Source organism: Serratia sp. CY44782, assembly GCF_052168715.1.
Classification (GTDB): Bacteria; Pseudomonadota; Gammaproteobacteria; order Enterobacterales; family Enterobacteriaceae; genus Serratia; species Serratia nevei.
The window spans coordinates 230,155-456,292 of sequence record NZ_JBJNME010000002.1 but is presented as its reverse complement, the minus strand read 5'-3'; the positions used below and the strand labels follow the sequence as shown (position 1 = coordinate 456,292).

The 226,138-nt window shown below is 59.7% G+C and carries 210 protein-coding genes, 6 tRNA genes and 5 pseudogenes (2 of these 221 running past the window's edge); 122 read left to right on the top strand and 99 right to left on the bottom strand.

Annotated elements, in window-relative coordinates; genetic code table 11:
• A protein-coding gene (locus tag ACJ8HT_RS05640; protein ID WP_197652811.1) for a bifunctional 2',3'-cyclic-nucleotide 2'-phosphodiesterase/3'-nucleotidase crosses the window boundary here: on the bottom strand, positions 1–249 show its start. The gene continues 1,704 nt to the left of window position 1, outside the view; only the first 249 of its 1,953 coding nucleotides appear in the window; its start codon is at positions 247–249; the stop codon falls past the left edge of the window.
• A gap of 255 nt (positions 250–504) precedes the next feature.
• On the opposite strand from ACJ8HT_RS05640, the gene cysQ reads away from it, so the two are divergent.
• A complete protein-coding gene (gene cysQ, locus ACJ8HT_RS05635; RefSeq protein ID WP_197652833.1) occupies positions 505–1,245 on the top strand; it encodes a 3'(2'),5'-bisphosphate nucleotidase CysQ in 741 nt (246 codons plus the stop codon).
• A gap of 1 nt (position 1,246) precedes the next feature.
• Here cysQ and ACJ8HT_RS05630 read toward each other — a convergent pair whose 3' ends face one another.
• The gene (locus ACJ8HT_RS05630) at positions 1,247–1,804 is read right to left on the bottom strand and encodes a YtfJ family protein (RefSeq protein ID WP_025159587.1); all 558 of its coding nucleotides are present in this window, start codon (positions 1,802–1,804) and stop codon (positions 1,247–1,249) included.
• 330 nt (positions 1,805–2,134) lie between these two features.
• Here ACJ8HT_RS05630 and ACJ8HT_RS05625 point away from each other — a divergent pair, with 330 nt between their 5' ends.
• A complete protein-coding gene (locus tag ACJ8HT_RS05625) occupies positions 2,135–2,341 on the top strand; it encodes a DUF1107 domain-containing protein (RefSeq protein ID WP_019453363.1) in 207 nt (68 codons plus the stop codon).
• 68 nt (positions 2,342–2,409) lie between these two features.
• On the opposite strand, the gene ACJ8HT_RS05620 is transcribed toward ACJ8HT_RS05625, so the two are convergent.
• Positions 2,410–3,741, bottom strand: coding sequence for a hemolysin family protein (locus ACJ8HT_RS05620; RefSeq protein ID WP_049201431.1), 1,332 nt, complete (start codon positions 3,739–3,741; stop codon positions 2,410–2,412).
• Between the two features lie 180 nt (positions 3,742–3,921).
• Positions 3,922–4,563 carry a peptide-methionine (S)-S-oxide reductase MsrA gene (msrA, locus tag ACJ8HT_RS05615; protein ID WP_049201433.1) on the bottom strand — a complete coding sequence of 214 codons (642 nt, stop codon included), beginning with the start codon at positions 4,561–4,563 and terminating at the stop codon, positions 3,922–3,924.
• Between the two features lie 305 nt (positions 4,564–4,868).
• Here msrA and tamA point away from each other — a divergent pair, with 305 nt between their 5' ends.
• The 3 genes from tamA to ACJ8HT_RS05600 are packed head-to-tail and all read left to right on the top strand — an operon-like array spanning position 4,869 to position 10,752.
• Positions 4,869–6,587 carry an autotransporter assembly complex protein TamA gene (tamA, locus tag ACJ8HT_RS05610; protein WP_208523685.1) on the top strand — a complete coding sequence of 573 codons (1,719 nt, stop codon included), beginning with the start codon at positions 4,869–4,871 and terminating at the stop codon, positions 6,585–6,587.
• Positions 6,584–10,402, top strand: a complete 3,819-nt coding sequence (tamB, locus tag ACJ8HT_RS05605) for an autotransporter assembly complex protein TamB (RefSeq protein ID WP_197652810.1) — start codon at positions 6,584–6,586, stop codon at positions 10,400–10,402. The genes tamA and tamB overlap by 4 nt, the downstream gene beginning before the upstream one ends.
• Positions 10,403–10,404: 2 nt before the next feature.
• A complete protein-coding gene (locus ACJ8HT_RS05600; RefSeq protein ID WP_033648686.1) occupies positions 10,405–10,752 on the top strand; it encodes a gamma-glutamylcyclotransferase family protein in 348 nt (115 codons plus the stop codon).
• Positions 10,753–10,804: 52 nt separating this feature from the next.
• On the opposite strand, the gene ppa is transcribed toward ACJ8HT_RS05600, so the two are convergent.
• Positions 10,805–11,335: an inorganic diphosphatase gene (gene ppa, locus ACJ8HT_RS05595; protein ID WP_004933594.1), complete on the bottom strand. Its 531-nt coding sequence runs from the start codon at positions 11,333–11,335 to the stop codon at positions 10,805–10,807.
• Between the two features lie 260 nt (positions 11,336–11,595).
• Between ppa and ACJ8HT_RS05590 the strand changes: the two genes are divergently transcribed.
• The gene (locus tag ACJ8HT_RS05590; protein ID WP_060421931.1) at positions 11,596–13,149 is read left to right on the top strand and encodes a methyl-accepting chemotaxis protein; all 1,554 of its coding nucleotides are present in this window, start codon (positions 11,596–11,598) and stop codon (positions 13,147–13,149) included.
• Positions 13,150–13,194: 45 nt separating this feature from the next.
• Here ACJ8HT_RS05590 and fbp read toward each other — a convergent pair whose 3' ends face one another.
• Positions 13,195–14,199, bottom strand: a complete 1,005-nt coding sequence (fbp, locus tag ACJ8HT_RS05585; RefSeq protein ID WP_004933587.1) for a class 1 fructose-bisphosphatase — start codon at positions 14,197–14,199, stop codon at positions 13,195–13,197.
• Positions 14,200–14,368: 169 nt separating this feature from the next.
• Between fbp and mpl the strand changes: the two genes are divergently transcribed.
• Complete coding sequence (gene mpl / locus ACJ8HT_RS05580) at positions 14,369–15,748, top strand: UDP-N-acetylmuramate:L-alanyl-gamma-D-glutamyl-meso-diaminopimelate ligase (protein WP_033636810.1); 1,380 nt, start codon at positions 14,369–14,371, stop codon at positions 15,746–15,748.
• Between the two features lie 197 nt (positions 15,749–15,945).
• On the opposite strand, the gene yhcN (ACJ8HT_RS05575) is transcribed toward mpl, so the two are convergent.
• The 3 genes from yhcN (ACJ8HT_RS05575) to argR form a co-directional block, all read right to left on the bottom strand.
• The gene (gene yhcN, locus ACJ8HT_RS05575; RefSeq protein WP_004933578.1) at positions 15,946–16,209 is read right to left on the bottom strand and encodes a peroxide/acid stress response protein YhcN; all 264 of its coding nucleotides are present in this window, start codon (positions 16,207–16,209) and stop codon (positions 15,946–15,948) included.
• A gap of 120 nt (positions 16,210–16,329) precedes the next feature.
• Complete coding sequence (gene yhcN, locus ACJ8HT_RS05570; protein ID WP_038879766.1) at positions 16,330–16,593, bottom strand: peroxide/acid stress response protein YhcN; 264 nt, start codon at positions 16,591–16,593, stop codon at positions 16,330–16,332.
• Positions 16,594–16,996: 403 nt separating this feature from the next.
• Complete coding sequence (gene argR / locus ACJ8HT_RS05565) at positions 16,997–17,467, bottom strand: transcriptional regulator ArgR (RefSeq protein WP_004933572.1); 471 nt, start codon at positions 17,465–17,467, stop codon at positions 16,997–16,999.
• A gap of 464 nt (positions 17,468–17,931) precedes the next feature.
• Between argR and mdh the strand changes: the two genes are divergently transcribed.
• The gene (gene mdh / locus ACJ8HT_RS05560; protein ID WP_004933569.1) at positions 17,932–18,870 is read left to right on the top strand and encodes a malate dehydrogenase; all 939 of its coding nucleotides are present in this window, start codon (positions 17,932–17,934) and stop codon (positions 18,868–18,870) included.
• A gap of 66 nt (positions 18,871–18,936) precedes the next feature.
• Here mdh and ACJ8HT_RS05555 read toward each other — a convergent pair whose 3' ends face one another.
• Positions 18,937–19,197: a helix-turn-helix domain-containing protein gene (locus ACJ8HT_RS05555; RefSeq protein WP_016929333.1), complete on the bottom strand. Its 261-nt coding sequence runs from the start codon at positions 19,195–19,197 to the stop codon at positions 18,937–18,939.
• A gap of 181 nt (positions 19,198–19,378) precedes the next feature.
• On the opposite strand from ACJ8HT_RS05555, the gene ACJ8HT_RS05550 reads away from it, so the two are divergent.
• Entirely contained in the window at positions 19,379–19,735 is a 357-nt protein-coding gene (locus tag ACJ8HT_RS05550) for a DNA-binding protein (RefSeq protein ID WP_038879765.1), read from the top strand.
• Positions 19,736–19,783: 48 nt separating this feature from the next.
• On the opposite strand, the gene ispB is transcribed toward ACJ8HT_RS05550, so the two are convergent.
• Positions 19,784–20,755: an octaprenyl diphosphate synthase gene (ispB, locus tag ACJ8HT_RS05545; protein ID WP_194573027.1), complete on the bottom strand. Its 972-nt coding sequence runs from the start codon at positions 20,753–20,755 to the stop codon at positions 19,784–19,786.
• A 270-nt stretch (positions 20,756–21,025) separates the two neighbouring features.
• Between ispB and rplU the strand changes: the two genes are divergently transcribed.
• The 4 genes from rplU to cgtA all read left to right on the top strand — a co-directional run bounded on the left by rplU (position 21,026) and on the right by cgtA (position 23,875).
• Positions 21,026–21,337, top strand: a complete 312-nt coding sequence (gene rplU / locus ACJ8HT_RS05540; protein WP_004933561.1) for a 50S ribosomal protein L21 — start codon at positions 21,026–21,028, stop codon at positions 21,335–21,337.
• A gap of 17 nt (positions 21,338–21,354) precedes the next feature.
• Entirely contained in the window at positions 21,355–21,612 is a 258-nt protein-coding gene (rpmA, locus tag ACJ8HT_RS05535; protein WP_004933559.1) for a 50S ribosomal protein L27, read from the top strand.
• A gap of 102 nt (positions 21,613–21,714) precedes the next feature.
• Positions 21,715–22,686 carry a DMT family transporter gene (locus ACJ8HT_RS05530; RefSeq protein ID WP_049198339.1) on the top strand — a complete coding sequence of 324 codons (972 nt, stop codon included), beginning with the start codon at positions 21,715–21,717 and terminating at the stop codon, positions 22,684–22,686.
• 16 nt (positions 22,687–22,702) lie between these two features.
• A complete protein-coding gene (gene cgtA / locus ACJ8HT_RS05525) occupies positions 22,703–23,875 on the top strand; it encodes an Obg family GTPase CgtA (protein WP_004933553.1) in 1,173 nt (390 codons plus the stop codon).
• Positions 23,876–23,911: 36 nt separating this feature from the next.
• On the opposite strand, the gene pmrB is transcribed toward cgtA, so the two are convergent.
• Genes pmrB through dacB form a run of 3 tightly spaced genes read right to left on the bottom strand, consistent with a single transcriptional unit; the run spans position 23,912 to position 27,074 of the window.
• On the bottom strand, positions 23,912–24,973 hold the full coding sequence (gene pmrB / locus ACJ8HT_RS05520; protein WP_087763017.1) for a two-component system sensor histidine kinase PmrB: 1,062 nt from the start codon (positions 24,971–24,973) through the stop codon (positions 23,912–23,914).
• Positions 24,970–25,632 (bottom strand): two-component system response regulator PmrA, encoded by a 663-nt coding sequence (pmrA, locus tag ACJ8HT_RS05515; protein ID WP_019453348.1) that lies wholly within the window; start codon positions 25,630–25,632, stop codon positions 24,970–24,972. Before pmrA ends, pmrB begins: the two co-directional genes overlap by 4 nt.
• Before the next feature lie 8 nt (positions 25,633–25,640).
• Positions 25,641–27,074 (bottom strand): serine-type D-Ala-D-Ala carboxypeptidase, encoded by a 1,434-nt coding sequence (dacB, locus tag ACJ8HT_RS05510; protein WP_048232490.1) that lies wholly within the window; start codon positions 27,072–27,074, stop codon positions 25,641–25,643.
• A 256-nt stretch (positions 27,075–27,330) separates the two neighbouring features.
• Here dacB and greA point away from each other — a divergent pair, with 256 nt between their 5' ends.
• The gene (gene greA, locus ACJ8HT_RS05505; RefSeq protein ID WP_004933539.1) at positions 27,331–27,807 is read left to right on the top strand and encodes a transcription elongation factor GreA; all 477 of its coding nucleotides are present in this window, start codon (positions 27,331–27,333) and stop codon (positions 27,805–27,807) included.
• Between the two features lie 112 nt (positions 27,808–27,919).
• On the opposite strand, the gene yhbY is transcribed toward greA, so the two are convergent.
• Positions 27,920–28,213, bottom strand: a complete 294-nt coding sequence (gene yhbY / locus ACJ8HT_RS05500; protein ID WP_004933536.1) for a ribosome assembly RNA-binding protein YhbY — start codon at positions 28,211–28,213, stop codon at positions 27,920–27,922.
• A gap of 143 nt (positions 28,214–28,356) precedes the next feature.
• Here yhbY and rlmE point away from each other — a divergent pair, with 143 nt between their 5' ends.
• The 19 genes from rlmE to yedF all read left to right on the top strand — a co-directional run bounded on the left by rlmE (position 28,357) and on the right by yedF (position 47,923).
• A complete protein-coding gene (rlmE, locus tag ACJ8HT_RS05495) occupies positions 28,357–28,986 on the top strand; it encodes a 23S rRNA (uridine(2552)-2'-O)-methyltransferase RlmE (RefSeq protein ID WP_004933533.1) in 630 nt (209 codons plus the stop codon).
• Between the two features lie 56 nt (positions 28,987–29,042).
• The gene (gene ftsH, locus ACJ8HT_RS05490; protein ID WP_048232492.1) at positions 29,043–30,974 is read left to right on the top strand and encodes an ATP-dependent zinc metalloprotease FtsH; all 1,932 of its coding nucleotides are present in this window, start codon (positions 29,043–29,045) and stop codon (positions 30,972–30,974) included.
• 91 nt (positions 30,975–31,065) lie between these two features.
• A complete protein-coding gene (gene folP / locus ACJ8HT_RS05485; RefSeq protein ID WP_060433997.1) occupies positions 31,066–31,902 on the top strand; it encodes a dihydropteroate synthase in 837 nt (278 codons plus the stop codon).
• A 4-nt stretch (positions 31,903–31,906) separates the two neighbouring features.
• Complete coding sequence (glmM, locus tag ACJ8HT_RS05480) at positions 31,907–33,244, top strand: phosphoglucosamine mutase (RefSeq protein WP_038879137.1); 1,338 nt, start codon at positions 31,907–31,909, stop codon at positions 33,242–33,244.
• Positions 33,245–33,464: 220 nt separating this feature from the next.
• Positions 33,465–33,800, top strand: coding sequence for a preprotein translocase subunit SecG (gene secG, locus ACJ8HT_RS05475; RefSeq protein ID WP_004933519.1), 336 nt, complete (start codon positions 33,465–33,467; stop codon positions 33,798–33,800).
• 70 nt (positions 33,801–33,870) lie between these two features.
• Positions 33,871–33,957, top strand: a tRNA-Leu gene (locus ACJ8HT_RS05470).
• Between the two features lie 60 nt (positions 33,958–34,017).
• Positions 34,018–34,094, top strand: a tRNA-Met gene (locus tag ACJ8HT_RS05465).
• A 217-nt stretch (positions 34,095–34,311) separates the two neighbouring features.
• A complete protein-coding gene (gene rimP / locus ACJ8HT_RS05460; protein WP_028127574.1) occupies positions 34,312–34,764 on the top strand; it encodes a ribosome maturation factor RimP in 453 nt (150 codons plus the stop codon).
• A gap of 21 nt (positions 34,765–34,785) precedes the next feature.
• Complete coding sequence (gene nusA, locus ACJ8HT_RS05455) at positions 34,786–36,294, top strand: transcription termination factor NusA (protein ID WP_019453340.1); 1,509 nt, start codon at positions 34,786–34,788, stop codon at positions 36,292–36,294.
• Between the two features lie 23 nt (positions 36,295–36,317).
• The gene (gene infB / locus ACJ8HT_RS05450) at positions 36,318–39,005 is read left to right on the top strand and encodes a translation initiation factor IF-2 (protein ID WP_004933511.1); all 2,688 of its coding nucleotides are present in this window, start codon (positions 36,318–36,320) and stop codon (positions 39,003–39,005) included.
• A gap of 70 nt (positions 39,006–39,075) precedes the next feature.
• Positions 39,076–39,486, top strand: a complete 411-nt coding sequence (gene rbfA / locus ACJ8HT_RS05445; protein WP_004933508.1) for a 30S ribosome-binding factor RbfA — start codon at positions 39,076–39,078, stop codon at positions 39,484–39,486.
• Positions 39,486–40,430, top strand: a complete 945-nt coding sequence (gene truB, locus ACJ8HT_RS05440; protein ID WP_060421943.1) for a tRNA pseudouridine(55) synthase TruB — start codon at positions 39,486–39,488, stop codon at positions 40,428–40,430. The genes rbfA and truB overlap by 1 nt, the downstream gene beginning before the upstream one ends.
• Positions 40,431–40,554: 124 nt before the next feature.
• Entirely contained in the window at positions 40,555–40,824 is a 270-nt protein-coding gene (gene rpsO, locus ACJ8HT_RS05435) for a 30S ribosomal protein S15 (protein ID WP_004933502.1), read from the top strand.
• Positions 40,825–41,080: 256 nt separating this feature from the next.
• On the top strand, positions 41,081–43,198 hold the full coding sequence (gene pnp / locus ACJ8HT_RS05430; RefSeq protein WP_047729246.1) for a polyribonucleotide nucleotidyltransferase: 2,118 nt from the start codon (positions 41,081–41,083) through the stop codon (positions 43,196–43,198).
• Between the two features lie 128 nt (positions 43,199–43,326).
• Positions 43,327–44,211 (top strand): lipoprotein NlpI, encoded by an 885-nt coding sequence (nlpI, locus tag ACJ8HT_RS05425; RefSeq protein WP_004933495.1) that lies wholly within the window; start codon positions 43,327–43,329, stop codon positions 44,209–44,211.
• Between the two features lie 116 nt (positions 44,212–44,327).
• A complete protein-coding gene (yrbN, locus tag ACJ8HT_RS05420) occupies positions 44,328–44,408 on the top strand; it encodes a protein YrbN (RefSeq protein ID WP_099032700.1) in 81 nt (26 codons plus the stop codon).
• The gene (locus ACJ8HT_RS05415; RefSeq protein ID WP_197652808.1) at positions 44,398–46,326 is read left to right on the top strand and encodes a DEAD/DEAH family ATP-dependent RNA helicase; all 1,929 of its coding nucleotides are present in this window, start codon (positions 44,398–44,400) and stop codon (positions 46,324–46,326) included. Before yrbN ends, ACJ8HT_RS05415 begins: the two co-directional genes overlap by 11 nt.
• A gap of 146 nt (positions 46,327–46,472) precedes the next feature.
• Positions 46,473–47,687 carry a selenium metabolism membrane protein YedE/FdhT gene (gene yedE / locus ACJ8HT_RS05410; protein ID WP_016929320.1) on the top strand — a complete coding sequence of 405 codons (1,215 nt, stop codon included), beginning with the start codon at positions 46,473–46,475 and terminating at the stop codon, positions 47,685–47,687.
• Positions 47,684–47,923, top strand: coding sequence for a sulfurtransferase-like selenium metabolism protein YedF (yedF, locus tag ACJ8HT_RS05405; protein WP_004933486.1), 240 nt, complete (start codon positions 47,684–47,686; stop codon positions 47,921–47,923). The genes yedE and yedF overlap by 4 nt, the downstream gene beginning before the upstream one ends.
• Positions 47,924–47,960: 37 nt before the next feature.
• Here the strand turns inward: yedF and ACJ8HT_RS05400 are convergent, their stop codons facing one another.
• Positions 47,961–48,974 (bottom strand): luciferase-like monooxygenase, encoded by a 1,014-nt coding sequence (locus ACJ8HT_RS05400; protein WP_197652807.1) that lies wholly within the window; start codon positions 48,972–48,974, stop codon positions 47,961–47,963.
• A gap of 230 nt (positions 48,975–49,204) precedes the next feature.
• Here ACJ8HT_RS05400 and ACJ8HT_RS05395 point away from each other — a divergent pair, with 230 nt between their 5' ends.
• The 3 genes from ACJ8HT_RS05395 to ACJ8HT_RS05385 are packed head-to-tail and all read left to right on the top strand — an operon-like array spanning position 49,205 to position 52,451.
• Positions 49,205–50,176: an HlyD family secretion protein gene (locus ACJ8HT_RS05395; RefSeq protein WP_060452835.1), complete on the top strand. Its 972-nt coding sequence runs from the start codon at positions 49,205–49,207 to the stop codon at positions 50,174–50,176.
• Positions 50,158–51,312, top strand: a complete 1,155-nt coding sequence (locus ACJ8HT_RS05390; RefSeq protein ID WP_197652806.1) for an ABC transporter permease — start codon at positions 50,158–50,160, stop codon at positions 51,310–51,312. Before ACJ8HT_RS05395 ends, ACJ8HT_RS05390 begins: the two co-directional genes overlap by 19 nt.
• On the top strand, positions 51,309–52,451 hold the full coding sequence (locus ACJ8HT_RS05385; RefSeq protein ID WP_060421950.1) for an ABC transporter permease: 1,143 nt from the start codon (positions 51,309–51,311) through the stop codon (positions 52,449–52,451). The genes ACJ8HT_RS05390 and ACJ8HT_RS05385 overlap by 4 nt, the downstream gene beginning before the upstream one ends.
• Before the next feature lie 35 nt (positions 52,452–52,486).
• On the opposite strand, the gene ACJ8HT_RS05380 is transcribed toward ACJ8HT_RS05385, so the two are convergent.
• Both ACJ8HT_RS05380 and ubiU read right to left on the bottom strand, forming a co-directional pair.
• A complete protein-coding gene (locus ACJ8HT_RS05380; RefSeq protein ID WP_060434797.1) occupies positions 52,487–53,365 on the bottom strand; it encodes a U32 family peptidase in 879 nt (292 codons plus the stop codon).
• Positions 53,366–53,376: 11 nt separating this feature from the next.
• Entirely contained in the window at positions 53,377–54,372 is a 996-nt protein-coding gene (ubiU, locus tag ACJ8HT_RS05375) for a ubiquinone anaerobic biosynthesis protein UbiU (RefSeq protein ID WP_197652805.1), read from the bottom strand.
• 258 nt (positions 54,373–54,630) lie between these two features.
• Between ubiU and ubiT the strand changes: the two genes are divergently transcribed.
• Positions 54,631–55,152, top strand: coding sequence for a ubiquinone anaerobic biosynthesis accessory factor UbiT (gene ubiT, locus ACJ8HT_RS05370; RefSeq protein WP_039567957.1), 522 nt, complete (start codon positions 54,631–54,633; stop codon positions 55,150–55,152).
• Positions 55,146–55,649, top strand: coding sequence for a GNAT family N-acetyltransferase (locus ACJ8HT_RS05365; RefSeq protein WP_049201571.1), 504 nt, complete (start codon positions 55,146–55,148; stop codon positions 55,647–55,649). Before ubiT ends, ACJ8HT_RS05365 begins: the two co-directional genes overlap by 7 nt.
• Here ACJ8HT_RS05365 and ACJ8HT_RS05360 read toward each other — a convergent pair.
• The 4 genes from ACJ8HT_RS05360 to speFL all read right to left on the bottom strand — a co-directional run bounded on the left by ACJ8HT_RS05360 (position 55,636) and on the right by speFL (position 59,947).
• Positions 55,636–55,941, bottom strand: a complete 306-nt coding sequence (locus tag ACJ8HT_RS05360; RefSeq protein WP_197652804.1) for a GIY-YIG nuclease family protein — start codon at positions 55,939–55,941, stop codon at positions 55,636–55,638. The genes ACJ8HT_RS05365 and ACJ8HT_RS05360 overlap by 14 nt on opposite strands.
• 86 nt (positions 55,942–56,027) lie before the next feature.
• Positions 56,028–57,344 (bottom strand): putrescine-ornithine antiporter, encoded by a 1,317-nt coding sequence (potE, locus tag ACJ8HT_RS05355; RefSeq protein ID WP_028127578.1) that lies wholly within the window; start codon positions 57,342–57,344, stop codon positions 56,028–56,030.
• Between the two features lie 62 nt (positions 57,345–57,406).
• Positions 57,407–59,569: an ornithine decarboxylase SpeF gene (speF, locus tag ACJ8HT_RS05350; RefSeq protein WP_048232506.1), complete on the bottom strand. Its 2,163-nt coding sequence runs from the start codon at positions 59,567–59,569 to the stop codon at positions 57,407–57,409.
• Positions 59,570–59,842: 273 nt separating this feature from the next.
• The gene (gene speFL, locus ACJ8HT_RS05345; protein WP_004933443.1) at positions 59,843–59,947 is read right to left on the bottom strand and encodes a leader peptide SpeFL; all 105 of its coding nucleotides are present in this window, start codon (positions 59,945–59,947) and stop codon (positions 59,843–59,845) included.
• 433 nt (positions 59,948–60,380) lie between these two features.
• Between speFL and ACJ8HT_RS05340 the strand changes: the two genes are divergently transcribed.
• Positions 60,381–60,821, top strand: a complete 441-nt coding sequence (locus tag ACJ8HT_RS05340) for a YhbP family protein (protein WP_048321242.1) — start codon at positions 60,381–60,383, stop codon at positions 60,819–60,821.
• Between the two features lie 30 nt (positions 60,822–60,851).
• Positions 60,852–61,484: an NAD(P)H-binding protein gene (locus ACJ8HT_RS05335; protein WP_033652768.1), complete on the top strand. Its 633-nt coding sequence runs from the start codon at positions 60,852–60,854 to the stop codon at positions 61,482–61,484.
• On the opposite strand, the gene phnP is transcribed toward ACJ8HT_RS05335, so the two are convergent.
• Genes phnP through phnF form a run of 11 tightly spaced genes read right to left on the bottom strand, consistent with a single transcriptional unit; the run spans position 61,441 to position 69,745 of the window.
• The gene (phnP, locus tag ACJ8HT_RS05330) at positions 61,441–62,223 is read right to left on the bottom strand and encodes a phosphonate metabolism protein PhnP (protein WP_197652803.1); all 783 of its coding nucleotides are present in this window, start codon (positions 62,221–62,223) and stop codon (positions 61,441–61,443) included. The two genes, ACJ8HT_RS05335 and phnP, sit on opposite strands and share 44 nt — an antisense overlap.
• A gap of 13 nt (positions 62,224–62,236) precedes the next feature.
• Positions 62,237–62,839 carry a DapH/DapD/GlmU-related protein gene (locus ACJ8HT_RS05325; protein WP_049198721.1) on the bottom strand — a complete coding sequence of 201 codons (603 nt, stop codon included), beginning with the start codon at positions 62,837–62,839 and terminating at the stop codon, positions 62,237–62,239.
• Positions 62,836–63,405, bottom strand: coding sequence for a ribose 1,5-bisphosphokinase (gene phnN / locus ACJ8HT_RS05320; protein WP_174136391.1), 570 nt, complete (start codon positions 63,403–63,405; stop codon positions 62,836–62,838). Before phnN ends, ACJ8HT_RS05325 begins: the two co-directional genes overlap by 4 nt.
• Entirely contained in the window at positions 63,405–64,541 is a 1,137-nt protein-coding gene (phnM, locus tag ACJ8HT_RS05315; RefSeq protein ID WP_015376433.1) for an alpha-D-ribose 1-methylphosphonate 5-triphosphate diphosphatase, read from the bottom strand. The genes phnN and phnM overlap by 1 nt, the downstream gene beginning before the upstream one ends.
• A complete protein-coding gene (phnL, locus tag ACJ8HT_RS05310) occupies positions 64,541–65,245 on the bottom strand; it encodes a phosphonate C-P lyase system protein PhnL (RefSeq protein ID WP_047729228.1) in 705 nt (234 codons plus the stop codon). Before phnL ends, phnM begins: the two co-directional genes overlap by 1 nt.
• 16 nt (positions 65,246–65,261) lie before the next feature.
• Positions 65,262–66,050 (bottom strand): phosphonate C-P lyase system protein PhnK, encoded by a 789-nt coding sequence (phnK, locus tag ACJ8HT_RS05305; RefSeq protein ID WP_038879071.1) that lies wholly within the window; start codon positions 66,048–66,050, stop codon positions 65,262–65,264.
• Positions 66,050–66,910: an alpha-D-ribose 1-methylphosphonate 5-phosphate C-P-lyase PhnJ gene (locus ACJ8HT_RS05300; protein WP_004933420.1), complete on the bottom strand. Its 861-nt coding sequence runs from the start codon at positions 66,908–66,910 to the stop codon at positions 66,050–66,052. The genes phnK and ACJ8HT_RS05300 overlap by 1 nt, the downstream gene beginning before the upstream one ends.
• On the bottom strand, positions 66,903–67,988 hold the full coding sequence (locus tag ACJ8HT_RS05295; RefSeq protein WP_197652802.1) for a carbon-phosphorus lyase complex subunit PhnI: 1,086 nt from the start codon (positions 67,986–67,988) through the stop codon (positions 66,903–66,905). Before ACJ8HT_RS05295 ends, ACJ8HT_RS05300 begins: the two co-directional genes overlap by 8 nt.
• Complete coding sequence (phnH, locus tag ACJ8HT_RS05290) at positions 67,988–68,569, bottom strand: phosphonate C-P lyase system protein PhnH (RefSeq protein ID WP_197652801.1); 582 nt, start codon at positions 68,567–68,569, stop codon at positions 67,988–67,990. The genes ACJ8HT_RS05295 and phnH overlap by 1 nt, the downstream gene beginning before the upstream one ends.
• 3 nt (positions 68,570–68,572) lie before the next feature.
• The gene (gene phnG / locus ACJ8HT_RS05285) at positions 68,573–69,016 is read right to left on the bottom strand and encodes a phosphonate C-P lyase system protein PhnG (protein ID WP_016929298.1); all 444 of its coding nucleotides are present in this window, start codon (positions 69,014–69,016) and stop codon (positions 68,573–68,575) included.
• A complete protein-coding gene (gene phnF, locus ACJ8HT_RS05280) occupies positions 69,017–69,745 on the bottom strand; it encodes a phosphonate metabolism transcriptional regulator PhnF (protein WP_015376439.1) in 729 nt (242 codons plus the stop codon).
• Positions 69,746–69,972: 227 nt separating this feature from the next.
• Between phnF and ACJ8HT_RS05275 the strand changes: the two genes are divergently transcribed.
• Together ACJ8HT_RS05275 and ACJ8HT_RS05270 are read left to right on the top strand one after the other, a co-directional pair.
• Positions 69,973–71,028, top strand: a complete 1,056-nt coding sequence (locus ACJ8HT_RS05275; RefSeq protein WP_197652800.1) for a permease — start codon at positions 69,973–69,975, stop codon at positions 71,026–71,028.
• A gap of 51 nt (positions 71,029–71,079) precedes the next feature.
• Positions 71,080–71,271 carry a hypothetical protein gene (locus ACJ8HT_RS05270; protein ID WP_197652832.1) on the top strand — a complete coding sequence of 64 codons (192 nt, stop codon included), beginning with the start codon at positions 71,080–71,082 and terminating at the stop codon, positions 71,269–71,271.
• Positions 71,272–71,508: 237 nt separating this feature from the next.
• Here the strand turns inward: ACJ8HT_RS05270 and ACJ8HT_RS05265 are convergent, their stop codons facing one another.
• Together ACJ8HT_RS05265 and ACJ8HT_RS05260 are read right to left on the bottom strand one after the other, a co-directional pair.
• Entirely contained in the window at positions 71,509–72,243 is a 735-nt protein-coding gene (locus ACJ8HT_RS05265; protein ID WP_064190319.1) for a hypothetical protein, read from the bottom strand.
• The gene (locus tag ACJ8HT_RS05260; protein WP_197652799.1) at positions 72,228–72,647 is read right to left on the bottom strand and encodes a hypothetical protein; all 420 of its coding nucleotides are present in this window, start codon (positions 72,645–72,647) and stop codon (positions 72,228–72,230) included. The genes ACJ8HT_RS05265 and ACJ8HT_RS05260 overlap by 16 nt, the downstream gene beginning before the upstream one ends.
• A 314-nt stretch (positions 72,648–72,961) precedes the next feature.
• Between ACJ8HT_RS05260 and ACJ8HT_RS05255 the strand changes: the two are divergent.
• Positions 72,962–73,240, top strand: a pseudogene (locus tag ACJ8HT_RS05255) (chloramphenicol acetyltransferase); the annotation flags it as partial.
• A 116-nt stretch (positions 73,241–73,356) separates the two neighbouring features.
• On the opposite strand, the gene nrdG reads toward ACJ8HT_RS05255, so the two are convergent.
• The 3 genes from nrdG to ACJ8HT_RS05240 form a co-directional block, all read right to left on the bottom strand.
• Positions 73,357–73,821 (bottom strand): anaerobic ribonucleoside-triphosphate reductase-activating protein, encoded by a 465-nt coding sequence (gene nrdG, locus ACJ8HT_RS05250; RefSeq protein WP_117287201.1) that lies wholly within the window; start codon positions 73,819–73,821, stop codon positions 73,357–73,359.
• 168 nt (positions 73,822–73,989) lie between these two features.
• Entirely contained in the window at positions 73,990–76,128 is a 2,139-nt protein-coding gene (gene nrdD / locus ACJ8HT_RS05245) for an anaerobic ribonucleoside-triphosphate reductase (RefSeq protein WP_004933403.1), read from the bottom strand.
• 244 nt (positions 76,129–76,372) lie between these two features.
• Entirely contained in the window at positions 76,373–77,287 is a 915-nt protein-coding gene (locus ACJ8HT_RS05240; protein ID WP_194571732.1) for a LysR family transcriptional regulator, read from the bottom strand.
• A gap of 106 nt (positions 77,288–77,393) precedes the next feature.
• Here ACJ8HT_RS05240 and ACJ8HT_RS05235 point away from each other — a divergent pair, with 106 nt between their 5' ends.
• Positions 77,394–77,918, top strand: a complete 525-nt coding sequence (locus ACJ8HT_RS05235) for an NAD(P)H-dependent oxidoreductase (protein WP_033652976.1) — start codon at positions 77,394–77,396, stop codon at positions 77,916–77,918.
• Positions 77,919–77,946: 28 nt separating this feature from the next.
• Here ACJ8HT_RS05235 and treC read toward each other — a convergent pair whose 3' ends face one another.
• From treC to treR, 3 genes are all read right to left on the bottom strand, one after another.
• Positions 77,947–79,611, bottom strand: coding sequence for an alpha,alpha-phosphotrehalase (gene treC, locus ACJ8HT_RS05230; RefSeq protein WP_197652798.1), 1,665 nt, complete (start codon positions 79,609–79,611; stop codon positions 77,947–77,949).
• A 197-nt stretch (positions 79,612–79,808) separates the two neighbouring features.
• Entirely contained in the window at positions 79,809–81,224 is a 1,416-nt protein-coding gene (treB, locus tag ACJ8HT_RS05225) for a PTS trehalose transporter subunit IIBC (RefSeq protein WP_197652797.1), read from the bottom strand.
• 137 nt (positions 81,225–81,361) lie between these two features.
• Positions 81,362–82,309, bottom strand: a complete 948-nt coding sequence (gene treR / locus ACJ8HT_RS05220; protein ID WP_038879034.1) for a trehalose operon repressor TreR — start codon at positions 82,307–82,309, stop codon at positions 81,362–81,364.
• A 423-nt stretch (positions 82,310–82,732) separates the two neighbouring features.
• Between treR and mgtA the strand changes: the two genes are divergently transcribed.
• The 4 genes from mgtA (at position 82,733) to ACJ8HT_RS05200 (ending at position 89,150) form a co-directional block, all read left to right on the top strand.
• Positions 82,733–85,441, top strand: coding sequence for a magnesium-translocating P-type ATPase (gene mgtA, locus ACJ8HT_RS05215; protein ID WP_197652796.1), 2,709 nt, complete (start codon positions 82,733–82,735; stop codon positions 85,439–85,441).
• Positions 85,442–85,708: 267 nt separating this feature from the next.
• The gene (locus ACJ8HT_RS05210) at positions 85,709–88,102 is read left to right on the top strand and encodes a beta-N-acetylhexosaminidase (protein ID WP_197652795.1); all 2,394 of its coding nucleotides are present in this window, start codon (positions 85,709–85,711) and stop codon (positions 88,100–88,102) included.
• 140 nt (positions 88,103–88,242) lie between these two features.
• Positions 88,243–88,821, top strand: a complete 579-nt coding sequence (locus tag ACJ8HT_RS05205; protein ID WP_194572847.1) for a hypothetical protein — start codon at positions 88,243–88,245, stop codon at positions 88,819–88,821.
• 62 nt (positions 88,822–88,883) lie between these two features.
• Positions 88,884–89,150, top strand: a complete 267-nt coding sequence (locus ACJ8HT_RS05200; protein ID WP_084826923.1) for a hypothetical protein — start codon at positions 88,884–88,886, stop codon at positions 89,148–89,150.
• Between the two features lie 47 nt (positions 89,151–89,197).
• Here ACJ8HT_RS05200 and ridA read toward each other — a convergent pair whose 3' ends face one another.
• From ridA to argF, 5 genes are all read right to left on the bottom strand, one after another.
• Positions 89,198–89,584, bottom strand: coding sequence for a 2-iminobutanoate/2-iminopropanoate deaminase (gene ridA, locus ACJ8HT_RS05195; protein ID WP_004933379.1), 387 nt, complete (start codon positions 89,582–89,584; stop codon positions 89,198–89,200).
• Positions 89,585–89,741: 157 nt separating this feature from the next.
• Positions 89,742–90,206 (bottom strand): aspartate carbamoyltransferase regulatory subunit, encoded by a 465-nt coding sequence (gene pyrI / locus ACJ8HT_RS05190; RefSeq protein WP_019453298.1) that lies wholly within the window; start codon positions 90,204–90,206, stop codon positions 89,742–89,744.
• A 12-nt stretch (positions 90,207–90,218) separates the two neighbouring features.
• Complete coding sequence (pyrB, locus tag ACJ8HT_RS05185) at positions 90,219–91,154, bottom strand: aspartate carbamoyltransferase (RefSeq protein ID WP_049271187.1); 936 nt, start codon at positions 91,152–91,154, stop codon at positions 90,219–90,221.
• Between the two features lie 298 nt (positions 91,155–91,452).
• Positions 91,453–93,021 (bottom strand): ABC transporter substrate-binding protein, encoded by a 1,569-nt coding sequence (locus tag ACJ8HT_RS05180; protein ID WP_197652794.1) that lies wholly within the window; start codon positions 93,019–93,021, stop codon positions 91,453–91,455.
• A gap of 195 nt (positions 93,022–93,216) precedes the next feature.
• Positions 93,217–94,236, bottom strand: coding sequence for an ornithine carbamoyltransferase (gene argF / locus ACJ8HT_RS05175; RefSeq protein ID WP_197652793.1), 1,020 nt, complete (start codon positions 94,234–94,236; stop codon positions 93,217–93,219).
• 162 nt (positions 94,237–94,398) lie between these two features.
• Between argF and rraB the strand changes: the two genes are divergently transcribed.
• Complete coding sequence (gene rraB, locus ACJ8HT_RS05170) at positions 94,399–94,824, top strand: ribonuclease E inhibitor RraB (RefSeq protein ID WP_197652792.1); 426 nt, start codon at positions 94,399–94,401, stop codon at positions 94,822–94,824.
• A gap of 54 nt (positions 94,825–94,878) precedes the next feature.
• Complete coding sequence (gene miaE / locus ACJ8HT_RS05165) at positions 94,879–95,643, top strand: tRNA isopentenyl-2-thiomethyl-A-37 hydroxylase MiaE (RefSeq protein ID WP_015376459.1); 765 nt, start codon at positions 94,879–94,881, stop codon at positions 95,641–95,643.
• A gap of 15 nt (positions 95,644–95,658) precedes the next feature.
• Here miaE and ACJ8HT_RS05160 read toward each other — a convergent pair whose 3' ends face one another.
• The 5 genes from ACJ8HT_RS05160 to pepA all read right to left on the bottom strand — a co-directional run bounded on the left by ACJ8HT_RS05160 (position 95,659) and on the right by pepA (position 103,132).
• The gene (locus tag ACJ8HT_RS05160; protein WP_194572850.1) at positions 95,659–97,266 is read right to left on the bottom strand and encodes a GMC family oxidoreductase; all 1,608 of its coding nucleotides are present in this window, start codon (positions 97,264–97,266) and stop codon (positions 95,659–95,661) included.
• Between the two features lie 226 nt (positions 97,267–97,492).
• Entirely contained in the window at positions 97,493–97,996 is a 504-nt protein-coding gene (locus ACJ8HT_RS05155; protein WP_004933360.1) for a GNAT family N-acetyltransferase, read from the bottom strand.
• Between the two features lie 201 nt (positions 97,997–98,197).
• Positions 98,198–101,074 carry a valine--tRNA ligase gene (locus ACJ8HT_RS05150; protein WP_087762999.1) on the bottom strand — a complete coding sequence of 959 codons (2,877 nt, stop codon included), beginning with the start codon at positions 101,072–101,074 and terminating at the stop codon, positions 98,198–98,200.
• 12 nt (positions 101,075–101,086) lie between these two features.
• The gene (locus ACJ8HT_RS05145) at positions 101,087–101,536 is read right to left on the bottom strand and encodes a DNA polymerase III subunit chi (protein WP_004933353.1); all 450 of its coding nucleotides are present in this window, start codon (positions 101,534–101,536) and stop codon (positions 101,087–101,089) included.
• Positions 101,537–101,620: 84 nt separating this feature from the next.
• Positions 101,621–103,132: a leucyl aminopeptidase gene (gene pepA, locus ACJ8HT_RS05140; protein WP_004933352.1), complete on the bottom strand. Its 1,512-nt coding sequence runs from the start codon at positions 103,130–103,132 to the stop codon at positions 101,621–101,623.
• Positions 103,133–103,414: 282 nt separating this feature from the next.
• Here pepA and lptF point away from each other — a divergent pair, with 282 nt between their 5' ends.
• The 3 genes from lptF to ACJ8HT_RS05125 all read left to right on the top strand — a co-directional run bounded on the left by lptF (position 103,415) and on the right by ACJ8HT_RS05125 (position 106,434).
• Positions 103,415–104,509 carry an LPS export ABC transporter permease LptF gene (gene lptF / locus ACJ8HT_RS05135; protein WP_044029829.1) on the top strand — a complete coding sequence of 365 codons (1,095 nt, stop codon included), beginning with the start codon at positions 103,415–103,417 and terminating at the stop codon, positions 104,507–104,509.
• Positions 104,509–105,579: an LPS export ABC transporter permease LptG gene (lptG, locus tag ACJ8HT_RS05130; protein WP_019453290.1), complete on the top strand. Its 1,071-nt coding sequence runs from the start codon at positions 104,509–104,511 to the stop codon at positions 105,577–105,579. The genes lptF and lptG overlap by 1 nt, the downstream gene beginning before the upstream one ends.
• 135 nt (positions 105,580–105,714) lie before the next feature.
• On the top strand, positions 105,715–106,434 hold the full coding sequence (locus ACJ8HT_RS05125) for a LuxR family transcriptional regulator (protein ID WP_174136415.1): 720 nt from the start codon (positions 105,715–105,717) through the stop codon (positions 106,432–106,434).
• A gap of 752 nt (positions 106,435–107,186) precedes the next feature.
• Here the strand turns inward: ACJ8HT_RS05125 and ACJ8HT_RS05120 are convergent.
• From ACJ8HT_RS05120 to ACJ8HT_RS05110, 3 genes are read right to left on the bottom strand one after another with little or no spacing between them, the layout of a single operon-like run.
• The gene (locus ACJ8HT_RS05120; protein WP_350429780.1) at positions 107,187–108,572 is read right to left on the bottom strand and encodes a GntP family permease; all 1,386 of its coding nucleotides are present in this window, start codon (positions 108,570–108,572) and stop codon (positions 107,187–107,189) included.
• The gene (gene denD, locus ACJ8HT_RS05115) at positions 108,572–109,537 is read right to left on the bottom strand and encodes a D-erythronate dehydrogenase (RefSeq protein ID WP_197652790.1); all 966 of its coding nucleotides are present in this window, start codon (positions 109,535–109,537) and stop codon (positions 108,572–108,574) included. The genes ACJ8HT_RS05120 and denD overlap by 1 nt, the downstream gene beginning before the upstream one ends.
• A 30-nt stretch (positions 109,538–109,567) precedes the next feature.
• A complete protein-coding gene (locus ACJ8HT_RS05110) occupies positions 109,568–110,335 on the bottom strand; it encodes a DeoR/GlpR family DNA-binding transcription regulator (RefSeq protein WP_033636886.1) in 768 nt (255 codons plus the stop codon).
• A gap of 390 nt (positions 110,336–110,725) precedes the next feature.
• Here ACJ8HT_RS05110 and ACJ8HT_RS05105 point away from each other — a divergent pair.
• The 4 genes from ACJ8HT_RS05105 to dbpB all read left to right on the top strand — a co-directional run bounded on the left by ACJ8HT_RS05105 (position 110,726) and on the right by dbpB (position 114,882).
• Positions 110,726–110,810 (top strand) — tRNA-Leu (locus ACJ8HT_RS05105).
• A 772-nt stretch (positions 110,811–111,582) separates the two neighbouring features.
• Positions 111,583–112,434 carry a hypothetical protein gene (locus ACJ8HT_RS05100; RefSeq protein ID WP_197652831.1) on the top strand — a complete coding sequence of 284 codons (852 nt, stop codon included), beginning with the start codon at positions 111,583–111,585 and terminating at the stop codon, positions 112,432–112,434.
• Positions 112,435–112,507: 73 nt separating this feature from the next.
• Positions 112,508–113,758: a tRNA-guanine transglycosylase DpdA gene (gene dpdA / locus ACJ8HT_RS05095; protein ID WP_194572856.1), complete on the top strand. Its 1,251-nt coding sequence runs from the start codon at positions 112,508–112,510 to the stop codon at positions 113,756–113,758.
• Positions 113,755–114,882 (top strand): DGQHR domain-containing protein DpdB, encoded by a 1,128-nt coding sequence (dbpB, locus tag ACJ8HT_RS05090; RefSeq protein ID WP_194572857.1) that lies wholly within the window; start codon positions 113,755–113,757, stop codon positions 114,880–114,882. Before dpdA ends, dbpB begins: the two co-directional genes overlap by 4 nt.
• A gap of 29 nt (positions 114,883–114,911) precedes the next feature.
• Here the strand turns inward: dbpB and dpdD are convergent, their stop codons facing one another.
• The 10 genes from dpdD to queD form a co-directional block, all read right to left on the bottom strand.
• Complete coding sequence (gene dpdD, locus ACJ8HT_RS05085) at positions 114,912–117,101, bottom strand: protein DpdD (protein ID WP_197652789.1); 2,190 nt, start codon at positions 117,099–117,101, stop codon at positions 114,912–114,914.
• Positions 117,094–117,624 (bottom strand): phospholipase D-like domain-containing protein DpdK, encoded by a 531-nt coding sequence (gene dpdK / locus ACJ8HT_RS05080; protein WP_016538299.1) that lies wholly within the window; start codon positions 117,622–117,624, stop codon positions 117,094–117,096. Before dpdK ends, dpdD begins: the two co-directional genes overlap by 8 nt.
• 12 nt (positions 117,625–117,636) lie before the next feature.
• The gene (dpdJ, locus tag ACJ8HT_RS05075) at positions 117,637–122,067 is read right to left on the bottom strand and encodes a protein DpdJ (protein ID WP_197652788.1); all 4,431 of its coding nucleotides are present in this window, start codon (positions 122,065–122,067) and stop codon (positions 117,637–117,639) included.
• Positions 122,068–122,071: 4 nt separating this feature from the next.
• Positions 122,072–122,893 (bottom strand): hypothetical protein, encoded by an 822-nt coding sequence (locus ACJ8HT_RS05070; RefSeq protein ID WP_194572861.1) that lies wholly within the window; start codon positions 122,891–122,893, stop codon positions 122,072–122,074.
• Entirely contained in the window at positions 122,890–126,045 is a 3,156-nt protein-coding gene (gene dpdH, locus ACJ8HT_RS05065; protein WP_197652787.1) for a protein DpdH, read from the bottom strand. Before dpdH ends, ACJ8HT_RS05070 begins: the two co-directional genes overlap by 4 nt.
• Entirely contained in the window at positions 126,042–126,914 is an 873-nt protein-coding gene (gene dpdG / locus ACJ8HT_RS05060) for a protein DpdG (protein WP_023295842.1), read from the bottom strand. Before dpdG ends, dpdH begins: the two co-directional genes overlap by 4 nt.
• Positions 126,898–129,378: a protein DpdF gene (dpdF, locus tag ACJ8HT_RS05055; RefSeq protein ID WP_197652786.1), complete on the bottom strand. Its 2,481-nt coding sequence runs from the start codon at positions 129,376–129,378 to the stop codon at positions 126,898–126,900. The genes dpdG and dpdF overlap by 17 nt, the downstream gene beginning before the upstream one ends.
• Positions 129,378–132,488, bottom strand: a complete 3,111-nt coding sequence (gene dpdE, locus ACJ8HT_RS05050; protein WP_197652785.1) for a protein DpdE — start codon at positions 132,486–132,488, stop codon at positions 129,378–129,380. Before dpdE ends, dpdF begins: the two co-directional genes overlap by 1 nt.
• 497 nt (positions 132,489–132,985) lie before the next feature.
• A protein-coding gene (locus ACJ8HT_RS05045) for an IS3 family transposase (RefSeq protein WP_197652784.1) occupies positions 132,986–134,100 on the bottom strand; the annotation gives its coding sequence in 2 pieces (ribosomal slippage) (positions 132,986–133,839 and positions 133,839–134,100; 1,116 coding nt in all).
• A gap of 173 nt (positions 134,101–134,273) precedes the next feature.
• Complete coding sequence (gene queD, locus ACJ8HT_RS05040) at positions 134,274–134,636, bottom strand: 6-carboxytetrahydropterin synthase QueD (RefSeq protein WP_197652783.1); 363 nt, start codon at positions 134,634–134,636, stop codon at positions 134,274–134,276.
• A 152-nt stretch (positions 134,637–134,788) separates the two neighbouring features.
• On the opposite strand from queD, the pseudogene ACJ8HT_RS05035 reads away from it, so the two are divergent.
• Together ACJ8HT_RS05035 and ACJ8HT_RS05030 are read left to right on the top strand one after the other, a co-directional pair.
• Positions 134,789–135,019 (top strand): annotated as a pseudogene (locus tag ACJ8HT_RS05035) (transposase); the annotation flags it as partial.
• Between the two features lie 80 nt (positions 135,020–135,099).
• Positions 135,100–135,264: pseudogene (locus ACJ8HT_RS05030) on the top strand (transposase); the annotation flags it as partial.
• Between the two features lie 100 nt (positions 135,265–135,364).
• Here the strand turns inward: ACJ8HT_RS05030 and yjiA are convergent.
• From yjiA to ACJ8HT_RS05000, 6 genes are all read right to left on the bottom strand, one after another.
• The gene (gene yjiA / locus ACJ8HT_RS05025; RefSeq protein ID WP_197652782.1) at positions 135,365–136,327 is read right to left on the bottom strand and encodes a GTPase; all 963 of its coding nucleotides are present in this window, start codon (positions 136,325–136,327) and stop codon (positions 135,365–135,367) included.
• A 21-nt stretch (positions 136,328–136,348) separates the two neighbouring features.
• Positions 136,349–136,552, bottom strand: coding sequence for a YbdD/YjiX family protein (locus tag ACJ8HT_RS05020; RefSeq protein ID WP_004953088.1), 204 nt, complete (start codon positions 136,550–136,552; stop codon positions 136,349–136,351).
• A 218-nt stretch (positions 136,553–136,770) separates the two neighbouring features.
• On the bottom strand, positions 136,771–138,951 hold the full coding sequence (locus ACJ8HT_RS05015; protein WP_197652781.1) for a carbon starvation CstA family protein: 2,181 nt from the start codon (positions 138,949–138,951) through the stop codon (positions 136,771–136,773).
• A gap of 252 nt (positions 138,952–139,203) precedes the next feature.
• A complete protein-coding gene (locus tag ACJ8HT_RS05010) occupies positions 139,204–139,893 on the bottom strand; it encodes a trehalose-6-phosphate synthase (protein ID WP_049202373.1) in 690 nt (229 codons plus the stop codon).
• Between the two features lie 13 nt (positions 139,894–139,906).
• Positions 139,907–140,317, bottom strand: a complete 411-nt coding sequence (locus ACJ8HT_RS05005; RefSeq protein ID WP_033636925.1) for a GNAT family N-acetyltransferase — start codon at positions 140,315–140,317, stop codon at positions 139,907–139,909.
• Between the two features lie 29 nt (positions 140,318–140,346).
• Positions 140,347–141,717, bottom strand: a complete 1,371-nt coding sequence (locus tag ACJ8HT_RS05000) for a glutamine synthetase family protein (protein ID WP_197652780.1) — start codon at positions 141,715–141,717, stop codon at positions 140,347–140,349.
• Positions 141,718–141,962: 245 nt separating this feature from the next.
• On the opposite strand from ACJ8HT_RS05000, the gene ACJ8HT_RS04995 reads away from it, so the two are divergent.
• Positions 141,963–142,280: a hypothetical protein gene (locus tag ACJ8HT_RS04995; RefSeq protein WP_197652830.1), complete on the top strand. Its 318-nt coding sequence runs from the start codon at positions 141,963–141,965 to the stop codon at positions 142,278–142,280.
• On the opposite strand, the gene ACJ8HT_RS04990 is transcribed toward ACJ8HT_RS04995, so the two are convergent.
• From ACJ8HT_RS04990 to ACJ8HT_RS04965, 6 genes are all read right to left on the bottom strand, one after another.
• Entirely contained in the window at positions 142,271–142,666 is a 396-nt protein-coding gene (locus ACJ8HT_RS04990) for a hypothetical protein (protein WP_197652779.1), read from the bottom strand. The two genes, ACJ8HT_RS04995 and ACJ8HT_RS04990, sit on opposite strands and share 10 nt — an antisense overlap.
• A 13-nt stretch (positions 142,667–142,679) precedes the next feature.
• On the bottom strand, positions 142,680–143,072 hold the full coding sequence (locus ACJ8HT_RS04985) for a hypothetical protein (RefSeq protein WP_197652778.1): 393 nt from the start codon (positions 143,070–143,072) through the stop codon (positions 142,680–142,682).
• 27 nt (positions 143,073–143,099) lie between these two features.
• Complete coding sequence (locus tag ACJ8HT_RS04980) at positions 143,100–143,489, bottom strand: hypothetical protein (protein WP_064291099.1); 390 nt, start codon at positions 143,487–143,489, stop codon at positions 143,100–143,102.
• Positions 143,489–143,650, bottom strand: coding sequence for a hypothetical protein (locus ACJ8HT_RS04975; protein WP_230200983.1), 162 nt, complete (start codon positions 143,648–143,650; stop codon positions 143,489–143,491). The genes ACJ8HT_RS04980 and ACJ8HT_RS04975 overlap by 1 nt, the downstream gene beginning before the upstream one ends.
• A 132-nt stretch (positions 143,651–143,782) precedes the next feature.
• Positions 143,783–144,193: a putative T6SS immunity periplasmic lipoprotein gene (locus ACJ8HT_RS04970; protein ID WP_197652777.1), complete on the bottom strand. Its 411-nt coding sequence runs from the start codon at positions 144,191–144,193 to the stop codon at positions 143,783–143,785.
• Positions 144,190–144,729: a hypothetical protein gene (locus ACJ8HT_RS04965; RefSeq protein ID WP_110157261.1), complete on the bottom strand. Its 540-nt coding sequence runs from the start codon at positions 144,727–144,729 to the stop codon at positions 144,190–144,192. The genes ACJ8HT_RS04970 and ACJ8HT_RS04965 overlap by 4 nt, the downstream gene beginning before the upstream one ends.
• Before the next feature lie 450 nt (positions 144,730–145,179).
• On the opposite strand from ACJ8HT_RS04965, the gene ACJ8HT_RS04960 reads away from it, so the two are divergent.
• Positions 145,180–145,479, top strand: a complete 300-nt coding sequence (locus ACJ8HT_RS04960; protein ID WP_049202379.1) for a helix-turn-helix domain-containing protein — start codon at positions 145,180–145,182, stop codon at positions 145,477–145,479.
• On the opposite strand, the gene ACJ8HT_RS04955 is transcribed toward ACJ8HT_RS04960, so the two are convergent.
• Entirely contained in the window at positions 145,469–146,386 is a 918-nt protein-coding gene (locus ACJ8HT_RS04955; RefSeq protein WP_049272489.1) for a LysR family transcriptional regulator, read from the bottom strand. The two genes, ACJ8HT_RS04960 and ACJ8HT_RS04955, sit on opposite strands and share 11 nt — an antisense overlap.
• A 168-nt stretch (positions 146,387–146,554) precedes the next feature.
• On the opposite strand from ACJ8HT_RS04955, the gene ACJ8HT_RS04950 reads away from it, so the two are divergent.
• The 8 genes from ACJ8HT_RS04950 (at position 146,555) to ACJ8HT_RS04915 (ending at position 153,784) form a co-directional block, all read left to right on the top strand.
• Positions 146,555–147,253 carry a CoA transferase subunit A gene (locus ACJ8HT_RS04950; RefSeq protein ID WP_049212496.1) on the top strand — a complete coding sequence of 233 codons (699 nt, stop codon included), beginning with the start codon at positions 146,555–146,557 and terminating at the stop codon, positions 147,251–147,253.
• A gap of 11 nt (positions 147,254–147,264) precedes the next feature.
• Entirely contained in the window at positions 147,265–147,918 is a 654-nt protein-coding gene (locus tag ACJ8HT_RS04945) for a CoA transferase subunit B (RefSeq protein ID WP_019453268.1), read from the top strand.
• A 13-nt stretch (positions 147,919–147,931) separates the two neighbouring features.
• Complete coding sequence (locus tag ACJ8HT_RS04940) at positions 147,932–149,116, top strand: acetyl-CoA C-acetyltransferase (protein ID WP_060451848.1); 1,185 nt, start codon at positions 147,932–147,934, stop codon at positions 149,114–149,116.
• Positions 149,117–149,134: 18 nt separating this feature from the next.
• On the top strand, positions 149,135–150,058 hold the full coding sequence (locus tag ACJ8HT_RS04935) for a 3-hydroxyacyl-CoA dehydrogenase family protein (RefSeq protein WP_197652776.1): 924 nt from the start codon (positions 149,135–149,137) through the stop codon (positions 150,056–150,058).
• Positions 150,059–150,103: 45 nt separating this feature from the next.
• Positions 150,104–151,495 carry a GntP family permease gene (locus ACJ8HT_RS04930; RefSeq protein ID WP_197652775.1) on the top strand — a complete coding sequence of 464 codons (1,392 nt, stop codon included), beginning with the start codon at positions 150,104–150,106 and terminating at the stop codon, positions 151,493–151,495.
• 12 nt (positions 151,496–151,507) lie between these two features.
• The gene (locus ACJ8HT_RS04925; protein ID WP_197652774.1) at positions 151,508–152,278 is read left to right on the top strand and encodes a 3-hydroxybutyrate dehydrogenase; all 771 of its coding nucleotides are present in this window, start codon (positions 151,508–151,510) and stop codon (positions 152,276–152,278) included.
• A 23-nt stretch (positions 152,279–152,301) separates the two neighbouring features.
• Positions 152,302–152,529 carry a hypothetical protein gene (locus ACJ8HT_RS04920; protein WP_197652773.1) on the top strand — a complete coding sequence of 76 codons (228 nt, stop codon included), beginning with the start codon at positions 152,302–152,304 and terminating at the stop codon, positions 152,527–152,529.
• Between the two features lie 118 nt (positions 152,530–152,647).
• On the top strand, positions 152,648–153,784 hold the full coding sequence (locus tag ACJ8HT_RS04915; RefSeq protein ID WP_197652772.1) for a porin: 1,137 nt from the start codon (positions 152,648–152,650) through the stop codon (positions 153,782–153,784).
• A gap of 38 nt (positions 153,785–153,822) precedes the next feature.
• Here ACJ8HT_RS04915 and ACJ8HT_RS04910 read toward each other — a convergent pair whose 3' ends face one another.
• A complete protein-coding gene (locus ACJ8HT_RS04910) occupies positions 153,823–154,644 on the bottom strand; it encodes an AraC family transcriptional regulator (RefSeq protein ID WP_019453262.1) in 822 nt (273 codons plus the stop codon).
• Between the two features lie 120 nt (positions 154,645–154,764).
• Here ACJ8HT_RS04910 and ACJ8HT_RS04905 point away from each other — a divergent pair, with 120 nt between their 5' ends.
• The 3 genes from ACJ8HT_RS04905 (at position 154,765) to ACJ8HT_RS04895 (ending at position 157,182) form a co-directional block, all read left to right on the top strand.
• A complete protein-coding gene (locus tag ACJ8HT_RS04905; protein ID WP_060422149.1) occupies positions 154,765–155,142 on the top strand; it encodes a hypothetical protein in 378 nt (125 codons plus the stop codon).
• A gap of 10 nt (positions 155,143–155,152) precedes the next feature.
• Positions 155,153–156,028, top strand: a complete 876-nt coding sequence (locus tag ACJ8HT_RS04900) for a helix-turn-helix domain-containing protein (RefSeq protein ID WP_033652832.1) — start codon at positions 155,153–155,155, stop codon at positions 156,026–156,028.
• Between the two features lie 233 nt (positions 156,029–156,261).
• Positions 156,262–157,182: a L,D-transpeptidase family protein gene (locus ACJ8HT_RS04895; protein ID WP_038878352.1), complete on the top strand. Its 921-nt coding sequence runs from the start codon at positions 156,262–156,264 to the stop codon at positions 157,180–157,182.
• Between the two features lie 318 nt (positions 157,183–157,500).
• Here the strand turns inward: ACJ8HT_RS04895 and ACJ8HT_RS04890 are convergent, their stop codons facing one another.
• Entirely contained in the window at positions 157,501–158,148 is a 648-nt protein-coding gene (locus tag ACJ8HT_RS04890; RefSeq protein ID WP_049202337.1) for a hypothetical protein, read from the bottom strand.
• Positions 158,149–158,270: 122 nt separating this feature from the next.
• Here ACJ8HT_RS04890 and ACJ8HT_RS04885 point away from each other — a divergent pair.
• The 7 genes and pseudogenes from ACJ8HT_RS04885 to ACJ8HT_RS04855 all read left to right on the top strand — a co-directional run.
• Positions 158,271–158,408: pseudogene (locus ACJ8HT_RS04885) on the top strand (helix-turn-helix domain-containing protein); the annotation flags it as partial.
• 244 nt (positions 158,409–158,652) lie between these two features.
• Positions 158,653–159,060 carry an ExbD/TolR family protein gene (locus ACJ8HT_RS04880; protein WP_038878355.1) on the top strand — a complete coding sequence of 136 codons (408 nt, stop codon included), beginning with the start codon at positions 158,653–158,655 and terminating at the stop codon, positions 159,058–159,060.
• A 1-nt stretch (position 159,061) separates the two neighbouring features.
• A complete protein-coding gene (locus ACJ8HT_RS04875) occupies positions 159,062–159,808 on the top strand; it encodes an energy transducer TonB family protein (RefSeq protein WP_070915062.1) in 747 nt (248 codons plus the stop codon).
• 39 nt (positions 159,809–159,847) lie between these two features.
• Positions 159,848–162,091: a TonB-dependent receptor family protein gene (locus tag ACJ8HT_RS04870; protein ID WP_197652771.1), complete on the top strand. Its 2,244-nt coding sequence runs from the start codon at positions 159,848–159,850 to the stop codon at positions 162,089–162,091.
• Between the two features lie 46 nt (positions 162,092–162,137).
• Positions 162,138–162,788 (top strand): MotA/TolQ/ExbB proton channel family protein, encoded by a 651-nt coding sequence (locus ACJ8HT_RS04865; protein ID WP_019454931.1) that lies wholly within the window; start codon positions 162,138–162,140, stop codon positions 162,786–162,788.
• Complete coding sequence (locus ACJ8HT_RS04860) at positions 162,781–164,031, top strand: phospholipase D-like domain-containing protein (protein ID WP_197652770.1); 1,251 nt, start codon at positions 162,781–162,783, stop codon at positions 164,029–164,031. Before ACJ8HT_RS04865 ends, ACJ8HT_RS04860 begins: the two co-directional genes overlap by 8 nt.
• A 126-nt stretch (positions 164,032–164,157) precedes the next feature.
• Positions 164,158–165,372 (top strand): hypothetical protein, encoded by a 1,215-nt coding sequence (locus ACJ8HT_RS04855; RefSeq protein WP_197652769.1) that lies wholly within the window; start codon positions 164,158–164,160, stop codon positions 165,370–165,372.
• Positions 165,373–165,395: 23 nt separating this feature from the next.
• Here the strand turns inward: ACJ8HT_RS04855 and ACJ8HT_RS04850 are convergent, their stop codons facing one another.
• The 4 genes from ACJ8HT_RS04850 to ACJ8HT_RS04835 all read right to left on the bottom strand — a co-directional run bounded on the left by ACJ8HT_RS04850 (position 165,396) and on the right by ACJ8HT_RS04835 (position 170,871).
• The gene (locus ACJ8HT_RS04850; RefSeq protein WP_033652835.1) at positions 165,396–166,505 is read right to left on the bottom strand and encodes a DmpA family aminopeptidase; all 1,110 of its coding nucleotides are present in this window, start codon (positions 166,503–166,505) and stop codon (positions 165,396–165,398) included.
• A 2-nt stretch (positions 166,506–166,507) separates the two neighbouring features.
• On the bottom strand, positions 166,508–167,884 hold the full coding sequence (locus tag ACJ8HT_RS04845; protein ID WP_087762968.1) for an APC family permease: 1,377 nt from the start codon (positions 167,882–167,884) through the stop codon (positions 166,508–166,510).
• A gap of 127 nt (positions 167,885–168,011) precedes the next feature.
• Positions 168,012–169,520, bottom strand: coding sequence for a CoA-acylating methylmalonate-semialdehyde dehydrogenase (locus ACJ8HT_RS04840; RefSeq protein WP_197652768.1), 1,509 nt, complete (start codon positions 169,518–169,520; stop codon positions 168,012–168,014).
• A 10-nt stretch (positions 169,521–169,530) separates the two neighbouring features.
• Positions 169,531–170,871, bottom strand: a complete 1,341-nt coding sequence (locus ACJ8HT_RS04835; RefSeq protein ID WP_047729079.1) for an aspartate aminotransferase family protein — start codon at positions 170,869–170,871, stop codon at positions 169,531–169,533.
• Between the two features lie 135 nt (positions 170,872–171,006).
• Between ACJ8HT_RS04835 and ACJ8HT_RS04830 the strand changes: the two genes are divergently transcribed.
• Complete coding sequence (locus ACJ8HT_RS04830) at positions 171,007–171,936, top strand: LysR family transcriptional regulator (RefSeq protein WP_038878382.1); 930 nt, start codon at positions 171,007–171,009, stop codon at positions 171,934–171,936.
• Between the two features lie 259 nt (positions 171,937–172,195).
• Here the strand turns inward: ACJ8HT_RS04830 and ACJ8HT_RS04825 are convergent, their stop codons facing one another.
• Positions 172,196–173,323: an iron-containing alcohol dehydrogenase gene (locus tag ACJ8HT_RS04825; RefSeq protein WP_197652767.1), complete on the bottom strand. Its 1,128-nt coding sequence runs from the start codon at positions 173,321–173,323 to the stop codon at positions 172,196–172,198.
• 229 nt (positions 173,324–173,552) lie between these two features.
• Between ACJ8HT_RS04825 and ACJ8HT_RS04820 the strand changes: the two genes are divergently transcribed.
• The 3 genes from ACJ8HT_RS04820 to ACJ8HT_RS04810 all read left to right on the top strand — a co-directional run bounded on the left by ACJ8HT_RS04820 (position 173,553) and on the right by ACJ8HT_RS04810 (position 176,098).
• Positions 173,553–174,311: a helix-turn-helix transcriptional regulator gene (locus ACJ8HT_RS04820; protein ID WP_047729076.1), complete on the top strand. Its 759-nt coding sequence runs from the start codon at positions 173,553–173,555 to the stop codon at positions 174,309–174,311.
• A 101-nt stretch (positions 174,312–174,412) separates the two neighbouring features.
• A complete protein-coding gene (locus tag ACJ8HT_RS04815) occupies positions 174,413–175,714 on the top strand; it encodes an NAD(P)/FAD-dependent oxidoreductase (protein ID WP_033636959.1) in 1,302 nt (433 codons plus the stop codon).
• A gap of 18 nt (positions 175,715–175,732) precedes the next feature.
• Positions 175,733–176,098, top strand: coding sequence for a cupin domain-containing protein (locus ACJ8HT_RS04810; RefSeq protein ID WP_194571621.1), 366 nt, complete (start codon positions 175,733–175,735; stop codon positions 176,096–176,098).
• A 39-nt stretch (positions 176,099–176,137) separates the two neighbouring features.
• Here the strand turns inward: ACJ8HT_RS04810 and ACJ8HT_RS04805 are convergent, their stop codons facing one another.
• From ACJ8HT_RS04805 to ACJ8HT_RS04790, 4 genes are all read right to left on the bottom strand, one after another.
• A complete protein-coding gene (locus ACJ8HT_RS04805; RefSeq protein WP_194571619.1) occupies positions 176,138–176,944 on the bottom strand; it encodes an alpha/beta hydrolase in 807 nt (268 codons plus the stop codon).
• A gap of 94 nt (positions 176,945–177,038) precedes the next feature.
• Positions 177,039–178,151 carry a class II histone deacetylase gene (locus ACJ8HT_RS04800; protein WP_194571617.1) on the bottom strand — a complete coding sequence of 371 codons (1,113 nt, stop codon included), beginning with the start codon at positions 178,149–178,151 and terminating at the stop codon, positions 177,039–177,041.
• Entirely contained in the window at positions 178,148–179,335 is a 1,188-nt protein-coding gene (locus ACJ8HT_RS04795; RefSeq protein WP_195873781.1) for an MFS transporter, read from the bottom strand. The genes ACJ8HT_RS04800 and ACJ8HT_RS04795 overlap by 4 nt, the downstream gene beginning before the upstream one ends.
• Before the next feature lie 140 nt (positions 179,336–179,475).
• Entirely contained in the window at positions 179,476–180,123 is a 648-nt protein-coding gene (locus tag ACJ8HT_RS04790; protein ID WP_038878402.1) for a helix-turn-helix transcriptional regulator, read from the bottom strand.
• A gap of 482 nt (positions 180,124–180,605) precedes the next feature.
• Here ACJ8HT_RS04790 and ACJ8HT_RS04785 point away from each other — a divergent pair, with 482 nt between their 5' ends.
• The 7 genes from ACJ8HT_RS04785 (at position 180,606) to ACJ8HT_RS04755 (ending at position 188,067) form a co-directional block, all read left to right on the top strand.
• The gene (locus tag ACJ8HT_RS04785; RefSeq protein WP_197652766.1) at positions 180,606–182,318 is read left to right on the top strand and encodes an arylsulfatase; all 1,713 of its coding nucleotides are present in this window, start codon (positions 180,606–180,608) and stop codon (positions 182,316–182,318) included.
• Positions 182,315–183,499: an anaerobic sulfatase maturase gene (locus tag ACJ8HT_RS04780; protein ID WP_197652765.1), complete on the top strand. Its 1,185-nt coding sequence runs from the start codon at positions 182,315–182,317 to the stop codon at positions 183,497–183,499. Before ACJ8HT_RS04785 ends, ACJ8HT_RS04780 begins: the two co-directional genes overlap by 4 nt.
• 129 nt (positions 183,500–183,628) lie before the next feature.
• Complete coding sequence (locus ACJ8HT_RS04775) at positions 183,629–185,122, top strand: APC family permease (protein ID WP_033648536.1); 1,494 nt, start codon at positions 183,629–183,631, stop codon at positions 185,120–185,122.
• Complete coding sequence (locus ACJ8HT_RS04770; protein ID WP_197652764.1) at positions 185,097–185,687, top strand: DUF3156 family protein; 591 nt, start codon at positions 185,097–185,099, stop codon at positions 185,685–185,687. Before ACJ8HT_RS04775 ends, ACJ8HT_RS04770 begins: the two co-directional genes overlap by 26 nt.
• Complete coding sequence (locus ACJ8HT_RS04765) at positions 185,680–186,462, top strand: SDR family NAD(P)-dependent oxidoreductase (protein ID WP_033636968.1); 783 nt, start codon at positions 185,680–185,682, stop codon at positions 186,460–186,462. The genes ACJ8HT_RS04770 and ACJ8HT_RS04765 overlap by 8 nt, the downstream gene beginning before the upstream one ends.
• A gap of 11 nt (positions 186,463–186,473) precedes the next feature.
• Positions 186,474–187,271: a molybdenum cofactor biosynthesis F family protein gene (locus ACJ8HT_RS04760; protein ID WP_197652763.1), complete on the top strand. Its 798-nt coding sequence runs from the start codon at positions 186,474–186,476 to the stop codon at positions 187,269–187,271.
• Between the two features lie 4 nt (positions 187,272–187,275).
• A complete protein-coding gene (locus ACJ8HT_RS04755; RefSeq protein WP_084826886.1) occupies positions 187,276–188,067 on the top strand; it encodes an SDR family oxidoreductase in 792 nt (263 codons plus the stop codon).
• Positions 188,068–188,123: 56 nt separating this feature from the next.
• Here ACJ8HT_RS04755 and hpaR read toward each other — a convergent pair whose 3' ends face one another.
• Positions 188,124–188,576 (bottom strand): homoprotocatechuate degradation operon regulator HpaR, encoded by a 453-nt coding sequence (gene hpaR, locus ACJ8HT_RS04750; RefSeq protein ID WP_004933183.1) that lies wholly within the window; start codon positions 188,574–188,576, stop codon positions 188,124–188,126.
• A gap of 327 nt (positions 188,577–188,903) precedes the next feature.
• Between hpaR and ACJ8HT_RS04745 the strand changes: the two genes are divergently transcribed.
• From ACJ8HT_RS04745 to hpaC, 11 genes are all read left to right on the top strand, one after another.
• Positions 188,904–189,536 carry a fumarylacetoacetate hydrolase family protein gene (locus ACJ8HT_RS04745; RefSeq protein ID WP_087762957.1) on the top strand — a complete coding sequence of 211 codons (633 nt, stop codon included), beginning with the start codon at positions 188,904–188,906 and terminating at the stop codon, positions 189,534–189,536.
• A complete protein-coding gene (locus ACJ8HT_RS04740) occupies positions 189,533–190,297 on the top strand; it encodes a fumarylacetoacetate hydrolase family protein (RefSeq protein ID WP_197652762.1) in 765 nt (254 codons plus the stop codon). The genes ACJ8HT_RS04745 and ACJ8HT_RS04740 overlap by 4 nt, the downstream gene beginning before the upstream one ends.
• The gene (gene hpaE, locus ACJ8HT_RS04735; RefSeq protein WP_033636981.1) at positions 190,294–191,748 is read left to right on the top strand and encodes a 5-carboxymethyl-2-hydroxymuconate semialdehyde dehydrogenase; all 1,455 of its coding nucleotides are present in this window, start codon (positions 190,294–190,296) and stop codon (positions 191,746–191,748) included. Before ACJ8HT_RS04740 ends, hpaE begins: the two co-directional genes overlap by 4 nt.
• A gap of 37 nt (positions 191,749–191,785) precedes the next feature.
• On the top strand, positions 191,786–192,859 hold the full coding sequence (gene hpaD, locus ACJ8HT_RS04730; protein ID WP_089180517.1) for a 3,4-dihydroxyphenylacetate 2,3-dioxygenase: 1,074 nt from the start codon (positions 191,786–191,788) through the stop codon (positions 192,857–192,859).
• 50 nt (positions 192,860–192,909) lie between these two features.
• A complete protein-coding gene (locus ACJ8HT_RS04725; protein ID WP_004933172.1) occupies positions 192,910–193,296 on the top strand; it encodes a 5-carboxymethyl-2-hydroxymuconate Delta-isomerase in 387 nt (128 codons plus the stop codon).
• A gap of 14 nt (positions 193,297–193,310) precedes the next feature.
• A complete protein-coding gene (gene hpaH, locus ACJ8HT_RS04720; RefSeq protein ID WP_004933170.1) occupies positions 193,311–194,114 on the top strand; it encodes a 2-oxo-hept-4-ene-1,7-dioate hydratase in 804 nt (267 codons plus the stop codon).
• 76 nt (positions 194,115–194,190) lie between these two features.
• Positions 194,191–194,985 carry a 4-hydroxy-2-oxoheptanedioate aldolase gene (hpaI, locus tag ACJ8HT_RS04715; RefSeq protein WP_060440813.1) on the top strand — a complete coding sequence of 265 codons (795 nt, stop codon included), beginning with the start codon at positions 194,191–194,193 and terminating at the stop codon, positions 194,983–194,985.
• A 3-nt stretch (positions 194,986–194,988) separates the two neighbouring features.
• Positions 194,989–196,359, top strand: a complete 1,371-nt coding sequence (gene hpaX / locus ACJ8HT_RS04710) for a 4-hydroxyphenylacetate permease (RefSeq protein ID WP_038878424.1) — start codon at positions 194,989–194,991, stop codon at positions 196,357–196,359.
• Positions 196,360–196,393: 34 nt separating this feature from the next.
• A complete protein-coding gene (gene hpaA, locus ACJ8HT_RS04705; RefSeq protein WP_197652761.1) occupies positions 196,394–197,290 on the top strand; it encodes a 4-hydroxyphenylacetate catabolism regulatory protein HpaA in 897 nt (298 codons plus the stop codon).
• 178 nt (positions 197,291–197,468) lie between these two features.
• Positions 197,469–199,031 (top strand): 4-hydroxyphenylacetate 3-monooxygenase, oxygenase component, encoded by a 1,563-nt coding sequence (gene hpaB, locus ACJ8HT_RS04700; protein ID WP_047569441.1) that lies wholly within the window; start codon positions 197,469–197,471, stop codon positions 199,029–199,031.
• 16 nt (positions 199,032–199,047) lie between these two features.
• Positions 199,048–199,563: a 4-hydroxyphenylacetate 3-monooxygenase, reductase component gene (gene hpaC, locus ACJ8HT_RS04695; RefSeq protein ID WP_033636989.1), complete on the top strand. Its 516-nt coding sequence runs from the start codon at positions 199,048–199,050 to the stop codon at positions 199,561–199,563.
• A 33-nt stretch (positions 199,564–199,596) separates the two neighbouring features.
• Here hpaC and ampH read toward each other — a convergent pair whose 3' ends face one another.
• Together ampH and ACJ8HT_RS04685 are read right to left on the bottom strand one after the other, a co-directional pair.
• Positions 199,597–200,739: a D-alanyl-D-alanine-carboxypeptidase/endopeptidase AmpH gene (ampH, locus tag ACJ8HT_RS04690; protein ID WP_060422247.1), complete on the bottom strand. Its 1,143-nt coding sequence runs from the start codon at positions 200,737–200,739 to the stop codon at positions 199,597–199,599.
• A gap of 125 nt (positions 200,740–200,864) precedes the next feature.
• On the bottom strand, positions 200,865–201,623 hold the full coding sequence (locus ACJ8HT_RS04685) for a FadR/GntR family transcriptional regulator (protein WP_197652760.1): 759 nt from the start codon (positions 201,621–201,623) through the stop codon (positions 200,865–200,867).
• Between the two features lie 235 nt (positions 201,624–201,858).
• Between ACJ8HT_RS04685 and ACJ8HT_RS04680 the strand changes: the two genes are divergently transcribed.
• Genes ACJ8HT_RS04680 through fucP form a run of 7 tightly spaced genes read left to right on the top strand, consistent with a single transcriptional unit; the run spans position 201,859 to position 208,020 of the window.
• On the top strand, positions 201,859–202,599 hold the full coding sequence (locus ACJ8HT_RS04680; protein WP_043136107.1) for an SDR family oxidoreductase: 741 nt from the start codon (positions 201,859–201,861) through the stop codon (positions 202,597–202,599).
• A 25-nt stretch (positions 202,600–202,624) separates the two neighbouring features.
• On the top strand, positions 202,625–203,470 hold the full coding sequence (locus tag ACJ8HT_RS04675; RefSeq protein ID WP_197652759.1) for a fumarylacetoacetate hydrolase family protein: 846 nt from the start codon (positions 202,625–202,627) through the stop codon (positions 203,468–203,470).
• Between the two features lie 14 nt (positions 203,471–203,484).
• Complete coding sequence (locus ACJ8HT_RS04670; RefSeq protein WP_060440810.1) at positions 203,485–204,762, top strand: L-fuconate dehydratase; 1,278 nt, start codon at positions 203,485–203,487, stop codon at positions 204,760–204,762.
• Positions 204,763–204,776: 14 nt separating this feature from the next.
• Positions 204,777–205,640 (top strand): amidohydrolase family protein, encoded by an 864-nt coding sequence (locus tag ACJ8HT_RS04665; RefSeq protein WP_194571666.1) that lies wholly within the window; start codon positions 204,777–204,779, stop codon positions 205,638–205,640.
• Entirely contained in the window at positions 205,618–206,394 is a 777-nt protein-coding gene (locus ACJ8HT_RS04660) for an SDR family oxidoreductase (RefSeq protein ID WP_194571667.1), read from the top strand. The genes ACJ8HT_RS04665 and ACJ8HT_RS04660 overlap by 23 nt, the downstream gene beginning before the upstream one ends.
• The gene (locus ACJ8HT_RS04655; RefSeq protein WP_197652758.1) at positions 206,391–206,750 is read left to right on the top strand and encodes an L-rhamnose mutarotase; all 360 of its coding nucleotides are present in this window, start codon (positions 206,391–206,393) and stop codon (positions 206,748–206,750) included. The genes ACJ8HT_RS04660 and ACJ8HT_RS04655 overlap by 4 nt, the downstream gene beginning before the upstream one ends.
• 40 nt (positions 206,751–206,790) lie before the next feature.
• Positions 206,791–208,020: an L-fucose:H+ symporter permease gene (gene fucP, locus ACJ8HT_RS04650; protein WP_033637000.1), complete on the top strand. Its 1,230-nt coding sequence runs from the start codon at positions 206,791–206,793 to the stop codon at positions 208,018–208,020.
• A gap of 1 nt (position 208,021) precedes the next feature.
• Here the strand turns inward: fucP and ACJ8HT_RS04645 are convergent, their stop codons facing one another.
• Complete coding sequence (locus ACJ8HT_RS04645) at positions 208,022–209,224, bottom strand: MFS transporter (RefSeq protein ID WP_194571669.1); 1,203 nt, start codon at positions 209,222–209,224, stop codon at positions 208,022–208,024.
• A 108-nt stretch (positions 209,225–209,332) separates the two neighbouring features.
• Between ACJ8HT_RS04645 and ACJ8HT_RS04640 the strand changes: the two genes are divergently transcribed.
• Complete coding sequence (locus ACJ8HT_RS04640; RefSeq protein WP_195873801.1) at positions 209,333–210,244, top strand: LysR family transcriptional regulator; 912 nt, start codon at positions 209,333–209,335, stop codon at positions 210,242–210,244.
• A 10-nt stretch (positions 210,245–210,254) separates the two neighbouring features.
• Here the strand turns inward: ACJ8HT_RS04640 and ACJ8HT_RS04635 are convergent, their stop codons facing one another.
• A complete protein-coding gene (locus ACJ8HT_RS04635) occupies positions 210,255–211,451 on the bottom strand; it encodes an MFS transporter (protein ID WP_195873776.1) in 1,197 nt (398 codons plus the stop codon).
• Between the two features lie 136 nt (positions 211,452–211,587).
• On the opposite strand from ACJ8HT_RS04635, the gene ACJ8HT_RS04630 reads away from it, so the two are divergent.
• Positions 211,588–212,184, top strand: a complete 597-nt coding sequence (locus tag ACJ8HT_RS04630) for a TetR/AcrR family transcriptional regulator (RefSeq protein ID WP_195873775.1) — start codon at positions 211,588–211,590, stop codon at positions 212,182–212,184.
• A 21-nt stretch (positions 212,185–212,205) separates the two neighbouring features.
• Here the strand turns inward: ACJ8HT_RS04630 and ACJ8HT_RS04625 are convergent, their stop codons facing one another.
• The gene (locus ACJ8HT_RS04625) at positions 212,206–213,285 is read right to left on the bottom strand and encodes a GGDEF domain-containing protein (RefSeq protein WP_194573091.1); all 1,080 of its coding nucleotides are present in this window, start codon (positions 213,283–213,285) and stop codon (positions 212,206–212,208) included.
• A gap of 261 nt (positions 213,286–213,546) precedes the next feature.
• Here ACJ8HT_RS04625 and ACJ8HT_RS04620 point away from each other — a divergent pair, with 261 nt between their 5' ends.
• A complete protein-coding gene (locus ACJ8HT_RS04620) occupies positions 213,547–213,831 on the top strand; it encodes a DUF1435 domain-containing protein (RefSeq protein WP_048233751.1) in 285 nt (94 codons plus the stop codon).
• Between the two features lie 88 nt (positions 213,832–213,919).
• On the opposite strand, the gene ACJ8HT_RS04615 is transcribed toward ACJ8HT_RS04620, so the two are convergent.
• From ACJ8HT_RS04615 to ACJ8HT_RS04600, 4 genes are all read right to left on the bottom strand, one after another.
• Positions 213,920–214,006: transfer RNA gene (locus tag ACJ8HT_RS04615), tRNA-Leu, on the bottom strand.
• A 42-nt stretch (positions 214,007–214,048) separates the two neighbouring features.
• Positions 214,049–214,135: transfer RNA gene (locus tag ACJ8HT_RS04610), tRNA-Leu, on the bottom strand.
• A 36-nt stretch (positions 214,136–214,171) separates the two neighbouring features.
• Positions 214,172–214,258, bottom strand: a tRNA-Leu gene (locus tag ACJ8HT_RS04605).
• 72 nt (positions 214,259–214,330) lie between these two features.
• The gene (locus ACJ8HT_RS04600) at positions 214,331–215,275 is read right to left on the bottom strand and encodes a LysR family transcriptional regulator (protein WP_194573090.1); all 945 of its coding nucleotides are present in this window, start codon (positions 215,273–215,275) and stop codon (positions 214,331–214,333) included.
• A 118-nt stretch (positions 215,276–215,393) separates the two neighbouring features.
• Between ACJ8HT_RS04600 and ACJ8HT_RS04595 the strand changes: the two are divergent.
• Positions 215,394–216,327, top strand: a pseudogene (locus ACJ8HT_RS04595) (aldo/keto reductase).
• A gap of 51 nt (positions 216,328–216,378) precedes the next feature.
• Here ACJ8HT_RS04595 and rsmC read toward each other — a convergent pair.
• A complete protein-coding gene (rsmC, locus tag ACJ8HT_RS04590) occupies positions 216,379–217,419 on the bottom strand; it encodes a 16S rRNA (guanine(1207)-N(2))-methyltransferase RsmC (RefSeq protein WP_197652757.1) in 1,041 nt (346 codons plus the stop codon).
• Between the two features lie 146 nt (positions 217,420–217,565).
• Between rsmC and ACJ8HT_RS04585 the strand changes: the two genes are divergently transcribed.
• The 10 genes from ACJ8HT_RS04585 to deoC form a co-directional block, all read left to right on the top strand.
• Positions 217,566–218,003, top strand: a complete 438-nt coding sequence (locus ACJ8HT_RS04585; RefSeq protein WP_049198060.1) for a DNA polymerase III subunit psi — start codon at positions 217,566–217,568, stop codon at positions 218,001–218,003.
• A complete protein-coding gene (gene rimI, locus ACJ8HT_RS04580) occupies positions 217,948–218,391 on the top strand; it encodes a ribosomal protein S18-alanine N-acetyltransferase (protein ID WP_197652756.1) in 444 nt (147 codons plus the stop codon). Before ACJ8HT_RS04585 ends, rimI begins: the two co-directional genes overlap by 56 nt.
• A gap of 151 nt (positions 218,392–218,542) precedes the next feature.
• Positions 218,543–220,132: a peptide chain release factor 3 gene (gene prfC, locus ACJ8HT_RS04575; protein WP_038878480.1), complete on the top strand. Its 1,590-nt coding sequence runs from the start codon at positions 218,543–218,545 to the stop codon at positions 220,130–220,132.
• A gap of 515 nt (positions 220,133–220,647) precedes the next feature.
• Entirely contained in the window at positions 220,648–221,262 is a 615-nt protein-coding gene (osmY, locus tag ACJ8HT_RS04570; RefSeq protein WP_063918121.1) for a molecular chaperone OsmY, read from the top strand.
• Positions 221,263–221,423: 161 nt separating this feature from the next.
• Complete coding sequence (locus ACJ8HT_RS04565) at positions 221,424–221,585, top strand: DUF1328 domain-containing protein (protein WP_004933089.1); 162 nt, start codon at positions 221,424–221,426, stop codon at positions 221,583–221,585.
• A gap of 68 nt (positions 221,586–221,653) precedes the next feature.
• Complete coding sequence (locus ACJ8HT_RS04560) at positions 221,654–221,839, top strand: CsbD family protein (RefSeq protein WP_025305210.1); 186 nt, start codon at positions 221,654–221,656, stop codon at positions 221,837–221,839.
• A 10-nt stretch (positions 221,840–221,849) separates the two neighbouring features.
• The gene (locus ACJ8HT_RS04555; protein ID WP_060440798.1) at positions 221,850–222,968 is read left to right on the top strand and encodes a patatin-like phospholipase family protein; all 1,119 of its coding nucleotides are present in this window, start codon (positions 221,850–221,852) and stop codon (positions 222,966–222,968) included.
• Complete coding sequence (locus ACJ8HT_RS04550; protein ID WP_197652755.1) at positions 222,965–223,747, top strand: TatD family hydrolase; 783 nt, start codon at positions 222,965–222,967, stop codon at positions 223,745–223,747. The genes ACJ8HT_RS04555 and ACJ8HT_RS04550 overlap by 4 nt, the downstream gene beginning before the upstream one ends.
• 184 nt (positions 223,748–223,931) lie before the next feature.
• Positions 223,932–225,209 carry a NupC/NupG family nucleoside CNT transporter gene (locus ACJ8HT_RS04545; RefSeq protein ID WP_149570966.1) on the top strand — a complete coding sequence of 426 codons (1,278 nt, stop codon included), beginning with the start codon at positions 223,932–223,934 and terminating at the stop codon, positions 225,207–225,209.
• A gap of 371 nt (positions 225,210–225,580) precedes the next feature.
• Positions 225,581–226,138 carry the 5' portion of a deoxyribose-phosphate aldolase gene (deoC, locus tag ACJ8HT_RS04540; protein ID WP_004933072.1) on the top strand. Its footprint extends 222 nt past the window's final position, so 558 of the gene's 780 nt are visible here — the first part of the coding sequence; its start codon is at positions 225,581–225,583; the stop codon falls past the right edge of the window.

Here is a 226,138-nt window from a genome sequence, read left to right as displayed (position 1 = left end):
GCTGCCCTGAATGATGTCGCCGTTGTCCACCAACACCGCGTTGGCGGCCTGCTGGCGCGCCTGCTCGATCAGGCTGGCGGTGCGCACCAGGCCGAATTTATCGGTCGGCGTGTCCTTGTAGTAATCGAAGTCCATCATGTTGCTGTGCAGGTCGGTGGTTTCCAGCACGCGCAGGTCGACGGTGGCCGCCTGCGCCGAGGCGCACACCAGCAGCACAAGCGCGGACAGCGTCAGGGGATGCTTCATCATTTTGGGCTCTCTCCATTCCATTATTCGAGTGTTATCGCAGAGGGAAATGTAATTAACATTGCTTGCCACAGCAAACTGTGAAGTTTGGCAGAAAACGGCGGCAGGTAACGCGGGGAAGTTCACAGTTGTGCCCAACAAGATCTGAGGAATTCCCGGGGGTTAGCCGGTTGAGATGGATATTCGGCGTAAAAAAAACTAGTCTGCTAGCAGAGACAGGGGGAAATTTCCCACGGAGATGCAGAGTTGAGGTGCATGATGTTAGAGCGAATTTGCCAACTGTCCCGCGAGGCGGGGGCGGCGATCATGGCGGTGTACGACGGTGAACAACCGCTTGATGTCGCACAGAAAAAAGATGATTCACCGGTGACGGCGGCCGATCTGGCGGCACATCACATCATCAAGCGCGGCCTGGCGGCGCTGACGCCCGAGGTGCCGCTGCTGTCGGAAGAAGATCCGCCGGCGTGGGAAGAACGCCGCAGCTGGACGCGCTACTGGCTGGTCGATCCGTTGGACGGCACCAAAGAGTTCTTGCACCGCAACGGTGAGTTCACGGTCAATATCGCCCTGATTGAAGACGGGCAGGCGGTGATGGGGGTGGTGTACGCCCCGGCGATCGACGTGCTGTATCTGGCGGAGCGCGGCAAGGCCTGGAAAGAAGAGAAGGGCGTGCGGCAGGCGATCGGCGTCAGCAACGCGCATCCGCCGCTGGTGGTGGTGAGCCGCTCGCATATCGACGACGAACTGAAAGACTATTTGCAGCAGTTGGGTGAGCACCAGACCGTGTCCGTCGGCTCCTCGCTGAAGTTCTGCCTGGTGGCGGAAGGCAAGGCGCAGCTCTATCCGCGCTTCGGGCCGACTAACATTTGGGATACCGCCGCAGGACATGCGGTGGCGGTGGCCGCCGGGGCGCAAATTCACGATTGGCAGGGCAAGCCGTTGCTCTATACCCCGTGTGAATCTTTCCTCAACCCCGGCTTCCGGGTGTCGCTGTTCTGAGTTAGTTCGCCAACAGCTGGTGCAGCTTGGACATCACCTGCTGCACCTCTTCCGGCGTCAGCGCGCCGTCTTTGGCGAACTGAATGCGCCCTTGCTTATCCAGCACCACAATAGCTGAGCCTTTCGGCTGCAGATCCCAGGCCTTACGCACGTTGCCGTCGCTGTCGACGATAAACTGCGACCACGGGAACTCCTTCTTGCTGTCCTCAATGCTGCTGCGCACGAACATCGCGGTGCCCATCAGGGCATCGTCGGTGTTGACGATTGTCGTCGTTTGGTAACGATCGTGTGGTAGCTTCGCCTTCTTGATCGCTTCAATCAGTGGGTCGTTCATGTCTTTGGCGGAGCTGCGGCCGGCAATATGTTGTATCACTCGCACTTTTCCACTGAGCTGCGCGCTGTTCCAGTTCTGGTAGCTAAAATTACCGTCAGCGTAATTGAGCTCTCCTTTGTCGCTGACGCCGACCGGCGCTACGCGCTGCTGGAGCTGGAAGTTGTGCGCGGAAGCGAAAAGCGGGGCGAGCAGCAGGGATACCATCAGCATGCGACTTGTTTTCATGCTTTCTCCTTGTAATGAGTGGAATTTGTGCGACAGCACTTCGACAGCCTAAAGCATAGGATGTGATAAGAGGTCTGTCCTGTTAACCGGATCGCAGATTTTCCCTTGGTTCGCTAATCATCAGATTTTGAAGGGATATACTGAAAACGTTATAAATTATCATATACAATTCTGTCAAAAAGTGTAAATCCAGCGTAGATCACCGGGCAGAAGTGAACGTTCTGGTCTTTACTGGGTCTACTACATGCAATCAAGTTGCGTTCTGAATTTCGAGGCTGCCACCTTTGGCGGCTCGCTGAGCGCATGGATCAACGGGAGGAGCGTAAAAGAATGAGAATCTTCCAGCGTTATAACCCTTTGAAAGTGGCAAAGTACGTTAAGACCCTGTTTCGCGGAAGGCTGTATATCAAGGACGTGGGCGCATTTGAATTCGACGAGGGGAAAATCCTGCCGCCGAAGATTCGTGACAAGCGCCATTTCAGCGTGATGTCTGAAGTAAACCGCCAGGTGCTGCTGTTGCAGGCCGAGTTTGGCTGAACACTGCGCTGACAGCGGTAAAAAAAATGCGGCCCCGATGGGGCCGCTGATGTTTTTGCCGGCTGGCGTCAAGCCGCCGGGGTGTCTTCCGGGGCTTTCGGCAGAACCGCCGCCGGTTTGTCGCTCAGCCGGGTGACCAGCAGCTGGTCTATCTTGTAGCTGTCGATATCCACCACTTCGAACTTGTAGCCGGCGTATTTGACGAAGTCGGTGCGTTTCGGGATCTTGCGCAGCATATACATCATAAAGCCGCCGATGGTCTCGTAGTTGCCCGCCTGCGGGAACTCGTCGATGTCCAGCACGCGCATCACGTCGTCGATCGGCGTGCCGCCCTCAATCAGCCATGAGCTTTCGTCGCGCGCCACGATCTGCTCTTCCTGGCCTTGGCCAACCAGATCGCCCATCAGCGTGGTCATCACGTCGTTAAGGGTGATGATGCCCACCACCAACGCATATTCATTGAGGATCACCGCGAAGTCTTCGCCGGCGGTCTTGAAGCTTTCCAACGCTTCGGACAGCGTCAGCGTATCCGGCACGATCAGCGCCGAGCGGATCTGCACGCCGCTGCTCAGCACCAGGCTCTGGTTGCCCAGCACGCGGTTCAGCAGGTCTTTGGAATCGACGTAGCCGACCACCTGATCGATATGGCCGTCGCACACCAGGAACTTGGAGTGCGGATGGGTCGAGACCTTCTCCTTGATGCTCTCTTCGCTTTCGCGCAGGTCGAAGTACACCACGCTTTCACGCGAGGTCATCGAAGACGGCACGGTGCGCGATTCCAGTTCGAACACGTTTTCAATCAGCTCATGTTCCTGCTTGCGCAGCACGCCCGCCAGGGCACCGGCTTCCACCACCGCGTAGATGTCGTCGGAGGTGATGTCGTCCTTACGCACCATCGGCAGCTTGAACATGCGGAAGATCAGGTTGGCCATGCCGTTGAAGAACCACACCAGCGGGCGGAAGATCATGATGGAGAAACGCATCGGGTTGATGATCCGGACGGCGACCGTCTCTGGTGCAATCATACCGATGCGCTTCGGGGTCAAATCGGCGAACAGGATAAACAGGCTGGTCACCAGCACGAAGGAGCAGATGAAGCTGACCTGTTCCGCCAGTTCGGGCGACAGGAAACGATCGAACAACACCTTGAAAGTGGGAGAAAACGCCGCATCGCCGACGATACCGCCGAGGATGGCCACGGCGTTCAGGCCGATCTGCACCACGGTGAAGAAGATGCCTGGGGTTTCTTGCAGTTTAAGCACTCTGGCGGCGTTGACGTTACCTTCGTCCGCCATCAGCTTCAGTTTGATCTTGCGCGAGGCGGCCAGAGAGATTTCCGACAGTGAGAAAAACGCACTCACCGCGATCAGAAAAAGAATCAGTAAAATACTGTTTAACATAATCTATCCATACGTGCCGACGGGATGCCGGCGCTCTTGAGGAAGGGTAGTACATAGTAAAAAAAGCAGCGATAACAACCAGAAGGGAAGCTATCGGGCCGCAGAAGCGGCCCGCATAGTATAGCAGTTGCCCCACAGGGGCCGCCAGCGGTTAAAAAAGTGCCGCCGGCCGGCATCGGATTAGCCCTGCGGCGGCAGGCAAACGCCGATGCCACCCAGCCCGCAGTAGCCTTCCGGATTCTTGAACAGGTACTGCTGATGATCGTCCTCCGCGTAATAGAACGGCAGCGCCGGCGCGATCTCGGTAGTGATGATGCGCTTGTCGCCCGCCGCGTCCATCGCCTGCTGGAAACGCTGCAGGCTGCTTTCCGCCTCGGCCTGCTGCTCCGGGCTCAGCGTGTAAATCGCCGAGCGGTACTGCGTGCCGACGTCGCCGCCCTGGCGCATACCCTGCGCCGGATCGTGATTTTCCCAGAATACCTGCAGCAGCTGTTTGTAGCTGACGACCTGCGGATCGAACACCACGCGTACCACTTCGGCGTGGCCGGTCTGGCCGCTGCACACTTCGCGGTAGGTCGGGTTCGGCGTGTAGCCGCCGCTGTAGCCGGCGGCGGTGCTGTAGACGCCCGGCTGCTGCCAGAACAGGCGCTCAACGCCCCAGAAACAGCCCATGGCGAAGATCGCCACTTCCATGCCTGCCGGCACCTGGGTCATCGAGTGTTCGGTGACCACGTTGAGCGTTGCGACAGGCATTGGCGTGGTGCGGCCAGGCAGCGCGCTTGCCTTATCGACGGTTTGTGATTTATCAAAAAATGGCACCACGGTTGACTCCTGTTGTCACAGTAAGAATTGACCCTACATGGGGGCGGTTCGGTTGTATCTCACCGCGTCTTTGCCCACAATAAGTGGCAAGTTGGGTTTATGTATAAGCTTAACGCAGTATTTTGAGCGCCAAAAGTGAAGAATTCGCCTGTTGCGCGGCGGTGGCAAAGCGCGGCGGGCGGCGTCCGGAACAAGGCTGAAGAGGGCTGCCGTCATGATAGCGCGGAGTCTGCCCTGGCCCCGGAGCGAACACCATAACAGGAAAGTAAAATCAATAAGGAGAACACGTGCCAAAGTACCCGGTCATGTGCTTGATAGCTGTGTTGCTTGCGGCACCTGCAGCCTACGCGGCGAACGTGCGGTTGCAGGTGGAAGGGTTAAGCGGAGAGTTGGAAAAAAACGTTCGGGTGCGCCTGTCGTCGATCACGCCTGAAGAGGTCGGCACCGACGGTCGCTTCCGCGCACGGGTGGATGAGGCGGTGCGCCAGGGGCTGCGCGCGCTCGGTTATTACCAGCCGACAATCGAATTTACGCTGGACGATCGGCCGGGGATGTCGCGCCCGGTGCTGCATGCCAAGGTCAATCCGGGCGAACCGGTGCGTATCGCCGGCGCCAACATCGTGCTGGAAGGCGGCGCGAAGACCGATGAGGACTACCTGGCGCTGGTAAAGAAGGACCGGCCGACCATCGGCGAGATCCTTAACCACGGCAAGTATGACAGTTTCAAAGGCTCGCTCACCGGCCTGGCGCTGCGCAAAGGCTATTTCGATGCCGACATGACCAAAAGCCAGCTCGGCGTGGCCGAAGATCTGCACAAGGCGTTTTGGGATATCGATTTCAACAGCGGCGAGCGTTACCGCTTCGGCAAGGTGAAATTCACCGGCTCGCAAATCCGCGAAGACTATCTGCAAAATCTGGTGCCCTTTCATCAGGGGGATTACTACAGTTCGGAGGATTTGGCCGAGCTGAACCGCCGTTTGTCCGCCACCAACTGGTTCAACTCGGTGGTGGTATCCCCTGATTTCAACGATGCCAAAGAGAACAAGATTTTGCCGTTGGACGCGCTGGTGACGCCGCGCACGCGCAACACCGTCGAAACCGGTATCGGTTACTCCACTGACGTCGGCCCGCGGGTGAAAGGCACCTGGAAAAAGCCCTGGCTCAACGATCGCGGGCATAGCCTGGAAACCAGCGCCAGCGTGTCGGCGCCGGAGCAGCAGCTGGATCTGACCTACAAGATCCCGCTGCTCAAGAACCCGCTGGAGCAGTATTACCTGCTGCAGGGCGGCCTCAAGAACGTCAATCTTAACGACACCAAGTCCGTCACCTCCAAAGTGGTGGCCTCGCGCAACTGGGATCTCTCCAGCGGCTGGCAGCGGGCGATCAACCTGACCTGGCGCTGGGATAACTTTACCCAGGGTAACGTCAGCAACACCACCATGCTGCTGTATCCCGGCGTCAGCTTCAACCGCACCCGCTCGCGCGGCGGCCTGATGCCGACCTGGGGCGACAGCCAGCGCTACTCTATCGACGTGTCCGACACCACCTGGGGTTCCGGCGTGGACTTCGCGCTGATGCAGGCGCAGAACGTGTGGATCCGCACGCTGGCCGACAAGCACCGTTTCGTGGCGCGCGGCCAGGTGGGCTGGATCGAAACCAACGACTTCGACAAGGTGCCGCCGGATCTGCGTTTCTTCGCCGGCGGTGACCGCAGTATTCGTGGCTACAAGTACAAAGACATTTCGCCGCGCGATGACGACGGCAAGCTGACCGGCGCCTCCAAGATGCTGACCGGCTCGCTGGAGTACCAGTACAACGTGACCGGCAAATGGTGGGGGGCGATGTTCGTCGACTCCGGTGAAGCGGTGAACGATATCAAGAAAAGCAACTTCAAGACCGGCGCCGGCGTAGGCGTGCGCTGGCAGTCGCCGGTGGGGCCGGTGAAGCTGGATATCGCCGCGCCTGTGGGAGACAAGGACACCCACGGGATGCAGTTCTACATCGGTTTGGGGCCTGAACTATGAGCCTGGTTAAAAAGATTTGTCTCGGATTTCTGGTCGTTCTGCTGTTGCTGATCGGCGGCTTGGCCTTCCTGATAGGCACCACCACCGGTTTGCATATGGTCATCAACGGCGCGGCGCGCTGGGTGCCGGGGCTGGAGATCGCCGGCGTCAGCGGCGGCTGGCGCGATCTGACGCTGAAGGGCGTGAAATATCAGATGCCGGGCGTGACGGTCAACGCCGGGCAGTTCCATCTCTCCCTTGACCTGTCTTGCTTTAAACGCAGCTCGCTGTGCGTCAATGCCTTGACCGCCCAGGATGTGGACGTGGCGGTGAACACCAAAGAGATGGCGCCCTCCGCTCCGGTGGAGGAGAGCAGTGAGCCGACCACCAATCTCAGCACGCCTTATCCGATCACCCTGCGCCTGTTGGCGTTGAACAACGTCAAGGTCACCGTCGACGACACCGCCATCTCGCTGGCCGAGTTCCGCACCGGCGCGCAGTGGCAAGAGCGCGCGCTGACGCTGATGCCGACCAAGATCGGCTCGCTGCTGATCGCCTTGCCGAAAACCCCGCAAAACCCGTTGCCGGAAGCGGTGCAGCCGGCGGTCGAGGTGGCGAAAAAGGTCGGCGAGCAGGTTACCGACGCGGCGAAGCCGGCACCTCAGCCGGAAGAGAAGCCGCTGGGCGAAACGCTGAAAGAACTGTTCGCCAAACCGCTGTTGCCGGATCTGCCGGACATCCGTCTGCCGCTGGATATCACCGTCAAAGAGATCAGCGGCGAGCAGCTGCGCTTGACCGGCGATACCGACGTGCTGATCACGAGCCTGTTACTGCAGGCCAGCACGCAGGATCAGCATATCCAGCTGGACAACTTCGACGTGAAGTCGCCGCAGGGCACGCTGTCGGTGCAGGGGCAGGCAACCCTGACCGGCGACTGGCCGGTGGCCCTGACCGCCAACAGCGCGCTGAATATCGAACCGCTGAAGGGCGAGAAGGTGAAGCTGAACATCGGCGGTGGGCTGCGTGACGAGCTAAAGGTGGCGCTGAACCTGTCCGGCCCGGTCGGCGCCCAGCTCGATGTGCAAACCCGGCTGGCCGAAGCTGGCCTGCCGCTGGCGCTGACGTTGCAGAGCAAGCAGCTGAAATGGCCGCTGAGCGGCGAGGCGCAGTATCAGGTCAATGACTTCCGCCTGCGCTTTAACGGCAAGGCGACCGACTACGCGCTGTCGACGCGCGCCAATCTGAAAGGCCAGGACTTGCCGCCGGCGGTGCTGACGCTGGACGGCAAAGGCAACGTCGAGCAGTTCAAGCTGGAGCGCCTGCGCCTGGCGGCGCTGCAGGGCAATACCGATCTTACCGCGCTGGTGGACTGGAGCAAAGCCATCAGCTGGACCTCGCAATTGACGCTGAGCGGCATCAATACCGCCAAGCAGTGGCCGGAATGGCCGGCGAAGCTGGATGGCAAGATCACCACGCGCGGCAGCCTGCACGGCGGCAGCTGGCAGCTGCAGGTGCCGGTATTGCAGCTGGACGGCAACGTGAAGCAGAACAAGGTCACGGCGCGCGGTACGCTGAGCGGCAACGCCGCCGGGCAGTGGAAAATCCCCGGCATCGATCTGGCGCTGGGGCGTAACCAACTGAACGTCAAAGGGCAGCTGGACGAGAAGAGCTGGAACCTGGACGCCAACATCGACGCGCCGCGTCTGGACGGCGCGCTGCCGGGCCTGGGCGGCACCGCCAAAGGGCTGCTGAAGCTGCGCGGCAATCTGCAGGCGCCGCAGCTGCTGGCGGATTTGACCGCTTCCGGCTTGCAGTGGCAGGCGCTGCGCATCAACCGCGTGAAAATAGACGGCGACGTGCGCTCCACGGATCAGATCCAGGGGCAGCTGGCGGTACGCGTCGAACAGCTGAAGCAGGATGCGCTGGAGGTCAGCCTGCTGACCCTCGACGCCAAAGGCAGCGAGAAGCAGCACCAGCTGCAGCTGAAGATTGACGGCAAGCCGGTCTCCGGCCAGCTGGCGCTGCAGGGCAGCTTCGATCGTCAGCAGCAGCGCTGGCGCGGCAATCTGAACAACACCCGTTTCGATACGCCGGTCGGGGAATGGCGCCTGACGCGCGCCATCGCGCTGGACTACCTGAACACCGAGCAGAAAATCAGCGTCGGGCCGCACTGTTGGCAGAACCCGAACGCCGAGCTGTGCGTGCCTAAGACCATTGAAGCCGGCCAGAGCGGCCAGGCCAGCGTGGTGCTCAACCGGTTCGACCTGGCGATGATCAAGCCGTTCCTCGGCCCGGACACCGCCCTGAGCGGCGTGTTCACCGGCCGGGCCGACGTCAGCTGGAAGCCGGGCGGTGCGCTGCCGGAGGCGAAAGTCACGCTGGCCGGCAACGGCGTCAAGGTGGTGCAGCAGGTGCAGGGCAACGCGCTGCCGATCGCCTTCGATACGCTGACCCTCAACGCCGGCCTGAACAACGGCCGCGCGCAGGCCGACTGGCGGATCAAACTGACCAACAACGGCCAGTTCGACGGCAATATCCAGGTGGCGGATCCGCAGGTGCGGCGCACCATCAGCGGCAACGTCAATATCACCAACATCTCGCTGGCGCTGATCAACCCGGCGCTGATGAAGGGCGAAAGCGCGGCGGGCATGCTGAACGCCAACCTGCGCCTGGGCGGCAGCGCGCAGAAGCCGCTGGTGTTCGGGCGTCTGGCGTTGGATCGGGCGAAGGTGCAGGGGCACTGGATGCCGTTCGACATGACCGACGCGCGGCTGGCGGTGAATTTCAACGGCATGACCTCGACGCTGGAAGGGTTGCTCAGCACCACGCGCGGCCAGCTGAATCTGGCGGGCGATGCCGACTGGCGCGATATCAACGCTTGGCGTGCGCGCATTGCCGCCAAGGGCGACAAGCTGCGGGTGACGGTGCCGCCGATGATCCGCATCGACGTGTCGCCGGATCTGGTGTTTGAAGCCACGCCGCAGCTGTTCTCGCTCAACGGCAAGGTCGACATTCCCTGGGCGCGCATCACGGTGCAGGAGCTGCCGGAAAGCGCGGTGGGCGTCTCTTCCGACGAGGTGATGCTGGACGACCAGCTGAAGCCGATTCAACCGAAGACCGCGTCGATCCCGATCAACAGCAATCTGATGATCCACGTCGGCAACGACGTGCGGCTGGACGCCTTTGGCCTGAAAGCCCGCTTGAAGGGCGATCTGAAGGTGGTGCAGGACAAGAAAGGGCTGGGCCTCAACGGCCAGATTGACATCCCTTCCGGCCGATTCCATGCTTATGGTCAGGATTTGATCGTGCGTAAAGGGCAGCTGATGTTCTCCGGCCCGCCGGATCAGCCGCTGCTGAATATCGAGGCGATCCGCAACCCGGAATCCACCGAGGACGATGTGACCGCCGGCGTGCGCGTGACCGGCCTGGCGGATGCGCCGAAGCTGGAAGTGTTCTCCGATCCGGCCAAATCGCAGCAGGAAGCCTTGTCTTATCTGCTGCGCGGCCAGGGCTTGAGCAGCTCCGGCGCCGACGGCAACGCCATGACCTCGATGTTAATCGGCATGGGGGTTGCACAAAGTGGTCAACTTGTGGGTAAAATCGGCGAGGCATTCGGCGTGAGTAATTTGGCTCTGGACACTCAGGGGGTTGGCGACAATTCCCAGGTTGTCGTGAGCGGCTATGTCCTCCCAGGCTTACAAGTAAAATATGGGGTGGGCATTTTCGACTCGCTGGCCACGCTGACGTTGCGTTATCGCCTGATGCCTAAGTTGTATCTTGAAGCGGTGTCTGGTCTCGACCAGGCATTAGATTTGCTCTATCAGTTTGAGTTTTAGCGATGCGAATAATTGTCTACGGCAGTTTACGGCGCAAACAGGGAAACAGCCATTGGATGACCAACGCCCAATGGCTCGGCGAGCACGAGCTCGAAGGCTATCAGATTTATAATCTGGGCCATTACCCGGCGGCGATCCCTGGAGAGGGCACGATACATTGCGAGGTGTATCGTATTAACTCATCGATTCTGGCAGAGCTGGACGAACTGAAAAGCAACACCAAGGACTATAAGCGCGAGCTGATTCAGACGCCTTATGGGAGTGCGTGGATCTACCTGTACAAACACAGCGTGGACGGTTACCCGCGGATTACCAGCGGCGACTGGCTGAAGCGTCTCGACGAACAGTAAGAAAAAAACACCGCTCAATGAGCGGTGTTTTTTCATCGGACGGCGGCTGGCATTACTTCTTGGCAGCGCGTTCGAAGGAGGCGATGATTTCCGCTTTAGCTGCGGCAGCGTCTGCCCAGCCTTCCACTTTCACCCATTTGCCTTTTTCCAGATCTTTGTAGTGCTCGAAGAAGTGAGCGATCTGGGCTTTCAGCAGTTCCGGCAGGTCGTTCACGTCTTTCACGTGATCGTACTCTTTGGTCAGCTTGCTGTGCGGTACCGCAACCAGCTTGGCGTCTTCACCGGCTTCGTCGGTCATCTTCAGCACGCCAACCGGACGGCAGCGGATCACGGAGCCCGGCTGCAGCGGGTATGGGGTTGGGACCAGCACGTCAACCGGGTCACCGTCCAGAGACAGGGTGTGGTTGATGTAGCCGTAGTTGCACGGGTAGAACATCGCGGTGGACATGAAACGGTCAACGAACAGCGCGCCGGTTTCTTTGTCGATTTCGTATTTGATTGGATCGGCGTTGGCCGGGATTTCGATTACTACGTAGATGTCTTCCGGCAGGTCTTTGCCAGCAGGGACCAGATTCAAGCTCATGTCGGTTTCCTTTAATCATCAAACCAGAAATGGAGTGGCGGCTATTATAGCGGACTCTTTTGCGATTTCCTGCCCTTTTCATCGTTGAAAACCCAGCGTGCCGGCGCACGGAGAATTTCCAGATTAATCCCGCCGCGGCATGAAGTTTTGCCTTCGCCTGCCGATAACTTCAACAAACAATAATGAGCCAGCAAAGCTGGCTCCGCGTTTTGCCACCCCTACTACGTCTGATCTCACTATTCTGAAGCCGGGAAGAACTCATGCTAAAAAAGATTACGGTGAAGGCTGGGCTGATCGCCCTGCTGAGCCTGATGACCATGCTGCTGATCATGGTCAGCGTTATTGGCGTCAACGCGATTAACGAAGGATCGCGCTCGATCCATACCTTAAACCAGATCCTCGGCGAAGAGCTGGGCTCGCTGGCCAACAGCTCCAACCTGACGCTGCGCGCCCGAACCGCCGCCTCGCTGGCGGTGCGCCAACGGGAGATCGGCCAGGTCGATGTTTCCGACGCCACCGTGGGCCGCATCTACGGTTACCTCGAGCAGTCGAACAAGGAAATGGCGCGCTTTGTCGGCGTCGGCACCGTGACCGATCGCGGCCGTGAACTCTCCAACCGTCTGCAAAACAGCTACCGCGCCTATCTGGAGCAGGGCGTGAAGCCGATGGCCGCCGCCATCAAGGCCGGCAAGATCGATGAGTATTATCACATCCAGGAAACGCGCATCTCCGCGCTGAGCATCGCGTTCGAAAAGGATCTCAGCGATTTCCGCAGTTTCGCGATGAAGCTTGGCGCGCAGCAGGTGTATGACGCGGAAAACAACGCCAGCACCAAGATCTCGCTGATCGTGGTGGCGGGCCTGCTGAGCGTGCTGCTGGCGGTGCTGGCCTGGTTCGCGCTGCGGGTGATCATTCTGCGCCCGCTGGACGAGTCCATCGCGCAGCTGGAACACATCGCCGGCGGCGATCTGACCCATGAGATCCGCGGTGAGGGCGATACCGAGATGGGCCGCCTGGTGCGGGCGATGCAGCGCATGCAGCAGGCGCTGGCCAGTTCGGTCAGCAAAGTGCGTGACGCCAGCAGCCAGATCGACACCGGTTCACGCGAACTGGCGGCCGGCAACCTGCATCTGGCGCAGCGCACCGAAGAATCGGCCGCTTCGCTGGAAGAGACCGCCGCCAGCATGGAACAGCTGACTTCGACGGTGAAAATGAACGCCGAGAACTGCGAGCAGGCCAACCAACTGGCGCTGAGCGTGTCCGATATCGCCAACCAGGGCAGCGACGTGGTCAGCCAGGTGATGAGCAAGATGCAGGCGATCACCGACAGCTCGCGCCGCATCGCCGACATCATCAGCGTGATGGACGGCATCGCCTTCCAGACCAATATCCTGGCGCTGAACGCGGCGGTAGAAGCGGCGCGGGCCGGCGAACAGGGCCGCGGTTTCGCGGTGGTGGCCGGCGAAGTGCGCAATCTGGCGCAGCGCAGCGCCCAGTCGGCGAAAGAGATCAAAGGGTTGATCGAAGCGTCGCAAAACCGGGTGCAGGAAGGCGAGCAGATGGTGGAGTCGGCGGCGCAGACCATGAGCGGCATCACCGGCGAAGTGGGCCGGGTCACGGCGCTGATGCGTGAGATCTCGGCGGCGACGCGGGAACAAAGCAGCGGCATCGAACAGGTGAACCTGGCGGTGGCGCAGATGGATCAGGTGGCGCAGCAGAATGCGGCACTGGTGGAAGAGTCGGCGGCGGCGACGCGCTCGCTGGAAGATCAGGCTCAGCTGCTGGCGCAGAGCATGGCGGCGTTCAAGCTGTAAGGCGATAAGGGTTCGGCGCGGCGCCGAACCCTTGCAAAGAACGCGTTACTCGTCCGGGTTTTCGGCGATGAAACGTTCTGCGTCTTCTACCATCGACTTGGTGCCGACGAAGAATGGCGCGCGCTGGTGCAGTTTCACCGGCGTGATGTCCAGAATGCGGTTTTTGCCGTCGCTGGCCTTACCGCCGGCCTGTTCGGCCAGGAACGCCATCGGGTTGCATTCGTACAGCAGGCGCAGCTTGCCTTGCGGGTGGCTGGCGGTGCTTGGGTAGATGTAGATGCCGCCTTTCAGCAGGTTGCGGTGGAAGTCCGCCACCAGAGAACCGATGTAGCGCGAGGTATAAGGGCGCTGCGTCGCTTCATCCTGCTCCTGGCAGTATTTGATGTATTTCTTCACGCCGAGAGGGAACTTGATGTAGTTGCCTTCGTTGATGGAATACATGTTGCCGCTCGCCGGGAAGCGCACTTTCTCGTGGGAGAGGCAGAACACGCCCAGAGACGGATCGTAAGTAAAGGCGTGGACGCCGTAACCGGTGGTGTACACCAGCATGGTGGACGAACCGTAAACCACATAACCCGCTGCGACCTGGGCGCTGCCCGGCTGCAGGAAGTCTTCTTCGGTCACCGGCGTGCCGACCGGCGTGATGCGACGGTAGATAGAGAAAATCGTACCGACCGAGACGTTGACATCGATGTTGGACGAACCGTCCAACGGATCCATCAAAACGACATATTTGGCATTTTCAGCTCGCTCGCCGTCGAATATCACGATTTCATCTTCTTCTTCGGAAGCGATACCCGCAACTTCACCACGCGCTTTCAACGCCGCTTTCAGTTTTTCGTTCGCGTACAGGTCCAGTTTCATCTGAACTTCGCCCTGTACGTTGGACACCCCGCTGGTTCCCAGAATATCAACCAGGCCGGCCTTGTTGATGTCGCGGTGGATGATTTTGGCGCCCAGTTTAATTGCAGAAAGTAACGCGGTCAGCTCGCCGGTGGCGTGCGAGAAGTCGTGCTGTTTCTCGACGATAAATTCGCCTAACGTTTTCATGACACAATCCCTGAATCTACGGATGGATAGCGGCCTGTTAACAAACCGCCAACGTTTTCGCGTGCAGTGTAGCCCAAAGATGCGCGCCATTCATAGGCAAATCCATTTCTTCTGGACGATTCTGAGCGTTAGAATATGCCGACATTCGATGCACTCACATGAGAAACCTATGCGCATTCACATTCTTGGGATCTGTGGCACCTTTATGGGCGGGTTGGCGATGCTGGCGCGCTCACTGGGGCATGACGTCACCGGTTCGGACGCCAACGTCTATCCGCCGATGAGCACGCTGCTGGAGAACCAGGGGATCGATCTTATTCAGGGTTATGATCCAGCCCAGCTGGATCCGGCGCCGGATCTGGTGATCATCGGCAACGCCATGACGCGCGGCAACCCGTGCGTGGAGGCGGTGCTGGAGCGTGGCATTCCTTACGTTTCCGGCCCGCAGTGGCTGCACGACGCCGTATTGCGCGATCGCTGGGTACTGGCGGTTGCCGGCACCCACGGCAAAACCACCACCGCCGGCATGGCGACCTGGATCCTCGAGGCCTGCGGCTACCAGCCCGGCTTCGTTATCGGCGGCGTGCCCGGCAACTTCGACGTTTCGGCTCGCCTTGGCGGCAGCCCGTTCTTCGTGATCGAGGCCGACGAGTATGACTGCGCGTTCTTCGACAAGCGCTCCAAGTTCGTGCACTACAGCCCGCGCACGCTGATCATGAATAACCTGGAGTTCGATCACGCCGATATCTTCGACGATCTGAAAGCCATCCAGAAACAGTTCCACCACCTGGTGCGTCTGGTGCCGGGCAAAGGCAAGATCATCCTGCCGGACAACGACAGCCACCTGAAGCAGGTGATGGCGATGGGCTGCTGGAGCGAGCAGGAGCTGGTGGGGGAAGAGGGCACCTGGCGCGCGCAGAAGCTGACGCCGGACGCCAGCCATTACGCGGTGTTCCTCGACGGCGAACAGGTCGGCGAAGTGAACTGGGCACTGGTGGGCGAGCACAACATGCATAACGGCCTGATGGCCATCGCTGCCACCCGTCATGTCGGCGTGCAGCCGGCGGACGCCTGCCGCGCGTTGGGCGATTTCATCAATGCCCGCCGCCGTCTGGAACTGCGTGGCGAAGCCAACGGCGTCACGGTTTACGACGACTTCGCACACCACCCGACGGCGATCCTCGCCACTCTGGCCGCGTTGCGCGGCAAGGTCGGCGGCACGGCGCGCATTCTGGCGGTGCTGGAACCGCGCTCCAACACCATGAAAATGGGCATCAGCAAAAACGATCTGGCGCCTTCGCTCGGCCGCGCCGACGAAGTGTTCCTGTTCCAGCCGCACCACATTCCGTGGCAGGTGGCGGAAGTGGCGGATGCCTGCGTGCAGCCGGCGCACTGGAGCGCGGATCTCGACACGCTGGTGGACATGGTGGTGAAAACCGCACAGCCGGGCGATCACATTCTGGTGATGAGCAACGGCGGCTTCGGCGGCATTCACGATCGCCTGCTGGACGCGCTGGCGAAAAAGCAGGAACCGAAAGTCACCTACTGATCGCTCAGCCGCATCAGTCACATCAAGGGCCGCATTCGCGGCCTTTTTTGCGCCCATAAAAAAGCCCTCGCGAGCGAGGGCAACGGGGTTCGTCGGATAGGACGACGAGAGGGTCTCTGGGAAATCGGCGTTTGCGTCAGAACTCGGCAGTGGCAGTGACGAGGGTAATCAGCTCTGCAAAGCCGTTCCCAGAGTTGTTATTTGTAAATCTCGGCGGTGGCGTGGTAGTTGCCTTCATTACGCGCTTCGATCACGCGGTAGGCGGTTGCGCCTTTCGCGTCGGCTTTCTCCGACAACGCCTGGCGAATGTCGGTCGGCGCGCCGTCGATGCCGCTGACGGTAATGGTGCCGATAGATTGCAGGTTGGCGGTCTGATCGTTAGTCACCAATTGGGCGGCAGAAGCGCCGAAGGAGATGACAGACAGCAGGCCGAGTGCAGCAACAGTAGTTTTCATGTTCATGATAGCGATCCTTGGTCATAACAGCCTGGAAGGGCTTGGCAGCGATTTTTATTCTTGAAGGCCGTTACGACAGCGTTTGATTCCAGAGATGTATTGCCCGTTGCCGGGTAATGCCGGTACTTATTTGTAGATTTCAGCGGTCGCGTGGAAGTTGCCGTCATTGCGGGCTTCGATTACGCGGTAAGCGGTCGCCCCTTTGGCGTCAGCTTTGTCGGACAGCGCCTGGCGAATGTCGGAAGGCGCAGCGGCGACGCCGCTCACGGTGATCACACCGGCCGGCTGCAGTTTTGCGGCCTGAGTCGCGTCAACAGATTGTGCTGCGAATGCACCAAATGAAAGCATGGACAGAACGCTCAGGGTTGCAACGGTAGTTTTAATTTTCATCATCTCACCTCATCGTATTCTTTTATCAGTTCCAACGAACTGTGATTCAGTTCACGAAAATGAGTATACAGCTAGTAACGCGAAAAATTAATAGTTCGCTAACAGTTGCTAGTGAAACTTTAACCTCATGATCCTTATTTTTTATAACCATAAGGAATAAAAAACGCTCATAAAACGATCTTTTGATGTTAAATTTATGTAATTTCAATGAGGTAAGTGCTTTTGACCAAAAGTGCGGAAGATCACAGTGGGTACTGCTGGTTACATGGAGATGTCATGGAAATGTGTTGCTGAGGGATAAGAAAGCAGTGTTAAACGCGGTTGAAGGCAGGAAAGGTAACGCGGGGGTTAAAGAAGCGCTAACAAAGTGCGGGCTACAGCCGCACTTTGTTAGCGCCAGGTTTCACAGCTCTTGCTCGAACACGCCCAGAATAGCTTCATGCAGTTTCTGAGCGGTAAAGCCGTTGGACGGGGTGACGAAAATCGTATCGTCGCCGGCAATCGTGCCGAGGATGCCCTGGGATTTACCCAATGAGTCGAGCAGGCGAGCGATCAGCTGCGCGGCGCCCGGGCTGGTGTGGATCACCACGACGGCGTCGTTATGGTCGACGTCCAGCACCAGATTCTTCAATGGGCTGGTGGTGGTCGGCACGCCGAGTTCGGCAGGAAGGCAATACACCATTTCCATTTTGGCATTGCGCGTACGTACCGCGCCGAACTTGGTCAGCATGCGCGATACTTTGGATTGGTTAATGTTTTCGAAGCCTTCTTCTTGCAGCGCCAAAACGATCTCGCCTTGAGAACTGAATTTTTCTTCTTTCAATAACGCTTTGAACGTCTTGATCAGATCTTCCTGTTTTGCGGGATTACGCATTTTGCACCGTGGAATGTTGATAGTGGAAGTCATGATTATGCATATAGATGAATTTTTATGCAACAAAGGCCGACCCAAAGAAAATAAACATGACCGGGCGGCGAGGAAAGGGCGGCATTTTAACAAAATCCGGCCGCGATGAATATGCCCTTTTGACGACGGAAAATCGGCCTGCGGTGGTAAATAAAATGTTATTAAAATGATGTTGTTCTGATGTTGCGTAAGGGTGTAATGTAACGGCCGGTTAACTTGCTCGTGAATAACCTCGCACTATTTTTGATTAGTGTGCGCTATGCCCTTCATGCGTAAGCGATTTAATCTAAAATGGGCGCGACAGCGGCCGTTTTATTACACCGGCAGGCAAGAATTGGCTAATTTATTGTTTTGAAAGGTGTAATGACTTAAGGTCCGTAACCAACACATTCACGGCGCTTTATATATTTAAGATAATAAAGGAGTATAGGATGAAAGTTGCAGTTCTCGGTGCTGCTGGCGGTATCGGCCAGGCCCTCGCCCTTCTACTCAAAACCCAGCTTCCTTCAGGTTCTGAACTCTCTCTCTACGACATTGCCCCGGTTACCCCAGGCGTTGCCGTCGACTTAAGCCACATCCCAACCGCAGTTAAAATCAAAGGCTTCAGCGGCGAAGACGCGACCCCGGCTCTGCACGGTGCGGACGTGGTGCTGATTTCCGCCGGCGTGGCCCGTAAGCCGGGCATGGATCGCTCTGACCTGTTCAACGTTAACGCCGGCATCGTGCGTAACCTGATTGAGCAAGTGGCGAAAACCTGCCCGAAAGCCTGCATCGGCATCATCACCAACCCGGTTAACACCACGGTCGCCATCGCGGCGGAAGTGCTGAAAAAAGCCGGCGTTTACGACAAGAACAAACTGTTCGGCGTGACTTCGCTGGATATCATCCGTTCCAACACCTTCGTGGCCGAGCTGAAAGGCAAACAGCCGGAAGAGCTGAACGTGCCGGTCATCGGCGGCCACTCTGGCGTAACCATTCTGCCTCTGCTGTCGCAGATCCCTGGCGTGAGCTTCACCGATCAGGAAGTGGCCGATCTGACCAAGCGCATTCAGAACGCAGGCACCGAAGTGGTGGAAGCCAAAGCCGGTGGCGGGTCTGCAACGCTGTCCATGGGCCAGGCGGCCGCACGTTTCGGTCTGTCTCTGGTGCGTGCGCTGCAGGGCGAGAAAGGCGTAGTGGAATGCGCTTACGTTGAAGGCGACGGCAAATACGCTCGCTTCTTCGCGCAGCCGCTGGTACTGGGCAAAAACGGCGTTGAAGAACGTAAAGATATCGGCACTCTGAGCGCCTTCGAGCAGAAAGCGCTGAACGAGATGCTGGACGTGCTGCACAAAGATATCGAGCTGGGCGAGAAGTTCATCAATAACTGATCGTTGCCGATAGTCAGCCGATAAACGCCGCCGGACGCTGTTCCGGCGGTTTTTTTTGCTTAGCGTTCACGATTTGATGCGAGCCTTGCGATCCAGCAGGCAATCATTGTGCGGATCGTAATAACGGCTTGGCCAGATCTCCGAAGGGTGGATGCCTATCGCTTCGGCGATTAGCCATTCCCCTTTTGGCCACGGGCGTGACAGCGCGTTGGCCAGCGTTGATGAACTTAATCCGGCCTTGCGTGACACTGCCGCCAGCGTGGTGCCCTGCTTGCGTAGCGCCGCGATGATATCCGCCGGATGCCAATCTGGGTTCCTTGAATTCATGTTTACATTCCTTTTCTGATTAGCCAAAGTTGCGTTAGTGGTATAACTAACGGGTCAAGGTTAGGCGTTTGAACAACGTGAAACGCTTATTCGGAAATCAGAATACCATTAAATTTCCTAAAAAATACCCAAGTAATTTCTAAAAAATGATATTGCCCACTATTGCCCAGAGATGATGGCCATGAAAAACGAGTGGTTTGCCGCCAAGGAGCTGACAGGCATCGCAGGATTACCTTCCTCACCACAGGGAATCAATCTGATGGCCCGGCGCGAAGGCTGGATCAGCCGCAGGCGTAAAGGCGTGCAGGGAAAAGCGTTGGAGTACCATATCGACAGCCTGCCTTCAAACGTGCGTAACCTGCTGGTGCTGAAGGAGGACGGGGCGGTATATGACGTAGAGCGTCAGGATCCGTTGGCGGTCTGGATCGAGTATTACTACCATTTGACGGAGAGCGAGCGCGAGAAAATGGTGGCTTTCCTGATGCGGGAAGGGATCGGCGGCCTGTTGGCGCGCATCGACGAAGAGAGCAATAGCTAGGCAGGCCCGCGTACGCGGGCCTGATGGTTTTTAAGAAATATTTATTTCTTAAAAGTCACGTTGCACTGCCAGATGGGCCAGGCCTTCCAGCGCCGTACGGTGCGCCGATGCCGGCAAGACCTGCAGCGCGGCGATCGCCTTGTCGGCTTCTTCTTCGGCGCGTTTGCGGGTGTACTCCAGCGAACCGCATTGTTGCATCGCCAGCAGTACCGGCTCCAACAGATGACGGCCGTTGCCCTGCTCAATCGCACTGCGGATCATGTCACGCTGCGCGTCGTCGCCGTTGTGCATCGCGTGCAGCAGCGGCAGGGTCGGTTTCCCTTCGTTCAGATCGTCACCGGTGTTTTTGCCCAGGGTGCTGCCGTCGGCGCTGTAGTCGAGCAGATCGTCGATCAGCTGGAAAGCGGTGCCGAGGTAGCGGCCATAGTCTTGCAGCGCCTGTTCTTGCTCGGCGTTGGCACCGGACAGGATAGCCGACGATTGCGCCGCCGCTTCAAACAGACGGGCGGTTTTGCTGTAGATCACCCGCATATAGCTTTCTTCGCTGATGTCGGGATCGTGCACGTTCATCAACTGCAGCACTTCACCTTCGGCGATGACGTTGACCGCCTCCGACATCAGCGCCAGCACGCGCAGGGATTCCAGGCTGGTCATCATCTGGAAAGCGCGGGTATAGATAAAGTCGCCGACCAGCACGCTGGCGGCGTTGCCGAACGCCGCGTTGGCGGTGGCTTTGCCGCGGCGCATGTCCGATTCGTCGACGACGTCATCATGCAGCAGCGTGGCGGTATGAATGAATTCGATCAGGGCGGCGACGGTGACGTGCTTGTTCCCTTCATAGCCCAACGCCCGTGCCGCCAGGACGGCGATCATCGGCCGGATGCGCTTACCGCCACCGCTGATAATGTAATAGCCAAGCTGATTGATGAGCGTGACATCGGAATTCAGCTGTTCGAGAATTGTTGCGTTCACGGCCGCCATATCTTGCGCGGTTAACTCGGTAATTTGCTCTAGGTTCATTGTGTTTTTTTCAGCTGTGTTTCTCTTCACCGCGTTGAGATCGCTGCTCACATCGGTACATGGCGGTAACTGTCCCTATGATTGTACTTGAAAAACGGTTCAGATAAACGCCACGAAAGAAACTGCGCTTTTTTTCTTCTTTTTTCTACTTCTGGTCTTATTCTGCTCTTGTCATGCGCTGCTTTTTTGCGTAGAATTCGCGCCCTATTGTGAATATTTATAGCGCGCTCTGAACTAACACAGTCGGGCACGCGGAAAGCGGAGTTTTATATGTACGCGGTTTTCCAAAGTGGTGGTAAACAACACCGAGTAAGCGAAGGTCAGACCGTTCGCTTGGAAAAGCTGGACATCGCAACTGGTGAAGCGGTTGAGTTTGACCAGATTCTGATGATCGCTAATGGCGAAGATATCAAAATCGGCGTTCCTTTCGTCGATGGCGGCAAGATCAAAGCTGAAGTCGTTGCTCACGGTCGTGGCGAGAAAATTAAGATTGTTAAGTTTCGTCGTCGTAAGCACCACCGTAAGCAGCAGGGCCACCGTCAGTGGTTCACTGACGTTAAAATCACCGGCATCAGCGCTTAAGTTAGGAGAGCGGATTAATGGCACACAAAAAGGCTGGCGGCTCGACTCGTAACGGTCGCGATTCAGAAGCTAAACGTCTGGGCGTAAAACGCTTTGGCGGCGAAGCAGTACTGGCAGGCAGCATCATCGTTCGTCAGCGCGGCACCAAATTCCACGCTGGTACCAACGTGGGTTGCGGCAAAGACCACACTCTGTTTGCTTTGAAAGACGGTAAAGTCAAATTCGAAGTTAAAGGCCCGAGCAATCGTAAATTCATCAGCATCGAAGCTGAATAATTTTTCGAGCCTTACGAAATAGATGTAAGCCCCGCAATTCGTTGCGGGGCTTTTTACATTTATGGGCTGCCTAGCAGGCCCGTCAGCGTTGGCAAAGGTGATATGGATACGAAGCAGCAGGTCGGCGTTGGCATTTCCCTGGCGTTAACCACGGCGGTTTGCTGGGGCGCGTTGCCGATCGCGATGAAAGAAGTATTGGCGGTGATGGAGCCGTTTACCATCGTCTGGTATCGCTTTACCATAGCCGCCATCGGTTTGGGCGCGATCCTCGCGGTGCGCGGCAAGCTGCCGCCGCTGACGATGTTCCGCCAGCCGCGCTGGCTGCTGCTGTTGGCGATCGCCACGGCAGGGCTGCTGGGCAACTTTGTGTTCTTCAGCTCCTCGCTGCAATACCTGAGCCCGACGGCGTCGCAGGTGATTGGCCAGCTGTCGCCGGTGGGCATGATGTTCGCCAGCGTGCTGATTTTAAAAGAACGCATGCGCATTACCCAGGTCATTGGTGCCTTGATGCTGATTTGCGGACTGATGCTGTTTTTCAACGTCAGTCTGATAGAGATCTTCACCCGGCTGACGGACTACACGCTGGGCGTTATGCTAGGCGTGTGTGCGGCGATGGTCTGGGTGAGCTACGGCGTGGCGCAGAAGGTATTGCTGCGCCGACTGGCTTCGCCGCAGATCCTGGTTATGTTGTACACTTTATGTGCGATAGCGTTGTTCCCTCTGGCCAAACCCGAGGTGATTTTCCAGCTTAGTGGCTGGCAATTGGCGTGCCTGCTGTTTTGTGGCGCCAACACGCTGATCGGCTACGGTGCGTTGGCAGAGGCGATGGCGCGCTGGCAGGCGGCGCAGGTGAGCGCGTTGGTGACGCTGACCCCGTTGTTTACCCTGCTGTTTTCAGATTTATTGGCGTTGGCCTGGCCCCAGGCATTCGCCGCACCGACGTTGAATATCGTCGGTTATGTTGGCGCGTTTGTGGTTGTGGCGGGCGCTATGTTTTCCGCAATTGGTCACCGGTGGTGGCCGCGACGGGCAGAACCCCCCCAGGTTGCTCCTTTGAAGCAGCCCGGTGAATGATTTACGGAGACGGTAAATGAAGTTTGTAGATGAAGCAGCGATTCTGGTCGTTGCAGGCGACGGCGGCAACGGATGCGTCAGCTTCCGCCGCGAAAAATATATCCCGAACGGTGGGCCTGACGGCGGTGACGGCGGCGACGGCGGCGACGTCTACCTGCTGGCGGACGAGAACCTCAACACTCTGATCGACTACCGCTTTGAAAAGTCTTTCCGCGCCGAGCGCGGCCAGAATGGTCAGAGCCGCGACTGTACCGGTAAACGCGGTAAAGACGTCATCATCAAGGTGCCGGTCGGCACGCGCGTGAAGGATCAGGGCACCGGCGAGATCCTCGGCGACATGACCCGCCACGAGCAAAAGCTGATGGTCGCCAAGGGCGGCTGGCACGGCTTGGGCAACACCCGTTTCAAATCTTCGGTCAACCGTGCACCGCGTCAGAAGACGCTGGGTACCGCTGGCGAAGCGCGCGACCTGTTGCTGGAACTGTTGCTGCTGGCCGATGTGGGCATGCTGGGCCTGCCGAACGCCGGCAAATCGACCTTCATCCGCGCGGTGTCCGCCGCCAAGCCGAAGGTGGCCGACTATCCGTTTACCACGCTGGTGCCGAGCCTGGGCGTGGTGCGTATGGACCACGAGCAGAGCTTTGTGGTCGCCGACATTCCGGGGCTGATCGAGGGCGCATCCGAAGGCGCGGGCTTGGGCATTCGCTTCCTGAAACACCTGGAGCGTTGCCGCGTGCTGCTGCACCTGGTGGACATCGCGCCGATCGACGAATCCGATCCGGTGGAAAACGCCAAAGTCATCATCAACGAGTTGAACCAATACAGCGAAAATCTGGCGCAGAAGCCACGCTGGCTGGTGTTCAACAAAATTGATGTGATTGGTGAGGAAGAAGCCGCCGAACGCGCCAAGGCGATTGTGGAAGGCATGGGCTGGGAAGGGAAGTACTACATGATCTCCGCCGCCAACCGCGAAGGCGTCAACGCGCTGTGCTGGGACGTAATGAACTTCATCAACACCCAGCCGAAAGCGATGGCGATCGAAGAAAGCGCGCCGGAAAAAGTCGAATTCATGTGGGATGACTACCACCGTGAGCAAATCGCGGAAGTGGAAGCCGAAGCAGAAGATGACTGGGATGACGACTGGGACGAAGACGACGACGAAGGCGTCGAAATCATTTACCAGAAGTAATTCGGTGATAAAGGGCTCAGCAACGCTGGGCCCTTGTTATTTGAGCGCCTTTTCCGGCAGCCAGCACTGAGCGTTCAGGCCGCGGGCATCGCGGCGGTTTTCCAGCGTCAAACGCCCCTGGTGCAACTGCACGATGCGGATCACGATATTCAAGCCCAGCCCGCTGCCGCCGTAGCGTTGATCCATGCGGCGAAACGCCTGCGTCAGCTCCCCGACCATCTCTTCCTTGATCCCCGGGCCATCGTCGATGACCTGCAGCAGATAGCCGCTGTCCTGCGGCGTTAACCGCACCTGTATCGCGCCGCCTTCCGGGCCGTAACGGTGGGCGTTTTCGACCAGGTTGCGCAGCAGCAGCCGCAGCAGCACCGGATCGCCGTTCACCGCGGCGGTGGCCGGCAATTGCCAGTCCAGCGTCTGCGCGCGTTGGGCGGTCATTTCGCCGAGTTCTTCCTGCAGCGGCTGAATCACATCGGCCACCCAATCGAAATGCTGGTAATGACCGCTGGCGAAGTCTTGCCCGGCGCGTGACAGCATCAGCAGTTGCTCAACGGTGTGCATCAGCTGATCGATGCGGGCGATCAGCGCCTGGCTGCCTTTGACGCCCTGTTTCTCCATCAGTTCCAGATGCAGGCGAATGCCGGCCAGCGGCGTGCGCAGCTCGTGGGCCGCATCGGCGGTGAACAGGCGCTCCTGCTGGATGGTGTTGTCCAGCCGCGAGAACAGCTGATTGAGCGCATTGGTGACTGCCACCATTTCCAGGCTGTCGCTGTTGATTGGCAGCGGCGTCAGGTTATCGGCAGAGCGCTTTTCCAGCCGCTGCTGCAATTGGTTGAGCGGGCGGGTGATCCAGCTGATGGCCCAGAATGACGCCAGCAGCGTGACGATCATCATGATCAGCGACGGTGCCAGCAGCGATGCAATGGCCTCGGCGATCTCGGTATCGACGCGCTCGCTGCGCACTTTGGCGGACAAGGTTTCGTCCACCAGGAAGCTGATCTGTTCCTGGCTTTCGTGCCACAGCCAGAAGGCGCTGATGAGCTGCGTGACCAGCAGGATCAGCGCCAGCATCAGCAGCAGGCGGCGGCGCATGCTGATCATGAAGAAGGTTCCAGACGATAGCCGATGCCGCGCACGGTGCGGATGCGATCCTTGCCCAGCTTGCGGCGCAGGTTGTGGATATGCACTTCCAGCGTGTTGGAGCCCAAATCGTCTTGCCAGGTGTAGAGATCCTGCTGCAGGAGTTCACGGTTAACCGTTTGGCCGGCACGCATGATAAGACGCGCCAGAATGGCGAACTCTTTCGGCGTAACCTCCACCGGCTGCTGCTGCAGGTAGACCTGCTGGCTGGAGAGGTTCAGCTGCAGGTCATCCACCTGCATCAGATTGTCGCTGTGGCCCTGGTAGCGCCGCAGGAGGGCGCGCACGCGTGCCTGCAGTTCGACCAGCGCGAAGGGTTTGACCAGGTAGTCGTCGGCGCCGGCGTCCAGCCCGTCGACACGATCTTCCAGGGCGTCGCGGGCGGTCAGGATCAGCACCGGCAGATCGATCTGCTGGCGGCGCCACTGCCGCAGCAGCGCGGCGCCGTCCATGTCCGGCAGGCCGAGATCCAGGATCACCATGCTGTATTGGCTGGTGATGAGCAAGCTGTTGGCCTCCGCCGCCGTGGCGGCGCAGTCGCAGACGTAGCCTTCGCCGGTCAGCGCCAGCGCCAGCCCCTGTTGCAGCAGTTCATCATCCTCAACGACCAACAGCTTCATGACGATCCTCAGTTGTTTTGGTAAATATCCCGATACAGGCGGCTTTCGAAGCGTACCAGCGGTGCGCGGCGCTGCTTCTGATCTTCCGGCGGTACGGCGTAGCCGGAGAGGTACTGCACGAAGGCCATGCGCTGGCCGCTGGCGGTGGTGATGAAGCCCGCCAGGTTGTACACGCCCTGCAGCGCGCCGGTCTTGGCCGACACTTTGCCGTCGACGCCGGCTTCGTGCAGGCCGCCGCGGTAGCGTAGGGTGCCGTCATAGCCGGACAGCGGCAGCATCGAGATGAAGTTCAGCTCGTTGTCGTGCTGCGCGATGTACTGCAGCGCCTGCATCATGGTCGCCGGCGCCAGCAGGTTGTGGCGCGACAGGCCGGAACCGTCGGCGATGATGGTATTGCCCAGATCGATGCCGGCTTTCTGGCGCAGCACCTGCCGTACCGCATCGGAACCCGCGCGCCAGGTGCCCGGCACGCCGAAACGTTCGTGGCCGATGGTGCGGAAGACGGTATCGGCGATCATGTTGTCCGATTTCTTCAGCATGATCTTCAACAGATCGTGCAGCGGCGCCGACTGGGTTTGCGCGATCACTGTGCCGGTGATGCCGGGGCGCGTCTGGCGTTTCAAATGCCCGTCGATTTGGATGCCGGCCTGCGTCAGCTCGTCTTTCAGGATGGCGCCCGCGTAGCTGGCACCGTCCTGGATGGCGAAGGCCAACGGCAGCGGTTCGCTGCGCTGCGTCAGGCAGCCGGTCAGGGTAAAGCGGTTCAGCTCGCCCGGCACCACGTCCAGTTCGCAGTACTGCGCGTCAGCGGAGCCGCGTGCCAGGGTGCGCACCTGGCTAAACATATTGACCGGATAATAGGAGGCGACGCGGATAAACGCCATGTCGCCCGGGTTCGGCGCGCTGTAGAGCGAGACCGAGAAACAGTTGCGATCGACGATGGCGGCGGCCGGCGGCGCGCTGAAGCACTGCGTCAGATCGTTCCACGGCCAGCCGGGCGCCTTGTCATGGCTGGCGAAGACCGAGGTGTCGACCAGCACGTCGCCGCTGATTTGGCGCACGCCCTGCTTCTTCAGGACGGCCACCATATTGCGCAGGCTCTGGCGTTTGAAAGTCGGATCGCCGCTGAAGCGGGCAATCAGGTTGCCGCGCAGCACGCCGTCGCGAATATCGCCCTGGCTCTCCAGCGTGGTGGTGAAACGGTAATCGGGCCCGAGTTGCAATAGCGCAGCCAGCGCCGTCAGCACTTTTTGGGTACTGGCCGGCAGCGCCATCTGCTGAGAGTGGTAATCGATCGTCGGCGCGCTGGCGCCGATCTTCTGAACGACCAGGGCAAGGTTGGCCCCATCAGGCAGATATTGTGTGTACTCTTCAACCGGGGCCGCATTCGCATTCAGAACAAATGCGCAAGCCAATGCACTGACAATTCGTGAAAAACGCATAATCTCGGGATAACAGCTGGATAACGTGCCGTCATACTACGGTGCAATCAGGGAAAAAGTAAACGATGACCCTCAAGGAACTCTAGGCTAAAATGCGTATCAAAATGCAAAACCGATCTTGGCTTGGGCCCCGTTCCGAGTCAGGTTTCTTTTGTTTGTCGCCTGGAGGCGGGTGGCGGTATGCCAACCGTGTTTTCATACGAATACGTCAGGATGACGGTTATTTGAACAGGAAAGATTTAGAGGTATTTATACGATGAACCAAATTCCGATGACCTTGTTTGGCGCTGAAAAACTGCGCGAAGAGCTCGAATATCTGAAAAGCGTGCGCCGTCCGAAAATCATTGCGGACATCGCGGAAGCGCGCGAACACGGCGATTTGAAAGAGAATGCCGAGTACCACGCCGCCCGCGAACAGCAGGGTTTCTGCGAAGGTCGCATTCAGGAAATCGAAGCCAAGCTGTCCAATGCTCAGGTGATCGATATCACCAAGATGCCGAACACCGGTCGGGTGATCTTCGGCGCCACCGTATCGGTGATGAATCTGGACAGCGAAGAAGAAGTGACTTACCGCATCGTTGGCGACGATGAGGCCGATTTCAAGAAAAATCTGATTTCGGTAAACTCGCCGATGGCGCGCGGCCTGATCGGCAAAGAGCAAGACGATGTGGTGGTGATCAAAACCCCTGGCGGCGACGTCGAGTATGAGATCCTGAAGGTTGAGTATCTCTGATCGAGGCCGTTGGTCATTAATGCGCCAACGTTTTGTAAAGATAGGAAAAAGGCCGCAAGCGGCCTTTTATCTTGGTCAGGCGCATGGCACCTTTTCGTTAACCTGATGGTTATTAACGCGGTAGACTGATCTTGCGCTCTTTCGACGGGCGGTAAAGAATAAGCGTGCTGCCGATAACTTGCACATTGCAGGCGCCCGTTTCACGCACAATAGCGTCGGCGATCAGGGTTTTGGTTTCGCGATCTTCAGCGGCGATTTTCACCTTGATCAGCTCATGATGCTCCAGAGCCTGTTCAATTTCAGCCAGCACCCCTTCGGTAAGACCGTTATTGCCCAGCATCACCACCGGTTTTAACGGATGCGCTAGGCCTTTCAGGTGCTGTTTTTGTTTATTATTCAGATTCATTGTCTTTTTTGCTTAAGTTGGGATTGAAAACGGTACATTCTACCGCCATCTCATGTATATCACCAAATCGGTCTTCACCGGTGTGAGTCTACGTGAGCAGCGACCCTGACATAAGACTCTTTTTATGATAGTTGGAAAACGAGATGGCTAATAAAAAGCGTTCGGCTAGCTCCAGTCGCTGGTTACAAGAACACTTTAGCGATAAATATGTACAGCAGGCACAGAAAAAGGGACTGCGTTCCCGTGCCTGGTTTAAACTTGATGAAATACAGCAGAGCGACAAACTGTTCAAACCGGGCATGACCGTGGTTGACCTGGGTGCCGCACCGGGCGGCTGGTCGCAGTATGTGGTCACCCAAATCGGCGGTACCGGGCGCATCATCGCCTGTGATATTTTGCCAATGGATCCTATCGTTGGCGTCGATTTCCTTCAGGGCGATTTTCGTGATGAACTGGTGCTGAAGGCGCTGTTGGAACGAGTAGGCGAGAGTAAGGTTCAGGTGGTCATGTCCGATATGGCCCCGAATATGAGTGGCACCCCGGCGGTCGATATTCCAAGGTCGATGTATCTGGTGGAGTTGGCGCTGGATATGTGTCGTGATGTCCTCGCACCAGGCGGAAGTTTCCTGGTGAAGGTGTTCCAGGGAGATGGCTTTGACGAGTACCTACGGGAAATTCGCTCCCTGTTTACGAAGGTTAAGATTCGTAAGCCAGACGCTTCCCGCGCCCGTTCGCGCGAAGTGTACATTGTAGCGACAGGGCGGAAACTGTAGTACCCTAACGCTGTTTGTTAACACAGTTGTAAGATGAGGTTAATCCCTTGAGTGACATGGCGAAAAACCTAATTCTCTGGTTAGTCATCGCGGTAGTGTTGATGTCTGTATTCCAGAGCTTTGGGCCCAGCGAGTCGAATGGCCGTAGGGTGGATTACTCTACCTTCATGTCCGAACTGACCCAGGACCAGGTTCGCGAAGCGCGAATCAACGGACGTGAAATTAACGTTACCAAGAAAGACAGTAACAAATACACGACCTACATCCCTGTCAACGATCCTAAGTTGCTGGATACGTTGTTAACGAAGAATGTGAAAGTGGTCGGCGAGCCGCCTGAAGAGCCGAGCCTGCTGGCTTCTATCTTTATCTCCTGGTTCCCGATGCTGTTGCTGATCGGGGTCTGGATCTTCTTTATGCGGCAAATGCAGGGCGGCGGCGGCAAGGGCGCTATGTCCTTCGGCAAGAGCAAGGCCCGCATGCTGACGGAAGACCAGATCAAGACCACTTTCGCCGATGTCGCCGGTTGTGACGAAGCGAAAGAAGAGGTGAGCGAACTGGTGGAATACCTGCGCGAGCCGAGTCGTTTCCAGAAATTGGGCGGCAAGATCCCGAAAGGCGTGCTGATGGTTGGCCCGCCGGGGACCGGTAAAACGCTGCTGGCGAAAGCGATCGCCGGCGAAGCGAAGGTGCCGTTCTTCACCATTTCCGGTTCCGACTTCGTCGAAATGTTCGTCGGTGTGGGTGCATCCCGCGTGCGCGACATGTTCGAACAAGCGAAGAAAGCCGCGCCGTGCATCATCTTCATCGATGAAATCGACGCCGTCGGCCGCCAGCGTGGCGCCGGCCTGGGTGGCGGTCACGATGAGCGCGAGCAGACTCTGAACCAGATGCTGGTTGAGATGGACGGTTTCGAAGGCAACGAAGGCATCATCGTCATCGCGGCCACCAACCGTCCTGACGTGCTTGACCCTGCGCTGCTGCGTCCGGGCCGCTTCGACCGTCAGGTCGTGGTCGGGCTGCCGGATGTGCGTGGCCGTGAGCAGATCCTGAAGGTGCACATGCGCCGCGTGCCGTTGGCTGCCGATATCGACGCCTCCGTCATTGCGCGCGGTACGCCGGGCTTCTCCGGTGCCGACTTGGCTAACCTGGTCAACGAAGCGGCGCTGTTCGCTGCCCGCGGCAACAAGCGCGTGGTGTCGATGGTGGAGTTCGAGAAAGCCAAAGACAAGATCATGATGGGTGCGGAACGTCGCTCCATGGTGATGACCGAAGCGCAGAAAGAGTCGACCGCGTATCACGAAGCGGGCCACGCCATCATTGGCCGCCTGGTTCCTGAACACGATCCGGTACACAAGGTGACGATCATTCCTCGTGGCCGTGCGCTCGGCGTGACCTTCTTCCTGCCGGAAGGGGATGCGATCAGCGCCAGCCGTCAGAAGCTGGAGAGCCAAATCTCCACCCTGTACGGCGGTCGTCTGGCGGAAGAGATCATCTACGGGCCGGAAAAAGTCTCTACCGGTGCGTCGAACGACATCAAAGTGGCGACCTCCATCGCCCGCAACATGGTGACCCAGTGGGGCTTCTCCGAGAAGCTGGGGCCGCTGCTGTATGCGGAAGAAGAGGGCGAAGTGTTCCTGGGCCGTTCCGTGGCCAAGGCGAAGCACATGTCGGATGAAACCGCGCGCATCATCGACCAGGAAGTGAAGTCGCTGATCGAACGTAACTACGTCCGTGCACGTACGCTGCTGATGGAGAACATGGACATCCTGCACTCGATGAAGGATGCGCTGATGAAGTATGAAACCATCGATGCGCCGCAGATCGACGATCTGATGAACCGCAAAGACGTGCGTCCGCCGGCGGGCTGGGACGATGCGAATAAAGGCAACAGCTCCGACAACGGCGGCACTCCGAAAGCGCCGACGCCGGTAGATGAGCCGCGCACCCCAACGCCGGGCAACACCATGTCCGAACAGCTCGACAAGTAACAGCGGCTGTGTAATAACATCAAACCCCGGTACGCCGGGGTTTTTTTTGCCCGGCGGGCAGTGAACCAGGCAACAGTAAGGTGGACCAACCATGCAGTTAACCGTGCGCGACATGACGCTCAACCTCTCCTATCCGCAGGTGATGGGTATCCTCAACGTGACGCCGGATTCGTTTTCCGACGGCGGCCGCCACAACACGCTGAACCAGGCGCTGCTGCACGCGCATGCGCTGATTTCGGCCGGTGCCACGATGATCGATATCGGTGGTGAATCGACCCGGCCGGGGGCGGCGGAGGTGAGTGAAGAGGAAGAGTTGGAACGGGTCGTGCCGGTGGTGGAAGCGCTGGCGCAACGCTTCGAAGTCTTCATCTCGGTCGATACCTCGAAAGCGGGCGTGATCCGCGAATCGGCACACGCCGGCGCACACCTGATCAACGACATTCGCTCGCTGCAGGAGCCAGGTGCTCTCGCGGCGGCGGCGGAAAGCGGCCTGCCGGTTTGCCTGATGCACATGCAAGGACAGCCGCGCACCATGCAGCAGGCGCCGCACTACGACGATCTGATCGCTGACGTTCAGGCGTTTTTCGAACACCATATCCAGCGCTGTAACGAGGCGGGGATAACAAATCAGAAATTGCTGCTCGACCCAGGCTTCGGTTTCGGTAAAAATTTGGCGCACAACTATCAGCTTCTGGCCCGGTTGTCGGAGTTTCATCGTTTCGGTTTGCCGCTGCTGGTCGGCATGTCGCGCAAATCGATGATAGGACAACTGCTGAACGTGCCACCGGATCAACGGGTTATCGGCAGCGTGGCCTGCGCGGTGATCGCAGCAATGCAGGGCGCGCAGATTGTCAGAGTGCATGACGTTAAAGAAACCGTCGAGGCGATGCGTGTCGTCGAGGCAACACTTTCAGCTAAGGGACAGTAGAGACATGAGCGAGCGCAAATATTTTGGCACCGACGGCATCCGTGGCAAGGTCGGGGACAGCCCCATCACGCCGGACTTCGTGCTGAAGCTGGGCTGGGCGGCGGGTAAAGTGCTGGCGCGTCACGGTTCGCGCAAGATCATCATCGGTAAGGACACGCGCATCTCCGGCTATATGCTGGAATCCGCTCTGGAGGCCGGCCTGGCGGCCGCAGGGTTGTCCGCCTCCTTCACCGGGCCGATGCCTACCCCGGCGGTGGCTTATCTGACGCGCACCTTCCGCGCCGAAGCGGGTATCGTTATCTCCGCGTCGCATAACCCGTTCTATGACAACGGCATCAAGTTCTTCTCGATCGACGGCGCCAAGCTGCCGGACAACGTCGAAGAAGCGATCGAAGCCGAGATGGAAAAGCCGCTGACCTGCGTGGAGTCCGCCGAGCTGGGTAAAGCCAGCCGCATCATCGACGCCGCCGGCCGCTACATCGAATTCTGCAAAGGCACCTTCCCGAGCGAGCTGAGCCTGAAGGGGCTGAAAATCGTGGTTGACTGCGCCAACGGGGCGACTTACCACATCGCGCCGAGCGTGCTGCGCGAGCTGGGCGCTACGGTGATCGCCATCGGTGTTGAGCCGGACGGCATGAACATCAATGAAAAATGCGGCGCCACTGACGTGCGTCAGCTGCAAGAGCGCGTACTGAAGGAAAAAGCGCACGTTGGCCTGGCGTTCGACGGCGACGGCGATCGCGTGATGATGGTGGACCACCTGGGCAACAAGGTGGACGGCGATCAGATCCTGTACATTATCGCCCGTGAAGGCCTGCGTCAGGGCCAGCTGCGCGGCGGCGCGGTCGGCACCCTGATGAGCAATATGGGCCTGGAACTGGCGTTGAAACAGCTGGGCATTCCGTTCGCTCGCGCCAAAGTGGGCGACCGCTACGTGCTGGAGAAGCTGCAGGAGCTGGGCTGGCGTATCGGTGCGGAAAACTCCGGCCATGTGATCCTGCTGGACAAAACCACCACCGGCGACGGCATCGTGGCCGGGCTGCAGGTGCTGACCGCCATGGTGCGCAACCACATGAGCCTGCATGACCTGTGCAGCGGTATGAAGCTGCTGCCGCAGATCCTGGTCAACGTGCGCTTCGCCGGCGATCACAATCCGCTGGAGTCCGACGCGGTGCGTAAAGTCACCGAGCAGGTGGAAGCCGAGCTGGCAGGCCGCGGCCGGGTGCTGCTGCGCAAATCGGGCACCGAACCGCTGATCCGCGTGATGGTGGAAGGCGAGGACGAACAACAGGTGACCGCGCTGGCGCATCGCATCGCCGACGCGGTGAAATCCGCAGGTTAAAACAGACAGTTAGCCGCCGGGCTCGGCAAAGCTGAGCCCGGAGAGGCGATTGTTGGCGTTTTTTTCCGCAAACGCGCCGACGGCTGCAAATTGCCCTTGCGCGGGTTGGCGGCTTTGGTTAGTATTCAGACCCGCTTCAGTAGGCAGTTTATAAAAACGCCTGCTTGATGAGTGTGAAGCATTTGGCATGCGGTGAGGCCGCAAGGATACGGGTACTACTATGTACGAAGCTCTTCTGGTAATTTTCCTGCTGATCTCAATCGGGCTGGTCGCTCTGATTATGCTGCAGCAAGGTAAAGGCGCTGATATGGGAGCCTCTTTCGGAGCAGGTGCATCAGGCACGTTGTTCGGTTCGAGTGGTTCCGGTAACTTTATGACCCGCATGACTGCTGTGCTGGCGACGCTGTTCTTCGTCATCAGCCTGATTCTGGGCAACCTCAGCAGCAACCAAAGCAAGAAAGGCAGCGAGTGGGAAAACCTGGGTCAGCCAGTGAAAACTGAGCAGACAACCGCGCCGGCAGCACCTGCCAAGCCGAGCAGCGATATCCCGCAGTAAGCCGCAACAAAGTTTGAAAACGGTGGTTGTGAACTCGAAAGAACAACGGCCGTTAGCAGTAAGAATCAGTACCGAGGTGGTGGAATTGGTAGACACGCTACCTTGAGGTGGTAGTGCCCTAACGGGCTTGTGGGTTCGAGTCCCATCCTCGGTACCAAATCCCAGAGATAACTTGCAATTTTGCGATTATCGGCGTAGTATTTGCCACGTTTTCGGACGCGGGGTGGAGCAGCCTGGTAGCTCGTCGGGCTCATAACCCGAAGGTCGTCGGTTCAAATCCGGCCCCCGCAACCACTTTCCTTTAAGTGTTTATTTTCAAATACACTTTTCGATTGAAACCCGCTTTTCTCGATCAACATTTGAAAATGACACTTGCTCGAAAGTTGTACCGAGGCCGCCTAGCGGCAAACAGGGTCCAGTTGCATAAAGCCCCGATTTTTCGGGGTTTTTTGTTATTTGGCAACAGAATCACTGGGCTATTTAGCCCTTTTTTTATGTCTTGGGGGTGGGCTTGTCCACATTAGAGCAACAGTTAACAGAGATGCTTTCGGCACCGGTAGAAGCGTTGGGCTTTGAGCTTGTAGGCATCGAATTCATTCGTGCGCGCCAATCGACGCTCCGCATCTATATTGATAGTGATAACGGCATCAATGTTGATGATTGCGCTGATGTCAGCCACCAGGTCAGCGCTGTATTGGACGTCGAAGATCCAATCACGGTCGCTTACAACTTGGAAGTCTCCTCTCCTGGCCTTGATCGCCCGATGTTCACCGCTGAGCACTATACGCGTTTCCTCGGTGAAGAAGTCAGCCTGGTCCTGCGCATGGCGGTACAAAACCGTCGCAAGTGGCAGGGTATTATCAAGTCTGTCGAAGGCGAGATGATCACGGTTACTGTGGAAGGGAAAGATGAAGTGTTCGCGCTGAGCAACATCCAGAAAGCGAACCTGGTACCCCACTTTTAAAGTTTGGAAGAGGCAACTAGGATGAACAAAGAGATTCTGGCTGTTGTTGAAGCAGTTTCCAATGAAAAATCCCTTCCGCGCGAGAAGATTTTCGAAGCGCTGGAAACTGCATTAGCCACCGCAACCAAGAAAAAATACGAGCAGGAAATCGACGTGCGCGTCAGCATTGACCGCAGAACCGGCGATTTCGATACCTTCCGCCGTTGGGTCGCCGTAGATGAAGTGACTCAGCCAACGCGTGAAATCACGCTGGAAGCTGCTCAGTTTGAAGACCCGAGCATCGAGCTCGGCGGCTACGTCGAAGATCAGATCGAATCCGTGACCTTTGACCGTATCACCACCCAAACCGCCAAGCAGGTTATCGTGCAGAAAGTGCGCGAAGCCGAGCGTGCAATGGTGGTTGACGCTTTCCGTGAACACGAAGGTGAGATCGTCACCGGCGTGGTGAAGAAAGTGAACCGTGACAGCATCGCACTGGATCTGGGCAACAACGCCGAAGCGGTGATTGGCCGTGAAGACATGCTGCCGCGCGAAAACTTCCGTCCGGGCGACCGCATTCGCGGCGTTCTGTACGCCGTGCGTCCTGAAGCTCGCGGCGCGCAGCTGTTCGTCAGCCGTTCCAGTTCGGAAATGCTGAAAGAACTGTTCCGCATCGAAGTGCCGGAAATCGGCGAAGAAGTGATTGAAATTAAAGCGGCAGCCCGCGATCCTGGCTCCCGCGCGAAAATTGCAGTGAAAACCAACGACAAGCGCATCGACCCGGTCGGCGCCTGCGTAGGTATGCGCGGTGCGCGCGTTCAGGCCGTGTCGAGCGAGCTCGGCGGCGAACGCATCGACATCATCCTGTGGGATGATAACCCAGCGCAATTCGTCATCAACGCCATGGCGCCGGCCGACGTCGCGTCGATCGTGGTAGATGAAGATAACTGCACCATGGATATCGCCGTTGAAGCCAGCAACCTGGCGCAGGCGATCGGCCGTAACGGCCAAAACGTGCGTTTGGCTTCCCAGCTGCTGAAACAACACCGCGGCGACGATCGTTGGGAACTGAACGTGATGACGGCGGACGACCTGCAGGCCAAGCACCAGGCCGAGGCTCATGCCGCTATTGATACCTTCACCAAGTATCTTGATATCGACGAAGATTTCGCCACCGTACTGGTTGAAGAAGGCTTCTCCACGCTGGAAGAGCTGGCCTACGTGCCGATCAAAGAGCTGTTGGAAATCGACGGTCTGGATGAAGATACGGTTGAAGCATTGCGCGAACGCGCCAAAGCTGCATTGACCACGCTGGCCCTGGCACAAGAAGAAAGCCTGGGCGACAACAAACCGGCCGACGATTTGCTCAACCTGCCGGGTCTTGAGCGCAGCATGGCCTTTAAACTGGCCGCGCGTGGGGTTTGTACGCTGGAAGATCTTGCCGAGCAGGGTGTTGACGATCTGGCTGATATTGAAGGGCTTAGCGACGAGCAAGCCGGTGAGCTGATCATGGCTGCACGCAATATCTGTTGGTTTGGCGACAACGCGTAATAACTGTAGCAGGAAGGAACAGCATGACGACAGATGTAACCGTAAAATCGCTGGCAGCAGAGATTCAGACTCCGGTTGATCGCCTGGTACAGCAGTTTGCTGATGCAGGGATCAACAAGTCCGAGTCGGACTCTGTTACCCAGCAAGAAAAAGAAACATTGCTGGCGCACCTGAACCGTGAACACGGCAGCGCGCCGGGTAAACTCACTTTGCAGCGCAAAACGCGCAGCACCTTGAATATCCCGAGCACCGGCGGTAAAAGTAAATCGGTGCAAATTGAGGTCCGCAAGAAACGCACTTATGTAAATCGCGATACGCAGGAAGCCCAGTTGGCTGAAGCGGCAGAGCAGGCACAGCGTGAAGCGGAAGAGCAGGCACGGCGCGAAGCGGAAGAGCTCGCAAAACGCGAAGCGGAAGCGAAGCGCGCTGCCGAAGAGCAAGCCAAACGTGAGGCCGCGGAGATTGCTAAGCGTAATTCAGCGGAAAAAGAAAAAGTGACCAATCAACATACCGACGAAATGACCAAGCCAGCTCAGGCGGAAAAAGCACGCCGTGAAGCCGAAGCCGCTGAACTGAAACGCAAAGCGGAAGAGGAAGTGCGCCGCAAGGTTGAAGAGGAAGCCAAGCGCGTGGCGGAAGAAGCCCGTCGCATGGCCGAAGAGAACGGCGAGAAGTGGGCCCAGGCAGACGCGGCAAGCGCCGCGGTTGAAAGCGCCGACTATCACGTGACCACCTCTCAGCACGCCCGTGCCGCAGAAGACGAGAACGACGCCAAAGTTGAAGGCGATCGTCGCAGCCGCACCCGCGGCGGCAAAGCCACCAAGCAGAAGAAAGGCAACAAGCTGTCCGAGTCCAAAGCGGACCGCGAAGAAGCGCGTGCCGTTACCCGTGGCGGTAAAGGCAAACGCAAGCCTAGCGCTCTGCAGCAGGGCTTCAACAAGCCGGCGCAGGTGGTTAACCGTGACGTGGTGATCGGCGAAACCATCACCGTGGCCGAGCTGGCCAACAAGATGGCGGTAAAAGGTTCTCAGGTCATCAAAGTGATGATGAAGCTGGGCGCCATGGCCACCATCAACCAGGTTATCGACCAGGAAACCGCACAGCTGGTTGCCGAAGAGATGGGCCACAAAGTTATCCTGCGTCGTGAAAACGAGCTGGAAGAAGCGCTGATGAGCGACCGTGATACGGGCGCTGCGGCTGAGCCGCGCGCGCCGGTCGTGACCATCATGGGCCACGTTGACCACGGTAAAACCTCTCTGCTGGACTACATCCGCTCCACCAAAGTGGCGGCGGGCGAAGCCGGCGGCATCACCCAGCACATCGGTGCCTACCACGTAGAAACCGAGAACGGCATGATCACCTTCCTGGATACCCCGGGCCACGCCGCGTTTACCTCGATGCGTGCTCGCGGTGCTCAGGCGACTGACATCGTGGTTCTGGTGGTGGCGGCCGACGACGGCGTGATGCCACAGACCATCGAAGCTATCCAGCACGCGAAAGCGGCGCAGGTGCCGTTGGTGGTTGCGGTGAACAAAATCGACAAGCCGGAAGCCGATCCGGACCGCGTTAAGCAGGAACTGTCTCAGTACGGCGTTATGCCGGAAGAGTGGGGCGGCGAAGCGCAGTTCGTCCACGTGTCCGCGAAAGCCGGTACTGGTATCGACGAGCTGCTGCAGGCTATCCTGCTGCAGGCCGAAGTGCTGGAGCTGAAAGCGGTTCGCAGCGGCATGGCGAGCGGCGTGGTGATCGAGTCCTTCCTGGATAAAGGCCGTGGCCCTGTGGCTACCGTGCTGGTTCAGGAAGGTACGCTGAACAAGGGCGATATCGTCCTGTGCGGCTTCGAATACGGCCGTGTGCGTGCGATGCGCGACGAGCTGGGCCGTGAAGTGACCTCCGCCGGTCCGTCTATCCCTGTGGAAATCCTGGGTCTGTCCAGCGTGCCTGCAGCGGGTGACGAAGCGACCGTGGTGCGTGACGAGAAGAAAGCGCGTGAAGTGGCGCTGTACCGTCAGGGCAAGTTCCGCGAAGTCAAACTGGCGCGTCAGCAGAAGTCCAAGCTGGAAAACATGTTCGCCAACATGACCGACGGCGAAGTGTCCGAGCTGAACATCGTACTGAAGTCCGACGTACAGGGTTCTTGCGAAGCGATCAGCGACTCGCTGCTGAAACTCTCCACCGACGAAGTGAAGGTGAAGATTGTCGGCTCCGGCGTAGGTGGTATCACCGAAACCGACGCGACGCTGGCTGCGGCTTCCAACGCCATCATCCTGGGCTTCAACGTGCGTGCCGACGCTTCTGCGCGCCGCGTAATCGAAGCGGAAAGCCTGGATCTGCGTTACTACTCCGTGATCTATAACCTGATCGACGAAGTGAAGCAGGCGATGAGCGGTATGTTGGCGCCGGAATACAAGCAGCAGATCATCGGCCTGGCCGAAGTGCGCGACGTGTTCAAATCGCCTAAGTTCGGCGCTATCGCCGGCTGTATGGTTACCGAAGGGACCATCAAGCGTCACAACCCAATCCGCGTACTGCGCGACAACGTGGTTATCTATGAAGGCGAGCTGGAATCCCTGCGCCGCTTCAAAGATGACGTTAACGAAGTCCGTAACGGCATGGAATGTGGTATCGGCGTTAAGAACTATAACGACGTGCGCGTCGGCGACATGATCGAAGTGTTCGAAATCATTGAGATCCAACGCACCATCGCTTAACGATTGCACATCTGCTTATATCTGTTTACGGGGGGCCTTTGTGCCCCCCGATTTGTCTGGAGAATCCAAAATGGCAAAAGAATTCAGCCGCGGTCAACGCGTGGCGCAAGAGATGCAGAAAGAGATTGCGATCATTCTGCAGCGTGAAGTGAAAGATCCGCGCGTCGGCATGGCGACCGTTTCCGGCGTGGAAGTGTCCCGCGACCTGGCGTATGCCAAGGTTTACGTCACCTTCCTGAACGTGCTGACCGAGAACCACGATCCGGATCTGGTCACCAACGGCATTAAAGCGTTGCAGGACGCTTCCGGCTACATCCGTACCCTGCTGGGCAAAGCGATGCGCCTGCGCGTGGTGCCGGAGCTGACCTTCGCTTACGACAACTCCCTGGTGGAAGGCATGCGCATGTCCAACCTGGTGACCAACGTGGTGAAGAACGACGCCGAGCGCCGTTCCGCCTCAGGCGATGACAAGGAGGATTAATGAGTCGCCCTCGTCGCCGCGGCCGTGATATCCACGGCGTGCTGTTGCTGGACAAGCCGCAGGGCTTGTCATCCAACGATGCGCTGCAAAAAGTAAAACGCCTGTACAACGCGAACCGGGCGGGCCATACCGGCGCGCTCGATCCGTTGGCGACCGGCATGCTGCCTATCTGCCTGGGCGAAGCGACCAAGTTTTCGCAATACCTGCTCGATTCCGACAAGCGTTATCGGGTGATCGCCAAGCTGGGGCAGCGCACCGATACCTCCGACGCCGACGGCCAGATCGTGCAGGAGCGCCCGGTGAATTTTACCCAGGCGCAGCTCGACGCGGCGCTGGACACCTTCCGCGGCGATATCCAGCAGGTGCCGTCGATGTATTCGGCGCTGAAATACCAAGGCAAGAAACTCTACGAGTATGCGCGCCAGGGGATTGAAGTGCCGCGCGAAGCGCGCAGCATCACGGTGTACGAGCTGCAGTTTATCCGCTGGGAAGGGGATGAGCTGGAGCTGGAGATCCACTGCTCGAAAGGCACCTACATCCGTACCATCACCGACGATCTCGGCGAGCTGCTGGGCTGCGGCGCGCACGTGATCTATCTGCGCCGCCTGCAGGTGGCGACTTATCCGATCGCGCGCATGGTGACGCTGGAACAGCTGAACGCTTTGCTGGCTCAGGCGCAGGAACAAGACATCGCGCCCGGCGAACTGCTCGATCCGCTGCTGATGCCGATGGACAGCCCGGTTGAGAACTATCCGGAAGTGAATTTGCTGCCGGTGGTGGCGGGCTACGTCAAGCAGGGGCAACCGGTGCAAGTGGCCGGCGCGCCGGCTTCCGGCCTGGTGCGTATCACCGAGGGTGAAGAGCGAAAATTCATCGGCGTTGGTGACATCGCCGAAGACGGTCGCGTGGCGCCGCGCCGCCTGGTGGTCGAGCATTTCGACTGACGGCGGGGCACTGCGTCGCCTTGCGATCGCACTGCGCTAAGAGTAGAATGGCGCAGCTTATGCATTGGGTTGCTGAATTAGAGATCGGCGCCTGTTTTTATTATCTATAATCTGGAGTATTACAATGTCTCTAAGTGTTGAAGCTAAAGCTCAAATCGTAGCTGATTTCGGTCGTGGTACTAACGACAGCGGTTCTACCGAAGTTCAGGTTGCCCTGCTGACTGCGCAGATCAACCATCTGCAAGGCCACTTCTCCGAGCACAAAAAAGATCACCACAGCCGTCGTGGTCTGCTGCGTATGGTTTCTCAGCGTCGTAAGCTGCTGGACTACCTGAAGCGTAAAGATGTAGCACGTTACACCAGCCTGATCGAGCGTCTGGGTCTGCGTCGCTAATCTAGCAAGTTTCAGTGGAAAGGGGCCTATTTTGGCCCCTTTCTTCTAGGAAGCATAAGCAAATCAGGTTAATGTATTACTGATGTTTCCAAACAGGTTCTTCCGTTACAGAGGTTCGCGCGGCTAATGAGAGGCTTTATCTCCCGTCTGAGATAAGGATTGTCATTAGTCGCGAGGATGTAGTGAGAAGGCAAATCGAGTCACAGGCGTGTCGAGTCGTCAATGCGATTGCGCGCCGCTAATCAAGGATATAATTTTGCTGACACCGATCATTCGCAAATTCCAGTATGGCCAGCATACCGTCACCATCGAAACCGGTATGATGGCTCGTCAGGCCACCGCCGCCGTTATGGTGAGCATGGATGACACCGCCGTCTTCGTTACCGTCGTTGGCCAGAAAAAAGCCAAGCCGGGCCAGAGCTTCTTCCCGCTGACCGTTAACTACCAAGAGCGTACCTACGCCGCCGGCCGTATCCCGGGCAGCTTCTTCCGTCGCGAAGGCCGTCCGAGCGAAGGCGAGACGCTGACTTCCCGTCTGATTGACCGTCCGATCCGCCCACTGTTCCCGGACAGCTTCCTGAACGAAGTTCAGGTGATCGCGACCGTGGTTTCCGTTAACCCGCAGGTGAACCCGGACATCGTTGCGATGATCGGTGCTTCCGCAGCCCTGAGCCTGTCCGGTATTCCGTTCAACGGCCCAATCGGCGCAGCGCGCGTGGGTTACATCAACGACCAGTACGTACTGAACCCAACGACTGACGAACTGAAAGAAAGCCGTCTGGATCTGGTGGTTGCCGGTACTGCGGGTGCGGTGCTGATGGTTGAATCCGAAGCGGACGTGCTGAGCGAAGACCAGATGCTGGGCGCCGTGGTGTTCGGCCACGACCAGCAGCAAGTGGTTATCGAAAACATCAACGCGCTGGTTGCCGAAGCCGGCAAGCCGAAGTGGGATTGGCAGGCGCCTGCGGTCAACGAAGCGCTGCACGCGCGCGTGGCTGAACTGGCCGAAGCTCGCCTGGGCGACGCTTACCACATCACCGAAAAACAAGAGCGCTACGCTCAGGTTGACGCGATCAAAGACAGCGTCGTTGAAACTCTGCTGGCGCAGGACGAGACTCTGGATGCCTCTGAAATTCAAGACATCCTGGGCAACGTCGAGAAAAACGTGGTGCGTAGCCGCGTACTGCGTGGCGAGCCGCGTATCGACGGCCGTGAAAAAGACATGATCCGTGGCCTGGACGTGCGCACCGGCGTACTGCCGCGCACCCACGGTTCCGCGCTGTTCACCCGTGGCGAAACTCAGGCGCTGGTTACCGCGACCCTGGGCACCGCGCGCGACGCACAGAACCTGGACGAGCTGATGGGCGAAAAGACCGACAGCTTCCTGTTCCACTACAACTTCCCTCCGTACTCCGTGGGCGAAACCGGCATGGTCGGTTCACCTAAGCGTCGTGAAATCGGTCACGGTCGCCTGGCGAAACGCGGCGTATTGGCTATGATGCCTAAACCAGAAGATTTCCCGTACACCGTTCGCGTGGTGTCTGAAATCACCGAATCCAACGGTTCTTCTTCCATGGCTTCCGTGTGCGGCGCGTCTCTGGCGCTGATGGACGCCGGTGTGCCAATCAAGGCTGCCGTTGCGGGTATCGCGATGGGCCTGGTGAAAGAAGCCGATAACTTTGTGGTTCTGTCCGACATTCTGGGTGACGAAGATCACCTGGGCGACATGGACTTCAAAGTGGCCGGTAGCCGCGACGGTATCACCGCGCTGCAGATGGACATCAAAATCGAAGGCATCACCCGCGAAATCATGCAGGTGGCTCTGAACCAGGCCAAGGGCGCGCGTCTGCACATCCTGGGCGTGATGGAACAGGCTATCAGCACCCCGCGCGGCGATATCTCCGAATTCGCACCGCGTATTCATACTATCCGCATCAACCCGGATAAAATCAAAGACGTGATCGGTAAGGGCGGTTCCGTTATCCGCGCACTGACCGAAGAGACTGGCACTACCATCGAAATTGAAGATGATGGTACAGTTAAAATCGCTGCGACCGACGGTGAGAAAGCGAAATTCGCTATCCGTCGTATCGAAGAGATCACGGCAGAGATCGAAGTGGGCCGTATCTATCAGGGTAAAGTGACCCGTATCGTTGATTTCGGCGCGTTCGTCGCTATCGGCGGTGGTAAAGAAGGTCTGGTACACATTTCTCAGATCGCCGACAAGCGCGTCGAGAAAGTGACCGACTATCTGCAGATGGGTCAGGAAGTGCCGGTTAAGGTACTGGAAGTTGACCGTCAGGGCCGCGTGCGTCTGAGCATCAAAGAAGCGATGGCGCCGGAAGCGGGTTCACCTGCGCCTGAAGCAGAATAACTGTATAGATAGTTTTACAGCTCCCCGCCATGGGGTTGGGAGCTGTTCGTATCGCGCGGGTAGGATGCCCGCGTATTAGCAAACGGAGGACAGGACGTTCATCCAATGTTTGTCTTCGGGAGTGGGAAATGAAGCCTTTCTTGCGCTGGTGTTACGTTGCGACAGCACTCATGCTGGCAGGATGCAGCAACCATGATTGGCGTAAAGACGAAGTTTTGGCAATCCCGTTGCAGCCAACGTTGCAGCAGGAAGTGATCCTGGCGCGCATGGAACAAATTCTTGCCAGCCGGGCACTGACGGACGACGAACGCGCACAGCTTTTATATGAGCGCGGTGTGCTGTATGATAGCCTCGGGTTACGTGCATTAGCGCGCAATGATTTCTCGCAGGCGCTGGCGATACGTCCCGACATGCCGGAAGTTTTCAACTACCTGGGCATTTACTTAACGCAGGCAGGCAATTTTGATGCTGCCTATGAAGCGTTTGATTCTGTACTAGAGCTTGATCCAACTTACAATTACGCGCGTTTAAACCGGGGCATCGCACTGTATTATGGCGGCCGCTTCCCGTTGGCGCAGGATGATCTGCAGGCGTTTTATCAAGACGACCCAAACGATCCCTTCCGTTCGTTATGGCTGTATCTGGTGGAGCGAGAAATCGATCCCAAGAAGGCCGAGGTAGCGCTTCAGCAGCGCTATGACAAAGCGGACAGAGGGCAATGGGGATGGAATATTGTCGAATTCTACCTGGGCAAGATCAGCGAAAAAACGCTGATGGAACGCCTCAAGGCAGATGCAACGGATAACACTTCGCTCGCTGAGCATCTCAGTGAAACTGACTTCTATTTGGGTAAACACTACCTGAGTCTGGGGGACAAGGACACCGCTTCGGCGCTGTTCAAACTGACGGTGTCTAACAACGTTCACAACTTCGTTGAGCACCGCTATGCATTGTTGGAATTGGCGCTTTTGGGCCAAGAGCAAGACGACCTATCGGAATCGGACCAGCAATAGCTGACGAACACCTATCAGCCTGATGGACATTGGTTTTTAACCAAAGTTATCGCCTTCACGGGCGAGGGCTCTTTTGTTCGTTTTATAATCTAATTTGAGCCGGTTCACACTTTTCAATGAAAATGACTGAAAATTTTCTCGACGAGTTATGTAGACTGGCTGCCATTATTAATGAGGCACGTGTACATGACGACTGAGTTTGAAACCTCTTTTGCTGATCTGGGGCTGTCTGCTCCAATCATTTCCGCCCTGAACGATCTGGGCTATGAAAAACCATCTCCGATCCAGGCTGAGTGTATTCCTCACCTGTTGAACGGCCGCGACGTGCTGGGCATGGCACAGACCGGTAGTGGTAAAACTGCAGCGTTCTCGCTGCCGCTGCTGCACAACCTGCAGGCAGACCTGAAAGCACCTCAGATCCTGGTGCTGGCACCGACCCGCGAACTGGCGGTTCAGGTTGCCGAAGCGATGACCGATTTCTCCAAACACATGAACGGCGTCAACGTGGTAGCCCTGTACGGCGGACAGCGTTACGACGTGCAGCTGCGCGCTCTGCGCCAGGGCCCGCAAATCGTTGTGGGGACCCCAGGCCGCCTGCTGGACCACCTGAAGCGCGGCACCCTGAACCTCTCTAACCTGAGCGGTCTGGTGCTGGATGAAGCCGACGAAATGCTGCGCATGGGCTTTATCGAAGACGTAGAAACCATCATGGCTGAGATCCCGGCTGAACATCAGACCGCGCTGTTCTCCGCCACCATGCCGGAAGCGATCCGTCGCATCACCCGCCGCTTCATGAAAGAGCCGCAGGAAGTGCGCATCCAGTCCAGCGTGACCACCCGTCCGGATATCAGCCAGAGCTACTGGTCGGTCTACGGCATGCGTAAAAACGAAGCGCTGGTGCGTTTCCTGGAAGCTGAAGACTTTGACGCGGCGATCATCTTCGTTCGTACCAAGAACGCGACCCTGGAAGTGGCCGAAGCGCTGGAGCGCAGCGGTTACAGCAGCGCCGCGCTGAACGGCGACATGAACCAGGCGCTGCGTGAGCAGACCCTGGAGCGCCTGAAAGACGGTCGTCTGGATATCCTGATCGCCACCGACGTTGCGGCCCGTGGCCTGGACGTTGAGCGCATCAGCCTGGTTGTCAACTACGACATCCCGATGGACTCCGAGTCTTACGTTCACCGTATCGGCCGTACCGGTCGTGCGGGCCGCGCCGGCCGCGCGCTGCTGTTCGTGGAAAACCGCGAACGCCGCCTGCTGCGCAACATTGAACGCACCATGAAGCTGACCATCCCGGAAGTTGAACTGCCGAACGCAGAACTGCTGGGCGAGCGTCGTCTGGCCAAGTTTGCCGCAAAAGTTCAGCAGCAGCTGGAAAGCAGCGATCTGGATCTGTACCGCGCACTGCTGACCAAACTGCAGCCGGAAGAAGAGCTGGATATGGAAACCCTGGCCGCAGCGCTGCTGAAAATGGCACAGGGCGAACGTCCGCTGATCCTGCCGCCGGATCCGGTCTTCAAGCCGCGTCAGCGTCGCGAGTTCAACGACCGTGACGATCGTCGTGGCGACCGTCGCGACAGCCGTGATAGCCGTGACGGCGACCGTCCGCGTCGCGAACGTCGTGACGTTGGCGAAATGCAGCTGTACCGCATCGAAGTGGGCCGTGACGATGGCGTAGAAGTCCGTCACATCGTTGGCGCTATCGCTAACGAAGGCGACATCAGCAGCCGTTACATCGGTAACATCAAGCTGTTCGCTTCCCACTCCACCATCGAGCTGCCAAAAGGCATGCCGGGCGAGATCCTGAATCACTTCACTCGCACTCGCATCCTGAACAAGCCGATGAACATGCAGCTGCTGGGCGATGCACAGCCGTTCGAACGTCGCGAGCGTCGTGACGGTGGCAACGGCGGCGAGCGTCGTGGCAACGGCAACGGTCGTCCGTTCAACGGCGAACGTCGCGAAGGCGGCCCACGTCGTTCCTTCGGCGAACGTCGTGAAGGCGGTAACGGCGGCGAGCGTCGTGGCGGTAACTTCAACCGCGACGGCAAGCCGGCGCCACGCCGTGATGACGGCGCACCGGCAGCACCACGTCGTCGTTTCGGCGACGCGTAATCGCTGATTCACCGTTCGCGGTGAAGCGCTCTGAAAAACCAGCCTGCGGGCTGGTTTTTTTATGCCTGAAAGTTGCCGTCAAACGTCCCCGAATGGCGTATCATTCATAAGGTTTTTTCTTACGGATGATATGCACGGGAGATGCCATGAGTTGGCAGCAGTTCAAATCTCAATACCTGGTGCGCTTTTGGGCGCCGCTGCCGGCGGTGATCGCCGCCGGGATCCTTTCTACCTACTACTTCGGCATGACCGGCACCTTCTGGGCGGTGACCGGCGAATTCACTCGCTGGGGCGGCCATGTGCTGCAGTGGTTCGGCCTGCACCCTGAGCAGTGGGGCTATTTCAAGGTTATCGGCCTGCAGGGCACGCCGCTGGAGCGCATCGACGGGCGCATGATCATCGGCATGTTCGCTGGCTGCATCGCTGCCGCGCTGTGGGCTAACAACATCAAGCTGCGCCAGCCGCAGCACCGCATTCGCATCGTGCAGGCGCTGCTGGGCGGCATCATCGCAGGCTTCGGCGCGCGCCTGGCAATGGGCTGTAACCTGGCGGCGTTCTTCACCGGTATTCCGCAGTTCTCGCTGCACGCCTGGTTTTTCGCGCTGGCGACCGCCGCCGGCTCCTACTTCGGCGCCAAATTCACGCTGCTGCCGATGTTCCGCATCCCGGTCAAATTGCAAAAGGTGAAGGCCGCCGCGCCGCTGACGCAGAAGCCTGAGCAGGCGCGTCGCCGCTTCCGGCTGGGCATGGCGGTCTTCGGCCTGGCGGTGGCCTGGTCGCTATGGACGCTGTTCGATGCGCCGAAGCTCGGTATCGCCATGCTGTTCGGCATCGGCTTCGGTCTGCTGATCGAACGCGCGCAGATCTGCTTTACCTCGGCGTTCCGCGATCTGTGGATCACCGGCCGCACCCACATGGCGAAAGCCATCATCATCGGCATGGCGGTGAGCGCCATCGGCATCTTCAGCTACGTGCAGCTCGGCGTGGCGCCGAAAATCATGTGGGCCGGCCCGAATGCGGTGCTGGGCGGCTTGCTGTTCGGCTTCGGCATCGTGCTGGCCGGCGGTTGCGAGACCGGCTGGATGTACCGTGCGGTGGAAGGGCAGGTGCACTACTGGTGGGTGGGGCTGGGCAACATCATCGGCGCTACGCTGCTGGCCTATTACTGGGACGATCTGGCGCCGGCGCTGGCGACCGACTACGACAAGATCAACCTGCTCGATACCTTCGGCCCGATCGGCGGCCTGCTGGTGACTTACCTGCTGCTGGCGCTGGCCTTCGCCGCCATGCTGTGGTGGGAGAAACGCTTTTTCCGCGCCCGGCCTGAGGCGCAGGTGGTGAATTTGAGGAGCATGCCATGAAAGAGACGACGATAGTGCCGGACTACCGGCTGGACATGCTGGGCGAGCCTTGCCCGTACCCGGCGGTGGCGACGCTGGAGGCGATGCCGCAGCTGAAGCCAGGGGAAATCCTGGAGGTGATCAGCGATTGCCCGCAGTCGATCAACAACATCCCGCTCGATGCGCGCAACCACGGTTACAAGGTGCTGGATATCCAGCAGGACGGGCCGACCATCCGCTATTTGATCCAGCGTTAACGCCGAGGCGGTGGGTTCCCCACCGCCTTTTCGCGCTTTATCCCTTCACGACGTCGCCTTTCACTCCGGCGACAATCTCGAACGAACGCAGCCGCGCCTGATGATCGAAGATCTGGCCGTTGACCATGATCTCGTCGGCATCGGTTTCACGCAGCAGCGTTTGCAGCCCGTGGCGCACGGTTTTTTCATCGCCGACGATCGACATCCGCAGCGCCTGCTCGACGCCGTATTGCTCACCGGCGGTCCACAGCGCGTGGATGTTATCCACCGGCGGCGGCAGCGGGCCGGGTGATCCGCGGCGCAGGTTGATGAACTGCTGCTGCATCGAGCTGAACAGGAAGCGCGCATCGCTATCGCTGTCGGCGGCAATCACGTTGACGCATACCATGGCGTGCGGCTGCACCAGCTGTTTGGACGGTTTGAAGTTCTCGCGGTACAGCTGCAGCGCATGGAACAGCATATCCGGGGCGAAGTGCGAGGCGAAGGCGAACGGCAAGCCGAGCTGCGCCGCCAGCTGCGCGCTGTAGAGGCTGGAGCCGAGCAGCCAGAGCGGCACGTGCAGCCCCTGGCCCGGCACCGCCTGCACCGGCTGGCCGGGCTGCGCATCGCAGAAATAGTTTTGCAGCTCCTGCACGTCGCGCGGGAAGGTATCCACATCGCCGGACAGGTGGCGGCGCAGCGCCATCATGGTGCGCTGATCGGTGCCGGGCGCGCGGCCCAGCCCCAGATCGATGCGGCCGGGGTAGAGCGACTCCAGCGTGCCGAACTGCTCGGCGATCACCAGCGGCGCATGGTTCGGCAGCATCACGCCGCCGGATCCGAGGCGAATGCTCTGGGTGCCGGCGGCCAGATAGCCCAGCAGCACCGAGGTGGCGGCGCTGCCGATGCCGGTCATGTTGTGGTGCTCGGCCAGCCAGTAGCGCCGGTAGCCCCAGCGTTCGGCGTGCTGCGCCAGATCCAGCGAACAGTGGAAAGCGTCGCGCGCTTTGGCCCCTTGCGGGATTGGCGATAAATCCAGTACCGACAGCGGTACGGCAGTGTTTTCAGTCATGACATCGTCCATCAGAGAGTGGATCGCTTAAAGGGCGATTGCAGGAGTCTGCATACCAAAAAGCCGAAAATGATGCTTTTTAGTGTTAAAAGCATAATCCAATTTATAGTTATAAAAGAGGAGATATGTGCTTGTGATATCCTCATGAGAGCAATGGTGTTTTTTGGAGCAATTTGAGATATGGAAATGATGATCCCCGCCCGCCGCTTACCGTTCCGGGAGCCGATATAATGAAAAAAAAGACGTTGTTTACTCTGTTGCTGATGATGGTGGCGATCGCATTGGCGATCCTGTTCCGCGCGCACAATCAGGATCTGTTATTGCAGGGTGAAGTAGACGCCCCCGAAGTGATCGTCGCTTCCAAAGCGAAAGGCCGGGTGGTTGAACGCCTGATCGAACGCGGCGACGACGTGAAAAGTGGCCAGCTGATTATTCAGCTCGACAGCCCCGAACTGATGGCGCAGCTGCGTTCCGCGCAGGCGACGCGCGACGAAGCCAAGGCGCAGCTCGATCAGTCGCTGCACGGCACCCGTGAAGAGAGCATCCGCAACCTGCGCGCTAATCTGGCGCAGGCCGAGGCGCAGTACCGCAACGCGCAAAACGACTACAACCGCAACCTGAGCGTGTCCGGCAAGGGTTATATCTCGAAGTCCGAGCTGGACGCTTCGCGCCGGGCGCGCGATACCGCCTTCCAGCAGGTGCAGGCGGCCAAGGCCAACCTGGACGAAGGTATCAACGGCGACCGCGTCGAGCTGCGGCAACAATACGCGGCGGCGCTGCGGGCGGCGGAAGAGAACCTGCTGCAGATCCAGGCGCAGAGCGACGATCTGCAGGTGAAAGCGCCGGTAGACGGCGAAGTGGGGCCAATTCCGGCCGAAGTGGGCGAGCTGCTGAACGCCGGCAGCCCGCTGGTGACGCTGATCCGGGTGCCGGACGCCTATTTCGTGTTTAACCTGCGCGAAGACATCCTGGCCCACGTGCGCAAAGGCGACAAGGTCAAGCTGCGGGTGCCGGCACTGAAGGACAAAATGATCGACACCGAGGTGCGCTACATCGCGCCGCTGGGGGATTACGCCACCAAACGCGCCACCCGCGCCACCGGCGACTTCGACCTGAAAACCTTCGAAGTGCGCCTGTATCCGTCACAGCCGGTGGACGGCCTGCGTCCGGGGATGAGCACCTTATGGCAATGGAAAGAGTAAGGGCCGGCTGGCGCTGCTTCAGTCACGCGTTCGACAAAGAGTGTCGCGTCGCCTTTCGCAGCCCGGTGGTGCACTGGCTAAGCTGGATCTTTCCGCTGATCCTGTTTGGGCTGATCAGCAGCAACTTCTCCGAAGGCACGCTGCTCGATCTGCCGGTCTCGGTGGTGGACAGTGATCACAGCCCGCTGTCCAAATCGCTGACGCGGCGGCTGGACGCCGGGTCGCACGCCCACGTCGAGGCCTACGACGGCGGGCTGCCTGAGTCGCTGAACCGCCTGCGCAGCGCGCAGGATTACGCGTTGCTGTACATCCCGCCGGACTTTGAGGCCAACGCGCTGTCGGGCAAGCAGCCGAGCGTGGTGATGTATTACAACGCGCTGTTCTACGGCGCCGGGCTGTACTCCACCCAGGACTTCGGCGGCCTGATGAACGAAATCAACGCCAGCACCCGCAGCATCATCGCCACCGAGATGGGCAAATCGCTGCCGCCGCTGGCGGATGTGACGCTCTCTTACGGCAGCCTGTTCAACGCCAGCGGCAGCTATATCTATTATCAACAGTTCGCCGCTACCATTCACCTGCTGCAGCTGTTCGTGGTGACCTGCATGATCTACGTGCTGGCGCGCAGCAAATCGCTGCTGCAAGCCAAGCCGTTCAGCCTGGCGCTGCTCGGCAAGCTGGCGCCTTACACGCTGTGTTTCACCACCCTGCTGATGGTGGAGATCGCGGCGCTGGTGGGCATCTTTGACGCCCGCGTCAGCGGCAACCCGCTGTTTATGCTGATGATCGGCCTGTTTTACGTGATGGCGGCGCAGAGCATCGGCCTGCTGCTGTATACCTTTACCGGCAGCACCATCACCGCCTACAGCCTGATCGGTATTTTGGTCAGTATCGCGATGACCTTCTCCGGCATGGCGGTGCCTGAGCTGTCGATGCCGCTGCCGGCGCGCATCATTTCCAACATCGAACCGCTGACCCACGCACTGTACGCGATGTTCGACGTGTTCCTGCGGCAGGTGCACGCCAGCGCCATTTTCAGCGTGTGTGCGCTGCTGGCGGTCTACCCGCTGGTGGCCGCGCTGCTGGTGCGTAATCGCCTGCCGGCGCGGCTGGAAAAAGAGGGGAACGCCGGATGAAGCTCTATTGGCAAACCTTCGTTAAGGTGCTGCTCGGCATGCTCGAGCGGCCGGTATGGCTGATGCTGATCCTGTCGCTGTGCATCATGAGCATGGTGTACGCCAACCGCACGGTGTGGGATCTGCCGGTGGGGGTGGTCGATCAGGACCACAGCACTGCCAGCCGGAAGCTGATCCGTCAGCTGGACGCCACGTCCAAGATAGCGATCGAAACCTACGACAGCCTGGAACAGGCGCAGCGCGATCTCGGCTGGCGCAAGCTGTTTGCGGTGATCATCATGCCGGTGGATCTGGAGAAGAAGATCCTCAGCGGGCAGAACATCGTGGTGCCGGTGTACGGCGATGCCACCAACCGCCTGGCCAACGGCCAGATCCAACAGGACGTGGTGGCGGCCTACCAGCAGCTGCTGACGGAGTACAACAACGGGCTGCTGCTGCGCAGCGGCTTCAGCGAACGGCAGGCGCAGATACTGCTGACGCCGATACTGGGGCAAACGCTGGACGTGTTTAACCCCGGCATCAGCTTCGCGGCGATCATCTTCCCAGGCCTGCTGGTGATGCTGTTGCAGCACTCGCTATTGATCGCCTGTATCCGCGTCAACATCGCCATGAAGAGCATGCCCGGCGGCAAGGCGCCGCTGGCGGCGCACCTCGGCGGGCTGACGGCGCTGCTGCCGATCTGGCTGTTCCTGTCGATCGTGCTGTTCGTGCTGTGGCCGTGGGTATTGGGCTACAGGCAGACGGCGAACATCGCCGAACTGCTGCTGCTGACCTTCCCGTTCCTGCTGGCGGTACTGGGGCTGGGCAAGCTGGTGACCGAGTGCCTGCGCAGCGTCGAGATGATCTACCTGACGCTGGCGTTCATCACCACGCCGATCTTCTACCTGTCCGGCACCATCTGGCCGCTGCAGTCGATGCCGGCCTGGGTGCGCGCCATCTCGTACAGCATTCCCTCCACCTGGGGCACCAAGGCGATCGCCGGCGTCAACCAGATGGGGCTGTCGCTGAACGAAGTGTGGGGCGACGTGATGATGATGCTGGTGCTCGGCGTGGTCTACACCCTGCTGGGCTTCGGCGTCGGCTTCTTGCGCAACAGCGTGGCGCTGCGCGGGATGTTCAGGAAACGGCGGGCGAGTTGATTGAAAACTCCCCTCCGTGAGGAGGGGAGCGAGGATCACCCCACCAACTCCAACCCGGCCACGCGGCGCCAGTAGCCGTTGCAGTCGGCGTGGTCGGTCAAGGCCAGCGGCTGCTCGCCGCGTTCGTTGGCGCGGAAGGCGTCGATTTGCGCCAGCGTTTCGGCGCCCTGCGGCGATAGCCGCACGATGTCCACCAGCCCCTGCATGCTTGGCAACTCGTTGCCGAGGTTGTAGCAGTAGCCGCTCATGGTCTGGATGCCGTTGAGCACGAACACCTGCTGTTGCTCCTGCGAACGCATCATGCGGCCCTGTGGATACTTGATGCAGCAGGTTTCGCACTCGTCCTTGCCGCGGTTCTCCGAGCGGGCGGTGAAGCAGCGCGCCGAGTAGGCCAGCGGCAGGTGGCCGTAGCTCAGCACCTCCACCTCGAAATCATGGCGGAAGCCCAGCTCGTCGCACTGGGCCAGCAGGTTGGCCAGCCAGTCGCGCGAAAGCTCGACCGGCATGCACCAGCGCATCATGCCCTGGCGGCGCAGCAGGCGCAGGGTATAGGCGTTGTAGCAGTTCAGCGCATGGCCGGCGACGAACGGCAGACCGCGCTCCGCCGCCATGTTCACCGCGCCCAGATCGTTGGCTTCAAACAGGAACTCGCCGTTTTCCACATAGCGTTTCAGCTCATTCAGCTCGGACGGCGCCTGAAGCAGCGCCAGCGTGGAGATCACCACCTGCTTGCCGCTGCGGGCGATTTCGCGCGCCAGCGCCAGCCAATCGCCGACCTTCATCTCGCGCCGCTTGGTGCAGACGCTCTCGCCGAGGTAAATGATGTCGGCGCTGCTCTCCGCCGCCTGTTGATAGAACGCCGCGATGTCGTTTTTCGGCCAGTAGTAGAGTACCGGCCCCAGTGCGTATTTCATGTTTCCTCCGGCTACTGCCATTTGCGGTGATAGGCGCCCAGCGTGGTCTGGGTGCCCTCGGACATCGCGCCCAGCGTCTCCATCCAGGCGGCGTCGGCGCGGTAGGTGGCCGGATCGGCCTGGCAACGGTCGATCGCCTGGCGCCAGACGCGCGCCACCTGGCTGACGTAAGCCGGGCTGCGCTGGCGGCCTTCGATCTTCACCGAGGCGATGTTGGCGGCCAGCAGCTCCGGCAGCAGCTCCAGCGTATTGAGGCTGGTGGGCTCTTCCAGCGCGTGGTAGCGCACGTCGTCCACCAGATAGCGGCCCTTGCACAGCGTCGGGTAACCGGCGTTTTCATGATCCTGATAGCGGTCGATCAGCACGTCGTTCAGGCGCGACTCCATGCCCTGCGGGGTTTGCTGCCAGCGCACGAAACGCGCCGGCGAACAGGCGCCGACGGTGTTCGGCGACTCGCTGGTCAGGTAGGAAGAGAGGTAGCAGCGCCCCTCGGCCATGATGCACAGGCTGCCGAAGGCGAACACTTCCAGCGGCACCGGGCTGGTGCGCGCCAGCTGTTTCACCTGATGCATCGACAGCACGCGCGGCAGCACCACCCGGCCCACGTCGAAGTTGCGCTGGTAGAAACGGATCGCCTCTTCGTTGGTGGCGGAGGCCTGCACCGAAACGTGGCGCTCCAGCTGCGGGTAGCGCTGGGCGGCATATTCCAGCATCGCCAGATCCGCCAGAATCAGCGCGTCGGCGCCCAGCTGGGCCGCCATATCCACCGCGCGCTGCCAGCGGGCGTAGCCGTCGGGATGGGCGAAGGTGTTGATGGCGATATGCAGCTTGCGGCCGTGGCGATGCACGTAATCGACCGCTTCCTGCAGCTTTTTCTCGGTGAAGTTGAGGCCGGCGAAGTGGCGCGCGTTGGTATCGTCTTTCAGACCGATGTAAACGGCGTCGGCACCGTTATCCACCGCGGCCTTCAGGGCCGGCAGGTTGCCGGCGGGGCAAAGCAGCTCCATAGATTTATCCTGGCTTAGCCGTGCGCCCGGCCGGGCGCACGCTGTCTTTAAAGGTTGCCGACGGCGGTGTTCCGCCGGCAAACGCGAATCGGGGAGGTCATTTTAGGCAAAGGGGCGCACACAGGTTTTGATTTGGGGCAGCTTATGGCGTATTGATAAACATGGCGGTGAAATGCACTATTTGTTGATATAGACCGCTGAAGCCGCGCGCCAGTGTGGCAAAATAGCGGTAGTCCGTATTGAAAGGAGTGGATGACCGTGTTGGAACAACTACGAGCACGCCTTGTGCGCCAGGGGCCTTCGCTGCTGCGCATCCCGCTGAAATTCACGCCGTTCGCCCTGCAGCGTCAGCTGCTGCAACAGGTGCTGAGCTGGCAGTTCCGCCAGGCGTTGGCGGATGGCGATCTGGAATTTCTCGAATCGCGCTGGTTGAAGATCGAAGTTCGCGATCTGGCGCTACAATGGTTTATGACGGTAGAAAACGACAAACTGGTGGTCAGCCAGCACGCCGAAGCGGACGTCAGCTTCAGCGGCGACGCCAACGATCTGATCCTGATCGCGGCGCGCAAGCAAGATCCGGATACGCTGTTCTTTCAGCGTCGGCTGCAGATTGAAGGGGATACCGAATTGGGCCTGTATGTGAAAAATTTGATGGACGCCATCGAGCTGGAAAGCATGCCCGCGCCGCTGCGCATGGGGCTGTTGCAGTTGGCGGATTTTGTCGAAGCAGGGTTGCAGGAGGGCACGGCGTCGGCTTCCCGTGTGGCGGTATCATGCTGATCCGCGTAGAGATCCCGGTAGACGCGGCGGGCATCGATGCCTTGCTGCGCCGCGCCTTTGGCCGCGACGACGAAGCCGATCTGGTGCAGCAGCTGCGCGAAGACGGCCTGCTGACGCTGGGCGTGGTCGCCACTGACGACGAAGGCGGGGTAGTGGGTTACGCCGCGTTCAGCCCGGTAGACGTGGCTGGCGAAGACCGCCAATGGGTGGCGCTGGCGCCGCTGGCGGTAGATGAAAGCCTGCGCCGCCAGGGGCTGGCTGAAAAGCTGGTGTACGAAGGCTTGGATTCGCTGAACGAATTCAGCTACGCCGCGGTGGTGGTGCTGGGCGAGCCGGCCTACTACGGCCGCTTCGGCTTTAAACCGGCCGCCGCCTATGGCCTGCACTGCCGCTGGCCGGACACGGAAAGCGCGTTCCAGGTCTACCCGCTGGCGGAAGACGCCCTGAATGGCGTCAGCGGCGAAGTGGCTTTTTCGGCGCCATTTAATCGCTTTTAACGACCGGCAATAGATGCTCCAACGACAGCGGCGGGTGACTCACCAGCCGCTCTTTTTGTATTTTGCTCAGCTGTTTGACGCGGTATTCCAGCTTCAGCGCCGTTGAGCGATCCCCCACCTGGCAGTGAAACGCCAGCGTCAATTCCCCTTTGCCGCGCAGCGCCTTGGCGCCTTTGCCGGCCTGATGCTGCGCCAGGCGGCGCGCCACGTCGGTGGTGATGCCGGTATACAGCATGCCGCTCGGTAAACGCAGCATGTAGAGGTGCCAGAGAGTGGGGGAAGTGTCGGTCATCGTACGCCGTTTCGGTGGCCAGGGTCGGCGTATGATGGCATGTTCGCCATCACAATCCCATCCCCGGCCGCCGGAGCCCTACCGCTTTACCCCTTTTTTCCTGCCAGCTCGAAGCGCGGCGAGACGATGCCGTACAGCGTCCAGCCGAGGAAGGTGGCGATGGCGCCCCACATCATCGCTTCCTCACCGGAGCTGTAGAGCGCATAGAAGCTGTACAGCGCGCCGATGCCGGCGATGATATTGGCGATGCGCGCCTTGTTGTCCGGCACCTTCGCCACTTTCTGAATAATGACCAGCGCCGCCATCGACAGGATGTAAGGGATGATGTTGGTCACCACCGCCAGGTTCACCAGCACGTTGAACTGCTTGTTCAGCGACGGGCTGATGGTCATCAGCGACAGGCCGCTCTGGATGACGACGATGGTCAACATGCCTTTAACCGGCGCGTCGGCCTTGCTCAGCTTGGAGAAGATTTTCGGGAAGAAGCCGCTGTCGGCGGAGGATTTGAACACCTGAGCGATGGTGAACTGCCAGCCGAGCAGCGAGCCGACGCAGGACATGACCATCAACGCCATGATGATCTTGCCGACCGTCGGGTTGAACATGTGCGAGAACGCCAGCCCGAACGGGGCGGTGGAGTTGGCCAGATCCATGTTCGGCACGATGCCGGCGATCACGTTGGTCGAAACGATGTAGATCACCGCGGCGCTGAGGGTGCCGCCCAGTACGGCGATCGGCACGTTGCGCTCCGGGTTTTCCACCACGTCGGTGTTGGCGCAGGCGGATTCCAGCCCCAGGAACGCCCACAGGGTCATCGAGATCGAGGCGCCGATGGCTTCGAAGGTCGGCACCTGATGCGGGTTCCAGGCGGCGACGTAGGCGCTGCCGCTGAACCAGTACCAGCCGATGACCGAGATGCCCACCACCGGAATGATCACGCCCCAGACGGTGATGCCGCTGATTTTGCCGGTGATGCGCGCACCGCCGAAGTTGGCGACGGTCGCAAGCCACAGCACGCCGATGGTGGCGATACAGATCCCGAGCGGGCTGAGCGTAGCGCCAAACAGCTCGGTGCCGTAGCCGACGGCGGAAATGGCGATGGCAATGTTGGCGATCAGCAGCGAAACGCCGTAGGTGTAGTTCGCCATGAAGTTGCCTGATTTGCCGAAGGCGTATTCGGCGTAGCCGCCCATGCCGCCGGATTTACGGCTGAACATGCCGCATTTGGCGAACGCGTAGGCCAGCGCCATCGAGCCGACGGCGGTCACCAGCCAGGAAACGATCGAAATCGTGCCCACTTCGGCCAGCTTGGTCGGCAGCATAATTATGCCGGAACCCATCATATTCACGGCGGTCAGGATCGTTAATTGCACGACCCCCATTTTATTATTGGACTTACTCATGATCATTTTCTCTTTTAGGATGCGATCCGGGCGGCGAGAATAATCGCCGCCCCGTAAGGTGATTAATTTTTCATGACGTAGCCGTAAGCGCGGTTCCAGCCGTCCTCATCCTGTTGGATATAAACGCCCTGCAATTCCGGCGCGAATCCCGGCAATAAGTTGATGCCTTCTTCCAATGCCAGGAAATAACGCTGCGCGGCGCCGCCCCAAATTTCACCGGGCACCACGCACAGCACGCCAGGCGGGTAAGGCAGGGCGCCTTCGGCGGCGATACGGCCCTCGGCTTTAGCCAGCGAGACCAATTCCACATTGCCGCGTACGAACTCGGTATTGGCGTCCTGCGGATTCATCACCACGCGCGGGAAATAACTTTTGCGGAACATCTCTTTTTGCAGCTCTTTAACGTCGTAGCTGACGTAAAGGTCGTGCATTTCCTGGCACAGCTGGCGGATGGTGTAGTTTTTGTAGCGCTGCTGGTGGTTTTTATAGACCGCAGGCAGCACCTCGCTGAGCAGAGAGTTCTGCTCGATGTGCTTCTCGAAGCGGGCGATCAGGGCCACCAGATGCTGCATCTTGGCGATGTCTTCCGCCGGCGTCAGCAGAAACAGGATCGAGTTGAGATCGCATTTTTCCGGCACGATGCCGTTTTCGCGCAGGTAGTTGGCCAGAATGGTCGCCGGGATGCCGAATTCGCTGTAGCTGCCGGTGGCGGTATCGATGCCCGGCGTGGTGAGCAGCAGTTTGCACGGATCGACGAAGTACTGCGATTCGGCATAGCCCTCAAAGGCGTGCCATTTCTCGCCGGGCACGAAGTTGAAGAAGCGCAAATCGTTGGCCATCGCCGCGGTGTCATAGGCCTGCCACGGTTTGCCGTCGATCTGATCCGGCACGAACGGTTTGATCATTGTGCAGGTGTCCAGCAGCATTTTGCGCGCTTCGATCCCCACGCGCACGCACTCCTGCCACAGGCGCTGGCCGCTTTTGCCCTCGTGCATCTTGGCGTTGACGTCCAGCGCGGCGAACAGCGGATAGAACGGGCTGGTGGAGGCGTGCAGCATAAAGGCGTTGTTGAAGCGCTTGTGGTTGCAGTAGCGGCTCTGGCCCTTGATGTGCTTATCTTTTTTGTGGATCTGCGAGGTCTGCGAGAAACCGGCCTGCTGTTTGTGCACCGACTGGGTGACGATGATGCCGGGATCGTTTTCGTTCAGTTCCAGCAGCAGCGGCGAGCAGTCTTTCATCATCGGAATGAACTGCTCATAGCCTACCCAGGCGGAGTCGAACAGGATGTAATCGCACAGGTGGCCAATCTTGTCGACCACCTGGCGGGCGTTGTAGATGGTGCCGTCGTAGGTGCCGAGCTGGATGATCGCCAGGCGGAACGGGCGGGCTTCGTTGGCGCGTTCCGGCGCCACTTCGCGGATCTGTTGGCGCAGGTAGCGTTCGTCGAAGCAGTGCGCGTCGATGCCGCCGATAAAGCCGAACGGGTTGCGGGCGGTCTCCAGATACACCGGCGTGGCACCGGCCTGGATCAACGCGCCGTGGTGGTTGGATTTATGGTTGTTGCGGTCGAACAGCACCAGATCGCCGCGCGTCAGCAGGGCGTTGGTCGCCACCTTGTTCGAGGCCGAGGTGCCGTTGAGCACGAAGTAGGTCTTGTCGGCGTTGAACACCTTGGCGGCGTGCTGCTGCGCGGCGCAAGGCGCGCCTTCGTGGATCAACAGATCGCCCAGTTTGACGTCGGCGTTGCACATGTCGGAGCGGAAAAGCGTTTCGCCGTAGAAGTCGAAGAACTGGCGGCCCGCCGGGTGTTTGCGGAAGAACTCGCCGCCCTGGTGGCCGGGGCAGGCAAAGGTGGCGTTGCCCATTTCTACGTATTGCGTCAGCGTGTTGAAGAACGGCGGCAGCAGCTCGCTCTCATATTTGGCGGCGGCGGCCTCCAGCTGTTTGCCGTAGAACTGGGTATTCTTGCCGCACAGCTCAAACACGCCGTGCAGCGCCGGCAATACGGCGTTATCCAGCTCTTCTTCGCAGCACACGGCGACGAACAGCGGAATGTTCAGGCCGTGCTCTTCGATGCGCGCCAACATACCTTGCGTGACGTCGTCTACCGACAGCACGATGGCGGCGACGTCATTAAAATCGCTGTGATGCACATCGACGATGTCGCGTTCAGTTTCAAAGCAGCCGAGGGTTTGGGTGTTGGCGGCAATTTTTAATTTTTTCATTTTTCTCATTCTTCAGGCAAAGGCAGTCCGCCGGCAAATAATTCCATTTGCCGTTAACGCCTTCACGAAAATAAAGGTGTGCGAGAACCCAGCGATGCCGAAAGGCATTAACTGTGTTCGCTGTTTTATTTAGCTTGGATGCGCTTGGCCGAAATTAAGAATGAATTGCGTGTCCTTCCCGGTTAGCGAGAAAGCGATATTATCACCGGCGTGCGGAGAATAAATAAAAACGCAATGACACTCTTATCAACGGCGTAAGAGCGAGGGGGAGGGTTATCTGTAGTTGAAGAATGCGAAGCTAAAGCAGCTGCGATGAGCCATCATCATAATATGGGTTGTGCGCCTGATATGCGCCATTTTTCGGTTATTGTTTTCCATTTTCTAATCCACCTTGCTGAGTGAAAAGATGGCGCTATTTTAACGCAAGGGGGGCTAAAAATCGTGATGGAAGTCACATAAATGCCGGTGTTTATAAATAACTATTCACCTGTTATGCAGTAGGTTGCATAAACAGCGTTCAGGCGGGCTAACGGGCATGTAAACGAATTGCTAATCGGTACCGGGGCGGTGCGCTAATTTTGCATGCCGTCAGGATGGGAAAAATAAAATCGCGCGATTAACCGGTTGCATAACGATCAAATAAATCCGTCTTGTATTTTTTATGTTATAAATCCGCTTCGGGTTTAAATTAATAAAAATGCATTTATTGTGTTTTTATATTCACTTTTGGTTTTTGATGATTATCGTTATTTGTGACTCGCCTCAACAATGCAGGGTAAGATGAAGTGAGTGAACAGGGAGGCGAGCAACCTTGAATACCCCAGAACAACGGCAGCAGATTGCGGATTTCATCGGCAAACAACACGTCTTGACGCTGTGCGCCGGCGACGGTCTCGACATGTGGTGCGCCAACTGTTTTTACGTGTTCGACGCCGCGACGATGGCGCTGTGGCTGATGACCGAACCGCACACCCGCCACGGCGGGCTGATGCTGAACAACGGCCGGGTGGTCGGCACCATCGCGCCGAAGCCGAAAAGCATCGCGCTGATCCGCGGCGTGCAGTACCGCGCCGAGGCGGTGCTGCTGAGCGGCGAAGAAGCCGAGGCGGCGCGCGCGCGTTACTGCAAGCGCTTCCCGATCGCCAGGGCGATGAAGGCCGCGGTTTGGCGGCTGGATCTGCACGAGGTGAAGATGACCGACAACACCCTCGGCTTCGGCAAGAAGCTGCACTGGGCGCGGTCTATACTTTAAGTTGACGTATTGATTACAACGGGAGATTGCATGGCGCGAGCACTGTTAGTCGGCGCAACCGGGCTGGTGGGGCGCGAGTTGTTGCAGCTGTTGCAAAGCGATCCGCAGATAACGGCCATCGTGGCGCCGACGCGCACGCCGCTGCCGCCGCACGGCAAGCTGACCAACCCGGTCGGCGATGCGCTGTTCGAGCTGCTGAGTAGCCTGCAGCAGCCGGTTGATCTGGTGTTCTGCTGCCTGGGCACCACCCGCCGGGCGGCGGGCAGCGCCGATGCCTTCCGCTACGTCGATTATCAACTGGTGGTGGAGAGCGCGCTGACTGGCCGCCGCTTGGGGGCGCAGCACTGTCTGGTGGTAAGCGCGTTGGGTGCCAACGCGGATTCCACCTTCCTGTATAACCGCACCAAAGGCGAGATGGAGCAGGCGCTGCGCGAACAGCACTGGCCGCGCTTGACGCTGGTGCGGCCTTCCATGCTGGTGGGGGATCGCCCTGCGCCGCGCCTGATGGAGCGCCTCACGCTGCCGCTGTTCAGGCTGCTGCCCGGCAAATGGCGCGCCGTCTCCGCCAAAGACGTGGCGCAAACGCTGCTGCAGCAGGCGTTTACGCCGGGCGAAGGGGTCAGGGTGCTGGAGTCGGATCGGCTGCACTGCTACCGAGGCTGACGCTGAGGTGGTCGAACGCCAGCTCCAGCTCGGCGGGCAGTTCATTGTCCAACAGCCACAGATCGAGATGATGGCTGATGTGCGTCAGCAGCGTGCGTTTGGGCTGCAGCAACCGCTGCGTCTCCTGCGCGCGGGTCAGATCGTTGTGGTTGCGCGGCGCCTGCGGCTGCGGCGGCAGGCTGCAATCGAGCACCAGCAGATCCAGCGCCACGTTTTGCAGATAGTCGGCGGTAGCCGGCGGCAGGCCGACGGTGTCGGTCAGGTAGGCCAGCGCAGCGCCCGCCGCCTGGATCAGATAACCGTGGGTCAGCTTGGAGTGTTGCAGCGGCAGCGGGGTGATGCGCATGCCGCCCAGCTCGACGGTGGCAAAGGGCGCCAGCGGCGGCTGAAACGCCAGAATGCCGGGGTGTTTGAACAGATCGTCGCAGCCCTGTTCATCCGGCGGGCCATACACCGGAATGGAATTTCCGCACCCCCAACGCAAAGGAAATAACCCCTGAACGTGATCCATGTGGTAATGTGTCAGTAAAAAACGTTGAATTTGCCCCGCCGAAAATCGCCGCTCCAAAGCCGGTAATCCCGCATCCAATAAGGTCGTTTCCCCCTGATAGTTAAGCATGGCGCTGCACGCTCGCCGTCGAAATGCCAGCTCGCGCCGCGCCCGTTGGCAGATCAGGCAGTCGCAGCCGAACACCGGCACCTGCTGCGCGCCGCCGGTGCCGAGAAAGGTCAGTTGCATCGCTCCCCCTCCGTTAAAGGTATTTCTCCGCGAAGCGGTTGATGTCGCGAAAATCCGCCAGCCGCGCCTGCAGCGTGGCGTGATCCCAGTGCCACCACTGGCTGCGTTCGATGCGTTCTATCAGCGCGTCGTCAAAGCGCATGCCGATCTTCTTGGCCGCCACGCCGGCGACGATGCTGTAAGGCTCCACGTCCTTGGTGACCACCGCCGCGCTGCCGATCACCGCGCCGTTGCCGACGCTGACGCCCGGCATCAGGATGGCGTTATGGCCGATCCACACGTCGTGGCCAACGGTGACGTGGTGCTCGCGCCGCCAGTCGAAGAACGCCGCGTCGTCTTCCCCCAGCCCGTATTCAGAGGCGCGGTAGGTAAAGTGGTGCTGCGCGATGCGCTGGTAGGTCGGGTGGTTGCCGGGATTGATGCGCGCATAGGAGGCGATGGAGACGAACTTGCCGATGGTGGCGTAAAAGATCTGGTTGTGCCCGGCGGTGTAGGAGTAGTCCCCCATCTCCACCTCTTCCAGGATCGCATCGTCGGCCAGATGCACATATTGGCCGAGCCGGGTGCGGTTAAGGGTCACGTTGTCGCCGATTTTCGGCTGGGCAAAGTCGTTCATGGCGTCGCGTCCTGAGCTTGTCGGGTGGCGGTAGGCAGCAGTGCCAGCAGAGCTGCCAGGGTGTCGTCGAGTGGGCCATCGTTGTGCAGCACCCGGCAGCCGGCGGGCAGACTCTGCTGATATTCTGCCGCCCGCGCCAGCCGCTGCTCGATCTGTTCGGCGCTTTCCCGTCCGCGATCCTGCAGGCGCCGGCGCAGGATCCCGGTGCTGACCTGCAGGCACACCGGCAGCAGCTGCGCACCATAGCGCTGCTGCGCCTGCGGCAGGTGGGCGCGCGAACCGTTGACCGCCACGTCGATCCCCTGCAGCAGCCAAAGATCCACCTCGATCCCAAACGCATAGCGCTGCTGGTGCGCCTGCCAGTCGAGCGCGAACAGCCCCTTGGCGCGGCGGCGCAGAAATTCCGGTTCGCTCAGCGCGATATGATTCTCACAGCCGGCGTCCGCCGGCCGGGTGATGTAACGGTGCGCCACCAGCGGCGCGCTGTCGGCGTCGGCCCGCAGCGCGGCCAGCAGGCTGTCCTTGCCTGCGCCGGAAGGCCCCATCAGGTAGATGAGCCGCGCCATCAGAACACCTGCCTGCCCTGGCGCCACACGTTCTGCACATAAACGTGCTCGCCGTGCGGCCGCGCCAGCACCAGATCCGCCCGCAGTCCTTCGGCAAGGGTGCCGCGATCCTGCAGATCCAGCGCCCGCGCCGGGTTGCGGGTGATCATGCGCACCGCCTGGGGCAGATCGTAGGCGTTGCGTTCGTCCGCCGCGAGGCGAAACGCCGCGTCCAGCAGGCTGGCCGGGTAATAATCGGAAGAGAGAATGTCCAGCACCCCCAGCGCCGCCAGGTGGTGCGCCGCCACGTTGCCGGAGTGGGAACCGCCGCGCACGATGTTCGGCGCACCCATCAGCACCTGCAGGCCCTGTTGGTGCGAGGCGCGGGCGGCCGCCTCGGTGGTGGGGAACTCGGCAATGGCGCTGCCCAGCGCGCAGGACTCGGCCACGTGTGCGGCGGTGGCGTCGTCATGGCTGGCCAGCGAGATGCGGCGCGCGCGACAGTGGGCGGCGATCGCCTCGCGGTTCGGCGCGGCCCAGCGGGCGGACAGGGCGACCTGCTGTTCCTCGTACTCGCTCATCTGCTGGTCGTTGAGGTGGTATTTGCCCTGATAGTATTCGCGGTATTTTTCGCGCGAGGCGAACTGGCGCTGGCCCGGCGAATGGTCCATCAGCGACACCAGCGACACGCCCGGCTTGTCCATCAGCTGTTCGAACAGCGGCAGCGTGCTCTCGTGCGGCAGCTCGCAGCGCAGGTGCAGCCGGTGCTCGGCGCGGTTCACCCCGGCGCGCTGGCTGTGGATCACCGCGTCGATCATCTTCTGCAGGTTTTCCAGCCGGTGGCCGCCGTCGCGCACGTCGCCGATCGCCACCGCGTCCAGTACCGTGGTGATGCCGTTGGCCACCATCAGCGCGTCGTGGCTGCTCATCGCCGAATGGGCCGGCCAATCGACGTTCGGGCGCGGGGTGAAGAACTTGTCCAGATTGTCGGTATGCAGCTCGATCAGCCCCGGCAGCAGCCAGCCGCCGTCGCCGTCCAGCGCCTGCGGCAGCCGGCTCGGGCCGTCGGCGAAGCTGCGGATCACGCCGTCCTGCATCTCCAACGAGCCTTGTACCACCTGGTCATCCAGCACCAGCTTAACGTTATTGACGATCATCAGAGGGCCTCCAGCGCCTGCGGCGCCTGCATGTCATAAAGCCGGTCGGCGACCTGTTGGCGGACGCCTTCATCGTGAAAAATGCCGACGATCGCCGCGCCGCGCGCCTTGGCGCGTTCGATAAGCTGCACCACCGCCGCGCTGTTGCGGCTGTCGAGCGAGGCGGTCGGTTCGTCCAGCAGCAGAATGGGGTAATCGACGATAAAGCCGCGCGCGATGTTCACCCGCTGCTGCTCGCCGCCGGAGAAGGTGGACGGCGCCAGCGGCCACAGGCGCTGCGGCACGTTGAGCGCAGCGAGCAGCGCTTCGGCGCGTTCACGGCACTCGGCGCGCTCGACGCCCTGTTCCAGCAGCGGCTGCATCACCACCTCCAGCGCGCTGATGCGCGGGATCACCCGCAGGAACTGGCTGACCCAGCCCAGCGTATGGCGGCGCACCGCCAGAATTTGGCGCGCATCGGCGCTGACCATGTCCAGCCAGTCGCCCTGGTGGTTGATCCAGATATGGCCGCTGTCCGGCAGGTAGTTGGCGTACAGCGAGCGCAGCAGGGTGGATTTGCCGCTGCCGGAGTGGCCATGCAGCACCACGCATTCGCCGCCGTGGACCGTCAGGTTGGCGTCGTGCAGCACCGGCAGGCGGGTGCCGTACTGCTGGTGCAGCACAAAGGTTTTACTGAGATGTTCAACTCGGATTTGCATAGTCATCTGTTATCGCCTTGGGTTACGACAGCACCGAAGAAACCAGCAGCTGGGTGTAGGGATGGTGCGGATCGTCCAGGACCCGATCGGTCAGGCCGCTCTCCACCACTTCGCCCTGTTTCATCACCAGCAGGCGGTGGGCCAGCAGCCGGGCCACGCCGAGATCGTGGGTGACGATCACCGCCGCCAGCTGCATCTCCACCACCAGGTTGCGCAGCAGATCGAGCAGGCGCGCCTGCACCGACACGTCCAGCCCGCCGGTCGGCTCATCCATAAACACCAGCTTGGGGTGGGTCACCAGATTGCGGGCGATCTGCAGCCGCTGCTGCATGCCGCCGGAGAAGGTGGTCGGCAGATCGTCGAGGCGCGACAGCGGGATTTCGACGTCTTCCAGCCACTGGCCGGCCTGGCGGCGAATGTCGCCATAGTGGCGCTGGCCGATGGCCATCAGCCGCTCGCCGATGTTGCCGCCGGCGGAGACCTGTGGCCGCAGCCCGTCGAGCGGGTGCTGGTGCACCACGCCCCAGTCGGTGCGCAGCAGGCGGCGGCGATCGCTCTCCGCCATGGCGTACAGATCCTGTTCCTGGCCCGCCTGCGGGCGGTAAAGGATCTGCCCACGCTGCGGCGCCAGCCGCGCCGAGATCGATTTCAGCAGCGTGGTTTTGCCGGAGCCGGATTCGCCGACGATGCCCAGCACTTCACCGGGGTAGATGTCGAACGACACGTCGCTGAAGCCCTTGCCGGGGGCGTACAGATGGGTGAGCCGGTTCACCGACAGCAGCGGGGTGGTGCTCAAAGGGGTGGAAGTCATCAGTGCTGCGCCTCTTGCGAAGATTGCGCCAGCTGCTGCCGGCAGTAGTCGGTGTCCGAACAGACGAACATGCGGTTGCCCCGATCGTCGAGCACCACCTCGTCCAGATAGCTGTGGCGCGAGCCGCACAGCGCGCAGGGTTCGTCCCACTGCTGCACGCTGAACGGGTGGTCGTCGAAGTCCAGACTCTCCACCTTGGTGAACGGCGGCAGGGCGTAGATGCGTTTCTCGCGCCCGGCGCCGAACAGCTGCAGCGCCGGCATCATGTGCATTTTCGGGTTGTCGAATTTCGGGATCGGCGACGGATCCATCACGTAGCGATCGTTGACCTTCACCGGGTAGGCGTAGGTGGTGGCGATATGGCCGTAGCGCGCGATGTCTTCATACAGCTTCACCTGCATCACGCCGTACTCCTCCAGCGCGTGCATCTTGCGGGTCTCGGTTTCGCGCGGTTCGATAAAGCGCAGCGGCTCCGGGATTGGCACCTGATAGATCAGGATCTGGTCTTCGCGCAGCGCCGTTTCCGGAATGCGGTGACGGGTCTGGATCAGCGTGGCCTCCGGCGTGCGTTCGGTGGTTTCCACCCCGGCGACACGCTGGAAGAAGCGGCGGATCGACACCGCGTTGGTGGTGTCGTCGGCGCCCTGGTCGATCACCTTCAGCACGTCGGCGCGGCCGATGACGCTGGCGGTGAGCTGAATGCCGCCGGTGCCCCAGCCGTAGGGCATCGGCATCTCGCGGCCGCCGAACGGCACCTGATAGCCGGGGATTGCCACCGCCTTCAGGATGGCGCGGCGGATCATACGCTTGGTCTGCTCGTCCAGATAGCCGAGGTTATAGCCGGTCAATACTTCACTCATCGCGGGCCTCCTGATGCTCGCTGTATTCCTGTCGCAGCCGCTTGAGCAGCTCCAGTTCGGCCTGGAAGTCAACGTAGTGCGGCAGCTTGAGATGGGAGACGAAGCCGGCGGCCTCGACGTTGTCGGCGTGGGCCAGCACGAACTCTTCGTCCTGCGCCGGGCCGGCGACGCCTTCGCCGTAGTCGGGGCTTTGCAATGCGCGGTCCACCAGCGCCATCGCCATCGCCTTGCGTTCGGCGCGGCCGAACACCAGCCCGTAACCGCGGGTGAAGTGCGGCGGATGGTCCTTGGGATCGACGAAGCCGTTGACCATTTCGCACTCGGTCAGCAGGATTTCGCCGATATCGATGGCGAAACCGAGCTCTTCAGGCACGATCTCCACCGAAACGTGGCCGGTGCGGATCTCGCCGGCGAACGGGTGGTTGCGGCCGTAGCCGCGCTGGGTGGCGTAGCCGAGCGCCAGCAGAAAACCTTCGTCGCCGCGCACCAGCTGCTGAAGGCGCGCCGAACGCGAGCAGGGGTAAACCGGCGGGTTGCGGGTGATGTCGTCCGGCGTACTGCCGTCGTCCTGTTCCTCCCGCGCCAGCTGTTGGCGGCACAATAGATCGAACACGTGGCTGCAGTTATCCGGCAGCGGTTCGTCGGCCTGCGGCGCACGCGGTGCCTCGCCTTCCGCCAGCAGCGCGAAGTCCAGCAGCCGGTGGGTGTAGTCGTAGGTCGGCCCCAGCACCTGCCCGCCGGGCAAGTCCTTGTAAACCGCCGAGATGCGCCGCTCCAGCCGCATGTTTTCGCTGGCCAGCGGCTCGCTGACCGCCAGGCGCGGCAGGGTGGTGCGATAGGCGCGCAGCAGGAAGATCGCCTCCACCAGATCGCCGCTGGCCTGTTTGATGGCCAGCGCCGCCAGCTCGCGATCGTAGATGCCGCCTTCGGTCATCACCCGATCCACCGCCAGCCCCAGCTGCTGTTCGATTTGTTCCGCGCCGATCGCCGGTAGCGCCTCGTCGCCGCGCCGCAGCTGTTCCTGCAGCTGATGGGCGGCCTCAATGGCTTTTTCGCCCCCTTTTACCGCTACGTACATCAGCACACCTCCACGCGGGTGGTCCGCGGGATCGCCAGCAGGCGATCGCCGCAGGTCAGCAAAATATCCAGCCCCAGCGGGAAGCGCTGCGGGCGGTTGACCAAATAATCCAGCAGCGCCGGCGGCAGGCGCGGCGCAATCAGGCGTTGGCTCTCGATGCCGGGGCCGGTCAGGCACAGCGCGGTGTCGTTCTCCAGCTCGCCGAGCTGCACGATGACCGTGGCGCCGAACTCCGGCGAGATTTCCGTGCCGTGCGGCAACGCCTGCAGATCGGCGGCCTGCACGTGCTCATCGAACAGGGCAAAACAGACCTCCTGCGCCGTGGCGGCCAGCGGCGCGCCGCTGTGAAAACGAATGTTGGTTAGCACTTGCTTACTATTTAGCGCTGGGCACAGCTGCAGCGGCGTTTCCTGATCGGCCAGCGTCAGCAGCGCGGCGGTGCTGGCGGCGTTCAGCGGCGCCCAGGCTGGGCCGTTCGGCAGCGTCACCCGGTGGCCCGGTTCGCTTAAGGCTTTAAGAATCAAACGGAAAGCGTGCTGCGATTGGTCTATCGGTTGCTCAAAACCGGTCAATAAACTCATGGCTTAATCCCCTCGCACCAGCGTAAAGAAGTCCACCCGGCTGGCGGCGATCGCCCGGGCGCGCAGCTGGCGCTGTTCATGCTGCAGCGCGGCCAGCGGCGCGATCAGCTGTTGTTGCAGGCGTTCGCCGTGTTCCGGCTGTTGCAGCAGCGCATCGGCCAGCGCGCACAGCTCGGCGTGTGCCTTGTCGCGCCCGGCGATATAGCTGTAGCCGTAGCCGCCGTTGTCCAGCTGCACCACCGCGCGGGTGACCGTCATGTCCCCCAGCACGAAGCGGCGGCCGGTGGCGCCCATGCGCCCCTGCAGCTGGGCCAGGCCGATCTCCGGCGCGCGGATGCTGCGGTAACCCGGGCTGAGGTTCAGCGCCTGCCAGTGGCTGCGCAGCTGCTCGGGCCGGCTGTGCGCCAGCACCGACATCCAGCGTTGTCTCGACTCTAAGGCGTGCATTCAGTGCTCCATCGTCAGTTCAATCATGTCGGCGCGAGCCAGGCTGACGGAGTATTCCGCCACGTCTTCGCCGCCGCTGCGGACGTTAAGGGTGCGCACGCACAGCAGCGGCGCGTGGGTGGCGATCTCCAGCAGCCGGCTCTCTTTGGCCTGCGCGCGGCGCGCGCTGATGCGCGTCTGGCGGCGGGTCAGCGGCTGCTGCAGGTGCTGTTCGATAAACTGGTGCAGCGAACCGCTGTGGAACTGCTGCAGCGCCGGCCACCAGTCCAGATCGGGCAGATAATGATCGATCACGCTCATCGGCACGCCGTTGACCCGGCGCAGGGTGCGCAGGTGGATCACCATTTCGCCTTCTTCACGCGAGAGTGCGCTGGCGACATGCCCATTGCACGGGCGCAAGACAGCGAGTAAGCGCTCACTGGTGGGATGGCTGCCCTGCTCGAACAGGTTCTGGCTGAAGCGGGTATTGGCGTGCAGCGGGTAGTCGTAAGGCCGCATCAGCACCAGAATGCCGACGCCGTGGCGGCGCTGCAGCCAGCCGCGCTCTACCAGCTGATCTACCGCGCGGCGCAGGGTGTGGCGATTGACCTGGTAACGCTCGGCCAGCTGCTGTTCCGAAGGCAGGTAGTCGCCGCAGCGGTACTGCGTGCGCAGCTCCTGTTCCAGCTGTGCGGCGATCTGCTGATAGCGGGTGGGGTAAGTGGTCGGATGTCTAGATAACTCCATCATAATAAAAACCTCGTCATACCGATGGCTGTGCGATGAAGGCGTAAGCGGTGCGTTTCATCGTGCGTCTACCCTGTGGTTTTCAAGTTGGCATCATGGTGCCGGGCGCAGATGACAATCGCGTTACGCGTCGGTGGCGAACAGATGAACTATTTAGGACAGCCTGGGCGTGCACGGGCGGCGGCGGCGCGCTATGCTGGCGCCTTTGTTGACTGACTCTGGCCGCTACCATGCCGCAACCTCTGAACGCCCCTGAACCCGCCCCACGCGCCTGGCAGCTGTGGAAACCGATCCTGTTTCTGCTGGTGGTGGCCATCGGCCTCTACTACGTCAAATGGCAGCCTTACTACGGCAAGGCGTTCGTGGCGGCGGACAGCCACTCGATCGGCAAATCGATCCTGGCCGACGGCGCCGCGAGCCCCTGGCTGGCGGCCTGGCAGTACGCGCTGGTCTACTTCACCGCGGTGTGGAAGGCGGCGCTGCTCGGAGTGTTGTTAGGCTCGCTGGTGCAGGTGCTGATCCCGCGCGACTGGCTGGTGCGCACGCTTGGCCACCGGCGTTTTTCCGGCACCGTGCTGGGGGCGCTGATCGCGCTGCCGGGCATGATGTGCACCTGCTGCGCCGCGCCGGTTGCCGCCGGCATGCGCCGCCAGTCGGTGTCCAGCGGCGCTGCGCTGGCCTTTTGGCTCGCCAACCCGGTATTGAACCCGGCGACGCTGGTGTTCATGGGGTTTGTGCTCGGCTGGCCGTTCGCCGCCATTCGCCTGGTGGCGGGTGTGGTGATGGTGCTGGGCATCGCCTGGCTGGTGCAGCGCATGACCGCCAACGACCCGCAGCCCGCCGCGCCGCAGCCGCCGCTGATGACGGCGCAGAGCGACGAGCGGCCGTTCCTCGCTCGCTGGGGCAAAGCGCTGTGGGCGCTGTTTTGGTCAACCATTCCGATCTACGTGCTGGCGGTGCTGGCGCTGGGGGCGGCGCGAGTCTGGCTGTTCCCGCACGCCGACGGCGCCGTCGACAATAGCCTGCTGTGGATCATCGGCCTGGCGATCGTCGGCTGCCTGTTCGTTATCCCCACCGCGGCGGAAATCCCGATCGTGCAGACCATGATGCTGGCGGGCATGGGCGCAGGCCCGGCGCTGGCGCTGCTGATGACCCTGCCGGCGGTCAGCCTGCCTTCGCTGCTGATGCTCAACAAGGCCTTCTCCGCCCGGGCGCTGTGCCTGACGGCGGCGCTGGTGGCGCTGTGCGGCGTACTGACCTGCGTGGTGGGGATGGGGTTGGTGTAACTTGCCGTTGCTGATGTGTGGCCTGATGCTGTCTCAAGGGAGGAGATGGAAATGGAACAGCGGAATAAACCTGAAATGGATGTAGAGGCGATGCTGCTGGAGCAAGCGTTGCGTGAGAGGGTAGATGCCGCCTTTGAACGTTTAAGAAACGGCACCGCGGTTTATCTCAGCCATTCGGAGGTAGAAAAACGAATGGCTTTATTTAAAGCGAAAATCCGGGGCGTTATCGGTGAGGGGGATTAGCTCACGGCTGAGCTGGCAGTGCCTACGGGGAGTAAGTCACTGGCCGTCAGTTTTGAGCGAAAAGCAGACGTTCGTAATTGAATCGCCATGGGTGTTGCTAGCAATGCCTTGAGCCAATCAACTGGGGGCAGGTCATGTGCCTATTAGCTCAATGCGGAGCGGCCACGGTGTAAAGGCCAGCTTGTAGGCAATGATCTGATTTTTGGGGGAATAAAAACCCGCCGAAGCGGTTTTTTTTTAAGCTGAAATGATCAACACCAGGTAATAACATTGCTGGATATTCGGGTTGAAGGGATATTGCTGCCACTTGCCCAACGATGAGGGGTTTAGTTTCCCGATGTCCCAAGGTATGAAGCCTTTTACCCCTTTGGCTCCATCACCTAACTCTTCGACATACTCATGTTTAGCTACGTTGTAAATATCAACGCGGCCGACAACGTTGCGAACTGTATTTGCCCATAGGGCTGCCCCATAAACTGTTTGGGTGTTATCGCAGATTAGATGTTTGTGGACTTCCGTCAGATGACGGTAAATCTGCCCCGCCAAACCAGCACCAGCTCGTTCAGGCGTAACATAAGCGCCTCGTATTTGCTTACCTTCAGCTGGGTTTCCGTTTGGGTCTATGAAAGAGAAATTGTCATAAGCAAATCGAGCAATCACTTCAGATTTGCCCTCGTCCTCCATCTCAAGAACCATGATGCGATCAACGATCTCACTGTCTTCCAACCCGTCGTTGTCACGCAAATCGTCGATGTGGCTGGCAATGAACTCAGGATCGGTGAAGGCAACTTCTTCCACTACCGCTATGTGATGATAATCGGCGCTATCGTAGGTTGTTTCCGTTAGGCGGAGAATTACGACGTCGTCAGGCAGGATGAAGCATGACGTGTGTGAAACAAAACTCCCGCCTGGGAAAGACGGGAGTTGGGAAAGATCTTTGGCGTAATTGTCGCCGATTAGAGAAGGTGCCATTCCTTTTTGCAATCCTGATTTTTAGCTTCACGGTGATTGACGTGAGCAGAAAAGTGCTTTTCCATGAAATCAGCAACTGATGTTTCAATCATTCCAATAACTTCGTCGTTTAAAGACAGGTTTGGATATTGCTTTTCAGGCTTCACGGTAAAGCGCAGGTTCTCACCACGAATGGCGATCTCCGCAAATGGCTTAACAACAGTCGTGTCCAGCGCTCGCTTGAGGTCGCTTTTCAGGGTAACGATAAAGTGCTGCGAATCCTTCTGGGTACGGTTCAGCATCCTACGCACTTCAACAGTGTCAGGAAACATAGAACGAGGTTCAAAGCTCGCGATTACACTCGTATTGTCACGAATGGTCTGAATCGAGCGCTGGTTCTTCGTTTTAGCTTGTGCGTGTAACATATACCCACCTTAGCCTGGACACCCATGTGTCTCATGGCGATTGCTCCACCCATGTGGAACCTATCAAGTCAGTTGACGCCATCGTGAACTGTCTATTAAATCTACATAATAGAGTCGTAATATGCAACCACAAAACAGCGAAAAGCCTTTTGTACAAAGGGAAAATAGCTTCTGTGGAGTATGCCGAGACGTCACTGTGATAACGTGACTTAACGGGATTTTTTCTCCCAATGGCACAACGTAGCACCTTGAACGTTTTGGGAAAGGATCTCACGTTTTGTTTCCTGCGTTAGCTGAACGCTATGGCTAACATAATGGGTAATGATGTATGGATTGGGTACTAGGCGCTGATTATGCCAGGTATTAAGATCGGCAACGTGTCAATCATTTCATCACGTTCAGTGGTTACCTCTGATGTTCCCGCTTATTCAGTTATCGGTGGTAATCCGGCCAGGGTCATTAAAAAACGCTTCACAGATGAAAACATTCTGGCACTGGAGAGGCTGGCATGGTGGGATTGGCCTGTAGAAAAGATTACCCTAAAACTCACGGCAATCATGTCCGCTGATATTGAAGCACTACTGGACGCATAGATGCTGCCGTTTGTCTTTTGCATAGTCAGGATAAGTAACATCCGCTTTTGGCACAAACCCGCCCGTCAGATTAACTCCATACCGTAGCTCTGCCAGATCGAGTCTGTGCAGCTAGCTCAACGCAGTTTATGCACCACCTGGTTGCTGCTGCCGCGCCAGATCAGCGCCGGGTCTTTCAAATCCTGCACGAACTTGCCGTCGATCAACACGTTGATCCTGTCCACTACCTGCATTTGCTGCGCGTCCAGCTCTGCCAGCCGGTAGCCGGTCCACAGCCAGATATCCTTGCCGGGGCACTCGGCGCGCACCCGTTTCACCAGCGTTAAGATGCTCGGCACGTTGGCCGGGTGCAGCGGATCGCCGCCGGAGAGCGACAGCCCTTGGCGCGGCACGCGCGTATCGTTCAGATCGGCGATGATGCGGTCTTCCAGCGCCGGGGTAAACGGTTGGCCGGAGTTGAGCCGCCAGGTGCTTTTGTTGTAGCAACCGGGGCACTGGTGCACGCAACCGGCGACAAACAGCGTGCAGCGGGTGCCGGGGCCGTTGACGACGTCGATCGGGTAGTACTGGTGATAATTCATGTGAGGTCTGCCCATCAGGCTATTTTACTGGCCATTTTGCCTCCGGGCAGGGCTCCCAATCCTCACGTACTGCGTATACGCTGCGGTTTGTGCGCGCTGGCCGAAGGCAAACTGGCTGCGACAATCACGCCTGATGAACAGGCTTCTGCATAGGTTGCACGGCGCTTTTCAGCCGAGCTGCCCGTTGCCGAGGTGTTTCACCCGGCGTTTCACCTCTTCCTGCTTGCCGGCGTTGAACGGCCGGGCATCGGGGCTGCCGAGATAGCCGCACACCCGGCGGGTGACCGAGACCTTGGCCGAGTCGTGGTTGCCGCATTTCGGGCAGGTGAAGCCCTTGCTGGTGCAGGAGAATTCACCGGTGAAGCCGCATTCGTAGCACTCGTCGATCGGCGTGTTGGTGCCGTAGTAAGGCACCCGGCTGTAGCTGTAATCCCACACGTCTTCCAGCGCCTTCAGGTTGTGCTGCAGGTTCGGGTATTCGCCGTAGCAGATGAAGCCGCCGCTGGCCAACGGCGGGTAGGGCGCTTCGAAGTCCAGCTTGTCGTACGGATTGACCTTCTTCTCCACGTCGAGGTGGAAGCTGTTGGTGTAATAGCCCTTGTCGGTTACGCCCGGCACCACGCCGAAATCGGCGGTGTCCAGCCGGCAGAAGCGATCGCACAGGTTCTCGCTCGGCGTGCTGTAGAGGCTGAAGCCGTAGCCGGTCTCGTCTTTCCAGGCGTCGACGGCGGCGCGCAGCCGTGCGACGATCGCCACCGCTTTGGCGCGCAGCGCTTCGTCGTCATACACGTGGTTTTCGCCGCCGAACAGCGCGTTGATGGTCTCGTGCAGGCCGATGTAGCCTAGCGAAATCGAGGCGCGGCCGTTCTTGAAGATATCGGCGATGTTGTCGTCGGCCTTGAGCCGCACGCCGCAGGCGCCTTCCATGTACAAGATTGGCGCCACCCGCGCCTTGATGCCTTCCAGCCGGGCGATGCGCGTCATCAGGGCCTTTTTCGCCAGCTGCAGGCGCTGATCCAGCAGCGCCCAGAAGCGCGACTCATCGCCCATCGCCTCCAGCGCGATGCGCGGCAGGTTGAGGCTGATGACGCCGATGTTGTTGCGGCCGTCGTGCACCAGTTCGCCGTCCTGCTCGTAGGTGCCGAGGAAGCTGCGGCAGCCCATCGGCGTTTTGAACGAGCCGGTCACCTTCACCACCTGATCGTAGTTGAGGATGTCCGGGTACATGCGCTTGCTGGCGCACTCCAGCGCCAGCTGTTTGATGTCGTAGTTCGGATCGCCGTACTGGTGGTTGAGGCCGTCGCGGATGGCGAACACCAGTTTGGGGAACACGGCGGTCTTGCGGTTTTTGCCCAGCCCGGCGATGCGGTTTTTCAGGATCGAGCGCTGGATCAGGCGCGACTCCCAGCTGGTGCCGAGGCCGAAGCCGAAGGTGACAAACGGCGTCTGGCCGTTGGCGGTGTGCAGGGTGTTGACCTCGTACTCCAGCGACTGGAAGGCGTCGTAACACTCTTTCTCGGTGCGCGCCATGGCATAGCCTTTGGCGTCCGGGATCTGCCACTCTTCCGCCACCTGCAGGTGTTTGCGGAAGCTCTCGTCGACGAACGGCGCCAGGATTTCATCGATGCGGTTGATGGTGGTGCCGCCATAGATATGGCTGGCGACCTGGGCGATGATCTGCGCGGTCACGGCGGTGGCGGTGGAGATCGACTTCGGCGGCTCAATCTCGGCGTTGCCCATCTTGAAGCCGTTGGTCAGCATGCCTTTCAGATCGATCAGCATGCAGTTGAACATCGGGAAGAACGGCGAGTAGTCGAGATCGTGGTAGTGAATTTCGCCGCGTTCATGGGCCAGCACCACGTCGCGCGGCAGGATGTGCTGCTTGGCGTAGTGTTTGGCGACGATGCCCGCCAGCAGGTCGCGCTGAGTGGGGATCACCTTGCTGTCCTTGTTGGCGTTCTCGTTCAGCAGCGCGCGGTTGCTCTGTTCGACCAGGCCGCGAATCTCCTGGTTCAGGCGGCCGCGCAGCTCGCGCGCCACGTCGCGATCGTGGCGGTATTCGATATAGGCGCGCGCCAGCTGTTTGTACTCGCCGGCCATCAGCTGGTTTTCCACCGCCTGCTGGATCTCGTGGATATCGACGCGCGGCTGCTGCTCCATGCGCTGAGCGACCACGCGGGCGACGGTGGCGCAGTAGTCGGCGTCGACCACGCCCACCGCCAGCGCGGCGCGCTCGATGGCCTGCGCGATGCGCGCTTCGTCAAAAGGTACCTGGCAACCGTCCCGCTTAATCACTACTGGTTTCACGTTGTACTCCTTGTTCCCCGAGGGAGCGTTCATACCCGCCTGGCGTGGCGAGCAACCGTCAAATTTCGCTTATCCACAGGGCAAAGCCGCAGCACGCAAGGGCTGTGGCGGCGTGTGGATGATTTTGTGGATAACTACTATATATAGGTGTTCGCAATTCTTAATGCACTATATATAGATATTGGCGAGATTCTTTTGATGTAGAACAAGGAAATCGGAAGAGCGTGCGCAAGCTGAACAGACGTCAATCGCCCGCCGGCCGATCGCGAAAATGCGCCAGCAGAAAATCGACCCAGACGCGCACCCGCGGCGGCAGATCCGCCGAAGCGTAATAGAGCCACAGCTGCACCGGGCGCGGCCAGCACTCCGCCAGCACCGGCCGCAGCGTGCCCTGTTCGAAATGCTTTTCGAGATACCAGCGCGCCAGGTTGACGATGCCCAGCCCGGCCAACGCCGCATCCAACAACATTTCCGGGCGACTCACCACCAATCGGCCGTTCAGATCCAGCGCCAGCGTTTCGCCCTGATGGCGCAGCTGCCATTTGACGTGGCGGCCGTTGCTGGGGTTGCGGTGCAGCAGGCAGTCGTGCCGCAGCAGGTCGTGCGGCGTTTGCGGTTCACCGTGCCGCGCCAGATAGTCGGGCGACGCCGCCAGCACCATGTGCATCGGGTAGAGCGGGCGCGCCACCAGCCGGCTGTCGGGATCGACCCGGCTGCCGATGCCGACGTCGAAACCTTCGCCCACCAGATTCACCACCCGGGCGTCCAACGACAGATCGAGATCGATCTGCGGGTAGCGCGCCAGAAATTGCGGGATCAACGGCATCAGCATCTGGCGGCCGAAGCCGGGGATCATCGTGACGCGCACCACCCCGGCCGGCGCCTGCCGCTCGCCGCCGGCGCTTTCCAGCGTCGCCGCCAACGCCTGCCACAGCGGCGCCACCTGCGCCAGCAGCGCTTTGCCTTCGTCGGTCAGCAGCACGTTGTGGGTGTTGCGCTGAAACAGCCGCAGCGCCAGCTTCTCTTCCAGCGCGCGGATATTTTTGCTGACCGCCGCCGGCGTGACGCCCAGCTGGCGGGCGGCGGCGGAGAAATTTTGCGCCTGCGCGGCGGCGAGGAAGGCCGGCAGCAGGCGGTGCACGTCAAAGGGCAGCGACATAGTGGTTGATACTTTCGGTTGAAATTGAAGTGACCTTGAACAGCCTACACCCGAAGCGGCAGAAATGGAAAAATGCCTCATCTTCTTTACGTTCAAGGAATCCTTTATGTCACGCATTTTAGTGTTAACCGCCCACCGCACCCCCGACGAGTCGCGCATCAACCAGGCGCTGATCGAGGCCGTGCGCCCGCTGCCTAACGTGACCGTGCACGAGCTGATCCGCGCTTACCCGGATTACCGCATCGACGTGGCGCGCGAACAGGAGCTGCTGGAAAGCCACGATGCGGTGGTGATGATGTTCCCGTTTTTCTGGTACAGCTCGCCGGCGATCCTGCGCGAATGGCAGGACGCGGTATTAACCTATGGTTTTGCCTACGGCAGCGAGGGCACCAAACTGCACGGCAAGCCGCTGCAGCTGGTGGTGAGCACCGGCGGCAACGCGCAGGCCTACACGCCGGCAGGCTACAACCGCTATCCGGTGCAGGATCTGCTGCTGCCGTTCCACGCGCTGGCTAACCTGACCGGCATGGATTATCTGCCGCCGCATCTGGTGCAGGGCGTGAGCGACATGAGCGATGAGCAGTTGGCGCAAGCGGCCGCCGGGGTGGTGGCGCTGATGGGGACATTGTAGGGCGCAGTGCTCGCCGCGCCCTGCGGGGTCAGTCTTCGAGCAGCCACCACACCGCTTCGAACGGCCGCAGCGTCAGCGCCTGCGGCTGATCCGCCGAGTCGCTGTAGTTGCTCATCAGCGGGCGCCATTGGGCGGAGGCTTCCACGCCTTCGGCCGCCCAGGCCAGCGGCTCGCGGCTCAGGTTGGCCACCACCAGCAGGCGCTGGCCGTTCCAGCTGCGCTGATAGCACCACAGCGCCGGGTGATCCGGCGCCAGATCCTGATAGTCGCCGTGGGTTAGCAGCGGATACTGCTTGCGCAGGGTGATCAGCTGGCGGTAGGCGTAAAACACCGAGTCGAGATCGGCCAGCGCCGCGTCGGCGTTGATCTGCGGGTAGTTCTCGGCGCAGCCGATCCACGGCGTGCCGGTGGTGAAACCGGCGTGCGGCGCGGCGCTCCACTGCATCGGCGTGCGGCCGTTGTCGCGCGATTTGTCCGCCAGGATCGCCAGCAGTTCGGCGTCGCCGCGGCCCTGGGCGCTCAGCTCGGCGTACATGTTCAGGCTTTCCACGTCGCGGTACTGCTCGATGGTGCGGAAGCCGGGGTTGGTCATGCCGATCTCTTCACCCTGGTAGATATAAGGGGTGCCCTGCATGCCGTGCAGCACCATTGCCAGCATTTTGGCGGCCGGCACCCGCAGTGCGCCTTCATCGCCGAAGCGCGACACGATGCGCGGCTGATCGTGGTTACACCAGAACAGCGCGTTCCAGGCGCGGTTATGCATCCCTTGCTGCCAGTGGCGGAAGATCTGCTTTAACTCCACGTAATCCGGCGCCGCCCGCGTCCATTTTTCGCCGCCGGCGTAGTCTACCTTCAGGTGGTGGAAGTTGAAGGTCATCGACAGCTCTTCGCCGCTCTGCGCCGCGTACTGTTGGCAATGCTCAAGCGTGGTGGAAGACATCTCGCCCACCGTCATCAGGCCGCGCGGCTGAAACACGTCGCGGCTCATCTCCTGCAGGAACTCGTGAATGCGCGGGCCGTCGGTGTAGAAGCGGCGGCCGTCGCCCTGGCTGTCGGACGGGAAGTCCTGCTGCTTGGACACCAGATTGATCACGTCGAGACGCAGGCCATCGACGCCTTTGTCCGCCCAGAACTGGCACACTTTCTTCAGCTCTTCGCGTACCGGCGGGTGTTCCCAGTTGAGATCCGCCTGCTCGGTGGCGAACAGGTGCAGATAATACTGGCCGCTGTCGGCGTGCCACTGCCAGGCGTTGCCGCCGAACTTGGAGCGCCAGTTGTTCGGCGGCGTATCGTCTTCGCCGTCGCGCCAGACGTAGAACTGACGATACGGGCTGTGGCGATCCTGCGCGGCCTTGAACCACGGGTGCTCGGTCGAGGTGTGGTTGAACACCATGTCCATCACGATGCGGATGCCGCGCCGGTGGGCAGCGGCGACCAGCTGCTCGAAGTCCGCCATGGTGCCGTAAGCCGGATCGATGGCGCAGTAGTCCGCCACGTCATAGCCGTTGTCCACCTGCGGCGAGACGTAGACCGGCGTCAGCCAGATGGCGTCGACGCCCAGCTCCTGCAGATAGTCCAGCCGCCGGGTCACGCCGGCCAAATCGCCGTAGCCGTTGCCGGTGCTGTCTTGAAAACTCTTCGGATAAATTTGGTAGATGACGCCGTTCTGCCACCAGGGGGTTGGGTTGCTCATAGCTGTATACCTTTGAATTGTGACAACGGGCCCGTACCCTTCATCTTTCAAACTGCAGCGTTGTTGGCTGCTGGCGCTGCACCCCAGTCACTTACTTGAGTAAGCTCCTGGGGATTTGCACCCTTGCCGCCTAGCTGCAGCTCGAAAGCTATAGGGTATTTCCAGCCCCTACATTCATGTTGCGTATTTTGCGTCAATTAAACCGGCAGCTCGCCGCGGGCGGCCTTGCGTTTGTAGACCATGATGGTCAGCACCAGCGGGATGACGATCGCCACCAGAATCGCCAGCGAGTAAATCAGCCAGAACTGCGGCTTGATAGACAGGATGCCCGGCAGGCCGCCGACGCCGATGCCGTTGGCCATCACGCCGTCCAGGCCGCAGATAAGGCCGGCGATCGCGGAGCCGATCATCGCGCACAGCATCGGGAAGCGGTATTTGAGGTTGATGCCGTACATCGCCGGTTCGGTCACGCCGAGGTAGGCGGAGATCGCCGCCGGCACCGAGATTTCACGCTCGTTGGCCTTGCGGCTGATGATGATGATGCCGAGCACCGCCGAGGCCTGCGCGATGTTGGACAGCGCAATCAGCGGCCATACCGGGGTGCCGCCCATGCTCTGGATCATCTGCATGTCGATGGCCAGCGTGGTCTGGTGCACGCCGGTGATCACCAGCGGTGCATACAGGAAGCCGAACAGCGCGGCGCCCACCGGGGCGAAGCTGCCGGTCATCACCGCTTTCACCGCCCAGGCGACGCCGTCGCCGATCATGCGGCCGAACGGCCCGATCAGTGCGTGCGCCAGGAACACCGCCAGCAGCAGCGAAACCACCGGCACTACCACCAGATAGAGATAGTCGGGGATGATCTTTTTCAGCCGGGTTTCGATCCAGCCCAGCGCCATGCCTGCCAGGATCGACGGGATCACCTGCGCCTGATAGCCGACTTTCTGGATCACGAACCAGCCGAAGTTCCACACTTCCGGCGTTTGCTGGCCGAGCAGGTAGGAGTTCATCAGCTGCGGCGACACCAGGGTGACGCCCAGCACGATGCCGAGTACCGGCGTGCCGCCCATCTTTTTCACCGTCGACCAGCAGATGGCCACCGGCAGGAACATGAAGATCGCTTCACCGAGCAGCCACAGGAAGTCGTAAACGGTTTTCCACGCCGGGTGCATCTGCGCCAGCGTTTGGCCGTCGGACATCGGGATGTCGCCGATCACGTTGCGGAAGCCGAGGATCAGACCGCCGCTGATCAGCGCCGGCAGCAGCGGGAAGAAGATCTCGGCGAAGTGAGAGATGGTGCGCTCGGTCCAGGTCATGTTCTGGCGCGCGGCGACCTTGGCCTGTTCCTTGTCGGCCTCGTTGACGCCGGTGCTGGCGATCAGCGCCTGATAGTAGTCGCCGACGTCGGTGCCGATCACCACCTGGAACTGCCCGGCGTTGGTGAAGCAACCTTTGACCATCGGCAGCTCTTCGATTTCTTTGGGGCTGGCCTTGCTGGGGTCATTGAGGACGAAACGCAGCCGGGTAATGCAATGGCTGACGGTGGCGATGTTCTCGCGGCCGCCGACCAAAACAATCAGGCGATCAATATCCTGCTGTTTTACTTTGCTCATTATGGGATACCTGCAGAGGTGTTGACTGAGTAATGATCAAAGCTTAGCCACTCGGCTTTTTGAATGAAATGGGAACGTTCCCGGTTTGGGGCGAGGATCACAAAATGACAAAAAATGGTCAACTTCTAAGCAGATCGTCAGGAAAGTTTGCTGGGCACCACCAGGCGGCGGATCCCCTGTTCGCCGCTGAGCTGCGCCAGCAGCTGCTGCGCCGCCAGCAGGCCGGCGCTGCCGTAGCCGAACTCGACCGACAGGGTATCGGGGAACAGGAAGCTGAGCAGCGGGGTGTTGCCGATGGCGCACACCTGAATGGCGTGTGCCGGCTGCTGCTGCAGATATTTGATCGCCCCCAGGGCGATGCTGTCGGAGGCGCAGATCAGCGCGCTGGTGTGCGAGTCGATCACCTCGGCGGCGTGTTGGAAACCGCTCTGGTAGCTCAGCTCGCCCAGCGTGGCGCGCGGCGTGAGCTTGAGGCGTTCACAGGCGTCGAGGTAGGCCTGATAGCGGCGCTGGCCGGTGGTGGCGTCGCTGAGCTGCACCCCCAGATAGCCGATATGCCGGTGCCCCTGCCGGTGCAGGCGATCCATCAGCAGGTTCACCGCGCCGGCGTCGTCGTAGCAGACGGACGAGAAGCCGTCGTATTCACGCACCATCACCACCATTTTTTCCTGCCACGGTTTGAGCATCGCCGCGGTCAGGCCGGTGAAGCCGAACAGGATCACCCCGTCGACGTTGCGCTGGCGCAGCACGTGCAGGTGCTCCTGCACCAGGCGGGTTTCGAACTGGCTCTCCATCACGATCGGGTCGAAGCCTTGCTGATACAGCAGCGGCAGCATGGTGCGCACCGCCTGGTTTTCCGACGGCGAATCGAGACGGGAAACGATGATGCCCACCACCTTGTCGCTCTGGCCGCGCATGGCGCGCGCCGACTTGGAGGGGGTAAACCCTTGCTGACGGATCACCGCTTCCACCCGTTCGCGGGTTTGCGGGCTCACGCTGCCTTCATTGTTCAGCACGCGTGAGACGGTGGATTTGCCTACGCCGCTCAGGCGTGCGATGTCCTTGATGGTCAGCCGGTTTTGCATGGTTTACTTGTCGTTTAGGTTGTAAGGCGTAAATTGACGGCCAATAATGAATGCCCGTCAGCATAGCTCATTTTCCGACGCGGATCTTGATGCAAAACGGGATTGTGACATTGCGATGAACGGCCGCTCCTGCCGCTCTGTTTTTCCCTTTACCGGAGGTTATACCCCATATGGACCCCGACCCGACTGCTTTAGACACTCACTCGGTTCTCCGGTAAAACCTCTCCGCCTGGCGCTGCTGTTTTACCGGTGAAGTACATCACGGTAACCGGTGGCGCGCGCTTCGTCGTTCGCTCCTGCTGCTGAAAAAAAGAATAAGGATCTGCATTGGCAGAGGCTTTTTGGCGTGCCCGCCATCCGCCCGGTCGATGACGATCCCCGTTTACCCGCTGCCGTGAGGCACCGGGCGACGAGGTGCGAACCATGAAACTGAAAAAACTCCCCCGTCAGCTGCTGGGCCTGTTCGCCCGCGGCATTCCGCGCCGTTTGGTGCGCCGCGACAGCCTGCTGGACAGCGTCGGCGGCGCTGCGCGCGATATGCCGGCTGGCCTGGCGCAGCAGCGGCTGGAATGCGCCGCCGCAGAGACGATGCAGCTGTTTGAGCGTTTCCACAGCCACCCGGAAGGCATCACCGCCCATGAGGCGGAACAGGTGCGCCAGCGCTGCGGCGAGAACGTCATCGACGATCAGCAAAAAGAGGCCTGGTGGCAGCACCTCTGGCACTGTTACCGCAACCCGTTCAACCTGCTGCTGACCGCGCTCGGCATGATTTCTTATGCCACCGAGGATCTCACCGGCGCCTTGGTGATCGCGCTGATGGTGCTGATCTCCACGCTGCTGAACTTCATCCAGGAGGCGCGCTCCAACCGGGCGGCCGACGCGCTGAAGGCCATGGTGAGCAACACCGCCACGGTGATCCGCAGCGATGCGCTCACCGGCAGGAGCGAGCACGTGGAGCTGCCGATCGCGCAGCTGGTGCCGGGCGATATCATCAAGCTGGCGGCCGGCGACATGATCCCGGCGGATCTGCGCGTGCTGTCGGCCAAGGATCTGTTCATCAGCCAGGCGGCGCTGACCGGTGAATCGCTGCCGGTGGAGAAATCCGCGGCGCCGCAGGCGTTGGCGGCCGATCCGCTCGACTGCCAGAACCTGTGCTTCATGGGCACCAACGTGGTCAGCGGCACCGCGCTGGCGATGGTGATCGGCACCGGCGGCAACACCTATTTCGGCCAGCTGGCGCAGCGCGTCACCAGCCAGGATGAGCAGCCGAACGCCTTCCAGAGCGGCATCAGCAAGGTCAGCTGGCTGCTGATCCGCTTTATGCTGGTGATGACGCCGATCGTGCTGCTGATCAACGGCTACACCAAGGGCGACTGGTGGGAAGCGGCGCTGTTCGCGCTGTCGGTGGCGGTCGGGCTGACCCCAGAAATGCTGCCGATGATCGTCACCTCGACGCTGGCCAAAGGGGCGGTGAAACTGTCGCGCCAGAAGGTGATCGTCAAACGCCTGGACGCCATCCAAAACTTCGGCGCCATGGATATTCTGTGCACCGACAAGACCGGCACCCTGACCCAGGACAAGATCGTGCTGGAGCGCCACACCGACGTGTTCGGCGCCAGCAGCGAGCGGGTGCTGCGCTACGCTTGGCTGAACAGCTTCTACCAGACCGGGCTGAAAAATCTGCTCGACGTGGCGGTGCTGAGCTGCGCGGAGCAAAATCAGCAGCCGGAAGCGCTGCAGCACTACCGTAAGGTGGATGAGATCCCGTTCGACTTTGTGCGCCGCCGCATGTCGGTGGTGGTGGCCAAGGACAACGAGTATCACGAGCTGGTGTGCAAGGGCGCGCTGGAAGAGATGCTGGCGATTTGCAGCCACGTGCGCCACGAAGACGAGGTGATCCCGCTCAGCGAGGCGCTGCTGGCGCGCATTCGCCGCATCACCGACGATCTCAACCAGCAGGGGCTGCGGGTGGTGGCAGTGGCCAACAAGATCCTGCCGGCGCAAACCCATGAATACGGCGTGGCGGACGAGTCGGATTTGATCCTCGAAGGCTACGTCGCCTTCCTCGATCCGCCGAAGGAGAGCACCGCGCCGGCGCTGGCGGCGCTGAAACAGAATGGCGTCACAGTGAAGATCCTCACCGGCGACAACGAGCTGGTGGCCGCCAAAGTGTGCCGGGACGTCGGGCTGGCGGCCGAGCACCTGCTGCGCGGCAGCGAGATCGAGCAGATGGACGACGAGCAGCTGGCGCAGGCGGCGGCGCGCACCACGGTGTTCGCCAAGCTGACGCCGCTGCACAAAGAGCGCATCGTCAAACTGCTGCGCCGCCAGGGGCACGTGGTGGGCTTTATGGGCGACGGCATCAACGACGCGCCGGCGCTGCGCGCGGCCGATATCGGCATCTCCGTCGATTCGGCGGTGGACATCGCCAAGGAAGCGGCGGACATCATCCTGCTGGAAAAAAGCCTGATGGTGCTGGAGCAGGGGGTGATCGAAGGGCGCCGGACCTTCGCCAACATGCTGAAATACATCAAGATGACCGCCAGCTCCAACTTCGGTAACGTGTTCAGCGTGCTGATCGCCAGCGCCTTCCTGCCGTTCCTGCCGATGTTGCCGCTGCACCTGTTGATTCAGAACCTGATGTACGACATCTCGCAGATCGCCATCCCGTTCGATAACGTCGACGACGATCAGATCACCCAGCCGCAGCGCTGGAACTCCGCCGATCTGGGGCGGTTTATGGTGTTCTTCGGGCCGATCAGCTCGATCTTCGACGTGCTGACCTTCTGCCTGATGTGGTGGGTGTTCAAGGCCAATACGCCGGAAATGCAGACGCTGTTCCAGTCCGGCTGGTTCGTGGAAGGGCTGTTGTCGCAAACGCTGATCGTGCACATGATCCGCACGCGCAAAATTCCGTTTATCCAGAGCCGCCCATCCTGGCCGCTGTGCATCATGACGCTGGCGGTGATCGCCACCGGCATCGGCCTGGTGTTCTCGCCGCTGGCCGGCTTCCTGCAGCTGCAGGCGCTGCCGCTCGGCTACTTCCCGTGGCTGGTACTGATCCTCGCCGGTTACATGGTGCTGACCCAGTGTGTGAAAGGCTGGTTCGTGCGCCGCTACGGCTGGCAATAACCCGTTCGCCCCCTCCGGCCGGGAGGGGGCAACTGTGATCCCGTCCGCTTTTTCACCGCAACGGTTGGACATCTGTTCTGTGCTGCGTCTTTATCTACAGCGTTGGCTGTTTTCCCCTGCGCCTTTCAAGCCACCGCGTTGTTGGCTGTACGCCCGCCCCCCAGTTACTTAGCAGACCTAAGCGCCTGGGGATGCGGGCGCTTGCCGCCTAGCGGTGGTTTGAAATTCATTGGGGATATTTTGTTTTTTTCCTCTGAGGAATTTCCGATGCACAGACCTTTCCGTTATACGCTACTGGCTTCATCGTTATGGTTTTCTGGCGGCGCGCTGGCGCAGCCGGCCGGCGATCTGCCGCTGATGCCCTGGCCGCAGCAGGTGGAAGTGACGCAACCGGCGGGCAAGCTGATTTTGGATCGCCAGTTGTCGTTAAGCGTCCAGGGTGACGACTTGGGCGATGCGCTGCCGCGCTGGCGCCAGCGCATCGAACTGCAGACCGGCTGGACGCTGGCGCCGATGGAAAAAGCGAACGGCGCGGCGATCAAGGTGGTGATCAAGGACCGGGTGGCGGCGCAGCCGCTGCCGGGCAGCGACGAAAGTTACCGGCTGGCGGTCACGCCGCAGGGCGCCACGCTGACCGCCAACACCCGCTTCGGCGCGCTGCGCGGCATGGAAACCCTGCTGCGGCTGCTGCAGACCGACGGGCAAAACACCTTCCTGCCGCTGGTGGATATCCGCGATGTGCCGCGCTTCCCGTGGCGCGGCGTCTTGTTGGATTCGGCGCGCCATTTCCTGCCGCTGCCGGACATTCTGCGCCAGCTCGATGGCATGGCGGCGGCCAAGCTTAACGTGTTCCACTGGCACCTGACCGACGATCAGGGCTGGCGCTTCGCCTCCGAGCACTACCCCAAACTGCAACAGCAGGCCAGCGACGGCCAGTTCTACACCCGCGAGCAGATGCGGCAGGTAGTGGCTTACGCCACGGCGCGCGGCATTCGCGTGGTGCCGGAGATCGACATGCCGGGGCACGCCTCTAGCATCGCGGTGGCCTATCCCGACCTGATGAGCGCGCCGGGGCCGTATCGCATGGAGCGCGAGTGGGGCGTGCATAAGCCGACGCTCGATCCGACCCGCGACGAGGTGTACCAGTTTGTCGACACGATCGTCGGCGAGCTGGCGGCGATCCTCCCCGATCCCTATCTGCACATCGGCGGCGACGAAGTTGACGCCAGCCAGTGGCGGGCATCGCCGTCTATTCAGGCGTTTATGCAGAAGAACGGGCTGGCGGATACCCATGCGCTGCAGGCCTACTTCAACCAGAAGCTGGAAAAGATCCTCGAGAAGCACCAGCGGCAGATGGTCGGCTGGGACGAGATCTACCACCCGTCGCTGCCGCGTTCGATCGTCATTCAATCCTGGCAGGGGCAAGACTCGCTGGGTGCCAGCGCCCAGGACGGCTATCAGGGCATTCTCTCCACCGGTTTCTATCTCGATCAGCCGCAAAGCACCGCCTATCACTACCGCAATGAAATTCTGCCGCAGCCGCTGGGGATCGAGACGGCGGTGCAGCCCGGCGAGCAGGCGCAAAGCTGGCGCTTCAGCATGCCGCGTCTGAAGGGGAGCGCGGTGGAGGGTAGCTTCACGCTGATCGAGGGCAAGCAGGGCTGGCGCGGCTTTATCGATTTCAACGGCAAGTCGCGCCGCGCGGTGCACGACATCGTCTGGCGCACGCCGCAGCAGGTGACGTTCCGCGTCGATACCTGGATGGGCGACACGCGGCCGGTGTTCACGCAGCAGCAGGACAAGCTCAGCGGCTATACGCTGGTCGGCAACGTGCGTTACCCCACCCGCGGCGACAAGCTGGCGGTGGTGCCGGCGGGCAAGATGCCGGTGGTGCCAGACGAGAAAGGGCAGGCCAACATTCTCGGCGGCGAAGCGGCGCTGTGGGCGGAAAACGTGCGTGCGCCGCTTCTCGATCTTAAGCTGTGGCCGCGGGCCTTCGCGGTGGCGGAGCGGCTGTGGTCGGCGCAGTACGTCACCGACGAAAGCAACATGTACCGGCGGCTGGCGGCGATCGACGCCTGGTCGGTGGTGTCGGCCGGCCTGCAGCAGCACGCGGAAACGGCGCGCGAATTCACCCGGCTGAGCAACAGCGTGCAGATCCTGCCGCTGCAGATCCTGGCCGAGGCGGTGGAGCCGGCGCAGTATTACACCCGCCAGCACCTGAAGTTCCAGGCCGGCAACTATCACCAGTTCGAGCCGCTGAACCGCTTTGCCGATGCGCTACCGCCGGAGAGCGGCGCAGTGCGCGACATGCATGCCCAGGTTGCGGCCTTGTTGAAGGATAAGCGCGATAAGGCGGCGGCGCAGGCGCTGCGCGAACGGCTGCAGCGCTGGCAGGCGAACGGCGCTGCATTGCAGACGGCGATCGCGGGCAACCGCACGCTGCGCGATCTGGCGCCGATGGCGCAGGACGTTGGCGCCTTGGCCACGCTGGGCTTAACGCTGCTGGATCGCCATCAGCAGGGCAAACCGCTGAGCCGGGCCGAGGCCGAGCAAGCGCAGCGCCAGCTGGATGCGGCGGCGCAGACGCGCGACGAAGTGGTGATTGCGGCGGTGTACCCGCTGGAGGCGCTGCTGCGGGGGATGCAAACGGCGCCGTAAGGAGGGGGGCGAAGAAACTGCGGGGCGTATTCCATATCTCGACATTGCGATGTGGTTGAAAGAGCAGAAACGACGGGCTGGTTGTAAAATCCAGCCCGATTTGTTCATTCAATACGGTTTACGCATTCAAGGGATTGATAATGCCGCATGTTTTTAATGTCCGATTGATTGGAGAAGGCGCACTGGCTGCAACCAATGACCTCTTTGCTGAGGCCGGGTATGGTGTCCGGGTGCAAATGATGAATGCTGAAGATTTTGAGTGGTGCGTTGCGTTAGCTCGCCAACAACCCGAAGAGCGCCGTATTCCCTGGGAGTTGAATGGCGCCGCGTTGGGCGATCCTGACGGCTTTATGTTTAGCTTTAAGATACAGGGCATCGATGACCGGCCGGCAGGCGCCTGTCTCTGCCGGTTTTGCCCGGCTGCAGGCGAGCATCTGGCGATGTTAAATATTGAGATGCTGCAGAATTTTCGTATTAGAGACTCGAGCCTTGATGGCAATACGCTACGTTTTGCGCTCTATGTCGCCGTGCTCTTTATGGTGGAGACGGCATGCGCAGGTTTGCGTTTAATATCGCCGATTAATATGGAGTTGGCCGATTATTATATAAATCATCATCATTTTGTCGACCTCACCGGGGGGCTCAAACAGATACTTTATCGAGACGCTGAGGCGCTTTTCCTGTGGTTCCAGGAAGGTTTTTCGCCGCCGGCCTCATAATTGAAGGTGGGTGAAATTTGCGCAATAATGGCGAAATGCCGGTAGGGTCACAGGAGGTTCGCATGGTGATAAAGTCAACAAAACGTCAGGTAACAAAACCTGCCTCTTATGAGCTGAAGGTGTATAAATTCGGCATGGAAGGTGTAGATGCAGTGAACACCTATACATCTGAACAGATTGACCGCATAACGCCTCGCGGCAAACCGATTACGGCTTCGCGAGAAGAGGTTATCGCCGTTTTAAAACAGGCGGTTAAACAGGTTAACGCTTCATCCTCTCCGGCTGCTGAAACTTTGGGTTGTGTCCGTCGGCGCCCAGCATTCAAGTAATGTAAAAACGGCCAGTCTGCACTGGCCGTGATTCGCGTGAGCGTCGATTAACGGCGCACGGCGATGGCTTCGATTTCGATCTTCACGTCTTTTGGCAGACGCGCCACTTCCACGCAGGAGCGGGCCGGGAACGGCGCGCTGTGCTCGGTGAAGAAGGCTTCGTACGCGGCGTTGACGGTGGCGAAGTCGTTCAGGTCTTTCACGAACACGGTGGTTTTCACGATGTCGGCAACGATCAGGCCGGCGGCTTCGACGATCGCTTTGACGTTTTCCAGCGACTGGCGCGCCTGAGCGGCCACGTCGTCGGCAACGGCGCCGGTTTTCGGATCGACCGGGATCTGGCCGGAAGTGATGATCATGCTGCCCAGATCAACGCCCTGCACGTAAGGACCAATGGCTGCCGGGGCGAGTTCAGTGCTGATATTACGTGACATGTTTTCTCCTGATAGACCCGTTGTCTTTCACGCCGCCGCGCGGTCGGCCGCAGCTTGAAATTCGATGGGTAGCAACGTGGGTAGAGTTATTTTCAGGCATCCATTATAGGGAGTGACGCGCAGATTAACAGCGCCGCTCCCGCTAAAAGGGCAGAATTCAGTCGGCCTGCAACACCACCTGATGCTCGAACTCTTTCTCGCAGTAGCGGCACTTCAGGTGCACTTCGCCGTCGCGAGGTTTCACGCTGAAGCTCGACGCCACCGGCTCGCTGCGGCTGATGCAGTTGCCGTTCGGGCAGGTCAGCACGCCGTCGATGTGGTCAGGCAGGCTGAGGGTCAGTTTGCGCACCACTTCATAATTATCGATGCGGTTTACCGTGGCCTTCGGCGCGTACATCGCCAGCTGGTTGGCCTGCTGCTCGGTCAGGAAGGTGTTCTCGATCTTGATCAGATCCTTGCGGCCCAGCTCATTGGAAGGCAGGTTCAGGCCGATGGTGATGCGCTGGTCGGTGGCGGTCAGCTTGAATAGCGTCAGCAGTTTGAAACCGATCTGCGCCGGAATGTGGTCGATCACCGTACCGCATTTGATCGCTTCGACCTGCAGTTTGTTGTCGTGAGTCATGGCGGTTCCCCCTTAAAGAGCCAAATCTGCGTTGAGCACCAGCGCCAGCAGCGCCTGACGGGCGAAGATGCCGTTGCCCGCCTGCTGGAAATAGTAAGCGTACGGCGTTTTATCTACGTCGGTGGCGATTTCGTCGATGCGCGGCAGCGGGTGCAGCACCTTGAGGTTGGCGCGCGCGCCGGCCAGATCCGCAGCGCGCAGGACGAACTGCGCCTTCACGTTGGCGTACTCGGAAGGATCGAGGCGCTCTTTCTGTACCCGGGTCATGTAGAGAATATCCAGCTCCGGCACCACTTCTTCAATGCTGCTGTGCAGGCTGTACTCGATGCCTTTCTCTTCCAGCATTTTCAGGATGTAGGCCGGCATCGCCAGCGCGTCCGGGGCGATGAAGTAGAAGCGGTTGCCTTCGAACTTGGCCAGCGCCTGGGTGAGCGAGTGCACGGTGCGGCCGTACTTCAGGTCGCCGACCATGGCGATGCTGAGGTTGCTCAGGCGGCCCTGGGTTTCCTGGATGGTGAACAGATCCAGCAGGGTCTGGGTCGGGTGCTGGTTGGCGCCGTCGCCGGCGTTGAGCACCGGCACGTTGCCGGAGAACTCTGAGGCCATGCGCGCCGCGCCTTCCTGTGGATGACGCATCACGATGGCGTCTACGTAGGTGCTGATCACCGAGATGGTGTCGGCCAGGGTTTCGCCTTTCTTGCCGAGTGAGGTGTTGCTGCCGTCGGCGAAACCGACTACCGAGGCGCCGAGGCGGTGCATCGAGGTTTCGAACGACAGGCGGGTACGGGTCGAGGCTTCGAAGAAGCAGCTGGCGATCACCTTGTGTTTCAACAGTTCCGGCTGCGGGTTGGCTTTCAGACCGGCGGCGGTGCGCAGCACCAGCTCCAGATCCTCGCGGCTGAGATCGTTAATAGAGATGATGTGTTTGTGATACAGCGGGTTGGCCATTTTTCACTCCTCCTCGACGCGTGCCCGTGGCGCGGGACTTTGGGATATTCTCAAGGCAAAAAAAAGCCCCTCAACGAGGGGCTTGAAACGATCGGTTTAGCAACAGGAGAAACAACGGCAGCTGGCCGCCGATAGGCAGTCGGTTTTGTCGATTGTGGCTAACAAAACATACGTCGTTTTTCATGCTTTCTCCTGGCAAATTGTGGCGCATTATACTCGCGCTTTTCGCCACTGCAAGCGCTAAAACGCCGTTTTTTGCCGCCCCGCAATCGATTGGCCGGCGATGGTCGCCCGCCGGCTATTTGCTGACGCGATCGTAGTAGACCATGTCGGCGTTCAGCCCCTGTTGGTAGCCTTTGACGTTGTCGCGCAGCACCACTTCGGTTTTGGCCTGATCGATAAACACGTACGGCGAACTGCGCTGCAGCTCCTGCTGCATGGCGGTGTACAGCGCGCGGCGCTTGGCCGGATCGGCTTCGGCCAGCGCCGCCAGCGTCTGCTGGTTCAACTGCGGGATCTGCCAGCCGTTCAGCCCGGCCACCGTGCTGCTTTTGCCGTCGTTGTAGGCGAAGGCGCTGGCGTTGGAGTGGGCGTCGAAATAATCCGGGATCCACAGGCGGATCGCCGCCTGATGCTGCCTGGCGCGCACGCGGGAGTAGACCTGGCTGCCCGCGGCCGGCAGCAGCTCTACCTTCACGCCGGCGGCGGCGAAGCTGCCCTGCAGCGCCTGCGCGATGGTGATGAACGGCGGCTTGTTCTCTACGTCCAGCGTAAAGGCGGCATGGGTGATGCCCGCCTTGGCCAAGATGGCTTTCGCCTTGGCCGGATCGTAGCTGAACGGGTTGGTCTCCAGCGCGCCCGGCAGCCCGACCGGCAGGAAGCTCTGGTGTACGAAGTATTGGCCCTTCAGCAGATCCTTCGTGATGCCCTGATAATCCACCAGGTAGCGTGCCGCTTCCCAGAAGGCCGGGTTGTTCAGCAGCGGATTGGCGCCGTTGCCAGTGTTGAATACCAGGTAGTTTTGCTCGGCGGACGGGATCTCCAGCACCTTGACGCCCGGCTGGTTCTTCAGCGTGTCGGTCTGATCGGCGCCCAGTTCGCGGGCGATATCGGCGTCGCCCTGCTGGATCAGCAGGCGGCGGGTGGCCGGATCCGGCACGTTTTTAATGATGATATTTTTCAGCTGCGGTTTGTCGCCCGGCGTGGTGGGGTTGGCGTCCAGCACGATCGCCTGGTGCGGCTGATAGACGCGCATCTTGAACGGGCCGCTGCCGGCGGAGTGCATTTTCAGCCAGGCGTTGCCGAAGTCGCCGTCTTTGACGTTGGCCAGCGCCGCCTTGCTGTCGACGATCGAAGCGATCGGCGTCGAGAGGATATTCAGCGCCACCGCCGGGCTGACGTCCGCCGTCCAGCGCAGCTGCACGGTATGTTCGTCGATCTTCTTCAACTGCGCGTCAATGTTGTCCGGCTGCCAGCCGAGCACGTTGAGGATGAACGCGGGCGACTTGTTCATTTTGACCGCGCGGCTGTAGGAAAAGATCACGTCGTCGGCGGTCAGCGGGTTGCCGGAGGCGAACGCCGCCTGCGGCCGCAGTTTCACCGTCAGCGTTTTGGCCGCCGCATCGCTCTGCCAGCTTTCCGCCAGCACCGGCGCTACCTTGGCCGGATCGTCGCGATCCGCCTGCACCAATCGCTGGTACAGGCTGGGCACCGTCTGGATGCTGGAGAGTTCGTTGGCTTCCGCCGGATCGAGGCTGACGATGTCATCCAGCGATTGCACCACTACCAGCGTATTCGGTGGCGTGGCGGCTAACACGGCGGCGGGCAGGGCGGCGAGCAGGAACAGCGGCAAGAGTTTGGCTTTCATCGATGTGTATCCCCTGAAGGCGCCGCAAGGCGACGCTGAGAACGGTTTGTTATCGTTGGTTTTCACGGCGCGGGCACCGTCGGCCTGTCACGGTAGAACCTTTGCCCGCGGCGGGCAAAGGTCAATCCGCTATTTGATATTCCAGGAATATATTAGCCGCCCTGGCCGGGGGCGCCAGGGCGGAGAGGAGGACTGTCAGAGGGTTTTGCTCAGCGTGGCGACCAGCACCGCCTTGATGGTGTGCAGCCGGTTTTCCGCCTGATCGAACACCACGCTGTGCGCCGATTCGAACACCTCGTCGGTCACTTCCATGCCGCCGTGCAGATCGTACTGCTGCGCCATCTGCTTGCCGAGCGTGGTTTGATCGTCGTGGAACGCCGGCAGGCAGTGCAGGAACTTCACGTTCGGGTTGCCGGTCAGCTTCAGCATCGCCATGTTGACCTGATACGGCCGCAGCAGCGCGATACGCTCCTGCCAGGTCTCTTTCGGTTCGCCCATCGATACCCAGACGTCGGTGTAGAGGAAGTCGGCGTCTTGCACCCCTTCGGCGATGTCTTCGGTCAGGGTGAGTTTCGCGCCGGTTTGCTGCGCCAGCGCCTGGCATTCGGCCACCAGCTCCGGCTGCGGCCAGCAGGCCTTCGGCGCCACCAGCCGCAGATCCATACCCGCCAGCGCGGCGGCTTCCAGCAGCGTGTTGCCCATGTTGTTGCGCGCGTCGCCGATGTAAGCCAGTTTCACTTCGCTCAGCGCCTTGCCCGGCAGGTGCTCCTGCACGGTGAGCAGATCCGCCAGCAGTTGGGTGGGGTGGAACTCGTCGGTCAGGCCGTTCCATACCGGCACGCCGGCGTATTCCGCCAGGGTTTCCACCAGCGCCTGGCCGTAGCCGCGATACTGAATACCGTCGTACAGGCGGCCCAGCACCCGGGCGGTGTCTTTCATCGACTCCTTATGGCCGATCTGGCTGCCGCTCGGGCCGAGATAGGTCACCTGTGCGCCCTGATCGAATGCGGCAACTTCGAAAGAGCATCGCGTGCGGGTCGAGTCTTTTTCGAAGATGAGCGCAATGTTTTTGCCCTGCAGCCGGCGCTGTTCCTGCCCTTGCTTCTTGGCCTGCTTCAGATCGGCCGACAGCCGCAGCAGCGCCTGCAGCTCGGCGGGGGTGAAATCCATTAACCTCAGAAAGTGACGTTGGTAGAACGCATTGCCGGTGCTCATAGTCCGATTCCCTGATTGCTCAATTGAATTAAAATTCACTTTATATGTATGAATATTCAATTTCAACCCCGGCGAGGAAATCTTTCACGTTTATCGTGGAAGCAATGTCGGCGGTGTGTGAAAATAGAAGGAATGAAGGCCATTTGACTTGAGGATATAGGCATGGCAAACCGCGAATTGCTGGAAGAACAACGTGAAGAGACCCGCCTGATCATCGAAGAACTGCTGGAAGACGGCAGCGATCCGGACGCGCTCTACACCATCGAGCACCATCTGTCCGCCGAGAAATTTGAGGTTCTGGAGCAGGCCGCCGTTGAAGCCTTCAAGCTGGGCTACGAAGTGACCGACGCCGAAGAGCTGGAAGCGGAAGACGGTTCGATGGTGATGTGCTGCGACGTGATCAGCGAAGTCGGCCTGAACGCCGAGCTGATCGACGCCCAGGTCGAGCAGCTGGTGGCGCTGGCGGAACGCTGCGGCGTCAACTACGACGGCTGGGGCACCTACTTCGAAGATCCGAACGGTGAAGACGGTGAGGATGACGAAGACGGCGACTACATCGACGAAGACGACGACGGCAAACGCCACTAATTCCTTTCCGATCAATACCTGTGGGCTGGCTTTCGCCGGCCCCTGATAAACGCCATGACATACCAATCCCTGTTAGCCCCGATTTTAAGCTTCCTGCACTGTGAAACTCCCGACGCCTGGATCGACGCCGCGCGCCGTCCGGAAAACCTGCAGCTGTTGCTGACTGACCACCTGGTGTGCGAGCTGAAAGCCGCGCAGACCGGCATGTGGCTGATCCGCCGCTACGTGGCGGACAAAGAGAGCGGCGACGCGCTGTTGGCGCTGCTCCGGCCCTACGAGGCGTTTCTGCACGAGGCGCAGGGCGCGCCGGACACGCTGTTCCGCCAGGGCCAGTTCACCCGCAAGATCCTGCCGAAAAACGGCTCGGCCTACGGCCAGGATCTGGCGGATCGTATGGTGCTGTTGATCAAGGAAGAGCTGCATCACTTCTCGCAGGTGCTGGAGATTATGCAGGCGCGCGGGATCCCGTATCGCAAGATCACCGCCAGCCGCTACGCCAAGGGCATGATCCGCGAGATCCGCACTCACGATCCGGCGACGCTGATCGACAAACTGATCTGCGGCGCCTACATCGAAGCGCGATCCTGCGAACGCTTCGCCAAACTGGCGCCGCACCTGGACGACGAGCTGAACCGCTTTTACGTCTCGCTGCTGCGATCCGAAGCGCGGCACTATCAGGACTACCTGACGCTGGCGGAACAGATCGCCGGCGGCGACATCAGCGAACGGGTGGCGCATTTCGGCCGCCTCGAAGCTGAGCTGATCCTGTCGCCGGACAGCGAGCTGCGCTTCCACAGCGGCGTGCCCGCCGCCGCCTGACGTTGAGGCGCGCCCCTACTTCGGCGCGCCCAGCAACAGGTCCACCGCCTTTTCCGCCAGCATGATGGTCGGCGCATTGGTGTTGCCGCTGGTGAGCTGCGGCATCACCGAGCAGTCGATCACCCGCAGCTGTTCAAAACCGTGCACCCGCAGCTGCGGATCGGTCACCGCGTCCTGCGGCGACGGCCCCATGCGGCAGCTGCCCACCGGGTGATACACCGTCTTGCAGAAGTTGCGCACGAACTCTTCCAGCTGCGCCTCGTCGCGCGTCCACTCCGGCTGCGGCATCAGCAGATCTTTGATCAGCGGCTTCAGCGCCGCGGTTTGCAGGAAGCCCAGGCCGAACTTCACCGCGCGCACGCTGCCGGCCAGATCGTCCGGGTGGCCGAGGTAGTTGGCGTGCAGCTTGACCGGATCGCGCGGGTTGCTGCTGCGCAGCAGCACTTCGCCGCGCGCCTTCGGCTGCAGGTAGCCGACCTTGAGCGTGAAGCCGTGAATGTTCGGCAGCGGCTCGCCGGGCACGTCGTCCCAGCTGTCCAGCAGCGGCAGAAAGTGGATTTGCACGTCCGGCCGGCCGTCGCCCTGGCTGTCGGTGAAGGCGGCGCCTTCCAGCACGTTGGACGAGAGCACCCCACTGCGGAACGCCAGCCATTGCGCGCCGTGGCTCAGCGCCTGCAGGCCGCGATCGGCGCCGAACAGGCTGATCGGCTCGCGGGTGCTGACGTTGATCGACATGTGCAGATGGTCGTGGAAGTTTTTACCCACCGGCAGATCCGCCCGCACCTCGATGCCCAGCTGCTGCAGGTGGTCGCGCGGGCCGATGCCGGAGAGCATCAGCAGCTTCGGCGAACCGACCGCGCCGGCGCTGACGATCACCTCTTTGGTGGCGCGCGCGGTGACTTCCGTGCCGCCGTTCTGGCTGTAGACCACGCCGGTGGCGACGCTGCCCTCGAAGGTCAGCCGGTGCGCCAGGGCGTTCAGTTTCACCACCAGCCGCCGTTCGTCGCGCACCGCCTTCAGGTAGGTGCGGGCAGTGCTGGCGCGTTCGCCGTTGTGGGTGGTGGTTTGGTAGAAACCGACGCCGTGCTGGCTGTCGCCGTTGAAGTCGTTGCGGTAGGGCAGGTTCAGCTCCTGGCCGGCGCGGATAAACGCCATGCTGAGCGGGTGGCGGTAGCGGTTTTCGCTGACCGGCAGCAGCCCGTCGGCGCCGTGGTAGTCGTCCGACAGGCTTTCGTTGGCCTCGGCGCGTTTGAAATAGGGCAGCACCTCGCGGTAGCTCCAGCCGGTGCAGCCGTAGCGTTCGGCCCAGTCGTCGTAGTCCTGCGGCTGGCCGCGCAGGTAGATCATGCCGTTGACCGAGCTGCTGCCGCCCAGCACCTTGCCCTGTGCGATCTGCATGCGGCGGTTGTTGGCGTGCGGTTCCGGTTCCGTCTCGTAGGGCCAGCTCTTTTTGGCGATGATCTTGGCCACCCCGGCCGGCATCTTGATGAACAGGTTATTGTCGTCGCCGCCGGCTTCCAGCAGCAGCACCCGCGCCTGGGTGCGGCGGATCAGCTGCGCCGCCAGCACGCAGCCGGCGGAACCGGCGCCGACGATGATGTAATCAAAGGTATTTTCCGACATGACAGCTCTCCGTGCGCGATTGGGATACTGGCAGAGTAACGCGGGGGGAAAAGCGGTCAATTTGCGATCGTTAATTTATTAACGAACTTCACATTAAATTTACATCGTGGTTTTTAACGTCAGTTTATCTGCTTGAAAAACGGCGTTATAGCGAGTTTTACTGATTGATTGCGATATTAATAAAAAGGCGCAGCAAGCTGCGCCATGATAGAGAGGCGGGGGGCGATTACAGCGTTTTCAGCATGGTGACTTCGCAATCGACGTGGCCGGTGGCGCCCATCGCGTGGTCGATGTGTTCGAAGCCCAGGTGTTCGTACAGCGCAACGGCCTGCGTCAGGCTGGCTGTGGTCTCAAGGTAACAACAGCGGAAGCCGTGCTGGCGGGCGAAATCCAGCGCCTGCAGCGCCAGGCGTTTCGCCAATCCCTTGCCGCGCAACACCGGCAGGAAATACATCTTCTGCAATTCGCAAATATCGTCTGCGCCGCCCTGCAGCGGCGCGATGCCGCCGCCGCCGGCGACCTGACCGTCCACCTCGATCACCCAGTAAGCGCTGCGCGGCAGGCTGTAGAGCTGATACAGGGCGTCCAGATTGGGATCGGAGACGGTATAGCCTTTATCCGCCGTCAGGCCGTGCTCGGCAGAGACTTCGCGAATGACGTGAGCAATGGCGGGATTGTCTTCCGCCGTGATGGGGCGCACCAGCAGGCGCGCCGGGGTTGCTGTTGTCATGTTTACACTCGCCATTGAAAGAGACCACGTTCGTTTTTCGTTTTTATCGCAGCACGAAACGCGCCGGGGGTTATTTCCCGGCGGCGTCCCTGCAGCAGTAATATCTTGTAATAACATCTAACCCGGCCCGGATGCAACGGCGATAAAAAAAACAGCGGGGAAGACCCCGCTGTTTTTCAGGCGTTGGCGTGAGCCGGTGGATTACAGCGCGGCGATGGTCGCCTGCTGTTCCTGCAGCTTCACTTTGCCTTCTTTGCAGGCCGCCAGACGATCGCGCTCTTTGGCGACCACCGCTTCCGGCGCGCGCGCCACGAAGCCTTCGTTTGCCAGCTTGCCTTCGATCGAAGCGATTTCCGCATCCAGCTTGCCCATCTCTTTCGCCAGGCGCGCGATCTCGGCGTCCTTGTCGATGAAACCGGCCATCGGGATCAGCAGCTCGGCGCCGTCCACCAGCTTGGTGACGGAGACCGGGCCTTTATCACCGGCCGGCAGCAGCGCGATGGATTCCAGGCGCGCCAGACGGGCGATAAAGCTTTGGTTCTCCTGCACGCGGCGCTGGGCGTCGGCGCTGCAGTTGCGCAGCAGTACGTCGAGCGCTTTGCTTGGCGCGATGTTCATCTCGGCGCGGATGTTGCGCACGGCGATGATGGTTTGTTTGATCCACTCCAGATCGTTCAGCGCCTGCTCGTCTTCCAGCGCGGCGTCGTAGGCCGGGAACGGCTGCAGCATGATGGTGTCTGCGGTCGTGCCGGTCAGCGGCTTCACGCGCTGCCAGATGGTTTCGGTGATGAACGGAATGATCGGGTGCGCCAGGCGCAGCAGCGCTTCCAGCACGGTGATCAGCGTGTGGCGGGTGCCGCGCTGTTCCGCTTCGCTGCCGTTGCTCACCACCGGCTTGGTCAGCTCCAGATACCAGTCGCAGAACTGGTTCCAGGTGAATTCGTACAGGATGTTGGCCGCCAGATCGAAGCGGTAGGTGTCCAGCGCTTCGCGGTAGGCTTTCACCGTGCGATTGAATTCGGCCAGGATCCAGCGATCCGCCAGCGACAACACTTTCTCGCCGCCGTTGAAGCCGCAGTCGTGCGCTTCGGTGTTCATCAGCACGAAGCGGCTGGCGTTCCACAGCTTGTTACAGAAGTTGCGGTAGCCTTCCAGGCGCTTCATGTCCCAGTTGATGTCGCGGCCGGTCGAGGCCAGCGCCGCCAGGGTGAAGCGCAGGGCGTCGGTGCCGTGCGGCTCGATGCCGTTCGGGAACTGCTTCTCGGTGCGCTTGCGGATTTTCTCCGCCAGCTGCGGCTGCATCATGTTGCCGGTGCGTTTTTCCAGCAGATCTTCCAGCGAGATGCCGTCGACCATGTCCAGCGGATCGATCACGTTGCCTTTCGACTTGGACATCTTCTGGCCTTCGTCGTCGCGGATCAGACCGGTCATGTAGACGGTCTTGAACGGCACCTGCGGCTTGCCGTTTTCATCCTTGATGAAGTGCATGGTCAGCATGATCATGCGCGCGATCCAGAAGAAGATGATGTCGAAGCCGCTGACCATCACGCTGGTCGGGTGGAAGGTTTTCAGCGCGTCGGTCTGCTCCGGCCAGCCCAGGGTAGAGAAGGTCCACAGGCCGGACGAGAACCAGGTGTCCAGCACGTCTTCGTCCTGGGTCAGCACCACGTCGGCGCCCAGGTTGTTCTCGCTGCGCACTTCTTCTTCGCTGCGGCCCACGTAGACTTTGCCGTTCACGTCATACCAGGCCGGGATGCGGTGGCCCCACCACAGCTGACGCGAGATGCACCAGTCCTGAATGTCACGCATCCAGCTGAAGTACATGTTTTCGTACTGCTTCGGCACGAACTCGATTTGGCCCTGTTCGACCGCTTCCACCGCCACTTTGGCCAGCGGCGCGGTGCGCACGTACCATTGGTCAGTCAGCATCGGCTCGATCACCACGCCGCCGCGGTCGCCGTAAGGCACCGTCAGGTCGTGCGGTTTGATCTCGTCAAGCAGGCCCAGATTATCGAAGGCGGCAACCACCGCTTTACGCGCCGCGAAGCGCTCCAGGCCACGGAACTCGGCCGGGATCTCGTTGCAGTAGTCGGTGCAGACTTCGCCCAGGGTGTTGAACACTTCCGCTTCCTGGCGGATGTCGCCGTCGAAGGTCAGAATGTTGATCATCGGCAGGCCGTGGCGTTTGCCGACTTCGTAGTCGTTGAAATCGTGCGCCGGGGTGATCTTCACGCAGCCGGTGCCTTTTTCCATATCGGCGTGTTCGTCGCCGACGATGCGGATGCGGCGGCCGACCAGCGGCAGAATGATCTCTTTGCCGATCAGATCTTTATAGCGCGGATCTTCCGGGTTGACCGCCACGCCGGTATCGCCCAGCACGGTTTCCGGACGGGTGGTGGCGACCACCAGATAGTCTTTGCCCTCGGCGGTTTTCGCGCCGTCAGCCAGCGGGTAGCGCAGGTGCCACATGGAGCCTTTGGATTCGCGGTTTTCCACTTCCAGATCGGAGATGGCGGTGCGCAGCTTCGGATCCCAGTTCACCAGGCGCTTGCCGCGGTAGATCAGGTCTTCTTTGTGCAGACGGACAAACACTTCGCGCACCGCGTTCGACAGGCCTTCGTCCATGGTGAAGCGCTCGCGCTCCCAGTCCACGGAGTTGCCCAGACGGCGCATCTGGCGGGTGATGGTGCCGCCGGATTCCGCCTTCCACTGCCAGATTTTGTCGATGAACGCGTCACGGCCGTAGTCGTGGCGGGTTTTGCCTTCTTCCGCGGCGATCTTGCGCTCCACCACCATCTGGGTGGCGATGCCGGCGTGGTCGGTGCCCGCCTGCCACAGGGTGTTTTTACCCTGCATGCGCTGATAGCGAATCATGGTGTCCATGATGGTCTGCTGGAACGCGTGGCCCATGTGCAGGCTGCCGGTGACGTTCGGCGGCGGGATCATGATGCAGAAGCTTTCCTGGCTGGTGTCGCCGTTCGGCTTGAAGTAACCCTGATTCTCCCAATGATCGTACAGCTTCTGTTCGATCTGTTTTGGGTCGTATGCGGTGTCGAGCTGACTGTTTGTCTTTTCCATTCTTTATCGTATTCAGTGAGTTGGCGGCGTAGCCGTGGTCAAATGGAAGCCGACGCTGCGATAGGCCTTGTAACGGTCGCGCGCCAACTGTTTCAGAGTGTCTTCGTAAGGAACGAAGTCTACCACTTCATGGAAAGCGGTAGCAAAATCGGCAAACTGCGGCAGCAGGGCGATCAGCAGATCGCGCGGGGCATTGCCGCGCTTGCCGGGCCAGCACAGTTCCACCGGCGCGCCGTAGTGCGGCCCTTCGCCGGCCAGGTTGTGCGGCACGAATTCATGCGGCTCGCGCTGCCACAGCGCTTCGTCCAGCCGCTGGGCCTGCTCCTGGCTCTCGCAGGCGATCAGCACCCGCTTGCCGGCGCGGAAGCCGTTGGCGGCAACGGCGCAGGCCACGGCCTCATGGGCGCTGAGCGCACCTGACGGTTCCGCGTTGTCGAGCAAATAAAACGTCGCCTGTTTCATTAAGGATCCACCGCTGCCGATAAAAAAATGTAGGGGCACAGCATGCTGTGCCCCTTGGGATTATACCTGAATTACCGCTCAGATTTAATCGTCGCCGTTCAGACCTGCACGGTTGAGCAGGAACTGCGACAGCAGCGCCACCGGGCGGCCGGTCGCGCCCTTGGCTTTACCGGAACGCCAGGCGGTGCCGGCGATATCCAGGTGCGCCCAAGTGTACTTGCGGGTGAAGCGCGACAGGAAGCAGGCGGCGGTGATGGCGCCGCCAGGGCGGCCACCGATGTTCGCCATGTCGGCGAAGTTGGAGTCCAGCTGCTCGTAGTACTCGTCGGCCATCGGCAGGCGCCAGGCGCGGTCGCCGGCCTGCTCGGAAGCGCCCAGCAGCTCGTGCGCCAGCGGATTGTGGTTCGACATCAGGCCGGTGATGTGATGGCCCAAGGCGATCACGCAGGCGCCGGTCAGGGTGGCGATGTCGATCACCAGCTCCGGCTCGAAGCGCTCGACGTAGGTCAGGGTGTCGCACAGCACCAGACGGCCTTCGGCGTCGGTGTTGAGTACCTCGACGGTCTGGCCAGACATGGTGGTCAGCACGTCGCCCGGACGGTATGCCCGGCCGCCCGGCATGTTTTCACAGCCGGCCAGCACGCCGATCACGTTCAGCGGCAGGTTCAGCTCCGCCACCACGCGCATCACGCCGTACACGGTCGCCGCGCCGCACATGTCGTATTTCATCTCGTCCATACCGTCGGCCGGTTTGATCGAGATGCCGCCGGAGTCGAAGGTCAGCCCTTTACCTACCAGCACGATCGGCTTAGCGTCCGGATTTGGGTTGCCCTTATATTCCATCACCGACATCAATGATTCGTTCTGCGAACCGGCGCCGACCGCCAGGTAGGCGTTCATGCCCAACTCTTTCATCTGCTGTTCGCCGATGACGCGGGTGGTGATATTGGTGCTGAAGGCGTCCGCCAGCTGGCGAGCCTGCGAGGCCAGGTAGCCGGCGTTACAGATGTTCGGCGGCATGTTGCCGAGATCCTTGGCCGCCTTGATGCCGGAAGCCACCGCCAGACCGTGCTGGATAGCGCGCTCGCCGCTGGTGAGCTCACGGCGGGTCGGCACGTTGAACACCATTTTGCGCAGCGGACGGCGCGGCTCCACCTTGTTGCTTTTCAGCTGATCGAAGGTGTAGAGCGTCTCTTTGGCGGTTTCCACCGCCTGACGCACTTTCCAGTAGGTATTGCGGCCTTTCACGTGCAGCTCGGTCAGGAAGCAGACCGCTTCCATCGAGCCGGTGTCGTTGAGGGTATTGATGGTTTTCTGGATCACCTGCTTGTATTGGCGCTCATCGAGCTCGCGCTCTTTGCCGCAGCCGATCAGCAGGATGCGCTCGGAGAGAATGTTGGGCACATGGTGCAGTAGCAGCGTCTGCCCGACCTTGCCTTCCAGTTCGCCACGGCGCAGCAATGCGCTGATATAACCATCACTGATTTTGTCGAGTTGTTCTGCGATAGGGGACAGGCGGCGCGGTTCGAAAACGCCGACTACAATACAGGCACTGCGCTGTTTTTCCGGGCTACCGCTTTTTACACTGAACTCCATGCACTCTCCTGAATCTTAAAGACAAAGGCGGACGCTACGGCTAGAATAACCGACTCCGTAACGATCTCCTGCCATTTGAGTTAACGGATTATGTTAACCTGAACGGCATAAATTGCTCTGTTTTGGCGACTATAAGCAAGTTCCTATAGGACACCCAAACGGCTTGATGTTGTAATACTATTTTAGCTGTGAAGGTTGCCATATGATGAGAATAAATGGCGGATTAACGATGAAATTATCGATTTTCCTGCAAAAAGACAAGTTTTCACAGGCGTAATAAGCGTGATCATCATAAGATATCTGGTACGGGAAACGCTCAAGAGCCAAATCGCCATCCTGTTCATCCTGCTTCTGATCTTCTTTTGTCAGAACCTGGTCAGGGTGTTGGGCGACGCGGTGGACGGCAATATCCCGACAAACTTAGTACTCTCCCTGCTCGCGTTGGGCGTGCCGAAAATGGCGCAGCTCATCCTGCCTTTGAGCCTGTTTCTCGGCTTGCTGATGACGCTTGGGCGGTTGTATACCGAGAGCGAAATCACCGTTATGCACGCCTGCGGGCTGGGCAAACGCACCCTGATTATCGCCGCCATGATCCTGGCGCTGCTCACCTCTGCGGTCGCGGCGGTGAACGTGTTTTGGGCCGGCCCCTGGGCCTCGCGCTATCAGGACGTGGTGGTGAACGAAGCCAAGGCCAACCCGAGCATCGCCGGGCTGGCGGAAGGGCAGTTCAAACCCTCGCAGGACGGCAACGCGGTGCTGTTTATCGGCAACGTGAAGGGCAGCACCTTCAACGACGTGTTCCTGGCGCAGCTGCGGCCGAACGGCAACCAACGCCCGTCGGTGGTGGTGGCCGAGCACGGCAACATCGTGCAGCAGAAAGACGGCTCGCAGGTGGTGACGCTCGACAAGGGCACCCGCTTTGAAGGCACCGCGCTGCTGCGCGACTTCCGCATTACCGACTTCACCGACTACAAGGCGGTGATTGGCCACCGCACCGTGGCGGCGGACAACACCGAATCCGAACAGATGTCGATGCAGACGCTGTGGGAGTCCGACGATCCGGACGCGCGCGCCGAGTTCCACTGGCGCCTGACGCTGGTGGTGTCGGTGGCGCTGATGGCGCTGCTGGTGGTGCCGCTCAGCGTGGTGAACCCGCGCCAGGGCCGCGTGCTGAGCATGCTGCCGGCCATCCTGCTGTATCTGATCTTCTTCCTGCTGCAGACCTCGCTGCGCTCCAACGCCGGCAAAGGCAAGCTGGATCCGATGCTGTGGCTGTGGCTGGTTAACGGCGTTTACTTCGCGATCGCGCTGGCGCTGAACCTGTGGGATACCGTGCCGATGCGCAAGCTGCGCGCACGCCTGAGAGGAGCGGCCTGATGTTTGGCGTATTAGACCGGTATATCGGTAAAACGATTTTCAACACCATCATCATGACGCTGTTCATGCTGGTGTCGCTGTCCGGCATCATCAAGTTCGTCGATCAGCTGCGCAAGGTCGGCCAGGGGGAATACACCGCGCTGAGCGCCGGCATGTACACCCTGCTGAGCGTGCCGAAAGACATCGAGATCTTCTTCCCGATGGCGGCGCTGCTCGGCGCGCTGCTCGGCCTGGGCCAACTGGCGACGCGCAGTGAACTGGTGGTGATGCAGGCTTCCGGCTTCACCCGCCTGCAGATCGCCGGCTCGGTGATGAAAACCGCCATTCCGCTGGTGCTGCTGACCATGGCGATCGGCGAGTGGGTGGCGCCGCAGGGTGAGCAGATGGCGCGCAACTACCGCGCCCAGCAGATGTACGGAGGTTCGCTGCTCTCCACCAAGAGCGGGCTGTGGGCGAAGGACGGCAACGACTTCATCTACATCGAGCGCGTCTCCGGCGATAAAGAACTCTCCGGCGTGAACATCTACCACTTCAACGACCAACGTCGCCTCGAGACGGTGCGCTATGCCGCTACCGCCAGCTTCGAGAACGGCCTGTGGCAGCTTTCGCAGGTGGACACCTCGGATCTGACCAACCCGAAACAGGTGACCGGCACCCAGACGCTGACCGGCGAATGGAAAACCAACCTGACCCCGGACAAGCTGGGCGTGGTGGCGTTGGATCCGGATTCGCTCTCCATCAGCGGGCTGCACAACTACGTGAAGTACCTGAAGCAGAGTGGCCAGGAATCCAACCGTTACCAGCTCAACATGTGGAGCAAAATCTTCTCCCCGCTGTCGGTGGCGGTGATGATGCTGATGGCGCTGTCGTTCATCTTTGGCCCGCTGCGCAGCGTGCCGATGGGTATCCGCGTGGTGACCGGCATCAGCTTCGGCTTCCTGTTCTACGTGCTGGACCAGATCTTCGGCCCGCTGAGCATGGTCTACAGCATGCCGCCGGTGCTGGGCGCACTGCTGCCGAGCATGCTGTTCCTGCTGATCAGCGTGTATATGCTGCTCAAACGCAAGTAGCGGGGCGATCGGTAGTGAAGAAAGGCGTGGCCGCGGGGCCGCGCCTTTTTTGTTGGGGGGGCATGTCCCCGCCTGCGGTTTTTGTCGTGTTATAGTCACTTTAGCGGCAATGCAGGGAGAGGGAGCAGGCAGCCAATGGAAGACGAATATAATCTCAGTAACATTATCGGCAAGCGCTTGGAAGCGGCTCTAGGAGAGTTGGGCGATCTCCTGTGGGCGTATGTGGTGTTATCCAAAAAAGACATTGCCTGCATCTTTGGCGTCACCAACTACCCGAGTGAATGGGTAAAAAAGTATCAAGAGCAGGGGTTGCAGTACATTGATCCGGTGGTGCTTACCGCCCGCAACCGCCTGACCCCCTTCGCCTGGGACGAGCAAATCATGGCTGACGCGGGGCTGCACTTTCCTGAGCTGTTCGAACAGGCCCGCGAGTTTGGCGTAACGCACGGCTATACCTTTGTGCTGCACGATTACAACGACAATCTCGTCACGCTTTCCTTTGCCTTTAACGTTGAGCAGAGAGCGGAAGCCATCCGGGCACTCACCGATCGTAAAGGTGATATTTCGGTATTGCTGGCCTCAATCCATGAGTCGTACCTGGCGCTGTCCCCACTGTCAGAAAAAAACGCTGCATCCCTGGAGCGTAACGCCCGTTTTACCGACAGGGAAAACGAGATCCTCTATTGGGCCAGCGTGGGTAAAACCTACCAGGAAACGGCGATGATCCTGGGCATAAAGACCGGCACCATCAAGTTTCATATGTCCAACATTGTCAAAAAGCTGGGGGTCACGAATGCCCGACATGCTGTGCGCCTGGGGATGGAGCTGCGGCTGATTAAACCGGTGGAGTACTGAGGCAACGGCTGCGCAGAACTCATCAGCGGGATATGTCTAGAGGGAGAAAATATCGGCTAGCGAATAGCGTCTTTCGATTCAGGAAATGACGGGCGTTAATCGGTATTGACTTGCCCGCGTGTCGGTTCATGTTGAGGGCGTAATATAGAGTACCTGCCCCGATCTCTGCGATAGGAAATAATAACCTGTATGAACTGATAAAGGTCTAGTAAGGTACTGTACTTTAGTCTAACTAGTTTCTCATCCCTTAAGGCGGTACACTTTCCCGGTAATTTTTTGATAAAAATACAAAAAAAAACCTGACCGCGTAGGGCCAGGTTGCCAATATTGGCCAACACCAGGGAAAATTTTCTTGCACCATCTTAAAGCTATTAACTCCGCAGAGGCAAGCGATCTCAGCTGGTTTTTAGGCATTAACTAGCCATTTTGTTAGGTCTGTACGCTATTTTCTGGTGATTTAAGATAAAACCCACCTAACGGAAATAACCTCTATTCTTCGCTGGCCTAAATTTCGATTTTCTATTTCCTGCCTGATTTTCACCAATGAAAAAATAGTGTTCTCGGAATGTTACGCAACCTCATTCTTTATTGGCTGACACATGGGTATGCAATTATTTGCAGCATTGCCATTGTGTCTGGGGATTATTTTATGCTGGCTGCATTGGTTGAGAAGAGCTGATTGGGGGGCGAAAGAATACGTTTGGGGCGCGATCTAACAGATCGCGCCCTGGGGTTGACGTTGGGGGGAAGCGTTACAGCAGACAGTCCAGCAACACCACGCCGCACAGGCTGATAGCCCAGGCGATAGTGGTGGGTACCGACCACACCATCATCTGTTGGCGCACGTCCTTGATGCCCATCATGCGGTTGACCACCCAGAACATGCTGTCGTTGAAGTAGCTGAAGAACAGCGCGCCCAGGGTGGCCGCCTGCGCCGCCGCTAGCATATTGACGCCGGGCAGCAGGCTGACGATCGGCGCCGAGATCGAGGCGGCGGTGATCATCGCCACCGTACCGGATCCCTGTATCACCCGCACCAGCGTGGCGATGACGAACGGGATCAGCACCGGCGAGATCGGCAACCCGGCGACCTGTTCCGCCAGCTGCGTGCCGGCGCCGCTCTCGCGTAGCACCGCCCCCAACGCGCCGCCGGCGCCGGTAACCAGCAGGATGATGCCGGCGGTCTGCAGGCCTTCCTCCAGCCGCTCCAGCGTGTCGTGCTTGTTGGCGTGCGGCATCAGGGTGTACACCGCCAATAGCACGCTGATCGCCAGCGCAATCATCGGCGAGCCGAGAAACGCAAAGCTTTGGCCCCACAGGCTCTCCGCCAGCCAGCCCATGCCCTCGCGCTTGGCCAGCATATTGTTGACCGCGTTGACGAAGATCAGCCCGATCGGCGTCAGGATCGGCAGCAGCGACAACATCAGGCTCGGCAGCGCCTTGCCCTCTTTCTCCGCCAGATACTGCTGATGCGCGGCGCGCAGATCCTGCGGCGCTTCCTCTTCCTGCGGCATAAAGTCCGGGTAGCGCGCGCCCAGCCAGCGCGCATACAGCACGATGCCGATCACGCAGGGGATGGCCAGCACCAGCCCGGCCAGCATCATGGCGCCGATATCCACGCCGAAGATGCCCGCCACGCCCAGCGGCCCCGGCGTTGGCGGCACCGCGTGGTGGGTGAGGATCAGCCCGCCGGCCAGCGCGACGCCGAGCGTCAGCAGGTTGCGCTTGCCCTTTTTCGCCAGCGCCTTGACCAGCGGATAAAGGATGACGAACGCCGAATCGACGAAAATCGGGATACTGACGATATAGCCGGTGATGGCCAGCGCCCACTCCTCGCGCCTTTTGCCCAGCCATTTGATAAAGCTGTAGGCGATTTGCTCGGCGGCGCCGGAGACCTCCAGCACCCGCCCCATCATCACCCCCAGCCCGATGACGATGCCGATGCTGCCGAGCGTAGAGCCGAAGCCCTTGGTTATGGCGTCGACGGTTTGCGTGGCGCCCATGCCGCCGGTAATGCCGGCGATGGAGGCGGCGATAAGCATGGCGATCAGCGCATGCACGCGGGTGCGCAGCACCAGGAAGATCAGTGCGAACACCGCCACCGCCAGCCCGATGATTGGGGTATACATCGCCATGATCATCCCCCGCCTTGCGGCATGTCGTCGCGGATAAAGGCGCGGATCGCCTGCTCGAAGCTTTCATCGGCGATGAAGCCCAAGTGCCGCGCCCGTTGGGTGTCGAACTCGCCCGGCCAGCCAGCGACGATGCGGTTGATGGCGGCGTCCGGCTCGAATCGTACCCGTGCGGCGACGACGTCACCGGCCACCGCGCGCAGCGCTTCGAGCATCTCCCGCACGCGCACGCTGATGCCTGGCAGGTTGAGCGTGCGCAACGCGCCGAACGCCGAAGCGGGCAGCGTGGCGGCGTGGATGAAGTTGCTCACCACCGCGGCCGGGCTGGAGAGCCACAGCGCCAGTTCGGCGTCTACCGGGCACACCGACTGCTCGCCGTGCAGCGGCTCGCGGATGATGCCGCTGGCGAACGACGAGGCCGCCTTGTTCGGCTTGCCCGGCCGCACGCTGATGGTGGGCAGGCGCAGCACGCGGCCATCGACGAAGCCTTTGCGCGCATAGTCGTTGATCAGCAGCTCGCACATCGCCTTCTGCGCGCCGTAGGAGGATTGCGGGGTGACCGCGCAGCGATCGTCGATCACCGGCGGCAGCTCGCCGCCGAACACCGCCAGCGAACTGGTGAAGATAAACTTCATGCCCGGAGCCCGGCGGCGCGCCGCTTCCAGCAATTGGCGCGTGGCGTCGAAATTGACCTGCATGCCGAGATCGAAATCGCTCTCCGCATGGCTGCTGACGATGGCCGCCAGGTGGAACAGCACGCCACAGTCGGCGTCGATCAGCCGCTCCGCCGCGTCGGGCTGCGACAGATCGAGCGCCAGACACTGCAGGCGCGCATCCGGCAGCGGGGCGGGCGGCGGGGTGATGTCCGCCAGGATCAGCGTGTCGAAGGCCAGCGGGCAACTGCCGTGCAGCAGCGCTTTCGCCAGCCGCTGGCCGAGAAAACCGGCGCCGCCGGTGATGACGATGTTCATATGGTGCTCCTTTCCCTAGCGTTGTTGTTATCAGAGTTGGACGTTGTGCAGTTGCAGACCGCGCTCGCGCAGCAGCTGCTGCGCTTCCGGCGGCAGCGCGGCGTCGCAGATGATGTCGCTCAGCGCCTCCAGCGGACAGACACGGAACATGCCGTATTTGCCGTACTTGCTGCTGTCGGAGACCAGCACCCGGCGGCGGGCGACCTCCAGCAGCGCCTGCTTGACCAGCACCTTCTCCTCGTGCGGCGTGGAGAGGCCATGCTCCAGATCCCACGAGCTGGTGCTGATGAAAGCCACGTCGATATTCAGGCTTCGCAACAGCATGGCGGCACTGTTGCCGACGCAGGAGTAGTTGCGCTGATCCACCTGGCCACCGGTGTGGAACAGGCTTAGCTGCGGGCGATTCATCAGGTGCTGAATGATGGAAAAATCGTTGGTGACTACCGTCAGATTGAAGCGCTCCGCCAGGCTGCGGGCGATCTCGAAGGTGGTGGTGCCGGCGTCCAGATAGACCACCTGGCCGTCTTCCACCAAGCCGGCGGCGTATTTGCCGATCTCGCGCTTGTGGCGATGGTGCAGCTGCGCCTTCTCGCAATAGGCCAGCTCCTGGCGCAGCGCCTCGCTCAGGCGTACGCCGCCGCTGACGCTGACCACCTTGCCTTGCTCTTCCAGCACGCGGATATCGCGCCGCACCGTCATGTGGGAGACGCTCATCAGCTCAGACAGCGCGCTGATGCTCGCCAGCTGGTATTCATGCACATAGCGATAGATGTAATCGCGGCGTTCAGACGGGATCATGTTCGCTCCTGTGGCCCCGGCGGCGGCAGGGCGCCGCGAAGCTGTTATTTTTTGTTATGGAGGAACATCTTCAACCATCGCGATTAACAAGTAAGCGACAGTTATCACAAATGCCGGCGTGGGGGTTGGGGCGGGAATTGTTATTAACTTAATGATTAATTTCTGATTATAGGCTCTCATCCAGATTTCGCTGTGCAACACCATCCTGTGATAATTAATGTGACATGCGACAAAGTTTGTGAATCGGCTGAGCGGCGGGTTGGTGAGAGAGGATGGGCAAACGTGCGCTGCGGCGCTTTTTTCGACACTTAACTCATTGAACAACGGATAAGTGTTGCGTGACGATCGCGGGAAGGTATAATGCACCCGTTTTCCGCATACTACTTCAGTGCCGAAGTGGCGAAATCGGTAGACGCAGTTGATTCAAAATCAACCGTAGAGATACGTGCCGGTTCGAGTCCGGCCTTCGGCACCATTAAGTACCGCACGAACAAGAAGCCACCGAAAGGTGGTTTTTTTGTGTTTGAAATCCAATAGCTATCTATCCTGTTATATTAACTCTCTCAAGGCAAACTGACTCCAACGTGCATCTCTTCATAAGGTCGAGCATCTAGATGAACACAGACGGATGCTGCAGGGGTGGGCTGATTTCTGGATGCTAAACGGGAGTAGGGCATAAGCCCCTATGAAGTTGGTAAGTAGCTTAGTTCGTTATGCTTACTAAGTGCGAATTGTCAAAGTCATCTTGAACTTCAATCAATACTTTTTTATAACTATATTTATCTATCCTGCCGGCATCAGAGATGCATTATGAAAACTTTCGATACCCAACTTGCGATGAGTATTGTATTGCACTCAACTGGAGGTTTTAGTTCCGATACCCTTGCCAGAGCTTTGATTTCTAAAGATAAATATGAATATTCTGAAGATCTTCTGGAGTCATGTCGAAGATTTTGTCTATCCCTTGAGGAAAAAGGCATTTTGAGACGATGCCAAAGATGTTCACACGCTCAGGATGAGTATTTCGAATACATTCCTCACTAACATCAATCCCTGAAATTTTTTCAAGGACTGGCAACTCCGTTCTTGTCATCCCCCTTTTTCTGAGGTAGCTTGTGTAACACGGTTTGGGGGGAGCGATTGTGAGCAACATCAACTTAATAACTACATGCACAAATGGCAAACACTTTGGAAGCGGAGATATATTGAGCCTGAGTCAATTTTCATCAGGCCGAACCCCTTCAAATGTGCTTGTTAATTCTTGGTGTAATGCTCTGAATGAAGCTATATCTACATCCGCAACTGTATGTGTAGAGGACCTTTATAAAGGTGGGCACTGGGCGACAGCTAAAGCGATATTAAATAATTATCCTATTGATTTATGGGTTCTTTCTGCTGGCTTAGGACTCCTTCACCACAAAGACAATGTGGTACCCTATAAAGCGACCTTTGCTGTCGGATATGACGAATCAATACCATTATATTCTCAAGAATATGTAGGGAAGAGCTTTCATAGAACATGGTGGAAAGAAGTAACCAATAGATCTGTATTTAAATCTAAACATCCTACATCTATTTTAGATTTAATGAAAAAAAATAAAAAAGACTATTATATAATCTGCGGATCTCCAGATTATATTAATGCAATTGAGCTAGATATTATTAATGGTCTTGAGTATCTGGTTGATGCAAAAAAACAATTACTTATTATAACCTCCAAAAAAATCAATGGCAGGTTGATTACACACCTTTTTAAAACAAACAAAAATATGGCTCAGTGGTTGAAATGCAATATGCTTATGCTTAATATTAGTGTGGCAAAATATATTGTGAAGGAATTTACATCAAAGCAACTAAGTGATTTAAATGAGTTTTCTAAAGATCTATTTGAAGAACTCAAAGAATTACCTGAGCGAGAAATAAAAAAAGGAATTCGCCGCAGTCCGGAGGAAGTTAAGTCTTTCATTTTAAAATTTTTGCAACAAAAACCAGATTTGAGTGCTACACATGCGTTGCGTGAATTTCGTGACTCAGGAAATTCATTTGAAGAAAAACGTTTCCGGGCTGAGTTTAAGGCCCTGATGGAGGCTAAACCTTAATGCGACTTGCCTGGGTTTCATGATAGAATTCCCCGTTTTTTGAGGCTTTGCAGTGGCGTCACAGGAGAGTAAGTTGTCGAAGCTAAAGTATTTTTTCCCTGATAGTCAGGATTTTATCGATCCCAGTTTCGACTTCCTCCGCGAAACGCGTAACGAACATCGTGTGCGTCAACGTGACGATCATTATCCGCATGAGGTCTTTCCTCATCCTTACGACGGTATGCTGGTTTCTAAAGCCGTGGTGGATGGTCTTGGTGGTGGTGAGAGCAAATATACCCGTGCCCAACGTTTACGTTACTTTCGTAATGGTATGAAGCATTTTTTCCGGTTGCCGGAAAAAATGGAAACTATGGGTGATTGCGGAGCCTTCACCTATGTCAACCAGGATGTCCCGCCGTACCGGGTGGAAGAGGTCATTGAATTCTATGAAACTTCTCGCTTTAACTACGGAGTATCACTCGACCATATCGTTTTTGGCTACGAAAAACCGGGCGAGCCGTTCTCTGGAGAGATACTGGCAGAATGCCGTCGTCGTCAGGATATTACCCTGACGCTGGCGCAGGAGTTTTTGGTGAAGTCGCAGAAAAACTGCTTCACGCCGTTTGGCGTGGCGCACGGTTGGAGTAAGAAATCCTACCGCCAGTCGGTAGAAGCACTGCTGGCTATGGGCTATAAAAATATCACCATGGGGGGTATGGTGCCGCTGAAAACTGCGCAGATCCTCGAGACTCTGGAAGAGATTAAGCCGCTGTTTAAAAGCGATACCCAGGTGCATCTGCTGGGGATTGCTCGACCGGAAAGCTTCGTCGACTTCATCCGTCTGGGCGTCACCAGTATCGACTCCACAACGCCGCTTCAGCAGGCGTTTAAAGATCGTAAAAACAACTATCATACGCCTGATGGCCCGGCCTATACCGCTGTGCGTGTGCCTCAGTTTGATGCGAATCCAAGTTTGAGTCGCAAAATAAAATCTGGCGTGATTGATCAGGATATTGCACGGCATCTGGAAAAGGATGCCATGAATGCCCTGTTCGAATACGATAAAGAAGCTTTGTCCCTTCAGAAAACTCTTGATGCAGTCCTAGCTTATGAACGCCTGCATTCGGGTGAAAAAGAGGCCGACAAAATCCGTGCGGATTATGAGCGTACGCTGGGAGAACGCCCCTGGAAAAAATGCCAGTGCGATATTTGCCAGGCCATCGGTATCAACGTCATCATTTTCCGCGGAGCAGAACGTAACCGTCGCCGGGGTTTCCATAATATTCAGGTGTTGTACAACCGTTTACAGCACACATTATCATTACGCTCAGAGGAACTGTCATGAGTGAATATCGTGTTCCCGCCCTGCGAATCCGACAGGGTGAGGAGAGGCAACTCTACAGCCTTGCGATAGAAGGTAAACAAATCAGCAAAATTGCAGCGATTTCACGTATTCGTCGCGGCGAAGAGAGTTTGGTCGGTTATCAGCGTCCAGAAGTACGTAACCATATTCGCGAAATTCAGCGCTACATTGAGAGCTCGAATCCGATGATACCAAACCCGGTGATTATTGCTTTTGATAAGCGTGTGCGTTTTGAACCGCTTACAGATAATGGCGACATGGGACATCTGGTAATACCTTTCTCCGAAGATAAGGATTTTGAGAAGCCAGGTTTTATTGTGGATGGTCAACAACGTACCGCTGCTTTGCGAGATGCGGAAATTGACTCGTTTATGATGCCGGTCTCCGCTTTTATCGCTAATGATGCGGAAGAACAGCGTGAACAGTTTATGTTGGTTAACTCTACAAAACCGTTGCCCAAAACGTTGTTATACGAGCTGGCACCGCATACCCACGGTCGTTTGCCATCCGATCTGCAAATGCGTAAGTTTCCTTCACTGCTGACCCAACGACTGAACTTCGGCGAAGGTTCACTTGCAGGGCGCATCAAAACGGCGACCAATCCTGATGGGGTTATTGCTGACAACTCGATGATCAAAATGATCGATGCCAGTCTTCGCGAAGGAGCATTGTATCGATTCCGTGACCCCGCGACAGGGTTGGGGGATGAAGGGAAGATGGTGAAACTGCTGAATAACTTCTGGTCGGCTGTGGAAACTGTGTTTACCGATGACTGGGATAAAAAGCCTCGCTATTCCCGCTTGTTACATGGCGTTGGTATTCTTGCGCTTGGCAGCTTGATGGATGAAATCGATCAGGTTCATCAGGACTATAAAGGTGAACCTGGCTGGACTGAGATCCCTTCCTACACTCGTTTTGTCGAAGAGCTAAACCGAATTAAGCCGCTTTGTGCATGGAGCAGTGGCGTGTGGAACTTCGGCAAAGATATTGATGGTCAGCCTATCGTCCGTAAATGGAACGAACTGCAAAATCTTTCAAAAGATATATCTTTGGTTACTGATTATCTTGTAACCAGCTATATAAAGACGGCAAACGCAAACATCTAAAAAAATAAGGGGCGAATGCCCCTTATTTTTTATACGTCAATACTCATGGGTTGTTGAAGACGTGCAACAAAGGCATTGAGAATCGAACCAGCACCTTTACCTTCAGGATAAATGAGATCGCGACGATGAGGCGTTATCGCATACAGTGCCTGATGTTTTGCGCTCGCGGCGGCAAAAATAAAGTAATCAGCCTGTTTTGCTAAATTGACCAGCTTATCCGTTGCGTTATGGTCATGATTCACATCTACTCTGATCCCCTGAAACAACACTTCAATCATCCCCCTGGCCCGGCGGGCAGCTCCTTCTGTCAGGGTATAAATGGCGACACGTTTGCCCGAGAGATCCGGAAGTGTTTCAGGCTCGCTATCATCGCTTCGTGCCGGTTCCGGAGGAAACGCTGAATCAGCACCATTGCCCAATACGTTGATGGCCAGACTACGCATGATGGCTCGGGTTGAGTGATCGAGGCGCGGCCATACACCAACAGCAAAAGTCTGAATATCCATCCATAGCGCGTTTCGTGTGGCGTTATCGTGCTCCGGTGCATCAAGAAACAGTTCGATCATCTCTTCAAGCGAGGTCAGATTTTTAAGTGAACTGCAGCGCTCAATAATGAGTTGCAATGTAGCAACAAAATTCTGGTATTCAGCCAGGGTGAGAGGACCTTGCAGGAAATATTCGGTTGCTAGGGTCGCCAGTTTGATGTCCGCCGGACTGACGCTTTGTTCCATCGCCAGAACATCCATCCATTTCAGCCATGTTGTACTCTGCAATTGCAGTTGGTTTTTCCCCAGCCATTCGATAAAGGCGGGCATGGCGTTGCGTAGTGTTGAAAAGGCATGCGGCGGAAAATCCTGCGCCAGCAGGTGAACAAAAGCCGATTCTTGGAAGGAAGTGGCTGGCCAGTGCTCGCTCTCCAGCGCGACAATTTGCATCAGAGCGTTTCTATCGGCATCGGGTTCGCGCAGGTGCGAGAACCAGTTGTCCCAGCCGGTGATGCTCGCGGCAGTAAGCCGGTTGATGCTCTCAATCAGCGTTTTTAGAAGAGGGGTTTTCTGAGCTTGATCAAGCAGCTGTGGATCTATCTTGCTGAGCATCTCAGCATAGCTCCCCAGCGTTTCGGCTGTGGCTGTCAACGACGTTTGTAGATAACTGGCCAGAGATTCAAGTGTTGTTGGCGGCAGCGACAACGAGACAGGAGAAGAGGCTGGAGTATCGTACGTGGTGCTCTTGAGTTCGGCCCAGTGCTGTAATTCCTGAAGCCATCCTGATTTCAGCGTGTCAGGTATCATGCTGAGCAGGTTTTGTTCACCCACCAGTGCCACGCCAATCGCCCAACTTCTCCAAGAGTTAATTTCCCCTTCCTCGCTTGCTAGCAGTGGAACCTGCGTAAAAAGCGGTTGGAGGGCAAGGAAGGCTGGGCGCAAAGCCGATGGCGTCTCCTGCGTGTAGCTAAGGGCATCATGGCCCAGATAGCGGTGCTGATAAGCGGCAAGTAGCATTCTGGTCAGCGACGAGGGAATGCGCCCTCTGATCAGATCTGGCAGGTCTTGGTGGTTTAGCAGGGCATCCCAATTTTGCCATTTCCCGGCCTGCTGAAGCTCAAGTAGCAGTAGATTGCGTTTGGAGAGCAGACCGTTATCACGCAGTTCTTGCAGAAAGTCATTGCTGGCCTCCACCTCTTTTTGATTTGTTGCCAGCATGAAATCGCTAAGGATACGACCAAACGGGCGCTTGCGGGTGCGAACGAGAGATGGACGCAGTCGGAACAGGTCAATCAACTCTTTCAGGGCGGCAAAAACCCGCGTTTTTGCCTGCTTATCCTCACGTTTACCTTCCAGCAACTCAATACGAATAAACCCTGCTGGGCTATGTTCGAGCAATGCGGTTTCTGCCGTAAAAGTCGGGCCAGAAGTCGGGCTCAAGTAAATTCGGCGGTCGGGCTCAACGTCAGCTGAACCAAGCCGGGCATTGATAACTTTGGTGAGTTCCTGCAGGGTGCGCTCATCTTCTGCCATCGCGAAGAAAACCCAGTGTTGGCGGTCGCACCAAGGCAGAATAATGGGCCATTCACCGTCTAGCGCGCTCTCCACAAGAGGCAACAGCGCATTTTTCTGCTCAGGCGCGTAAGCACCGGGGGAGTCGCTTAGCAGTTTATCAAGGCTGAGCAAATTGCTTTCGCCAAAGAAGGCCCTAATCCAAGATGGGATATTATTCATCACTGTCACCGAAGGTATATTGCCCACCGAATTCAATCAGTGCGTCAGAAATGAGGGTTTTGTTGCTGGAGAACAGCAAATGCTCATCGTTAAGGTTCGCACCGCTCCAGGTGTAGTTCATCGAACCTTTCAGAAAGAAGTGCTTTGTTAACATGCCTTTGGCATGTAGGTTCTCATAATAGGAGCATTGCATATCATGATTTGGCGAAAGTCTTGCCTGCAGTCGCTCAACGAACACTTTGTTAAGCGTGTCCGGGCGAGTGACTATCCTGAGTGGACAGCCGTTATTCACCGCCGTCGCCAGAAGTTCCTGGAAACTGACCATTCTGGCACCCCACGACGGATCAAGAAAACTCCATTGCCCCCCGCGATTATCAATGACGTCAAAATCGCTCATCCATGGCGAGATCAGCCAGATGAGTTCAGGGTACAGGATAAGCCCACTGAACTGCGCACTCAGTACTTCCCTCAGTTGTCGCTGTCCGAGAGGTCCATGGAGAAATATTTGTCGTTGCTCTTCCATTCATCGTTCTCCTTACTGCAGGGCTTCAGCCAGTTCGACTCGCAACACGATGTTGCCGCCTCGATAGTCGACGGCCCCAATTCTCGGGTAGAGGTGCAGGCCGAAATAATCGATAGGTACCAGTTGTAACGCGGATACGGTCTGTACCACCTGTTGGCGGGCTTCCCGGGGGATCAGTAATTCAGCAAACCCTTCGCGAGAGATCGCCGTGTGGATCTGCGAAAGCCAGTCGCTGTCTGTCACATCAATCTGCGTCGCAGGTTGCCAGAACAAGGTGCTGAGCAGCAGCCTTTCCGTGAGTTTTGGCCCGTTATCAAAGGGGTTGTAGTAGCTGAGTATCGACTGGCGGATAGTATTGCCACGCTGCCACAGCATGCCCTGAATCTGGCAAAAACGGTCGAAAATTTTTGTGACGTTCGCTCCGGGAAGTTCCTGAATTGCCTGAGTATGGGCAAAAATATTCAGGTTAATCTCATAACCAGCTTTGGCCTCTAGCGCCCGCCATTCGCGCAGATAGTCCAGCAAGCGCCGATCGTGAGAAAGCTGGCTGCCAGGGCGAAGGATGCGGGTATGCAACACAGACATAAAGCTGTGAGAAAGCGCAAATCCTTGTTTTTTTAGCTCAGTGCGTAGGTTTCCATTCGCAATCCGGCGATCATGATGACTCCCCGCTAAGCGTAAATCGTTCAGCGTCTGCTGCAATATGGTGTTTGAAGGGAGTCGCGAGAGCAGTTCGAAGAGATCGTCATCGATCTGCTCGTAGTCGCTGGCGGCAAAGCTACGAATAAACAGATTCAGCAGGGCGACCGGATCGCCGTGGAACGCTTCTTCGAGGCGGGTGATAATCCCGCAGCCCCCAGGCTCTGATTCGGTGAGCCAGATATCGAGTTGCTCCCCATTAAGAACGGCGTCAACGAGCAGTCCTCTGTCGTCCACCTCAGGCAGCAACATATGGCTGGTCTGTTTTACGGCACCTGAGAAGGTGCTGATCAACAACGTCTGGAGCCACTGGCAAAAAGAGGCATTTTGGCTGAGGTCGTCAGTCAACACGGCGCTATGCGTATCAAGCATTGCAAGCAGTTCCGGCTCGTTGAACAGACTCCTCAACTGCTGCTGTAGCTCCTGGCGCTCCGCTGAGCCCTCTCCATCTTCTTTGTTTTCAAAAATATTTTCGGCCTGGAACAGCGAGTCGGCAATTGTCGCCAGAGACTCTCTGCCCTCCGGCGTGCGTAGAGCGTGAATTGCATCAGTGAGGGCTGTGCTGCTGACAACTTCTTTGGTCAGCGCCGCCATATAGCACTCGTAGATCCAGTCAGCGGTGAAACTGTCATATTCAAAACGAGCTTCACTGCTAATACAGTGGCGGAAATAGAGCGTTCTGAGAGACCCGGCTAACTTTGTATCATTCATGACCTGCTGATGCAGTGCGGGAGGCAGCGTAAAGCTCAGCTTCATGCCATCCACCCACTGGCGGGCACCAACTGCGACTGGGTGACCGTTTTCGACCCATCTAAAATTCACCCAGGCCTGCTGTTTGCTTTTACTGCGCAGCGAAGCGCTGGCGGCGGTGGCATAACGCGTCAGCTCAAGGGGTGTCATATGTTGATGTGTATAAAATGTGGCGGACCGCAACACTGCGCTCCATGGCCCAGCGGGGATCGCCATCGCTTCGGCATGGGCATCTGTGGAAAAATGAGTGTGCCACGTTAGCTGAGAATTACTCTTCTCAGTCAGATTCTGTTTGAAATCAAGAGCTCGGGTAATAATTTGCAGAGGACGAATGACTTTTAGCTGCGATGCATCCGCAAGGGTTACCAGGCACTCCGGCTGCCAGGTATCACCAAATGCCTCGTTGATCTCGAAATCGATGTCTGAAACTTGGTTCAGTTGCGGCACAAAATTGTTTGGCACCAGCCAATCGGCTTCTAGATCGGAATAAATGGCGTAGCGCTTGGAGATGCGACCCGGTGCAAACTCCTTCAGGCCCTGAATAAATGGCAGATTTTCATATTTCGTAAAGCGGCGTTCAAGCTGGATGCTCAGTTCAGGCAAGTTCAACTCGCTGAAGAGGGCTGCTGGAATAAACGAAGGTAGTGGTGAACGCCCCGTCGATCTGTCTGCGCCGGGAGTACCCATCAGCGACCACCGGGTGGTCAATTGGCGCTTCAAGGTCGGGAGCAACTCCATCATGATAGAGCGTGGCGGAGACCACATAACGCGCTGAAGTTGCAGCTCGGTTATTTTGAGCGCGTAGAATAAGTATTGTTCGAGTTCCTGCTGAGAGACATTCTTTTCCAGCACGGCTGAAATCAAAGTGAGCATGCGCTCCAGATGCCCTTGTTGCACTTTGCTTTTGGGCGGATTGTTCAGCAATGACCAGATGTTACTGCCAGGAATCTTCATGCTTAGCCAGTCCAGAGTTGCCATCGCTGCCTGCATTTTCTGGATATGGATATTGCCTAGAGGGAGCGACTGGCCCTTGATTTCCGGTGTCACCAGTTCCTCATAACGTTGGTACACCACACGATCGCGGCCGAATTCTGACAGCACGACCACCATCCAGGGGCGCATGGTTCTTGAGCGCCCGGCACGGCCTTTGCGTTGCAGATAAGAGGCGACATTGCGCGGTGCTTTATGCTGAATCACTACCCCGACTGAAGGATCGTTAAAGCCGACTTCCAGCGAGGCGGTTGCCACGACAATGTCGGCTTTAGGATTGACTCCAGTGTCCTGGCTGGATGTCCGCGCCACGATGGCACGATCGTGACCATCAAGAGGATGCCCAATATCGATCACCATTCGCCAATTTTGACCGGCAAGGGTCAATGCGTCGGAAGCACCATTGTTTTCGTTACGCTTAGCTGCCAGCGGAATTTCGTTAGACAGAAGTTGTTGTCCGCGCGTACGCCACCCTTCGGCATCGCAAAGCTGGTGGTAGAGGCGGTTATTGATATCAAGATCGTCGGTAAAGACGAAGGTTTTGCGGCCCCAGGTGCCGTGCGACGTGGCTTTGCGGGTATCCATAATCCGGCGTGCCAGCATACTGGTTTGGATGGTGGTTGAGAGCAGAGCCGTTTGCGAAACGGGATCGCCTCGCAGTGCCAACAGATATTCAGCCCCTTCGTCTACCATCTCCTGGAAAGCGGGCTCAATGAGCATGACATGTTTTTTGTTGGCTCCTACCAAGTCTGCGAAGAACCGCTCAGCATCGCTCAACGTTGCCGAGAGGCCCACAAAATGCGGGCGGCAGCGCGCCAGTTGCATCCAGCGACGAAGTAGATAGGCAGTTTGTGCGCCGCTGTTGCCTGAATAGGTATGGACCTCATCGAGCAAAACCACCGGCGGTGCAATTACGTTCATGCCGACGCCGAACAGATGGCAGGCCTTGTTGTTGCCTAGATGCTGGTTGAGCATTTCAGTGGTGGTAAACAAAATATCCGGTGGGTTATTCATCAATGAGACGCGGGTGAGCACCACTTCATCTTCACCCACGCTGTGCGTGCAGTGCGTACAGCGCAAGATCTCTTTGCCCTGACGGATATCTTCCGCTTTCCAGCGCATTTCGCCTTGGCATTTTGGAGTGCTGCAGCGTAGCAGATCAAAAGGAAGATCTTTGTCTTTATCAACGTACTGGATGCTGTACGGCGTATCGCCAAAGAATGAGCCAATACGGATTTTTCGCCCTGAAAGTTTCTGTGCCTGGGTATCCACTTCACGGCATTTTCCCCAAGTCTCCATAAACTGATCTTTAAGCAACTCTTTACGCGGATAAAGGGCCAGTGAGCGAACCCGCGCCGAGCAATCGCGTTGCAGATCGTTGATAAGCGACGTTAGAGCAGGCAGATAAAACGCCAGGGTTTTACCGCTGCCAGTGCCGGCACATACGATGGTGGCGGTTGCTTCTTTGGCGTGTGGGTGGCGGCTGTGAAAATCCCATGCCCTCAGGATGCGCGCCGTCGCCTTGGACTGAAAACCGGCTATGGAGAAATCACCGATAAGCGTTTGCAGGGCCTGACGTTTAATGTCGTTCATCCACTCAACGTCGGACCATTGATTCAGCACCTCTTCAGCCGGATGTATCCTTGCCGGGTAACTGCGCGGGCGGCGGATAAAGCGATAGTCAGCCACCAGCGACCGCGTGCGATTCAACTGCTGGCCGCGAAACCACTGGCGCTGATGGCGAAACAGATGAACAGATTCCGCCATACGAGTGCGATAAAGCCTCATTCCCTGAGTATTGGGGATGCTAAATAACATCGCGGCGTCTTGAAGATCCTGCATTAGCACTTTGCCATTATCATCAGGAAAATGGTGGGCAAACAGGGACAGAATATCCGCATCCGTAAAGGCACCTTCCGTGTCTCCCCAGACTAGCAACTCGGCTTCGCGCCCTTCGAGCACGTCCAGCGCCGCATGCAGACGACTTATATCCTCAACAGTCATGTCACTATTTCCTTGTAATCACAAAGTCTTCCAACATGTCTTCATCTCGAAGCCACTCAAACACTTCTGTCGTCAGTGCACCCAGTGTCGGTTTGCTTCGCTGCGGGCCATTGATTCGATCCAGGAAATGCTGCACCGCTTCAGGCCAGTCGGTTTTCATCATACCGCGCAGGGTGTTCAGGTGCTCCGCCATTGCCCGGATCTTCGTCACGCTCTCGCCGCTCTCAGGCAAAGGTTGGATCAGGTCATCAAATTTGTCGCGTAGGCCTAAGTATTCGTCAGCAATTTCTTTCAATTTCTCGAGTTTCTGTTGGGCGTCGAGAGTTTTGCTGTCAACCTGAATCTGCTGATGCAGGATTTGTTGCCACTCTTCCCATGCGTTTTTCAGCTGGTCGCTCAGAGTGCGGTGCAGGCTGAGCGCCTGGCTCACGCAGTTGGTCAGGGAGTCATTCTGAATGATGTCATATGCTGTAGGTTCCTGCGTTGTGACCACTCCATCCAGCGGTTCATCCGAGGCTTGCGTATCGGCAGCTACTTGGGTCTGATTATTCAGCCAGCGGCTCCACTGAGACAGCAAGTTATTGACACCGTTAACCACATTTTTGAGTTCATTTCGTTGATCTTCTCTCCAACTGACCCTCAGTTCAGACGGCAGAAGTTGTAGGGCCGGGTACTGGTATTTAAGGCGACAATAATGCCCAGCGACGGTGTCAGTTTTTGAGAGCACTACGCCGCATTTCTCAATAATCTGCGTGGCTTTACTTGCCTGGACGCTTAAATCCAGTTGCTTCTGCATCTCTGCAAGCTGTTGGCGTAATGTACTCATTCATTCACTCCAGAGGCGCTGATATCAGCCGCCAGATTTTTCAGTCGCTCTTCAACTAGCGTGCAGGCATTTTTTAGTTTCGGTGCGTCACCCTTACTGTTTATCTGCTGTAGCGTAAAGCTGATTTTCGATTGAATATTCTGCCATTGCGCAAGAAGGTTACCGATACGGCTGACGTAATCACCATCCAGATGGGAAATGTCATGCCACAGCATGAAGGCATCTTTCTGTCTGACGAGGGAATTAAGCGTGAGCAGCGTGTTCAGGCTGGCCTCCGCGTCTACTCTTAATGCTTCAATTTCACCCAGCAACCATGATGAGTTTCTGATCTGCTCGGATTCCGAAGGGTAATATTGGGTGCGTACCGCTTCGATAAACATCTGCCACTCATCGAGAAGGGCAATGAAGTCATCCTGATTTTTTATATTTTCAAAGAGTTGTGCATTTTCGATAGTTGATGCGATCTCTTTGCGGGCTGTCTCTGCCGCACGCTGCACATCCGCTCCAAGCGGTTCTTTCTGGATCTCTCGCAACGCAGAGGTTACCACTTCGGCTTCAAGTGCTCGGGCTGAGGTGAGCCCGGAACTTAATTCAGGGACGGCAACCTGAGAAAGCCATGCGTCGCGGGCGTCGTCCCACCCCTGAAGTGCTGCCTGCCGGGCTTCAGCCACTTTTATGCTGGAATGTGGTTTCTGGTTGGCCTCGAGTCCGTAGAAACAGAGATCGGATGGGCTTGTTTTGATTGTTCGTCCTTGATTCTTACCCTCAGTTCGACCGACGCCTTTCTGCGTCAGGCAAAGTGCATCAATGAGCTCCGCCGGATTTTCTTTGCCAGTCAACAGGCCCAGCAGCAGCGCTTTTTGGTAATGATTACGCAGCGCAGGCTTCAGTTTCCGCGCCCGGGCATGGTTGATTGCAATCTCCGCGGTCTGCGGCACCCACCAACTGACAAAGTTTTCATAGTGGGCGTAGTCTTCCATAGCTTCAGGGTAGCTAAGCCCTTCGCTTAAGTTGGCGTAATGCTGGATACGTAAAATCGCCAGCGACACGTTGTAGATCTCTATCCTGCGTAGCGGATCATTGAGGTCTTTGAGTTCATAGAATTTCACAATAGCGTTCGAGGGATCTGAAGCCGCCAGTGGCAGGCTAATCAAAGGATTACGCTCAATCAGTGAAGGTCGCTCTGCCATACTGGAAAATTCCACTTGGGCATAGAGTTCATAGCAATTGTTAAGTCCTGCGCGCAGATCACTGGCAATTAATTGAGGTAAAACGGTTTTTTCATCGACCCAGGCTTTGAGATGTTTGATGAAAGCTAGCTCAGATTTCGGTTCAGGTTTAGGTTCAGGAACTGTAATACCGATTGGTTTGTTACGTTTTTCATCATCGTTGCCTCCTGCTGGTGGGGCAGAAATTTTACCGTTAATACGTTCGGCCAACTCAGTGAGACCAAAAGCTTTTGCTACTCCCGGCGGCAGTTGCTTGCAGACTTTTTCCCAAGAGTCGCAGCCATAGCTCCAAAGTGCGGTCAATGACGCTGCACTGGTAACTCTGTTTCTGGTTAACTGATTGATGTTGTGAAGTATTTCTGTGCCAACGTCAATTCCTGCAAGGTTCGGCGGTGGAAATACCCCGCGCTCTGCCTCAACACGGCAATCACGCAAAATATCCAGCAGGATACGGTTAATCACAATTCGTGGGTTAAAAGTCAGTTGGCCGCTGCTGTCACGGCAGTTTTTATCAGCCAGCGCACGGATAGCTTCCCGGTTAAACGGGAACAGCGGAACTTGCTGTTTGTCTGTCATACCAAAGTCCGCCAACCATTCTGGCTTTTCTTCGTCTTGCCAGACAGTCGGCCAATTTGCCTGGTTTTGCGCCCGCGACTGCTTCAGGGCCGTTGCGCCATGGCGCGCTGCATTCAGATAACGACCGCACAGTGACACAATACGCCCTTCGTTGTTGTCTCTGTCGGTGTGCTCAATGATCCACTCGTAGCCCGCTCGTGTCATCAGCGTTTCCTGACGGCGTTTGTAGCCCGGATAGTTATCGGTAACGGCAATAACCGAATGCACCGGGCATAGTGTTTTCACTCCATCACGCATGCCTTCTTCGATCAGACTGTCAATCAGTACATCTTCAATGGCCGAAATGGCTGCCATATCTTCCACCAAGATCACAAGGCGGCGATCTTGTGCGAGCAACTCACGGCGAATCTGCTGGAACAACTCCTGGAAGTTACCGCCGTTGAATGTAAAGAGTTTGGCAAATAGTGATTTTAACGCCGCATGCATCGCTTCATTCAGAACGCTTACAGCCTGAATGCGGGCTTTTTCATTATCATGTTCATCAATACGCGAGTGTCGAATATATTCACGAGCAAGCGACGACAGGTCATCTATGTTGTCTTGGAAAAAGAGATCGGCGGGTGCCAGTTCGTAATTATCGTGATCCTCATCCTCCTCTTTAAGCCCATCGCTCATTCGACTGGCGCGTTTATAGAGGCAATGATCTTGTTTGAGCAGATTCAGCTTAAAGTTAGGGTCAGTAATCAGGTTGCTAATGCCGTTTTCGACTTCTTCAATGATGGCTTCGAGTCGGTTCAGAAGATCTGCCGGGATCTCTTTCCCTTGCGATTCGTATTCTTGGCCGATCTTCATCGCTTCGTTATACATGCTTTCTAATTGATGAGACATCATGGTCAGCATCAGATCAGCGAGATCTTTAGCGGAGTGTTGTTCAGCCACATCATCAACACGCTTACGCGCGTCATCAAAAATTCCACCGTGCAGATTTTTCAGGATCAGCAGCAGAACCTGACGCAGGCTGGCGTTTTTCGGAATACGGACAATTTCCCACTGTGCCAGTTCGCCGTTTGCATGCAGATGGCTTTTGAGACGACAGTCAAGCCAGCGCACCAGATGTGATTTCCCCATCCCTGAACGGCCGATGAGTGGGATAGCTCGCTCGGTGGTGAGCAGTTGTGTAAACATGTCTTCGTCGCGGAGGGCTACCTGATTGTTGTTAACATCACGACGGGTAAGCACCATTGGCTCATGTACCGCTAGCAGTACATCATCCTGCAACTCTTCGGCTTCGTTACGGATGCACTGCTCGATATTCTCAAGTGACGGCCAGTAGTTCATGATACTCATTGTGCGGCCTCCCTGAGACGGACCTGGCTGACTGGGCGAATCTCACCATTGGGCAATTGTAGCGATAATGATGCGGCGTCATCGCTCCCAACGATCAGCTGAATTTTCTGGTCAATTTCCAAGCGACGCAGCGCAAGTGATGTGCTGGTGCTGATATTCTTACCTTCCGGAGCAGACCAGTTGCGTTCGCTCATGATCTCCTGCATTTTTACCCGGAATTCACCGCCGTCCATCATTGGCATCACTTCAGCCATATTGGCCATGAAGGTTTTAATGGAGAGGCTATTTTGTTCGCCAAAAATCTGCGGCAAAAAGCACTGAATCGCCCGGGTTGGATCGGTATAGTAGTTCTGGTCCGGCGCTAGTTCCAGAAAGCCCAGATAGCGTCCATATTCCCTGACCAGCTTTTCGGTATTGGAGTTAACGGTTTCGGTTGGAAGCCATCTTTGCAGTTTTTCAGTGATGATATTCGGGGCCAGCGGTTCCTTGCCGCCTAATGAGTGCTGCTGAAGATTCATCAAACAGGTCAGCACTCGCCACAATGGTTCACATTCCTTACCTTCAGCGATACCTTTTTCTTTGCAGGCATCAATGGTGCATTGCAGCACGCGCTGATAGAGCGGACGAGTCTCATTGGGCTGCGGCAGAATCCTCTCTTCTTCCATAGGCCAGAGTCCCAGTCGGCACCAAAAGGCGAGGTTCTCTCTGATTTTTCCCCAAGCGTTATCGTTAGCGGGCAGGTTATTGGGCCGATAGCGAGCCACAACCGCTTCCGGGGAAAGCGGTGCCTGGGCATTTTGTACAATGCGATCAAATAAGGGGATCAGCACCAGGCTGCTTCCTGGGTTTGCGTTATTGATGATTGACATGCTGTAGTTGCCTGATAAAAGTGTCCAGGGGTTGCGCGTTGCCAGCGCTTTCCCACCATTTTCTGTAAGGATGCTGCGGATCGGCCAGGTGCTGCGGGGCGATGATGATGCGTTCATATCGCGAGGCCGGTAGGTCCGGTAGCGCAGTGGCAGTGTTAGACACAATCACAATTTCCGCGCTGTCCGAAGTGGGTGCAGCAAGTTTTTGCACGCACCAGAAGCGAGAGATGGAATCTAGGGCGCGTTCCAGATGCCTGAAATCGGCCTTATCTGCCCGGATGGTCTCGTAACCGCCAGAGCCGATCAACCGGCGAAGCGGTACACGTAGTTCTGACAGCAGAGCCCTTATTTCCAGTTCATCGGCGTAATACACTTTCCTGACGGCACCAGCGAAGCGCGCTCGTTTCTTCGGCGTCGCTCGTAAAATTTCCACATCGGTCCCGACCGTCGGGGAAAACGCTCCTTTACCCTGAACCCTGCACCCCGGACACCCACCGCAGGTGATTTCTGGTGCATGATTCTGATAAATATAAAATTTCCCCAGTGTTTGACACAAAGGAGGGAGAGGGTCGAGGATCCACGTTCTCAGCAGGGTAAATGCTGCGCGGCGCTTAGCCAGTTCTTCTTGGCGGGCCTTATCAACAAAAGTGTTCCAATACTCCTCAGAGTGGTGTGAGTCGTTGCAGTGGCGGATATGCACTTTGCTGTAGTAGTTGGCAAACCAGTCGCGAACCGCTTGATCGTTTTCTTCTCCACCTTCCCGTAAGCTTTCCGGTAGTTCAGGCGCAGCGAATACGAGCTCAATCAGCCCCGTACGCTGCATCAGCAAGAGGGTTCTGCGGTTCCAGGCTTGGTTTCGATCGCCCTGATAGTCAATGTGATCTGGTTTGGTATCCAGTGAGATGCAGTAGCTGGCTATGTGGCTTGGCTGATGTTGTTCAAACATAGCCTTCCAGCGCAGGTAGCCTTTTTCGACACTGATAAGTTTTTCAACCGAAAGGCTTTCTGCCGTCTCCATTTGCGCACTATGCCAGACCAGATGCGCCTGGCAGGCTTTGCCATCACGTCCGGCGCGTCCACATTCCTGATAATAGCGATCGATATTTTCCGGAATGGCGGCATGAATGACCGAACGGACGTTGCTTTTATTCATTCCTACACCAAACGCCGAGGTGGCAATCATGATGTCCAGTTGGTCGCTTGCCCATTGTGAAATCAGTTTTTTGCGAGCTAGGGTTTCCGTGTCGCCATGGAACAGGCCAACACGCTGGTAATATTGTTGTTGAAGTCGGTGATTCCAGTTTTCAGCTTCTTCCTTCGTGGTGCAATAGAGGATGAGCGGGCGTGGGAGAGTCATCAGCAACTCCTCCACGCGCTGCTGGTGCGCACCCGGGTTGGGCTCAGCATGCACAAAGTATTCGGGTTCGGGACGCAAGAAGTTCGCTGTAATCTCAATCAGTTCGCTGTCATCTGCGCGGAACTGCTCAACGATCACATCACGAGTGTTCTGGCTCCACGTGGCGGAGAGCAGCAGGGTGCGAAAACGACATCCAGGCTGTGTCTTTAATGAACGAATCAGTGGTGCAATCAACTGAAAATCAGGACGGAATTCAGCACCCCATTGGTCAATAAGATGTGCTTCGTCGATAATGACAGCACCAATCAGATTATTTTTCGCCAAATCAAACAGTACCGGAACCAGCGACGATTTTGCCGCCTCCGGCGAACAAAACAGGACACGTTGTGAGCCGTTCTTCAACCGTTCTTTCAGCGTCTGGCGTGTTGTTTGATCCTGGTCGCCAACCCAGGCGTAGGTTCCTCCGTGATCCTGCTCAGCCTGACGCAACATATCCCGCATAAAATCCGCTTGTTCAATTGCGAGGGCGACTGTTGGGACAATCACCAGCGTTAACGAACCGAATGGTGCACTGATAGCCTGAATTTGCGTGATAAGACTCTTACCGCAACTGGTGGGGAGATTCACCACCAGGGTGCTATTGACGTCGGAGGTGAGCAGCGCGCGGATTGCCGCCTGCTGTCCGAAGCCACGATAGTGCGTATGAGGTGTGTCGACCAACAGGTTCTTTAGCGCCGGATCCATTTCCGGCTGCAATAAGTTACGTCGGGTTCTGCGCTGGTAAGTGGCTTGGGTACTCGTCAGGTCCGCTTCCACAGAGAGTGACAGCGTCTGTCCCGCGACGGATTTTTCCAGGCCCCAAAGTGAATCTGGGGTCTCCGTCAGCGTCGGTGGAGAAGGCAGCCAGGGATCTTCTATGCCGCTCACCTGTGCAGTGCGAAGGGCATCGGCATAGCCTGCGAAAATATCATTCAGGCCCGCAGAAGGGTCGATGATTATATTCATTAACCGCAGGAAGAAGGGATTTTCAATCCCCTCTTTGAAAGTAACGTCATCGGTAAAATAGGTGGTTAACGCTAGCTGCAGACGTGACCATTGTTCAGTCATTAGGCGACTCCAGATAAAATATTGCTGCTGCATAGAATAATCGCTTTTATCGACATCAACTGGATGTATGCGTTGGTTTCAGCAAAATCGCATTGTTTCTGCAGCGCTTTGTCATATACCTGCTCCACCTGTTCTTTCCATGCATCAGCGGAGATCAGCTCTTCAATCTCTTGCCATCTTGAGGCTCGCAGGTTGAGGTCCACATAGCTTTTTGTGGCGGAAGGGGTCTTGCTGTACTCGCTGTTCAGCATTCCAAGCAGTTGTGGATTCGTCACCTGAGAACCGTCGGCAGCCACCCACTCCTCAACAATGCGTGGTGGCACCAGCTCATCGCATTGACGAAGAGTGGCGTAAGGGCTTAATGGGTCGCAGCCGGTAATAAGCCAACTCATCTGGAAGAAATAGCGAGGTTCATTTAGTTCTGCGTTAATCATACGTAGCATAGCTACCGAACTGCCCCGTGCGTCCTGATTCAGTAACTGCCAAATCGCATCGACGAAAGGCTGACCGTAACGCAAAGGATAAACCGTTGTCCCATCAATGGCAGAGATACGTTCTGCACTCATTAGATGGGTAGACGGTGGGTTGCCTCCCTCTTTGTCGAAGCTAAGCATGCAGGTCGTCAGAAATGTTTTAAAATCTACCAGCGTCCCAGAACTGCGTTCAGCTAGTTCAAAACTAAAACGCATCCCTTCTTCAGCATTTCCTGATGAACGGAAACGCAATCCTTGAGAGATCCATGGCGTCAGTGCTTTACACTGTTCTGCTGCAATGAGGTCGTCATTACTTAGCTGTTGAGCGAAAAGTGCCGCTTGTGAGACTTCTTCATCCATCGCCAGCAATTTTTCCTGCATGTTGATTTTGTTAGTCTCTCTGACCAAGACGCCATTTTCACCGGGGAATTCTGCAGCAAGGTTTTCCAGCACTTGTGGGCCTTCGAGGAACAGTCTATTCCAGGCATCATCGATATAGTCATCCAGCACAAACTGCAGGCTGGCGATGGTGTTGTTAAACACGCCAATACTGTTCACCAGAATGTCGGCCCACTGATTGCGTAAGCTATCGGCCACATGGTTTTTTAGTATCAGGCTTTGAACTGGTTTGATACCACGCAGGTTGGCGCTGTAGCGGTTGAGACGGCCGAGACGTTGCTCAATTCGGCTGCAGGATCGCGGCAAACCATAGTGAACGGCCAGACGACGTCCTCCGTGGAGATTCAGCCCATCCTCGCCGCTTCTATCGCACAATAGCACCCGAACGGGGTTTTGCGCCTGAGTGAACTGCAGTGGTTGGCTTGGCTGATAGCGTTCTATTGTGTAGTCCAGCAGAATGCTCATCTTTACTGACAGGTGCTGTGCCAGTTCAGGGCGATCGCAGAAGACAATCGCTTTGCCATCTGGAAATTGATTTAGCCAATCATTAAGCGATGCGGCCAGCATATTGTCGATAGCTTGTTGCTCATTTTTAGCCGTCGAGACGATGTGTTCCAGTAAGGCTTGCTCATCCTTGGGCAGTCCCGTTGACTCTGTGAGAATGGCTTTTGCCCGCTGCAGAACACAAATCGGACTGGAAAAGAGATCGTCAATCCAGGCGATGTAGTGCGCTTCTTTTAACGACCAATGCTGGTTTTGCGGCAGTACGGCCATAGAGCGATACTCTTCCAGCAACTCATCCAAGGTGAGTCCCTCGGTTTGCCAGTGAGATTCCCTCACGCCATTCAGACCAGGGAAGAGAAGATCCAGATTCAGGTTTTTGCTTTCATCCTGACTCAGTGCAACCTGACGACGATTTCTCAGCAGACGGTGGTGGATGCGGTAATGCTCGCCAAGATGTAGTCGTATCGCTTTAATACCCGCTTCACGTTCAGGTGTTGGCTGAGAAAATCGTCCAATCAGCGGAAATAATTCCTGGCATAGCATTGCCAACTGATGGTCGTCGGGGAACTGCACCAAAACCTCATCAAGGTTACGGCGAAGACTAATATTAGACACCGATGGAACTAAAGAAGAGAAAACACCGCCAAGGCTTTCACGGTTTTTCACTAGTTCGGTGAATGCATGCAGGTGGTTCTCATCAATCTGGAATACTTCCGGGTTGATACAGTGCAGCATCGATAGGAAGTTGCGCTCATGGCCATGCAGTGGCGTACCGGTAAGAAGCAATGCGTAATGTGCTTTCTGGCATGCTTGTGACATTAGTTTGAAATCATCACGCTGGTCTTCGTCCGTAGACCACGGCCAGTCGGCGATTTGGTGGACTTCATCGATTGTCATCAGGGAAGGTGAGAACCCTCTGCTCAGCAGAAGGCAGGCCTCAGAATAACTACAGATAACAATCCCTTGCACAGAAGCGTCTTGCTTTAACAGGGAGAGCATCGTCGAGACGCCCACGAGCAACTGTTTTAGCTGAAAACGTTCGCCTAATTCTTCCCGCCACTGGCTGACGAGTTGGCTTGGCACGGCGATAAGCATACTGACATGCCCCGCTTCTTCCAGTGCATGTTCACGGATAACCATACCTGCTTCAATGGTTTTCCCAAGACCCACTTCATCCGCCAGAATATATTTCGGCGTTTTATCTTGTAATACTCGCCGTACAACGGCCAGCTGATGAGGTTCCAGTTCGACAGCGCTGCTGGAAATGGATGCTAGACCCCTGCAGGAAGCGCGCTGCTGGATGTAGGTTTTGATAAAAGAGTGTCGACGAGGAAAGAAGAAAGGAGCGTCATTAGCCTGGTAAGCCAGGAAATGTGCAGGATTAATAGGTTTACCGGGCGCTTTGTTCAATACGAAGATCTTATCGATAGGAAGCGTAGTTGAGTCATCTTCGCGAACAATTACTAAAAACTCGCCATTGGGTCGGGAACCGCCAAAGCGGGCGCGGACCCACCGCTGGCTTTGTGGTTCAAGACAGTAAATCACAGTTTCTTCATGGGGGATCGTCGGCGTCAACTTTTCAAGGCTAATTGCAACCTGACGTGTATAGGGGTGTGCGGGTGACTCAAAAAAAGCAACTTTTGCATTGCCTGCCTCGATATCAAGGCTGATGACTTTTCCGATACCTTCAAAACTATCAGAAACAACCAACGACCCTATAGGTAATATGCTCATCATCACAATCCTTGAAATTGTCTTCGCATGTATGTTTTTGTGCGAAAAATGGACAGTCATGGGGTGAAGTAAGCGGTTTCCATGTCTGAACGACACACATAAAGAAGCAAAAGCTCAGTCGATAGTGACAGAATACTGGGATAAATCCCATATTCAAGTGAAAAAAATCAAAGTTTTTAGTAGGTTCACAGATAACAAAGTGATGCGATTAATTCACGATTGAATGATTGATTTCTATAGGTAAAAATATCGTTTTCAACTACTATTTTTAGTATTAATAATATCGGGGTTGAGTTAAGGTGAATTAGATTGATGAGAGCTAGATAGTTAATCCGTTTCAATGCATGAAATATTCTTGTTGCACTAGTTATATATAACAATGAAGTTTTAAAAGGAATTGACCTGCCCCCAGGATTAGATACAACCTTCAGTTAGTAATGTCGGTTGGTTGACCCTGGCCCCGAATATGCTCCAGTCATAATCAGGAATAACCGGCTTCATGTTGGTTGCATGTTCTGGCAACCGGCAGACTTTTCAGCAAATTCGGACGGGGTTATCCAGCCCAGCGCAGAATGAGGACGTCTCTGGTTATAGTGTATGCGCCAGGCTTCGATTTTGCACCGTGCATCCTCCAGCGACATGAACCAGTTTTCGTTCAAGCACTCCTGCCGCAGCCTGTCGTTGAACGACTCCACTGTGGCATTATCCGTTGGCGTTCCCGGTCGTGAGAAGTCTATACGGATCCTTCGCTCATATACCCACTTGTCCAGCATTTTTCCTGCAAATTCAGAGCCGTTATCAGTTTTCAGCAACTGTGGTAAAGGGCATCTGAGCGCAATGGTGTTCAGCATCTCTGCGACCTCCGTTGAGCGCAGGTTCTGGCCCACGCAAATCCCCAGGCATTCGCGCGTGTAGAGATCAATGACCGTCAGCAGACGTAACCGATGCCCGTCAAATAAGGCGTCAGAGACAAAATCCATGCCCCAGACATGATTTGGATACAACCCCTGAGGCTGAAGCTGGGGCTGTCGCCGCTGTGCTGATTTATTTCGATGTGGGCGTTTGAGACGCTGGGACAGACCCTGCTCGCGATAGAGTCGGTAAATGCGTTTATGATTATCCCGCCAGCCCTCCCGCCTGAGCATGACGTGAATCCTGCGGTAACCATAGTGGACCCGGGTTTCAGTGATCTCCCTGATACAAAGGCGGAGCGCGCTGTCGTCTGCCGCCACAGAGCGGTAGCGGAAAGAGCTGCGGCTGATCCGTAGTACAAAACAGATCTGCCGCTCGCTGGCCCCATAGCGTGCCTGCAGGTCCCGGACCCATTCGCGCAGACGTCCCAGCGTCAGTTCTTTTTTGCCAGTACATCCTGCAGCATGGCCTTGTCGAGGCTGAGATCGGCAACCAGCTTCTTCAGCCTGAGATTCTCTTCCTCAAGCTGCCGCATGTGCTTCAGCTCAGAAGGGGAAATCCCGCCGTATTTTTTTCGCCAGGTGTAAAACGTGGCATCGGAGGTGCCCAGCTTACGGCAGACGCCGGGCATGCTCGTACCCAGTTCGGCCTGTTTCAGGGCAAAGACAATCTGCTCTTCGGTGAATCGTGACTTTTTCATCGGCACAACCTCCGCTCAGGGGAGTCGTTGTCATGCCGGAATTCTGTTTCTGAATGGAGCAGGATTTTGGGTCAGGGTCAATATGAAGACATTACTAACATCACGGTGTGTTAATCAACGGGGAGCAGGTCAGAATAGATAGCCAAATTTATATTGGCTATCTAAATAAATTATTATTCACCGCGATAAACGCAACCTGCTGTGCATGTCTCTTTCACGACGACTGCGCTCAGGATCGGGAGTTGTGGTTTAATCTGATTCCAGATCCATTCTGCAAGCACTTCACTGGTAGGATTTTCCAGACCAGGGATGTCATTGAGATAGTAATGATCCAGTCTATCCAACGTCGGTTTAAAAATCGCTTTTAGTTCGGCAAAGTCGATAACCCAACCGGTATGCTTATCAACTTCACCAGTAATCTCAAGGCGCACGACAAAAGAGTGTCCGTGTAAGCGACCGCATTTATGGCCTTCCGGAACATTGGGAAGACGGTGTGCGGCTTCAAAGGTGAAATCTTTGTATAACTTAGTTTTCATGGCGACCTCATTTTTTTGTTATATAGTAACAACAGGGGCCGGGATTTCCTAGCATTTCTGAGTTAGCTACCATTACTCTATTGACCTGCTCCCCGTTGATTAGTAGACCCCGATGTTAGTAATGTCTTCATAAGCCGCATGAGGACATCCACATGAAGAAGCGTTTTTCCGACGAACATAGCATCAGTATTCTCTGCGAGGCTGAAGCTGGGGTATCCGCCCATGAACTCTGCCGCAAGCACGTCATTTCCGATGCAACGTTTTACACTTGGCGTAAGAAGTATGGCGGTATGGAGGTGCCTGAGGTTAAGCTCCTGAAGTCGCTTGATGAGGATAACGCCAGACTCAAGAATCTGCTTGCCGAAGTCATGCTGGATAAGGAAGTGTAAGTATCCCTGCAACCCTTGACATTCACTTTCAAAGATCTTCCGACATACTGAATATGTCCTTTGAGTAGATCACCATGCGCAAAGCCCGATTTACTGAGCACCAGATCATCACCGAATTGAAGTCCGTCGAAGCAGGCCGGACCGTCAAAGATGTGTGCCGCGAAGCGGGAATATCTGAGTGTTCGTACTACAACTGGAAAGCAAAGTATGGCGGCATGGAAGCCTTAGGTATACAACGGGAAGAAACACAGCTAAGCATAATGCCACTCCCTCCACCCCGTTAGCACCATATGCCCATAAAGGAGCCCACCCACAGGCTCCAATATATCCAAACCCCGCTTACCCCAACCCCCCAATCCTCCTCCGAATCTCCTCCTCCGGCAAATCCACGCCGATAAACACCAGCGTGCTCTTGCGCTCTTCCTCAGGCAGCCATTCCCGATCCCAGTCGGCGTTATACAGCCGTTGCACGCCCTGGAAAAGCAGGCGGCGCGGCTCGTCTTCGATAGACAGAATGCCTTTGTAGCGCAGCAGGTTATCGGCGTATTCCAGCAGCAGGCCTTCCATCACGCCGGAGATTTGCATCAGCGGCAGCGGGCGCTCCAGCGTCACGACAATTGAGCGGATGTCGCTCTGCGGCTGCGGGATGCGGCGGAACAGCGGGGCGGGCGGCGTCAGGTTGAGCTTGTCGTTCAGCGTAAAGCCTTCGATGTCGAACAGCACGCTCAGATCGATGTCGCCGTGCGTCACCTTGTAGACCGGCGCGCGGGCGTTCATCCGCTGCAGCCGCTGGATCAGCGCTTCGCAGTCCGGCGCCACGTCGGTTTTGGTCAGCAGGATGCGGTCGGCGTAGCCCACCTGCGCCTGGGCGATGCTGAACTGGCTCAGCTGCTGCTCGGCGTGCGCCGCGTCCACCAGGGTGATGATGCCGTCCAGCAGGAAGCGCTCGCACAGGATTTCGTGCGAGAAAAAGGTCTGGGTAATCGGGCCGGGATCGGCCATACCGGTGCATTCGATGATCAGCCGGTCGAACGCCAGCTGGCCGCTGTCGACGCCGTCCAGCAGATCCAGCAGCGCGTCCGCCAGTTCGTTGGACTTGCTGCAGCAGATGCAGCCGTTGCTCAACGTGGTGATGCGGCTGGCGCGATCGCCGATCAGCGCGTCGTCGATCGGCACTTCGCCGAACTCGTTCTCGATGACCGCGATTTTATAGCCGTGTTCGGCGTTCAGGATGTGGCGCAGCAGGGTGGTCTTGCCGGCGCCCAAAAAGCCGGTCAGGATGGTGACTGCAATGGGTTTCATACGGGTCCTTGTGACTGCGGGTTAACAGCAGCGCATGCCGCCTTTGCCGTCGCCGCCGTAGCGCGCTTGCTGGCGCTCGCGGAAAAATTCTTTATAGGTCATCACCGGCTTGTCCGGGTGGTTGTCTTTCATATGCTGGACGTAGGTATCGTAGTCAGGCACGCCCACCAACATGCGCGCTGCCTGCCCGAGATATTTCCCCGCCTGGCCGAGATTTCCGAACATAAGCCTTCTCCAACTTTACCCTGCATCACTACAGCGCTTGCTTAAGCCTGATATTAGGGGAAGCCGGGGGATGGGGTTCCCGCAGGGATGCCCCACCTCCGGGTCGCCCCGGGTATCTCGATTGCATCGCGCCACACGCCTGGCATCTTGCGATACGCAGGCCGTGCGGCTTTGGGTACTACTTAACGTTTATTATGCAGGGTATCCGTTAAATCACATCAATGCTGGGTCGAAACTTTGACCTCCCCCTCAGTTACGCCGTCGGCGGGCGCGGCCTGCGGCACCGGCACGTAAGGCGTTTCCTGGTCGGTGCGTTTCGGGTTCTTGTGCGCCGCCATCGCGGTTTTCACCCCATAGAAGATGATGCTGTACACCACCAGCAGGAACAGAATGCTCAGCCCGGCGTTGGTGTAGTTGTTCACCACGATGTGGTTCATGTTGGCGATCTGCTGGGCGCTCAGCTCGGCGCCGCCTTCGGCGATCTTGCGTTTGTACTCGCCGGCCAGGAAGAAGAAGCCTTCCAGCTGCGGGTTGTCGCTGAACAGCTTCAGGCCCAGCGCGTAGGTGGTGCAGATCAGCAGCCACACCGCCGGCAGCACGGTCACCCAGATGTATTGGATACGCTTCATCTTAATCAGCACCACGGTGCCCAGCACCAGCGCCACGGCGGCCAGCATCTGGTTGGAGATGCCGAACAGCGGCCACAGGCTCTTCACGCCGCCGAGCGGATCCACCACGCCTTGATACAGCAGGTAGCCCCACAGCCCGACGCAGCCGGCGGTGCCGACGATGCCGGCCACCAGCGAGTCGGTTTTCTTCAGGAACGGCACGAAGTTGCCCAGCAGATCCTGCAGCATAAAGCGGCCGGAGCGGGTGCCGGCGTCCAGCGCGGTCAGGATGAACAGCGCCTCGAACAGAATGCCGAAGTGGTACCAGAAGCCCATGTTGGCGCCCGGAATGATCTGGTGGAACACGTGGGCGATGCCCACCGCCAGCGTTGGCGCGCCGCCGGCGCGGTTCAGCACTGAAGGTTCGCCGATGTCGGTGGCGGTCTGCAGGATCTGTTCCGGGCTGATGACGAAGCCCCAGGAGCTGACCGCCGCCGCCGCATGCACGGTCACGTCCTTCAGCGAAGCCATGATCATCGGCGCGTCTTCGGTACCCAGGCGATGCAGATCCGGCATGGTGATGCCCAGCGCCGCCGGCGGAGTGTTCATGGCGAAGTACAGGCCCGGCTCGATGATGGACGCCGCCACCAGCGCCATGATGGCGACGAAGGACTCCATCAGCATCGCGCCGTAGCCGATAAAGCGCGCGTCGGTCTCATTGGCCAGCAGCTTCGGCGTGGTGCCGGAGGCGATCAGCGCATGGAAGCCGGAGACCGCGCCGCAGGCGATGGTAATGAACAGGAACGGGAACAGGGTACCTTTCCACACCGGGCCGGTGCCGTCGACGAACTGGGTGACCGCCGGCATTTTCAGCTCAGGGTTGAGGATCACGATGCCGATCGCCAGCCCGACGATCACGCCGATTTTCAGGAAGGTGGCCAGGTAGTCGCGCGGCGCCAGGATCAGCCATACCGGCAACAGGGCGGAGACGAACGCGTAGCCGATCAGCGTGAAGGTGATGGTGGTGTCTTTAAAGGTCAGCGCCGGGCCCCAGTACGGGTCGTGCGCCACCACGCCGCCGAACCAGATGGCGGCCACCAGCAGCACGATGCCGATGATTGACACTTCACCCACGCGGCCGGGGCGCAGGTAGCGCATGTAGATGCCCATAAACAGCGCGATCGGCACGGTGGAGCAGACGGTGAACACGCCCCACGGGCTTTCCGCCAGCGCTTTCACCACGATCAGCGCCAGCACCGCCAGGATGATGATCATGATCAGGAAGCAGCCGAACAGCGCGATGGTGCCCGGTATCGGCCCCATCTCTTTTTTGATGATCTCACCGAGCGAGGCGCCGTTGCGGCGCGAGGAGATGAACAGCACCATAAAGTCCTGCACCGCCCCCGCCAGCACCACGCCGCCCAGCAGCCACAGCGTGCCGGGCAGGTAGCCGACCTGCGCGGCCAGCACCGGCCCCACCAGCGGCCCGGCGCCGGCGATGGCGGCGAAGTGGTGGCCGAACAGCACGTTCTTGTTGGTCGGCACGTAGTTCAGGCCGTCGTTGTTGACCACCGCCGGGGTGGCGCGGCCGGCATCCAGCTTCATCACCTTGGTGGCGATGTACAGGCTGTAGTAGCGGTAGGCCACCAGATACACCGCCACCGAAGCGACGACGATCCACAGCGCGCTGATGTGTTCGCCGCGGCGCAGCGCCACCACGCCGAGGCAGGCTGCACCGAGTATCCCCAGCAGCATCCACGGAATGTGCTTTAAAATCCCCTCTCGTTTCATGAGGTATCCTTAATTCCAGTCTGCAAAATATGAATGAACTCATCCGCTTGTAAGAGATGTCAGAGTGGCGCGGTGAGCCGTAGCGTCTTTCCCGAGGTAAGGCGGGTTTAGGAACAGCTCATCATCGCCGAGGGTAAAGGGGGAAGACAGGCGTATTTCGGTCAGCGGTCAGATTCGCCGGGTGAACGGTTGGATTGGCGGGGTGAGCGGTTGGCGGCCTGAACCAGAGAGTCGGCCGCCGGTGGTCTGAGATCAATAAACCTGCCTGCCGTTGATGCCGGCGGGGAAAATGCCGGTGGCGAACAGATGCCCGTTGGCCTGGATCTGGTCGTCGGGCAGCATCTCCAGCGGGAACTCGGCCGCCAGGCAGCTGAGAAAGGCGTTGCGATCGTCGGTGGTGGTAAAGCCGATCAGATCGTAGAACAGCAGCGAGGCGATCAGCTGGCGATGTTCCGGGATGCGCCGCAGCAGCGCCGCCGACGGGAACGGCAGGTGGAAGAAGAACGCGCAGGCGTTCAGCAACCCTTGCTCCTTCAGCGCCTGGGCGCAGGGCAGCAGCTGGTAGTCGTCGATGCAGACGGTGTCGCCGGGGCACAGGTGCTCGCAGGCGATATCGGCAAACCGGCGGTTCAGCTGCCGGTAGGCGCGGTAGTTTTCCGGCGTGAAGTGCGCCTTCTCCGGCTGGTTGTGGAACACCGGCCACAGGCCATCGTGGTAATAGCCCTGATAGTGACGGCGAAACTCCTCGATCGACAGCGGAAAGGTCACCTGATCGTAACCGGCGCGCTGCCGGCAACTGATCGGGCGCTGCGCGAAATTCTGCACGTCGCCGTTCCAGCCGAGCCACAGCCCCGGTTCGGCGTCGGCCGCCAGCGTCTGGCCGGCGCAGGCCAGATCCTTACCGTCGCACTGCTTGTTGGAAATCAGCACCAAACGAGACATTGGGGTCTCCTTATCAGTGAAGGGCGCGGAGGGCGTGCGCCGAACCATCGGCGCGCCAGGGCGCCTGCAGAGCGGGCAGCGTGACGCGCAGGCCGCGCAATGCCGGATGCGCCAGGCAGCAGCGCGTCAGCCAGCTTCCCAGCCCGACTCCGCGGTATTCGGCGCTGACGAACAGTTCGCTCACCGACGCGAAGGTGGCGTAATCGGTCACCATGCGGGCGAAACCGAGCAGGTGGCGCTTGCGGTACAGGCCAAAGCACAGGCCGTGGTGCACCAGGCGCTCGGCCGCCGCCCGATCCGGCAGGCTGAGGAAACGCTGGATCGCCTCGATATCCAACAGCTGCCGATCGGTACTGATATGAAAAACGCCTTTGCGCCAGCAGAGCAGCGGCTGCACGGGCGCCCGTTGCGGTTGCATATTCATGATTATCCTTAGGTTAATGAACCGGGTGGTTACAGCATCCAGCCGAGTTCGGCGGCGGTGACCTGTTCCTCGAAGCGGCGCAGTTCGGCGCTTTTGCAGGTGTGCCACAGGGTGCAAAACGCCGGGCCGAGCAGCTCACGCAGCGGATCGCTGTGGCGGAAAAGCGCCAGCGCCTCCTGTTGGCCGAGCGGCAAGGGTGCGGCGTTGTCGCTCTCGCAGCCGTTGGCGGCGGGCGGCAGCGGCAGCGGGTGTTCCAGCCCGTGCAGCAGGCCGCCGAGCATCACCGCCAGCGCCAGATAGGGGTTGGCGTCGGCGCCGGCCAGGCGGTATTCGATGCGCTGGTTGGCGCTGTCGGCGCAGGGCAGGCGCAGCGCCACCGTGCGGTTGTTGTGGCCCCAGGAGGCGCGCAGCGGCACGTGCATGCCGGGGCGGAAGCGGCGAAACGCGTTGATGTTGGGCGCCAGGATCGCCATCGACGCCGGCATCAGCGCCAGCATGCCTGCCATCGCCTGCTGCATGTTGTCGCTCAGTTCGCCCGGCGCGCCGGTCAGCAGGTTCTCGCCGTGCTCGTCCTGCAAACTGATGTGGAAATGCAGCCCGCTGCCGGCGGCGTGGGCGCAGGGCTTGGCCATAAAGCAGGCGTGCTGGTGATGTTGCTCGGCAATCTGCCGCGTCAGGCGTTTCAGTGCCATGATCTGGTCGCAGGCTTCCAGCACGCGCCGGCTGTGATGCAGATTCAGCTCGTATTGGCCGGAGGCGGCTTCGGCCACCACGCCGGTCAACGGCAGATTTTGCAGGCGGGCGTGCCGTTCGATGTCGCTCAGTAGCGCATGGTGGCGCTCGGGCGCATCCACCGCGAAGCTCTGCGTTGGGTAGGTTTCCGCCTCGGCGGGGCGCTGCGGATCCTGCAGGTAGAACTCCAGCTCGGCCGCCACCACCGGGAAGCAGTTGCGCTCGTGCAGGCGCTTCAGCACCCGTTGCAGCACCACGCGCGGCTCCAGCTCGCAGGCGCCGCCGTCGGCGTTTTGCATCGTCAGCAGCAGCTGGGCGTGGCGTTCGGGATCGCGCGCGCAGGGGCGCAGGGTGCCGGATACCGGCAGGCACAGCCGGTCCGGCTCGCCCGCCCGTTGCCCCAGCCCGCTTTCTTCAATCACCCGGCCGTGCAGATCCAGGGCGTAGATCGACAGCGGGAAGTAGCAGCCTTTTTCCAGCCCAAAGGCTTCGGCGATCGGCAGCCGCTTGCCGCGCAGCTGGCCGTTCAGATCGTGCAGATAAATATCCAGCTGTTCGGTCTGCGGATAGCGCTGCAGGTAGTGTTCCAGCTCTTTGTGGAAGGCGCGCGTTGGCGAAACAGGTAGCTCCGCCAGCAGCGGATTGAAGCCGATGATATTAGCATGCATGGCGTGCTCCAGAACGGCGACCGGTCACGGCCAGAGGCAGGGATAAACGCATGGGACAACTCTCTTGTGAGGCCATAGTGGCGATGTGAAAAGGGTATCTGCGGCGGCAAAAACTGTCTGTAAAAACGCCGTAACGTTAACGGGGCGCGGAATAAAAATGCCGTAAAGAGCGCAGCGGCGTTGGCGGGTTGGCCGCGCCGGCACGGTCTATACTGGCGAAACGGGCCGTTGAAGGAGAGGCAATGATGAAGAGAATAGGGCTGCTTATCGCCGCGCTGGCCGCGTTCAACGCCACCGCGTCTTCCCCGCAGGCGTGGGTCGAGAGCGAAAGGGCGATGCGCGCCGCCTGCCTGAAAGCCAGCGGGCTAAAAAACGCCAGGGTGGAAGGGGCGATCGTTCACTACGGTGATGACGTCGGCTATTCGGCGCTGTTTATCGGCGGGCGCTACCCGCAGCCGTTTATGAAAAACAAGCCGGGCAGGGAGCTGTGCTTATATCAGCGCGCCACGCAGAAGGCGGCGGTGCAGGCGGTGGAGGGGAGCAACGCGTCTGCTCAACCTTGATGCTTGATGAGGTAAATAAAAATACAACCCACGGCGATAATAACGGCCTCTACGAGCAAAAGTATAAAATCCATCACCAGCCACTTCTGTAGCTCAAGAGAGGTGGTTTTTTGCACGAAGTCGTAGGTTTTCGCATCGAGCCAAACCTGATCCCTAATCTTGATTTTTTTCCTCTTCAGGATCCAAAGAAACCACTGTGCCTTTAATGAGATTCCTAGCATGCCGAGTCCGTCGGCAAAGGCGACGTAGGGCGGAATAAAATGTCCGCTGCCGGCGTAACGCTGATAGAACGCGTCAAACTCTTTTTTATGGCACCGGTAGCCAATGAACTGGATGAAGGCGCTTAAAACCAGCAGCGTTAAGCATAATATGACAAGGGTTTTCATTGAGTAGCCTGAATCACGATATTCTCGCTATCATCATAAAGATCAATGCCATGATGAAGAGCACGCCTTCCAGCGCCAAAAGCGTGCCGTTGTTTTTCATCCAGGTCTGCAAGCGTTCAGATGATGAAAGACGAACAAATTCATAGGTCTTGGCGGAAAGATATTGGTTTTTCTTCACCTTGATTTTCTTGCCGCAAAGGATCCATCTGAACCATTGGGCTTTAATGGAAGTACCTAAAGAGCCAAGGCCATCGGCAATCGCGACGTGAGCAGGGACAAAGTGGCCCTGTTGGGTATAGCGTTGATAAAAAACATCGAACTCACGTTTATAGCGACGAGAGTAAATATATTGAACAAGCCAACAAAGTAAGAGCAGCGCGGCTGCAATAAGTGATGCTGTTTTCATAAGCCACCGGCTAAGGTTCAAGGGGCGTTATGCCTTGCTTAAAAAAGCAAAGATACACATCAACGCCAAACACCCCATTTTCAGCACGCTTAAGATGAAGTCTTTTCGAAGCCAGTTTTTGAGGCGTTGAGATGTGTTTTCATTCACGAATTCGTAGGTTTTTGGGCTCAGAAAAGCGTTTTTCCCTATCTTTATTTTTCTGCCATTCAATATCCAACGGAACCATTGCGCTTTGATAGATACACCGAGCAAACCAAGGTTATCCGCGAAGATGACAAATGGAGGCAGGGGGTGGGTGCTTTGCACATAACGTTGATAGAATTCAGAAAATTCGTCTTTATAGCGCCGATAGTAAAAGTACTGAACCAGGGCACTAATCAATGTCAGAGTGAAGAACAGAACGATAGCGATTTTCATTATTCACCAAAAATGAAACCAGTAATGCTGTCGGCGGCTGCACCGCCACCCCAACTGCCAGCTGCGCCACCCAGAGCAGCGCCTGCTATACCACAAGCTAAAATACCGGTACCAAATGTGGAGGCGCCTAAGACGATACTACAAGCTGTCATTGCTAACATCGCACCACCTTCCCCCCCCCCCAAAATCCCCGCCGCAGTACTTGCTGCAAAATGACTGTACCCCTTCACCGCGATCTTGGCGCCCTCCTGTTCGCGGCCGAAGTATCATCTGAAAATACAATGATGGATAGCTTAATGATCGCTACGTAATAGTGTCTTTCCATTATGCTCGATGCTCAAAGTAAAGGTTCTCATGTATTTACGCCTTTCCGTATCGTTATTCATCGAGACGCCGAGCAAGACCGAGTATTCTCCCGCAGCCCAGTTTACTTGCGGATAAGTGACGCATTGCCCTGGTTTCAGTTCAGGCAACGGAGTGACTTCTGGTGAGGTCCAGACGATATGCCATTGCTGTTGTTCCTGTCGTGAGACGATCGCTCCCCGGTTTTGCAGGCTGTCGCCGCTGCGAACACTGTTGATAGGCACAGTAAAGCAAGGTTGGTTGTCTTTTAGCGAGACATCCAACGGATGGTACCAGGGTTGAGTGGATTGACAGCTGTTCAGTAGCAGTGCGCACAGTAACGAGAGATAAAGTCTTATCATGACAAGGTGTTCCGGTTCTTTGGATTGTTCAGGAAAGCTCGCAATACCCATTCATAGCGTTTTTTGATGTCTGGCCCAATAATGCCACTGTAGTTGGTGATTGCTTGAAAGCCATTGCGTCCGAATTTAGTTAGGTAGAAATAGTCTGCAATGATACTTGCCTGTGCCTCCATTCCATAATCGGATAGAAGATGATAATTGGGCAAGGAATACTGATAGGAAACCGCCCAACTAGCCAACCCGCGCAGGCGTACGTTCATGCCTAATTGATATTGCCAGACATGCGCCATTTCATGGATAAACCAATGCTGATCGTAGGCGTTTGCCGTGGCAAAGTCTTCTTGAAAGTGTTTGGGCATAAAATAGAGCGTGCCATTTGGTGTTACGGCCGTATCTTCATGCTGTAAGCCGAAGGGGAAATAGCTGCCGTTATGGACGCGAACGCGGGAGTAATCGACAGCATTTTTGTAGAGCAGTCTGGCTAATGTGATTTCACCGGCCGTAAGTTTTCTGGCGTTTCCGTGAGTTGTGGCCATGGTTTTAATCCGTTAAAACATGAAAAAAACACCATAGCGAAAGTTCAGACATGATTAACCCACTTTGTCACAATCTTTTGCGTTCGCTCACAAGATGGAAAGGCAAATGGATGCTGGGTGCAATCTATTGATTGATATGAAAAATGATTTTATTTCTTTTATATATATTCAAAAATAAAAACGCCGGGTTGTGTGCTTTATTGCCTCGCCAAATCCGTATGTTTTCTTTTCTGGCCGATACTGATGCCGCTGTTCCCGTATCTCGTCGCATTCCATGCTCAAGCCGCAAGGCAATCATCACTGTTTTTTCGAGCAGCCAGGCAAAACGCCAATGGCGGTCTGGAGAAAATTCTATATTCCGGCTTATCGTCTTGTCATAGATTGTAATCTATAATCAGGCGATGCCATGTGGACGGTAATGATAACGAAAGAGTTTACAAGGAGTAACCCATGAGCACCCTAAAACAACTGCTGGCCTCCCGCACCCCGGATAGCCGCCGGCGTATCGAGGAAATGGCCGAAGAGATGCTGTTTGAAGCGCACCTGCACCAGCTGCGGGAAGCGCTGAATATTTCCCAACAGGAACTGGCGAAAACGCTGGGCATTTCCCAGCCTTCGGTCGCGGCCATCGAAGGGCGCGGCAATGAGCTGAAGATTTCGACCCTGAAACGCTACGTGGAAGCGATGGGCGGCACGCTGCGCCTGGACGTTGAGCTGCCGGGCGGCAAGCACGTCGGGTTTACGGTTTAAGCGCAGGCTGCCCACCGCTCCCCGCCATTTCCCGTTCGATCACCGTCGCCAGCGCCTGCGCGGCGGAAGAGAGTTGGTGCTGCGCCAGGCGGATCAGGCCCACGCGCCGTTCGATGATCGGGCCGATCAGCGGCACGCAGACCGCCCCCAGCTCATCCATCTGTTTCTCGCACAGCGCCGGCACCGCGCTGGCGCCGAGGCCGTTGGCCACCATGCGCCCGACCGTCACCAGCTGGTGGCTTTCAAACGCCACCTCCAGCGTTCGCCCGCTGCGGGCCAGCTCCTGCTCCAGCAGCAGCCGCACTGCCGATGGCCGCTGCAGGGTGATGAAATCCAGCGTCAGCAGCTCCTTCCAGCTCACCTGCGCCTTGCGCGCCAGCGCCGAATCCTTCGGCACCACCGCCAGAAAGCGATCGCGGCACAGCGGGGTGAAGTGCAGGGTGTCGCTCGGCTCCGGCTCGAAGGCGATGCCCATCTCCACCCGCCCTTCGCGGATCATTTCAAATACCTGCTCGTTGATGACGTCGTGCACCGCCACGTTGATGCCGGCGTAGCGATCGCGAAACGCCTTGAGGATCGGCGGCAGCGGGTTGCCGGCGAACGACGGCATGGCAGCGATCGCCACCTTGCCCATCTGCAGGGTGAAGCGCTGGCGCATCGCCTCTTCCGCGTTATCCCAATCCGCCAGCAGCTGGCGCGCCATCGGGAAGAAGGTTTCCCCCTCCGGCGTCAGCGTCACCCGGCGGGTGGTGCGCAGCAGCAGCGGCCCGCCCAGCGCGTCTTCCAGCCCACGGATCGCCAGGCTGAGCGCCGGCTGAGAAATATTCAGCCGCTCGCTGGCCTGGGCGAAGTTCAGAGTGTGAGCTACCGCTAAAAACGCGCGTAACTGTTTGATGCTCATTTTCATTTTGGCTGGCGTTAACTCTTTGTTAATTGTCGGTTAACGACTGATTAATAAAAATTATAAATGAATGCGGCATAAAAACAAAATTAACAAATCATTTTTGTGACCTGAAGATGCCCTCACGCAAGCCAGGGCATTTCGCCCTGCGCCGCAACATGCAGGGGCAACGATATGGCAGGGCTCGACAAACGCGTCGGCAGCTACCAGGAAGCGCTGGCAGGCCTGACGGACAACATGACGGTGCTGGCGGGCGGCTTTGGCCTGTGCGGCATCCCGGAAAACCTGATCGAAGAGATCCGCCGGCGCGGCGTGCGCGGGTTGACGGTGGTCTCCAACAACTGCGGCGTCGACGGGTTCGGCCTCGGGCGGCTGCTGGAAACCCAGCAGATCCGCAAGGTGGTGGGATCTTACGTCGGCGAAAACGCGCTGTTCGAGCAGCAGGCGCTCAGCGGCGAACTGGAGGTGGATCTCACGCCGCAGGGCACGTTGGCGGAGAAGATCCGCGCCGGCGGCGCCGGTATCCCGGCGTTCTTCACCGCCACCGGTTATGGCACGCCGATCGCCGAAGGCAAAGAGGTGCGCGAGTTCAACGGCCGCCCTTACATCATGGAAACCGCCATCACCGGCGATTTCGCCATCGTTAAAGGCTGGAAGGCCGATCACTTCGGCAACGTCATCTACCGCCACACCGCACAGAACTTCAATCCGCTGATGGCGACCGCCGGGCGCATCACGGTGGTGGAAGTGGAAGAGATCGTCGCGCCGGGCGAGCTGGATCCGGCGGCGATCCACACCCCCGGCATCTACGTCGATCGGCTGATCCAGGGCACCTTCGAGAAGCGTATCGAACAACGCACCCTGCGGGCATAAGGAGAATTCGCATGCTTACCCGTGAACAAATGGCGCAGCGCGTGGCGCAAGAGCTGCGGGACGGTTACTACGTCAACCTGGGCATCGGCATCCCGACGCTGGTGGCCAACTACGTGCCGGCGGGCATGGACGTGATGCTGCAGTCGGAAAACGGCCTGCTGGGGATGGGCGAGTTCCCGACCGAGCAGCAGCTGGACGCCGACATGATCAACGCCGGCAAGCAGACGGTCACCGCACGCCTCGGCGCGTCGATCTTCGATTCGGCGCAGTCGTTCGCCATGATCCGCGGCGGCCATGTCGATCTAACCGTGCTGGGGGCGTTTGAAGTGGACGTTGAGGGCAACATCGCCTCGTGGATGATCCCCGGCAAGATGGTCAAGGGCATGGGCGGCGCGATGGATCTGGTGGCGGGGGCGGAGAACATCATCGTGGTGATGACCCACGCCTCGAAGGGCGGCGAGTCCAAGCTGCTGCCGCGCTGCACGCTGCCGCTGACCGGCGCCAACTGCATCCGCAAGGTATTGACCGATCTGGCCTATCTGGAAATTGAAGACGGCGCCTTCGTGCTGCGCGAGCGCGCGCCGGGCGTCAGCGTGGCGGAGATTGTCGCCAAAACCGCCGGCCGGCTGATCGTGCCGGAGCAAGTGCCGGAAATGCGTTTCTGAGACGGAGGTGAATGTGCAACAACGTGAAGTGGTGATCGTGGCGGCAACGCGCACGCCGGTCGGCAGTTTTCACGGCGCGCTGGCGCCGTTGACGGCGGTGGAACTGGGCACGGCGGCGGTGCAAGGGCTGCTGGCGCAAAGCGGGGTGGCGCCGCAGCAGATCGATGAAGTGATCCTCGGCCAGGTGCTGACCGCCGGCTGCGGGCAGAACCCGGCGCGCCAGACCGCGCTGAATGCCGGGCTGCCCGTGACGACGCCGGCGCTGACCATCAACAAGGTGTGCGGCTCTGGTTTGAAGGCGGTGCATCTGGCGGTGCAGGCGATCCGCAGCGGCGACGCCGAGGCGGTGATCGCCGGCGGCCAGGAGAGCATGAGCCAGTCGCCTTACCTGATGGCCGGCGCGCGCGCCGGCCTGCGCCTCGGTCACGCACAGATGGTGGACAGCGTGATCCACGATGGCCTGTGGGATGCCTTCAACGACTACCACATGGGTATCACCGCCGAGAACCTGGCGGAGAAATACGCCATCAGCCGCGCCGAGCAGGACAGCTTTGCGCTGCGCTCGCAGCAGAAGGCGCAGGCGGCGCAGCAGGCCGGGCGTTTCGCGCAGGAGATCACGCCGGTGACGGTGCCGAAGCCGAAGGGCGAAGCGTCGCTTGTTAAGCACGACGAACAGCCGCGCGACACCAGCCTGGAAGCGCTGGCGCGGCTGCGTCCGGCGTTTCGCAAGGAGGGCACGGTGACCGCCGGCAACGCCTCGTCGCTCAACGACGGCGCCGCCGTGGTGTTGCTGATGAGCGCGGAAAAAGCCGCCGCGCTGCGCTTGCCGGTGCTGGCGCGCATCGCGGGTTACGCGTCGTCGGGCGTCGATCCGGCGATCATGGGCATCGGCCCGGCGCCGGCCACTCGGCGCTGCCTGGAGAAAGCCGGCTGGCGGCTGGAGGAGGTCGATCTGATCGAAGCTAACGAAGCCTTTGCCGCGCAGGCGCTGGCGGTGGGCAAAGAACTGGGCTGGGAGGCGGAGCGGGTCAACGTCAACGGCGGGGCGATCGCGCTGGGGCATCCGATCGGCGCGTCCGGCTGCCGCATTTTGGTGTCGCTGCTGTACGAAATGCAGCGCCGCGGGGTGAACAAGGGGCTGGCGATGCTGTGCATCGGCGGCGGGCAGGGCGTGGCGCTGGCGGTAGAGCGCCCGTAAACAACCGAGGAGGGCACGATGCAGTCATCTGACTATGCGGTACTGGGCGCCGGATTGATGGGGGTGGGCATCGCCACCCACTTTATTCGCCACGGCCATGAGGTGCTGCTGTATGACCCGGATCCGCAGCGCCGGGTGGAGGCGCCGGCGGTGGCGAGCGGCATTCTGGCCGAGCTGAGCGACGTCGGGCAGTTTGATAACGCTGAGCGCGATGCGGCGCTGGCGCGCCTGCGCGTGACCGGCGATCTAAACGATGTGGCGCGCGCCCGGCTGCTTATCGAGGCGATCCCGGAACGGCTCGAGCTGAAGCATGCGCTGTATGAGCAGTTGGAAGGGCTGATCGCCGACGACGCGGTGATTGCCAGCAACACCAGCGGCCTGCCGCCGGACGAGCTGGCGGAGCGCATGACCCACCCGCAGCGCCTGCTGATCGCCCACTTCTGGCACCCGCCGCACCTGATCCCGCTGGTGGAGATCGTGCCCGGCCGCGCCACCGAGCCGCGCCATCTGGCGGCGGTGCAGGCGCTGCTCGGCGGGATGGCGCTGGAGGCGGTGCTGCTGGAGCGCGCCGCGCCGGGGTTTGTCGGCAACCGGCTGCAGTTTGCGGTGCTGCGCGAGGCGCTGCACATCGTCCACAGCGGCATCGCCAGCGCCGAGGTGGTGGATCAGGTGATGCGCGCCTCGCTGGGGCGGCGCTACGCCATGGTCGGCCCGCTGGAGGCCGCCGACATGACTGGGCTGCCGACGGTGGCGGACATCGCCCGCCACCTGTTCCCGGAACTGGCGACCGGCGACGAGATGATGGCGCTGGTGGAACAGCGGCTGCAGCGCGGCGATACCGGCCAGCGCAGCGGCCGGGGATTTTATCTTTGGGATGACGCACGCAGGGAACGCATTCAACGGCGACGGGCGCATCAGCTGCGCTTTGCGCTGAAACCGTAATTTCGCACTCCGTACCTGACAATAACAACGATACTGAGGTGACCGATGAGCGTTTTGATTGCCCTGGCAGCACTGGGATTACTGATGCTGGCCGCCTACCGCGGCTACAGCGTGATTTTGTTCGCCCCGATCGCCGCGCTGGGCGCGGTGCTGTTGACCGATCCCGGCGCGGTGGCGCCGACCTTCACCGGGCTGTTTATGGAGAAGATGGTCGGCTTCGTGAAGCTCTACTTCCCGGTGTTCCTGCTGGGGGCGGTGTTCGGCAAGTTGATCGAGCTGTCCGGCTTTTCCCGTTCAATCGTCGCGGCGGCGATCCGCATTCTCGGCCGGCGTCACGCCATTCCGGTGATCGTGCTGGTGTGCGCGCTGCTGACCTACGGCGGGGTGTCGCTGTTCGTGGTGGCGTTCGCGGTCTATCCGTTTGCCGCCGAGCTGTTCCGCCAGAGCGGTATCCCCAAGCGGCTGATCCCGGCCACCGTGGCGCTCGGCGCCTTCTCCTTCACCATGGACGCCTTGCCCGGCACGCCGCAGATCCAAAACATCATCCCGACCAGCTTCTTCGGCACCAATGCCTGGGCCGCGCCCTGGCTGGGGCTGATCGGCTCGCTGTTCATCATCGCGGTCGGTCTGCTGTATCTTGAACGCCAGCGGCGCAAGGCGCAGCTGAAGGGAGAAGGGTATGGCACCGATCTGCTGAACGAGCCGGAAACCCCGGACGACATCAACCTGCCGAACCCGCTGATCGCCATCCTGCCGTTGATTTTGGTCGGGGTATTCAACCTTGGCTTCACCCATTGGATCCCGCAGTGGTACGGCGCCAGCCACGAGCTGACGCTGCCGGGGCTGGCCAAGCCGATCGCCACCGACGTGGCGAAGATCACCGCCATCTGGGCGGTGGAAGCGGCGCTGGTGTCGGGTATTCTGCTGGTGGTGGTGTTCGGCTTTCGCAATCTTCGCGGCCGGCTGGCGGAAGGCAGCAAGACGGCGGTCGGCGGCGCGATCCTGGCGGCGATGAACACCGCCTCCGAATACGGCTTCGGCGCGGTGATCGCCGCGCTGCCGGGCTTTTTGGTGCTGTCGCAGGCGCTGTCGGCGATCCCCAACCCGCTGCTGAACGAAGCGATCAGCGTCACCCTGTTGGCCGGCATCACCGGATCGGCCTCCGGCGGCATGAGCATCGCGCTGGCGGCGATGTCCGACAGCTTTATCGCCGCCGCCCATGCGGCACAGATTCCGCTGGAGGTGCTGCACCGGGTGGCCTCGATGGCCAGCGGCGGCATGGACACCTTGCCGCACAACGGCGCGGTGATCACCCTGCTGGCGATCACCGGCCTCAGCCACCGGCAGGCCTACGGCGGCATCTTCGCCATCACCCTGATCAAGAGCGCCGCGGTGCTGTTCGTGATCGGCGTGTTCTACCTGACCGGCATTGTTTAAAGGAGCGATACCATGAGTGTACAAGGCAAAACCGCGCTGGTGACCGGCTCGACCAGCGGCATCGGCCTTGGGATAGCGTCCGTGTTGGCCGCCGCCGGCGCGCGCGTGATCCTCAACGGCTTCGGCGACGTGGAGCAGGCACAAGCGCAGGTCGCGCGGCTGGGCGCCGCGCCGGGGTATCACGGCGCCGATCTCGGCGATGCGGCCCAGATAGCGGACATGATGCAGTATGCCGAACGTGAGTTCGGCGGCGTGGACATTCTGGTGAACAACGCCGGCATTCAGTATGTGGCGCCGCTGGATCAGTTCCCGGTGGAGAAATGGAACGCCATCCTCGCCATCAACCTGTCGGCGGTGTTCCACACCTGCCGATTGGCGCTGCCGGGGATGCGCGAACGCAACTGGGGGCGCATCATCAACGTGGCGTCGGTGCACGGGCTGGTGGCGTCGAAAGACAAGTCGGCCTATGTGGCGGCCAAGCACGGCGTGGTGGGGCTGACCAAGACGCTGGCGCTGGAGACCGCGCGCACGCCCGTCACCTGCAACGCCATTTGCCCCGGCTGGGTGCTGACGCCGCTGGTGCAGCAGCAGATCGACAAACGCATTGCCGCCGGGACCGACCCGCAGCGGGCGCGCGATGAGCTGTTGGCGGAGAAGCAGCCTTCGCAAGAGTTCGTTACGCCAGAGCAGCTCGGCGAGCTGGCGCTGTTCCTGTGCAGCGATGCGGCGGCGCAGGTGCGCGGCGCCGCCTGGAACATGGACGGCGGTTGGCTGGCGCAGTAGTGAATTCTCTCTCGGAGCGTGCAATGCGCTCCGTCGTTATTTCCCGCCATGAGTTAATTCCCCTGCGTGACGGTTTACCTGCGGCAATAATATTTATTTGTTATTTGCTATTTTTATTCCCGGATAATCACGCCGGTTTATTTTGTGTGAAACGTGCGGATTGGTTTATTTTGTGCTGCGGTTATTACATTATTTTTCTTCGCGTTACAGATGAACACGTTTTTGCTGAAATTAAATCCAACCTGAAATAATGACAGGTTATGGCGTGAATTTTTATATCTTGCGTGCGCTGTTCACATCGGTTAATTATTTCTGCGTGGCTTAAGACCACCGTGTTTATAACAATAATTTTTTCGGGCAGGGGTAATAATGAGAAAAAATACAACGCCAATATTCATTGGCGGCGTCTTGCTGTCGGCGTTATCCGCCGGCGCACAGGCCGAGATCACCATTCTGGATAAAAACCCGCAGAGCAATGTGTTGCTGGCGCCGCTCAGTATAAAAGTGGGCGGCAGCATTCGCCCCGAGTGGATCTTCAACAACGGCCCGGAGCCGGGCTATGACAAAAACGGCCACGACGGCGGCACGCGTTTTCGCTTCAGCGGCGACTATGCGCTGACGCAGGATACCTCGATCATCGGCTATTACGAGTGGGGCGTCGATCTGGCGCACGCGCTCAGCTGGGACGGGCACTATAACAAAGACGGCAAGCGCGACTATCAGCGCCAGCTGTACGCCGGTTTCAAAGACGATCGTTACGGCACCCTGACCTACGGCCATCAATACGGCATCTATTATTCGGTGGTCGGCATCAAAAGCGACGTCTGGGATAACGATGGCCATGCGGGCGGCACCGGCATCGGTATTTCCGGCGACTACGACGGCGGCAATAAACCGAAAAACAGCATCAAGTACACCAATGATTTCGGGCCGGTGACGCTGTACGCCAACTATTTATTACCGGAAGACGATCTGCACACCGCGGATAACCTGATTTATCGCCGCAAGGGCGGGGGCGGGCTGGGCTTCGATTATAAGGTGACGAAAGATTTCACCTTCAGCGCGGCCTACAGTTATACCGACGCGAAGATCAAAGACAATCTGTACAGCGAAAAGGATTATCACCAGCAGCTGTCCGGCACCGCGTTGACCTGGCAGCCGAACAACTGGTACATCGTCGGCACCGCCAGCTACTACAAAGACTATGTGCCAAGCACCCGCCAGCGCACGCTGTCGCACTTCTTCGCCGGTGACGGCTACGGGCTGGAAGGCTTCGTCGGTTACACCTTCAATATCGACAAGCCGTTCCTCAAATCGATCCAGCCTTACGTGGCGGCGGACTCGCTGCGGCTGAAAGGTGACGAGGCGTATCACGCCAACCACGTTTACCTCGGCGCGGGCACCACCATTGGTTACGGACTGTCGGTGTATGTGGAGCGCACGCTGGCCAACAGCAGCGACAACGAGCCGGACTCCACCTGGATTACGGTGTTCTACGACTTCTGATTCTCACCTGCTTCAAGCCGGCGCCTGCGCCGGCTTTTTCACATGGTAATTGCGCCGCCCAGGGTCTCTCCAGAGGCGTTTCGCTCCGCCAGGTAGCGCGCCGGCGGTTTGCCTACCGCCTTTCTGAACATGGTGACGAAGCCACTGGCGCTCTCGTAGCCCAGATCCAGCGCCACCGTCTGTACGCTCTCGCCCTGCGTCAGGCGCTGCAGCGCCAGCATCACATGCAGCTGGCGCCGCCAGTGGCCGAAGCTCATGCCCATCTGCTGTTGCAAGGTGCGGCTGAGGGAGCGCTCGCTCATGCCGATGCGCTGCGCCCACTGCCCGAGGGTGGATTTGTCCGCCGGGCTGCTCAGCATGCCTTCGGTCAACTGCCGAATGCGTGCGTCGTCGGACACCGGCAGATGCAGGTTCTCGATCGGCGCGGCCGCCAGCTGGTCCAGCAATACCGCCGTCAGGCGCCCCTCGGCGCCCTGTTCGTCGTAGAGCGGCTCGAAGGTGCTGGCCTGCAGCAGCAGCTCGCGCAGCAGCGGCGAGACCGACAGCGTGCAGCAGTTCTGCGGCAGACCGGCGGCGGCATGTTGATCGACGAACAGGCAGTAGGCCTCGGTGGAGCCGGCGCCCTGAGCGTTGTGCAACACGTTGCCCGGCATCCACAGCGCGCACTGCGGCGGCACCAGCCACAGCCCGTTTTCCACTTCGCAGCGGATCATGCCGCGTACCGTGTAGATCAGCTGCGCCTTCTGATGGCGGTGCGGCTCGACTTCCCAGTCCTGTTCGAGGGTCGAACCTTGCAGGGCAAACAGCGGGCGCGGCACCTGATCGATATCCAGACAGTGGCGGGGGATCTGTACTTTCATGAGAACAATTCTCAATTTGGCGGAATTGAAAAGTATTATGTCCTGATTGCGCAATGTGGTCTAGCGCCGGTGCCGATAAAGTAAGCGCCAGTCCTAAACCATTTCCTGAGGAAACTGATTATGTCATTGGATACCGCCGATTTTCCGCTGGTATGGATGCGCCAAAACGGGCGCGATACCCAGGCCGAACTGGCCGAATTCAGCGCGCTGCTGGCGCGCGCCGAACCCTTTGTCCTGATGACCGACCGCAGCGTCGGCGATGAAGAACAAGAACATGACCGCGATGCCCGCACCCAGGTCGCGCTGTGGAAGCGCGATAACCGCGAGGCGCTGAAGCTGTGGGTGAAAGGCATGATCATGCTGGAGCCGGACGACGCCAAACGCACGGCGGCGGAAGAATTCGCCGAATACGGCGCCAAGTTCTGGGGCTATCCGGTGCTGGTGGCCGCCGATGAAGCCGCAGGGCGGGTATTGGCGCAGACGTTATTGTTAAAATAAGGGGAATACCATGCACCAGCAACAGGTGATTGAACAGCTGCTGGCCTGGATCGAGCAGAGCCTGGATCAGCCGCTGACGCTGGACGACATTGCTGCCAAGTCCGGCTACTCCAAGTGGCATTTGCAGCGGATGTTCAAGCAACATACCGGCCATATTCTCGGCACTTACGCCCGCCGCAGAAGGCTGACCGCCGCCGCGCGCGAACTGCGCCTGACCGGCACCAGCGTGGCCTGCATCGCCGATACTTACCAGTTCGATTCGCAGCAGACCTTCACCCGTTGCTTCCGCAAACAGTTCGGTCTGCCGCCGGCCAGCTATCGCCGCAGCCAGGATTGGTCGAGCTACGGCCTGCAGCCGCCGCTACGGCTGACCGAAACGCCGTTGCCGCAGGCCGACATCGTGACGCTGCCCGCCATGCAGCTGGTGGGCAACACCCAGCGCCGTAGCTTTACGCTGGGGCAGTTGGCGGCCTCCAAGTGCGAGCTGCGCCGCCACGCCTGGCGGCAGCTGCTGCAGCCGCAGGCGCTGCCGGAGGTGGTATACGGCCTCACCAGTCTGGAGGTCGACAGGCAACGCCGGGGTAATCCGCGCATGGCCTATACCGCCGCTCTGCCGGACGAAGGGGCGATGGGGGAGCGGGTGACTATCGAACAGGGGGAGTATGCCCGTTTCACCTATCAAGGGCAGGCGGAAGGGTTACAAAACTTTATCGTGCGGCTGTACGACACCGCGATGCCGCAGATGAACGCCGTCCGCCGGCCGGGGCAGGATATTGAGCGTTTCTACCCGGCGCAGGAGGGCAGCTGCCCGCTCGGCGGCGCGGCGATCCGCTGCGAATATCTGATCCCTATTCGGCGGGTGGAAGCGTTGGCCGCCGCCGGTTAGGCGGCGGTTCTCGCAAAAAGTCGCCTTCGTGGCGCGTCAGGTTACAAAAAATTGCGATATTACATCGGTAATGGTTCACACTTTGATTGATGTGCACATATAATGCGCATCCGGTCAAATCCCCCCTGGTTTTTCAGGCCGCAGCGCCGTTGGCTGCCGGCTGAAATGCAATGGGGTAAAGTGGCCGTAGAAACCGATACCCATAATCGCCAGTGGCCTTGACCAACACGAAGATGAAAATGAGCATTCGCGCGTTATTAACCCTGTTTACGGCACTGGTTGCATTCAGCCAGGCTGCCTTCGCCGTCGTCTACCCGCTGCCGCCAAAAGACAGCCGTTTGGTGGGCGAGAATATCCAAATCACCGTACCGGAAGACAGCAAACTGCCGCTGGAAAGCTTCGCCGCCCAGTATCAGATGGGGCTGAGCAACATGCTGGAGGCCAACCCGGGCGTGGATCCGTTCCTGCCGAAGGCCGGCAGCACCCTGACCATCCCGCAGCAGCTGATCCTGCCGGACGCGCCGCGTGAAGGCATCATCATCAACAGCGCCGAGATGCGTCTGTACTACTACCCGAAAGGGTCTAACACCGTGGTGGTGCTGCCGATCGGTATCGGCCAGCTGGGTAAAGACACCCCGCTGAACTGGACCACTACCGTACAGCGCAAGAAAGACGGCCCGACCTGGACGCCGACCGCCAAGATGCGCGCCGAATATGCGGCCGACGGTGAAATCCTGCCTGCGGTGTTCCCGGCCGGCCCGGATAACCCGATGGGGCTGTATGCGCTGTATGTTGGCCGCCTGTATGCCATTCACGGCACCAACGCCAACTTCGGCATCGGCCTGCGCGTGAGCCACGGCTGCGTGCGTCTGCGCGCCGACGACATCAAGTACCTGTTCGAGAAAGTGCCGGTCGGCACCCGCGTGCAGTTCATCAACGAACCGATGAAAGCCACCGTCGAGCCGGACGGCTCGCGCTACGTGGAAGTGCACAACCCGCTGTCGGCCAACGAAGAGCAGCTGCAATCGAAAGATCCGGTGCCGCTGACCATTTCCGCGCCGGTCGGCAAAGTGCTGATGGACGCCGGCGTCAACCAGAGCGAAGTGGACGCGGCGATCAAGGCCCGTTCCGGTATGCCGGTGAAAGTGAACTGATCGCCTCGGGCTTCAGTGAACGCGATAAAAAGACGCCTGCGGGCGTCTTTTTTTATGCGGTTTTGATAGGGACTCAATTGAGCGTAGGCGCAGCGTTACAGAACGCTCTGCGCTTGCTCTAAACGCCATCATGGAACTTCATGGCTATATAATAGATGAAGTAGGCCAGAACAAATCCAATGCAAGAAAAAACTGCGTAAACAATATGATATGAAGAGTCAGAGAGCAGCGTGAAATAGGCGATGCATAGCAAGGTCATGGTAATGACGGCATAGCTAATCCCTATGATGACTCTTGACATGAGCACTGAAAAAACCTTCATTTCGACACCTTTTTAAAAAATAGCTCGGTAATGCGGTCAAACTCGCCTCTGTTTTTTCGCCAAATTTCTATCGCTTGTTCAAATGGCTTTGTTTTGGGTTCTACCAGAAAATATAAGAGATCCAAATTCCCCGCACGCCTTAAGTTATCGTAAATTTCAGGATTTCGCTGTCGTAACTGGCGTGAGGTGTGGATGGCCCTTGAGTTCATAGCACCGAGGGTTAGCAGTGATGTTAGGGCATAACCTGTTGCGAGGCGAATAACCATCCTTTCGGAAAGCACCGCCCCTAAGTTAACCATCAAAACCTGATTGCTTACAAACCTGCCTGCAATTTTCCCGGAGCCTTTTTCAACCCACCTTTTGACTTTCTCTACATCGACTTTTTTCAGATATTCGTCAACGACAAGTTTTACGATTTTGGTCAGTGAGTGTTGGTTAGCAAGTCCAGCTTTAATGAGGCGAAGCATTCTTTCTGTGTCATATCGATTTATGGAGCGGCTATCTGTATTGATAAAATCATATGCTAGGTATCCCATATCAACGGGAAAGGAGATGGCCCCTTCGATAAAACCGCCAAAGAAATTACTTTTTGAATTTACAGCGTTCGCCATCTCTTGGGCGATTTCCTTCGCACCTTTTGCCATGACTCAACTCCCTTTTGCTTATCGTCCGGCGATAGTCTACTTAACTGAACTGCCTTTCTCTATACGGGAACGACTTATTCGATTTGCTGAATTGTATCGTAATCGTAGGGGAGTGCGCTGGATTGCAGCCCCAAGAGATCAAAGCCTTGCGTGAGCAGTTACGTTTAAGCCAACCGGTTTTTGCCCGGTATCTGAATACCAGCATGTCGCTCAAGCTGCTTTCGATCGTACGCAAACATGGGCTTCAGGTCTTGTTGTAGTGACCGTTTTGGTTGTCACTATTCTCACATTTACCTCTCTGCCCTTGTCTCTCTGAAATACCCATACGGCAATTATTCCAATAAAAACTATCGCTTATTAATAAGTTATATCTCCTCCGTCATCACCTATCATTGAAAAAATTCTCGCAAAAAATCCACACTGTGAAAATAAGATCACACAAGCGTAACAAAAGGTAAACAAACCCCTCCTATATTGGCTGCTTCGCTTTTGGGAGGGAGTGTCATGCGTAACTGGAACGAACCGAAAAAGAATAAAGCGCACATCGAGCTGATCCCGATGATCGACGTGATGATGTTTTTATTGGTGTTTTTCGTCTTGATTAGCCTGAACGTCATTCCGGCGCTCGGGCTGAAAACGCAGCTGCCGTCTGCCGGCAGCGCGCAGCAGCTGAAACCGCAGAAAAAAGCGATCGTCACGCTGGGGGCCGACGAACAGCTGCAGCTGGATGGCCAGCCGATTGCGCTCGACGCGTTGGTCAACACGCTGAAGCAACAGCAGCAGGCCAACCAGACCACCACCATCATCGTCAACAGCGACAAGGGCGTGGCGGTCGAGCGGCTGGTGGCGGTCATGGACAACCTGCGCCAGGGCGGTTTCCTCTCCGTCTCCATCGCGACACGGAAGCTGTGACATGTATCTGCTCTATCGCTCACGTCATCTTTTCAGCTGGCTGCCGGCGTTGATTGTCGCCGGTTGCCTGCTGTTCGCCAGCCAGCAGGCGGCGCTGAAGATCCAGCCGCGCTACGACGAAACCGCCATCGAACTGGCGCTGGTGGAGCCTGAACCGGCGCCTGAACCCCAACCGGAAACGCCGCCGGAGCCCCAGCCCGAACCGCCGCCGCCCGAGCCGGAGCCGATCCCCGAACCGGTGGTGCCGGCGCCGGAACCGATCGTGGAAGCCAAGCCGGTGCCGAAACCGCAGCCGAAGCCCAAGCCCAAACCGGTGAAAGAGAAAGCCAAACCGGTAGAGAAGCCTAAAGCGACGCCGGCGCCTGCCGCCCCGCGCGCGCTGGTGAGCAAACCGGCGGCGCAGCCCGCACCGGCCGCCCCGGCGGCGCCGAAGGTGAACGCGCAGGCGATTGAAAACGGCTATCTGCTGGCCTTGCGCCGCGAGCTGGAACAGCGCAAGCGCTACCCGAGCGGGCGCCAGGCCTCGCTCGAGCGCCCGCAGGGCAACGTCGAAGTGTGGCTGGAGGTCGATCGCAGCGGGCGGGTGCTCTCTTCCGGCATCGCCAACAAAGCCGCCAGCATGCTGCTGAACCGCGCGGCGATGAGCAGCCTGCAAAGCATCAGTTCAGTGAAGCCGTTCCCGAGCGAGGCGTTCGCCGGGCAAACAACCAAAAGATTTACCGCAACGTTCAATTATCAGGCGCCTTAGCGCAAGGGTTAATCGTTTGATTTTTATGGGATGCACACAATGAAATCGTTTAATCGTTCTGGGATCTATCTGGCGGTGATGTCGGCGATGCTGCCGGGCGCCGCGCTGGCGGCCGACGCCACCGATGTCGGCACCATCAGCGTCAAGGGGCAGTCGCTCGGCGGCGGCATGATGGTGCAGGATGACAGCGCCAAGGCGCGTTCTACCGTCACCAAAGAGGCGATGGACAAAATGCCGTCGGCGGCCAACGCCATCGACAAGCTGAAATACACGCCGGGCCTGAACGTCAACAGCAACGACGCCAGCGGCCTGAGCGGCGTGGACTACACCATGCGCGGCATGAACTCGGATCAGATCGGCCTGTCGATGGACGGCATTCCGATCAACGACTCCGGCAACTACGCGGTGTACCCGAACCTGCTGGGCGATGCGGAAAACCTGGAGGAGGTGTTCGTCACCCAGGGGTCTTCCGAAGCGGACGGCCCGCACATCGGCTCCAGCGGCGGCAACATCGGCCTGGTGACGCGCCGCCCGGCGAAAGACTTCGGCGGTTTCGTCAAGCAGACGCTGGGCAGCAACAGCCTGAGCAAAACCTTCGCCCGCCTGGACACCGGCGAGTACAACGGCTTCAGTAACTGGCTCTCCTATTCGCACACCGAAGCGAAGAAGTGGCGCGGCGAAGGGCGACTGTACTCCGACAAGTTCGAGATGAACTCGCTGTATGAAGACGGCAACGGCAACAGCAGCAATCTGGTGATGAAGTACAACCGCCAGAACAACACCAACTACAACACTCTGAGCAAGGCGCAGTTCCAAAACGACGGCCGTGACACCGACTACGCCACCACGCCGGAGTACAACAACAAAGGGCAGTTGAACAAGTATTACAAGATTGAACGCAACCCGTTCGAAAACTTCACGCTGTCGTTCACCCAGAAGCTGCAGCTGCGCGATAACCTGTCGCTGACCCTGCAGCCGTATTACTACTGGGGCAACGGCGGCAGCTTCAACGGCCAGACGGCCTCGGTGTTGTCCAACACCTCCAGCAAGGCCGGGCAGTACGATCTCAGCAACCTGAAATCCAACACCTACTACCGCCCGTCGTGGACCCAAACCTGGCGGCCGGGCATCACCACCAAGCTGAAGTGGGACATCAACGAGCAGCACAGCCTGGACATCGGCTACTGGTATGAGCGCGCACGTCAGCTGCAGACTCAGCCGTTCATCAGCATCAAGGGCGACGGCAACCCGTCGCAGATTTGGGGCCAGCCGGGCGGATCCGATCAGGTGAAGGACGCCAACGGCAACACCGTTCAGGGGCGCAACCAGTACACCATCACCCCGGCGCAGAAGGTGTGGCTGCAGGACACCTGGTTCGCCACGCCGGACTGGACCTTCGTCGGCGGCCTGGCCTATCAGTACGTGGAGCGCAAAGGGGACAACCGCGGCAGCCTGTACAACGTGCCGGAGAAGCGCAAAGCCACCTATCATGAATTCCTGCCGAACTTCAGCGCCAGCTATAAGGTGAATCAGGAAAACCAGGTGTTCTACAACCTGACGCGCAACATGCGCACACCGCCAAACTACGTGCTGTACAACGTCGGCGACTCTCTCAGCACCAAGCCGGAACTGAGCTGGAACCACGAACTGGGTTGGCGTTTCCAGCAGGAAGACATGCTGCTGAGCGCCACGCTGTTTTACATGCGCTACAGCGATCGCCAAATCTCCACCACCAACTCGGCCGGCGACTACGAGATGATGAACATCGGCAACGTGGAGAACAAAGGGCTGGAGCTGGAGTGGAGCGGCCAACTGCCGCATAACTTCAACTACTACACCTCTTATACCTACACCGAGTCGAAGCAGAAGAGCGACATCGTCAGCAACGGCGGGCTGCCGCTGCCGACCTCCGGCAAAGAGGTGCCGAACGTGCCGAAAAACCTGCTGAACATGACGCTGGGTTATGACGACGGGCTGTATTACGGCAGCGTCAGCGGCAAGTACGTCAGTTCGTTCTACGGCGATCTGACCAACGACGAGAAGATCGGCGGCCGCACGGTGTTCGATCTGGCGGCGGGGGTGCATCTGCCGGTGGACAAGAAAATCGTCAAAAGCGCCGCGCTGCGCTTTGGCATCAGCAACCTGTTTGACAAGGAATACCTGACCTCGGTGCGCACTACCACCTTCAACGCGGCGCCTTACGGCGGCGTGAAGGCCAGCACGCCGTATTACAACGTCGGCGAAGAACGCACCTTCAGCGTTTCGCTGGAAGCCACCTTTTAACTGAATACCCTGCCGCCTGCCGGGCGGCGGGGAAGAGGAGCCCTGTATGGACGCCAATCTGTTGCACGACATTATTTTCTACGTGATGTACGCCGCGCTGGCAATCGCGCTGGTGATCATCATCGAACGCACGCTGTACTTCGCCTATACCCAGCGCCAGGCGCGCCGGCTGGAGCAGGCGCTGACGCCGGACGTGCGTCGCGCCGCCGATCTGCCAGACGAGTTGACCCAGCGCAACAGCCTGCCGATGGCGGTGATCGCCCCGGTATTGGCGCAGAAGCACCGCGCCGGCGACCGCGAGGCGATCGGCGATCTGATCGACGCCCAGTACCTGCTGAGCAAGCCGCCGATGGCGCGCGGCCTGTGGCTGCTGGAAACCGTGGTCACCGCCGCGCCGCTGCTGGGGCTGCTGGGCACCGTGATGGGGATCATCGAAACTTTCAAGGCGCTGGCCGCCTCGGGGGTGTCCGAGCCGAGCCTGGTGTCGGCCGGGATGGGCACCGCGCTGTACGCCACCGGCCTCGGCATCGCCATCGCGCTGCTGTGCCTGGTGGCCAACAACTTCCTGCAGAGCCGCATGGAGCGCATCAACGAACTGCTGAAGGTGCTGCTGATCCGCGCCGGCCAACCGGCCAGCCGCCCGGAGAGCGGCAGCGGCGAACAATGGGTTGACAGCGGAGCGCCGCGCTATGCCTAATGGCCATCCAGTACGGCGGCCGCTCGGCCGCCTTTATACGGCATTGTGGGGCGGTTGTTTGTTGATGTTGAGCCAGAGCGCTGCGGCGCGTTTTGCGATTCCCGGCTACGAGCTGGTGTACACCGCGCCGGTGGAAACCGCGCTGCAGGCCGACGACCTGCGCAACACCGCCGAGGTGTGGCGCGAGATGTTCGACGCGGCGAAAACCCGCATCGATTTGGGGCAGTTCTACGTGGCGAATCAGGACGGTTCGCTGCTGGACGGCGTGCTGCAGCACCTGAAGGCGGCCGGCGAACGCGGGGTGAAAATCCGCTTTTTGGTGGAAGATAAGGGCATTCGCATTTCTACCGCCGAGACGCTGGAACAGCTGAAGGCGATCCCCCATCTGGAGCTGCGCATTATTCCTTACCAGAAGCTGAGCGGCGGCATCCTGCACGCCAAGTATCTGCTGGTGGACGGCGAGCAGGCGTTCGTCGGCAGCCAGAACTTCGACTGGCGCGCGCTGGAGCATATTCACGAAACCGGGCTGCGCATCAGCGACGCCAAGGTGGTGGGGCAGATCCAGGCGATCTTCGAGCAAGATTGGCAGGCGCAGGCGCTGCTGGCGCAGGATAAACCGGTGCCGCCGCTGCCCGATTCGCCGATGACGGCGCCGACGCAGGGCAACTATCTGGTGGCCAGCCCGCGCGCCTACAACCCGGCGGGGGTGATTGACTCGCAGGCCGAGCTGCCGCGCTTGCTGGCCGGCGCCAAGCGGCGGGTGCGGGTGCAGGTGATGGACTACGCGCCGCTGTCGTTCGGCCCGGAACGCAGCCGCCCCTTTTATGCGGTGATCGACAACGCGCTGCGCAGCGCGGCGGCGCGCGGGGTGCAGATCGAGCTGATGGTGGCCAACTGGAACACCAAAAAGCCGGATATCGCCTGGCTGAAGAGCCTGGCGCTGGTGCCGAACGTGCAGATCAAAGTGGTGACCATACCACCGGCCAGTAGCGGCTTCATTCCGTTTGCCCGCGTGATCCACAGCAAGCTGATGACCATCGACGATGAGATTGCCTGGGTGGGCACCAGCAACTGGACCGGCGGCTATCTGGACAACTCGCGCAATCTGGAGCTGGTGATGCACAGTGCGGCGATGAGCGGGCGGTTGGACAAGCTGTACCAACAGCTGTGGAACAGCGTCTACGCCGAACCGCTGCGGTTGGATTACGACTACCCGACGCCCAAGCCGGGCGGTATTAAGTGAATATTATTTAGAGTATTGGCTATGACTAATGAGGTATGAATTCTGGTATTCATACCTCATTAGGTTGTTTGAGGCGTGTTTAGGATGTACGATTCCTATATTCAATGCAATGATATAGGTTAGGCAATGGAACGTGCTCATAAAAAAAATCTGCTACTTGAACGAATAAAAAAGAGTAATAAAAAAAGAAATAGTGGAGTAAAACAGCTATTCTCCATCTTTAATGAACAGTGGAAGTTAGTTACTATTACTGCGTTCACGATAGGTTTCTTAAATTATTGGACATATCTTTACTCCATCGGCAGACGTGACTTTATTTGGGACTCTCTGGGAGGGTTCAATACATTTATTATTTTTTCAATATCGGTAACTTTGAGCACAATGGCATTGGCTTTCTTTCTCTATGCACCTTCTTTATTGATTTTCTTGATTCGATATGAAAAGGTTGGCCGTAGAGATTTGGAGCCTTGTTTTTGCCTTCTTATGTCATTTTTCTTTTCGGTTTTTATCATTTTCTTACTCTCCATCCTTTTTAGTGAAATTAAGGGAGTGTTATTGATTATTGGTATGACAATCACCTTAATTTTTTTGATTTTCTTTATAATTACAAGGTTTATGTTTGGTTTTGAGGGGAGTAAGTTAAAAAGTACATCGATTGCCATGGGGTTGTCTATCTACTCATTGTTTTTCATGGTAATTATAATAAATCTTAGTGATATGGGTAGTTCTGAATCATGGAGTCAGTTACTTGCAATGTTTACCTTGCTGATGATTCAGTTGCTTCCTGGCTTAGTCTTGTTCTTACCTGGCAAAAAAAATAGTAAAAGAAATAAAAAAGATGACTTTGTTCTGTCGGTGGTTTTTGGTGTGTATATAATGCTCATTGCTATCCCCGGTGCTTTTTTATATGCCCAGTATAGCTCTCTGAAGTTTTTTGGAATCATTGATGTTGATACTCACATCTTTCATATAAATAAAAATGATTTCGACAACCGTTTGATTGATAAGGTTGATTGGAGTTTAGATAACGGCTTTAGTTGTATGAAAAATGGATTTGACTATAAGGAGGGGAGTTTGATTGCGGGGGCGATCGGCTTTCGTTCTGGAGGAAGGATTCTTGTTTGTCCACCTAATTACCCTAAGGTTGTGAAAGCATTCTTGCGGGAGAGAATGCTAATTATTAATTATATAAAGAAAGGTATGCATGTGGATTTAGAAAAAGAAACTAAAAAATGCATTGCTCTTAGTGATACGCCATCCTTACAACAAGATGTATTGGAATCAACTTTTTTTATGGCTATAAAAGTTAGTTACATAGCAATGATGAAATGTTGCGGGTAGATTATATCTTCCCGCGAGCATTTTTACCGCCGCCAGCCGGCCTTCTCCAGCGCCGTCACCAGCTGCTCGGCGCTCAACCCTTCCGCCCGGTGGCCGTTGCCGCTGACGGTATTGGCCGCCAGCAACGCATTCACGATCGCTTCCTCCACCGCTTCCGCCGCTGCGGCGAACAGCGCCGAAATGTAGTCGTTGTTCACCATGCGCAGCGGCGTGGTGAAGGCGCCTTTGTTGGCGTAGTCGGCGGGCGGTAGGCCGTCGTTGCCGGTGGCGAAGGCGATGAAAATGTCGCCGCTCGAGTCCTCGGTGCCGCCGCCGGTGCGGGCGATGCCGATGCTGGCGCGCTGCGCCAGCCGCGCACACTGGTGCGGCAGCAGCGGCGCGTCGGTCGCCAGCGCCACCACGATGGAGCCCATGCCGGGATGCGGCAACTGCGGCGTGAACGGCGAGGGGAGATGACCCAGATGCCGGCCTACCGGGTAACCGCCGACCAGCAATGATTCGCGCTTGCCGTGGTTGGCCTGCACGATGGCGCCCACCGTCCAGCCGCCCTGATCGGCGGGCAAGCGGCGCGACGCGGTGCCGCTGCCGCCTTTGAATTCATGGCAGATCATGCCGCTGCCGCCGCCGACCGCGCCTTCCTGCGGCAAGCCGCCCCGGGCCGCCTGCTGCGCCTGGCGCACGTGCTCGGCCTTGACGTGAAAGCCGTTGATGTCGTTGAGCAGGCCGTCGAAGGTTTCCATCACCACCGGCATATTCCAATACACCGCGTTGTCGCCCGCGGGCAGCGTTTCACGCTCCAGCGCGATCAACGCATCGCGCACCACGCCCACGCTGTGGGTGTTGGTGAAGGCGATCGGGCTGGTCAGCAGGCCCGCTTCGCGCACCCATTCCAGGCCGGTGGCGTCGCCGTTGCCGTTCAGCACGTGCACGCCGGCAAAGCAGGGGGCGTGGCGGGCGGAGCCGGGGCGCGGTTCGATCACCGTCACGCCGGTGCGCACGCTGCGCCCGTCCGCCAAATCGGCGTGAATGCTGGCATGGCCGACGCGCACGCCGGGCACGTCGGTGATGGCGTTCAGCGGGCCGGGCGTGCCCTGTCCGATAATAATGCCCAGATCCTGAGCGCGCTGCGTCATGGTTATTCTCCTTCTATTGAGGGGGCGGCGAGGGGCGCCGTCTGGCGGCCGCGCAGATGGTTCAGCGCCAGCCCGAAGCCGATAATGCCGGCAATGATAATAAAGTCTTTTAGGCTGCTGGCGATCAAAATCGTCCACAGCACGTACAGGCAGCACAGCAGCGCCACCACCACCGGCAGCGGCCACAGCGGCATCAGGTACGGGTGGTGGAAGTGGCGGCGACGGCGGCTGATCAGCGCCGCCACCGCCATGATGATGTACACCAGCAGCAGCAGGATCACGGTGAACGAGGTCAGCGATTCGAGATCGGAGCAAAACGCCAGCAGCGCCGACGGCACGCCGAACAGCAGGGTGGCGATCCAGGGGGTGCCGAAGCGCGGGTGGATGATTTTCAGCGCCCGGTTAAACGTCGGCAGCCAGAAGCCGTCACGCCCGCTGGCGAACATCATGCGGCTGAACTGCGCCACGATGGCGATGATGGCGTTGAACACCGACAGGTAAATCGCGCCGCTTACCACCCGCGCCAGCGTCGGGCCGCCGAGCTGGGTGACCACATAGCCGACCGGATCGGCCTGTTTGGCCATCTCGGTCAGCGACGGCGAGCCGATCAGCAGGGCGGTGAACGGCACCAGCTCCACCAGCACCACGATGATCAGCGTCAGCATGATCGCGATCGCCATTGGCCTGCCCTGTTCGCGCATGTCTTCCGCCATGTACACCGCCGCGCCGTAGCCGTTGTAGGAGAACAGCGCGACCCCGACCATGGCGACGATCAGCGGCAGCGACACCGGCGCCAGGCTGCCTTGCGCGTCCAGCATCACCGGCGCGGTGAGGATCTCCGTGCTCTGATGCGGGTGGCTGAAGCCGAGCCAGGCGATCAGCGCCAGCACCGCCACTTCCACCACCAGAAAGGCGCCGGTCAGCAGGGCGTTGGCCTTGATGTTGAAAATGGCGCAGATGCCGCCGACCAGCACGGTGAGCATGCCGGCGGTCGAGGCGTCGAACTGGGTGCCCAGCGCGGTGTTCAGGTAGGGCACCGCGCCGGTGGCCAGCACCGCCGGCACGAACAGCGAGGCGCTGAGGATAAACAGATAGGTCTGCAACCCGCACAGGGTACCGAACAGGCGCTTGATGATGCTGTACTCACCGCCGGCGCTGGGATGTGCGGCGCCGAGCTCGGCATAGCACAGCGCGATGGCGGCGGCGACGCAGGCGGCGATCAGAAACGACAGAAAGGCGCCGCTGCCGGCGCTGGCGATCGCCAGCGGGGCGATGACGAAGATCGAACTGGCCGGCGTCACGCCGGACGCGGTGATCATCACCACGTCGAGGACGCTGAGATTGCCTTTGAAGGTGTGTTCAGGGGCGGACTCTTTCATGGGATAACGACTCCATTAACGTGTGAGTGAATTATTGTTTTGCTGCACAGGCTGTACGCAGGAATCAAATGGAGCGCGCGGAAATGCCGGGGAGCGTTGCTCCCCGGAAGTTTATTGTTCTTATGTGTTACCCCTGCCCCGATGGGAAGCTGAAGCTGGCGCGCCGGGCATCGCCGGAGGCCGGCCAGCGCTGGGTCACGGTCTTGCGTTTGGTGTAGAACCTGACGGCGTCCGGGCCGTAGGCGTGCAGATCGCCGAACAGCGAGCGCTTCCAGCCGCCGAACGAGTGGTAGGCCACCGGCACCGGCAGCGCCACGTTGATCCCCACCATGCCGACCTGAATGCGGCTGGAGAAGTAGCGCGCCGCTTCGCCGTCGCGGGTGAACAGACAGGTGCCGTTGCCGTATTCGTGGGCGTCGATCAAGGCCATCGCCTCCGGCAGCGACGCCGCGCGCACCACGCCGAGCACCGGGCCGAAGATCTCCTCCTGATAGATGCGCATGCCGGGCGTCACGCGATCGAACAGCGTCGGGCCGAGGAAATATCCTTGGCTGGGGCGGCCGTCGGCGCCGATCACGCTCAGTTCGCGGCCGTCCACCAGCAGCTCGGCGCCTTCGGCTACGCCCTGATCGATATAGCCTTTTACCTTCTGATAATGCTGTTGGGTCACCAGCGGCCCCATGTCGTTGCGGTTGTCGCTGCCGGGGCCGACGCGCATGGCGGCCATCTGTTGCCGCAGCCCGGCGATCAGCGCTTCGGCGGTGCCCTCGCCCACCGCCACCACCAGCGGGATGGCCATGCAACGCTGGCCGCAGGAGCCGAAGGCGGCGCCCATCAGCGCGCCGACCGCGCCGGGGATATCGGCGTCCGGCAGCACCACCGCGTGGTTCTTGGCGCCGCCCAACGCCTGCACCCGTTTGTTCTGCCCGCAGCCGGTGTGATAGATGTGTTCCGCCACCGGCGTCGAGCCGACGAAGCTGATCGCTTTGACGCGCCCGTCATGCAGCAGCGTCTCCACCGCTTCGCGATCGCCGTTGACCACGTTGAGCACCCCCGGCGGCAGCCCGGCTTCCGCCGCCAGCCGTGCGATATACAGCGCGGCGGAAGGCACGCGCTCGGAAGGCTTCAGCACGAAAGTGTTGCCGCACGCCACCGCCATCGGCCACATCCACAACGGCACCATCGCCGGGAAGTTGAACGGCGTGATGCCCGCCACCACCCCCAACGGTTGAAACTCGCTCCAGCTGTCGATGCCCGGGCCGGCCTCTTTGCTGTGTTCGCCCTTCAGCAGTTCCGGCACATAGCCGGCGTATTCGATATTCTCGATGCCGCGCTGCAGTTCGCCCAGGGCGTCGCTGAGCACCTTGCCGTGCTCGGCGGTGATCAGTTGGCAGATGGCGTCGGCGTGCTGCTCCAGCAGATCCTTGAGCTTCATCATGATGCGCGCGCGCTTCAGCGGCGGGGTGTCGCGCCAGGCGGGATAGGCCTGTTCGGCGGCGGCGATGGCGCGCTCCACCGTGGCGCGGTCGGCCAGCTGCACCTCCTGCGCCGATTGGCCGGTGGCCGGGTCGTAAACCGGCTGGCTGCGTTCGCCGCCGGCGGCGGGCTCGCCGTTGATCCAATGGGTAATGGTCATGGTTCTCTCCTTATTCGGTGGCGTTGAGGGCGTCGCCGACGGCGTTGATCAGCGCATCGATCTGCGCTTCGCTGCTGATGAACGGCGGCGCCAGCTGCAGGGTGTCGCCGCCGTAGCGCACGTAAAATCCGCTTTCCCAGCAGCGCATCGCCGCCTCGAAGGGGCGCCGCGCCGGTTCGCCCGGCCGCGCCGCCAGCGTAATGCCGGCCGCCAGGCCGATGTTGCGAATGTCGGCGACGTGTTTGGCTCCCTGCAGGCTGTGCACCGCGCGCTCGAAGTAGGGCGCCAGCGCCTGTACGCGCTCCACCATCTGTTCGCGCTGCAGGATGTCCAGCGTCGCCAGCGCGACCGCGCAGCTGACCGGGTGGGCGGAGTAGGTGTAGCCGTGCGGGAATTCGAGCTGGTAGTCCGGCTCGCCGCCGTTCATGAAGGTGTGGTAGATCTCCGGCCGCACCACCACCGCGCCCATCGGCTGCGCGCCGTTGGTCACCTGTTTGGCGATGTTCATGATGTCCGGCGTGACGCCGAACGCCTCGGCGCCGGTCATCGCGCCGCAGCGGCCGAAGGCGGTGATCACTTCGTCGAAGATCAGCAGGATGTCATGCTGAGTACAGATTTCGCGCAGGCGCTGCAGGTAGCCGACCGGCGGCACGATCACCCCGGCGGAGCCGGAGAAGGGTTCGACGATCACCGCGGCGATCGTTGAGGCGTCGCGCAGCGCGATGATGCGGTTGAGCTCTTCCGCCAGCTCTGCCCCCTGTTGCGGCATGCCGCGGGAAAAGGCGTTGCCGGCCAGCAGAGTGTGCGGCAGGTGGTCCGCTTCGGCGCCGGCGCCGAACGTCTTGCGGTTGCCGGCAATGCCGCCGACCGAGATACCGCCGAAGTTAACGCCGTGATAGCCCTTTTCCCGGCCGATAAAGCAGGTTTTGCCCGCCTGGCCTTTGGCGCGCCAGTAAGCGCGCGCCATTTTCAGCGAGGTGTCCGCCGCTTCCGATCCGGAGCCGGTGAAGAACACGTAATCCAGCCCCGCCGGCGTCAGTGCCTTGATCTTGTTGGCCAGTTCGAACGACAGCGGGTGGCCGAACTGAAACGCCGGCGAGTAATCCAGCGTCGCCAGCTGGCGCTGGGCGGCGTCGGTGATTTCCTGCCGGCCGTGCCCCAATCCGCAACACCATAATCCGGACAGGCCGTCGAAAATCTTTCTGCCGTCATGGCTGGTGTAATACGCCCCCGCGGCTTGAGTAATGATGCGCGGCTGCGCTTTAAAATTACGGTTACCGGTAAAAGGCATCCAATGGGCCTCTAACCCTTCGGCATCGAGACTATTTAGCGGGTGATTTTCAGCGGCCATGTTTTCCTCCGAACAGGAAAATAAGAGCGATTAATGAAATAAACCGAGTTGTTAACGAATTGTTGTGCGAAATTGACTATGTACCGCTTGTTCTCTACTGTGAATAATCATATGTCGAAACTTACTTAAGGTTTTATGCAAGTAAAAAAGCGCGCGCTGTTAGGGCAATTGTCGGATATGGATCTGCGTTTGCTGCGGGTATTCAAGGCCGTGGTCGACTGCGGCGGCATGAGCGCCGCCGAACTGGAGCTGAACATCAGCCTGTCGACCATCAGCAAGCACATCAAGGATCTGGAGCAGCGGCTGGGCCTGACGCTGTGCCAGCGCGGGCGCGAGGGCTTTGCGGTCACCGACGAGGGGCTGCTTATCTACCAGGAAACGGTCAACCTGCTGGCGGCCACCGAGGCGTTCCGGCGCGGGGTGGACGAGGTGCACCAGCGCATGGGCGGGCAGCTGCACGTGGCGATATTCGACCATACGGTCAGCAATCCGCAGGCGCAGATCGGCCGGGCCATCGCATTATTCAGCGAGCGTGCGCCGGAGGTTTCTTTGCAAATGTACGTGGAGCCGATTAATACCATTGAACGCGGCGTCATTGACGGACAATTTCAGGTTGGCGTTATTCCCATGCACCGCAGCGCGGAAAGTTTATCTTATCATTCGTTATTCAGTGAGAGGATGTTCTTATATTGCGGCGCGCAGCATGAATTATTTTCCGCCCCCCATGAAACATTAAATTGGGATCTGCTGCACAATTATGCCTTCGCCGGATTAGGCTACCATTCGCCGAATATGGAACTGAGCCTGCAGCAACATTTGCATCGCAAAGCGACGGGGTTCGCGCAGGAGTCGATCGCCACGCTGATCCTGTCCGGCAAATACGTCGGCTTTTTGCCTGATCACTACGCGGCGTTTTTCGTGGCGCAGAATATGATGCGGGCGATCAAACCGGCGCTGTTCCGCTATCACTGCGAATATTCCAGCGTGCTGCGCCGCTCACCGGTGCCACAGCGGGTGGTGAAGCTGTTCCATGAGTGCCTGCTGGCGGCCCACGGAACAGCGTGACGCTTACTGCTCTTTCTTCTTGCCGAAGATTCTGATCAGCGCGCCGACCAGGATGCCGACCGCGATGCCGGCGAAGATCCAGCCGATGATGCCCATTTCCTTAACTCCTGCTAGTACGTTGATCTGATTATACCCGTCATACTTGAAACTGCATCTGTGTTGGCTGCGAGTGCGTACGCCAGTCACTTACTTGAGTAAGCTCCTGGCGAGCCACCTCTTGCCGCCGGGATGCAGCTCCAACTATTTAGGGTAGAAATAATCATTCGACGCGAAACGCCTCTTCGATCATCCGTTGCCGCTGCGCCGGCGCATAGTCGATCCAGGAATTCTTGCTGTTGGATTTCTCCAGCGCCACCGCCAGTTCCTGGCCGGAAATCGGCAAATCGTCCTGCCAGAACGGCGCGATGGCGTGGTGGGTGATGAAATCGGTCAGGTAGCTCTCCGGGCTGCCCTGCCAGTGCGGGTACAAGCGCGCGGCCAGCTCGGCCATCAGCGCGCGTTGCTGCGGCTGTTCGCTGCTTTCCAGCAGGGCAAGGAACGGCAGCAGCAGGCGGCCGCAGACCTGGCCGTGGTGGTAGTCGCGCAGCGCGCCGATCTCGCCGGCGATGCCGTGGATCACCCCCAGCCCGGCGGCGCTCAGCGTCAGCCCCCCAAGGTACGAAGCTTGCATAATCGCTTCGCGCGCCGCGTCGCTGCGGTTGAGCGCCGGCCAGGCCGCAAGGAAGTGGCGGATGCCGCTCAGCGACATGTCGCGCGTCATGGCGCCGGCGGTTTTCGACAGATAGGCCTCGAACAGGTGGGTGAAGGCGTCGATGGCGCAGTAGGCCAGCACCTTGTCCGGCGCGCCGGCCAGCAGCTGCGGATCGAGAATGGCGGTGTGCGGCACGAAGTTATTGTGGCGCAGCGAGGCCTTCACTTTGCTGACCTGGGTGTCGGTGATCACCGCGTTCTGCGTCACCTCGCTGCCGGTGCCGGCGGTGGTAGGAATGGCGATCAGCGGCAGGGTGGCGCCGCTGATTTTGCTGTCGCCCACTTTTTCCATATAGCGCAGCGTCGGCAGCGGATGCTCCACCAGCGCGGAGAACGCCTTGGCGGCATCCAGCACGCTGCCGCCGCCGATGGCCACCACGCGCCGCGCCTGGCCGCGCCAGCGCGCCACCCAGGCGTCTATTTCCTGCGGCGACGCCTCGTGGCTGACGATCTCGGTGCCGATGAGCAGCGGCGTCAGCGATTCGCGCAGGCCGGCGTACACCGGGCCGTTGAGAAAAGATCGGCAGCTGAACAGCAGCGTCGGCTGCGGATCGGCAAGCAGCAGCGGCGGCAGTTGCTGGATGCTGCCGTGGCCGAACCAGGTCTGGCGATTGGCGATGATGTGGCTGACGGACATGAGGTCTCCTTGACGGCGTTGCAGGGCGCGATGCCACAGCATAAGCCAGCGGGCGCGGAGCGGCCACCGCTTTCCCCGCTGCGGCAACTTGTGAGTTGTTTAACATGTAAACGATCGCGTTCTTGCATTTCGGCGCGCCGGATGCTTTTTTTAACAGTACTGGCCGCCATGCGGCTAACCCCATCCGAAATCGGTAGATTGTTAATGTATTAATAATGGCGAGGCGGGTATGGATATTCAGGTTGAACGCTTGTCTGCGGTGATCGATGCGGTGGCCAGCCCGCGCTTTTATCCCAGCCTGTTGAATTGGCTGGAAGGGTTTTTCGCCTTCGACAACGCCATCGTCTATGCCTTCGAACGCGGCCGGCCGCCGCGCTGCCTGATCAAAACCGAGCGGGAAAACAGCGATGCGGTTAACCAGATCTACCAGCAGGGCGCCTATCTGCAGGATCCGTTTTACCGCGCGCTGAACGACGGCGGCGAAGGCGAGGTGCTCACGCTGCGCCAGCTGGCACCCTGCGGGTTTTATCACAGTGACTATTACCGTAATTTTTATCGCAAGACCGGCTGGCACGATGAGGCCGGCGTGCTGCTGCAGCTGACGCCGGAGCGCGGGCTGGGGGTGTTCTTCGGCTCGGCGCGCCGCACGGTGGCGGTGCGCTACCCGCAGCGGGCGGATCTGCGCAGCGCGCTGACGCTGGTGAAAAGCGTGGCGCGGCTGCACGGCGAAGTGGTGGCGGCACCGGCCGAGGCCGACACGGGGAACGACGATGGCGCGCAGGCGCGTTATCTGCTGACGCCGCGCGAGCGCGAGATCGTCGATCTGATCCTCGCCGGCTGCGGTTCGCAGCAGATTGCCGACCGGCTGTTCATCAGCCTCGGCACGGTAAAAAATCACCGCAAGAACATCTACGGCAAGCTGAACATCGGCTCGCAGGCCGAACTGTTCAGCCTGTTGCTGACTGCTCCGCAGCGCCGCAGCGCGTGAATGTTAATTTTTTGTAGCAAATGTCCCTAAGGGGACATAGCGGACGATCCCACGGCTCCCGATAATCCGATGTCATGGCATAGGCAATCGGGAGTGCGGCAGTGAACAACGAAATCGAGTCCTTAACCTACTACGCGGCGACCAAAAAATACGATCTGCGCTTCCCGACGCTGGAAGAGGATCTGGACGTCGACGTGGTGATCATCGGCGGCGGCTTCTCCGGCATCAACACCGCGCTGGAGCTGGCGGAGAAGGGCATCACCAACATCGCCATTCTCGAAGGCCGCTATCTGGGCTACGGCGGCACCGGGCGCAACGGCGGCCAGGTGATGGCCGGCATCGGCCACGATCTGGAGAAGATCAAGCGCCACGTTGGCCCGGCCGGGCTGGAAACCATCTTCAAAATCAGCAACCTCGGCGCCGGCATTATCCGCGAGCGCATCAAGAAATATGATATCGACGCCGACTTCTGCTTCGGCTATGGCTATCTCGGCAGCAACGCGCGCCAGGAGAAGACCCTGCGCGGCTGGCTGAAGGAGTTCAAGGCGGTAGCACCGCAGGAGGAGATTGAGCTCTACACCGGGGCGGAGGTGAAGCAGGTGGTGGGCTCCGACGCTTACACCTGCGCGCTGAAACACATGGGCGGCGGCCACGTGCATTCGCTCAACCTGCTGCTGGGCGAGGCCAAGGCGCTGAGCGGCTACGGGGTGAAAATATTCGAGAACAGCAGCGTGCTCAACGTGGAGTACGGGCCGCGCATCACGGTGCGCACCGCTATGGGCTCGGTGCGCGCCAACAAGATGCTGTGGGCCTGCAACGGCTTCCTCAATGGCATGGAGCCGCAGATCTACCGCAAAACCATCAATACCTACGCCTTCCAGCTGGCCACCGAGCCGCTGTCTGACGATCTGATCCGCCAGATCAGCCCGATCCGCGGCGCCTACAGCGACATCCGCCCGGTGATCGACTATTACCGGGTGACCAACGAAAACCGGCTGCTGTTCGGCAGCGCCACCCGCCTGATCGAATATTTCCCGTCTGATCTCAAGGCCTGGAACCGCAACCTGATGCTGAAGGTGTTCCCATACCTGAAAGACGTGAAGATCGATCTGGCCTGGGGCGGCCCGCTGTGCTGCAGCGCCAACCTGTTCCCGCAGATCGGCACGCTGCCGGATCGCGACAATGTGTTTTACGTGCAGGGCTACTCCGGCTTCGGCGTGACGCCGAGCCACATCGTGTGCAAGGTGCTGGCGGAGGGCATGAGCGAAGGATCCGATCGTTACGATCTGATGAGCTCGATCCCGCACGTCAACATCTTCGGCAAGGACAAGCTGCGGCGGGTGATGACCACCGCCGGTAAGGTTTGGCACCAGACATCCGGCTACTGGAAAGGCCGCCGTTAACCCTCAGAGGAGAATGACATGAAACCGTTACTGCTTAAACAACCGCTGCCGGAACTGCTGGATATCGGTAGCGTCAGCAACCTGGGCGCCACGGTGATCGCCGGCACGCCGACCGTCGGCGTGGCCAGCATCTTCGGCGAACCGACCGACAACCTGAACTGCGGCGTGTTTAGCTGCACCCGCGGCAGCTTCGTGATGGAGTATCCGTTCGCCGAGCACGCCACGGTGTGGGAAGGCAGTGCGACCCTGACCAATGAACGCACCGGCGAATCGGTGCAGTATCAGGCCGGCGATTCCTGGTTCGTCGAGAAGGGCACCCCGGTGCGCTGGGATATCACCTCGGATCGCTTCGTCAAACACTATCTCGCCATCGTCGAAGGCTGACGCCGTCATGCCCCCCTCGGCCCGCTGAGGGGGAGCGCCTTAGCCTAACACCCGCGCAATAAAATCGGTCACCCGCTTGAGGATCTGATCCTTATTGGTTTCGTTAAAGCTCTCGTGCCGCCCGCCCGCATTGATCATCCGCTCGAAATCGTCGCCGCGCAGACGATCGAGCGCGGTTTGCGTTTCGCTCATCAGCACCAGCCGATCGTCGTCGCCGTGGATCCACAGCGTGGGCAGCGCGCCGAAGCCCGGCCCGGCGTTGATGGCGGCGAGGATCCGCTGCATGGCGCGCAGGGTGGGGCGCTTGAACGGCCCGTGCCACACCAACGGATCTTCCTGATAGGCCGCGCCGACCGCCGGATCGCGCGCCAGGGTGGCGGTATCCAGCGGCGCGTCGGGGAGCGTCGGCAGTTCGGCCAGATCGGAGATCGCCGTTCTGTCGCCAAGCAGCGGGCCGGACAGCACCAGCGCACGCACCTCCTCGCCGTAGCGCTGCACGTAGCGGGTGGCGATCATGCCGCCCATCGAGTGGCCGATCACCACCAGCGGCAAGGTGGGGTATCGCTGCCGGAAATGGTTGACCACGCGCTGCACGTCGTCGACCACGGCGTCATAATCTTCGATCAGCACGCGTTCGCCCTGCGACAGGCCGTGGCCGAGGTGATCGGGGCCAAACACCCGCGCGCCCTGTGCCTGCAGCGTGCGCGCCACGTATTGGTAACGGCCGAGGTGCTCGCCGTAGCCGTGTATCAGCAGCGCCAGATAGCGCGGCTGGTTGTTTCCCCAGTCGTGCACGGCGATGTCGCCGTGACGGCCTTTGATAAAGCTGACGGTTTGTTCGGGCATCTTATTGTTCTCATGGTGGTAGGGTTGCCTTTCAGCGTAGCGGCTGGTGGCGAGGTTGTCAGGGGCGCCGGGTGCGGCGCCCGCAGAGAGGGGATTACAGGCCGAACTGGCGCGCCAGCTCGTCGAGCGCTTCGCGCTGGAAGCGGTTGAAGGCGTCGCGCGGCTGCTGTTGCTGGATGAACGCCAGCAGCGGATCCTGCACTTCAGTGCGCACGCCGCTCAGCTGTTCCATCACCGCCAGCCCGCAGAACGGCACGTAGGACTCGGCGTAGCCGCCTTCATGCACCATCACCAGCTTGCCGCCGCACAGCCGGTCGGCGGCGTCCTGCACCAGCGCGGTCATGGCGCGGAAGCTGTCGCTGTGCAGCTGCATGCGCGCCAGCGGATCGAGGGCGTTGGCGTCGTAGCCGCAGGCGACGATGATCAGCTCCGGCTCGAATTTTTCCAGCGCCGGGATGATGATGCGCCGCATAGCGTGCAGGTAGCCGTCGTCGCCGGCGCCGGCCAGCATCGGCACGTTAACGTTGCAGCCCGCCCCGTCGCCTTCGCCGCGATCCCGTTCGCCGGAATAGCCCGCCGGGAAGCAGCCGTCCTGATGCAGCGACAGCGTCAGCACGTCGCCGCGCTGCCAATAGATGTGCTGGGTGCCGTTACCGTGGTGCACGTCCCAGTCGAGCACCGCCACCTTGCCGAGGCCATGGCGGGCCTTGGCGCGCTCGATGGCGATGGGAATATTGGCCAGGAAGCAGAAGCCCATCGATTGATCCGGCAGGCAGTGGTGGCCCGGCGGGCGCGACAGCGCATAGGCGTTATCCAGCTCGCCCTGCAGCACCGCCTCCACCGCCGCGCAGGCCAGCCCGGCGGAGAGCTTGGCGATTTCATAGCTGCCCGGCCCCAGCGGCGCTTCCTCTCCCAGCAGGCCGCCGCCGCTGTCGCTCACCTGTTTGAAACGCTGCAGGTAGTGGGCGGGGTGAATGCGCAGCAGGTCTTCTTCCGTCGCCGGTTCGGCGCTCAGCAGGGTGAGCTGGCGTGACAGGCCGGACACGTCCATCAGGTTCTTCATGCGCCGTTTGGTTTCCGGCGATTCGGCGTGGCCGGCGCCCGAAGGCGGTTGCACCCAGCCGCCGACCGGCAGGGTGGTGGCGTGCAGGCCGGTGCTGTGCCAGAAACAGCGTTCATCAAACAAGAAACCGGTTGTTTTTTTCACCTTTCTCCTCCTGTTATACGGCGCGGTGCGCGCGGTGAAGCCAGCGAAATCAACAGCAGCGACAGCAGCGCGCAGCCCAGCGCGCCGAACAGCAAAGCGTTGAAACCGCCGAAAGATTCGATCAGAGAGCCGGCCAGCGTCGGGCCGATGGCCATACCGCCGCCGATCACCAGGTTGATGCCGTTCATCAGCTTGCCATCGTTATCCAACCCGGCGACCCGCGCCAGAATGAACGGCAGCACGAAGGTCCAGGTGAATTTGAACAGTAGAGCGGCCAGGGCAAAGCGCAGCAGCAGAGGCTGGCTCGTCAGCAGCGCCACGCTGGCCAGCAGCAGGGCGTACCCCAGCACGATCAGGCGTCCACCGCTGAAGCGCGCGCCGATCAGCGCCGCGGCCCCCGCGCCGACGATGCCGAGCAAGGTGGCGACGGCCAGCACCTGGCCGCTGTGGGCCGGCGACAGCCCGGCGCCGGCGGCGATGCCGCCGATAAAGGTCCAGACGGCGCTCAGGCTGATGTAAAAGGTCAGCACCGCCAGCACGGCGCACAGCTTGCGTGCCAGCGAGGCGGCGGGGCCGCTGCGGGCGGCGCGGGCGGCGGTGAAACCGTTGGGGAATGCCGGGATGAGTGGCAGGCAGCACAGCATGATGGCCGCCAGAATCAGGTAGACCGCCATCAGGCCGAAGTGCGCGAACAGCGGCGGCAGCACCAGCAGCCCGACCGCGCCCAGCACCAGCTGGCCGAGCACCCAGAAGGCATAGACCCGACTGGGATTGGCGGTGCCGGCGGCGCAGGTGATGCACAGGATCATCAGGGTGCCGCCCGCCAGCGAGGCGATAAAGCGCAGCGGCAGCAGCAGGGTAAAGTCCTGCACCAGCGCCGAAGCCAGGTTGCCGACGATAAACACCAGCGCCGACAGCGTAGCGACCCGTCGCCAGTTGATGCGCCCGATCCACCACCACGCCGGCAGCGTGGCCAGGCTCATGGCGCCGAGTTCGGTGGAGAACAGGTGGCCGATCTGCGCCGGGCCGAGCTGCCACTGCGCGGCGAGCTGGGCGGCCACGGCGGGGGCGGTCATCAGAATGCCCGGCGCGATGGCGGCGAAGACGATAATGGCGGTCAGCAGCCGCGGCGGGCAGGGGAGCGCCGCGCCGACGGCGGGCGCGGAAACCGAATCACTGGACATAAAGTTTATTCCCCAAGCGTTGAGTGACGATGAAATATCCCGCCCGGCCCGATTGCGGGCAGGGGGAGGCCGCGCCATAAATGGCGAATACGTTTTGGCGTTATTTTCCGGCCGTCGGCAGCGGCGGCCGTTATCGGGCGTTAACCGTGGGCGAGAAAGCCGCCGGCGACCAGTTCGGTGCGGTTCACCACGTCGGTTTTGGCGAAAATATTGCGCATATGGGTTTTCACCGTGGACAGCGAAATGCCCAGCTTCAGGGCGATGCGCTTATTGCTGGCGCCTTCGCGCACCATGTTGACGATTTCTTGCTCTTTGGCGGTCAGCAGCTGCGCCTCGCCGTCGGGCAGCAGATCGCGCGTCGCCAGTTCGATCAGCGGCAGCACCGCGCGCAGGCGGCCGCGCTCCACTTCGGTAAACGGCGTATCGCGGATCAGCGATACCCCGGCGACGATGCGCTTGCGCTGGCGGATGAAGATCTCCGTCATGTCGCGCATGTCGTTCGGCAGCATAAAGTCGTGGTAATAGCGGCGGTTGCCGGCGATCGCCGCCGGGCTCATGCCGACCATGGTGATGTCCTGGCGATGGAAATTGGCCGGTTGCAGCGGATCTATCTGCTGGAAGTGGTTCAGATACTGCTGATGCGTTTTATCGGGCATGCCGTGCAGGATGTAGTGATCCGGCCGCAGGTCGCGATCGACCAGATAAAACACCCCGGCGGACACCGGGATCAGGTGCGTGATGGTCGCCAAACAACTGTTGATAAAGGCATCGGATGCGGTGCTGTGCATGATTCGTGTTCCTCCCTTTATCATTCAATCTGGAGAAGGTTGGCGGTCAATATATGAACGATACAAGCATAGTTGTAGCAATTTGGCAACACAATAAAAACATATTAACAACGTGAGGCCGATTGCAATAAAACACATAAATAACAAGATGACACTGCGTTAATCAGGGCTTTTCAGTTCGGATTTATCGCGATTTTCATTAATAGGTTAATGAAATAATTCACCGCTTTTCCCGCTGAATTTACAGCGCTTTTCAATGTTTGCCCGGGTGCAGCCTTCGCCGCCCTGCGCGTGCTACAACCGGCACGACTGGAACCGTTCCTCGTTCTTAAGAACGATAGCCAGGCTTTTCCGCCGCTTCCTACACTGCGAATTGAAGATAGCGCCAGGCGGCGCCAAACGTATAAGACGAAAAAATGATGACCTTTCTCGGGCTGAGGCGTCGGGTTGTTCAGTCCGCATGACCATACGGGGAACGAACGATGCAGAAAAAAACGTTGGCGGTGGCGTTGAGCGGCGCCTTATCGGGCCTGGCGCAGGGGGCGGACGCCGATCGCCCCAATGTGCTGATCATTCTGGTGGACGACATGGGCTACTCCGACATCAGCCCGTTCGGCGGCGAGATACCGACGCCCAACCTGCAGGCGCTGGCCGAACGGGGCGTGCGCATGAGCCAGTACTACACCTCGCCGATGTCGGCGCCGGCGCGGTCGATGCTGATGACCGGCAACACCAATCAGCAGGCCGGCATGGGCGGCATGTGGTGGTATGAGAGCACCGCCGCGCAGCCGGGCTATGAAATGCGGCTGACCGACCGCGTGACCACATTGCCGGAGCGTTTTCGCGACGCGGGTTACGCCACCATGATGGCGGGCAAATGGCACCTGGGCTATGTCGACGGCGCCAAACCGACCGATCGCGGCTTCGAGCGCGCCTTCGCCTTTATGGGGGGCGGCACCAGCCATTTCGACGATGCGAAACCGCTGGGCACCGTGGAGGCGTTCCATACCTTCTACACCCTGAACGGCAAACGCGTGTCGTTGCCCAAAGATTTCTATTCCAGCAAGGCCTATGCCGATCAGCTGGAACAGTGGATCCGCGATACGCCGCAGAGCAAACCCGTCTTCGCCTATCTGGCGTTTACCGCGCCGCACGATCCGCTGCAGGCGCCGGATGACTGGATCGCCAAATTCGACGGCAAATACGACGCCGGTTACCAGCAGGCCTATCAGCAGCGCATTCAGCGCCTGAAGGCGCTGGGGTTGATTTCCGATCGCACGCCGATGCCGACGCTGGCGCTGGATAAGGCCTGGAACGCGCTGACGCCCGAGCAGCAAAAATATGAAGCCAAGACCATGCAGGTGTACGCGGCGATGATCGCTTATATGGACGATCAGGTCGGCGCGGTGCTGAACACCCTCAAGCAGACCGGCCGCGACCAAAATACGGTGATCGTGTTCGCCACCGACAACGGCGCCAACGCCGCCAGCGGCTTCTACTACGGCTCGAAGCCGGAGTATTGGCGGCAGTTCGACAACAGCTACGCCAACCTCGGCCGCAAGGGATCGTTCATCTCTTACGGGCCGCACTGGGCCAACGTCAGCAATGCGCCGTACGCCAACTACCACAAAACCACCAGCGCGCAGGGCGGCATCAATACCGATTTCATCATCTCCGCGCCGCGGCTAAAGGGGCGTGGCGGCATCGACCGCACGCCGATGGCGGTGTATGACATCGCCCCGACGCTGTATGACTATGCCGGCATCGACGCCAATAAACCGCTGAAGGCCAAACCGACGCTGCCGATGGTCGGCGTCAGCTTCAAGCGCTATTTCAGCGGCGAGGCCGACGGCGTGCCGCGCGCGACCTACGGCGTGGAGCTGCATAACCAGGCCGCCTATGTGGACGGCGTCTGGAAGCTGCGACGGTTGGTGAAGGCCGGGCCGACGGCGCAGATGGCGCCGTGGGGGCTGTTCAATCTGCATGACGATCCGCTGGAAACGCGCGATCTGGCCGCTGCCAACCCGGATCGAGTCAAACGGCTGAGCGAGGCGTATCGCCGTTTTGCGCAGCAGGGCATGGTCATTGAAGCCAAAGGCGCAGCGATCGACTACCTCGGCGTAGACGCCAGCACCGGCGACTACATCGGCCTGGATCCGCTGACCCACAAACCGTTGCCGCAGGCGGCGCCATGAACCTGGCCCAGCTGCGCGCGCAGCAGATCCCGGTAGAGAGCGAACCGCGCGCGGCGGCGCCTTTTCATTTGCTGGTGAAACCGATCGGCGCCGGCTGCAACCTGGGCTGCCGCTACTGCTACTACCCGCAGCGCCAGCAGGAGCGGACGCGTAAGATGGACGACGACCTGCTGGCGGAATTTATCCGCGGCTATATCGCCGCCCAGCCGCGTTACAGCCGCGAGATCAACTTCGTCTGGCAGGGCGGTGAGCCGCTGCTGGCGGGGATCGGTTTTTACAAGCGGGCGCTGGCGTTGCAACGCCGCTACGCGCCACCGGGCGTGCGGATCAGCAACAGCCTGCAGACCAACGGTACCCTGCTGAACGACGCCTGGTGCCGGCTGTTCCGGCAGCATCACTTTATCCTCGGCGTCAGCCTGGACGGCGACCGCGAGGTGCAGGACGCCCACCGGCCGGACAAGCGCGGCGGCGCCAGCTATGACGCCGCGCTGCGCGGCATTGCGCTGTTGCAGCGCCATCAGATCGACTTCAACCTGCTGATGGTGGTGCACGACGGCGTCGCGGATCGCGCCGAGGCGATCTACGATCATGCGGTGGCGATCGGGGCGCGCTGTCTGCAGTTCCAGCCGCTGATGCTGGAAGGGGATGCGCCCACCGCCGGCTATGGGCTGAGCGCCGCCAACTGGGGGCGCTTCATGCTGGCGGTATACCGCCGCTGGCGCAGCCGCGGGCACGTTGGCCAGGTCTTCGTGATGAACATCGAGCAGGTCTACGCGCAGTATTTCACCCACGTTAGCCCCAGCTGCGTACACGCCGAACGCTGCGGCGGCAATCTGGTGATGGAGCCGGACGGGCGGCTTTACGCCTGCGATCATCTGATCAACGAGCAGCACCTGCTCGGCCATGCCGATCGCCACACGCCGCTCGCCAACCTGGCGGCAAGGGCGGCGGAGATGCCGTTCGGTAAAAACAAGAGCCTGCGCCGCGAGTGCCAACGCTGCAGCGTGAAAAGCGTCTGCCAGGGCGGCTGCCCGGCGCATGTGGGCGAAGATCGCTACAACCGGCTGTGCGCCGGCTATTACGCCTTCTTTTCCGCGTTGCTGACGCCGCTGCGCGCCTACCCGCGCAGCCCGCAGGGGGCGATGCAGTGGCGCGCCGCCGTGAGCGCGGCCGCAGGTTGAAAGCGTCTCGTCCTTAAGGACGATAGTCAGCATTTTCCTTTCCTCTCTATAGTGAGATTACCGCCGCTGGCGGTGAAAAACCTGCAAGCACCTGCATGCATCAGGCCAAAACTATAAGAGGAAATAACCATGAACCTGTCGTCGCGGTTGCACGCCCACCTGGCTCGAGGCAAGGTCGGCTTTCCCACCACCCTGGCCAGTTCGGTCGGGGTGATCATGGCCAGCCCGGTGATCCTGACGGTCACCAGCGGCTTCGGCATCGGCGGCGACACCTTCGCGCTGGCGATGCTGATCGCCTTCATAATGATGCAGGCGCAGCTCACCACCTTCTCCGAAGCGGCGGCGCTGCTGCCGACCTCCGGTTCGGTTTACGACTACATCTCCTGCGGCATGGGGCGCTTTTTCGCCATCACCGGCGCGCTGTCGGCCTACCTGATCGTGCACATCTTCGCCGGCACCGCCGAGACCATTCTCTCCGGCATCATGGCGCTGGTGAACTTCGAGCACCTCAACACCCTGATGGAAAGCCACAACGCATCCTGGATGGTCGGCGTCGGGCTGGTAATCGTGTTCGGCCTGCTCAACGCGTTCGGCATCGAGGCCTTCGGCAAGGCGGAGATCGTGCTGACCTTCGCCATGTGGAGCACGCTGGTGATTTTCGGCATCGTCGGGCTGCTGTCGCCGCATGCGGTGCCGCTCGAGGGCTGGTTCGGCAGCACGCTGAGCCTGAACGATCCCTTCGCGGTGTTCAGCCTGATCGGCATGGCGATGTTCATGTTCGTCGGCTGTGAGCTGGTGACGCCGATGGCGCCGGAGATCAAACGCTGCGATCGGGTGATCCCGCGCGCGATGGCGCTGGGGCTGTGCGGCGTGGCGGTGTGCATGGCGCTGTATGGCGCGGCGCTCAGTCACCAGGTGGAAAACGTGGTGATCGACGCCGCCAGCGGCACGCGCCTGCTGGAAACGCCGATGGCCATCCCGGCGTTCGCCGGCCAGGTGATGGGCCAGTTCGGCAAATACTGGCTCGGCGTCGGCCTGCTGTTGGCCGGCGCCGCGACCATCAACACGCTGATGGCGGCGGTGCCGCGCATTCTGTACGGCATGGCGCTGGACGGCGCGCTGCCGCGTATGTTCGCTTATCTGCACCCGCGCTTTAAAACGCCGGTGGTCGGCATTCTGGTGGCGGTATTGATCCCCTGCGTGCACGCCTTCGCCATTCAGGGCAACCTCGACAGGATCATTCCGCTGGTGCTGGCGGCGGTGTGCGCCTGGGGCGTGGCCTACCTGCTGGTGACCTGCTCGGTGGTGATCCTGCGCGTACGCCGCCCCGATCTGCCGCGCGCCTATAAATCGCCGTGGTTCCCGCTGCCGCAGATCGTTTCCAGCGTCGGCATCGTGCTGGCCATCGTTTACATCACGCCGCCGGGAATGAACCCGAGCGATATCTACATTCCCTTCGGCTGGATGATCGGCCTGACCGCCGCCTATGCGCTGTTCTGGACGCTGTGCGTGCAGAAAGTGAATCCGTTCAAGCCGGTGCCGGTCGAGCAGGTGCTGGAGAACGCGTTCGCCAAGGGTGAAAACGAGGAGGCGCAGTTTGATCGGCTTACTTCCCTCACTTAATCGCGCCTGGCGGCGAGCGCCGTCGGGCTATCGGCCGGGCGCCGCGCTGGATCGTCTGGCGCGCAACCTGGAACCCTACGCGTGCGAACGCCTGGCGCCGGGCCTGCTGCGGCTGACGCTGCCGCAGGGGCCGCAGATCGAGATCGGCGAACAGGTGCAGGGGCTGTTTATGGCGCATATCGTCAGCCACCGCTTTCGGTTGCAGGGCGCGAGCGCGATGCAACTTCCGCTGACGCTGGACGTGGTGACCGGCGGCTGGCTGCGGCGGCGCGGGGTGCGTTATCTGCTGCGCCAGCGCCATGCGGCCGCGCAGCGGGTGCTGGACGGCCTGCAGCGCTACCCGCAGATCGGCGAGACGCTGGCGCAGCTGGATTTTCGCCGCGTGCGGCTGACGGTGAAAGACGGGCGCTGGCAGGTGGATATCGAGCATTTCGCCGCATCGGAGGTGGTCAGCCGTTTGCCGGCCGGCCGCCGCTACCTGCGGCTGGATGCCGAACAGCGGCGGCTGCTGTTGAGCAGCCTGCTGATGATCGGCCAACTGATGGAGAAGCTGAATCATGAATAGAGTGGTTGTGATTACCGGCGGCGGCACCGGCGTCGGCGCCGCCTGCGCCCGTCTGCTGGCGGCGCAGGGCGATCGGGTGTTCATCATCGGCCGCCGTCCGGAACCGCTGGCGGCGCTGGCGCAAGAGATCGGCGCGCAGGCGCTGGTGGGCGACGCCGCCAGCGGCGAGAGCTGGAACCACGCGCTGCTGCCAGCCATTCTGCGCGACGCCGGGCGCATCGACTGCCTGATCGGCAGCGCCGGCGGCATGGGCTTCAAGCGCATCACCGAGATGACCGACGCGCAGTGGCAAGGGGCGATGGACAGCAACCTCAACAGCGCTTTCGCCAGCGCGCGCGCCTGCCTGCCGGAGCTGATTAAAAGCGGCGGCAACCTGCTGTTCGTGGCCTCGATCGCCTCGCTGGCCGCCGGGCCGGAGGTCTGCGGTTACGTCACCGCCAAGCACGCGCTGATCGGGCTGATGCGCTCCATCGCCCGCGACTATGGCCCGCTGGGCGTGCGCGCCAACGCGGTGTGCCCGGGCTGGGTGACCACGCCGATGGCGGACGAAGAGATGCAACTGCTGATGGACGCCCATCAGATTTCGCTGGAGCAGGCTTACCAGATGGTCTGCCGCGACGTGCCGCTGCGCCGCCCGGCCAGCGCCGAGGAGATCGCCCGCGTCTGCCGTTTCCTGTGTTCCAGCGAGGCTTCAATCATTACCGGCGCGGCGCTGGTGGCCGACGGCGGCTCCACCATCGTCGATGTGCCGACCCTGGCTTTCACTTCCCTGTAAGGAGCATTTCCATGAGTTCAGAAGCGGTATTCATTCAGGTTGGCGCGCTGGCGGAAGGCTTTGCGCCGCACAGCAATACGCTGGAACGCCAGCACGGGCTGGCGGGCAGCACGCTGACGCTGCGCTTTAGCGACGGCGCGACGCAGCGCTGCCGGTTTACCGACGAGCAGACGCTGGAGTGGGGCGAACGGCGCAGCGTCGCCTATCGCGCCACCAGCATTCGCCCCGGCGTGCTGTTCATCGATTTTCTCGATCCTGCCCGCGCCAACGCCAGTATTACGCTGGTATGTGACCGCAATCAGGGCAACTTCACTGCGGTATACGGCCAGCTGCCGGACGAAGCACAGGCGCGGCTCGACGCCTTCAGCCGGGTGGAGCAGGGGCTGCCGCTGACCGCGGTCGAGGCCGAATTCCGCTTCGGCACGCTGGATGACGCCGACGTGGCGCCACCGGGCTTTACCGATGAGCTGATCGGCATGCGCAACATGTACACCTACAGCCTGACCGAACGGTACGAGCACATCTACCTGAACGATAACTTCTACGCCTGGCAGTGTCTGGACGGGGTGGAGAAAGGGCTGGCGGACGTCGATCGTTGCCACTACGTGAAGGTGGCGGAGCAGCTTTATCTGTTCGTCTGGCGCGAGAAGATCATCCCGACGCTGGGCGTGGTGATGATCGATCTGCAGGGCATGCGCACCGACGGCAAGATCCTCGGTTATCAGGGCAGCGATTTCAGCGCGCTGAGCAACTTTGCGGTCGGCGCCCATGCGCAGGTGCTGAACACCACGCGCCACCCGCGAGGATAGGGCGATGAGCGCAACCTATGCGGCCGACGCCTTCGCGGGGCAGGCGGTGCTGGTGACCGGCGGCGCTCAGGGCATTGGTCTGGCGATCGTCAGCGCCTTTGCCCGCCTGGGCGCCGAGGTGACGATCGCGGACGTGCAGCTGCCGCAGGCGCAGGCGGCGGCGCAGGCGCTGCGGGACGAAGGGCTGAGCGTGCAGGCGCTGGCTTGCGATCTGGCCGAACCGGGGCAGATCGCTGAGCTGGTGACGGCGGTAGGTGAGCGGCATCAACGGCTGGACGTGGTGATCCACAATGCCGCTTACTTTCCGCTGACGCCGTTCGCCGCCATCGACGCGGCCCTGCTGCAACGCACGCTGAGCGTCAATCTGATGGCGCCGTTCTTTCTGGCGCAGGCGGCGCTGCCGTGGATGCGTCGCCGGGGCGGCGGCTGCCTTCTGGTGACCTCGTCGGTGACCGGTCCGCGGGTGGCCTACCCGGGGCTGGCGCACTACGCGGCCTCCAAGGCCGGGGTGAACGGGTTTATTCGCGCGGCGGCGCTGGAGCTGGCGGCGGAGAAAATTCGCGTCAACGGCGTAGAACCGGGGATGATCCGCACGCCGGCGATGGCCAACCTGGGCGACGCGCAGGTGAATCAGGCGATCGCCGCCTCGGTGCCGCTCGGGCGGCTGGGGGAACCGGAAGACATCGCCGCGGCGATGGTGTTTCTCGCTTCGCCGGCGGCGGCCTACATCACCGGCCAGACGCTGGTGGTGGACGGCGGCGCGCTGCTGCCGGAAACGAATTCTCTGCTTACCTGACGCTGCAGCGTTGTTGGCTGCAACGTCAATTAATTTGAGAATTCCGGTTGGTTAAATCACTGCTTGGCAGGATGCGCGGTGACGTTGGCGGGCAGGCTGTCGCCCAGGGTGATCAGCTCGTCCAGCAGCGTCATCAACTGGTCCATTTTCTGTCGCGAGAAAGCGGCTTCAATCTCGGCGTAGCCCTGTTCCACCTGGTGGCGCGCCACTTCATACAGATCCTGGCCCTGCTGGGTCAGCGACACGTACAGCTTGCGCTGATCGTTGACCGGCTTCAGGCGGAAGATCAGCTTGTCACGCTCCATGCGCGACAGAATGCCGGTCAGGCTGGGGCGCAGAATGCAGGTTTCCGCCGCCAGCTCGTGGAATTCGATCGAGCGGCTGTTGGCCAGCACGCGGATGATGCGCCACTGCTGTTCGGTCAGATTGTGGCTTTTCAGGATCGGGCGGAAGAACCCCATGGCGGTTTCACGCGCCTGCAGCAGGGCGATGGTTAACGATTCATGCATAAGTTTGGCCTTAGCTATCAAGGTGTTCGTTGTTACGGCGCTCGTTATGGGGGCGCCTGCCCCGCAAAGCCCGATTTTGTTAATAACTTAATAGTAGCCAAAGTTACCCGTAGGGATAAAGCAAAAATGCAGGGCGCAGCGAAAAATGGCGCGAAAAATGATTAATGCATTGAATAATCAAGCTAATGTTCGTTATTTGTGAATATTTTGTTATCACGATCACAAATCACTCCAAGCGCGTTGCGTAAAAGCTGCACAGCGTATAAAAGTAATCATTAATATATTAATGAATGCCGGTTGTCATGTTTTGCCATTGGAGGAGTTCGCATGAAAGGCACCGTATTTTCCGTTGCGCTGAATCACCGCAGCCAACTGGACGCCTGGGATCAGGCGTTTCACCAGCCGCCGTATCAGACCCCGCCCAAAACCCCGGTCTGGTTTATCAAACCGCGCAACACCCACCTCGCCAACGGCGGGGCGATCCCGTTTCCGGCCGGTGAAACCGTGCACAGCGGCGGCACGCTGGCGGTGATCATCGGCGATACCGCGCGCAAGGTGCCGGTGGCGCAGGTGGGCCGTTATCTGGCCGGCTACGCGTTGGCCAACGACGTCAGCCTACCGGAGAGCAGCTTCTACCGCCCGGCGATCAAGGCTAAATGCCGCGACGGGTTCTGCCCGTTGGGGGAGATCGGCCAGCTGGCGAATGCCGATCGGCTGGAGATCGTCACCGAGATCAACGGCGTGGAGCAGGATCGTTGGTCCACCGCCGATCTGGTGCGCTCGGTGCCGGAGCTGATCGCCGCCATCAGCGACTTTATCACCCTGCAGCCGGGCGATGCGGTGCTGATCGGCACCCCGCACCAGCGGGTGGAGATCAAACCGGGGGATGAGGTGACGGTGCGCGCCGCCGGCCTGCCCACGCTGACCAACCGCGTCACCCAGGCAGGAGCCGCATCATGAAACATGCCCGTATTCGCCATCATGGCCAGATCTTCAACGTGCAGGTGGACAAGCAGCTGCGCGTCACGCTGCCGAACGGCGAGGTGCTGCAGGAGCGCGAAGTGGAATGGCTGCCGCCGGCTCAGGGCACGGTGTTCGCCCTGGGGCTGAACTATGCCGACCACGCCAGCGAGCTGGAATTCAAGGCGCCGGAAGAGCCGCTGGTGTTCCTCAAAGCGCCGAACACCCTGACCGGTCACCGCCAGGTGTCGGTACGCCCGGCCGGCGTGGAGTACATGCATTACGAAGCCGAGCTGGTGGCGGTGATCGGCAAGACCGCGCGCAACGTCAGCCGCGAGCACGCCATGGAGTATGTGGCGGGCTACACCCTGTGCAACGACTACGCCATCCGCGATTACCTGGAGAATTACTACCGGCCGAATCTGCGGGTGAAGAGCCGCGACACCCTGACGCCGATCGGGCCTTACATCGTCGATCGCGACGACGTCGCCGATCCGCACCGGCTGGCGCTCAGCACTTACGTCAACGGCGAGCTGCGCCAGCGCGGCAGCACCGCCGACATGATTTTCGACATTCCGTTCCTGGTCGCCTACCTGAGCGAATTCATGACGCTGCAGCCGGGCGACATGATCGCCACCGGCACGCCGAAAGGGCTGGCCGACGTGCAGCCGGGCGACGAAGTGGTGGTGGAAATCGAGGGCATCGGCCGTCTGGTTAACCACATTATCAGTGAAAAAGATTACGAGGAGAGCCTGCGATGAAAACCATCAACCACTGGATCAACGGCAAGAACGTCGCCAGCAAAGAGTACTTCACCACCACCAACCCGGCGAACGGCGAGGTGCTGGCGGAGGTGGCTTCTGGCGGTCAGTTGGAGATCGACCAGGCGGTGGCGGCAGCGAAAGAGGCGTTCCCCAAATGGGCCAACACGCCGATGAAAGAGCGCGCGCGCCTGATGCGCCGTCTGGGGGAGCTGATCGACCAGAACGTGCCGCAGATCGCCGAACTGGAAACCGCCGACACCGGCCTGCCGATCCACCAGACCAAAAACGTGCTGATCCCGCGCGCCTCGCACAACTTCGAGTTCTTCGCCGAGGTGTGCCAGCAGATGAACGGCAAGACCTACCCGGTGGACGACAAGATGCTCAACTACACGCTGGTGCAGCCGGTGGGGGTGTGTGCGCTGGTGTCGCCGTGGAACGTGCCGTTCATGACCGCCACCTGGAAGACCGCGCCTTGCCTGGCGCTGGGCAACACCGCGGTGCTGAAGATGTCCGAACTGTCGCCGCTGACCGCCGATCGCCTGGGCGAGCTGGCGCTGGAAGCCGGCATTCCGGCCGGGGTGCTGAACGTGGTGCAGGGCTACGGCGCCACCGCCGGCGACGCGCTGGTGCGCCATAAAGACGTGCGCGCGGTCTCCTTCACCGGCGGCACCGCCACCGGCCGCCGCATCATCGAAAGCGCCGGGCTGAAAAAATTCTCCATGGAACTGGGCGGCAAGTCGCCGGTGCTGATCTTTGAAGACGCCGACATCGAGCGGGCGCTCGACGCCGCGCTGTTCACCATCTTCTCGATCAACGGCGAACGCTGCACCGCCGGTTCGCGCATCTTCATTCAGGAGAGCATCTACCCGGAATTCGTCAAACGCTTCGCCGAGCGCGCCAACCGTCTGCGCGTGGGCGATCCGCAAGATCCCAATACCCAGGTGGGGGCGCTGATCAGCCCGCAGCACTGGGAAAAAGTCTCCGGCTATATCCGCCTCGGGGTGGAAGAAGGGGCAACCCTGCTGGCCGGCGGCCCGGACAAACCGGCCGGTTTGAGCCACGGCAACTTCCTGCGCCCGACGGTGCTGGCGGATGTCGATAACCGGATGCGCGTGGCGCAGGAGGAGATTTTCGGGCCGGTGGCCTGCCTGCTGCCGTTCAAGTCGGAAGAAGACGGCCTGCGCATGGCCAACGACGTGGAGTACGGCCTGGCGTCGTACATCTGGACGCAGGATGTGAGCAAGGTTCTGCGCCTGGCCCGCGGCATCGAAGCCGGCATGGTTTTCGTCAACACCCAAAACGTACGCGATCTGCGCCAACCGTTCGGCGGCGTGAAAGCCTCCGGCACCGGCCGCGAAGGCGGCGAATACAGCTTCGAAGTGTTCGCCGAAATGAAGAACGTGTGCATTTCCATGGGCGACCACCCGATCCCGAAATGGGGCGTTTGAGCCTCAGGCCACAATAATAACGAAAGAGATGAGAACAATGACGACAAAACTGACCACTGATGCTGTCCCTGCTCCCGACGTCGTGCGCTGTGCCTACATGGAAATTCAGGTCACGAACCTTAAAGCCGCACGCGAATTTTACGTCGATATCCTCGGCCTGGTCGTGACCGCCGAAGAGGATAAAACCCTCTACCTGCGTTCGATGGAAGAGTTCATTCACCATAACCTGGTGCTGCGCGAAGGCCCGGTCGCCGCCGTGGCGGCGTTTGCTTTCCGCGTGCGCACGCCGGAAGACGTCGATCGCGCCGAAGCGTATTTCAAGGCGCTTGGCTGCCGTACCGAGCGGCGGGTGAACGGGTTCGCCAAAGGCATCGGCGATGCGGTGCGGGTAGAGGATCCGCTCGGTTTCCCGTATGAGTTTTTCTACGACGTGCAGCACGTCGAGCGTCTGGCTTGGCGCTACGATCTGTATACGCCGGGCGCGCTGGTGCGCCTCGACCACTTTAACCAAATCACCCCTGACGTGCCGCGCGCCGTGGAATACATCCAGGGGCTGGGCTTCCGCGTAACGGAAGACATCCGCGATGAAGACGGCGTGGTTTACGCCGCCTGGATGCGCCGCAAGGCGACGGTGCACGATACTGCGATGACCGGCGGCGCCGGGCCGCGCATGCACCACATCGCCTTCGCCACTCATGAAAAGCACAATATTTTGGCCATCTGCGACAAGCTCGGCGCGCTGCGCAAATCCGATTTGATCGAACGCGGCCCCGGCCGTCACGGCGTCTCCAACGCGTTCTACCTCTACCTGCGCGATCCCGATGGCCACCGCGTGGAAATCTACACGCAGGATTACTACACCGGCGATCCGGACAACCCGACCGTGACCTGGGACGTGCATGACAACCAACGCCGCGACTGGTGGGGCAATCCGGTGGTGCCGAGCTGGTATACCGAAGGTTCGCTGGTGCTGGATCTCGATGGGCAGCCACAGCCGGTCATCGAGCGCAGTGCGCCCAGCGAAATGGCCGTCACCATCGGCGCAGACGGTTTTTCCTATACCCGTGAGGGCGATACGGAAAAAGGTTTCAAGCTTGGCAATACGCTGTAAATGCCGCTGCGCGGGCCGCGCCCGCGCATATTTGCCGTCTGGAGAACGCTATGCCCCATTTTTACGCTGAATGTACCGACAACATCCGCCGCGAGGCGGATTTGCCCACCCTGTTCGCCAAGGTCAACGAGGCGCTGGCGGCGACCGGCATTTTTCCGCTGGCCGGCGTGCGCAGCCGCGCCATCTGGCTCGACACCTGGCAGATGGCCGACGGCAAGCAGGACTACGCCTTCGTGCACATGACGCTGAAGATCGGCCACGGCCGCAGCCTGGAAAGCCGGCAGCAGGTGGGCGAGATGCTGTTTGCGCTGATCAAGGAACACTTCGCCGCGCTGATGGCGCAGCGTTACCTGGCGCTCTCTTTCACCATGGAAGAGCTGGATCCGGTGCTGAATTACAAACAGAACAATGTCCACGCGCTGTTCAACAAGGCGTGAATAAGGGGTCGTAAATGCTGGATAAAGAGCAGGTTAACCGCGCCGTACAGCGCCTGCATCAGGCGGAAAAGAGTCGTGAACAGATCCGCGCGCTGTCGCTCGATCATCCCGAGATCACCATCGAAGACGCCTATGCCATTCAACGCCAGTGGGTAGAGCTGAAGATCGCCGAGGGGCGTACGCTCAAAGGCCACAAGATCGGCCTGACCTCGCGCGCCATGCAGGTGAGTTCGCAGATTACCGAGCCGGACTATGGCGCGCTGCTGGACGACATGTTCTTCAACGACGGCAGCGACATTCCGATCGATCGCTTTATCGTGCCGCGGGTGGAGGTGGAGCTGGCGTTCGTGTTGGCCAAGCCGCTGCGCGGGCCGAACTGCACGCTGTTCGACGTCTATAACGCCACCGACTACGTCATTCCCGCGCTGGAGATCATCGACGCGCGCAGCCACAACGTCGATCCCGAGACTCAGCGGCCGCGCAAGGTGTTCGACACCATCTCCGACAACGCCGCCAACGCCGGGGTGGTGATGGGCGGGCGGCCGATCAAGCCGGATGCGCTGGATCTGCGCTGGATCTCCGCGCTGCTGTACCGCAACGGCGTGATTGAAGAATCCGGCGTGGCGGCGGCGGTGCTCAACCACCCGGCCAACGGCGTGGCCTGGCTGGCCAACAAGCTGGCGCCGTATGAGGTGGAGCTGGAAGCGGGGCAGGTGATCCTCGGCGGCTCCTTCACCCGGCCGGTGCCAGCGCGGCGCGGTGATACCTTCCACGTCGACTACGGCCCGATGGGCTGCATCAGCTGCCGCTTCGTCTAAAAAGCAGGCCCGGCGAACCGGGCCGCCATAAACCGGGCGGGGCCATGCGCTACGCCCGCTTGTCAGGGAGAATGCGATGTTAACCAACCACTTCAAGCGTGCGCTGCAGGAAAAACGCCCGCAGATTGGGCTGTGGCTCGGCCTGTGCAGCAGCTACAGCGCCGAACTGCTGGCCGGCGCCGGTTTCGACTGGCTGCTGATCGACGGCGAACATGCGCCCAACAACGTGCAAACGGTGCTGGGGCAGCTGCAGGCGGTCGCGCCTTACCCGAGCCAGCCGGTAGTGCGGCCGCCGTGGAACGACGCGGTGATCATCAAGCAGCTGCTGGACGTCGGCGCGCAAACCTTGCTTATCCCGATGATTCAAAACGCCGAACAGGCGCGCGACGCGGTGCGCGCTACGCGCTATCCGCCGCACGGCGTGCGCGGCGTCGGCAGCGCCCTGGCGCGCGCTTCGCGCTGGAACCGGGTACCCGATTACCTGCAGCAGGCCGATGAGCAGATGTGCGTGCTGGTGCAGATTGAAACCCGCGAAGCGGTGAAAAACCTCGACGCCATTTTGCAGGTGGAAGGGGTGGACGGCGTGTTTATCGGCCCGGCGGATCTCAGCGCCGACATGGGCTTTGCCGGTAATCCGCAGCATCCGGAGGTGCAGCGTACCATCGACGACGCCATCGCGCGCATCCGCGCCGCCGGCAAGGCGCCGGGCATTTTGATGGCCAACAAGGCACTGGCGCAGCGCTATCTGGAGGCCGGCGCGCTGTTCGTTGCGGTGGGGGTGGACACCACCCTGCTGGCGCGGGCGGCGGAAGCCCTGGCGGACGAATTCAAACGGGGCGGGGCGCAAGCGCCTTCATCGGGAGTCTACTGAACCATGAACCACGTCGATTCGCTGCAGCCGGCCAACCCGGCGCAGCAACATAAAGCGTTAACCGCCGCCGAGCAATCGGTGATTAAAAAGTTGTTTCGGCGCCTGATCATTTTCCTGTTCGTGTTGTTTGTTTTCTCTTTCCTCGACCGTATCAACATCGGCTTCGCCGGGCTGACGATGGGTAAAGATCTCGGCCTCAGCTCGACCATGTTCGGGCTGGCGGCGACGTTGTTCTATGTCACCTACGTGATCTTCGGCATTCCGAGCAACATGATGCTGAGCCGGGTCGGCGCGCGGCGCTGGATCGCCACCATCATGGTGCTGTGGGGCATCGCCTCCACCTGCACCATGTTCGCCACCGGGCCGACCAGCCTGTACGTGCTGCGCATGATCGTCGGCATCACCGAGGCCGGTTTCCTGCCGGGCATTCTGGTGTACCTCACCTACTGGTTCCCGGCGTTCTACCGCGCCCGCGCCAACGCGCTGTTCATGATCGCCATGCCGGTGACCATGGCGATCGGCTCGCTGGTCTCCGGCTATATCCTGGCGCTGGACGGGGTGATGAACCTGAAGGGCTGGCAGTGGCTGTTCCTGCTGGAAGGCATTCCGTCGGTGCTGCTGGGCGTGGTGGTGTGGTTCTACCTCGACGATACGCCGGCCAAGGCCAAGTGGCTGACCGACGAGGAGAAAGCCAGCCTGCAGGCGATGATGGAGGCCGACAAGCTGCAGCTGGTGCAGCCCAACGGGCCGAGCAGCCACCGCGCGCTGCAACAGCGCAGCCTGTGGCGTGAGATCTGCACGCCGATCGTGCTGATGTATACGCTGGCCTATTTCTGCCTGACCAACACCCTGAGCGCGATCAACATCTGGACGCCGCAGATCCTGCAAAGCTTCAATCAGGGCAGCAGCAATGTGACGATCGGCATTTTGGCGGCGATCCCGCAGATCTGCACCATCGCCGGCATGGTGTGGTGGAGTAAACGATCCGACAGGCTGCAGGAGCGCAAGCACCACACCGCGCTGCCGTACCTGTTTGCCGCCGCCGGCTGGCTGCTGGCGTCTGCCACCGATCACAGCCTGATCCAGTTGCTCGGGATCGTGATGGCCTCGGTCGGCTCCTTTACCGCTATGGCGATCTTCTGGACCACGCCGGATCAGTCGATCAGTCTGGAAGCGCGCGCGGTGGGGATCGCGGTGATCAACGCCACCGGCAACATCGGATCGGCGCTCAGCCCGCTGTTGATCGGCTGGTTCAAGGATCTGACCGGCAGCTTCAACTCCGGGCTGTATTTCGTCTCGGCGCTGTTGATCGTCGGCGCCGTGCTGGTGTGGCGCATTCCGATGAAGGATTCGCGCCCGAGAGCGACGCCTTGATGCGCAAGTGGGCATGATTGCAGGAGGTCATGAGGTGCGGAAAAGTACCGGCTTTATCGCCAACATCGATATTTGCAAAGAGTATGACGCGCGCTACGTCGCCGACGAGGTGCACTACGAAACCTTCGCCGGGCTGGCGGCGTTCTTCGGCCGCGACATGCAGGTGCATTGGCACGACTGCTTCTTCCAGGTGCATTTCCTGGAGACCGGCAAGATAGAGCTGCAGCTCGACGATCAGCACTATTCGGTGCAGGCGCCGCTGTTCATCCTCACGCCGCCGTCGGTGCCGCATGCGTTCTTCACCGAACCGGACAGCGACGGCCACGTGCTGACGGTGCGCCAGGAGCTGATTTGGCCGCTGCTGGAGCGCCTGTATCCCGGCAGCAACCTGGCGCTGGACATGCCGGGCATCTGCCTGTCGCTGGCCGACGCGCCGCAGGAGCTGACGGCGCTCAGCCACTACTGGGCGCTGATCCGCCGCGAGTTCGGGCAGAACCTGGCCGGGCGCGAACAGACGCTGGCGCTGCTGGCGCAGGCGGTGTTCACGCTGCTGCTGCGCAACACCGCGCTGGAAGACAGCGCCAACAGCGGCGTGCGTGGCGAACTGCAGCTGTTTCAGCGGTTCAACAAGATGGTGGACGAGCGTTTTCGTGAGCACCTGCCGGTGCCGGAGTACGCGCAGGCGTTGGGGGTGACCGAATCGCGGCTCAACGACCTGTGCCGGCGCTTCGCCAACCGGCCGCCCAAGCGGCTGATCTTCGATCGGCTGCTGCGCGAGGCCAAACGCATGCTGCTGTTCAGCGCCTGTACGGTGCATGAAACCGCCTACAGCCTCGGCTTCAAGGATCCAGCCTATTTCGCCCGTTTTTTCAATCGGCTGGAAGGCTGTTCCCCCTCGACCTACCGCGCGGCGCAACACGCCCTTTCGTAACCGCGATCACAGTTTGCCGCGAAAGCGGCAAACTGACCTGAAAAGTACCGGCGATTGCCGCAAAAGTCTCTTCTCGAAATCGGCTTTGGCAGCTTCAATTAAGCAACCAAAAGAAAACATTATTTTAACAAATGGCCGACTCCACGGCCTGAAAAATGCCGATGACGAGGAAGACCCGATGAAACCAGAAGACTTTCGTGCCGACAGCAAACGCCCGTTCACCGGCGCCGAATACCTGAAAAGTTTGCAGGACAGCCGCGAAATCTACATTTACGGCGAGCGCGTGAAAGACGTCACCACGCACCCGGCGTTCCGCAACGCGGCGGCATCAGTCGGCCAGCTGTACGACGCGCTGCACGATCCGGCCAGCCAGGATCGCCTGTGCTGGAATACCGACACCGGCAACGGCGGCTATACCCACAAATTCTTCCGCTACGCCCGCAGCCCGGAAGAGATGCGCCAGCAGCGCGATGCCATCGCCGACTGGTCGCGCCAAAGCTACGGCTGGATGGGGCGTACGCCGGACTACAAGGCAGCCTTCGGCTGCGCGCTGGGCGCTTATCCAGAGTTCTACGGCCAGTTCGCCGACAACGCGCGCCACTGGTACAAACGCATTCAGGAAACCGGGCTCTATTTCAACCACGCCATCGTCAACCCGCCGATCGACCGCCACAAGCCGGTCAACGAGGTGAAGGACGTCTACATTCAGGTGGAGAAAGAGACCGACGCCGGCATCGTGGTCAGTGGTGCCAAAGTGGTGGCCACCAACTCGGCGTTGACCCACTACAACTTCATCGGCTTCGGTTCGGCGCAGGTGATGGGCGATAACCCGGACTTCGCGCTGATGTTCGTGGCGCCGATGGACGCCGAAGGGGTGAAGCTGATTTCGCGCGCCTCCTACGAGCTGGTGGCAGGCGCCACCGGATCGCCGTTCGACTACCCGCTCACCAGCCGCTTCGACGAGAACGACGCGATCCTGATCATGGATCATGTGCTGATCCCGTGGGAAAACGTGCTGATCTACCGCGATTTCGACCGCTGCCGCCGCTGGAGCACCCAGGGCGGTTTCGCCCGGCTGTTCCCGCTGCAGGCCTGCGTGCGCCTGGCGGTGAAGATGGACTTTATCACCGCGCTGCTGCAAAAGAGCCTCTCGTGTACCGGCGTGCTGGAGTTCCGCGGCGTGCAGGCCGATCTGGGCGAAGTGGTGGCCTGGCGCAACCTGTTCTGGTCGCTGAGCGATGCGATGTGTGCCGAAGCCACAAAATGGGAAAACGGCGCCTACCTGCCGGATTCCGCCGCGCTGCAAACCTACCGCGTGATGGCGCCGATGGCCTACACCAAGGTGAAACACATCATCGAGAAGAACGTCACCAGCGGCCTGATCTACCTGCCGTCCAGCGTGCGCGACATGAACAACCCGGAGATCGACAAGTACCTGGCGCGCTACGTGCGCGGATCGGACGGTATGGATCACGTCGAACGCATCAAGATCCTCAAGCTGATGTGGGATGCGATCGGCAGCGAATTCGGCGGCCGCCACGAGCTGTATGAGATCAACTACGCCGGCAGCCAGGATGAGATCCGCCTGCAGTGCCTGCGCCACGCGCAGGGATCCGGCAACATGGATCGCATGATGCAGATGGTCGACAAGTGCCTGGCTGATTACGATCAGCACGGCTGGAAGGTGCCGCACCTGCGGAACAATGACGATATTAATCAGTTGGATAATCTGCTGAAGTAATTCAGGAGGAGGTGGTATGTCTCAGGAAAATGAACAGCGCCTGCGCTTTCGCGACGCCATGGCCAGCCTGTCGGCGGCGGTGAATATCGTCACCACCGACGGCCCGGCGGGGCGCTGCGGCATCACCGCCACGGCGGTGTGCTCGGTAACCGATACGCCGCCGACGCTGCTGGTGTGCATCAACCGCAACAGCGCGATGAACCCGGTGTTTCAGGAAAACCGCAGGCTGTGCGTCAACGTGCTCAACCACGAGCAGGAGCTGATGGCGCGCCACTTTGCCGGCATGACCGGCGTCAGCATGGAAGATCGTTTCCGGCTGGAAGAGTGGCAGCTCGGTGCGCTGGGGCAGCCGGTGCTGCGCAATACCCTGGCCAGCCTGGAAGGGGAGATCGAGCAGATCCAGAGCATCGGCACCCACCAGATGTACCTGGTGCAGATCAAACAGATCGCGCTGAGCGAAGCCGGCAACGGGCTGATCTACTTCAAGCGCAATTTCCATTCGGTGATCCACCCGATGGCGGTGCCGGCCTGAGGCGTTGGGGCGCAGCCTGCTGCGCCCCGCGTTTCAACTCTTGTTAGCCGCCAGATCGCTCACCAGGCGGTTGACCGGATCGCTCATGTTGGTGAATTTGCTCAGCTCCGAGCGGGTCACCACCACGAACACCCCGACGTTTTTCGCCGGGATCATCGCCATGTAGGTAATGAACCCGCCGCCGCCGCCGGTCTTCTGAATGATGCCCGGCAGCCCGTCCTTCGGCGCCATATACACCCAACCCAACCCCAGCGCATCCGCTTGCCCCGGCACGTCCATGCCCTTCAGCGACACCAGATCGTGACGCTGGAAGTACATGGTTTGCTCACTGGCGGCGGTGGCTTTGCGCGGGCCGCTGGCGCTGGAGGAGAGGAATTGTTGCATCCAGCGTTGCATGTCGCGCGGGGTGGAGTAGACGCCGCCGCTGCCGGCCGCGGCGGTGGTGTCGCGGCAGGCGCTCGGGCCGGCCGCCGCCACCATCAGGCGCGAGCATTGCTCGGGGCTCGGCGTCAGCGTGGTGTCGACCATGCCGAGCGGCGCGGTGATTTTCTCTTTCAGCAGCGCGTTGTAAGGCTTGCCCGCGGCGCGCGACAGCGCATCGGCCAGCAGGTCATACGCCAGGTTGGAGTAGGCGGCGCGTACGCCCGGCGGTACCGTGACGTTGGCATGGGCCAGCCACTGCCAGCGCTGAGCCTTGGTCGGCCAGGTGAACACCGGCGTTTTCGGCGGCTTCTTGCCCGGCTGCTCGCGCGGCAGCGAGCTGGTGTGCGTCGCCAGGTTCAGCAGGGTGATCGGCTGCCCGGCGTTGTAAGCCGGCACATAGGCGCCTTTGGGGGCATACTTGCGCAGCGGGTCGGTCAGTTTGACCTGGCCTGCCGCCGCCATTTTCACCATCACTTCGCTGGTCATCAGCTTGGTGATCGAAGCGATGCGGATCAGCGAATCCGGGCGCGGGCGCAGGTTGTTGCCGGGTTTGGTATCGCCAAAGCTGCGGTTAACTACCTGATTGCCGTCGATCACCACCAGCGCCATGCCGGTGGCGCCGCTATTGTAGAAAATATGTTCGGCATACTGGTCGACGATTTGCGAAGCCAGCTGCGGGGGCGCGGCCTGCACGGCCAGCGGCGCGGCGCACAGGCCCAGCGCCAGCAATAAAGCGGAGACAGAGTTCTTCAACGGTCGTTATCCATTTAACAATGCAGCGGGGAAAGGGCTTATTCGTCGCCCAGTGTAATGTGGCCGGGCCCCGGCTGCATGTAGAAAAAAGAGCGGTGGCGATAAAATTTTTCACCGCCGGCGGCCTACTGCGCGCGGGCGAAAATGGCGATCACTTCATCGAGGTGCGCCTTCATCGCCTTGCGGGCGCCGCGCACGTCGCGCGCTTCGATCGCCGCCAGGATCGCCCGGTGTTCCAGTTCGGAACGGTGCGGCATGTCCTCCGGCGTATAGTGGCGTTGCAGCACGCGGAACATGCTGCCGTAACGGTGGCCGAGCAGGTGACCGATGATGAACGCATAGGCCGGGTTGCCGCTGGCCTGGGCGATGCGGATGTGGAACAGCCGATCGCCGGGGTGGGTGGCGGAACCGGCGCGGTTATCGCGGCAGTTCTGCTCGTAGGCAGCGCGGATGCCCGCCAGCTCTTCGTCGGTGGCGTGGCGCGCGGCCAGCGCGGCGGTCTCCGGTTCGATCAGCAGACGGGTTTGCAGCAGAGAAAACGGCGGCAGCTCGGCGTTGAAATCCAGCTCGATGTTCAGTTCGTCGTCGATCTCCGCCCACTGGTTGCGGCCGGCCTGGGCCATCACCGGCTCCTGCGACGGCGCCAGCGGCGTTTGCGAGCGCACGATCACCCCGTTGCCGACCTTGACGTCCACCAGGCCGATCACTTCCAGCGCGATAAGCGCCTCGCGTACCGACGCGCGGCTGACCTGCAACTGCTGGGCGAGATCCCGCTCCGAGGGCAGGCGGCTGCCCGGCGGAAATTCGTTATTTTCGATAAGACGTTTGAGCTGGTCAGCTATCTGTCTGTAAATCCTTGGGTTTTCCAGTCGGGTAATCGGCATTTTTGACCTTTGACGATTCGGCGTTCAGTGATTTGGCGCACAATTATGCGACAAGGCGCTTGAGTAATCGTTATTCAAGTGTAAAAAAATGGTTAATTGAAATGCGGTTTCAAGGCTGTTTTATTAACTTCTTCCCCCAACGATAACGCGTAAAGCGTCTTTTGTCATGTTAGAGGCCTGACCTTTAACCGCCTTTAGTGGCCTGACCATTAGACCTTTAGGCCGAGGAGTCAAGATGGATTTAACCGGGAAACGCGTACTGATCACCGCCGCCGGGCAAGGGATCGGTTTTACCACCGCCAGGCTGTTCGCCGCCGCCGGTGCCGAGGTGATCGCCAGCGACATCAACCTCGAGCGCCTGCAGGGCTCTGCCGGGATCCGCGCGCTGACGCTGAACGTCACCGATCCGGCCGCCATCGCGGCGGCGGCGGAAGCGATCGGCCCGATCGACGTGCTGTTCAACTGCGCCGGCGTGGTGCACAGCGGATCGATCCTCGATTGCAGCGAAGATCAGTGGGCGTTCGCGCTCGATCTCAACGTCACCGCGATGTTCCGCATGATCCGCGCCTTCCTGCCGGGCATGTTGGCGCGCGGCAAAGGCTCGATCATCAACATGTCCTCGGTAGCCTCGAGCGTGAAAGGGGTGCCGAACCGCTTCGCTTACAGTGCCAGCAAGGCGGCGGTGATCGGCCTGACGCGCTCGGTGGCGGCGGACTACGTCACGCAGGGTATCCGCTGCAACGCCATCTGCCCCGGCACGGTGGAGTCGCCGTCGCTGCGCCAGCGCATTGCCGAGCAGGCGCGCGAGCAGGGGCGCAGTGAGCAAGAGGTGTATCAGGCGTTCGTCGCCCGTCAGCCGATCGGGCGCATCGGCACCACCGAGGAAATCGCCCAATTGGCGCTGTATCTGGCCTCCGACGCCAGTTCATACACCACTGGCACGGTGCAGATCATCGACGGCGGCTGGAGCAACTGAGCCGCCATTTTTGAGAGAGGAAGGCATGAAACTTTTACGTTACGGGCAACCCGGGCAAGAGCGCCCCGGCATGTTGGATGCGCAAGGCCGCCTGCGCGATTTGTCGCAGCATATCGCCGACGTGGGGGGCGCCGCGTTATTGCCGGCGTCGCTCGCCAAACTGAGTGCGCTGGACAGCACCACGCTGCCGCTGGTCGAAGGGCAGCCGCGCCTCGGCGCCTGCGTCGGCGGCATCGGCAAGTTTATCTGCATCGGCCTGAACTACGCCGATCACGCGGCGGAGACCGGTGCCGCCATTCCTGAGGAACCGGTGGTGTTCAACAAATGGACCAGCGCGGTGGTCGGCCCCCACGATCGGGTGGAGATCCCGCGCGGCTCGCAGAAAACCGACTGGGAAGTGGAGCTGGGCGTGGTGATCGGCCAGGGCGGACGCTACATCAGCGAAGCAGACGCGATGCGCCACGTCGCCGGCTACTGCGTGATCAACGACGTCTCAGAACGCGAATATCAAATTGAGCGCGGCGGCACCTGGGACAAGGGCAAAGGCTGCGACACCTTCGGGCCGATCGGCCCCTGGCTGGTGACCGCCGACGAGATCGCCGATCCGCACAGCCTGAACCTGTGGCTGGAGGTGGATGGCAAGCGCTATCAGGACGGCAATACCAGCACCATGATCTTCCGCATTCCGCAGATCGTCAGCTACCTCAGCCGCTTCATGAGCCTGCAGCCGGGCGATGTGATCTCCACCGGCACGCCGCCGGGCGTCGGGATGGGGCAGAAACCGCAGCCTATCTATCTGCGGGTGGGCCAGACGATGCGTCTGGGCATCGAAGGGCTGGGCGAACAGCGCCAGCAAACCGTACAGGCCTAACCGGGAGCGCCGCCATGACCACCATTACCGCACTGCGGGTTGAAGACATTCGTTTCCCCACGTCGCTGGGGCTGGACGGATCCGACGCCATGAATCCGGATCCCGACTATTCCGCCGCTTACGTGATCCTGGAGACCGATCGCGCGGATCTCAGCGGCCACGGGCTGACGTTCACCATCGGCCGCGGCAACGAGATCTGCTGCGCGGCGATCCGCGCGCTGGAGCATCAGATCGTCGGCGAGCGGCTGGAGGATATCGCCGCCGACATGGGCGCCTTCTGGCGGCGTTTCACCAGCGACAGCCAGCTGCGCTGGATCGGGCCGGACAAGGGGGCCATTCACCTGGCGACCGGCGCGGTGGTCAACGCGGTGTGGGATCTGTGGGCCAAATCGGTCGGCAAGCCGGTGTGGCGGCTGGTGGCGGAGATGACGCCGGAGGAGCTGGTGCGCTGCATCGACTTCCGTTACATCACCGACTGCATCACGCCGCAGGAGGCGCTGGCGCTGCTCAAGCAGAGGGCCGAGGGCAAAGAGCAGCGCCTGGCGCGGCTGCTGCAGGAAGGCTACCCCTGCTACACCACCTCCGCCGGCTGGCTGGGGTATCCGGACGACAAGCTGCGCCGCCTGTGCCAGGAAGCGGTCGACGCCGGTTTCTCCTACCTGAAGCTGAAGGTCGGGCGCGATCTGGAAGACGACATCCGCCGGGTGCGCATCGCGCGTGAAGTGATCGGCCCGGATCGCCGGCTGATGATCGACGCCAACCAGGTGTGGGAGGTGGACGAAGCCATTCCGTGGGTGAAGCATCTGGCGTTCGCCAAACCCTGGTTTATCGAAGAGCCGACCAGCCCGGACGACGTGGAAGGGCACCGCCGCATCCGCGAAGGGGTGGCGCCGGTCAAGGTGGCCACCGGTGAGATGTGCCAGAACCGCATCATGTTCAAGCAGTTCATCATGCGCGGCGCGGTAGACGTGGTGCAGATCGACGCCTGCCGCCTTGGCGGCGTCAACGAAGTGCTGGCGGTGATGCTGATGGCGGCCAAATACCAGCTGCCGGTCTGCCCGCACGCCGGCGGCGTCGGGCTGTGCGAGTACGTGCAGCACCTGTCGATGATCGACTACCTGTGCATTGCCGGCACCCACGAAGGCCGGGTGATCGAGTATGTCGATCATTTGCATGAACACTTTGTCGATCCCTGCGTGATCAAAGGCGCGGCCTACATGCCGCCGAGCCGTCCCGGCTATTCGATCGAGATGCATCCGTCATCGATCGCGCAGTATCGGTTCCGCGGGTGAGGCGGGAGGATCGCATGCCGCGTATCGACGCTCACCAGCACTACTGGCGCTATCACCCACAGCACTACCCGTGGATCGACGAGCGGATGAGCGTGCTGCGGCAGGATTTCGATCCGCCCCGGCTGCGGCCGCTGTTGCAGGAACAGGGGTTCGACGGCGCGCTGGCGGTGCAGGCGCGCCCCAGCGAGGACGAGACGCTGGCCCTGCTGGCGCTGGCTGAACAGGGCGAGGGCGTATGCGGCGTGGTGGGCTGGTTGGACATCGCCGCGCCGCAGCTGGCGCAGCGTCTGGAGGCCTTGCGGCCTTACAGCGCGCTGCGCGGGGTGCGCCATCAGGTGCAGGACGAAGCGGATCCGGCGGCCTGGCTGGCGCGGCCGGAGGTGGAACGCGGCATGCAAACGCTGCAGCGCGCCGGGTATGTGTACGAGATCCTGGTGACGCACCGGCATCTGGCGGCAGCGGCGGCGTTCGCCGCCTGCCACGATGAACACTGGCTGGTGTTGGATCATCTCGGCAAGCCGGACATCGCGCGCGGCGCGCGGCACTGGGCGCAGCAAATCCGGCCGCTGGCGGCGCTGCCGCACGTGGCCTGCAAGCTGTCGGGGTTGATCACCGAGGCGCCGGGTGGCCGGTGGCAGGCGGAAGAACTGCTGCCGTTCTTCGACGCCGCGCTGGAGGCGTTCGGCCCGCAGCGGCTGATGTTCGGCTCCGACTGGCCGGTGTGCCTGTTGGCCGGCGACTACCGCCAAGTGATGCAGCTGTGCGAACGGGCGCTGTCGACGCTGGGGGCCGCCGAGCAGGCGGCGATTTGGGGCGACACCGCCTGGCGAATTTACGGTTTAACGGAGTCTGGTTATGGATCTGTATCTGCAAGATAAGGTGGTGCTGGTCACCGGCGGCGGTGCCGGCATCGGCGCGGCGATTGCTCATGTGCTGGCCGAAGAAGGGGCGATCCCGGTGCTGGTTACCAACGCCGCGCCGGAGGCGGCGCTGCTGGCCGACTTGCAGCGGCTGCAGCCACGCACCGAGGTGATCCTCACCGAACTGTGCGACGAGGCGGCCTGCCGCCGCGCGGTCAGCCAGACGCTGGCGGCCTTCGGCCGCATCGACGGGCTGGTGAATAACGCCGGGGTCAACGACGGTGTCGGGCTGGAGGCGGGGCGCGAAGCGTTCGTCGGCTCGTTGGAAAAAAACCTGGTGCACTATTACCTGATGGCGCACCTGTGCCAGGTGGCGCTGCAGGAAAGCCGGGGCGCCATCGTCAACATCGCCTCCAAGACCGCGCTCAGCGGCCAGGGCGGCACCAGCGGCTACACCGCCGCCAAAGGCGCGGTGCTGGCGCTGACGCGCGAATGGGCGGTGTCGCTGCGCCATGACGGGGTGCGGGTGAACGCGGTGGTGCCGGCGGAGGTGATCACCCCGCAGTACCAGCGCTGGCTCAACACCTTCGCCGAGCCGCAGCGGCAGATGGAGAAAATCACCGCGCGCATTCCGCTCGGGCAGCGCATGACCACGCCGCAAGAGATCGCCGACACCGTGGCGTTCCTGTTGTCGTCGCGGTCGTCGCACACCACCGGGCAATGGCTGTCGGTGGACGGCGGCTACCTGCATCTCGATCGGGCGCTGACGTGAGCGGCGCGGTGGCAGGGCGGCGCCGTTTCTGCCAGGCGCTCGATCTGATTGACTCACCGGCGCTGATTGCGGAGTACCAGCAGCATCATCAGCGCATCTGGCCGGGCATCGCCGCACATTTGCGTGAGCACGGCATTCTGGACATGGAGATTTACCGGTTGGGCACCCGGCTGTTCATGATCGTGGAGGTCAGCGCCGATTTCGACGCCGCGCGTTTTGACGCCGCCAGCCTGAACAACCCCGAAGTACAGCGATGGGAAGCGCTGATGTGGCACTACCAGGCCGCCACCCCCTGGACGCCGCAGGGCGAAAAATGGGTGGAAATGGCGCGGATATTTTCTCTGCAACAGCAATAACGCCAACATCATCATCGCCAGACGATACGAGGGTATCACCATGCTTGCTGAAAAAAGTGCGGCCTCCGCGCAGCCGGGCGTCCCCGTGACCGCCAATCTGCGCTGGGCCTTTATCCTGGTCACCAGCCTGTTCTTCATGTGGGGGCTGTCCTATGGCCTGCTGGACGTATTGAACAAACATTTTCAGGAGACGTTGCACGTTACCAAGGCGCAGTCGGGGCTGTTGCAGGCGGCCTATTTCGGCGCCTATTTCCTGGTGGCGCTGCCCGCCGGATACTTTATGGACCGCAAGGGCTATAAGGCGGGCATTCTGGTCGGGCTGTGTCTGTATGCGCTGGGGGCGCTGCTGTTCGTGCCGGCGGCGTCGGCCAACAGCTTCGGCGTGTTCCTGTTCGCGCTGTTCGTTATCGCCAGCGGTTTGGGCTGCCTGGAAACGGCCGCCAACCCGTACGCCACGGTGCTGGGCGACGCGCAGGGCGCCGAACGGCGGCTCAACCTGGCCCAGTCGTTCAACGGCCTCGGGCAGTTTATCGGCCCGTTGATCGGCGGCACGTTGTTCTTCTCCGCCAGCCAGTCCGCCGGCGGCGGCGATCAGAGCGCGGTGAAGATGACCTATGTGGCGATCGCCGTGCTGGTGCTGCTGATCGCGCTGTTGTTCAGCCGCACCCGGCTGCCGGCGATCCGCGAAGAGGAAAAACCGGTGCACGGCGTGATAGCGCAGGGATTGTGGCAGCATCCGCATTTCGTCGGCGGGGTCATCACGCAGTTCTTCTACGTGGCGGCGCAGGTGGGCGTAGGGGCGTTCTTCATCAACTATGCCACCGAGCACTGGCGCGAGGTGTCTAACCAGAGCGCCTCTTACCTGCTGTCGATCGCCATGATCTGCTTTATGGTCGGGCGCTTCTTCAGCACCTGGTTGATGGGGCGAGTCAAGCCGGCGACGCTGTTGGCGGCCTATGCGCTGATCAACATCGCGCTGTGCGGCGTGGTGATGCTGAGCGTTGACGGCGTGTCGGTGGTGGCGCTGATCGCGGTATTCTTCTTTATGTCGATCATGTTCCCGACCATTTTCGCCCTGGGGGTGAAAAACCTGGGTAAACACACCAAGCGCGCCAGCTCCTTTATGATCATGGCGATCGTCGGCGGCGCCATCATGCCGTACTTTATGGGGGCGCTGGCCGATCGTTACAGCACCGCGCTCTCTTATCTGCTGCCGCTGCTGTGCTTCGCGGTGGTGCTGGTTTACGGCCTGCGGCAGCGCCGCGCCTGATTCAACCCGGCGGCGAATCGGCCTTCGCCGCCGTTGTCAGCGCCTGTGGGCGGGTTCGCATCAAGATCGCCAACGCCAGTAGCAGCACGATGCCGGACAGCACGCCGTTTAGCGTCAAGCCTCCGGCATCCACCACCAGCCCGCCCGCCAGTGAACCGCAGGAAATCGCCAGATTAAACAGCGCGATATACAGCGAAGAGGCGACCTCGACCGCGTCGGGGGCCGCCTTGAGCATCCACGCCATTAGCGAAACGGAAACGCCGCCGTAGGCGATGCCCCACAGCAGGAGGAAGGCGCTGCCGCTCAGCGGCGCGTGGCCCAGCAGCGGCAGCAGCAGGACGGCGAGCGCCAGCCCGAGGGCGATCAGCGCCAGGGTGCGGCGCAGCCGTTTGGTGGCGGCCTGGCCGGCGATGAAATTCCCGACGATACCGGCGGCGCCGTAGGCGAACAGCAGCGGCCCCACCCAGCGGCCCTCGATGCCGGCGACCGTCTGCAGCAGCGGGCGGACAAAGGTGTAAGCCATAAAGTGGCCGGCGACCAGCAGAAACGTCAGCAGCAGCCCGAGGAGCAGCCGGCGATTCGCGCGCTGCGCGGTGAATAAGCGCCAGCTCACCGCCTGCGTGACCGGTAGCGGCGGCAGCACGCACAGCAGCAGGAGCAGGATCAGCGCCGCCAGGACGGCGACGGCCAGAAACGCCATGCGCCAGCCTAGCGCTTCGCCGAGGAACACCCCGAGCGGCACGCCGAACACCGAGGCTGCCGCTACGCCGCCGAAGATGACGGACAGCGCCAATCCGACGGAGGCCGGCGGCACCAGACGTTCCGCCAACCCACCCGCGATAGCCCAGATACCGCCGATGCAAAAGCCCAGCAGGATGCGCGCAGCGAACAGCAGCGCCATGGAGGTGGCGGCGGCGGCCAGCAGGTTGGCGGCGATCAGCAGCAGCAGAAAGGCGATCAGCAGGCTGCGGCGATCCGTGCGCCGGGCGCCCAGCACTACCAGCGGGGCGAACAGCGCGGCAAACAGGGCGGGCAGGGAAATCAGTAATCCGGCGCGGCCGATCGTCGCGTTCAGGGTACTGACGATCGGAGTCAGCAGCCCGACGGGCAGCATTTCTGCCGTGACGACGGTAAAGGTGGACAGGCCGATGGTGAAGGTTGCCAGCCAGGGTTTTGCGCCGCCGCCGGCGTGTAAGGCACTCATAATGATTCTCCCAACAAATGAAGATCCTCAGTGTATCCGCGCCAAAATGGCTGATAAACTGGCCTGAATGCGCAATATTGGGGACAAATCGTGGCCAATTTACCGTCTATGCCGTTGGATAACCTGACCGACCTGCTGGTGTTCATTCGCGTCGCCGACGCCTGCAGCTTCACGCTGGCGGCCGAGAGGCTGGGCATTTCCCGATCGGCGGCGGGCAAATGCGTGAACCGGTTGGAGGAGCGATTGGCTACCCGGCTGCTGCAGCGCACCACGCGCAGCGTCAGCCTGACCGAAGACGGCGCGGTGTTTTACGAGTATGCGCAGCGCATCCTGTCGCAGGCCGAAGAGGCGGAAACGGCGCTGAATACGCGGCGGCAAACCCCGCGCGGGCGGCTGCGGCTGGATCTGCCGGTCTCGTTGGGGCGGTTGCATATCCTGCCGATTTTGCGGGAGTTTTTGGCGCAGTGGCCGGAGGTGGACGCCGACGTCAGCTTCTCCGACGATTACAGCGATCTGGTGCGCGACGGCATCGACGTGGCTGTCCGCGTTGGCGGCAGCGACGACAGCCGGCTGGTGCGGCGGGTGCTCGCGCCGCATCGCCTGATCACCTGCGCGGCGCCGGATTATCTGGCGCGGCACGGTACGCCTGCAAAACCGGAGGCGTTGGGCGATCACGAGACGCTGGTCTTCAGCCATCAGGGGCTGCCGGCGCCCTGGCGCTATTTGGTCAACGGCCAACTGCACGAACAGCCGGTGCGCGGCCGGATGCGTTTCAACAACGTCGAGGCCTTGCGGGATGCGGCCGTCGCCGGAGCCGGCCTGTGCCAGGTGGGGGCGTTTCTGGTCGGCGAGCAGATTGCGGCCGGCACGCTGGTGCCGGTGCTGGAGCGCTATTGTCGCCCGGGGCCGCCGATCTGCGCCGTCTATCCCAGCCGACGCCATCTCTCCCCCAAGGTGAAGCTGTTCCTGGCGGCGATCGAACGGCGCTGGCAGGGCAGGGCGATTTGGGAAACCGCTTAGCGCGGGCGATTCACGCCGCTTTCAAGGCCAGCGTTCGCCGCATTAAGCGGTAGCCGCCTGCCGCCACCAGCAGCACGATCAGCCCAGCGGTGAGCGTGACGCTGAAGCCGGCCGTTATCCCTATGGCATCGATCGCCAGGCCCGCCAATGCGGCGCCGAGCGCCACGCCTATCCCCAGGCCGGTGACCATCCAGGTCAACCCCTCCGTCAGTCTGGAGGGCGGCACGATGTTTTCAACCAGCCCCATGGCAACGATCATGGTCGGCGCAAAAAACAATCCCGCGACAAACATCGCCGCCGCCAGCGTCAAGACATTGTGCACCCACAGCAGCGGCAGGGTGGTGAAGGCGGTGGCGAATGCCGCGTATAAGAACAGACGAGGCAAGGGGACGGGGATCTTAATTGCGCCGAAAATCAGCCCGGCCAGGCAGGAGCCGAACGCGTAAACCGACAGCACGATGCTGGCGGCGGCCGGCTGCCCTTGCTGCTCGGCGAAGGCCACACTGATAACGTCCACGGTGCCGACGATGGTACCCAGAGCGATCAGCGCCAGCACCAGGATCTGCATCGACGGCATGGCCAGGATGGCGCGCTGCCGCTGGTTATTGTGGGCGTAAACCGGAGGCTGAGTGCTTTTTTGCGAGGCGAATGCCGCAACGCCCGCCACCAGAAGCAGCGCGGCCACCAGAGGGCCGGCCTCTGGGAAGAGTGAAACGCTAAGCCCCACGGCGATCGGTGGGCCGACGATAAAGGCCACCTCGTCCAATACGGACTCGAATGAAAATGCCGTGTGCAGCTGTGGCGTGCTGCGATAAATTTCGCTCCAGCGGGCCCTGACCATCGCAGAGATGCTGGGCATGCTGCCCGCGAGCGCGGCGAAGACAAACAGCGTCCAGTCCGGCGCCCGATAGTGGGTGCAGAGCAACAGCAGCAGCAGGGCGATCGCGCTGACCCCGGTGGCGTAGGGCAACACGCGGCTTTGGCCGTGACGATCCGCCGCGCGCGCGATTTGCGGCGCAAGCAGCGCCATGGAAAAGGCGAACGTCGCCGCCACCGCGCCCGCCAACCAATAGGAGCCGCGTACCTGTGAGAGCATGGTGATGATGCCGATACCGGTCATCGAGACCGGCAGGCGCGCGATCAGCCCGGCAGAGGAAAACGCCTTGCTGCCCGGGGCGTTGAACAGTTTGAAATAAGGATTTGCCATGGAAAGGGCTCCGGAATGTTGGCGGCTCGGTATTCGCTCAATGTCCATCATTGACATACGCCACGTATGTTACGTTAATTGACATACATAGCGTATGTCAATTATAACGTCATCAATAACGAGGCGGAGTGGACCCATGGCACGTAAAGCGCGTACCGAAATGATTGAAGAAACCCGACAAAAGCTGGTGGCGGCTGCCCGTCAGCAGTTTGGCAGCGTGGGGTATGCCGAGACGGTGATGGATGAACTTACCGCGCAAGCCGGCATGACGCGCGGCGCGCTCTATCACCATTTTGGCGATAAAAAGGGGTTGTTTCTGGCGGTGGTGAAGGCGATTGATGCTGAAATGGATGCGCGTCTGGCCGACATTACCGCGAGTACGGCGGATGAATGGGAGGCGTTTGCGGCGCGTTGTCGCGGGTATTTGATCATGATGACGGAGCCGCAAGCGCAGCGCATTCTGCTGCGCGACTCACCTTCGGTACTGGGGGCTGAATATCTGCAGGCCAGCAAGCTGGCGTGCATTGTCTGGATGACGGGCGCATTGCAGGCGTTGATGGCACAGCGGCGTATCGCCGTCGCCGAGCCGGAATCGCTGGCGCATTTGATCAATGGCGGCCTGATGGATGCCGCGCTGTGGGTCGCCCATCACCCGGAAAAAGACACAGCGCTGGAGCAGGCCTTGGCCAGTTTGAACCTGTTGCTGAACGGGCTGCGTTTCACCGCCGCCTGAGTTTCAATACCGGCCGTCGGCTTAAGGGTGAATGACCGCAGGCTGGACGTTTTGCGCCAGCTGGATATTGTTGCGGCCGCTGTGCTTCGCCAGATAGAGCGCGGCGTCGGCTGCGCCGATCGCCGATTCGACGTCCAGCTTTTCCAGCGCGGAGATGCCGGCGCTGAGCGTCAGCGTGCCGCTGTGCTGCGGGCTGGCGCCGTGTGGGATGTTCAGTTCCGCCACCCGTTGGCGCACCCGCTCGGCCAGCTGCGCCGCGTAGCCTTCGTGCACGTTGGTCAGCAGCACTAAAAACTCCTCCCCGCCGTAGCGCACCACAATGTCGCGTGAACGCACCGCATCGCGGATGGCGATCGCCACCTGCACCAGCGCCCGGTCGCCCATGGCGTGGCCGTAGCTGTCGTTGTAGACCTTGAAGTGGTCGATATCCAGCAGCAGCACGTAGTGGCGGCCGGTTTGCGGTTCCAGCAGCATGTTGATCTTATTCTCCAGCCCGCGGCGGTTATAAAGACCGGTCAGGGGATCGAGCATGCTCAAATTATTGAACTTGTCCCGTTCGTTGTACAGGTTGGCCACCAGCGCGTGGGTAAAGATTTCACTGCGTTTCAACATCAGGTGATGAATGGAGAAAGCGATAATAGGTAATAGCGTGGTGAATAATATCCGCAGGGTATTATGCATGCCGTCTAAAACCAGGATCATCATTGCGGAAGGCACGGCGTGTAAACAAAAGGCGGTAAAGTTATCCGTCAGAGAAATAGCGCTGATAAAAAAGATGCTGAACAAACTAATTAATAAAAAATCTTGGTTATTCGGCAAGCAATATTGACTTTTAACGTAGATGTGCGCGGCCCACAGCAGGCCGAGCACGCTGGCGAACAGGTTGAGTTTGCCTACGTATTGCCGCGGCGCGGACAGAGAAAATAGCGCTGCTGCCAGACAAAATAACGGTATGCATAATAAAGGCAGAGTAAAAGAAGGGACATCCCTAAAAGGGAACAATAACGTAAATACGGAAGAGGCGGCATTCATCATTAGAAAAAGAAATAATGCCAGGCGCTGCTTGCTGTTCAGTAATTCCTGATAAGAACGGGCGTTCATACGGAGGTCACTCTTTGCAAAGTCGTTCTGTCGAATAATTAAGGTTGAGAAGCATTCCCTCGGCGCGAAATATCCACGGAAGTTGCATGGTTGATGATTGTGATTATTATCATGCAAACAGGACTAGGAATTTTCTTATGTCAAATTATCATTTTTTCATGCTGGTGTCATCTGGGTTTGGTCACCGCAGTGAAAATGATGCGGCGGCCAAAAAAGTGTTATATGATATTGGTTATCATTATCAGTTAAAGGGGGGTTATCATGCTCACCGCCATGATTGCCGCGTGTGGACTGTGGGGCGTCAGCTGGTGCCTCGGCGATCGCCTGGCCAGCGCCTGGGGCGTTTTGCTGCCGTGCGCGCTGATGCCGCTGCTGGCCTTGATCGATCTGAATATGATGCAGCTGCGCACCCTGATTGTGATAGCGATGCTGGCGACGCTGGTGATGCTGTTCAACAGCCGGCTGCGTCACTATCTGCTGCTGCCTTCCTGCATGGCGCTGGCGGGCGGCCTGGCGGCAATCAGCCTCAACTTCAGCTTCGCGTAAACGCCGGAAACGGCAAAACCACGCTTAGGCGTGTTTATCATCAATGCGTTGGGATTTTTTCGAAGGAACTATCGGAGAGATCATCAATTGGTGCGAAGAGAGGGACTTGAACCCTCACGTCCGTAAGGACACTAACACCTGAAGCTAGCGCGTCTACCAATTCCGCCACCTTCGCACAGTCGATGTTGTTGCTTTGATTTATATTACGTCGCCAGCTTGGTGCGAAGAGAGGGACTTGAACCCTCACGTCCGTAAGAACACTAACACCTGAAGCTAGCGCGTCTACCAATTCCGCCACCTTCGCATCGATGCTGAGTGCAATATAAATCATGTGGTTATTTGGTGCGAAGAGAGGGACTTGAACCCTCACGTCCGTAAGGACACTAACACCTGAAGCTAGCGCGTCTACCAATTCCGCCACCTTCGCGTACCAGAAACATTACCGGAGTAACGTTACCACGGAGGCGAATTCTAGAGATTTTGGCGGGCACGTCAACAGTTATTTCCCCGCTTTGCGGGCGTTTGCTGGAAAAACAGCCATATCGCCGCTTTTCTGCTGGTCAAACAGCCAAATCAGCCAATCAATCAACACCCTGACCCGTGGCGCCAGGAAACGGCCGGGTGGATACATGATGTAAATCGGCATCGGCGGAGGCGGCGTGCCCGCCAACACTTCCACCAGTTCGCCCCGTTCCAGCCAGGGAGCAAGTGAATAGCGCGCCGCCTGAATCAACCCCATGCCGGCACGCGCGCCGGCGATGTAGGCGTCGGCGCCGCTGACGCTCAGCCGGGCGGGGAGTTCGCGCAGTTCCACCTTGCCGCCACGGCAGAATTCCAGCGGATAATCGCGGTTGCTGGCCAGGGAAAAATACCCTACCGCGCGGTGCGGCGCCAGGCTATCGATGTCGAGCGGCGTGCCGCAGGCCTGCAGGTAAGCGGGGGAAGCGCAAGTGATCTGCGGCAGCTGGGCGATGCGCCGCGCCACCAGGCTGTCGTCTTCGGTTTCCCAGGCGCGCAGCACGCAGTCTACGCCTTCGCGCAACAGATCGACGTGGGTGTCGTTGGCGCCCAGCGCCAGCGTGATGTCGGGATAGCGCCGGTAAAAGTCGTCCAGCGCCGGAATGACGATCTGGCGTGCCAGCGAATGGGGCATATCGATGCGCACCTTGCCGGACGGCTGCAGCTTATGGTGGCTGAACAGCGTGTCCGCTTCCTCAAGCGCTCCCAGCAGCTGTACGCAGCGTTGATAGTAAAGGCTGCCTTCGCTGGTCACCTGTACCTGGCGGGTGGTGCGGATCAGCAGGCGCACGCCCAGCCGCTGCTCCAGCCGCTTCAGCGCGTTGCTGACCGTGGCGCGCGGCAGCTGCAGGCGCTCGGCGGCCCGGCTGAAGCTGCCCAGTTCGACGATGCGGGTAAAAATGCGCATGGCTTGAACCTGATCCATGTCCACTCCAGATTGTTGGTGATTTTTGAACAGTGATGTGCGATCTGCATTATTTATCTTTGTAGTGTAAACAACCAGACTTTGCTGCGTTATCCGTTCATCGCATGAGGGCAGCACAATGCAACAACGTAAACTGGGTTCCCACGGTCCCGTCGTCTCCGCCCTGGGGCTGGGATGCATGGGCATGAGCGACTTCTACTCCACCGGCGCCGATCGGCAGGAGGCCATCGCCACGCTGCACCGGGCGCTGGAGCTGGGCGTCACGCTGCTCGACACCGCCGACATGTATGGCCCGCACACCAACGAGGAGTTGGTGGGGGAAGCGATCAAGGGCAAACGGCAACAGGTGTTCCTGGCCACCAAGTTCGGCATCCTGCGCGATCCGGCGGATCCTTCGGCGCTTGGGCGTAGAGGAGATCGATCTTTATTATCAGCATCGGGTCGATCCGCAGGTGCCGATCGAAGACGTCGTCGGCACGATGGCGGATCTGATCCGCGAAGGCAAGATCCGCTATATCGGCCTGAGCGAGGCGTCGGTCGCCACGCTGGAGCGGGCGCACAAAGTGCATCCGATCACGGCGTTGCAGACCGAGTATTCGCTGTGGACGCGCGATGCCGAACAGGGCGTGCTGGCGGCTTGTGAGCGCCTGGGGATCGGCTTTGTGCCTTACAGCCCGTTAGGGCGCGGTTTCCTTACCGGTGCTATCCGGCGGCCGGAGGATCTGGCTGAGGACGATTTCCGCCGCGGCAACCCGCGCTTCCAGGGCGAAAACTTCGCCCGCAACCTGGCGCTGGTGGAGAAAGTGGGGGAGCTGGCGGCGCAGAAGGGCGTCAAGCCTTCACAGCTGGCGCTGGCCTGGGTGTTGGCGCAGGGTGAGCACATCGTGCCGATCCCTGGCACCAAACGCCGTCGCTATCTGGAAGAGAACGTCGCGGCGGCGGAGATAACGCTGAGCGCGGCCGAACTGGCGGCGATCGAAGCGGTGTTTCCGCTGAGTGCGGCGGCCGGCGATCGCTACGGCGCCGAGTCGATGGCCTATATCAACGGTTAAAAAAAAAGCGCGGCCTCAGGCCGCGCTCTGTCGTTTTCCACCAACGGCGAATTATTTCTTCTTCGGCGTGCGCGGTGGGCGGCCGACGGTGGCCTGATACACCTTGAAGCGGCCGTTCTGCGCCAGCACTTCGTGGCTGCCGAAGGTGGCGTCCAGAATGTCCGGATACGGCAGGAAGGCGTTGGCGACGATGCGCAGCTGGCCGCCGATCGGCAGGTGTTTCACCGCGCCACGGATCAGGGTTTCGGCGGCGGTCAGGCTGGTCTGCAGCCCGTCGTGGAACGGCGGGTTGGAGATGATCATGTCGAAACGGCCGGTGATGTCGGAGTAAACGTTGCTGACGATCACTTCGCCTTCGATGCCGTTGGCGGCCAGCGTCGCGCGGCTGGATTCCACCGCGGCGGCGTTGACGTCGCTGAGGGTCAGTTTCACCTTCGGCGACAGCTTGGCCATCACCGAGGCCATCACGCCGGCGCCGCAGCCGATGTCCAGCACCTTGCCTTTCATGTGTTTTTCCAGCGTCGACAGCAGCAGCGAGCTGCCGACGTCCAGGCCGTCGCGGCTGAACACGCCCGGCAGCGTTTTCACTTCCAGATCGTGCAGCTGATAGCTGTCCCACCAGTCGTTTAGGTCGAATTCGGTCTGCGCGTCCAGGCGGCCGTGATACAGGCCGCAGCGGCGCGCGCTGTCGATTTTCACCAGCGCAACGTGGCCTTCCAGCGTTGGCTCGGCGCTGCGCACGCCGCTGCGGTTTTCACCGACCACGAACACGTCTACGCCCACCGGCAGCAGCGCCAGGATGTTGCACAGCTGGAATTGCGCTTCCTGCTTGCTCTTCGGCCAGTAGTAAACCAGCGTGTCGCAGTCGGCGACGAAAGCGGGATCGACGGTCAAACCGAACTGCACGTTATCGCCCATCGTCCGGTTCAGTAACTGCCAGTGATGGTATTGCTGGGTGTGGACGCGCACGTCCGCGGCCTCGAATTGGGCCGGCAGGCTGTCCTGCAGGTCGCCGGCAAACAGCACGCGGCGTTCGATAAATTCATCACTGTGGCGCAGCATGACTTCACTGGCGGGGGTTAATGCAGACATCAGATATTGGCTCCTGGAAATGAGACCGGGGATTATAGAGCTTTGTGGCGATATGTTCGACGGGTTTGTTGGCGCGGGCTGCGCGGGTTTGTTAGCATAGCGCGGCGCATGGCAGGCATGGCGCACCACAACGGGTAGGAATCGGCATGGCATCAAAACGCGACTGGCTGTTACAACAACTGGGTATTACGCAGTGGACATTGCGCCGCCCGAGCGTGTTGCAGGGCGAAGTGGCGGTCAGTCTGCCGCCCGAGGCGCGCCTGTTGGTGGTGGCGCAGACGCTGCCCGCGCCCGACGACCCGCTGTTTTGCGATGTGCTGCGCAGCCTGGGGCTGACGCCGGCGCAAACCTACAGCCTGACGCCGGAACAGGCGGCGATGCTGCCTGAAGAGACCGCATGCAACAGTTGGCGGCTGGGCGTGGCAGAACCGCTTGCGGTCGCCGGAGCGCAGCTTCACAGCCCGGCGCTGGCCGAGCTTTCCCAAGACGCGGGGGCCAAGCGCGCCCTCTGGCAGCAGATTTGTCATCATGAACACGATTTCTACCCTGACGGCGGCCGATCTGGCCACGGCCTTCACCATTGAGCAAGCCAGCCACGCTTTCCCCTGGACGGAAACCACCTTCGCCAGCAATCAGGGCGATCGCTACCTTAACCTGAAGCTGAGCGCCGACGGGGAGATGGCGGGGTTCGCCATCACGCAGATCGTGCTGGATGAAGCCACGCTGTTCAACATCGCCATTCATCCGCAGCACCAGCGCCGGGGCTTTGGCCGCCTGCTGCTCAACGCGTTGATCGAACAGCTGGAGAGCCGTGGCGTGGTTACGCTGTGGCTGGAGGTGCGCGCTTCCAACCAGGTGGCGATCGCACTGTATGAAAATCTCGGTTTCAACGAGGTCACCGTGCGCCGCAATTATTACCCGAGTACTCAAGGCCGCGAAGATGCGATCGTGATGGCGCTGCCGCTGGCGTAATCCGCCCGGCCGGTAAAAGCATTGATTGTCACCGGTTGGCAAATCGGCGAAAATGCCCGGCTGTTATCTTTTATTCACCGCTTTGCCCGGCGCCGCGATCGGCGCGTTCTGATGATGTCGCAGGGCGGACTAACCGTAGAACCTGAAAACCATGTCTCCTAGTGAATTTGCCCGCGAAGTCTCCAAAAGAAGAACTTTCGCCATCATCTCGCACCCCGATGCCGGTAAAACCACCATTACCGAAAAAGTGCTGCTGTTCGGACAGGCGATCCAGACCGCCGGTACGGTAAAAGGCCGTGGCTCCAGCCAGCACGCCAAATCCGACTGGATGGAAATGGAAAAGCAGCGTGGGATCTCGATCACCACCTCCGTGATGCAGTTCCCGTACCGCGACAGCCTGGTTAACCTGCTGGATACCCCGGGGCACGAAGACTTCTCCGAAGATACTTACCGTACCCTGACCGCCGTCGACTGCTGTCTGATGGTGATCGACGCCGCCAAGGGCGTTGAGGATCGTACCCGTAAGCTGATGGAAGTCACCCGTCTGCGCGACACGCCGATCCTGACCTTCATGAACAAACTGGACCGCGACATCCGCGATCCGATGGAAGTGATGGATGAAGTCGAGCGCGAACTGAAGATCGCCTGCTCGCCTATCACCTGGCCGATCGGCTGCGGCAAGCTGTTCAAGGGCGTTTACCACCTGTACAAGGATGAAACCTACCTGTATCAGACCGGTAAAGGCCACACCATCCAGGAAGTGCGCATCGTCAAAGGCCTGGACAACCCGGAGCTGGATGCGGCGGTGGGCGAAGATCTGGCGGCGCAGCTGCGCGATGAGCTGGAGCTGGTGCAGGGCGCTTCCCACGAGTTCGATCAGGAGGCTTTCCTGAGCGGCGAGCTGACCCCGGTGTTCTTCGGTACCGCACTCGGTAACTTCGGCGTGGATCACATGCTGGACGGTCTGGTGGCCTGGGCGCCGGCGCCGATGCCGCGCAAAACCGACACCCGCGAAGTGACGGCGGCGGAAGAGAAATTCACCGGCTTCGTCTTCAAGATCCAGGCCAACATGGATCCGAAACACCGCGACCGCGTGGCCTTTATGCGCGTGGTTTCCGGCCGCTACGAGAAGGGCATGAAGCTGCGCCAGGTGCGCACCGGCAAAGATGTGGTGATCTCCGACGCGCTGACCTTTATGGCCGGCGACCGTTCGCATGTGGAAGAAGCCTACCCGGGCGACATCATCGGCCTGCACAACCACGGCACCATTCAGATCGGCGATACCTTCACCCAGGGTGAAGACATGAAGTTCACCGGTATTCCGAACTTCGCGCCGGAGCTGTTCCGCCGTATTCGCCTGCGCGACCCGCTGAAGCAGAAACAGCTGCTGAAGGGGCTGGTGCAGCTGTCCGAAGAGGGCGCGGTGCAGGTGTTCCGTCCGATTGCCAACAACGATCTGATCGTCGGTGCGGTCGGTGTGCTGCAGTTCGATGTGGTGGTGGCGCGTTTGAAGAGCGAGTACAACGTGGAAGCGCTGTACGAGTCGGTCAACGTGTCGACCGCGCGCTGGGTCGAGTGCGACGACGTGAAGAAGTTCGAAGAGTTCAAGCGCAAGAACGAGATCAACCTGGCGCTGGACGGTGGGGACAACCTGTCCTACATCGCGCCGACCATGGTGAACCTCAACCTGACGCAGGAACGCTATCCTGACGTGACCTTCCGCAAAACCCGCGAACACTGATCGCTCGGCAGGGCGCCTGGTGCGCCCTGCACGCTTCTCCTATCCTCACTGCGCTAATTAATAAATCTTCCTCATATTATCCTGCGAACCGCTATCGCCAGGTGATGTTCGTTCGGCCTGCGTTTTCCGTCTGATGGTCTATCTTTAACGAGATGTCCGCACATCGCCTGAGAGTAAATCACTGTAATACGCTATTTGTTTGGTGAGTTATTCTGATGTGTTGCCGATAGGAGACAGTCAGTGTCTTTAAATATCAATGAGATAGCTATATTTCAGTTTTGTGTAACTTAGCCTGTCGCCAATAGACGACATTTTTTTGATTAAAAATCCGGCTGAAAGATTTTTATCTTTGATAATTAAGGTGTTTTTTGAGTTGGCACGGCCGTTGCAATACTCCTGTCGTGAACGCTTAATCGTATAGCGATGATGAAGTATTTACCGAGAAGGCCGCGTGAAGGTGGCCGCAGGGTTCCGGCGCTTTGGCGTCGAGAGCCCCCAACAAAAGGAAGAGATCGATGAAAAAGACCAAATTTGCACACTCGCTGATGGCTGTCGTATTGGGTTCTGTTTTGGTAAGCGGCAGTGCGTTGGCCGAAGACAGTCTGCTCAACAAGGCGTCTAACGCCGCGGATAGTGCCGGTGCCAAAATCGATAGCTCCATGAAAAAAGTTGACGGTTACATGGATGACAGCGCGATAACGGCTAAAGTTAAAAGTGCGTTGGTGGAAGATAAGACCATCAAAAGTTCTGACATTTCGGTGAAAACCGAAAAAGGCACCGTGACCCTGAGCGGGTTCGTCGGCAGCCAGGCGCAGGCGGAGCATGCGGTCGCGGTCGCCGGTAAGGTGGAAGGCGTCAAGACCGTCAGCGACAAGCTGCATGTGAAAGATGAAGCCAACCAGTCGATCAAATCGTATGCCGGTGACACCGCCACCACCAGCGAGCTGAAAGCCAAGCTGTTGGCCGATGACATCGTGCCGTCGCGCAATGTGAAAGTGGAAACCACCGATGGCGTGGTGCAGCTTTCCGGTGAGGTGAAAACGCAGGCGCAGTCTGAGCGTGCGGAAAGCATCGCCAAGGCCATCGACGGTGTGAAAAGCGTGAAAAACGACCTGGTGGTCAAGCAGTAATTCCGCCAGGCGCCCGTAACAAGCAACAACAAGCCGCATCTGCCGGGCCGTGAAGGCGGCCCGGCATGTACCACCAAAAAAAGAAACTGATTTGCCGTCGGCGTCCCGTTGTCGGGGCGGTAGACAGCAGCGAATTTTTTCACAATGGTAAGGAGAAGCTTATGTTTCGTTGGGGCATTATCTTTTTAGTCATCGCGCTTATCGCTGCGGCGCTGGGGTTCGGTTCGCTGGCGGGCACCGCTGCCTGGGCCGCCAAGGTGGTGTTCGTCGTCGGTATCATCCTGTTCCTGGTCAGCCTGTTCACCGGCCGCCGGCGCCCTTAGCCGGCCGGCATTTTCCTGCAAACTGTAACAAAGCTTAACTCCTTTTCTCACGTCGGGGAGGGCCGGCCATGAACAGCGACATCATCGTCGGGCGCTGGAAACAGCTGAAAGGCCAGGTATGGCAGGCGTGGGCCGAATGGTCCGGCAGCGATTGCGCCTGGCTGGCCGGCAGCAACGATTTCCTCGCCGGCGTATTGCAAGAGGATTACGGAAGAGAGCGAGACGCGGTATCCTCGGAGAAAACGTCTCACTGAGGATGCCAAGTTGGGATACAGAATACCCATCACGCTCGGCAATATAGAACCGCTGGCGTCTAAACCCTTTCGGCCAGGCAAAATGGCGCTGGTCTGCGAAGGCGGCGGCCAGCGCGGCATTTTCACCGCCGGCGTACTGGACGAGTTTCAGCGCGCGGGCTTTAACCCTTTCGATCTGCTGATCGGCACGTCGGCCGGCGCCCAAAACCTGTCCGCCTATATCTGCGGGCAGGTGGGCTACGCGCGTCGGGTGATCACCCGTTACACCACCTCGGCCCAGTTCTTCAATCCGCTGCGCTTCGTGCGCGGTGGGCATCTGATCGATCTCGATTGGCTGGTCGATACGGCGGCGGCGCAGATGCCGTTGGCGATGGACGTGGCGGAACAGCACTTTACCGACGGGCGTGAGTTCCTGCTGTGCGCCTGCCGCAGCGATGACTTTGAGCCGACCTACCTGCCGGCGCAGCGCGAACGCTGGCTGCCGGCCATCAAGGCGTCCAGCGCCATTCCCGGTTTTTATCGCCAGGGCGTGGAGCTGGACGGCGTCAGCTATCAGGACGGCGGCATCAGCGATGCGATCCCGGTGGAAGAGGCCTATCGTCGCGGCGCCGACACCATCGTGGTGATCCGCACAGTGCCCTCGCAGATGTACTACACCCCGCAGTGGATGAAGCGCATGGAGCACTGGCTGAGCGACAGCAGCCTGCAGCAGATGGTGCGCATCCTGCAGCATCACGAGCAAAGCTATCACCGCATCCAGCGCTTTATCGAGAAGCCGCCGGGCAAGCTGCGCATCTTCGAAATCTTTCCGCCGAAGCCGCTGGCCAGCAATGCGCTGGGCAGCCGACTGGGGTCGCTCAATCAGGATTATCACCTGGGGCGCCGCTGCGGCCGTTACTTCCTGGCCACCGTCGGCCAGTGGATGGCGCAGCCGGAGCCGGACGGCATGAAGGTGAAAAAAGCGCTGTCACGCCGCCTAATCCAGCCGGAGAACGTCAGAATGCCTTCGCCGATCGTGACCGATATCGTCATGCCGTCCGAGCTGGGTGCGCAGCCAGAGACCGCGGTAGCGGCGCCGAAGATCATTCTGCCAGGTGATTTGCCACCGGGTGAAGGGGGCGCGCTGTGAGTTACGCCTTTACCGATACCCACTGCCATTTCGATTTCCCCCCTTTTACCGGGCATGAGGCCGAGAGCCTGACGCGGGCGGCAAGCGCCGGCGTGCAGCGCATCATCGTCCCGACGGTCACCGCCGATCGCTTTGCCCGGGTGCTGCGGCTGGCGCAAGATCACGCGCCGCTATTTGCCGCGCTGGGGTTGCACCCGCTGTATATCGCGCAGCATCATGAGCCGCAGTTGGAGCAGCTGGCAACGCTGCTGGCCGAACGGCCGCGCAAGCTGGTGGCGGTGGGGGAGATTGGGCTCGATCTGTATATGGAGAACCCGCAGTTCGAGCGCCAGCAAAGCGTGCTGCTGGCCCAGCTGAAGCTGGCGAAACAGCATGACCTGCCGGTGATCCTCCATTCGCGCCGCACCCACGATCAGCTGGCTGCGGCGCTGCGGCGCATGCAGTTGCCGCGTCGCGGCGTGGTGCACGGCTTCGCCGGTAGCCTGTCGCAGGCGCAGGCCTTTATCCGCCTCGGCTATTACATCGGCGTGGGCGGCACCATCACCTATGAGCGGGCGCAGAAAACGCGCGGCGTGATGGCGCAACTGCCGCTTGAAGCGCTGCTGCTGGAGACCGATGCGCCGGACATGCCGCTGGCCGGCTATCAGGGGCAGCCGAATCGCCCCGAACGCGCCGCCGAGGTGTTTCAAACGCTGTGCGAGCTGCGGCCGGAACCGGCCGACGAGATTGCCGCCCACCTGCAACGCAATACTCAGGCACTGTTCGCCATGCCGGATTGATGGGTTTATAACGTGACTTGCGTCACGTTATAAGATTTTCATTTGCGTCTCGTTGTATACATTTGTGACATAAATCGGTGCGAGGGTGACCTCGCTCAGTATAATCCCCCCCGAAACACTCCAATAGCAGACCTCTCTTCATGAGCAGGGATGTACTTTATTTTTTGCAACAGGGAAACTTTGCATGCAACTCATCATGAGTCTGGTCGGCATGGCAGTGCTGATCGCCATTGCGGTGCTGCTCTCCAGCAACCGCCGGGCCATCAAACTGCGCACCGTCGTGTGGGCGTTCATCATCCAGATCGGCATCGGCGCGCTGGTGCTGTACGTGCCGCTGGGCCGCAGCATCCTCGGCAGTATGTCTAACGGCGTGGCAAACGTTATCGCCTACGGCAATCAGGGCATTTCGTTCATTTTTGGCGGGCTGGTGTCCGACAAGATGTTCGAGGTGTTCGGCGGCGGCGGCTTCGTATTCGCGCTGCGCGTTCTGCCGGTGATCGTGTTCTTCTCCTCGCTGATTGCGGTGCTGTACTACCTCGGCATCATGCAGTTGGTGATCCGCGTGCTGGGCGGCGGCCTGCACAAGCTGCTGGGCACCTCGCGCACCGAATCGCTGTCGGCGACCGCCAACATTTTCGTTGGCCAGACCGAAGCGCCGTTGGTGGTGCGCCCGTATATCGCCACCATGAGCCAGTCAGAACTGTTCGCCGTGATGTGCGGCGGCCTGGCCTCGGTAGCCGGTTCGGTGCTGGCAGGGTACGCGCAGATGGGCGTGCCGCTGGAATACCTGATCGCCGCGTCCTTCATGGCCGCGCCGGGCGGGCTGCTGTTCGCCAAGCTGATGGTGCCGGAAACCGAGCAGACCCACGATAAAGACGATGCGATGAAACTGATCGCCGAAGAAGAGCGTCCGGCCAACGTGATCGACGCGGCGGCTTCCGGCGCGGCTTCCGGCATGCAGCTGGCGCTGAACGTCGGTGCGATGCTGCTGGCGTTTATCGCGCTGATCGCCTTGCTTAACGGCATTCTCGGCGGTATCGGCGGCTGGTTCGATTATCCGCAGCTGTCGCTTGAACTGATCCTCGGCTGGGTGTTCTCGCCGATCGCCTTCCTGATCGGCGTGCCGTGGAGCGAGGCGATGACCGCCGGTTCGTTTATCGGCCAGAAGATCATCGTCAACGAGTTCGTCGCCTACATGAACTTCGGCGCCTATCTGCGCCCGGACGACGTGGTGGCGGCGGAAGGCCTGCAGGTGCTGTCGGCCCACACCAAGGCGATCATCTCCTTCGCGCTGTGCGGCTTCGCCAACCTCTCCTCGGTGGCGATCCTGCTGGGCGGTCTGGGCAGTATGGCGCCCAACCGTCGCCACGACATCGCGCGTTTCGGTCTGAAGGCCGTCGCGGCGGGCACGCTGTCCAACCTGATGAGCGCCACCATCGCCGGTTTCTTCCTGGCGCTGTAAAGCCATCCCGGAGCCCGCGACGGCGCGACCGATCGCGGGACTCCGCCTATACTCTAAGCAACGCGGGTGCTTGCCGCACCCGCGATCTTCAGCCGCTTCTTTAGCGAATTTGTGAACGATATCGCGTTATTTTGTGATGCTCTTCACATATAATTCCGGTCTGTTACAGTGCTATTTCATATAGTGTGACGATGAACGCGAATTGCCCTTGGCATTCGTGTTCAAATAGCTATTACTGGCCGGCCGCAAGGCGGGTGGCCATGTGCGGTGAGAAGGATCTCAGTTGCCGCCGCGGGAACGCCGTTCCCCTGCGCTATCTTCATGGAACCAAGTCCGCTCGCCAACACCCAGGTACTCAGTTGGAGAGTTTTATGACCGAATTAACCGCAGCAGCGCAACGTGCGCTGAACCTGATGGATTTAACCACGCTGAATGATGATGACACCGACGAGAAAGTGATCGCCCTCTGTCGTCAGGCCAACAGCCCGGCCGGCCACACGGCGGCCATCTGCATCTACCCGCGTTTTATCCCGGTAGCGCGCAAGGCGCTGCGTGAGCAAGGCACGCCGGATATCCGTATCGCCACCGTGACCAACTTCCCGCATGGCAACGACGATATCGACATCGCGCTGGCGGAAACCCGCGCGGCCATCGCCTATGGCGCGGATGAAGTGGACGTGGTGTTCCCTTACCGCGCGCTGATCGCCGGCAACGAACAGGTCGGCTTCGAGCTGGTGAAACAGTGCAAGCAGGCTTGTCAGGCGGCCAACGTGCTGCTGAAAGTGATCATCGAAACCGGTGAGCTGAAGCAGGCCGACCTGATCCGCAAGGCGTCCGAGATCGCCATCAAGGCCGGGGCGGACTTTATCAAGACCTCCACCGGCAAGGTGCCGGTCAACGCCACGCTGGAAAGCGCCGAGCTGATGATG

Coding starts and splice junctions, on each gene's coding strand:
- cysQ (WP_197652833.1), top strand. CDS start 505: ATGTTAGAGCGAATTTGCCAACTGTCCCGCGAGGCGGGGGCGGCGATC.
- ACJ8HT_RS05630 (WP_025159587.1), bottom strand. CDS start 1,804: ATGAAAACAAGTCGCATGCTGATGGTATCCCTGCTGCTCGCCCCGCTT.
- ACJ8HT_RS05625 (WP_019453363.1), top strand. CDS start 2,135: ATGAGAATCTTCCAGCGTTATAACCCTTTGAAAGTGGCAAAGTACGTT.
- ACJ8HT_RS05620 (WP_049201431.1), bottom strand. CDS start 3,741: ATGTTAAACAGTATTTTACTGATTCTTTTTCTGATCGCGGTGAGTGCG.
- tamA (WP_208523685.1), top strand. CDS start 4,869: ATGTGCTTGATAGCTGTGTTGCTTGCGGCACCTGCAGCCTACGCGGCG.
- tamB (WP_197652810.1), top strand. CDS start 6,584: ATGAGCCTGGTTAAAAAGATTTGTCTCGGATTTCTGGTCGTTCTGCTG.
- ACJ8HT_RS05600 (WP_033648686.1), top strand. CDS start 10,405: ATGCGAATAATTGTCTACGGCAGTTTACGGCGCAAACAGGGAAACAGC.
- ppa (WP_004933594.1), bottom strand. CDS start 11,335: ATGAGCTTGAATCTGGTCCCTGCTGGCAAAGACCTGCCGGAAGACATC.
- ACJ8HT_RS05590 (WP_060421931.1), top strand. CDS start 11,596: ATGCTAAAAAAGATTACGGTGAAGGCTGGGCTGATCGCCCTGCTGAGC.
- fbp (WP_004933587.1), bottom strand. CDS start 14,199: ATGAAAACGTTAGGCGAATTTATCGTCGAGAAACAGCACGACTTCTCG.
- mpl (WP_033636810.1), top strand. CDS start 14,369: ATGCGCATTCACATTCTTGGGATCTGTGGCACCTTTATGGGCGGGTTG.
- yhcN (WP_004933578.1), bottom strand. CDS start 16,209: ATGAACATGAAAACTACTGTTGCTGCACTCGGCCTGCTGTCTGTCATC.
- yhcN (WP_038879766.1), bottom strand. CDS start 16,593: ATGAAAATTAAAACTACCGTTGCAACCCTGAGCGTTCTGTCCATGCTT.
- argR (WP_004933572.1), bottom strand. CDS start 17,467: ATGCGTAATCCCGCAAAACAGGAAGATCTGATCAAGACGTTCAAAGCG.
- mdh (WP_004933569.1), top strand. CDS start 17,932: ATGAAAGTTGCAGTTCTCGGTGCTGCTGGCGGTATCGGCCAGGCCCTC.
- ACJ8HT_RS05555 (WP_016929333.1), bottom strand. CDS start 19,197: ATGAATTCAAGGAACCCAGATTGGCATCCGGCGGATATCATCGCGGCG.
- ACJ8HT_RS05550 (WP_038879765.1), top strand. CDS start 19,379: ATGAAAAACGAGTGGTTTGCCGCCAAGGAGCTGACAGGCATCGCAGGA.
- ispB (WP_194573027.1), bottom strand. CDS start 20,755: ATGAACCTAGAGCAAATTACCGAGTTAACCGCGCAAGATATGGCGGCC.
- rplU (WP_004933561.1), top strand. CDS start 21,026: ATGTACGCGGTTTTCCAAAGTGGTGGTAAACAACACCGAGTAAGCGAA.
- rpmA (WP_004933559.1), top strand. CDS start 21,355: ATGGCACACAAAAAGGCTGGCGGCTCGACTCGTAACGGTCGCGATTCA.
- ACJ8HT_RS05530 (WP_049198339.1), top strand. CDS start 21,715: ATGGATACGAAGCAGCAGGTCGGCGTTGGCATTTCCCTGGCGTTAACC.
- cgtA (WP_004933553.1), top strand. CDS start 22,703: ATGAAGTTTGTAGATGAAGCAGCGATTCTGGTCGTTGCAGGCGACGGC.
- pmrB (WP_087763017.1), bottom strand. CDS start 24,973: ATGATCAGCATGCGCCGCCGCCTGCTGCTGATGCTGGCGCTGATCCTG.
- pmrA (WP_019453348.1), bottom strand. CDS start 25,632: ATGAAGCTGTTGGTCGTTGAGGATGATGAACTGCTGCAACAGGGGCTG.
- dacB (WP_048232490.1), bottom strand. CDS start 27,074: ATGCGTTTTTCACGAATTGTCAGTGCATTGGCTTGCGCATTTGTTCTG.
- greA (WP_004933539.1), top strand. CDS start 27,331: ATGAACCAAATTCCGATGACCTTGTTTGGCGCTGAAAAACTGCGCGAA.
- yhbY (WP_004933536.1), bottom strand. CDS start 28,213: ATGAATCTGAATAATAAACAAAAACAGCACCTGAAAGGCCTAGCGCAT.
- rlmE (WP_004933533.1), top strand. CDS start 28,357: ATGGCTAATAAAAAGCGTTCGGCTAGCTCCAGTCGCTGGTTACAAGAA.
- ftsH (WP_048232492.1), top strand. CDS start 29,043: ATGGCGAAAAACCTAATTCTCTGGTTAGTCATCGCGGTAGTGTTGATG.
- folP (WP_060433997.1), top strand. CDS start 31,066: ATGCAGTTAACCGTGCGCGACATGACGCTCAACCTCTCCTATCCGCAG.
- glmM (WP_038879137.1), top strand. CDS start 31,907: ATGAGCGAGCGCAAATATTTTGGCACCGACGGCATCCGTGGCAAGGTC.
- secG (WP_004933519.1), top strand. CDS start 33,465: ATGTACGAAGCTCTTCTGGTAATTTTCCTGCTGATCTCAATCGGGCTG.
- nusA (WP_019453340.1), top strand. CDS start 34,786: ATGAACAAAGAGATTCTGGCTGTTGTTGAAGCAGTTTCCAATGAAAAA.
- infB (WP_004933511.1), top strand. CDS start 36,318: ATGACGACAGATGTAACCGTAAAATCGCTGGCAGCAGAGATTCAGACT.
- rbfA (WP_004933508.1), top strand. CDS start 39,076: ATGGCAAAAGAATTCAGCCGCGGTCAACGCGTGGCGCAAGAGATGCAG.
- truB (WP_060421943.1), top strand. CDS start 39,486: ATGAGTCGCCCTCGTCGCCGCGGCCGTGATATCCACGGCGTGCTGTTG.
- rpsO (WP_004933502.1), top strand. CDS start 40,555: ATGTCTCTAAGTGTTGAAGCTAAAGCTCAAATCGTAGCTGATTTCGGT.
- nlpI (WP_004933495.1), top strand. CDS start 43,327: ATGAAGCCTTTCTTGCGCTGGTGTTACGTTGCGACAGCACTCATGCTG.
- yrbN (WP_099032700.1), top strand. CDS start 44,328: ATGAAAATGACTGAAAATTTTCTCGACGAGTTATGTAGACTGGCTGCC.
- ACJ8HT_RS05415 (WP_197652808.1), top strand. CDS start 44,398: ATGACGACTGAGTTTGAAACCTCTTTTGCTGATCTGGGGCTGTCTGCT.
- yedE (WP_016929320.1), top strand. CDS start 46,473: ATGAGTTGGCAGCAGTTCAAATCTCAATACCTGGTGCGCTTTTGGGCG.
- yedF (WP_004933486.1), top strand. CDS start 47,684: ATGAAAGAGACGACGATAGTGCCGGACTACCGGCTGGACATGCTGGGC.
- ACJ8HT_RS05400 (WP_197652807.1), bottom strand. CDS start 48,974: ATGACTGAAAACACTGCCGTACCGCTGTCGGTACTGGATTTATCGCCA.
- ACJ8HT_RS05395 (WP_060452835.1), top strand. CDS start 49,205: ATGAAAAAAAAGACGTTGTTTACTCTGTTGCTGATGATGGTGGCGATC.
- ACJ8HT_RS05390 (WP_197652806.1), top strand. CDS start 50,158: ATGGCAATGGAAAGAGTAAGGGCCGGCTGGCGCTGCTTCAGTCACGCG.
- ACJ8HT_RS05385 (WP_060421950.1), top strand. CDS start 51,309: ATGAAGCTCTATTGGCAAACCTTCGTTAAGGTGCTGCTCGGCATGCTC.
- ACJ8HT_RS05380 (WP_060434797.1), bottom strand. CDS start 53,365: ATGAAATACGCACTGGGGCCGGTACTCTACTACTGGCCGAAAAACGAC.
- ubiU (WP_197652805.1), bottom strand. CDS start 54,372: ATGGAGCTGCTTTGCCCCGCCGGCAACCTGCCGGCCCTGAAGGCCGCG.
- ACJ8HT_RS05365 (WP_049201571.1), top strand. CDS start 55,146: ATGCTGATCCGCGTAGAGATCCCGGTAGACGCGGCGGGCATCGATGCC.
- ACJ8HT_RS05360 (WP_197652804.1), bottom strand. CDS start 55,941: ATGACCGACACTTCCCCCACTCTCTGGCACCTCTACATGCTGCGTTTA.
- potE (WP_028127578.1), bottom strand. CDS start 57,344: ATGAGTAAGTCCAATAATAAAATGGGGGTCGTGCAATTAACGATCCTG.
- speF (WP_048232506.1), bottom strand. CDS start 59,569: ATGAAAAAATTAAAAATTGCCGCCAACACCCAAACCCTCGGCTGCTTT.
- speFL (WP_004933443.1), bottom strand. CDS start 59,947: ATGGAAAACAATAACCGAAAAATGGCGCATATCAGGCGCACAACCCAT.
- ACJ8HT_RS05335 (WP_033652768.1), top strand. CDS start 60,852: ATGGCGCGAGCACTGTTAGTCGGCGCAACCGGGCTGGTGGGGCGCGAG.
- phnP (WP_197652803.1), bottom strand. CDS start 62,223: ATGCAACTGACCTTTCTCGGCACCGGCGGCGCGCAGCAGGTGCCGGTG.
- ACJ8HT_RS05325 (WP_049198721.1), bottom strand. CDS start 62,839: ATGAACGACTTTGCCCAGCCGAAAATCGGCGACAACGTGACCCTTAAC.
- phnN (WP_174136391.1), bottom strand. CDS start 63,405: ATGGCGCGGCTCATCTACCTGATGGGGCCTTCCGGCGCAGGCAAGGAC.
- phnM (WP_015376433.1), bottom strand. CDS start 64,541: ATGATCGTCAATAACGTTAAGCTGGTGCTGGATGACCAGGTGGTACAA.
- phnL (WP_047729228.1), bottom strand. CDS start 65,245: ATGACTATGCAAATCCGAGTTGAACATCTCAGTAAAACCTTTGTGCTG.
- phnK (WP_038879071.1), bottom strand. CDS start 66,050: ATGACTTCCACCCCTTTGAGCACCACCCCGCTGCTGTCGGTGAACCGG.
- ACJ8HT_RS05300 (WP_004933420.1), bottom strand. CDS start 66,910: ATGAGTGAAGTATTGACCGGCTATAACCTCGGCTATCTGGACGAGCAG.
- ACJ8HT_RS05295 (WP_197652802.1), bottom strand. CDS start 67,988: ATGTACGTAGCGGTAAAAGGGGGCGAAAAAGCCATTGAGGCCGCCCAT.
- phnH (WP_197652801.1), bottom strand. CDS start 68,569: ATGAGTTTATTGACCGGTTTTGAGCAACCGATAGACCAATCGCAGCAC.
- phnG (WP_016929298.1), bottom strand. CDS start 69,016: ATGCACGCCTTAGAGTCGAGACAACGCTGGATGTCGGTGCTGGCGCAC.
- phnF (WP_015376439.1), bottom strand. CDS start 69,745: ATGATGGAGTTATCTAGACATCCGACCACTTACCCCACCCGCTATCAG.
- ACJ8HT_RS05275 (WP_197652800.1), top strand. CDS start 69,973: ATGCCGCAACCTCTGAACGCCCCTGAACCCGCCCCACGCGCCTGGCAG.
- ACJ8HT_RS05270 (WP_197652832.1), top strand. CDS start 71,080: ATGGAACAGCGGAATAAACCTGAAATGGATGTAGAGGCGATGCTGCTG.
- ACJ8HT_RS05265 (WP_064190319.1), bottom strand. CDS start 72,243: ATGGCACCTTCTCTAATCGGCGACAATTACGCCAAAGATCTTTCCCAA.
- ACJ8HT_RS05260 (WP_197652799.1), bottom strand. CDS start 72,647: ATGTTACACGCACAAGCTAAAACGAAGAACCAGCGCTCGATTCAGACC.
- nrdG (WP_117287201.1), bottom strand. CDS start 73,821: ATGAATTATCACCAGTACTACCCGATCGACGTCGTCAACGGCCCCGGC.
- ACJ8HT_RS05240 (WP_194571732.1), bottom strand. CDS start 77,287: ATGTCGCTGCCCTTTGACGTGCACCGCCTGCTGCCGGCCTTCCTCGCC.
- ACJ8HT_RS05235 (WP_033652976.1), top strand. CDS start 77,394: ATGTCACGCATTTTAGTGTTAACCGCCCACCGCACCCCCGACGAGTCG.
- treC (WP_197652798.1), bottom strand. CDS start 79,611: ATGAGCAACCCAACCCCCTGGTGGCAGAACGGCGTCATCTACCAAATT.
- treB (WP_197652797.1), bottom strand. CDS start 81,224: ATGAGCAAAGTAAAACAGCAGGATATTGATCGCCTGATTGTTTTGGTC.
- treR (WP_038879034.1), bottom strand. CDS start 82,309: ATGCAAAACCGGCTGACCATCAAGGACATCGCACGCCTGAGCGGCGTA.
- mgtA (WP_197652796.1), top strand. CDS start 82,733: ATGAAACTGAAAAAACTCCCCCGTCAGCTGCTGGGCCTGTTCGCCCGC.
- ACJ8HT_RS05210 (WP_197652795.1), top strand. CDS start 85,709: ATGCACAGACCTTTCCGTTATACGCTACTGGCTTCATCGTTATGGTTT.
- ACJ8HT_RS05205 (WP_194572847.1), top strand. CDS start 88,243: ATGCCGCATGTTTTTAATGTCCGATTGATTGGAGAAGGCGCACTGGCT.
- ACJ8HT_RS05200 (WP_084826923.1), top strand. CDS start 88,884: ATGGTGATAAAGTCAACAAAACGTCAGGTAACAAAACCTGCCTCTTAT.
- ridA (WP_004933379.1), bottom strand. CDS start 89,584: ATGTCACGTAATATCAGCACTGAACTCGCCCCGGCAGCCATTGGTCCT.
- pyrI (WP_019453298.1), bottom strand. CDS start 90,206: ATGACTCACGACAACAAACTGCAGGTCGAAGCGATCAAATGCGGTACG.
- pyrB (WP_049271187.1), bottom strand. CDS start 91,154: ATGGCCAACCCGCTGTATCACAAACACATCATCTCTATTAACGATCTC.
- ACJ8HT_RS05180 (WP_197652794.1), bottom strand. CDS start 93,021: ATGAAAGCCAAACTCTTGCCGCTGTTCCTGCTCGCCGCCCTGCCCGCC.
- argF (WP_197652793.1), bottom strand. CDS start 94,236: ATGAGCACCGGCAATGCGTTCTACCAACGTCACTTTCTGAGGTTAATG.
- rraB (WP_197652792.1), top strand. CDS start 94,399: ATGGCAAACCGCGAATTGCTGGAAGAACAACGTGAAGAGACCCGCCTG.
- miaE (WP_015376459.1), top strand. CDS start 94,879: ATGACATACCAATCCCTGTTAGCCCCGATTTTAAGCTTCCTGCACTGT.
- ACJ8HT_RS05160 (WP_194572850.1), bottom strand. CDS start 97,266: ATGTCGGAAAATACCTTTGATTACATCATCGTCGGCGCCGGTTCCGCC.
- ACJ8HT_RS05155 (WP_004933360.1), bottom strand. CDS start 97,996: ATGACAACAGCAACCCCGGCGCGCCTGCTGGTGCGCCCCATCACGGCG.
- ACJ8HT_RS05150 (WP_087762999.1), bottom strand. CDS start 101,074: ATGGAAAAGACAAACAGTCAGCTCGACACCGCATACGACCCAAAACAG.
- ACJ8HT_RS05145 (WP_004933353.1), bottom strand. CDS start 101,536: ATGAAACAGGCGACGTTTTATTTGCTCGACAACGCGGAACCGTCAGGT.
- pepA (WP_004933352.1), bottom strand. CDS start 103,132: ATGGAGTTCAGTGTAAAAAGCGGTAGCCCGGAAAAACAGCGCAGTGCC.
- lptG (WP_019453290.1), top strand. CDS start 104,509: ATGTTTGGCGTATTAGACCGGTATATCGGTAAAACGATTTTCAACACC.
- ACJ8HT_RS05125 (WP_174136415.1), top strand. CDS start 105,715: ATGGAAGACGAATATAATCTCAGTAACATTATCGGCAAGCGCTTGGAA.
- denD (WP_197652790.1), bottom strand. CDS start 109,537: ATGAACATCGTCATCACCGGCGGCGCCGGTTTTCTCGGCCAGCGGCTG.
- ACJ8HT_RS05110 (WP_033636886.1), bottom strand. CDS start 110,335: ATGATCCCGTCTGAACGCCGCGATTACATCTATCGCTATGTGCATGAA.
- dbpB (WP_194572857.1), top strand. CDS start 113,755: ATGAGTGAATATCGTGTTCCCGCCCTGCGAATCCGACAGGGTGAGGAG.
- dpdD (WP_197652789.1), bottom strand. CDS start 117,101: ATGAATAATATCCCATCTTGGATTAGGGCCTTCTTTGGCGAAAGCAAT.
- dpdK (WP_016538299.1), bottom strand. CDS start 117,624: ATGGAAGAGCAACGACAAATATTTCTCCATGGACCTCTCGGACAGCGA.
- dpdJ (WP_197652788.1), bottom strand. CDS start 122,067: ATGACTGTTGAGGATATAAGTCGTCTGCATGCGGCGCTGGACGTGCTC.
- ACJ8HT_RS05070 (WP_194572861.1), bottom strand. CDS start 122,893: ATGAGTACATTACGCCAACAGCTTGCAGAGATGCAGAAGCAACTGGAT.
- dpdH (WP_197652787.1), bottom strand. CDS start 126,045: ATGAGTATCATGAACTACTGGCCGTCACTTGAGAATATCGAGCAGTGC.
- dpdG (WP_023295842.1), bottom strand. CDS start 126,914: ATGTCAATCATCAATAACGCAAACCCAGGAAGCAGCCTGGTGCTGATC.
- dpdF (WP_197652786.1), bottom strand. CDS start 129,378: ATGACTGAACAATGGTCACGTCTGCAGCTAGCGTTAACCACCTATTTT.
- dpdE (WP_197652785.1), bottom strand. CDS start 132,488: ATGAGCATATTACCTATAGGGTCGTTGGTTGTTTCTGATAGTTTTGAA.
- queD (WP_197652783.1), bottom strand. CDS start 134,636: ATGAAAACTAAGTTATACAAAGATTTCACCTTTGAAGCCGCACACCGT.
- yjiA (WP_197652782.1), bottom strand. CDS start 136,327: ATGAAACCCATTGCAGTCACCATCCTGACCGGCTTTTTGGGCGCCGGC.
- ACJ8HT_RS05020 (WP_004953088.1), bottom strand. CDS start 136,552: ATGTTCGGAAATCTCGGCCAGGCGGGGAAATATCTCGGGCAGGCAGCG.
- ACJ8HT_RS05015 (WP_197652781.1), bottom strand. CDS start 138,951: ATGAAACGAGAGGGGATTTTAAAGCACATTCCGTGGATGCTGCTGGGG.
- ACJ8HT_RS05010 (WP_049202373.1), bottom strand. CDS start 139,893: ATGTCTCGTTTGGTGCTGATTTCCAACAAGCAGTGCGACGGTAAGGAT.
- ACJ8HT_RS05005 (WP_033636925.1), bottom strand. CDS start 140,317: ATGAATATGCAACCGCAACGGGCGCCCGTGCAGCCGCTGCTCTGCTGG.
- ACJ8HT_RS05000 (WP_197652780.1), bottom strand. CDS start 141,717: ATGCATGCTAATATCATCGGCTTCAATCCGCTGCTGGCGGAGCTACCT.
- ACJ8HT_RS04995 (WP_197652830.1), top strand. CDS start 141,963: ATGAAGAGAATAGGGCTGCTTATCGCCGCGCTGGCCGCGTTCAACGCC.
- ACJ8HT_RS04990 (WP_197652779.1), bottom strand. CDS start 142,666: ATGAAAACCCTTGTCATATTATGCTTAACGCTGCTGGTTTTAAGCGCC.
- ACJ8HT_RS04985 (WP_197652778.1), bottom strand. CDS start 143,072: ATGAAAACAGCATCACTTATTGCAGCCGCGCTGCTCTTACTTTGTTGG.
- ACJ8HT_RS04980 (WP_064291099.1), bottom strand. CDS start 143,489: ATGAAAATCGCTATCGTTCTGTTCTTCACTCTGACATTGATTAGTGCC.
- ACJ8HT_RS04975 (WP_230200983.1), bottom strand. CDS start 143,650: ATGTTAGCAATGACAGCTTGTAGTATCGTCTTAGGCGCCTCCACATTT.
- ACJ8HT_RS04970 (WP_197652777.1), bottom strand. CDS start 144,193: ATGATAAGACTTTATCTCTCGTTACTGTGCGCACTGCTACTGAACAGC.
- ACJ8HT_RS04965 (WP_110157261.1), bottom strand. CDS start 144,729: ATGGCCACAACTCACGGAAACGCCAGAAAACTTACGGCCGGTGAAATC.
- ACJ8HT_RS04960 (WP_049202379.1), top strand. CDS start 145,180: ATGAGCACCCTAAAACAACTGCTGGCCTCCCGCACCCCGGATAGCCGC.
- ACJ8HT_RS04955 (WP_049272489.1), bottom strand. CDS start 146,386: ATGAAAATGAGCATCAAACAGTTACGCGCGTTTTTAGCGGTAGCTCAC.
- ACJ8HT_RS04950 (WP_049212496.1), top strand. CDS start 146,555: ATGGCAGGGCTCGACAAACGCGTCGGCAGCTACCAGGAAGCGCTGGCA.
- ACJ8HT_RS04945 (WP_019453268.1), top strand. CDS start 147,265: ATGCTTACCCGTGAACAAATGGCGCAGCGCGTGGCGCAAGAGCTGCGG.
- ACJ8HT_RS04935 (WP_197652776.1), top strand. CDS start 149,135: ATGCAGTCATCTGACTATGCGGTACTGGGCGCCGGATTGATGGGGGTG.
- ACJ8HT_RS04930 (WP_197652775.1), top strand. CDS start 150,104: ATGAGCGTTTTGATTGCCCTGGCAGCACTGGGATTACTGATGCTGGCC.
- ACJ8HT_RS04925 (WP_197652774.1), top strand. CDS start 151,508: ATGAGTGTACAAGGCAAAACCGCGCTGGTGACCGGCTCGACCAGCGGC.
- ACJ8HT_RS04920 (WP_197652773.1), top strand. CDS start 152,302: ATGCGCTCCGTCGTTATTTCCCGCCATGAGTTAATTCCCCTGCGTGAC.
- ACJ8HT_RS04915 (WP_197652772.1), top strand. CDS start 152,648: ATGAGAAAAAATACAACGCCAATATTCATTGGCGGCGTCTTGCTGTCG.
- ACJ8HT_RS04910 (WP_019453262.1), bottom strand. CDS start 154,644: ATGAAAGTACAGATCCCCCGCCACTGTCTGGATATCGATCAGGTGCCG.
- ACJ8HT_RS04905 (WP_060422149.1), top strand. CDS start 154,765: ATGTCATTGGATACCGCCGATTTTCCGCTGGTATGGATGCGCCAAAAC.
- ACJ8HT_RS04900 (WP_033652832.1), top strand. CDS start 155,153: ATGCACCAGCAACAGGTGATTGAACAGCTGCTGGCCTGGATCGAGCAG.
- ACJ8HT_RS04895 (WP_038878352.1), top strand. CDS start 156,262: ATGAAAATGAGCATTCGCGCGTTATTAACCCTGTTTACGGCACTGGTT.
- ACJ8HT_RS04890 (WP_049202337.1), bottom strand. CDS start 158,148: ATGGCAAAAGGTGCGAAGGAAATCGCCCAAGAGATGGCGAACGCTGTA.
- ACJ8HT_RS04880 (WP_038878355.1), top strand. CDS start 158,653: ATGCGTAACTGGAACGAACCGAAAAAGAATAAAGCGCACATCGAGCTG.
- ACJ8HT_RS04875 (WP_070915062.1), top strand. CDS start 159,062: ATGTATCTGCTCTATCGCTCACGTCATCTTTTCAGCTGGCTGCCGGCG.
- ACJ8HT_RS04870 (WP_197652771.1), top strand. CDS start 159,848: ATGAAATCGTTTAATCGTTCTGGGATCTATCTGGCGGTGATGTCGGCG.
- ACJ8HT_RS04865 (WP_019454931.1), top strand. CDS start 162,138: ATGGACGCCAATCTGTTGCACGACATTATTTTCTACGTGATGTACGCC.
- ACJ8HT_RS04860 (WP_197652770.1), top strand. CDS start 162,781: ATGCCTAATGGCCATCCAGTACGGCGGCCGCTCGGCCGCCTTTATACG.
- ACJ8HT_RS04855 (WP_197652769.1), top strand. CDS start 164,158: ATGGAACGTGCTCATAAAAAAAATCTGCTACTTGAACGAATAAAAAAG.
- ACJ8HT_RS04850 (WP_033652835.1), bottom strand. CDS start 166,505: ATGACGCAGCGCGCTCAGGATCTGGGCATTATTATCGGACAGGGCACG.
- ACJ8HT_RS04845 (WP_087762968.1), bottom strand. CDS start 167,884: ATGAAAGAGTCCGCCCCTGAACACACCTTCAAAGGCAATCTCAGCGTC.
- ACJ8HT_RS04840 (WP_197652768.1), bottom strand. CDS start 169,520: ATGACCATTACCCATTGGATCAACGGCGAGCCCGCCGCCGGCGGCGAA.
- ACJ8HT_RS04835 (WP_047729079.1), bottom strand. CDS start 170,871: ATGGCCGCTGAAAATCACCCGCTAAATAGTCTCGATGCCGAAGGGTTA.
- ACJ8HT_RS04830 (WP_038878382.1), top strand. CDS start 171,007: ATGCAAGTAAAAAAGCGCGCGCTGTTAGGGCAATTGTCGGATATGGAT.
- ACJ8HT_RS04825 (WP_197652767.1), bottom strand. CDS start 173,323: ATGTCCGTCAGCCACATCATCGCCAATCGCCAGACCTGGTTCGGCCAC.
- ACJ8HT_RS04820 (WP_047729076.1), top strand. CDS start 173,553: ATGGATATTCAGGTTGAACGCTTGTCTGCGGTGATCGATGCGGTGGCC.
- ACJ8HT_RS04810 (WP_194571621.1), top strand. CDS start 175,733: ATGAAACCGTTACTGCTTAAACAACCGCTGCCGGAACTGCTGGATATC.
- ACJ8HT_RS04805 (WP_194571619.1), bottom strand. CDS start 176,944: ATGCCCGAACAAACCGTCAGCTTTATCAAAGGCCGTCACGGCGACATC.
- ACJ8HT_RS04795 (WP_195873781.1), bottom strand. CDS start 179,335: ATGTCCAGTGATTCGGTTTCCGCGCCCGCCGTCGGCGCGGCGCTCCCC.
- ACJ8HT_RS04790 (WP_038878402.1), bottom strand. CDS start 180,123: ATGCACAGCACCGCATCCGATGCCTTTATCAACAGTTGTTTGGCGACC.
- ACJ8HT_RS04785 (WP_197652766.1), top strand. CDS start 180,606: ATGCAGAAAAAAACGTTGGCGGTGGCGTTGAGCGGCGCCTTATCGGGC.
- ACJ8HT_RS04780 (WP_197652765.1), top strand. CDS start 182,315: ATGAACCTGGCCCAGCTGCGCGCGCAGCAGATCCCGGTAGAGAGCGAA.
- ACJ8HT_RS04775 (WP_033648536.1), top strand. CDS start 183,629: ATGAACCTGTCGTCGCGGTTGCACGCCCACCTGGCTCGAGGCAAGGTC.
- ACJ8HT_RS04765 (WP_033636968.1), top strand. CDS start 185,680: ATGAATAGAGTGGTTGTGATTACCGGCGGCGGCACCGGCGTCGGCGCC.
- ACJ8HT_RS04760 (WP_197652763.1), top strand. CDS start 186,474: ATGAGTTCAGAAGCGGTATTCATTCAGGTTGGCGCGCTGGCGGAAGGC.
- ACJ8HT_RS04755 (WP_084826886.1), top strand. CDS start 187,276: ATGAGCGCAACCTATGCGGCCGACGCCTTCGCGGGGCAGGCGGTGCTG.
- hpaR (WP_004933183.1), bottom strand. CDS start 188,576: ATGCATGAATCGTTAACCATCGCCCTGCTGCAGGCGCGTGAAACCGCC.
- ACJ8HT_RS04745 (WP_087762957.1), top strand. CDS start 188,904: ATGAAAGGCACCGTATTTTCCGTTGCGCTGAATCACCGCAGCCAACTG.
- ACJ8HT_RS04740 (WP_197652762.1), top strand. CDS start 189,533: ATGAAACATGCCCGTATTCGCCATCATGGCCAGATCTTCAACGTGCAG.
- hpaE (WP_033636981.1), top strand. CDS start 190,294: ATGAAAACCATCAACCACTGGATCAACGGCAAGAACGTCGCCAGCAAA.
- hpaD (WP_089180517.1), top strand. CDS start 191,786: ATGACGACAAAACTGACCACTGATGCTGTCCCTGCTCCCGACGTCGTG.
- ACJ8HT_RS04725 (WP_004933172.1), top strand. CDS start 192,910: ATGCCCCATTTTTACGCTGAATGTACCGACAACATCCGCCGCGAGGCG.
- hpaH (WP_004933170.1), top strand. CDS start 193,311: ATGCTGGATAAAGAGCAGGTTAACCGCGCCGTACAGCGCCTGCATCAG.
- hpaI (WP_060440813.1), top strand. CDS start 194,191: ATGTTAACCAACCACTTCAAGCGTGCGCTGCAGGAAAAACGCCCGCAG.
- hpaX (WP_038878424.1), top strand. CDS start 194,989: ATGAACCACGTCGATTCGCTGCAGCCGGCCAACCCGGCGCAGCAACAT.
- hpaB (WP_047569441.1), top strand. CDS start 197,469: ATGAAACCAGAAGACTTTCGTGCCGACAGCAAACGCCCGTTCACCGGC.
- hpaC (WP_033636989.1), top strand. CDS start 199,048: ATGTCTCAGGAAAATGAACAGCGCCTGCGCTTTCGCGACGCCATGGCC.
- ACJ8HT_RS04685 (WP_197652760.1), bottom strand. CDS start 201,623: ATGCCGATTACCCGACTGGAAAACCCAAGGATTTACAGACAGATAGCT.
- ACJ8HT_RS04680 (WP_043136107.1), top strand. CDS start 201,859: ATGGATTTAACCGGGAAACGCGTACTGATCACCGCCGCCGGGCAAGGG.
- ACJ8HT_RS04675 (WP_197652759.1), top strand. CDS start 202,625: ATGAAACTTTTACGTTACGGGCAACCCGGGCAAGAGCGCCCCGGCATG.
- ACJ8HT_RS04670 (WP_060440810.1), top strand. CDS start 203,485: ATGACCACCATTACCGCACTGCGGGTTGAAGACATTCGTTTCCCCACG.
- ACJ8HT_RS04665 (WP_194571666.1), top strand. CDS start 204,777: ATGCCGCGTATCGACGCTCACCAGCACTACTGGCGCTATCACCCACAG.
- ACJ8HT_RS04660 (WP_194571667.1), top strand. CDS start 205,618: ATGGATCTGTATCTGCAAGATAAGGTGGTGCTGGTCACCGGCGGCGGT.
- fucP (WP_033637000.1), top strand. CDS start 206,791: ATGCTTGCTGAAAAAAGTGCGGCCTCCGCGCAGCCGGGCGTCCCCGTG.
- ACJ8HT_RS04645 (WP_194571669.1), bottom strand. CDS start 209,224: ATGAGTGCCTTACACGCCGGCGGCGGCGCAAAACCCTGGCTGGCAACC.
- ACJ8HT_RS04640 (WP_195873801.1), top strand. CDS start 209,333: ATGCCGTTGGATAACCTGACCGACCTGCTGGTGTTCATTCGCGTCGCC.
- ACJ8HT_RS04635 (WP_195873776.1), bottom strand. CDS start 211,451: ATGGCAAATCCTTATTTCAAACTGTTCAACGCCCCGGGCAGCAAGGCG.
- ACJ8HT_RS04630 (WP_195873775.1), top strand. CDS start 211,588: ATGGCACGTAAAGCGCGTACCGAAATGATTGAAGAAACCCGACAAAAG.
- ACJ8HT_RS04625 (WP_194573091.1), bottom strand. CDS start 213,285: ATGAACGCCCGTTCTTATCAGGAATTACTGAACAGCAAGCAGCGCCTG.
- ACJ8HT_RS04620 (WP_048233751.1), top strand. CDS start 213,547: ATGCTCACCGCCATGATTGCCGCGTGTGGACTGTGGGGCGTCAGCTGG.
- ACJ8HT_RS04600 (WP_194573090.1), bottom strand. CDS start 215,275: ATGGATCAGGTTCAAGCCATGCGCATTTTTACCCGCATCGTCGAACTG.
- rsmC (WP_197652757.1), bottom strand. CDS start 217,419: ATGTCTGCATTAACCCCCGCCAGTGAAGTCATGCTGCGCCACAGTGAT.
- ACJ8HT_RS04585 (WP_049198060.1), top strand. CDS start 217,566: ATGGCATCAAAACGCGACTGGCTGTTACAACAACTGGGTATTACGCAG.
- rimI (WP_197652756.1), top strand. CDS start 217,948: ATGAACACGATTTCTACCCTGACGGCGGCCGATCTGGCCACGGCCTTC.
- prfC (WP_038878480.1), top strand. CDS start 218,543: ATGTCTCCTAGTGAATTTGCCCGCGAAGTCTCCAAAAGAAGAACTTTC.
- osmY (WP_063918121.1), top strand. CDS start 220,648: ATGAAAAAGACCAAATTTGCACACTCGCTGATGGCTGTCGTATTGGGT.
- ACJ8HT_RS04565 (WP_004933089.1), top strand. CDS start 221,424: ATGTTTCGTTGGGGCATTATCTTTTTAGTCATCGCGCTTATCGCTGCG.
- ACJ8HT_RS04560 (WP_025305210.1), top strand. CDS start 221,654: ATGAACAGCGACATCATCGTCGGGCGCTGGAAACAGCTGAAAGGCCAG.
- ACJ8HT_RS04545 (WP_149570966.1), top strand. CDS start 223,932: ATGCAACTCATCATGAGTCTGGTCGGCATGGCAGTGCTGATCGCCATT.